Raw genomic sequence first — 208040 nt, forward strand, 5'->3', positions numbered from 1 at the left:
TTGTGGTGATCGAGACGCTGTTCCGCTACCAGGGCATCGGCTCGCTGATCTTCACCGCCGCCCGCGGCAAGGATTTTCCGATGCTCGAGGCCGGCATCCTTACCATCGGCATCGTCTATGCGGTGGCCACATTGATCGCCGATTTCCTCTATTCGGTGCTCAATCCGCGCATCCGGCTGGGAGCGGAGCAATGAGCGCGACAGACACACCCGCGAACCTGCCAACGCCGGACGCCGCGACACAGCGCAGCCCCTGGGGCGAGGTGCTGCATTCGTTGTTGCGATCGGGGACCTTCCTGACCGGGCTCGGCATCGTCCTGTTCTGGATCGTCTGCGCGCTGTTCGGCGAGCATTTCGTCCCTTACGATCCGCTTGCCGACGACATCATCAACGCGCTGGCTCCACCGTCGGCCGAGCACTGGTTCGGCACCGACCAGATCGGCCGCGATGTCTTCTCGCGGGTCATCGTCGGCTCGCGCGATATCCTGACGGTGGCACCTTTGGCCACGATTCTGGCGACCATTGCCGGCACCGCGCTCGGGCTCGTCATCGGCTATTTCCGCGGCATCGTCGACGATATCGTCAGCCGTATCCTCGAAGCCTTCATGGCAATCCCGGTGGTGATCATCGCACTGCTCGCCATCGTTGCGCTCGGCACCTCCAAGATCACCGTGATCGTCGTCATCGGCTTGAGCTTCGCACCGATCATCGCCCGCACGGTGCGCTCGGCGGTGCTGGCCGAACGCGAGCTCGATTATGTCGCGGCGGCAAAGCTTCGCCACGAAGGCGCGCTGCACACGATGTTCGTCGAGATCCTGCCCAACGTGATCCCGCCGATCCTGGTCGAGACGACGGTGCGTCTCGGCTATGCGATCTTCGCCGTCGCCACGCTCTCCTTCATGGGCTTCGGCATCCAGCCGCCCTCGCCCGACTGGGGACTCTCGATCTCCAGCAATTACGGCATGATCGGCGGCGGCTTCTGGTGGACGGTGCTGTTCGACGCGCTGGCGATCGCCTCGCTGGTGATCGGGGTCAACCTGGTGGCCGACGGCGTCCATGGAGCGTTCAATGACTGACAGGAACGCGCTCGAGCTCAACGATCTCTCGGTCGCCTATCGCGTCGGGCGCCGCAACCGGGCGGTGCTGCGCAATGTCAGCTTCAAAATCGGCCGCGGCGAGGCCTATGGGCTGGTCGGCGAATCCGGCTGCGGAAAGTCCACCGCGGCGCTGTCCGTGGTGCGATACCTGCCGCGCAACGGCTCGATCACCGGCGGCTCGATCGCACTCGACGGCCAGGATGTGATGAAGCTCGATGCCGAGGCGCTCAGACGCGCCCGTGCGGAAAGCGTCTCCATGGTCTATCAGGATCCCGGCAAGGCGCTGAATCCATCATTGCGCATCGGCCGCCAGCTCACCGAGATCTTCGAGCTTGCCGGCACGTCGGGACAGGCGGCGAGCGACAGGGCGATCGCGATGCTCAATCTTGTGCGCATCTCGGATCCGGCCAGCGTCATGCAGCGCTACCCGCACCAGCTTTCCGGCGGCATGCAGCAGCGCGTGGCGATCGCGATGGCCTTGGCCAACGACCCCTCGATGCTGATCCTCGACGAGCCGACGACGGGTCTCGACGCCACGGTCGAAGCCGAAGTGCTCGACCTCATCGCGCAACTGCGCCGCGAGCTTTCGGCCTCAATCTTGTTCATCAGCCACAACCTCGCCGTGGTCTCCAACATGTGCGACCGGGTCGGCGTGCTCTATGCCGGGATGCTGGTCGAGGAAGGCTCGACCAAGGACGTCTTCAACGATCCGCGCCATCCCTACACGGTCGCCTTGCTGCGCTGCCTGCCGCGCGGCGGCCAGCGCAAGGACCAGGGCCGGCTCGACACGATCCCCGGCTTCCTGCCCGGCATCGGCGCCACGATCGTCGGCTGTGCCTTCGCCGACCGCTGCGCGCTGGCGACGGAGCGCTGCCGCAGCGAGCCGCCGCCGCTCTATGAGCTTGGAGGCGGCCGGCTGTCGCGCTGCCACTATCACGACAAGGCGCAGTCGCTGCCGCGCGCGACACCCGCCGAAATTGCCGCCGTCGCGCCGAAGCAGGCGCCGCCCGTGCTGCAGGTCGAGGGACTGAACAAGACCTATGCCAGCCATGGCCGTGCATTGAGGGCGGTGAAGGACGTTTCAGTCAGCCTCCGGCCCGGCGAAACGCTCGGGTTGGTCGGGGAGTCCGGCAGCGGCAAGACCACCTTCGCCAGGCTGCTGCTCGGCCTCGTGCCGCCGGACGAGGGCGGCAGCATCGAACTGGAGGGCAAGCAGTTGGCGCCGCGGCTTGCCAGCCGCTCGGAGGAGCAGGTCAAGGCGGTGCAGATCGTCTTCCAGAATCCGGATTCGGCGCTCAACCGTTCGCATTCGATCCGGCATATCCTCAGCCGCGCTTTGAAGCGGCTGGGCGGGCTCACCGGCAAGTCGCTGGAAACGCGCCTCGAAGAGCTCGTCCGCTCGGTGCGGCTCACCGACCGGCATCTGGCCGTCAAGCCGCGGCAGCTTTCGGGCGGTCTGAAGCAGCGCGTGGCGATCGCCCGCGCCTTCGCCGGCGATCCGCGCATCGTCGTCTGCGATGAGCCTACCTCGGCGCTCGACGTGTCGGTGCAGGCGGCGATCCTCAACCTCTTGGCCGACCTGCAATCGAAGCAGGACGTCAGCTACATTTTCATCTCGCACGACCTCGGCGTGGTGCGCTATCTGTCCGACAAGATCGCGGTGCTCTATCTCGGCCGCATCATGGAGTTCGGACCGTCGGAAGCGGTGTTTTCCGGCCCGCATCACCCTTACACGGAAGCTCTGTTGTCGGCCGTTCCGAAACTCGACCGGACGGAAAGCTCGCGCATCCGCCTCGACGGCGAAATCCCGAGCGCGGCCAACCCGCCCACGGGTTGCGTCTTCCACACGAGATGTCCGCGCAAGATCGGCGCGATCTGCGAGACGCAGGAGCCGGAACTAAGCGAGGCCGAGCCCGGGCACACAATCCGCTGCCATATTCCTTTCGCGGAGTTGGCAAGGCTGCAGAAGCCGAGGGCCGTGGAGCCGGCATAGTCGCCGCCAGAAAGCGGCCGCGCCTGCTGGATTCGCTGCGCCGATGGCTGGCGCAGGGCGGCAAGCGCGCTGACACCATCGCGCTGCCCCGTTAGGGACGTCCACAACGTCCGGCCGGGCGGAACCTCGTTTCGAACGCCGCATAGGGCTCCCTCGCGCCTTCCCTCTATCCTGCCGGACATTCCCTCTCCCCGCATCGTCAGTCTCGTTTGAGCTCAATCCTAAGACACCGCCGAAATGTCGGTTGAAATATTTTTCAAACGGTCATAGGAATGTTCAAAGAGTGATTGCGGCGCGGGCGGCGCGCCAAGGACCGGAGGAAGCGACATGTCCCATCCGCAATTCGCAGCGGAACTCCTGCAGCGCGCTGAGAAACAAGGACCGATCACCATCGGTCTCGCCGGCGCCGGACAGATGGGAACGGATATCGTCGTTCAGGTCGCACTTATGCCGGGCATGCGCATCGGCGCCATTTCGGAGGTCAGGCCGCAGGCGGCGATCGATGCGGCGCTGCTTGCGGGCCATGACCGCTCCGATATCGTGCAGACGCCCAATGCCCCGGCCATCGATCGCGCCATCGAGGCCGGAAAGATCGCGGTCACCGAGGACCTGCATGCGCTCGCCGCCGCCGGTCGTATCGACGTGATCATCGACGCAACCGGAAATCCCAATATCGGCACGCTGTTCGCGCTCGAGGTGATGAAGAACGGCAAGCATATCGTCATGCTCAATGTCGAGGCCGACATCACCATCGGCCGCTTCCTGAAGGAAGAGGCGCGCAAGGCCGGCGTCGTCTACACAGGTGCGGCCGGCGACGAGCCTGCCTGCACGCTGGAGATCATCGGCTTCGCCAAAAGTCTCGGCTTCAATATCGTTGCCGCCGGCAAGGGCAAGAACAATCCGCTGAAGTTCGACGCCGTGCCGGCCGACTACGAGAAGGAGGCGGCCGAGCGCAACATGAATGCGCGCATGCTGGTCGAGTTCGTCGACGGCTCGAAGACGGCAATCGAGATGGTGGCGATCGCCAACGCGACGGGACTAGTGCCCGACGTGCCGGGCATGCACGGCCCGACCGCGACGCTCGAAGAACTAGCCAGCGTGCTCTGCCCGCGCGAGGATGGCGGCGTGCTTCATCGCAAGGGCGTTGTCGACTATTCGATCGGCAAGGGCGTCGCGCCCGGCGTGTTCTGCATCATCGAAACCAAGCATCCGCGCGTGCTGGAGCGAATGATCGACCTCAAGGTCGGCAGGGGCCCCTATTTCACGATCTTCCGGCCCTATCACCTCACCAGCCTGGAAGTGCCGCTCTCGGCGGCGCGCGCCGTGGTCTACAAGCGCGCCGACATGGAACCGCTCGACCATCCCGTGGCCGAGGCGGTGGCGGTGGCCAAGACCAGTCTCGGCACCGGCCAGTCGCTCGGCATGATCGGCGAGAACGACTATCGCGGCTTCGCCATGACCTGGGAAGATGCGCGCGCCAAGGGCGCGCTGCCGCTCGGGCTTGCCGAACGCGCCAAGGTGGTGAAGCCGGTCAAGGCCGGCGACTTCCTGACCTATGAAAACTGTGTACCCGACGATTCGATGGTGATAACCCAGATCCGCCGTCGTCTCGACCAGTCGGACGGGCGGTTCGTAACCAACGCGGCCTAAAGCGCGTCGCGCGGGAAACGGATCCAGGCGACGCGCTTTAGGTCCTTGTTTTTATGCATGTCGTTTTCGCAAAACCGCTGCACACTTTTGCGCGACATGCTCTAACCCTCCGGATCCCAGCCTGATGGACGATGTGGTAATCGGGATCGACGCCTCGACGACCGCCGTGAAGGCGATTGCTTTCGCGCGCGACGGCTCGGAGCTTTTCCAGGCACGCGAGACCTATCCGCTTTCCAATCCGGCGCCCGGCCATTTCGAGCAGGACGCCGAGCATTGGTGGGCGGCGCTGCTGTCGGCGCTGCAACAAGTCGCCAAGGCGATCGATGCCTCACGCGTGAAAGCCATCTCAATCGCGCACCAGCGCGAGAGCTTCACGCTGATCGACAACGCCGGCAAGCCGCTCATCCCCGCCATATTGTGGCTCGACGAACGCGCCCGCCGCCAGGTGGCGCGGCTTTCGGAAGAACTCGGCCGCGAGGCGATCCGCGACTGGAGCGGCAAGCCGCCGGACCCGACGCCGGCGCTCTACGCTTTGGCCTGGCTGATGGAGCACCGGCCGCAGGCGCTGGCGGAAGCGGCCGCGCTGGTCGACGTGCACGCCTTCTCCGTCCACCGGCTCACGGGGCGACTGGTCACCAGCACGGCGAGCGCCGATCCGCTCGGCCTGCTGGACATCGCGCATGGCGTCTGGCACCCCCGACTCGTCGAGGCGGCGGGCCTGCGGCCGGAGCAACTGCCGATGTTGGTAGCCCCTGGGGAGGTCTGCGGCACGTTGTCGGAAAGCGTCGCGGCGGCGATCGGCCTGAAGGCCGGCACGCCGGTTATTGCGGGCGCCGGAGACGGCCAGGCGATGGGCCTCGGCATGGGAGTCTACGGGCCCGGCAAAAGCTATCTGTCGTTGGGCTCAGGCGTCGTCAGCGGAAATTATTCGGGTACGGTGATAACGTCGGATGCATTCCGCACGCTGGTCTCGCCGACCGGCTCCGGCTTCATGCTGGAGACGGTGCTGCGTTCCGGCATGCAGTTGGTCGACTGGATCGTGCGCACCACCGGCGCGCCTTCGGCCGTGGTGCTGGAGAGAGCTGCGAAGGAAGTCGCGCCAGGCAGCGACGGATTGCTCGTCATGCCCTATTGGGCCGGCGTCATGAGCCCTTACTGGGACGGCTCGGCGCGCGGCGCTATCGTCGGCCTGTCGCTCGATCACGAGCCAAAGCATCTCTTCCGCGCGGTGCTGGAGGGCATAGCGCTGGAGCAGGCGATCGCCACCGAGGCGATGGAGGAACAGACCGGCAAGGCCGACGCGATGATCGCGGCCGGCGGCGGCACCAATTGCGCACTGCTGATGGAAATCATGGCGAGCGTGCTCGAGCGCCCGCTCTTCGTCTCGCCGGTCAACGAAGCAGCGGCGCTGGGAGCCGCCATGCTCGCGGCCTCGGCAATCGGCTGGTTCGCGTCACCGGAAGAAGCGGCAAAGGCGATGGCGGCACGGCCGGCACGCCAGGTCGATCCTGTCGAGGCGCTTGTTCCGACCTACCGCGCACGCAAAGAAGTCTATCGTGATCTCTATCACGCGACACGCGATATCCACACGCGGCTCGGCGCGATTACCTGAACTACCGGCTAAGCAGCCCCTTGGCCGCGTCTTCGTCGGTGATCAGCACCGAGACCTTCGTATTCGCAAGTGCGGCGCGCATGACGGCGATCTTCTCCCGCCCGCCCGACACCAGGATGGTGATCGGAATGTCGGAGAGATCCTGCAGCGGGTAGGCGCAGACGCGGCGGTTGACCTCATGGTCAACGATGCGGCCCTCGGCATCGATGAAGTGGCAGAGGATATCGCCGACCGCGCCCGCCGCCTGCAATTCCTCCAATTCGCTGGGCTTGATGAAACCGTAATTGGCGATCGGGCTGTCGTTGGAAAAGGAGCCGACGCTGAGCACGGCGATGTTGGCGCGCCGCGCCCTAAAGACCACATCCTGGACGCTGCGCTGGCTCATGAAGGCATCGCGCTGCTCCGGCCTGTCGGCATAGACGGGCACGGGCAGCAGATAGCATTCGGCGCCGATCTTCTCAGCGAATTCCCAGGCGCTCTCGGTCGGATTGAGCGGCTGCGCATGGGTGAGGCCGCCAAGCATCGAGACCACCGTGGTCCTGGCGATCGGCCGCCTGGGCAATTCGTTGATGGCGAATTTCAGCGTCCTGCCCCAACCCAGTGCGATAACGTCGCCCGGATTGACGTTGTCGGCGAGATAGGCGGCGGCGGCATGGCCGATCATCAGCGGCGCGTTGCTCCTGTCGGCAGCCGACGGCACGACCACCGCCTGGCTGAGGCCGAAGCGCTGCTTCAGGCGTTCCTCCAGCTGCACGCATTCGACGACGCTGTCGCGAATGCGGAACTGGACGACGCCCTCCTCGCGCGCGGCCGACAGAATCCGGTGCACCTTGATACGGCCGACGCCGAGGATCTCCGAGATCCGCTCCTGTGTCAGCCCTTCGACATAATAGTGCCAGGCGGCTCGGGCCTTGAGCTCGGCATCCGGAAAACGCGAGACCTTGTCGTTCTCGATCACCGCCATGCTTTATGCCTCCGTATGCGCTCGACTTCCCTATGGCAAACTGTCGGTTCACGCAAACTGCCGCCGAATGGCTGCGCGGCACTTGACAATTTTCTGATGAACGTTTTAGCTGAACAAAATTGCATATCAAAGATAAATTGTTCACAAGGGAGGATGCCTGGTGAACAAGAGCGGAAGGCAAGGCACGCCTAACCGCTGACGGAGGAGACGAAGTGGCCGTGAGCAACGAGACGAGCGAGTTGAAGGCTGGCACCGGCGCCGCGCAGGCCGCTTCCGGTGCGAAGCTTTCGGCGCTGTTTGCCGGAACGATGGGACCACTGATCGGGCTGGTGCTGCTGTGCCTGGCGCTGGCGCTGACCACCGACACCTTCCTGACGGTACGCAATATCCTCAACGTGCTCGACCAGGTGACCGTCCTCGGCATCATGGCGATCGGCATGACGCTGGTCATCCTGATCGGCGGCATCGACCTTTCCGTCGGCTCGGTGCTGGCGCTGGCCTCGATGGTGATGGGCTATGTCGCCTATCCCGACTATCTCAATCTCGGCGTCCCGGCGGGCATCGCCGCGGCGCTCGTCGTCGCCGCCCTCTGCGGCCTGGTGTCGGGCCTGCTGGTGACGGTGACGAAACTGCCGCCCTTCATCGCGACGCTTGCCATGATGTCGGTGGCGCGCGGCCTCGCCAACATGATCACCGACGGCTCGCAGATCGTCGGCTTTCCCGACTGGTTCACCAACCTCTCGATCGTGCGCCACTTCGGCTTCCTGTCGGTCACCGTCGGGCTGATGATCGTGCTGGCGATCGTCTTCGCCATCTTCCTCAATTACCGCGCCACCGGCCGCAGCCTCTACGCGATCGGCGGCAGCGCCGAGGTTGCCCGCCTCTCCGGCATTCCGGTGAAGTCGCTGACCAACTGGGTCTACGCAATCTGCGCACTGCTGGCGGGACTGGCCGGCATCGTGCTCGCGGCCCGGCTCGATTCCGTGCAGCCGAGTTCGGGCGTCGGCTACGAGCTCGACACGATCGCCGCGGTGGTGATTGGCGGCGCCAGCCTTTCCGGCGGCATCGGCTCGATCGGCGGCACGGCGATCGGCGTCCTCATCATCGGCGTGCTGCGCAACGGCCTCAACTTGCTCGGCGTGTCGCCCTTCATCCAGCAGGTGGTGATCGGCGTGGTGATCGCGCTGGCGGTTGCCACCGATACCTGGCGGCGGCGCCGCCAATAGGAATTCGCCCGGATGTCCGGGCGGAACGGATCGGTCGATCCGAGACTGGGACTGTCCGGCCGAGGGCGCCGCGATGCGCAGGCGGGCAGATTGGACACCAACGGAGGAAAAACATGCTGACCAAACGTTCACTGCTGCTTGCGGCCGCGGCCATCGTCCCGCTGCTCGGCCTGTCCGATGCCGCCTCGGCCAAGGACGCCAAGAAGCTCGGCCTTGCCGTCGCCAATCTGCAGGCGGACTTCTTCAACCAGATCAAGCAGTCGGTCGAAGCCTATGCCAAGGAGAAGGGCATCGAGGTCATCACCGTCGACGCCAAGGGCGATTCGGCCACGCAGGTCAGCCAGGTGCAGGATCTCGTGACGCAGAACATCGACGCGCTGATCTATATCCCGGCCGGCGCCACCGCCGCGACCGTGCCGACCAAGACCGCGAAGGCCGCCGGCATCCCGGTGGTCAATGTCGACCGCAACGCCGACGGCGCGCCCGGCGACACCTTCATCGCCACCGACAGCGTCAACTCGGCCAAGGGCGTGTGCGACTACATCGCCAAGCAGGCCGGCGGCAAGGGCGAGATGGTGATCATCCATGGCCAGAAGGGCACGACGCCGGAAGTCGACCGCTCCAAGGGCTGCGGCGAGGCGCTCAAGGCCTATCCGGACATCAAGGTGGTCGGCGAGCTCTGGAGCGATCAGTGGCACCAGGACGAAGGCTTCAAGCTGGCGCAGGACCTGCTGCAGGCCCATCCGAATGTCTCGATCATCTTCGGCCAGGCCGACGCGCTGGCTCTGGGCGCCGCGCAGGCGGTCAAGGTCGCCAACCCCGACCACAAGGTCTGGATCGCCGGCTTCGACGGCGACGTTGCGGCGCTCAAGGCGCTGAAGGACGGCGTGTTCGACGTGACCGCGACCCAGCAGACGCAGGGCATGGGCCGGCTAGCCGTCGATTCGGCCATCAAGATCGTGGCGGGCGAGAAGCTGCCGGCCGAGCAACTGCAGGACGCGACCCTGACCACCAAGGACAATGTCGCGCAATTCATCGAGAAGCATCCGTAAGGCGGCAACCGTTGAGCGCCACGATATCCACTGAACCTCGCCATAGCGAAGGCCCGCATAACGGGCTCTTCGTCAACGGCCTCTGCAAGAGCTACGGACCGGTGCAGGTCCTGGCCGATGCGAGCTTCGAGGTGCGGCCGGGGGAGGTCGTGGCGCTGCTCGGCGAGAACGGTGCCGGGAAGTCGACGGTGTCCAACATCATCGCCGGTTCGACCAAGCCCGATGCCGGCACCATCATCTGGCGGGGGAAGCCCTATTCCCCGGCCAATCCCGCCGCGGCCATCGAGGCCGGCGTCGGCATGATCCATCAGGAACTGAAGCTGCTGCCGGACCTATCGGTGGCGGAGAATGTCTATGTCGGGCGGCTGCCGATGCGCGGCGGCCGCATCGACCGGGCAACCATGAACGCGAAGGCCTCGGCGCAATTGAAGCGCCTCGGCCTCGACGTCTCGCCGGAGCGCAAGGTGCGCACGCTGCGCGTCGCGGCACAGCAGCAGGTGGAGATCGCCAAGGCGCTGACGCTAAATGCCGAGCTTCTGATCCTCGACGAACCGACCGCCGCGCTCGGCGGCGAGGAGACGGAGCTGCTGTTCAAGCAAATCCGCAAGCTCAAGGCCGAAGGCATGTCCTTCATCTATATCAGCCACCGGCTGGACGAGATCGCTCAGATCGCCGACCGTGTGGTGGTAATGCGCGACGGCCGCATCGTCGCCCGGCACGAGCGCGCCGACATCCCGGTGCGCACGGTCGTCGAGCAGATGGTCGGACGCAGCGTCGAACGCATGTTCCCGAAGCTGTCGGCGCCGGGTACCGAGACAGTGCTCGAAGTCGAGAACCTGTCCTCGCCGGAGCGCAGCTTCAACAATGTTTCGTTCGCGGTGAAATCGGGCGAAATCCTGGGCATCGCCGGGCTGATCGGCGCCGGCCGCACCGAACTGGTCAGGGCGATCGCCGGCGCCGATCCAATCTCGTCCGGCGCGGTGCGGGTCGCGGGCCAGCCTGTTCATCTCAGCGGCCCCGCGGCTGCGATCAGGGCCGGCGTCGTGCTGGTGCCGGAGGACCGCAAGGAACAGGGCGTCGTATTGGAGCAGACGATCGGCGAGAACCTCGCCATCGGCAATTTCGATCATGTCGCACCGAAGGGCTGGGTGTTTCCCAAAGCGGTTCAGAGGTTCGCCGAGGCCGGCATATCGAGGCTCGGCGTCAAGGGTCGGCCGAACCAGGCGGTCTCAAAACTTTCCGGCGGCAACCAGCAGAAGGTGATCATCGCCAAATGGGTGTCGCGGCCGCCCAAGGTGTTCATCCTCGATGAGCCGACGCGCGGCATCGACGTTGGCGCCCGCGCGGCGATCTACGACGTCATCGCCGACCTCGCCCGCTCGGGCATGGCCGTGGTGGTGGTGAGCTCGGATCTCGAGGAGGTGCTGGGGCTTTCGCACCGGGTTCTGGTGCTGAGCCGGGGCCGCCAGCGCGGCATCCTCGATCGCGACGAAGCAAGCAATGTCGCCGTGATGGAACTCGCCACGAGCTGAGGGTACGGCAGATGGGAATAAAGCGCAGCAGGTGATAGCCTCCCAAGCACCGGACCGCGCGGGGCGCCAGCAGGGCTGGCGCCCCTTCTTTCAGGGAGAGGGAGAAAGATGAAACTGTTCGATATTGATGGCGACGTGGCGCTGGTGACGGGCGCCGGCAGCGGCATCGGTCAAGCGATCGCCATCGGTCTGGCGGAAGCCGGCGCCGATGTCGCCTGCTTCGGCCACAGCTCGAAGGGCGGGCTGGAAGACACGGCCGACAAGATCAGGGCGCTCGGCCGCAAGGCGCTGGTGCTGACCGGAACTGTCACATCGCAGAGCGATCTCGCGGCAGCGGTCGAACGCATCGAAAAGGAACTCGGCGCGCTGACGATCGCGGTCAACAATGCCGGCGTCGCCGGTGCCGAACCCGCCGAGACGCTGCCGATGGAGAAGTGGCAGAAGCTCTACGACGTCAATGTCAGCGGCGTGTTCCTGTCCTGCCAGGCCGAGGCGCGCGTCATGCTGCCCCGGCGCAAAGGCTCGATCATCAACATCGCTTCGATGTCCGGCTCGATCGTCAACCGCGGCCTGACGCAGGCGCACTATAATTCGTCCAAGGCGGCGGTGATCCACATGTCGAAGAGCCTCGCCATGGAGTGGGCCGATCGCGGCCTGCGCGTCAATGTGGTGAGCCCCGGCTACACGCTGACGCCGATGAACAAGCGGCCGGAGGTCGCCGAGCAGGTCAAAATATTCGAGCGCGACACGCCGATGGGCCGCATGGCGAGGCCTGAGGAAATGGTCGGGCCGACCGTGTTCCTGGCGAGCCGGGCCGCGAGCTTCGTCACCGGCATCGACCTCATCGTCGATGGCGGCTTCGTCTGCTGGTAGGAGAAAGAAAAAGTGCAGAAGCGTTTCGAAGGAAAGACGGCAATCGTCACAGGCGCCAGCGGCGGCATCGGTGCGGCCATGGCGAAGCGTTTCGCGGCGGAAGGTGCGGCGGTCGTGATCAGCGCCATTGATCCGCGCGTCGACGAGGTCGCCGCCGGCCTGAAGGCTGCGGGCGCCAAGGTCGCCTCGATGCGCATGGACGTGACGAAGAAGGACGAGGTCGAAGCGCTTTACGATCTCGCGGAGAATGAATTCGGTCGGGTCGACATTTCGGTGCAGAACGCCGGCGTCATCACCATCGCCAAAATCGAGGCGATGACGGAATCCGAGTGGGACAAGGTGATGGCGGTGAACACGAAAGGCGTGTTCCTGTGCTGCCAGGAAGCGATCGCGCGCATGCGCAAGCACGGCCAAGGCGGCCGGCTGATCAACACCGCGTCCGGCCAGGCGCGGCAGGGTTTCATCTACACGCCGCATTACGCCGCGTCGAAGTTCGGGGTTGTCGGCATCACGCAGAGCCTGGCCAAGGAAGTGGCCAAGGAAAAGATCACCGTCAACGCCATCTGCCCCGGCATCATCGACACCGACATGTGGGCCTATAACGACACCGCATGGGGCAAGCTGCTCGGCGACTACAAGCCGGGCGAGCTGATGGCGGAATGGGTGAAGAACATCCCGATGGGCCGCGCCGGCAGCGGCGAAGACGTCTCGGGCCTCGTCAGCTTTCTTGCCAGCGATGACGCGGCCTACATCACCGGACAGACCATCAATGTCGACGGCGGCCTGATCATGTCGTGAGAAGGCCTGCGATGCGGTGAGTGACCGCGGCGCCAGCCTCACTGCGACCCAGGCAGCCGGGTCGCGACAGCCGATTTCAGCGCAGGTTCTGCGACATAAGACGGCTTGCCGCCGTGATTGCGCTCCTGTATCGCCACCGAATATGTTCACCTCGAGTGAAATAAATCGGCGGAAAGTTGAGGGGCGCCATGGCGAAGAAGACGACCGACACCAAGCCTTCCGGCGCGAGCGCCCAAGCCAAGCCGTTGCCGAAGAGCGTCTCGGCGGACGGGCGAACCGTGCAAACCATCCGCGCGCCGCTGACGCAGAATCCGCACGCCGTCCGCGACACGCGCGAGAAAGTGCTGGAGGTGGCGATCGGCCATGAGGTGCGCGCCTTCCGCAAGAAGCTCGGCATCACCGTCGCCGATCTCGCGGCCGCCACCGACATTTCGCTGGGCATGCTGTCGAAGATCGAGAACGGCATCACCTCGCCGTCGCTGACCACGCTGCAGGCGCTGTCGCGGGCGCTCGGCGTGCCGGTCACCGCCTTCTTCCGCCGCTTCGAGGAAGAGCGCGCCGCCGTCTTCGTCAGGGCCGGCGAAGGCGTCGATGTCGAGCGGCGCGGCACACGCGCCGGCCACCAGTACAATCTGCTCGGCCATATCGGCGCCAACACCAGCGGCGTGGTGGTGGAGCCCTATCTGATCACGCTGACCGAGGACTCCGACGTGTTCCCGACTTTCCAGCATGCAGGGATGGAGTTCCTCTATATGCTCGAGGGCGAGGTCGTATACCGGCACGGCAGCAATCTCTATCCGATGAAGCCAGGCGACAGCCTGTTCTTCGACGCCGATGCGCCGCATGGGCCGGAAGAACTGACACAGCTGCCGATGCGCTATCTCTCCATCATCTGCTATCCGCAGAACAGCACGACCTGACCAACCCGAACCCGGACATCGTTCGGTGACGCATTCGTCGAAGGTCCGACCTCGCGAAGCATTTCCGTGGCATTTCCACCAGCTCGTGCCGGCGCTGTGCCGTCCGCGGTAATTTTCCTGCAGGCAAATAGTTTTATCCACAGGCAATCCTGCGGCGGACCCCCAAACCGTTTACCGAACGGAAAACCGGCTTGACAACTTCGCGGTTCGGGCAGAACTTATGAAAAAAATTTCACTCTGTTGAAAGAGTGGACGCCCGGTCGATTGCGGGGCCGGACGTCGAGAAAAGGGGAAAAACCGATGTCCGACCTTAAGCAGCGCATCGAAGCGCTGCACCGTTCCGACGTGCGCGGATCGGTGCTCCTGATCGTCTGCCTTTGGGCGACGATCCTCTTCGTCCTCCTGATGACCTGGGCCTACATCCCCGACAGCGGGATCAAGCTCGTGGTGGTGATCGCCGCGGCCGCGGTGCTGATCTTCAACACCGCCGCCATCCTGGCGATGCTCAACCACTACAAGGAAGACAAGGATTTCATCTACGGCCTCGACATCAAGAACGCCGATGCGTTCCGCAACCGCCAGTCCTGAAGGGAGAAAGCATGTCCCGCTACATTCCGCCGGAGCAGAGCAAGGCCGGTCAGGTCTTCGACATCGCCGTCGTCGTCGTCGCCATCTTCGTGGCGCTTTGGCTGCCGCTGAAACTCGGCCTCGCGGGTGCTGCGAAATCGATCGACGTGCTCGACGCCAAGACCTGGGAAGCGCTCGGCCAGAACGCGACCATGGCCTCAATCTGGGAAAAGCTCGGCTACACGCCGGAGACCGCCCACGACATCATCCAGAACCGCTTCCACTACATCATCGACTGGCCGACGCTGATCATCATGGCGGTGGTGCTGATCGCCTATTTCGTCTTCATGTTCCGCGCCTCCGATCGCGAATATCGCGAGGTGATCAACGAGAAGTTCGACGGCAAGTAACCCGGGAACACGATCATGTGGATGACAGTCTCTTACGCATGTTGGGGCATCTCGATCCTGCTCGCGCTGTGGATGCTCTACGACTGGTTCAAGGTCGACACGACCTATTCCGAGGAGACGCTGACCTCCTCGCGCGAAGGCGAGCTTGAAGCCGTCTCCGAAAAGCACCGGATCTGAGTGGAGCCTCACCAATGACAGTCGCGGTTGAAACGAGAGAAACGGTGGTCCACGGCGACCGGGTCTCGCTGCTACGCGTGCTCGGCCCCGCCCATGTCTGGGCGCTTGGCGTCGGCATCGTGCTGGTCGGCGAGTTCACCGGCTGGAATTTTGCCGCCGACAAGGGCGGCGCGCTCGCCGCGCTGATCGTCTGCTGGATCGTCGGCCTGCTCTACACGTCGGTCGCCATGATCGATTCCGAGGTGACGTCCACCGTCGCCGCCGCCGGCGGCCAGTACGCGCAGGCCAAGCACATCGTCGGGCCACTGATGGCTTTCAACGTCGCGCTGTTCCTGGTCTTTGCCTACACGATGCTCGAAGTCTCGGATGCGATCCTGCTCGGCGACACCATCGTTGCCAAAGCAGGTGTCGAGGGATTGACCCACAATTCCTTCATCGCCGCCACCATCGTCGTGCTGGCATGGCTCAACTATCGCGGCGTGCTGATGACGCTCAACGTCAACTTCGTCATCACGGCGATCGCCTATATCTCGATCGTCATCCTGTTCTTTTCGGTCAGTCCATGGACGCAAGGGGCGGTGCTGAAGCTCAACGAACTGGTCACTCCCGGCAACGCGCTGCCCTATGGCTGGATCGGCGTGATCGCCGCCTTCCAGTTCGGCATCTGGTACTATCTCGGCATCGAGGGCACCACGCAAGCGGCCGAGGAAGTGCGCTCGCCGGCGCGTTCCCTGCCCTATGGCACGATGGCCGGCATGATCACGCTTCTGATCGCCGCCGCCATGACCTGGTATGTCTGCGCCTCGCTGATGCCGTGGGAATATCTCGGCATCACCTATTATCCGCTCTGGGACGCCGGCAAGCTGACCGGCAGCCCGCTGCTCGAGAACCTACTCTTCATCGCGACGCTGCTTGCAGCCCTTGCCTCGGCCAATGGCTGCATCAATGACGCCGCCCGCGCCTGGTTCTCGCTCGGCCGCGACCGCTACCTGCCGAGTTGGTTCTCGGCGGTGCATCCGAAGTATCGCACGCCCTATCGGTCGATCCTGTTCCTGCTGCCGATCGCGCTGGCCTTCGCCTTCATCGCCGATCTCAACCAGGCGATCACCTTCTCGATCCTGTCGGGCGTGCTGCAATACACCTTCATGAGCATCAACATCATGATGTTCCGCAAGAAGTGGCCGCTCGGCTCGATCCGCCGCGGCTACACGCATCCCTTCCATCCGCTGCCGGCGATCGTGCTGTTCTGCCTGTGCGTGGTGACCTTCTTCGCCATCTTCCTCGGCTTCGGCTCGCAGCTGATCGCGATGATCGCCTTCTACTTCCTGATCTCGCTGTGGTTCCACTTCTACCGCTACAAGTTCGTGCGCCGCGGCGACCAGTTCACCATGCCCTGGCCGAAGCCGCAGGGCTATTGAACGGAAAAAGACCCGCCGCCTGGCGGCGGGTCTTGGCGGGTCGAGATGTCTGAGTTGACGTCAGTCTTGTTTGCCGGGGCGATCGTATTTGCGGTCGTCCTTCACCTTGCCTGGCTTGCGCGCTCCAGCCGCAACAGGGCCAGGGCGGCGCTCGCCGACGACGAGGCCGCCATCCGCGCCGTCATTGGCGACGCGATCGACGTCTCCGACGGCACGGCCGGCGTCGCTACCTGGGCGGGTTCGCATAACGGCGAGCGAGCGCAGGTGCGCACCATCGTTGACACGCTCGCGACCAGAAAGCTTCCCGCGCGCTGGCTCAGCGTGTCGATCACCGAGCCGGTGGCGGTGCCGGGCGTTTTCGACATGATGATGCGGCCGGGATCGCCGACGACCTTCTCCAATTTCGACCATCTCGAACACACCCTTCCGAAAACGGCGGCGTTCCCCGACGAGGCGGTGCTGCGGACAAACCGCAAAGGCGTCGTCTTCCCGCAGGAGGTGATCGCCGCGCATGCCGGGATCCTTGCCGAAGGCCACGCCAAGGAATTGCTGATCACGCCGAAGGGCGTGCGCATCGTGTGGCTGCTGGCCCAGGCCGATCGGGCGCGCTACGGTGTGTTCCGGCAAGCCGCTTTCGGCGACGCGAGGCTCGATCCGGCATTGATCGAAAAACTGCTCGGAGCCGCATCCTCGGTTCGCGACGCGATCAACCAGTGCGAGAGGCAGGCCGCATGAGCAACGCCACCGAACCCGCCGCCCGGCCTTCGAACCCTTATGTTGTGCTGGCCTCCGCGATCGCCCTGCCGGGTAGCGGACATGTCATGCTCGGCTTGCCGGCGCGCGGCCTGCAGTTCCTGTTCTTCATGGTGATCCTCGGGTGGGTCACGACCAAGGTGGCGCCAGCGGACGCCAGCTTCATCGGTCGCCATGCGGGCGGGTTCCTGATCTATGCGCTGTCGATCCTCGATGCCTACAGGATAGCGCGGGTCCGCCACGCGATATGGGCCCACGACCATCCGGACGGCGACAACGCTACAAGCGGCGCGAAGGCGGATATATAATCAGAGGAAAATTTCTTTCATACCATTGAATTGGCGGATTTGATTCGGTACACCATCTGGAAGCCACAAACGTCGGAGGCTGACATGTGCGGAATCGTCGGACTTTTCCTCAAGGACAAGACGCTGGAGCCGAAGCTCGGCGCGATGCTGTCGGAGATGCTTATCTCGCTCAGCGACCGCGGTCCGGACAGCGCCGGCATCGCCATCTATGGCGCGGCGACCGGCAATGAGGCCAAGATCACCGTGCAGTCGCCGAAGCCCGAGCGCGATTTCCGCGGCCTCGACGTCGAGCTCGCCAAGGCGTTCGGCGCGCCGGTGAGCGTCGCGGTGAAGTCGACGCATGCGGTTATCCGCACCACGCCCGACAAGGTCGACGCCGCGCGTGTGGCGCTGCAGTCGCTTCGGCCCGATATCCGCATCATGGGCGCCGGCGAAGCGGTCGAGATTTACAAGGAAGTTGGCCTGCCGGAGGCCGTCGTCGATCGCTTCGACGTGCGCTCGATGACCGGCACGCATGGTATCGGCCATACCCGCATGGCGACGGAGTCGGCGGTCACTACGATGGGCGCGCATCCCTTCTCGACCGGCACCGACCAGTGCTTGGTGCACAACGGTTCGCTCTCCAACCACAACAATGTCCGCCGCGAGCTGGTGCGCGAAGGCATGACCTTCGAGACGGAGAATGATACGGAAGTGGCGGCCGCCTATCTCTCCAACAGGATGGCGCATGGCAAGAATCTCGGCGAAGCGCTCGAAGGCACGCTCTCCGACCTCGACGGCTTTTTCACCTTCGTCGTCGGGACCAAGAACGGCTTCGGCGTTGTGCGCGATCCGATCGCCTGCAAGCCGGCCGTGATGGCCGAGACCGACCAGTATGTCGCATTTGGCTCGGAATATCGCGCGCTCACAAAATTGCCCGGCATAGACAATGCGAGGGTCTGGGAGCCGGAGCCCGCAACGGTCTATTTCTGGGAGCATTGAGTTCATGCCTGCAACACCCATGCCGAAGGCGCAGCGCGAGCAAGGTCATGCGAGGGTGTTCGACCTCGCAGAACAGTCGCTGCGCGAGCTGAACCAGGCGCTTCATCAGATGACCCCCGGCTCGAACGAAACTGCCTGGGAAGTGCTCAACCCGAAAGGCAGCCATTCGGTCGCCGTCGGGGTCGACCAGCCGATCAGCATCGATGTGCGGGGCAGCGTCGGCTATTACTGCGCCGGCATGAATGACGGCGCCACGATCACCGTGCATGGCTCGGCCGGCCCCGGTGTCGGCGAAAACATGATGTCCGGCTCGATCGTGGTCAAAGGCGATGCCAGCCAGTATGCCGGCGCCACCGGCCGCGGCGGCCTCTTGGTCATCGAGGGCAATGCTTCCTCGCGCTGCGGCATCTCGATGAAGGGCATCGATATCGTCGTGCACGGCAATATCGGCCACATGTCGGCCTTCATGGCGCAGTCCGGCAATCTGGTAGTGCTGGGCGATGCCGGCGATGCGCTGGGCGATTCCATCTATGAGGCGCGGCTCTTCGTGCGCGGCAAGGTCGAGAGCCTGGGTGCGGACTGCATCGCCAAGGAGATGCGGCCCGAGCACATCGAACTGCTGCAGGGCCTGCTCGACAAGGCGGGCGTCACCGACGTCAAGGCTTCGGAGTTCAAGCGCTACGGCTCGGCCCGGAAGCTCTACAATTTCAATATCGACAACGCCGACGCGTATTGAGGCAAGATGACCTACCGCAACCCGCCAACGACGCCACGCAAGTCCGCGACCTTCGACGACTACACGCTTTCCGAGATTCGCCGCGCAGCAGCGACCGGCATCTACGATATCCGCGGCGCCGGCGCTAAGCGCAAGCTGCCGCATTTCGACGACCTCCTGTTCCTCGGTGCCTCGATCTCGCGCTATCCGCTAGAAGGCTATCGGGAGCGCTGCGATACCAGCGTGGTGCTCGGTTCTCGTCATGCCAAAAAGCCGATCGAGCTGAAGATCCCAATCACCATTGCCGGCATGAGCTTCGGCTCGCTCTCCGGTCCGGCCAAGGAAGCGCTCGGCCGAGGCGCGACGCTTTCCGGCACCTCGACCACTACCGGCGATGGCGGCATGACCGAGGAAGAGCGCGGCCATTCGAAGACGCTGGTCTACCAATACCTGCCTTCGCGCTACGGCATGAACCCGCGCGACCTACGCCGTGCCGATGCGATCGAAGTTGTCGTCGGACAGGGCGCCAAGCCCGGCGGCGGCGGCATGCTGCTGGGACAGAAGATCTCCGACCGCGTCGCCGAGATGCGCACACTGCCCAAGGGCATCGACCAGCGCTCGGCCTCGCGCCATCCCGACTGGACCGGCCCCGACGATCTCGAGATCAAGATCCTGGAGCTGCGCGAGATCACCGACTGGGAGAAGCCGATCTACGTCAAGGTCGGGGGCGCCCGTCCTTATTACGACACCGCGCTTGCGGTGAAGGCCGGCGCCGACGTAGTCGTAGTCGACGGCATGCAGGGCGGCACCGCCGCGACCCAGGAAGTATTCATCGAGAACGTCGGTCAGCCGACGCTCGCCTGCATCAGGCCGGCGGTGCAGGCGCTGCAGGACCTCGGCATGCACCGCAAGGTGCAGCTGATCGTCTCCGGCGGCATCCGCAACGGCGCCGATGTCGCCAAGGCGCTGGCGCTCGGCGTCGACGCGGTGTCGATCGGCACCGCCGCACTCGTGGCGCTTGGCGACAACGACCCGCGCTGGGAGACGGATTACAACGCGCTCGGCACCACGGCCGGCGCCTATGACGACTGGCACGAAGGCAAGGACCCGGCCGGCATCACCACGCAGGATCCCGAGTTGATGAAGCGCGTCGATCCGATCGCCGCCGGTCGGCGGCTCGCCAACTACTTGAAGGTGATGACGCTCGAGGCTCAAACCATTGCCCGCGCCTGCGGCAAGAACAGCCTGCACAATCTCGAGCCCGAGGACCTGGTCGCGCTCAGCATCGAAGCAGCCGCCATGGCCGGCGTGCCGCTTGCCGGTACCAACTGGATACCGGGGAAGAACGGCTTCTAGGACACACCATCCAGGATCACATAAGCGAGGAACTATAATGGGGAACGATCTCGCCGCATTCGCCAAGGAGAACGGCGTCAAATACTTCATGATCTCCTACACCGACCTGTTCGGCGGGCAGCGTGCCAAGCTGGTGCCGGCGCAGGCGATCGCCGACATGCAGAAGGACGGCGCGGGATTTGCCGGCTTCGCCACGTGGCTCGATCTCACGCCGGCGCACCCCGACATGCTGGCGGTGCCGGATCCGGATTCGGTGATCCAGCTGCCGTGGAAGCCGGAGGTAGCCTGGGTGGCCGCCACCTGCGTGATGGACGACAAGCTCGTCGACCAGGCGCCGCGCAACACGCTGAAGCGCCTGATCGAAGAGGCCGCCCGCGACGGCATGCATGTCAAGACCGGCATCGAGGCCGAGTTCTTCCTGATCTCGCCGGACGGCAGCGCTATCTCCGACCAGTACGACACGGCGTCGAAACCCTGCTACGACCAGCAAGCGGTGATGCGCCGCTACGACGTGATCGCCGAGATCTGCGACCATATGCTGGCGCTGGGCTGGGGTCCGTACCAGAACGACCATGAGGACGCCAACGGCCAGTTCGAAATGAACTGGACCTTCGATCACGCGCTGGCGACCGCCGACAAGCACTCTTTCTTCAAGTTCATGGTCAAGTCAGTTGCGGAAAAGCATGGGCTGCGCGCGACTTTCATGCCCAAGCCCTTCCAGGGCCTGACCGGCAATGGCTGCCATGCGCACATCTCGGTGTGGGGCGAGACCGGCAAGACCAATGTCTTCGCCGACAATTCGGAGGAGCTCGGCCTGTCCGCCAAGGGCAGGAACTTCCTCGGCGGCATCATGAAGCATGCTTCGGCACTTGCCGCGATCACCAACCCGACGGTCAATTCCTACAAGCGCATCAATGCGCCGCGCACCATTTCGGGCGCGACCTGGGCGCCGAACACCGTGACCTGGACCGGTAACAACCGTACGCACATGGTGCGCGTGCCGGGACCGGGCCGCTTCGAGCTGCGTCTGCCGGACGGCGCCGCCAATCCCTATTTGCTGCAGGCAGTGATCATCGCTGCCGGCCTCGACGGCATCCGCTCGAAGGCCGATCCCGGCAAGCGCTACGACATCGACATGTACCAGTTCGGTCATACCGTGACGGATGCGCCGAAACTGCCGCTCAACCTGCTCGATGCGCTGCGTGAGTTCGACAAGGACAAATCGCTGAAGGCGGCGCTGGGTGAGGAATTTTCGTCGGCATATCTAAAGCTGAAGCAACAGGAATGGAATTCCTATGCTTCGCACTTCACGCAGTGGGAGCGCGACCACACGCTGGACATCTAAAGCCCGTCGGCCGTGCAATCCGATGCGATAGAGAAGAGTCGGCGTGGGCGAGCGGCCTCGGAATGATTTCATGAAATACTCGATCTTCTCGCTCGCCCGTGCCGCCCTCTCCGGCCACAAGACCTGGAAGCCGACCTGGCGGGACGCGGCGCCGAAGGATCGCTACGACGTGGTGATCATCGGCGGCGGCGGGCACGGGCTGGCGACGGCCTGGTTCCTCGCCAGCGAGTTCGGCATCCGCAACGTTGCCGTGCTTGAGAAGGGCTGGATCGGCTCCGGCAATGCCGGCCGCAACACTACCATCATCCGCTCCAATTACGGCCTGCCCGGCAACACCGGCTTCTACGAACTGTCGATGAAGCTGTGGGAGCGGATGGAGCAGGATTTGAACTACAACGCGATGGTCAGCCAGCGCGGCGTCATCAACCTCTACCATTCCGACGCGCAGCGCGACGCCTTTGCCCGACGCGGCAACACCATGCGCATCAACGGCATAGATGCCGAGCTGCTCGACCAGGCGGCGCTCAGGAAGATGATGCCGTTCCTGAACTTCGACAATGCGCGCTTCCCGGTGCAGGGCGGGCTCTTACAGCGGCGCGGCGGCACGGCGCGTCACGATGCCGTGGTGTGGGGCTATGCGCACGCGGCGAGCGAGCTCGGCGTCGACATCATCCAGAACTGCGAAGTCACCGGCTTCCTGCGCGACACCAACGGCAAGGTCTCCGGCGTCGAGACCTCGCGCGGCCGGATCGGCGCCGGCAAGGTCGGCATGGCGGTCGCGGGCAGTTCCTCACGCGTCGCGGCGATGGCCGGACTGCGCCTGCCGATCGAGAGCCATGTACTGCAGGCCTTCGTCTCCGAAGCGATCAAGCCGCTCCTGCCCAACGTCATGACCTTCGGCGCCGGGCATTTCTATGTCAGCCAGTCGGACAAGGGCGGGCTGGTCTTCGGCGGCGACATCGACGGCTACAACTCCTATGCCCAGCGCGGCAATCTGCCTGTCGTGGAGGATGTCTGCGAAGGCGGCATGGCGCTGATCCCGATGATCGGCCGCGTGCGGCTCCTGCGCCAATGGGGCGGCATCATGGACATGTCGATGGACGGCTCGCCCATCATCGACAAGAGCCCGGTCGACGGCCTCTATCTCAATGCCGGCTGGTGCTATGGCGGCTTCAAGGCGACGCCTGGCTCCGGCTTCGTCTTTGCTCATCTCATCGCCCGCGATCAATCGCACAAGGAAGCCGCCCGCTTCCGCCTCGACCGGTTCCAGCGCGGCGCCATGATTGACGAGAAGGGCCAGGGCGCCCAACCGAACCTCCATTGAAGACCCGACCATGCGCATAGTCTGTCCCTTCTGCGGCGAACGCGAACTCGGCGAGTTCACCTATCTCGGCGACGCCAAGCCGCAGCGCCCGCCTGCCGATTCCGGTGAAGACGCCGTCTACGACTACGTCTACCTGCGCGACAACATCGCCGGTGTGATGAGCGAGCATTGGTATCACGGCGGCGGCTGCCGGGCCTGGCTGAAGGTCACGCGCAGCACGCTGACGCATGAGATTTCGGCTGTCGAGCCGGCGGCGGGCGCCGGCTCCGCCAAGGTTGGTGCTTGATGCGCGGCAACCAGGCAAACCGTCTGGCCGCCGGCGGCCTTATCGACCGCTCGACGCCGCTGAGCTTCCGCTTCGACGGCAAGACACTCTCCGGCTTCCAGGGCGATACGCTTGCCTCGGCGCTCGTCGCCAACGGCGTCAAGCTGGTCGGCCGCTCGTTCAAATATCACCGCCCGCGCGGCATCCTGACGGCGGGTTCGGAAGAGCCAAACGCGCTGGTCGAGCTGCGCAGTGGCGCAAGGCGCGAGCCGAACACCAAGGCAACGACCGCCGAGCTCTATGAAGGGCTCGAGGCCGCCAGCCAGAACCGCTGGCCGTCGCTCAATTTCGACGTCATGGCGGTCAACCAGCTCTTCGCGCCGATTTTCGTCGCCGGCTTCTACTACAAGACCTTCATGTGGCCGGCGAAGTTCTGGGAAACGATCTACGAACCGGCGATTCGCCGCGCCGCCGGCCTCGGCCGCGCGGCGGGCATTCCCGATCCCGATCGCTATGACAAAGCGTGGGCGCATTGCGACGTGGCGATCGCCGGCTCCGGTCCGGCCGGCCTCGCCGCCGCCCTTGCCGCCGCGCGCTGCGGCGCGCGCGTCATCCTGTGCGAGGAGGATTTTGTGCTCGGCGGGCGCTTGCTTGCCGATGGCGGTACGATCGACGGGCTGCCGGCGGCCGAGTGGATTGCCCGTACCCTGGACGAACTCGCGGCGATGCCGGATGTTCGCATCATGACGCGCACGACGCTGTTCGGCGTCTATGACGGCGGTACCTATGGCGCGATCGAGCGCGTCAACGACCATCTATCGGCACCGCCGGAGCATCAGGTGCGGCAGCGGCTTTGGCGTATCGTCGCCAAGCGCTGCGTCGTCGCGGCGGGCGCGATCGAACGTCCCATCGTCTTCGCCGGCAACGATACGCCTGGCGTGATGATGGCCTCCGCCATGCGCAGCTACATCAACCGCTACGCCGCTGCACCGGCGCGACGCATTGCGCTGTTCACCAACAATGAGGATGGCTGGCGCACGGCGGAGGCTGCGATCGCAGCCGGACTGCAGGTCGCTGCGGTGATCGATGGGCGGCCAGACGTTTCGCCGGCCCGTCGCTCGCTGGCCGGCAAGGGCGGCTTCCCGGTGCTTAACGGCTCAGTCAGCGGCGTCGACGGCGGCAAGAGCGGTGTGCGCAAGATTTCCGTGTCGCTGACCGGCGGCGCGCGCGCCGAAGTCGAGGCCGACGGGCTTGCCGTCTCTGGCGGCTGGAACCCTGTGGTCGGCCTCACCTCCTATCATCGCGGCCGGCCGAAATGGCGCGACGATATCGCCGCCTTCGTGCCGGACGGCGCGCCGCCCGGCATGGCGGCGGCAGGCGCGGCGAACGGCGCCTTCGGCCTTGGCGCCTGCCTGCGGGAAGGTTTCGAGGCAGGTGCGGCAGCGGCGCGCGATACGGGACGGAGCGGCAACGCCGGATCGGCGCCCCTCGCCGACGACGAGGCCTTTTCGCTGACGCCGCTCTGGCATGTCGCCGGCAAAGGCAAGGCCTTCGTCGACCAGCAGCATGACGTGACGGCGTCCGATGTCGCGCTGGCGCAGCGCGAGGGTTTCGAGTCGGTCGAGCATCTGAAGCGCTACACGACGCTCGGCATGGCGACCGACCAGGGCAAGACTTCGAATGTGGCCGGCCTCGCGATCATGGCGGCGGTGAGCGGCAAATCCATTCCCGAAACAGGCACGACCATCTACCGGCCGCCTTATGTGCCGGTCGCCATCGGCGCCTTCGCCGGCCACCACCGCGACGAGAATTTCCATGCGACGCGGCTGACGCCGTCGCATCACTGGGCGGCCGAACAGGGTGCCGTGTTCGTCGACACCGGCCTGTGGAAGCGCGCGCAATGGTATCCGTTGCCCGGCGAAAAAGACTGGCTGGAATCGGTCACCCGCGAGGTCAAGGCGGTGCGAAGCGGCGTCGGCTTCTGCGATGTCTCGACGCTGGGCAAGATCGACGTGCACGGTCGGGATGCCGGAGCCTTCCTGGACCGCGTCTATATCAACGCGTTCTCCAGCCTCGCAGTCGGCAAGGCGCGTTATGGACTGATGCTGCGCGAGGACGGTGTCGTCTATGACGACGGCACCACCTCGCGCCTGGCCGAGGACCATTATTTCCTCACAACCACGACCGCCAAGGCTGGGCTGGTGATGCAGCATCTCGAATTCTGCCGCCAGGTCCTGTTCCCCGAACTCGACGTGCAGCTGACCTCGGTCTCCGACCAGTGGGCGCAATTCTCCCTCGCCGGTCCGAAGACCCGCGATCTGCTGAAGGAGATCGTCGATCCGGCCGAAGACCTGTCGAACGAAGGCTTTCCGTTCATGGGGGCGCGCGAAGTCAAGCTGCGCGGCGGCATCAAGGCGAGGCTGCTCCGGATCTCCTTCTCCGGCGAGATGGCGTTCGAGATTTCGGTGCCGGCGCGCTACGGCGAGGCTCTGGCGCGCAACCTGATGATCGCGGGAAAGCCGTTCGGCGTGACGCCTTACGGCACCGAGGCGCTCGGCGTGATGCGCATCGAAAAGGGCCATGTCGCCGGACCGGAGCTCAACGGCACCACAACGGCTGCCGATCTCGGTCTCGGCAAGATGATGTCGACCAAGAAGGATTTCATCGGCCGCGTCATGGCCGGCCGCGAAGCACTCGTCGCGCCGAACCGGCAGGTGGTCGTCGGCATCAAGCCGACCGACAAGGCGCGCCGCCTACGCTCCGGCGCGCACATCGTTCCCAAGGGCGAGACCCCCGGACCAGACAACGACCAGGGCTATGTAACCTCGGTCTGCTTCTCACCGGTGCTCGACCAGTGGATCGGGCTCGGCCTCGTCGAGCGTGGCCGCGAGCGCATCGGCGAGATCGTGCGCGCGCATGATCCGCTGCGTGGCGAGGAGTACGATGTCGAGCTCTGCAATTCCGTCTTCTACGATCCGGATGGAGGGCGCCAGCGTGGCTGATTTTTCCTGGAACATCCGCAGCCCGCTCGAGCGCGCCCTGGTCGCCGGCCGTTATGGCGCGCCGGGCGAAGCCGGCGTGTCGCTGACCGAGATCCGCAATTTCGACCTCGTTCAGGTGATGGCGCGTCGCGGCAAGGCGGCCGAGACGGTCAATGCCGCGAAGGCTCGCTTCGGCGTCGCCGCGCCGGAAACACCCAAGGCGGCCGACCCGGCCGACGCGACGCTGATCTGGTCAGGACCGGACCAGTTTCTGGTGCTGTCGAGAGGCGGCGGGCAAAGGAGGGAGACCCTTGCCCGCGTGTTTGCCGGTTTGGCCTCGCTTTCCGATCAATCACATGCGCGCGCATTGATCAGCGTTTCCGGCGACACGGCGCGCACGATGCTGGCCAAGCTGTCGTCGATCGACCTGCACCCCGAAATATTCCCGGTCGGCACGGCAGCCGCCACCTCGATCGACCATACCAGCGTGACGCTCTGGCGCGGGAAGAACCGACAAGACGGCCAGGCCGTGTTCAACCTCTTGGTATTCGCAACCTTCGCCGAAAACCTGTGGCATACGATGCTCGACTCGGCCGCGGAGTATGGCGTGACGGTCGCGCATTCCGAGGAATTGGCGTAGGCGCCTCGCCGAGCGCGCCGCGGCGGCGCGAGGCGTTCTTTCGATGCGCATCATCCGCCACCGGCTTTCGCCGATGGCGGATGATGCGAGGTTGCCACCTTCTTATTCCGCAGCCAGCGCCAGTTGCGGTCTTTCGATGCCTTCGACCTGTTCCGGCTCCTGCGCCTGCTCGTCGGTCTTGGCCTTCTTGGGCTCGCGGCCGAAGAACAGGGCATAGCCCGCCGGCAGCACCAGGATGGTGAGCACGGTGGCGACGAGGATGCCGCCCATCATGGCGTAGGCCAGAGGCCCCCAGAAGACGGCGCGCGAGATCGGGATCAGCGCAAGCACCGCGGTCAGCGCCGTCAGCATGATCGGGCGGAAGCGGCGCACCGCAGCGCCGACGATCGCTTCCGATCGATCCATGCCGGCGACGATATCCTGGTCGATCTGGTCGACCAGGATGATCGAGTTTCGCATGATGATGCCGAGCAGCGCGATGACGCCGAGGATGGCGACAAAGCCGAACGGCGCGCCGCTGATCAGCAGGGCTGCCGCGGCGCCGATGATGCCCAGCGGGCCGGTGGCCAGCACCAGCATCGACTTGCCGAAATGCTGCAGCTGGACCATCAGCAAGATGACGATGACAGCCAGCATGATCGGTGCCTTGGCGGCGATCGAGGCCTGGCTTTCGGCCGAGTCCTCCGCGCCGCCCTGGATCTCGATCTTGTAGCCGGGGGCAAGGCCGGCGCGGAGGTCCTTCATGTCGTTGTACATCTTGGTGACGACGTCGTTCGACTGCACGCCATCCGGCAACGTGGCGCGCACGCTGATGGTCGGCAGACGGTCGCGCCGCCACTCTATGCCCTGCTCCATCACGGGCACCACTTTCGCCACCTGGGACAGGGGCACGGAACCGCCGAAGTCGGTCGGGATGTAGACGGAGTCGACCGAGGACAGCAGATGACGGGTCGCCTCCGGCTCGCGGGCGACGATCGAGACCGTCTCTTCGCCGTCGCGGAAATCGTCGAGCGGCGCACCGGACATCGTTGCCTGCAGCATCTGGCGAATGCGCTGCGATGTGACGCCTAGTGCCCGGGCTCGGTCCTGGTCGATCACCAGCTTCATCGCGGGCACCGGCTCCAGCCAGTCGTCATGGACGGCGCCGAGCTGCGGGTTTGCTTCGAACTTTGCCTTCACCTCGTCGGCGATGCGACGCACCTCCTGGCGATCCGGACCCATGACGCGCATTTGCACCGGCCAGCCGGTCGGCGGACCGAGGAACAAACGATCGACCTTGGCGCGGATCGACGGGAAGTCCTTGGCGAGAATGCCTCGCATCTTGACGATCAGCCGCTCGCGCGCCGGCTCATCCTTGGCCATCACCAGAAGCTGGGCGAAGTTCGGATTGCGAAGCTGCTGGTCGAGCGGCAGGAAGAAGCGCGGAGCGCCCTCGCCAATATAGGTAGCGATGAAGCGCTTGTCCTGGTCGTCCATCATCTTCGCTTCGAGCGCCTTGGCTTGGTTCTCGACTTCCTTGATCGAGGTACCTTCCGGCAGCCAGAGATCGACCAGAATTTCCGGACGTGACGACTGCGGGAAGAAGTTCTGCGGGATGAACTGGAAGGCCCAGAGGCTGGTGCCGAAAGTGACCAGCGTCATCGCCAGCACGATGATGCGGTGGCGCACGGCCCAGGTGACCGTCGCACGCAGCCGCCGGTAGAAGCCGGTGTCGAAAACGTCGTGGTGGGTGCCGGCGTGCTTGCGCTGCTTCAGGATCATGTAGCCCAGCCACGGCGTGAAATAGACCGCGACGAACCACGACACGACCAGTGCGATGCCGACGACATAGAACAGCGTGCGCACATATTCGCCCGCGGTGGAGGCCGCGAAGCCGACCGGGATGAAGCCCGCGGTGGTGATCAGCGTGCCGGTCAGCATCGGGAAGGCGGTCGAGGAATAGGCGAAGCTCGCCGCCTCGATCTTGACCAGCCCCTCCTCCAGCTTGCGCTCCATCATCTCGACGACGATCATGGCGTCGTCGACCAGCAGACCGAGCGCGATGATCAGCGCGCCGAGCGAGATGCGCTGCAGGTCGATGCCGATCTCGTACATGATGGCGAAGGTGGCGGCTAAAACCAGCGGGATGGCGATCGCGATCACCAGGCCGGAGCGCCAGCCGATCGACAGGAACGAGACGACGAGAACGATCAGCAACGCTTCGCCGAGCGCCTCCATGAATTCGTTGACGGCATCCTTGACCACCTCCGGCTGGTCGGAGATCTGGTCGACCGCAACGCCATAGGGCAGACCTTCCTCGAAGCGCTTGTAGGTCGCCTCGACATCCTTACCGACGTCCCTGACATTGAAGCCCTTGGCCATGACGACGCCGACCTGGACGCTTTCGTGGCCGTTGAAGCGGTACTTGCGCTCATAAGGGTCCTCGAGGCCGGAGGAGACCGTGGCGATGTCGCCAAGACGCGTCACCTGATTGCCGGCGCGCAGCCTCAGCTCGCGAATATCGGCGGCCTTGGTGACGTCGCCTTCGACCGAGATGCGAACCGAGCGCAGGCCGGTATCGACAGAGCCCGCCGGATCGACGGCGTTCTGCCCTTTCACGGCATTCTGCAGGTCAAGCACCGTCAGGCCGCGCTCGGCGAGCGCCTTGGAGGACACATCGATATAGATCTTCTCGGGCTGGTCGCCGATGATGACGGCCTTTTCGACGCCCGGCGTCGCCAGCAGCATGTCGCGCGCCTGAAAGGCGAATTTCTTCAGCTCGGGATAGGTGAAGCCGTCGCCGCTGATCGAATGCAGCGTGATGAAGGTGTCGCCGAACTCGTCGTTGAAATAGGGGCCGAGCAGGCCCTGCGGCAGTTCGTTGGCGATATCGCCGACCTTCTTGCGCACCTGGTAGAAGGCATCCTTCACCTCCTCGGCGTTGGTGTCGCCCTTTACCTGGAGCGTGATGATGGCGCTGCCGGCGCGGGTGTAGGAGCGGACAAAGTCGAGATGCGGCGTCTCCTGCAGCTTGCGCTCGATCTTGTTGACGACCTGGTCTTCCATGTCCTGGATCGAGGCGCCCGGCCAGACTGCCTGCACGACCATGACGCGGAAGGTGAAGTCCGGGTCTTCCTTCTGGCCCATGCGCATCAGGCCGAGCGCGCCGGCCAGGATGATGAGGCCGAACAGGAAGCGCGCGATGCTCGGATGCCCGATCGCCCAGCGCGAGAGGTTGAAGGGACGCTTTTCAGTGCTGCTGTCCGTGGTCATGGCGCAGGTCCAGTCCAATTGGCGGCAAGGCAGCATGCCTTGCGGCTCATGAGTTCTCGGTGGGCTTCCGGGCGGCGAGCACCTCAAGCGGAGAGAGACTCGCAATCGCGCTCGACGCGGCCGTGGTGCGGGGGATACCAATGCCGCGTCTCGTCGATCGGGCGATTTCGCCGCCCGGAACCCATGCCCTGCCCGGCTCGCGGCTCGCGCAGCGAGGTCGGGAAAGGCGTTCTTTCGCCTGGTTAGCGCAGGCTGCTGGTGGCGGCGACGTCATCCTCCGCCGAGGCGGACTGCTGGGCGGCATCGCCGGAAGGCTTCACTTTCAGATTGTCGGTCATGAACTGTGTGCCGGCGGCCACCACCACGTCGCCCTGCTTCAGGCCTTCGGCAACGGCAACGCCGTCGGCGGTGAAGTTCGCCACCTTGATCGGGCGCGGATGCACCGTGTCGGACGCGCGGTCGACCGTCCAGACGATGTGCTTGCCGTCCTTCTCAGCCATCGCGGTCAGCGGGATAGACACCAGCTGCGCCTTGCTGCCGACGGTCGCCGCGACATTGGCGGTCATGCCGAGCAGCACGCGCGGATCGTTGGGCAGCGACACCCGGACCGCGAAGGTGCGCGACTGCGGGTCGGCGCTGCCGGCCACCTCGCGGACCTTGCCGTCAAGGGTCAGCGCGTCGTCCGACCAGAAGCTCGCCTTGACCTCCTTGCCCGGGCGGAAGCCGGCGATGTCCATTTCCGGCACCGCGATAAGCACTTCCTTCTCACCGTCGACGGCAACCGTCATGACCGGCGTGCCGGCGCCGACCACCTGACCGATATCGGCCGAGATGGCGGTGACGATGCCGGCCTTGCTGGCCTTGAGATCGGTGTAATGGACCTGGTTCTGCGCCTGGGCCAGGGTCGAACGGGCGGCATCGCGCGTCGCCACGGCCTGATCATAGCTCAGAACGGCCTGATCGAGCTGCGACTTAGGCGCGAAGTTCTTGGCATAGAGCTGCTCAGCGCGCTTCCTGGCGAGATCGACGGTCTCGACCTGCCGCTCGGCGGCGTCGAGGCTCGCCTCGGCGCTCTTCACCGACAGCTCGTAGTCGGAGGGGTCGACGCGGGCAAGCACGTCGCCCTCGTTCACATGCTGGCCGATGTCGACGAGACGCTCGGTGACCTTGCCGGCGATGCGGAAGCCGAGATTCATCTCGGTGCGGGCGCGCACCGAACCGGAATAGTCGAGCTGGCGCGTGGTCTCGGCCTCGCCGATCTCGACGACCTTCACCGGCCGGATAACTTCCTGGGATTCCGCTTTCTTCTCTTGGCTGCAGCCGGCAAGCCCGAGCGCCGCGACAACGACGCCGACGACTGGGAGGCCGGCGGCCGGCAGCCTGCGGAGGATGGAACTGGACAAAGACACCTTAGCACTCCCGAACTGGAGATAAACGTCGATCGGCACCCGGCGGGGCAGCGGCTATTTCAAGGCTCTGATTGCGTAGTCGATGAGGTCGTCCGGCATTGCCCGGTTGGTCTTGGCAAGGCACTGAGCGACCATCTGCGGATGGCATAGGATGACGGTGGAGGCGCCGAAACAGCGCGAGGCGATCACCGGGTCCTGCTTCCTGAACTCGCCGGCCTCTATGCCGTGGCGGATAACGTCGGCGAGCAGGTCGTGAATGCGGTCGACATGCTTGTCGATGACGCCCCAATCGCGCTCGAGCGCGACGATCACCATCTCATGCACCTTCTGGTCGTCGAGCATGACTTCCAGCGTCATCTTGTACTGGGCGTGAACGTAACGGCGCAGCCGCTCCTCCGCGCTGATCGGCAGGCGCGAAATCTCGTAGGCCATCGCGTAGCTGGCGCCGAGCATGCGGCCGCAGACGGCCTGGTGGATTTCGACCTTGGAGGCGAAGAAGCGGTAGATGTTCGCGGGCGACATTCCGAGCTCGCGGGCAATGTCGGCAACGTTGGTCTTGCCGTAGCCGTAGTGCCGGAACAGGCGCTCGGCACAGTCGAGAATGCGCGTCACATTCTCCTGTCTGGCGGGGTCGGCCACAATGTTGGCGGCTTCTGACATGATGCTTTCGATTTACGAGTGACGAATTTCAATTTTCGTCACTCGTAAATCGAAAGCAGCGAGGAGTCAACGCGGAATCGATATACGCGTACAAAATGGTGACAGATGGTGACAGTTGCGAGGGGTGGGCGTGGGTCACGCTGACGACTAGCCATTGACGCCTGTGACGTCGTCATCCACGGGCGGAGCAAGGAGCGAAGCGCCGCGCGCAGACCCGAGGATCCATTCCGTGACCTATGTCAAAGAATACAACGGTATCAATATGTTACGCCAATATGCATCTGACGTCCACCTGCCAGCTATTCTCAACCGCTGGGACATGGCCGCATGGTCACGGAATGGATCCTAGGGTTTCCGCGACGTCGCTTCGCGACTGCTCCACCCTAGGATGACGAACTCAGAGGCCCTTCGCCATTTCCCTCAACCTGAACTTCTGGATCTTCCCCGTGGATGTCTTCGGAATCTCGGCGAACACCACCGCCTTCGGCACTTTGAAGCGGGCGAGCAACCCACGGCAATGCTCGATGATCTCGGCCTCGCTCGCAACCATGCCGGGCTTCAGCTCGACATAGGCGACAGGCACCTCGCCCCATTTCTCGTCTGCGCGGGCAACCACTCCGCAAGAGGCGACGGACGGATGCTTGTAGAGCGCGTCCTCGACCTCGATGGACGAGATGTTCTCGCCGCCCGAGATGATGATGTCCTTCGAGCGGTCCTTGAGCTGGATGTAGCCGTCCGGGTGCATGACACCGAGATCGCCGGAGTGGAACCAGCCGCCGGCAAAAGCCTCGTCGGTGGCCTTGCGGTTCTTCAGGTAGCCCTTCATGACGATGTTGCCGCGGAACATGACCTCGCCGATGGTCTGGCCGTCGGCCGGCGTCTCGACCATCGTCTCGGGGTTCATCACGGTCAACCCTTCCAGCGCGGCATAGCGCACGCCCTGGCGCGCCTTCTTCGCCGTCCTCGGGCCCTTCTCCAGCTCGTCCCACTCATTGTGCCATTCGTTGACGACGGCCGGCCCATAGGTCTCGGTCAGGCCGTAGAGATGGGTGACGGCGAAGCCGGCATCGGCCATGCCGGAAAGCACTGCCTCGGGCGGCGGCGCGGCGGCCGTGTTGAAGGTGACGGTCTGGGCAAACTGGCGCTTGTCCTCGTCTTTCGCGTTGATCAGCACCGACATAACGATCGGCGCCCCGCAAAGATGGGTAACGCGATGGTCGGCGATGGCATCATAGATCGGCTTTGCCCGTACCCAGCGCAGGCAGACATGGGTGCCGGCCTGCACGGCGAGTGTCCAGGGAAAGCACCAGCCGTTGCAGTGGAACATCGGCAGCGTCCAGAGATAGACGGCGTGCTTGGCCATGCCCGCATGGATGGTGTTGGTGTAGGCCATCAGCGCGGCGCCGCGATGATGGTAGACGACGCCCTTTGGATTGCCGGTCGTGCCGGAGGTGTAGTTCAGCGAGATGGCGTCCCATTCGTCGTCGGGCATCGACCATGCAAAAGCCTCGTCGCCGCCGGCGACGAAATCCTCATAGTCGAGCGTGCCGATCCGCTCGCCCTTCGGATAGGGCGCATCGGCGGCGTAGTCGGGGTCGTCATAGTCGATGACCAATGGCTTGGCCTTGGCCGATGCCAGCGCCTCCTTGACCACGCCCGAGAACTCGCGGTCGACGATCAGCACCTTGGTGTCGGCATGGTCGAGCTGAAAGGTGATGACGGCGGCATCGAGGCGGGTGTTCAGCGAATGCAGCACCGCCTTCACCATCGGCACGCCGAAATGCGCCTCCAGCATCGGCGGCGTGTTCGACAGCATCACCGTGACCGTATCCCCCTTGCCGATGCCGTGCTTCGACAGCGCCGAGGCGAGCTTCAGCGACCGCCGCCAGAAATCGCGATAAGAGATGCGCTGGCTGCCGTGGATGATGGCGACATGGTCGGGATAGGTCTTGGCCGCCCGCTCAAGGTAGGTGAGCGGCGTCAGCGGCTGGTGGTTGGCGGCGTTCCGGTCGAGATCCTGTTCGTAGGGATTGGCCATCCCATCCTCCCCAAAAGTCTTTTCGAGCTTTCTAACCGCAGGCCCGCGATCATGCCATCCCCCTGAACGACCGGGAAATGCTATGACATGAGCGCTCGGTAGAATGGCTGCCCCGATCATGCCGGCGCCGGAGGACGAATAACCCAGCCGGCTGAATTTGACTTTTGTCGAGAGCCGTGACTAATGTCAGCCGAGGAGGCGGCATGGCGATCCGACCGGCAGAACAGCTCATCCACAAGGCCGCCTGGCTTTACTATGCGCATGGCCTTCGCCAGGACGAGGTGGCGAACCAGCTCAAGATTTCGCGCGCATCGGTCGCCATGTATCTTCGCAAGGCGCGGGAGACCGGCATCGTCAACATCTCGACCTCGACGCAGCTTTTCACCGACGATGTCATGGCACGCAGGCTGGAGGACGCCTTCAAGCTCGACGCCGTCTGGATCGCGCCGGAAAACGCCTATGTCGCCGACCCGTCGACCGACATCGCCGTCCTGGCGGCGAGCGTCTTCCTGGAACTGGTGAGTAAGGGCGACCGCATCGGCGTCGCCTGGGGCCGCACGGTCTACACCATCGCCGACATCATGTCCTATGCCGATCTGCAGGACGTCACCGTGGTGCAGCTCTGCGGCAATCTCGGCGCGCCCTATTCCTACCGACCCGATCAGTGCACGATGGAGATCGCGCGGCGGCTGAACGCCAAGGGTCTGAATTTTTACGCGCCGCTGGTGCTGTCCACGGAAGAATTGGCAGAGGGCCTGCGCGCCGAGCCGGTGATCCGCGACCAGCTTGCCGGCATCAGCGACTGCGATCTCGCGCTCTATTCCGTCGGCGCCGTGGACGCCGACAGCCATCTGGTCAAATGCGGCGCGCTGACGCCGGCCGAAATGGCCGCGCTCCGCAAGGAAGGCGCGGCCGGCGTCATCGCCGGACAGATCATCGATGCAAGCGGCGAGGCGCTCGACTGCAGCTACAACCGGCGGGTCATTTCCGCCGAGCTCGCCTCGCTGCGCGCCATCGGGAAGCGGCTGATGGTGGTGCAGGAGGACAGCAAGTTCGAGCCGCTGCTGGCCGCAATCGGCGGCGGACTCTGCACGCATCTGGTGGTCGGCGCGCATATGGCGGGGCGCCTTCTCGATCACGCTGGCGCCGTCAACAAAAAGGCCTCGTAGGAACCACCCTCGCCGCTTCTGTCATCAAGACGTCGCGGCTTCCTGTTCATGAGCAGACAAAATACGGAATCGGACGGAACGACATGAAGAACCTTTGGAACGACGCCGACGCGGAAAAGATGGTTGCCGACTACGCGAGGAAGGGCTTCCGCCGCGACCTTGCGCTGCGCGTCTATACGACCCGCCTGCTCGGCGGCGAGCCGCGGCTGGTGCTGCATGGCGGCGGCAATACCTCCTGCAAGACCAAGGCCACCGATCTGGTCGGTGACGAATGGGACGTCCTCTGCGTCAAGGGCAGCGGCTGGGACATGGCCGTCATCGAGCCGCAAGGCTTGCCGGCTGTGAAGATGGGCGCGCTGCTCAAGGCGCGCGCCCTGGACACGCTCTCCGACGAGGACATGGTGGCGCTGCAGCGTTCCAATCTCATCGACCCCGCCTCGCCGAATCCATCGGTCGAGACACTCCTGCACGCCTTTCTGCCGCTTAAATTCGTCGACCATACGCATTCGACCGCGATCCTTGCCATCGTCGACCAGGAGAACAGCAAGGCGCTGGTGAAGACGGTGTTCGGCGACAAAATGGGCTACGTGCCCTACATCAAGCCGGGCTTCGAGCTCGCCAAGGTCGCGGCGGACGTTTTTGACGCCGACCCCAGCGTCGAAGGCCTGATCCTCGACAAGCACGGCATCTTCACCTTCGGCGACGATGCCAAGCAGGCCTATGACCGCATGATCCACTATGTGACCATCGCCGAGGACTATATCGCCAAGAACGGCAAGCCGCAGGCGACCAAGGCGGCGCTGCCGGTAAAGCTCGCCAAGGCGAGCGACATCGCGCCGACTCTGCGCGGCGCTGTCGCAGTGGCGCGCGGCGAAGGCCGCTTCGACCGCATGATCAGCGATTTCCGCACCTCGGATGCGATCGTCGATTTCATCAATTCGGCCAGGATCGTCGAGCTGGCCGGACGCGGCGTGTCGACGCCCGATCTGTCGATCCGCATCAAGACCGGACCGATGGCGGTCCCGACTCCCGACGCCGACAAGCTCGGCGACTACAAGGCCGCCGTCCGCAGCCATGTCGAGGCTTTCGCCAAGGACTACCGCGCCTATTTCGAGACCAACGACGCGCTGGATGACGTCAAGCGTACCATGCTCGACCCGATGCCGCGGCTGACATTGGTGCCGGGCCTCGGCATGTTCGGCCACGGCCGCACGCTGAAGGACGCGAAAATCGCCTCCGATATCGGCGAGATGTGGATCGAGGCGGTGCGCGGCGCGGAAGCCATCGGCAATTTCCAGCCGCTCTCCAAGGCCGACCTCTTCCCGCTCGAATACTGGTCATTGGAGCAGGCCAAGCTCGCCTCGAACAAGCCGAAGCCGCTGACCGGCCAGGTGGCGTTGATCACCGGCGGCGCCGGGGCGATCGGCGCCGCGACGGCGAAGCTGTTCGCCGCAAACGGTGCGCATGCGGTCATCGTCGATCTCGATCCGGCCAAGGCCGCGGAAGCGGCAAAGGCGGCGGGTAACAATTCGATCGGGGTCGGCGCCGACATCACCAGCCCGGCCGAGGTGCGCGCCGCCTTCGACAAGGCGGTCGCGGTCTATGGCGGCGTCGACATCCTGGTCTCGAATGCAGGCGCGGCCTGGGAAGGCCGGATCGGCGAAATCGACGACGCGCTGCTGCGCAAGAGCTTCGAGCTCAACTTCTTCGCCCACCAGTCGGCGGCGCAGAACGCGGTGCGCATCATGCTCGAACAGGGCACGGGCGGCGTGCTTCTGTTCAACACCTCCAAGCAGGCGGTCAATCCCGGGCCGAAATTCGGCGCCTACGGCCTGCCCAAGGCGGCGACGCTGTTCCTGTCGCGCCAGTATGCCCTGGACTACGGCGCCTACGGCATCCGCTCGAACGCGGTCAACGCCGACCGCATCCGGTCCGGGCTTTTGACCGACGCCATGATTGCCAGCCGCTCGGGCGCGCGCGGTGTCTCGGAAAAGGAATACATGTCCGGCAATCTGCTCGGCCAGGAAGTGACCGCCGACGACGTGGCGCAGGCCTTCCTGCATCAGGCGCTGGCCGAACGCACCACCGCCGACGTAACGACGGTGGACGGCGGCAATATCGCCGCGGCGCTGCGCTGAAGAAACAGGAGATCTCTCTGAGCGGCCCGTCGCTTTCCCAGAACGACGGGCCGCTCTCTCCGTGTCGCGACCCAGGTCAGGACTGAAGCCCATTTCACGTCTGCTGGAAAACTGCTCCAACCGGTCAAAATCCGCGCAAATCTTTTGCTTATTGCTCGAACAGCTTTAAGGGGGTGCCTTGCGCCTCGATTGCGGGACACAAGGCTGGAGCCGGTATGCAATCCAGGGAAGTGCCTTATTTCAGCCAGTGGGAATCGCCCGGCATGACTTTGCCGCTGTTGGCGGAGGGACCATCGGCTCTGCACCGCGACCCGCTGTGGCGCAATTCCGGCGCCGAAACGATTGAGGATTATGCACGCTGGGCCGTGAATGTCTGCGGCATGGCCTGCCTGAAGATGATCCTTGCCGCGCGCGGCGAAATTCATCCGACGCTTGAGCTCGCCCGCGCCTGCACGACCTATGGCGGCTATGTCGTCAATGAAGGCGACGGTACGATCAGGGGGCTGATCTACGAGCCCTTCGTCCGGTTCGTGCGCGAACGTTTCGGCCTGTTCGCCGAGACGGTGACGAATGTCGATGCGGCCACGGTGCCCGGTCTGCTTTGCAAGTGGCGCTACTTCATCGCCTCGGTTCATCCAGGCATCCGCTGGCCCGAGCGCGAGCCGCCGTCGAAAGGCGGGCATCTGGTGCTGGTGACGGCCGCCTCGCCAGGCGAAATCCGCTTCCACAACCCTTCGGGACACGACAGGCAGAGCCAGGCGGACGTCACGCTACCGCTCGCCAGTTTCGACAGATTTTTCGCCCGGCGCGGCATCGCCGTCGGTTTCTGATCCTTGATCATTGTGGAGATGTCGATGGCCGAGAAAAGACTTCGTTTTGGTGTGCTCTTTGGCGGGCGGTCCGCCGAGCACGACGTGTCGGTGCTTTCGGCGACCAATGTCATGGGCGCGCTGGGGCCGGCGAAATACGATGCCGTTCCGATCTTCGTCACCCGCGAAGGGCAATGGCTGCTCAGCCGCTTCGAGGACGGCGCGCTGGCGACGCCGTCGAACGGAACGCAGGTCTGTCTGGTGCCCGGCGGGCATGGACGAATGCTGGCCGTTCCGGCCGAAGGGCCGCCTTACGAGTTGCCCGCGATCGACATTCTGTTTCCCGTCCTGCACGGTCTGCATGGCGAGGACGGCGCCGCGCAAGGACTGGCGGAGGTGGCGCGCGTGCCGCTTGCCGGCTGCGGCATTCTCGGTTCGGCCACGGCGCTCGACAAGGATACCGCCAAGCGGTTGCTGAAGGCGGCCGGCCTGCCCACGGCACGGTCCATCACCATCCTGCCCGCGGCCGCGCCTGGCTTCGCGGAGATCGAGCAGGCGCTCGGACTCCCGGTCTTCATCAAGCCGGCCCGCCAGGGCTCTTCCGTCGGCGTCAGCAAGGTCTCCGACGAAACGGACTATCAGGCGGCGCTCGCCGAAGGCTTCAGGCACGACGGCAAGCTGCTGGCGGAGGAATTCATCCGCGGCCGCGAGATCGAATGCAGCGTGCTTGAGGACACGGAAGGTGGCCTCTTCGTCTCCCGTCCCGGCGAGATCGTGCCGGCCGAAAGCCACGGCTTCTACAGCTATGACGCCAAATATATCGATAAGGATGGAGCAGCACTTAAGGTGCCCGCCGAATTGCCCGAGACGATCGAAGGCGATATCCGCGAGACGGCGGCGAAGGCGTTTCGCGCGCTGGGTTGCGACGCGATGGCGCGCGTCGACTTCTTCGTGAGACCGGACATGACGTTCCTGATCAACGAGCTCAACACCATTCCGGGCTTCACCGACATCAGCATGTACGCCAAGGCAATGGCGGCAAGCGGCATCAGCTACCCGGAAGTCATCGACCGGCTGGTGGCGCATGGGCTGGCGCGTGCCGCTCGATCTGCCTGAGCGACTCCGGGGATAAAAAGAGCGGCCCGGAAGCCGCTCTTTTGCCTTCAGGCGCGTGGCCTACTTCGCGTTGGGGTTCGGCATCCAGGCCGGCATGGCGACATCGGCATGGGCGAACTGCGGCAGCTTGGCCGACAGGTCTTCCATGTTCTTGATGTCCTTGTCGATAAGTTCCTTCTGGGTGATCAGCGTCGGCGGCACGATGACGTTGTGGCCGGGATCCTCGCCGGCGAGCAGCTGCGCCAGCGCGCGCACCGAGACCTGGCCGACGACTGCCGGGTTGGTGGCGGCGGTGGCGGCCCAGGCGCTGTCCGGCTCGCGCATCGCGGCGATGTCGGACGTCGAGATGTCGGCCGAGTAGATCTTGATGCCCTTGTTGAGGCCGGCCTCGTCGACGGCGATCTTCACGCCCTTGGCGAACTCGTCGTAAGGCGCGAACATCACCTTGATATCGGGATGCGCCTGCAGCACCGAGCGCGCCTGGTTGGCGACGGAATTGGCGATCGGATTGTCGAGCGTGCCGAACATGGCGACCTCGCTGATGCCGGAATGTTTCTTCTTCACGTCGACCCAGGTTTCGTTGCGGCGGTCGAGCGGGGCGATGCCGGCGACATAGACATAGCCGGCCTTCCAGGCGTCGCCATTGTCCTTGACCGCCTGTTCGAGCGCGAGGCGCGCGAGATCGCGGTCGGACTGCTCGATCTGCGGGATCTTCGGGTTCTCGACATTGACGTCGAAGGCGACGACCTTGATGCCGGCGTCGACGGCGCGCTGGGCGGCGTCCTTCATCGATTCCGTCAGGCCGTGCTGGATGATGATGCCCTGCACGCCGAGCGCGATCGCCTGGTCGACCATGTCGGCCTGGAGCGCTGCGTCCTGGCGGCTGTCCAGCACGCGTAGATCGACGCCGAGCGCCTTGGCCTGCGCCTCTACGCCGGAGAGATAGGCCTGGAAGAAGTCGCCGGTGGAGAGATAGCGCACCAGCGCGATCTTGACGCCCGGCTTGTCGAATGGCGCCGGACGGTCCGCCGCCAATGCTGTGCCCTGCATGAGCAGCGCCGCGCCCGCGAGGCCGAGTGCGGCCTTCCCCAAAAGTCTTCTTGTGATGCTCACTTCGTCTTCCTCCGTTTTGTTCTCAATGCCCCGGTCGAAACTATCTCTTGCCCCTGCCGGAAAGGGCGAAGGTGAAGACAAGGGCGACGACGAGAACCGCGCCCTTGACGAAATCCTGCGTGTAGTAAGGGGCGTTCATCATCGTCAGGCCCTGCAGCAGGACGCCGACGAACACCGCGCCGACGGCCGTGCCGAAAGCGTTGGGCTTGGCGGCGCCGAGCACCGCGTAGCCGATAAGCGCCGCCGCTACTGCGTCGAGCAGCAGATTATTACCCGAGGCGATATCGCCGCGTCCAAGCCGGGCAGCGAGCAAAATCCCGCCGATCGAGGCAAAAACTCCCGAAATGACATAGGCCCAGATCTTGTATGCCTTGACAGGCGCGCCGGCCAGTTCGGCGGCGCGTTCGTTGCTGCCGACGGCATACATCATGCGGCCGAAGCGGGTGTATTCGAGGAAGAACCAGATGAGCGCGGCGAGCACGACCAGCACCACCACCGAGACCGGGATCAGGTTCGGAATGAAGAAGTCGATGCGGTGGCGGCCGACCGCCAGGAAGGCTTCCGAGAACTTGCCGTTGGCGACCGAGCCGTCGGGCATCGTCATGCCGGTGGCGATCGAGCGGCCTTCGGTCGGAATGCGTTGCAGGCCGAGCAGCAGGAACATCATGCCGAGCGTCGCGAGCAGATCCGGCACGCGCATGTAGACGATGAGCCAGCCATTGATGAGGCCGACGACCGCGCCGATCACGAGGCAGGCGATGACGGCGACGACGGCGTTCTGCTCCAGCACAACCATGGCATAGGAAGCCGCCATCATGGCGCTGGTGGCGACCGAGCCGATCGACAGATCGAAGCCGCCGACGACAAGTGTCGCGGTGACGCCGAGTGCCAGCACGCCGGTGATGGCGACCGACTGGAAGATGAAGACGGCGCTTTGCGGCGAGGCGAAGCCGTCGGCGGCGATCGCGAAATAGGCGATCAGCCCGACCAGCAGGATGATGAAACCATAGCGGATCGCATAGTCGCGCAATGTTATCGAACGCCCCCGCGCTGCTGCCCTCTCCGCCAAACTGGAACTCATGCCTGCACTCCAAGTCTCGTCATCCATACGATCTCACGCCGCGCTGGTGAGCGGCCCGCCGGCCACCTCAGCCAGCAGCCGATCGAGATCGATGTCATCGTTCCTGTGCTCGCCGACGATCGCGTGCTCCGACATCACCAGGATGCGGTCGGCGGTCTCCAGGGCCTCGTCGATCTCGGTGACGAAGAGCAGTGTGGCGCGGCCATCGGCGCTCGCCCTGAGCTTGGTTGCGATGTCGCGCCGAGCCGAGATATCGACGCCCTGGAACGGCTCGTCGAGGATGAACAGGCGCGAGGCCTGCGACATCCAGCGCGCCACCATCACCTTCTGCTGGTTGCCGCCCGAAAGCGCGGAAAGCTCGTCCTTCTCGGAGCGGCAGACGATGCCGAGCTCGTCGATCTGGCGGCGTGCGGCAGCCCGCTCTGCCCGCTTCTTCATGACACCGAAGCCGGACATGCGCTTGAGAAACGGCAGGCTGATGTTGCGTTCGATGTTGAAGCCGTCGACGATGCCGCTCATCGCGCGGTCCTTGGCCACGAGGAAGACGCCGGCAGCGATTGCCTCGCACGCGGATCCCGGTGCGTAGGGCTTACCGTCCATATGCATGGTGCCGGCGAGCGGCCTGCGCACGCCGAACAAAGTTTCGGCGAGCGCCGTCTTGCCGACGCCGACCAGGCCGGTGATCGCCACCACCTCCCCAGCGCCAAGCGTCATCGAGATTGGTCTGGCGCCGGGCGCCAGTTGCAGGCCTTGGGCGGTGAAGACCGCGCGCGCCGAGCTTCTGGCAATGACCCGGTCGAGCAGGATCTTGCGGCCGAGCATGGCATTGACCGCGCCCTCATAGTCGAGCGGCTTCCGGTCGAACACGCCGGAGACGACGCCGTCACGCATCGAGACGATGCGGTCTGCCAAGCGCCTGATGTCGGACATGCGATGCGAGATATAGAGGATCGCGACACCCTGCCCGCGCAGCCTGTCGATCAGCGCAAACAGCCGGTCGGCCTCGGCGCTCGACAGCGAGGAGGTCGGCTCGTCGAGGATCAGCACTTTCGGCTGGTGCGCCATGGCGCGGGCAATCGCGACCATCTGACGATCGGCGAGTGAGAGGTCCGCGACGCGTGCCTTAAGATCGAGCGTAAGCCCCATGCGGTCGGCGACGGCCCTGGCTTCGACGCGGACATTGGCGGGCTTGAACAGCAGCGATGCGCCCTTGCCGCTCAGCCGGTCGAGCGTCAGGTTGGTGGCGACGTCGAGATCTGCGACAACGCCGTCATTGATGTTCTGATGAACGGTGACGACACCGGCGCGGATCGCTTCTGCCGGCGAGCCGGGATCGAAGGCCTGGCCGGCGAGCCGCATCGTGCCGCCGCCGCGCGCGTACACGCCGCTGACGATCTTGACCAGGGTGGATTTGCCGGCGCCGTTGGCGCCCATCAGCACGGTGACCTCGCCCGCATAGAGATCCAGCGCGATGCCGCCAAGCACCTCGTTCTGGCCGAAGGATTTCCTCAGGCCGTCCACACGGAACACGGCATCTGCGCCCATTCGTTCCTCCCTGATCCATGACGCTATGGGCTCACTCGGCAATTGTCAACACGATTGACAATTGCCAGAGCGCTCCCTAGCTTGGCCCGGCCGCCGTGGCTCCGTTATCGTGGGACACCACGCGCAGGAGGGAGAGGATGACCGGGAAGTTCGAAGCATTGTCGGTGGAGACGCTGCCGAAGCGCCTCGGCGAGACCACAGCGCTTACCGAGCGCATTGGCAAGGACGCCGGCCACTGGAAAGTACGCGAGGTCGGCGACGGCAATCTGAACCTCGTTTTCATCGTCGAGGGCGACCAGGGCGCGGCGGTGGTCAAGCAGGCGCTGCCCTATGTGCGCCTGGTCGGCGACAGCTGGCCGCTGCCTTTGAAGCGCTCTTTCTTCGAGTATCACGCGCTGACGAGGCAACAGCGCCGAGCGCAAGGCTCGGTGCCCGCGATCTATTATTTCGACGAGGACCAGGCGCTAATTGTCATGGAGTATCTGGCGCCGCCCTACATCATCCTGCGTCGCGCGCTGATCGACGGCCGCGAGCTGCCGAACATTGCGCGCGACATCGGCCTGTTCATGGCCCGCACGCTGTTCCGCGGCTCGGACCTCTCAATGCCGACAAAAGAGCGCAAGGCCGATCTCGCGCTGTTCGCCGACAATGTCGAGCTCTGCGACATCACCGAGAACCTGGTGTTCTCCGATCCCTATTTCGACGCCGAGATGAACCGGCACACCAGCCCGCAGCTCGACCGCCTGGTGGCCGAATTGCGCGCCGACCGCGACCTCAAGGTCGAGGCGCAGCGGCTGAAGCACCTCTTCGCCGCCAATGCCGAAACACTGCTGCATGGCGACCTGCATTCCGGTTCGATCATGGTGACCGATACCGAGACCCGGATGATCGATCCGGAATTCGCCTTCTACGGCCCGATCGCCTTCGACGTCGGCATGCTGCTCGCCAATTTCTGGATGGCCTTCTTCTCGCAGCGGGGCCATGAGCAGAAAGGTAGCCGGGATTCGATGCGCGCCTACCTGCTTAAGGTCACGGCCGAGAGCTGGGCGGTGTTCCGCGCCGAGTTTTCGCATTTGTGGCGAACCGAGCGCACCGGCATCCTCTACCAGAAGAGCCTGTTCGAGGATCAGGGCGACCTGCTCGGTTCCGAACAGGCGCTCGACCACATGCTCTCCGGCATCTGGACCGACCTGCTCGGCTTCGCCGGCATCGAGGTGCACCGGCGTATCCTCGGTCTCGCCCACAATGCCGATTTCGAGACCATTGCCGACGCAGACCTTCGCGCCAAATGTGAAGCAAAGGCGCTGCGCTTCGGCCGCCACATCGCCGTGAACCGGCGTGAGATCCACAGCATCGACGAGGTCAACGCATTGGCCGCGCTGGTCGAACAGGAGAAGAGCCTTTGAAAGTCGGCGAACGCCACTATCGTACAATTTGGCTCAGCAACGACAAACGCTCGGTCGAGATCATCGACCAGCGCTGGCTGCCGCATGAGTTTCGCGTCGAGACGATCGGAACCGTTCCCAGCATCGCTACCGCGATCCGCGACATGTGGGTGCGCGGCGCGCCGCTGATCGGCGTCACCGCTGCCTACGGCGTCGCCATCCAGATGACCGACGATCCCTCGGACGAAGCGCTCGACGCGGCGTGGGAGACGCTGCACAAAACGCGACCGACGGCGATCAACCTGCGCTGGGCGCTGGACGAGATGCGGCGTTTTCTCAAGCCGCTGGCGCCGGGAGAGCGCGCCGAGGCCGCCTACCGGCGCGCCGCCGAGATCGCAGACGAGGATGTCGGGCTCAATCGCGCCATCGGCGAGAACGGGCTTGCCATCATCAAGGAGATCGCGGCGAAAAAGAAGCCTGGCGAGGCGGTCAACATTCTCACCCATTGCAATGCCGGTTGGCTGGCGACGGTCGACTACGGCACCGCCACGGCGCCAATCTATCTGGCGACGGAAGCCGGCATTCCGGTCCACGTCTATGTCGACGAGACCAGGCCGCGCAACCAGGGCGCCCAGCTGACCGCCTGGGAAATGGCCGGCCACGGCGTGCCGCACACGCTGATCGTCGATAACGCCGGCGGGCATCTGATGCAGCATGGCGACATCGACATGGTGATCGTCGGCACCGACCGCACGACGGCCAATGGCGACGTCTGCAACAAAATCGGCACCTATCTCAAGGCTTTAGCCGCCGCCGACAACGACGTCCCTTTCTATGTCGCGCTCCCCTCGCCCACCATCGACTGGACGGTCGCCGACGGGCTTGCGGAAATCCCGATCGAGGAGCGCGCGAGTGACGAGGTTTCGCTGGTGTGGGGTAGGACGGCCGACGGCAAGGTCGCGCAGGTGCGCGTCTCGCCCGACGCAACGCCGGCGGCAAATCCCGCCTTCGACGTGACGCCGGCTCGGCTGGTGACAGGGCTGATCACCGAGCGCGGCGTGGCGAAGGCTTCACGCGAGGGGCTGAAGGCGATGTTTCCCGAGCGCAGTTAATCTTCCCCGGTGCTCTCTGCCGTGCTCACGCCGCACAACTACCATGAGAGCGCCGAGCACCGCCGCTTCTTCCACGAGCATTTTTTTTTTTGGTGAAGGGCAAGGAAGCGGCGAAGGCCTGCGTTGAAATCCTTGCCGCGCGCGAGCGGATCGCCGCTTAGGCTCGACTCGGGCCGGATTTCAGCCCTGCAACAAGAATTGCGGCCGAAAAGGCTTCAAAAGGTTGCGGTAGGTTAGAAATCCGGCCAGAAGCAACGGGGCCGCCCGCCCGGGCGGCCCTTTCAAACACGGGCTCGAACCAGATACGGGAGACTATTCGTTGGCTCGCATCACACTGAGACAATTGCTCGACCATGCCGCCGAACAAGGCTACGGCGTGCCTGCCTTCAACATGAACAACATGGAACAGGGCCTCGCCATCATGGAGGCGGCCGAGGAGACCAAGTCGCCGGTCATCCTCCAGGCGAGCCGCGGGGCGCGCGCCTACGCCAACGATGTGGTGCTGGCCAAGCTGATCGACGCGCTGGTCGAGATTCACCCCGACATTCCGGTCTGCATGCATCTCGACCACGGCAACAACGAAGCGACCTGCGTCACCGCGATCCAGTACGGCTTCACCTCGGTCATGATGGACGGTTCGCTGAAGGAAGACGGCAAGTCCCCGGCCGACTACGCCTATAATTCAGGCATCACGCGCCGCGTCGTCGATATGGCGCATTGGGGCGGTGTCTCGGTGGAAGGCGAGATCGGCGTGCTCGGCTCGCTGGAGAGCGGCGGCGGCGAGCAGGAGGACGGCCACGGCGTCGAAGGCGCCATCAGCCACGATCAGTTGCTTACAGACCCGGTGCAAGCCGAGCAGTTCGTGCGCGACACCCATGTCGATGCGCTGGCGGTGGCCATGGGCACCAGCCACGGCGCCTACAAATTCTCGCGCAAGCCGGATGGCGCGGTGCTGGCGATGAACGTGATCGAGGAGATCCATCGCCGCCTGCCCAACATGCATCTGGTCATGCACGGCTCGTCATCGGTGCCGGAGGAGCTGCAGGAGATCATCAACAAATATGGCGGCCAGATGAAGCCGACCTGGGGCGTGCCGGTGGAAGAGATCCAGCGCGGCATCAAGCACGGCGTGCGCAAGATCAACATCGACACCGACAACCGCATGGCGCTGACCGGCGCGATCCGCAAGGTGCTGACCGAGAACCCGTCCGAGTTCGATCCGCGCAAATATCTGACGCCGGCCATGGCGGCGATGAAGAAGCTCTGCAAGGAACGTTTCGAGCAGTTCGGCACAGCCGGCAACGCGCCGAAGATCAAGCCGATCCCGTTGTCGGAAATGGCCAAGCGTTACAAGTCCGGCAGCCTCGACCCGAAGTTCGGCTGAGCCACCTCCTCCCGCGACTGGGTTCCAGCTGGTCGCGGGAGCACGCCCGCCCTCCCACGGCACCAGTCCCGCCGAACCTCACGTCATCGGCATTGGCCAAGGAACCATCCATAGCCGAGCATAGTTGAACTGTCCTGACGCAATGGAGGGTGCGCCGACCGGCGTCGCCGACGGGAAATGCTCGAGCCGCTCTGCTGCGACATGCCGCTTCATCCAACCTGGCCGGATCTCGTTGCGAGGCTGTTGCTGACACTGGTCGCGGGCTTCCTCATCGGCTTGAACCGCGAGGCACGCGGCCATTCCGCCGGCCTGCGGACGACCATCCTGGTCGGCCTCGCGGCGTGCGTCGCCATGGTCCAGGCCAACATGCTGCTCGACGTTGCCGGCAAGGGACCGGACTCATTCGTGCGCATGGATGTGCTGCGCTTTGCGCTCGGCGTGCTCACCGGCGTCGGCTTCATCGGCGGCGGCGCCATCCTCAGGCGCGGCGATCTCGTCACCGGAGTGACCACCGCCGCCACCATGTGGATCATGACGATGATCGGGCTGGCCTTCGGCGGCGGCCAGTTCGGCCTCGGCGCGATTGCTACAGCATTGACCCTGGTGACGCTGCAGGCCCTGAAGTGGGTCGACCTCAAGATCCCGCGCGACCACAAGGCGATCCTTGCGGTCTCATGGCCGAAGACAGCCCCGCCCGACCTCCAGGAGATCGTACGGCCGCTCGGATACGATGCCCGCTTCGTTGGCATGGAGCACGATGCCGACCGCGACCGTTTCGTGTTTTCCTTCCAAGTCAAATGGCGGCAGCCAGATGCAGTCGAGCCGTCAACTGAGGTGCTGGCGCTGGTCGGCCAACACTGCGAGATCGAGCGGTTTGAATTGATCAGCGAGAAAGCGCCCTGATCAGCGTCGGAAGGGTGGCGAACCTATTCGGCCGCGCTTGGCGTTTCCGAGTCCGGGCGAATAAGCTTGATGTCCGCTCCCGCCGCCCAGGCGCCGATGTCCTCCCGGCGCAGCGCCGCCGCCATCATGTCGGGAAAGTGCTCCGGCGTGCATGCGAAGACCGGGACGCCCAACGCCGCGACCGAGCCGGCCATGGAGGAGTCGTAGCCTGGACGGCCCTGGTCGGTGAGCGCCAGCAGCACAACGACATTGACGCCCGACCGCACCAACGCAACCAGCCGACGAAGCAGTTCCTGACCGTTGCCGCCTTCGTAGAGGTCGGTGATGAGAACAAAATGCGCCTTGGTCGGCCGCTCGATGCGCTCGGCGCAATAAGCGACCGCCTGGTTGATGTCGGTTCCGCCGCCAAGCTGGACGCCGAACAGCACCTCGACCGGATCGCTGAACTCGTCGGTCAGATCGACGATCGCGGTGTCAAAACAGACCAGCTTGGTGCGCACGACCGGCAAGGAGGCCATCACGGCAGCGAAGATCGAGGCGTAGATGACCGAACTTGCCATCGAGCCGGACTGATCGACGCAGAGCGTCACTTCGTCGAGGTCGACCAGCCGACGCTGGCGGCGCATGAAGCCGATGAGCTTTTCCGGCACCACGGTCTTGTGCTCTGGCTGGTAATGGCGAAGGTTCGCCGCGATCGTGCGCGGCCAGTCGATGTCGCGCTGCCGCGGCCGGTTGGTGCGCCTTGAACGGTCGAGCGCGCCGCGGATCGCCTCGGCGGTCTTCTGCTCGAGACGCTGCATCAGCTTGGCGACGATGTCGGAAATGATCGAGCGGGCAATATCCTTGGTCTTTTCCGGCATCGCCGAGCGCAACGAGACCAGGTCGGCAACGAGATTGACGTCGGCCTCGATCGCCTTGAGGAATTCCGGCTCCATCAGCATCTGCTTCAGGTTCAGGCGCTCGAAGGCGTCCTTCTGCACGACCTGGACCACCTGCTCGGGGAAGAAAGAGCGGATATCGCCCATCCATTGCGCGACGCGCGGCGCCGAACGGCCAAGCCCGCCGCGCCGCTTGCGCGGATCGCCGGCGTCGCCGCTGCCGTCGCCGTAGAGCGCATCGAGGGCTGCCGAAAGCCGCCGGTCCTCCTGCGACAGCGCCGAGGAGGACTCATCATCGGCGCCGATCGCTAGGCGCCAACGGCGCTCCCGCGTCCCTTCGATCGGATGAAGATCGGGTCCGACCGTTTCATCATCCATGGTTGGGCTCCTCCGTAAGCAGCTTGCCGAGGAGACCAAAATGCCGGCGCCAGGCGTCGCCGCCATCGGGTGCCGGCGTCAGTCCGGCGGGCAGGCTCGCCCTGCGGCCGAGCACGGCCTCGATCAGGCGGCGGCGCTCCATGCTGTCGAGATTGGAAAATACGCGGCGCAGCAAAGGCAGGTGCGCAACGAAGGCGTCCTCGTCGAGCGATGCCAGCCAGGAATCGACAGCGCCGCGCAGCCCTTCGTCATAGATCAGCCTCTGGCCGGCGCCGCTGAAGAAGCCTTCGAAAAAGGCGGCGGCGTCGATGACCGGCGTTCCGGGCGACAGCCGCTTTGCCAAAAGGCCGGCCGTTGCCTCGGCGGAGAGGTGCCCGGCCTCGTAGAGCAGATGTGCGGCGCAGCCAGCAACGAGCGCCGTCGAGCGCGATGAATCGAGAACGGTCGCAAGGCCGTTCCGCCAGGCATCCAGGACATGCTCGTCCGGCTCGACCAGCCTGATCGCCTCGTCGGCCTTCCGCAGCGCCGCCATCAGCGCTGCGGCGGCCTGCGCGTCGAGATCGCGCGCGGCGTAAGGCAGCGCGATCGCGCCTTCGATGACCAACCGCTCCAAGAGGCCGGCAAGGCGCTGCGTCTCGGTTTTGCGCGCTTCGCCATAGCGGATGATGTCGGCAAGCGGGGGCACCGACGCAAGGAGCTCCAGGCATTCGCTGCTATGCGCCGCCTTCTCCTCGAGCGCGGCGAGGCCGGCCGCGGACGCCTCGCTCAAGGCGGCGGTGATCGCGCTTTGCACCAGCGTGGCCAGAGCATCGAGCGTCGAAGCGGCGCCGATCATCTGGACAAGCCGGCCGTTGGCGGCCTTCTCGATGGTCGGTCCGTAAATCAGGTTTTCGACCAGGCGCACGGCGTATTCCGGCTGCCAGGCCAGCAGCCAGCGCTCGCGGAACGTGCCGCGGCTGCGGCCGACATCCGTCAGCCTGCCCCAGTTCACGCCGAGCACGTTCAGCCGGTGCAGAAGCGTGGACCGAAAGAGACCGCTCTCGCTGCGCAGGTCGATGGAGAGCTCGCGCTCCAGTGCTTCAGGCTTGAGCCGCGCGGCCTTCTGGTTGCGCTGCAAATCATCGATCAGCGGCGCGAGCGGCGTGTCGGCTGGAATCTCGCCGACATCGGCGCCGAGCAGAAGCTCGGCCTCGACCATCTTCCACAGCAAGGCCTCGCCGTTGAAGAGCGCCGCGATCGAGGCCTCGCGCAGTTCCTCGAAACCCGGTTTCGGGCGCTCGCGTATGGCGGCAAGCGCCCGCGCCAGACGCTCCGCCTCGATCAGCGAGGCGGTCGAAATCATATGGCCCTTCGCCCTGAGAACCGAAGCGATCCGCGCGAGCCACAGCACCGAAGCGTCATCCTGCCCGCGCGTCTGCCACAGGTGCTTGCTCCAGCCCGGCGCGACGACACCGGCGCCGTAGCCATAGCCCAGCGCCAGCCGCGGTCCGGTCCATGGCGCGAAGGTCATCGTGGTCTTGCGCCGGCCGATGCCCTTGAGCAGTGCCTGGTCGCTCTTTTGCGTATGCGCAGCTTGCAGGGCGGGCACATGCCACGCGCCGCAGACGACGGCCAGCGGTCCGTCGATTTCTTTTCGCGCGGCAGCGATCTCCAGTCGCATATGCGCCTCGCGCATGGCCTCGAATTTGCCAATGGACGTCTCGCCGTCGCGCAGCGTCGTCATCGCGTCGGCGATGGCCGCGAAGATCGGCCCGGGTGCGGGATTCTGCTCGATGATATCGGACCACCAGCTTTCGCCGTCCTCATAGCCGGCGGCGCGCGCCAAGGTGCCGATCGGATCAAGGATCCGCGAGCTTGCTTCGCTCTGCTCTTCGGTGGCCTCCGGTTCGTCCGCATCGGCGTCGGTCGAACCCTCGGGCCCTTGCTCGGCAAGCCGCGCGGCGGAGGGCAGGTCGATGAAACGCAGCGCCGCCTTGTTGGCGACGGCCCAAAGCGCCGCCTGATATTCGGGAGAGAATTCGGCGAAGGGCCAGAAGCGCGTCGCGGCGGGATCGTCCTCGGGGTAGCAAAGCAGCGCCACCGGCGGCTTCATGTCCGGGCTGGCAACCAGGGGCAGCAAGGGCGAGGCATCCACCGGCCCCTCGATCAGCACGGCGGCCGGCTGCAATTCCTGCAACGCTCTAACCAGGCTCGCGGCGGAGCCCGGCCCATGATGGCGAATGCCGAAATAGCTGATGCCGCCTTGCGTCATGGCTCAGATGGCCGCGTTGAGCGCCGCGTAATAACCGGCGTAGTCCGGCCGCTTCTTCAGCACCGTCTCCAGATATTCCTCCAGCACGACCTTGTCCTGGACCGGATCCTTGACGATGGCGCCGACCAGGCTTGGCGCCAGGCCTTCGGCGTGGAGCTTGCCGCCGTCGAACCAGGCCGCCTGGCTGAGGCCGCTGATCATCGTGGCGATCGCCTCGGCGGTGGAGAGCGAGCCCGACGGCGTCTTCAGCGTCACCTTGCCGTCCGAGGTCGCGCCGGAGCGCAGCTCGCGGAAGATGGTCAGCACGCGCGCGATCTCCTCGCCGACATTTTTCGGCACCGGCAGGTCCAGTCCGCCGGCCATCTCGCCGACGCGCCGAGACACGATCGAGACCTCTTCCGCCATGTCCTCCGGCTGCGGCAGCACCACGACATTGAAACGGCGCTTCAGCGCCGAGGAGAGTTCGTTGACGCCCTTGTCGCGATTGTTCGCGGTGGCGATGATGTTGAAGCCGCGCTGCGCGTAAATCGAGGTGTTCAGCTCCGGCACCGGCATCATCTTTTCGGACAGCACGGTGATCAGCGTGTCCTGCACGTCGGAGCCCATGCGCGTCAGCTCTTCCAAGCGGCAGAGCTTGCCTTCCTGCATGGCGCGGTAGAGCGGCGTCGGCACCAGCGCCTCCTGGCTCGGCCCCTTCGCCAAGAGCTGCGCATAGTTCCAGCCGTAGCGGATCTGATTCTCGTCGGTGCCGGCCGTGCATTGCACGATCAGCGTCGAGTTTCCCATGATGGCGCCGGCGAGATGTTCCGAGACCCAGGATTTTGCCGTTCCCGGCACGCCGAGCAGGAGCAGCGCCCGGTCGGTCGCGAGCGTCGCCACCGCGGTTTCCATCAATTGCCGACGTCCGACATATTTCGGGGTGATAAGCGTGCCGTCGCCCGCCTTGCCGCCCATCAGGTAAGTGAGGACAGCCTTGGGCGACAGGCTCCAGCCGGCAGGCTTCTGGCGGTCGTCGTCGCGCGCGAGCGCCTGCAGTTCGGAGGCATAGACCTGCTCGGCCGGAAGACGGATGGCTGCGTTCATGCGATCTTCTCCGGGTTGATCATCTGTCGGATTGCGAAGGGTTTCCGGCCAGCGCCGCATTGAGCCGCAGCAGGCCGAGGGATGGGGAAGCGGGCGACAGGCCGGCGGCGATCACCTCGTCGATCAATTTTTCCGCCGCCTCCGGATTGGCCAGAAAGCCTAGGGTCTGGAGATACTGCTCGGCGCTTCGTTTCATGACGTCGTTGTCACCCGAGACGGCGGAACGCAGCGCTGGAATCGTCTTGCTCCTTGCGAGGTCGCTCCATTCCAGCCAGCCTGCTTCCGCGCCTTCGACCAGGTTGAGCGCGGCCAGATTTTGCCCATCATCCAGGATCTGCCTGATCAGGACACGCTTCCTGCCGTTGTCCAAGCGCGACATGAGCTGGAGGACGAGAAGCGCCGGCCTGCCGCCGGCGGCGACAAGCAAATCCGCCAAACAGGCGACCGCCGCATCGCTGCCGGACACCGCGATCATTCGAACGAGAAAGAGATCGGCACCCTCATCGACGCCGAACTGCCATGCGCCAATGAAATCGGGCTCAGTCTTGCCGAATTGGGCGATGAGATCGCCGAAGTAACAGGACGCGAACAGGTCGGCGCGACGCGACTGTTGCGCAGGCGACTTGGGTTTTATCGGCGTGTAGGTGGTTCGGCGGCGGATGAAGCCGGATTTGCCTTCCTCGATGAAAGCGGCGAGCTCGGCTATCGGATCTTTCGACGCGCCATCCGCTGGATCGCTACGTTCACCCAACCTTGCCAGGAGCCGGCCGGCCGTTTCGCGCACCTTGCCTGAGCGATCGGCGGACAGGCTCTTTAGAAATGGAATGTCATCGGCACTCAAGCCGAAGCGCATCAGTTCCACGAGCGCAAGCCTGACCTCCGCCTGCTCGCTCGCTCCCTTGGTCTCAATCAACGTCCGCGCCAAGACAGGCATGGTGCGCCGTAATTCGACCAAAGCTGTACGGCGCGCGGCAGGATAAAAATCATCCCAGGTTTCAGCGGTGAGTTGTCCTCGTCGAGACTGCCTGTCGCCATCCGCGCCTGCTTGCCAGTCGACCCAGGGAGCATAGATATCTGGGCTTTCCTGATCCGAGGCAGCGGGCATCCAATCCATCGGATGCAGCACGAAGCCTCGGCTGGCGACGAGTGTGGCCACGCGGGTCTTGAGCCTCGCATCAGCGGCGTATTTCAATACGGCACGCAGCAACGGTCGCAGCCAATCAGGAAGCATCGGCAGGGCCAGCATCGGCAGCGGCGGACGGCGTTTCAAGGTTTTGGGCGCCGCCGGCCGAAGCGCGACATCCAGCGCCTGCGCGGCGATCGCCAAGAGCCGACGTTCCTGCTCGTCCGAGCTGGAGGCAGCCGCGAACTCCTTCCATTCGGCGGGCGCCAATTCGAAAGCGGCGCCGCCCGAAATCCAGTTGTCGCGAAGCCTCGCCAGCCCTGCCTGCTCGAGCTCGTTCATGAGAGATTGAGCCTCCCGATGCTGCTTTGTGAGGCCAGAAGCTCGAGCCTGGCGCCGTTCCACAGCGCTGCCGTGACTGTCAGATCGAGGCCAAGCAAGGTCTGGTTGACGGAGCCGGCGACAGGCAGGGCGATGCCATGCGAATCGTTCGCCGCCGCCTGCCACCAGGCGCCATCCTTCTCGTCCAGCGCGATCGCGCCCGCCGGCAGGAGGATCGGACAGTCGGACAGCCACGGCGCGCCGTCCTGGAAAGCTGCATAGGCGGCCAGCGGATCGCCGGCAGCGTTCGGAGCAAAATCGGGCCAATTGCCGGGCGACGCATCGCCCAGGCGTTCTGCGACCAGTGCGCGAAGCGGAATTCGGGATGGATAGAACACCAACCTCGCCTTGAAGCGATCCCCCGGCGCGAAGGCGCCGGAGCGGCGCCCGGCCGAGGCCGGGAAGAAGTCCAGGAGGACGGCAAATCGTGGAATTGGGCTTTTCAGATCGAGCAGCCAGGTCGCGTGGCTGACCAGGCCGTCGCGACGGGTCTCGATCTTCTCACCCAGCACCTCCCAGTCGCTCTCGACCTGGAGGGCATCCGGATTGGCAAGCATCTGGTCACGTGCTTCGGATGTCGAGACCAGGCGCTTCAGCTCGGCATCGTCGGGCGCGGCACGCCAGGCCTTGGCGAGCAGCACCAGCTTACCCAGCTCGCGGATAGCGGCGTCCGGCCGCTCTTCGCTGCGCAGCGCCATCAGTTTCGCGGGCAGCTCGTCGATGCGCCCGGCCAAAGCGGTCGCCTTGAGGTCTACAAGCCGCGCCGCGATGCGGCGGCAGCGTTCGCTGCTGGCGTCGACAAATCCGGCAAGGCCGAGCCGAAGCTGGTCGGCGATCCATTGATCGAGCTCATCCAGCGCGGCCGAAACGGCGCTTCGCGTATCCTCGGCCCGCTTGCGCTGCGCCGTCTCGCGGCGTTCGGCGGCCGCGGCGTCTTCTACAGGAGCGCTTTGCTCGGGCCGCAACGCCTCGTCGATGCTTTTGCTTTCCGCGCTTGCCGGCGCCGGCGTCGGCGACTGGCCCGGCTTGCGGCGCCGGCCGAGCCAGTCATTGATCCATTCCGGCGTCTGGTCGACCCGATCGAAGCTGGCGGGCGCGGTGGCGCCGATCCACATCAGCCCCAGTATGTGCTTGCACGGAAATTTTCGCGATGGACAGGTGCATTTGTAGCCGTGGTCGCGGGCATCGAATGCGACGCGGTAGGGATTCGCTCCCGAGCCCTGGCATTCGCCCCAGATGAGGCCCAGCTGTTCGTTTGTCTCGAGGCGGGGCCAGTTCGACCGCTTGGTCAGCTTGGCGGCGGCGCCGAGCGAGGCCTGGTCGGGCGCGAGCGCCTCGATTGTTGTCAAATCCAGCTGCAAGCCGCTCCCTCATGGCCCCCGAAGCATGATGTCGCGACGATAGATACCTGTTTGCGGCGCGCTGGTGTAGCTCCAGCCGCTGAAAAGTTGGTGCCTTGTCTAACGTTGCGTTGCCCTGTTCATCGTCAGGCGCGCGAACCCACCAGGACGGCGTGCACAGCATAGGCGCGGCGATCCTCGGCGCCGACGGGCAGCCGATCGGCACGCTGTCGATCGCCTCCCCTGTCTCGCGCGTCGACGATGCGGTCGCGGCCGCCCAGGGCGAGGCGGCGATCAGGGCGGCGAGGCTCATCTCGGCGCGGCTGACCGGCGAGGCATGACTCATCTTCCCCGTTGCGGCGAAGATGGTTAGGTGCTGCCGACGCCGTCCCGATGGCAGCTGGCGTCGTGCCCCAGCTTCTCCAAGCCTGACTTCATCATCTGCCTCCTCCACCAGTCGCTTCGCGTTCCGCAACCGGCGGATTTCGCGGCTGAATTCCTCGCCGTCAAACAGCGTCCTGGTAAAATTCGATCGGCAGTCCATCGGGATCGGCGATGAAGGTAAACAATCGTCCCGTGTATGGATCTGTTCGGATGGGCTCCACCTCGACGTCTCGCGACCGAAGCAGCTCGGCTGTTGCCTCGACCGAGGCGACCGAGAATGCAATATGCCTTAATCCACAGGCCTCGGGCCTGCTGGGCCGGCTTGGCGGATCAGGGAAACTGAACAGTTCGATCTGGATGGGACCGTGACGCAAATCGCACTTCCAAGACTGCCTTTCGGGGCGCCAGTTTTCGGCCAGAACGACGAAACCGAGCTTGTTCGTGTAGAACTGCTTGGAGGTCTCATAGTCACTGCAGATGATTGCGACATGATGGACAGCCAGGAGCATCAGATTGGCCTCGCGTAAGCGTCGATAACGGCGACCCAGCACAGTCGCATCGGGTATACCTTGGCGCAACCAGGCGCCGACACCGGCCGTGCCGGCTTGGGCGAGCATCTCCACAAAGTCCGGCCACCCTCCCCTCGAGGGGAGCTTATCCGAGCGCTATCCACGCCGTCCTGAGGTCGGTGTACTTCTCGATCGCGTGCTGCGACTTGTCTCTGCCGAAGCCGGACTGCTTGAAGCCGCCGAGCGGTACCGTGATGTCGGCGCCGCCATAGGTGTTGACGTGGACGACGCCGGCATTGATGGCGCGCACCATGCGATGCGCGGTCGAATGCTTCGAGGTCCACACGGCAGAAGCAAGACCATAGACGGTGGCGTTGGCAAGGCGCACCGCCTCTTCCTGGCTTTCGAAGCGCATGACGCCGAGCGCCGGCACGCACAATGTGATGTTCGGCCGCGTCGTCGACGTCCGCCATGGCAGCGACGAGGCGGCGCTGCTCTATGTCGGGCGCAACTACATGCAGCCCAGCGCGCTGGGGAGTTTCGGTGGCTAGTCGGGTCAGTCCGGCGCTGACTCCGACTCGATCAGGCTTTCCAGCATGTCCAGCAGGCGTTCGTGCTGCTCGGCGCCGTAACGCTTCTCGATGGCCTCGTAGATGGCGGTGCGCTCGGGCGCCAGCTCCTCGATCAGCGCCACGCCGGCCGGGCTGATGGCGAGCAGTGCGCGGCGGCCGTCATCCTTGACCTTGTTGCGGGTGATGAATTCGCGCTCGTCCAGTGCTTTGATGATGCGGGTGAGGCTGGGCGGCAGGATCGAGGCGCGGTTGGCGAGCTCGGTCGCTTCCAGCGGACCGGTCTCGGCAAGCACGCGCAGCACGCGCCATTGCTGCTCGGTGATGTCGTGGCGAGCAAGCATCGGACGAAAATGCGCCATGATCACTTCGCGAGCGCGAAGCAGAGCCATGGGCAGGGAACGGCGGGTGCTGGGCGGCAGCAGAGTCAACTCTCCGAAAAGTTCCAGTCCAGTACGACTCGCAACAGAAATTAACGCTCGGATCGCAGCTATATCCGCGATTTCTCCGAGAGCGGCAATCCCGTCCCCGACGACCCCGTCGACATGGAGACCAAGCACTTGACATTCGGTCGCCAAGCCCTTGCCCCACATGGGGATCGAATATTCGGCGAATCTCGACGCGAAGGTCGAGATGAGCGAGCTTTGCGCGCTCGTTTCATGCATCATCCTCGAGACGCGGCCTGTTCGAGCCCGGCGCCGCGCGGGTGCGCGCCTTCCGTGCAGATGCCTATGCGATCGCGGACCGGCTCCCCGAGAACGGCTTCATCGACATGAACTTCCGCATCGGCAGGGGCCGCAGCGCGGAGGAGAAGAAGCGGACCGGCGAGGCGATCTTCAACGGGGGTCATCGCGCGCGTTCTATGTCGACACGCTCGGCCTGCAGGTGAGCGACGAGACCAGCGACGCGATCTATCCGCGCGCGCTGGAGGAGCGCGGCCACGCCAGCCCGCGCGAGGCAGACCTGCGCTGGATCGGCGCCATCGTGTCGCAACGGCGAGGTGGAGGAGACGGGGCTCGGTGCCGGCGTGCTCGATCATCCGGCCAAGGGCATTGTGTGGCTCGCCGACCGGCTGCATCAGTACGGCATGCAAATCGAGGCCGGACAGGTGGTGCTGTCGGGCTCCTTCATCCGGCCGGTCGAATGCCGGCATGGCGATCGGATCGTCTCGGATTTCGGGCCCCTTGGTGCGATCCGCATCGCTTTCGCCTGACCGGCCGCGCGAATTTGCAAGCTGCGCGCTGCCCCAAAGAAAAAGGCCGGGCGCGAAAGCGGCCCGGCCAAGAAATGAAGGTCATAACCTTCAGAGGGGAACATCGCCCGGCGCAATGGGAGGAAAACACCGAGCGATGGCCTCTATTTGGGGCGGTTGCGGTATATTTTCCACGAACTGAATTCCAAAAACTGGCCGAAAGGCGAAAAAATATCGCGCGGGCAGCGGCAAAGCTCAGCCGGCCGCCGCTGCCTTTTCCAGAAGATCGGCATAGTGCTGCCGGGCCACGTCGGGATGCGACCTCAGACGGCTCTTCAGCACATTGGTTCCGACGTTGCGGAAGAGCGGGTTGTCGGGATCGCTGGCCGGCCCGCGCGCCTCAGCCGCCAGTTCCTGCGGAAGGTCGAGCAGCGGAATGGTCGCGTCGAGCCGGGCGCTGAAGAAGAACGGCACCGAAATCCGCTCGACGCCTGGCGGCGGTGTGACGACGCGGTGCACGGTTGCTCTCAGATACCCGTTCGAGGCGAGTTCGAGCAGCTCGCCGATGTTGACCACGAGCGTTTGCGGAATCGGATCCACATTCACCCAGTTGCCATCATATTCGACCTGCAGCCCCTTGTTCTCGTCCTGCAGCAGAAGGGTGAGGAAACCGCCATCCTTATGCGCGCCGACGCCCTGGTCGTCACCGGTGGCGTCGCGGCCTGGATAGCGCACGATCTTCATGCGGTGGTTGGGCTCGCCGCGATAGATCGGGTCGAAGGCGTCCTCCGGCTGATCGAGTGACAGCGCGAAGGCCTTGAGCAGCCGTATGGCTACCTCCGTCGCCTTGGTCTGCCAGGCAAGCAGCGCCGGCTTCAGTTCGGGCAACGCAGCCGGCCACTGGTTCGGCCCTTGCAGCCGCGTCCAGGCCGGCACGCTCGGCCCTTGCGAAATGGTCGCGCGCTCGACGCCGATGTCGAGCTGCTCGCGCCAGTCGGCCTTGCCCCTGGTCAGCTCGCCGCCGGCGCGCGTGTAGCCGCGAAACTGCGGCGACTTCACCATCTCGATGGCGAGCTTGTCGGCCTCCGATAAGGCAAAGAAGCGCCGTGCGGCATCGAGCACCGCGTTGATGTCCGGCTGCGTTATGCCGTGGCCGCTGAGATAGAAGAAGCCGACATCGCGAGCAGCGGTGCGCAGATCAAACAAGAAGGTCCGCAGTTCCGACTCGCCCTGCTCCAGTCGGTCGAGATCGAGCACCGGGATTATTCTGGCCATGGACAGCTTCCTCTTGGCGGCAACCGATTGTTTTTCGCAAGTCCGGACGGAAAACCGCTGCGCCCTTTTCCTGGAATTGCTCTGGCGACCCCGCCGCACGATGACATGCGCGTCATTGCAGGTGAAGAAACGCGCCAACCAATCTCGTTGCAAACGGAGCAAGCCGCCGCTCAATTTCCGGGTTTTCGCGGCAAATTGCGTTCATTCGACTTCCGCTTCTCGCGTTTCGCCTATCCGCGATGATCCAGCCACGCGACCAGCCGGTCACACCACTGGATGCCGCAGACCAGCACGATCAGCACCATCACCGCCGCAATGACGCCGGTCTCGCGTCGGGGCGCGTTATTGCACGGTTCGTGGAATGGATCGTCAGAACGTCTCGACCCAGGGCCTCATCTCGACCTCGAAGCTCCAGGCGCTGCGATGCTGGCGGTGGACTGCGAGATAGGTCTCGGCGATCGCGTCCGGCGAGAGGCGGCGATCCGGCCGGTCTGGCTCGGCCGCCTGCCCGGGCGGCTCGATCTGGCCGTCGATGATGAAATGCGCGACATGGATGTTCTTCGGACCTAGCTCGCGCGCCATCGACTGCGCCAGCCCGCGCAGCCCGAATTTCGGCATGGCGAAGCCGGCCGAGCCGGAGAAGCCCTTGAGACTCGCGGTGGCGCCGGTGAACAGGATCGAGCCGGAGCCGCGCGCAACAAGCCGGCGCGCCGCCTGCTGGCCGACGAGGAAGCCGCCATAGGCGCCGACGAGCAGGGCCTGCTTGACCGCCTCCGGATCGAGCTCGGCGATCGGGCCGCGCGTGCGGCCGCTGGCGTTGAAGACGGCAATTTCGAGGGAGCCGGCCTTGTCGGCCGCCTCGAACAGCCGCGCGACGGAGGCGGCATCCGACACGTCCGTCTCCACCGCCCGCGCACCCGTCTCCTGAACCAGCGCGGAGAGCTTGTCGACATTGCGGGCGGCCAGCACGACGTGAAAACCTTGCTTGCCGAGGAGCCGCGCCAGCGAAGCGCTGAGGCCAGCTCCAGCGCCTGCGATCACTGCGACATTGGCGGCCATGTCGTTCCTCCTGCGAGTACGCGTTGTTCAAGTTGAGGTCAATAATCGCACAAGCTCGCTCCTTCGGCGGCAAGAGGCAAGGACCAGGTTGCTCCGTTTTGGCAGTTCGACGCAAAGGCGGTGCGCGGTGAGAAGTCCCGGCGCAGCCGAAAGACTTGCCTGTCGCGGCGATCCGTCCGACACGTGGTTCAGCGGCGATTCGAGGAACGACCATGGAACCAATCTGGGCCGTCGGCCTGATGACCGGTACGGTGCTTGACGGCAATATCGACGTGGCGCTGATTAAAACCGACGGCGAGCGCATCGCCGACGCCGGTACATACACATTGGCCCCCTACCCGCAATCGATCCGCGCCCTGCTCGAAGAAACGCTGCGCCAAGCACGCGTCTGGAATTTCGAGGGGCCGGAGCCGGCGATTTTTCGCGAGGCGGAGGAGGCGCTGACGCGCGCGCAGTCGGCGGCGGTCAGGGATTTGGTCGAAAGCCAGGGCATGACGATGGCCGATATCGGCGTCGTCGGCTTCCACGGCCAGACGGTGCTGCATCGCGCCCCGCAGCCGCGACGGATCGGCCGCACGCGCCAGCTCGGCGACGGCGAGCTGATGGCCGCCCTGCTTGGCACCAAAGTCGCCTATGACTTCCGCACGGCCGATGTGGCGGCCGGCGGACAAGGCGCGCCGCTCGCTGCCGCGTATCATGCGGCGCTGCTCAAAGAGGCCGACGCCAGCGGCGACACCGCGGTGCTCAATCTGGGCGGCGTCGGCAACATCACCTGGTGGGACGGCAAAGACAACATCGTCGCCTTCGACACCGGGCCGGCCAATGCGCCGGTCAATGATTTCATCAAGGCGAAGGGCCTCGGCGAGATGGATCGCGACGGCAGACTGGCTGCCGCGGGTACGGTCGACGAGGCAAGGCTAGAGCGGCTGCTGCAGCATCCGTATCTGACGAAGCCTTACCCAAAATCGCTTGATCGCTTCGACTTCACCGCGGCCATGGCCGACGGGCTCGGCGCGGAGGACGGCGCGGCGACGCTGACGGCTTTCACCGTCTCGGCGGTCGGCAAGGCGCTCGATCTGTTGCCGCGCCGGCCAAGACGACTGGCGGTCAGCGGCGGCGGCCGCCGCAACCCGACCATGATGGCGATGCTCGGCCAGCGCGCCGGCGTCGAAGTGGTGCAAGCCGAGACGCTCGGCTGGAAGGGCGACGCGGTCGAAGCGGAATGCTTCGCGTTCCTCGCGGTGCGCGTGCTGCGCGGCCTGCCGATCAGCTTTCCGAGCACCACCGGGGTGCCGCAGCCGATGCGCGGCGGAAAGCTCGCGGGTTAAGACAACTTCTTCTGCAGGAAGATGCGGCTGCGACCGACCGGAAAATCGGCGAGCGTGCCGAACGGCTGGTAGCCCTGGCGCTGATAGACCTTGGCTGCGGTCGGATTGAAAGTGTCGATCCACGCGGCCTGGCAGCCGCGCGCCAGCGCTTCCCGTTCGGCTGCGTCCAGCATGCTCGCGGCGATGTGCCGGCCACGCCAGGTTTCGTCGACCCAGAGCCATTGCACATAGAGCCAGCCCCAGGCGGTGTAACCGGAGATGCCGGCGACGATCGCGCCGGCGTCGTCGCGAACGAAGACGGCGAGCGTCTTCCGGCCCGAGGCACCGACATCGCTGTCGTTGAAGGCGGTCAAGCCCTCGCCGACACGGGCGAGATCCTGCGGCAAGGGCTCGGCGGTGATCTCGAGCGTCATCTTCACGGTGGCTCCGGTGCGGTTCGGAAGCCAGCCTTAGCCAAGGAGCGAAGCGACACGCAAGCCTATTGCCGGGCAGAGCGCCACGCTGCGGCCGATGCCGCCACCAGCATCAGCAAGGCGGCGACCAGGGCGCAGTTGGCGAAGCCGAGGGCGGTGTAGAGCGGGCCGAAACCGGCGGTGCCGACGGTTACGGCGAAATAGGTGACTGCGCTGTTCAGGCCCATGATCGTGCCGCGCCGCGCGGCGTCGAGCGCGGTGAGCCGCATCACCAGAACGTTCAGCCCGAAATGGTTGGCAAGGCCCCAGACGGCGATCGTCGCCATCAGCAGGCCGAAGGTGCCGCTGGCCGAGGCGATCGCCACATAGACGGCGGCGACCAGCAGATAGGCGAAGGGCATGACACGGCGGGCGCCGAGACGGTCGATGACGCCGTCAAGCAGCGCCGCCGCGCCGAAGCCGAGCCCGTAAGCGATCGCCGCCAGCCCGTTGGCGCTGACCGGCTCGCCGAGACCTTCATGGAGATGATCGCCGAGATAGCCGTAGACGCCATAGAAGGCGGTCATGAAGGCGCCGCAGGCGATCAGCAGCGGCAGGATTCCGGGCACAGCCAGCGCGCCGAGCGGCGACGGTGCCGGACCGCTTTTCCTGGTGTCGCGCAGCGAGCTGACCGACAGGCCGGCGACGGCGGCTCCGGCGAGAAGCGCGACAGCGGCGAAGACGGCCCGCCAATGGATCAGATCGGCAAGCACCGCCGACAGCGACACTCCGGCGACCATGGACAGCGTCCAGCCGGTCAGCACGACGCCGATCGTTCCGCTCTCGCGGCCGGGCGGCGCGATCGCTGCGGAGCTGGCGTAGATCGCCGGCATGGCGACGCCAGCAGCGATGCCGGCAACGAGCTGGGCCGCGACCAGCGCCGCCACCGTCGGCGCGAGCGCGCTGCCCACCAGCGCCAGCGCAAGCAACAGCAATGCGCCCTGCAGCATGCGGCGGGCGCCGATCCGGTCGATATAGCGGGCAAGAAAAAGCGCGCTGGCCGAGGTGCCGAGGCCGAAGGCAGCGGCGGCCGTCATCACCGCCGGCACGCTTGCCGCGAAGGATGCCGCGACGGCGGGCGCTATCGGCCCGAGAACCAGTGAGTTGGAGCCGATGACGGCGATGCAGCCGGTGAGCAGGTAGGCTGCGGCCGGGATCGGTGCACGGGACGCCGCAGTCAGAATCGCTGATTGATCACTGTTCGACATATCTCCATAATCGCCGAATTCAATTCAGCATCAATGGAGAAATTCCAAATGGACTCAGAAACAGATGACGTTCAGCGGAACAAGCAGCCAACCCGTGAGGTCGACCCGATCGACCGAAAAATATTAGGCGTTCTGGTCGACAATGCGACCATCAGTTATGCCGAGCTCGGCGATCGTGTCGGCCTGTCGCCGCCGGCGGCGCATGAGCGGGTGAAGCGGCTCAGGCGCAGCGGCGCCATCCGCGCCACCTCGGCGATCATCGATCCGAAGGCCGTGAAGAAGCCGCTGCTCGCCTTCGTGCACATCGATACCAGGGGCTGGGGCAAGACGCCGGAATTGATGGCGATCTCGGAATGCCCGGAAGTGGAAGAGATTCATTCGGTCGCCGGCGACACCTGCATGCTGCTCAAGGTGCGCACCGAGGACACAAGGGCGCTGGAAGGCCTGCTGTCCCGTATCTACGAGACGCCGGGCGTGGTCTCGACGCGCAGCTATGTGGTGCTTTCGACCTATCTCGAACGGCCGGTGCAGCCAGAGATCACGGCCGAATGGCCGGCACCCAAACATATAGCGACGCCTGTGTACTAATTAGCCGGCTTACGGGGTCGTCGCGCTGCGATAGATATCGAGGACGCGCGTGACGCTGGCAATCAGAAGCTCATGCGCGGTCGGCGTGATCCGACCGGCGCCGACCTCGGCATCGAGATGGCCGAGATACTGGCTGATCAGGGGGCGTGGAATCTCGCGATCGCCGAGCGCCGCCAGCAGCGCTTCGGTCGCATGCTGCGCATCGGGTGATGGCCAGTAGTAGCGGATGCGGTCGCTGAAGGAGAAATGCCGCTGCAGGCGCTGCTCGCCAGGCGTTCCCAGATAATATTTCTGCCAATTGCCGGGCGAGGCCAGCATGATGCGTTCCATCGCGGCCGGCAAACTTTCGCGCGAGGGATCGGGCGCGAGCGCGTCGGCGATGTGGCTCAGGCCATAGAGCGCCTCGCGCAATGCGAAGGTGAGCCAGGGGCCGACCTTGAGGATGGCGAAGCCGTCGCGCACGAGCGCGGCCAAAGCTTCCGCGGGCTGATAGTCGGTCGAATGCGCCTCGAAGACGAATTGCGGCTGGCTTTCCAGGGCCGCGACCAGCTTCGTCGCCCTCTCGGGCGCATAGGCGATGATGTTGGCATTGCCGAATTCGACGCCGGGCTGAACGACGACGCCGACAGCCCGGGCAAAAGCGGCATCGAGGCCGAGACGGCAGAAGGCCTGGCGATGGAGCTCGACCGTGCGGAGCGCATCGGCCGGCTCGGTCACATGCATATGGTCGAGCGCTTCCATCGCGCCGCCCGGAACCGGCACTTCGGTGCCGATGATGTAGACGGGTTTTTCACCGCCCGAGCGGGCGACCGCCGCCTCGGCAACCGCCGCAAGCTCGGCCGCGCGCGCGGCAATCGTCTCATCGGTGAGTGCCACGGAATCGTCGGCACAAGCCATGCTGGTGTCGAGATGCAGCTTGGTGAAGCCGGCCGAGGCATAGGCGTCGATCATCGCCGCCGCCTTGTTCATCGCTTCCGCCGCGGGCAGATGCTTCCACGGATTCGGGCCGAGGTGATCGCCGCCGAGGATCAGCCGGTCGAACGGAAAGCCGGTCCTGCCTGCTTGCGTCTCGACGAAGGCTCGAAAGGCGGCCGGGGTCATGCCGGTATAGCCGCCCTCGTGATTGACCTGGTTGCAGGTCGCCTCGATCAGCACATCGGCGCCATTCCTCGCGCCGTGGCGGAGCGTCGCTTCGATCACCAGCGGGTGCGCCGAACAGATCGAGGCGATGCCGCCCTTCGCGCCTGCCGCGCGGCGAGCGGCGATGCCAGCAAATCTTGCCGTGGCGCCGGTCATGCGCGTGCGGTCGCTTTTGCGATGAAGGCCTCGACGTCGGCGAGCCGGTGAATGCCTTCCATCGGCCCCTTGCGGGTAACGGCGAGCGCGCCGCAGGCATTGGCGATGCGCAGTGCATCGGCGGGCGAGGCACCGCGCAGCCAGAAGGAAACGAAGGCGGCGCCGAAGCAATCGCCGGCGCCGGTCGGATCGACTTCCTCGACCACAAAGCCGGGCATGGCGAGCGTGCCCTTGCGGTCGTGATAAGTGGCGCCATCGGCGCCTTTCTTCAGCACGATGCATGAGATGCCTCGCCCCAGCAATTCGCGGACCGCGGCCTGTTCGTCGCTGGCGGACGAGAAAAGGAACATTTCGTTGCCGCTCGGCAGGAAGACATCTGTCTGCGCGAGCACATGATCGAGCGCCTGACGCGTGCCGGACGCCTGCATGATCTCGCGACGGATGTTCGGATCGAAGGACACCGTGCCGCTCTTGGCCTTCACGGCCGCGATCGCGGCGAGTGCGACGTCGGTGGCGCGATCGGAAAAAAGCGAAGAGCCCATGACATGGACATGATCGGCTCCGGCCAAGAGCCGCTTGGCGGCATCGTCCATTTCCAAAAGGCCGGCGGCGCTGTTCCGGATATTGAAAACAAAATGCCTGGATGCATCGGTCCGGTAGGCGACGAAGGCGGTGCCGGTTGCATGGCCTTCACGGACGGCGATTGCCGAAACGTCGGCGCCGAGCGCGCTGAGCCGGTCGATGTTCAACTGGCCGAAATCGTCCCCCCCGACGGCGCCGATGAGACCCGCAGGCTGGCCGAGCGCCGCCGCTTGGCCGATGAAGATCGCCGGAGCGCCGGACGGAAAGGGGCCGACCAGCGGGCCGGGCTGGAGAAAGCTCTGGCCGACTGATTCCGCCATGATCTCGACGAGGATCTCGCCGGCTGAGACCAGCTTCTTCATCACGTCCTCCCGGCATTCGCCGCGCATGGCGCGGGGCTTGGAAATTGAATACGGCTCCCTCTTTTTCACGTCAATTAATAAATTTACGCATGGAATAATTTATCCGGACGCGTTGAAACTTGCGGCACATCCTGTAAAGTTTCAACTTGCAGGCCCACGCCGATGCGCCGTATGAGCGCCGGAGCAGCGCATGGGAGCGACCTTCCATGCCGCGAGGGTTTGGATGCCGATGACTCACAAGACGATGGAGGAGTTCGCCCGTTCCTGCGGCGTCTCCAGGCCGACCTTGTCGAAATTCTTCGACGATCCGACCAGCGTCAAGCCGGCGACGCGAAAACGCATCGAGGATGCGCTGCGCTCGTCCGACTATCAGCCCAATCTGTTCGCGCGAAACCTCAACCGCAAGCGCACCCGCAGCATCGGCATCGTCGTGCCGACGGTGACCGACCCGTTCTATTCCGAGATGGTCAGCCGCATCGAACTCAGGCTGCGCGACGAAGGCTACTGGCCGATCGTCATTTCCTCGCATGGATCGAGCGAACTGGAAGCCGAGGCGACGCGGACGATCCTGTCGTTGAAGGTCTCCGGCGCGCTGATCGCACCACTCGGCCGGCGCTCGGACCAGCGGGCGATCGAGAAGCTGACGCAGGCGATCCCGATTGTCTATTTCGACACCTATCTCGAAGGCGGCACGCCTTTCGTCGGCAACAACAATGTGCAGAGCATGTCGACCATCGTCGACTATCTCTGCCGCTCGGGCGACGCCCCGGTCTATTTCGATATTCCGCACGTCAATCATAATTCGCGCGAGAGGGTGGAGAGTTACATCGATGCCATGAAGCGCCTCGGGCAGGAGCCGCTCGTCTTCGGCAATACCGACGACTACACATGGGAGTTCGAACGCATCGGCTACGAACAGACGGAAAAGCTGCTCGGCAATGGCGGCCTGCCGGGCAAGACCATATTGTGCGCCAACGATCGTCTCGCCTTCGGCGTGATGGCGGCCGCCTTCTCGAAAGGGCTGAAGGTGGGCCGCAAGGCGGATTGCGACCTGCGGGTGGCTGCGCATGACGACCATCCGCTCAGCCGCTACACTTGCCCGGCGCTCACCACCATGGCGCAGGATTTCGCGGCGATGGCCGGAAGCAGCGTCGAGACGCTGCTTACCCTGCTCGACGAGGACGGCGCGCCCGTCGCGCCGAAGGTCAATCTCGACGCGACGCTGGTGATGCGCCAGTCGGCCTAGGGACACCGAACTCCCGCTGGGCGATCACGGCGCCTCAGGCAAGCAGGCTCGCCGCCTCGTCTTCGCCGAGCAGCGGCGGCTGGTCGACCGAGCCGACGACGGCGACGGAGTTCCGGCTCTCGCCGGAGGCGAGGATCGCTTCCATGATCTCGAGCACGTGCAGCGCCAGTTCGCCGGACGCGCGGGGTCTGCGCCCTTCCGACAGCGACCGCGCCAGGTCGGCGACGCCGAGCATGCGATAGTTGGCGCGGTCCGGTGCAGCATAGGGCCAGTTGCGCGCGCCGTAGAGCTCGCCTTCGCTCTCGAAATCCTTCCAATCGGCGCCGTGCGCCGATAGCGAGACCGTGCCGCCAAACGTGTCGGGATCGGGTAGCCTGAGCGAGCCTTCCGTCCCGTGCAGCTCGATCGGATGGTTGGAATGCTTGAAGACGTCCCAAGAGGCGCCGAAGGTGACGGTGGCGCCGCAGTGGAATTCGAGCAGCGACAGGATGTTGGTCGGCGTGCCTACCCTGAAGCTGGTGTTTTTGTAAGGGCCTTCGGCGGTGATCAGGCGCTCGTCCTGACCGCGCGTCGTCATCGCCATGACGCGGGCGACCGGGCCGAGCAGGTTGACCAGCATTGTCAGGTAGTATGGCCCCATGTCGAACACCGGACCGCCGCCCGGCTGATAGTAGAATTGCGGATTGGGATGCCAATGCTCCATGCCGCGCCCCATCATGAAGGCGGTGCCGGTCACGGCGCGGCCGATCGCGCCCTCGTCCATTAGGCGGCGGGCACGCCGTCCGGCTGCGCCGAGGAAGGTGTCTGGAGCCGAGCCCAGCAGCAGATCGCGCTTCGCCGCCTCCGCGACCAGCCGGCGGCCCTCGCCGGCCGAGGTCGCCAGAGGCTTTTCCGTGAAGACGTGCTTGCCCGCGGAAAGCGCCGAATGGGTGATGTCGAAATGCGCCGACGGAACGGTGAGGTTGAGGACGAGATCGACCTCGGGATCGGCCAGCAGCGAATCGACCGGCAGCGCGCGGATACCGTATTCCCTGGCCCGTAGCGCGGCCATGTCGGCGGAAACATCGGCGCAGGCGCGCAGTTCCACGCCGGCGAAAAGTGCTGCGTTGCGCAGATAGGTCATCGATATGTTGCCGCAACCGATAACGCCGATACCGAGCTTCGCTCCTGATTTTGCTTGCATTTTCCTTCCGACCTCCCATGCGGCACCGCCGCAGACAACCCGCTGCAACGGCGGCGGACCATGTTCGTGACTCGCTATAGCGCATTTTAAATCTTGACGCGCGTAAAATTTTTATAGAGCATGTGAAAATGCTGGCTCGACATCGGAGGCCGCCAGCTCAAAACGATTGAGGAATTTTGCACTCATGAGCCTAGGAACCAAGGTGCGCCTTGCGCGCCTCTTCTCGCATCCGTCCGGGAAGCTTTTTGGCGGCGCGGTCGACCACTTTGTCGGCTATGGCGACGTGCGCAAAGGCGGGCTTGCCGATCTGCCCGGTGCGCTCGCGCGCGTCATGATGGGCAAACCCGACTACGTCAGCATCCAGCCCGGCACCGCGCGCCATCTGTGGCCGCAATATGCGGGCAAAGCGTCTCTGGTGATCCAGGCGGGCTGCTTCACCCCAGACGATCGCATCAGCGAGCTGATTGCAACGCCGGAGGATGCGGTGCGCGCCGGGGCCGATGCGTTGGCCGTTGCCATTCCGGTGCGCGGCGCGACCGAGGGTAAGTACATACGCTGGCTGACCGACTCGGTGAATGCGGCGGCACGCTACGGCATGCCGGTGGTGGCGCATATCTACCCGCGCGATTTCACCGACGGAGCAAAAATCGTCTTCACCCCCGACGAGATCGCCTATGCGGCGCGCATCGGCTACGAGTCCGGCGTCGACGTGATCAAGATAGGCTACACGGGCGATTTCGAGTCGTTCCGAGAGACCGTCCGGACCTGCCCGGTGCCGGTTGTGATCGCGGGTGGTCCGAAGACCGAGACGCTGCTCGGCGCCCTTCAGCAGACGGCGGACGCCATACGTGCCGGCGCGCGCGGTGCCGTGGTCGGTCGCAATCTCTGGGGGCACGGCGATCCGGAGAAGGCGGCACTTGCCTTTCGGAGCGTCATCCATGACGGCCTTTCGGCAGAAGACGCCCTGGCGAAGGCGGGTGCCTGAACGATGCCCACCGTCCCTTCAATCCTCGGCTTCGGCGCTATTGCGATCGACGACATCGTCTATGTCGATCAGCCGTTGTCGGCGGGCAAGGGGAAGGTTCTGCAAACTGCCCGAACTTTCGGCGGCAATGTCGCGACGGCCCTTGCCGCCGTCGCGCGACTCGGCGGAACCGCCGGGTTCGTCGGATGGCTGGCCAGCGCCGCTGACGACGCCGTGCTGTGCGATCTCGTTGCGAGCGGAGTTGAAACCGCATTCGCGCCGCGCCACCCGCACGCACGCCCGGTGCGCTCGCGGATCACCGTCGGATCGGATGGCGAGCGGTTCATCGCGTATGACGACGAAGCGATGCTGGGCACCGCACCAGAATTTCCGGACGAGGTCCTCAGCCGCGCGACCGTCCTGATCGTCGATAGTTACGCGATCCGGTCGATGGATGTCGTGGCTCGGGCTCGCGATCTCGGCCTTGCAATCCTCGGCGATATCGAATGGAGCAGCGGCCCAGCCACCGAGAGGCTGACCGGGCTCTGCGACCATCTCATTCTTCCTCTCGGCTTCGCGCGGGCTGCCACGGGCGGCCGATCGCCCGCCGAGATGCTCGACGCATTGTGGTTGCCGTCGCGGTCCAGCGTGGTTCTGACTGATGGCGGCAGGGGCGTCTATTATCGCGGACGCGACGAGGCAGGGCTTTGGCACCTGCCTCCGCACCGGGTTGCCGTTGTTGACTCGACCGGCGCCGGTGACTGCTTTCACGGTGCCTATGCCCATGCATTGACGCGCGGAGCCGACACCGCAGGCCGGGTCGCATTCGCAGCCGCGGCCGCGGCCCTGTCGATAACGGGGCGTGGCGGACGCGAGGCGCTGCCGACCGAGGGCCAGGTCACGGAACTCCTCGCATCGGCGAACGCCCCGTCGGCAGTCCAACTGAAATCGCAGCCCGATACCGGAACATAGTTGAAACTATCCGAGGAACATTCGCAGGCGAACATAGGCCGATAATAATCATAATAACGAGCGGCTTAGCCTTGTGGAGGGAGGAAGATGGCAGAAGTCATTCTTGAGAATATCTGCAAGACCTATGGGAACAACTTTCACGCAATCGACCAATTGAACCTGTCGGTCGAGGATGGCGAATTCTTGATTCTCGTCGGGCCGTCCGGCTGCGGCAAATCCACCGCGCTGCGAATGATCGCGGGGCTGGAGGACGTGACAAGCGGCAGCCTTCGGATCGGCGGAGTCGACGTCGTCGACATGCCGCCCAAGGACCGCGACATCGCGATGGTCTTCCAGAGCTACGCGCTCTACCCGCATATGACGGTGTTCGAAAACATCGCCTTTTCGATGCGGCTGGCAGGCAAGACGAAGGCCGAGCGCAAGAAGCGGGTGGACGAGATTGCCAAAACCCTTCAGCTGACATCTCTGCTCGACAGCAAACCCGCGAACCTTTCAGGCGGACAGCGTCAACGGGTTGCCATGGGCCGTGCCATGGTGCGCGAGCCGGCCGCCTTCCTCATGGACGAACCCCTTTCCAATCTGGACGCGAAGCTGCGTGTTCAAATGCGCGCCGAAATCACCAGCCTGCAAAAGCAACTCGGCGTCACGACCATATACGTGACCCACGACCAAACCGAGGCGATGACGATGGGGGACAGGGTCGCGGTGTTGAAAGGCGGCGTGCTGCAGCAGGTCGATACTCCCAAGAGACTCTATGAATCGCCGGTAAACGCCTTCGTTGCCGGCTTCATCGGTTCTCCTTCGATGAACCTGTTCGAGGCGACGCTGACGGGCGACGAACTGATGTCCGGCACCTTCGCCATCCGGCTGCAGGATGCAGCCTTCGTGCGCAGGCCGTCCTTGAGGACGTATGCGGGGCGCAAGGTCGTGTTCGGGATCCGACCGGAGGATCTCTATGACAGCAGTCTCGAATCCGGCCGCAGATATCAGACGATCCCGGCAAAGGTGACCTCGATCGAAGAACTCGGGTCCGAACACATCGTTCATCTCAGCATCGATGCGGTGCGGGTGGACTCCGGCGATCCGGACGCGGTGCAGGATTTCGGCATGACCTCGAACGCGGTGGCGAAATTCGAACCGGTCAGCACAGTCCGCCCCGGCTCGGAGATCCGCTTAGCCGTGGACGACGCCAAGCTCCATTTCTTCGATCCCGAGACGCATCTGGCGATCTGAAGATTTGCTGCAGAGCCCGCAGGCGCGCCTGCGAAAGTACTCGTAAGAAGACTTCTGAATGAAGCAGACGATCGTCCGCATTGTGCGGTCGATCTTAAGAAGGAGGAGAAAATGACGTTTCGGATAAAACCCGCGATGCTGAAAATGGCCGCGGCGGCATGGTTGCTCGGCGCAACCAGCGCCATGGCGGACACGACGCTGGAATTCACGCAGTGGTGGGAGCCAGAGCTGCCCGCAGGCTCCTTGCGCAAAATCATGGACGAGTTCGAGGCTGCAAACCCCGGGATCAAGGTCACGCTGGTCAGCGGCCCCTATGCGACCACGCGAGACCAGATCTCGGTCGGTGCTGCGACCGGAACGCTTAGCGACGTTGTCGGTCTCGATGGCGCTTGGGTGAACAATCTGAACGCACAAAATGCGCTGGCCGACATGAACCCGATGATGGATGCGAGCGGCTTCGACAAGAGCCAGGTCGCGGACATCATCAAGGTGGACGGCAAAGCGGTGATGTTTCCCGTGGCTTCGTTCGTCTATCCGGTCTTCGTCAATATGGACCTCGCCGCCAAGGCAGGTGTGAGCAAGCTGCCGTCGACCCGCGCGGAGTTTCTCGAAGCCGCCAAGAAGATGACCCATGCCGACAAGAACCAGTATGGCTGGGTGCTGCCCCTGTCGCTGCAAACACCGTCCGGCGTTCAGAACGACATGATGTCGTGGGTTTGGGCTTCGGGCCAGTCGATGATGGCGAATGGCAAGCCCGACCTCGAGGGCAAACCGGTGGTGGATATGCTCAGCTTCGTGAAATCGCTCAACGACGCCGGCACCATCTCGCCCGGCATCGCCACCAAGACGGAACAGGAGAAGGTCGAGGAATTCGTCAACGACCGGGTCGGGATGATGATCGACTCGCTCGCGCATGTGAACCTCATCCGCAAACGCAATCCCAAGCTGAACTTCGACCTCATCCCGGTCCCGGTCGTGGAGAACTACAACGGCAAGCGCGGCCTTCCCTATGCCTCCTGGGGCATCGGTATCTCTGCCGGCTCGAAGCACCAGGAGGAGGCTTGGAAGCTCGTCCAATATCTGATGAGTGAAAAGGTGAACGCCAAGCTCGTGTCGCTTGCAAACGCCTTCCCGGGCAACGTCAACGCCAAGCCCGATTTCGTGACGTCCGACAAGGCATTCGCAAAGGCTTTCGAAATCTTCAAGACCGGTTATCTCGCCAACGAGTTCACGGGTCTGCCGGTGGCGGAAGACCTGATGACCCAGTTCGACGTGGAAGCCCAGAAGATGCTTGCCGGCGAGCAGTCTCCGGAACAAGCCGCAGCCAACGCTCAAAAGGGCTGGATGGCGAAATTCTGATCGGCCTGTTCCCCGTTCACTTTCTCGACCGGGTGGCCTGACTTCGGGCAGGCCACCCGGCCACAACGGATCGGTGGACCCGTGTTCCGAAGCTCACCTTCTCTTGAAGGCGTATTTCAAGGTTGGCACATGACCCCGCAGAAGCGCTCCCATCACAGACTGAAACGAGCGGTCGCACCCTATCTCTATCTGTCGCCCTCGCTCCTCATAATCGGTCTTCTGATGCTGCTGCCGATGGTGACGGTGATTGCCTATTCGTTCCAGAACAGCGCGGTGCTGCGCCGTGACCCATCCTTTGCCGGACTGAAACACTACCAGGCGATCTTCGCAGATCCGGTGTTCTGGGCTTCGCTGTGGCACACGCTCTACTTCACTTGCATGAGCGTGGTTTTCCACATGACCATCGGCATGGTCTTCGCACTTATGCTGAACAGCGACCGCATCAATCCGATGCTGCGCAATATTCTGCGCGTGCTCTACATACTGCCTTGGCTGTTCACCGCGGTGATTATCGCCGTGATCTGGCGCCTGCTGCTCGAGCCGAACGGGGTCGTGAACAGCATTCTCATGCAGATGGGCATCATCGGTTCCAAGGTCGAGTGGTTTTCCTCGCCCGAGACCGCGCTGCACGCCGTCACCTTCGCCAATATCTGGGCGGGGTACCCGCTTTTCATGGTCAGCCTGCTCGCAGGGCTGCAGGGCATTCCCAAGGATTTCTACGAGGCCGCCGATATCGACGGAGCCAAGGCCTACCAGAAGCTGATCTTCATCACCATCCCGCAGTTGATGCCGATCATCATCAGCATCTCGCTGCTCGACTTCATCTGGACCATGCAGGTCTTCCCATTGATCTGGATAACGACGGGCGGTGGTCCGATCTACTCGACCGAGGTCCTCAGCACCTACACCTATAAGCTGGCGTTTTCGAGCTACAACCTGTCTCAGGCGTCGGCGAGCGCTGTGGTCATCCTGCTGATCTCGCTTGGCCTGACGCTGTTCTACATCCGTTATCAAAAGGCTCGGTAGTCACCATGAGGAAAAGGCACACGCCGAAAGACAGGCTGATCACCGTCGCGCTCCATGTAGCGCTTGTCGCGGGGCTCTTTTTCGCGGCCTTCCCGATCTACTGGATGCTCAGCAGCTCGTTCAAGTCGAATACCGAAATCTTTGCCCTGCCACCAACCATCCTGCCGAAGGCCTTCACGCTGGAAGCGTACGCAGCCATCGTTGGCGACCCGGTAAAGCTGCGCTTCTTCTTCAACAGCTACTTCGTGGCGGCAGCGGTGACCGTGCTGACGGTGCTGATCGCCTTGCTGGCGGCCTACGGGTTCAGCCGCTTCAACTTTCGCGGCAAGGGCAGCCTGAACACACTCATCATCAGCACGCAGACGATTCCGCCGATCACGCTTCTCATCCCCTTCTTCGGGCTTGTCGTCTCGTATCGCATCTTCGACACCTATATCGCGCTGATCCTGACTTACCTGGTGTTTACGCTGCCCTACGCGATCCTGCTGATGACGGGATATCTCAACACCTTGCCCCGCGATCTCGATGAAGCGGTGGCTGTCGACGGCGGCACCAGTTGGACAGCGCTTTGGCGGGTGATCGTCCCGATCTCGCTGCCTGGTATCGTGGCGACGTCTGTCTACACCTTCCTGTTATGCTGGAACGAATTTCTCTTTGCGCTGACGCTGACCAAGTCGACGTCCATGCGCACCGTGCCGATCGGCATCCAGCTGTTGATGGGGCAGCACGCCTTCGAATGGAACCAGATGATGGCGATGAGCGTGCTCGGCTCGTTACCGCTTTTGCTCATCTACCTCGTTGCCCAGAGATTCTTCCTCGCAGGCATGACCGCGGGCTCGGTCAAGTAGGACGTCCCTCCCATGAAGACGCAGAGCGACACCAAGGAATGGGCGGTATCAAGGAATGAAAGAATGAACGTGAAAGACCTCAAAGTCGGCTGCCAGACTTTTACCTGGGAGATGCTCGGCGACCGTTTTGGCGGCGGCCCGGACGATCTCATCAAGGCGATTTCCGACGGCGGCTATGCCGGCATCGAGATCACCGACACGATGATCGGTCGCTATGCCGGCAAGCCTGCGGAGTTCGCCGCCGCGTTGAAGGCATCCGGCCTCATGCTGGTCTCGTTCGCCTTCGGCTCGAAGAGCGGCTTCACGCTCAAGGAGAAAATCGGCGAGGACCTCGAAACCGCCGGTCGCTGGATCGACTTCGCCGCCGCCTTTCCGGGAGCGCTGGTGTCGATGGGCTCGGCAACCGTCGTCTCCGACGGCCCGCGCGACCACAAATTCGCCATCGCCGCCGAGGTCTACAACAAGGCCGGCGAACTTGGGCGCAAGGCCGGCGTGCAGGTGGCTGTGCATCCGAGCTCGCATCAAAACACGCTGCTCTTCGACCGCGCCGATTATGACCGCATCTTCTCCCTGATTGACCCATCGCTGGTCGGCTGGGTGCCGGACACCGGACACATCTTGCGCGGCCGTCAGGACATGGCCGATACGCTCACCACCTATCGCGACCGCATTCGCTATGTGCATCTGAAAGACGTCGATGCCAACGGCAGTTGGGCGATGCTCGGCGAGGGTGTCTGCGACACGGCTAAGGTGATCGAGATCGCCAGCGCCGCGCCCAACTTCAACGGCTGGCTGGTGCTGGAGGAGGAATCCGAAGCAGCCGCCGCCGATCCGGCGGGCGCGGTGAAGACCAATCGCCAGACCATGCGCGGCTACGGGGCTTGAGGCGATGATCCGCAAACAAGACCGTCGTCTTCGTGTCGGTGTGCTCGGCTGCGGGCCGATCGCGCAGTTCGCGCATCTGGAATCCTGCGTGAAGGCAGCCAATGCCGATCTCTACGCGATCTGCGACGCGGCGCCCGACCTGCTTGCGCGCATGAGCGCCACCTACGAGCCGCAAAAAATGTATGGCGACTATGACGAGATGCTCGCCGACCCCAAGTTGGAGGCGGTGATCGTCGCGACGTCCGACGCCTACCACGTGCCGATGTCGATCAAGGCGCTCGAAGCAGGCAAGCACGTGCTTTGCGAAAAGCCGATCGGCATTTCCGTCGAAGAAGGCGAGAGGCTGGCGGAAGGGGCCAAGCGCTCCGGCAAGGTGCTTCAGGTCGGGCATATGAAGCGCTTCGACCCGGCGCTGGAGGCGGCGCGCGATTTCGTGCGCGACGAGATGGGCGAGATCTTGGCGCTGAAGGCCTGGTATTGCGATTCCACCCATCGCTACACCAATACCGACGCCGTGCAGCCGCTGCCCGTCACCAGCAAGCTGGCGAGGAAGCCGGCCGGCAATCCGAAGGCGGACCTGAGACAGTATTTCATGCTGGCGCATGGCTCGCATCTGGTCGACACGGCGCGCTTCCTGTGCGGCGAAATCACCGCCGTGCGCGCGCGGCTCAACGAACGCTTCGGCGCTTATTGCTGGTTCGTCGAGACGGAGTTCGCCAATGGCGCGCTCGGCCATCTCGACCTGACCGTTGCGGTGCGCATGGACTGGCACGAGGGCTTTCAACTCTATGGCGAGAACGGCTCGGTGATCGCGAAGACCTTCAATCCCTGGTATTTGCGCGCCAGCGAGGTCGACATTTTTCATGAGAAGGACGCGACGTCGCGCAAGCCGCTCGGCGCCGACGGCCACTTCTTCCGCCGCCAACTGGAAGGCCTCGCCGACACGGTGCTCAACGGCGCGCCGCAGCGCGGCGCTACCGTGGAGGACGGGCTCGCTTCGATCCGCGCCATGGTGGCGATCGCCCGCTCGGTCGAAAGCGGCCAGCGCGTTGAGCTCGCCGGCGTCACCGGAGCGATCTGATGCAGGTCGGGGTGTTCGCCAAGACTTTTCCAGGCGGCGAGCCGGCCGGCGTGCTCGCCGCCGTTCGCGAAGCGGGCTTCGCAGTCACCCAGTTCAACCTTGCCTGCGCCGGCCTGCCGTCGATGCCGGACGATGTTCCCGACGAAGCGATCCGTACGATCGATGCCGCCGCTAAGGCTAGCGGCGTCGGTCTCGTCGCGCTGTCGGGAACCTACAACATGGCGCATCCGGACAGCCGGGTGCGTGATGACGGGCTGCGGCGGCTCGGGGTGGTCATTGAGGCAGCCGCCAGGCTTTCGATCCCGCTGGTGACACTGTGCACCGGAACGCGCAACGCCGAGGACCAATGGGCGCACCACCCCGACAATGCCGATCCCTCGGCTTGGGCCGACATGGCGCGGGAAATGGAGAAGGCGCTTCAGCTCGCCGAGCGCCACGGCGTCGATCTCGGCATCGAGCCGGAGCAAGCCAACATCGTGACCTCCGCCGATGACGCCGTGCAGCTGATTTCCGAGATGGGTTCGAACCGGCTGCGCATCGTGCTCGACCCTGCCAATCTGTTCGAGCGAGCGAATGCCGACGAGGCACGCGGCATCGTTGCCGAAGCGGTCGAGCGCACGGCGGGTCATGTCTCTTTGGCGCACGCCAAGGACCGCTTCGCCGACGGGCGCTTCGCCACGGCCGGACAAGGCGTGGTCGACTTCGACGACTTCGTCGCTCGCCTGAGGGCCACAGGCTTCGACGGGCCGCTGGTGACGCATGGGCTTTCGGCCGAGGAAGCGCCGCGCGTCGCCCGCTTCCTCAAGGGGCTCATGTGATGGGCAGGCTCCTGCGCGACGGCGCCACGCTGCATATGACCGACACCGGCGAAGGCCTGGCGGTCGTCTTTCAGCATGGGCTCGGCGGCGGCGAGGCGCAGGTCGCGCAGACTTTCCCCGCAGGCTTCCGGCGCGTCACGCTGGAATGCCGCGGGCATGGCGGCTCTGGGCTCGGCAAGCGGCGGCCGTTCTCGTTCGAAATCTTCGCTGACGATGTGCTTGCCGCCGCCGATCGTGCCGGCCTCGACCGCTTCGTTGCCGGCGGCGTCTCGATGGGCGCCGCGATCGCGCTTCGCCTCGCCTGCCGTCATCCGCGGCGCGTCGCCGCCCTGGTCCTGGTGCGGCCGGCATGGACGTTTTCGCCGGCACCGCAGAACATGCAGCCGATCACCGAGGCCGCCGAGCTCATCCTGGAACACGGGGCCGACAAAGGGCGGACGATCTTCGCGCGATCGGACACGGCAACGCGGCTCTACCGCGAGGCGCCCGACAATCTATCCTCGCTGCTCGGCTATTTCGACCGGCCCGACGCCAAGGGGTTCGCGCAAGTGCTCGCCGATATTGCCAGCGACGGCCCAGGCGTTTGCGACCGCGACGTCGCGGCGCTCGACATTCCTGCGCTGGTCGTCGGCAACGCGATGGACGCGGTGCATCCGCTGTCGAGCGCCTACACGCTTGCCGCCGCGATGCCGCACGCAGTCTTCGCCGAAATCACGCCGAAGGCGCGCAACAGCGCCAGACATTTCATCGAACTGCACGAGCAGATCAGTTCCTTCCTCCAATCCAACTCGAATGCCCGGAGCCTCATTCCGTCATGACCGCCAAACCCGTCTCCGGACCCGCGGCAATAGCCGCACTGCCGCGCAACCGGCTTATCGGCGAATTCTCGCTGTGGTCGGCGGATCTCGCCAATTTGGAGCGCGACCTGAAGCGCATCGAAGCCCATGTCGATCTGCACCATATCGACGTGGCGGATGCCCGCTTCACGCCCGGCTTCCTGTTCTTCCCCGATCTGGTGGCGCGCATTGCCAGGCTGACGGCGAAGCCGATCCACGTCCATCTGATGGTCGAGGCCGAGATCGTCGAGGCTCAGACGCGCCAGTTCATCGAGGCTGGTGCCGATCTCGTAACCATCCATGCCGAGAATGGCGCGGCAGGTTTGCGCGCCGTGAAGCTGGCGCGTGAGCTCGACGCAGAGGCCGGAGTGGTGCTGCGGCTGGAGACGCCGGTTGAAGCGATCGAGCCGTTCCTGCCACGCGTGGCCTTCGTGACGCTGCTCGGCACCTCGATCGGGGTCAAGGGACAGAGCCTGTCCGAGGAAGCCTGCCCAAGGCTGGTCGAGGCGCGCGCGCTGATGAGGAAGGCCGGCCGCGAGGCCGACATCCGGCTCGCCGCCGATGGCGGCATCCGCCATGAGACCGTGCCGCTGCTGCGCGCCGCCGGCGCCGACACGGTGGTGCTGGGCTCGCTCGCTTTCGGCGATCCCAATCTCGCCCAGCGCATGGCCTGGCTGCATGGACTGAAGGCCGCCGCCTGATGAGCACGATCGCCCTTGCCTTCGATCTCGGCGGCACGGAACTGCGCGGCGCGCTGGTCGAGCGCAGCGGCGAGGTCGTCAAGCGCGTCTCGGCGCCGACGCTCGCCGGCGCCGGATCGGAAGCGGTCATCGGCCAGATCATCGCGCTGGCGGACAGGCTGCTTAAAGAACACCCGCAGGCAAAGGTCAGCGGCATCGGCATGTGCGCGCCGGGGCCGCTCGACCCCAAGGCAGGCATCGTCATCGGGCCGCCGACGCTCGCCGGCTGGCACAACGTGCCGCTGATCGACATCCTCAGCCGCCAGTTCGGCTTGCCGGTACGGCTGGAGAACGACGCCAATGCCGCGGCGCTCGGCGAGTGGCGTTTCGGCGCCGGCCGCGGCGCGGGCTCGCTGGTCTTCGTCACCGTCTCGACCGGCATCGGCGGCGGCGTGGTCGCTGATGGCCACATCTACCATGGAAGGCGCGGGCTCGCGGCCGAGATCGGCCACATGACCATCACCGGCGAAGGCGACCGCTGTTTCTGCGGCAACGTCGGCTGCTTCGAGGCCGTTGCTTCCGGCACCGCGCTCGGGCGCCGGGCGACGCGGCTTACCAAGCCAGGCGACGGCTCGGTGCTCAGACGTCTTTCCGACGACGGCGGCGTCTCGGCCCGGCATGTCGTGGATGCCGCGCGCGCCGGCGACGCGGCCGCCTGCGAACTGGTCGAGACCGAGGCGAAATGGCTGGGCATCGGCTTCACCAATCTCCTGCATCTCTATTCGCCGGACCTGATCGTCATGGGGGGCGGCCTCGCAAACGGGTTCGATCTGCTGGCGCCGGGCATCAGGGCGACGGTCGAGGAACGCGCCATGCAAGCCTATCGCGACGTGCCGATCGTGCCGGCCGAGCTCGGCGATCGCGCCGGGCTGGTCGGCGCGGCAAGCCTGATCCTGTGGGAGGGCGAGCCGGGAACGGCGCTGGCGATGGTGCAGAATGAGCAAACGAAGCTCGGCGAAACGACCGGCGCTTCGGCCCGATCGATCATCGAACGGATGAAGGAGAGCGAAGAGAACTGAGACCGACCGCCTTCCTATTGTCCGCGCCCGGCTCGGTCTTGGGCTGAGGTCGCGCCAGAAGATAAAGGGCGGCCACGTGCGTAATCATCAGCAGGGGCACATAGATGATCGGGATCGCGTATGCGGCGCCCAGCTGCCCGGCCTGCTCGGGCAGATGAAGCACGGTGCCGTGATAGTAGTCGCCCACGAGGTCGACTATTCCCACCAGATTGAAGGCCGCGACGGACGGCCAGAAGATCGAGGGCCGCTTCACGCCAAGCAGCGCCAGCATGGCCAGCAGCCCGGTCGCGAAATCGCCATAGGCGCCAAAGACCGCGAAGTCCGCCGGGAGGTTCGGGCCAACCACGCCCGGAATCAGGAAGACCAGCCCGAAGAAGCGGAAGCTGTGCAGCGTCGCGATGGCGCGCTGCGCCACGACGCGGTCCATGAGCCTGAGCCTCGGCCAGATATAGGCGCCGAAGCAAAGCAGCCACGGGACGTAGCCCAGGACGAGATGGGTGTTGAAGATCGTGGCCGGCGTCATTCTTGTCTCCCGTCAGAGATTGGCTGGAACGGCTTCGAATACCGCCGTCAGGATACGGAGACGGCCTTCCAACAGATTGTGTCCAAGATTGGCGGCATAATTCCGCGAACCCGACCCCATGACGACGCCGAGATTTAGCGAAGGCGGCGGCCCCGACGCCCGCAACCGCACGCGATCCAAATCGTCCGTCATTGCCACTTCCCTCCAGCCTTCCAATCGACAACACAGATACGACCGCTTTGTGCCGGGAACTATCCGCGATAATCTCAATGGGTCATGAAGCAAAACTTCACAGTCCGGCACGGCGCCCTCGACGGCGTCGAGGCGTTCCTGAGCGTCGCCAGGCATCGCAATTTCCGCAAGGCGGCGGCGGAGCTCGGCGTCACGCCGTCGGCGATCAGCCAGGCGGTGCGGACATTGGAAGCGCGCATCGGCGCCGCGCTGTTCGTCCGCACGACACGCAGCGTCGGCCTGACCGAAGCCGGCGAGCGCTTTTTCTCGCGCGCCCGGCCAGCCTTCGAGGAATTGATAGCAGCAAGCGAGGTCGCGCGCGAAATCGGCCAGCGGCCGGCTGGGCTTTTGCGCCTGTCGGTACCGCCTGCGGTGGTGCCGACGCTGCTGGAGCCGATGATCGCGTCCTTCTGCCAGGCCTATCCCGAGATCGAGCTGGAGATCGTCGCTAGCGGCGAATTGGCCGACCTCGCAGCCGAGGGATTTGACGCCGGTATCCGGCTCGGCGACCTCATCGCGGCCGACATGGTCGCGGTTCGACTGACGCCGTCCTTCCCGATGGTGGTCGTCGGCAGTCCCGACTATCTACGCCAGCGAACAACGCCGGAGCGCATCGAGGATCTGCGCCACCATGCCTGCCTGCGCCTGCGCCGATCGAACGGTTCGGTCGCGCCGTGGCGCTTCGCCAAAGGCAACAAGGCGGTCGAGGCAATCGTTTCCGGGCCGTTCATTGCACACGACTATCCCACGCTGCTTGGCGCTGCGATCCAGGGCGCCGGGCTTGCCCAGGTGCCAAGCCCGATTGCCGCCGCGGCGCTCGCGGACGGGCGCCTCGAGGCGCTGCTTTCGGCCTTCGCCGCGACATCCCCGGGTGTCTTCCTCTACTATCCGGAAAAACATCAGGTCCTGCCCAAACTGCGCGCGTTCATCGATCACATCAGGTATCGAGGCGGCGCCGAGACCTCCCGAAAACGGCCGCGGGAACGGGAGGCTCAGGCCTAACGCATCAGGCCGATCGGGCAGCGATCCGCGACTGAATGGGGTGGCGATAGCGCAGGCCGGCGTCAAAGTATCGGTGGTGCGGCTTCCGCAGGTGCATGACACGGTGAAGCAAGGCCTGATCACGCCGCTGGTGGCGCTGACCCGCGCCAAGGGCGTGTCAGCCTATCTCGGCCTAACGGGGCGCATGCTTCCTTCAGGCGCGGAGCAGATCAGCGAGGCTGTCAGACTTTTCGACCTTGTCGGTGAGATCGAGCCCGGAGAGCAGATCGACCAGATGGCTGTTCATCAGCGCCGCGGCGTCGGCGCTGTCGCCGGCTTCAATGGCGTCGACCAGCGCGTGATGGGCATGTTTCTCGCAGGTCGCGTCGCGGCGTTTCCAGTAGAGCGCGATGATCAGCGAGGAATGCGAGACGAGGTCGCGCACGAAGTTGGTGAATACCGAATGCGCCGCGATCTCGGCGATGCCGACATGGAAGCGCGCCGACAGCATGATGGCGTCGCTGTCGCGACCGGCATGCAGCGCCTCATGCTCCTTCTCCAGGTGCATTCGCAATTGCGCGATGTCGGAGGGCACCGCAGCCTTTGCGGCGAGCGCCGCCACCTTGGGTTCGATCAGTGCCCTCGCCTCAAACACTTCGCGCGCCTCGATCTTCGAGGGCTGTGCGACGAAGGCACCGCGGTTGGGCTCCAGCCGCGCCAGCCGGTCATGCGCAAGGGCCTGCAAGGCGGCGCGGACGACGGTGCGACTCACCGAATAGATCGACGCCAGCTCGTCCTCCGGCAGCTTGGTGCCCGGGGCGAGACGATGGCTGACGATGGCGTCTCTCAGCCCATAGTAGATCGGCGACCAGCGCGCTGCCGGCTTGTCGTCGCGATCGTCTTCTCTGAGTACCGTCAACATGCTTTCAATGCGCAGGCCCGACGCGGCCCGCTCTGCCCCCAAATCGCCAGCGGCCGGTCCAATCTAATGGCGCTCGCGCCCCGGTCAATCCCGCGGGACCGATCTCCCGGGGCCACGTTTACCCAGGCGAACCGGCGCCCGGGGGAGACGCCGAAGCGAAGATACCCGCGAAACGCTTGCCTCGCGGGGCGGCATAGCCGCCGATCTTCGATGTCTTCAAGCCGACCTTGAACAGGCTCTCGGCCAGGGTGACGGCGCAGACGACGCCGTCAAGCACCGGAACGCCATGCTCTTGCGACAGGCTGTGCGCAAGGTCGGCCATGCCGGCGCAGCCCAGCACGATCGCCTCGGCGTGATCCTCGCGAATGGCGCGCGCGATCTCGTCCGAGATCCGATGCCTGGCGTTCGAGCCTGGCCGTTCAAGTTCGAGCACGGCGACTTCCGACGAGCGCACTTTGGCGCAGCGCGAGGCAAGACCGTATTTCGCAAGGTTGTGCTCGATGGCGGGGACTGAGCGGGCGAGCGTGGTCACCACGCTGAACTTGCCGGCGACAAGGCTGGCGAGATGGAAGGCCGCCTCGCCGATGCCGATGACCGGCGCTTCGGTCGCGCAGCGCGCGGCGTCGAGCCCGGTATCGTCGAAGCAGGCGATCACATAGGCATCCGCCGCCGGCGCCTTGCTCATCTCGGCGATGATGCCCGGTACGGCGAACACCTCGTCGAAATAGCCCTCGATGCTCGGCGGACCATCGGCCGGATTGACAGCGACGATTTCGGTTCCTGATGAGGCGACGCTTGTCGCCGCCTTGCCGATCTTGCCGGTCATCGACGCGGTCGTGTTGGGGTTGATGACGAGTATGCGCATTAAAATCAGCCTCAGATCTCGCCGCCGAGATAAAGACGCTTGACCCGGTCGTCGCTCAGCAATTCGGCGGAGTTGCCGCTCAGGGCGACGCTGCCGGTGGTCAGCGCATAGGCGCGCTGCGAAATGCGAAGCGCCATGCGGGAATTCTGCTCGACCAACAGAACGCTGACCTTCTCGTCGCGGTTGATGGCGACAATCGAGCGGGCGATGTCCTGGACAAGTTTTGGCGCGACTCCGAGCGACGGCTCGTCGAGCAGCAAAAGCTTCGGCTTGGCCATCAGCGCGCGGCCGATGACCAGCATTTGCTGTTCGCCGCCGCTCATCGTGCCGGCAGCTTGGGAGAAGCGCTCCTTCAGCCGGGGAAAGCGCCCCAGCACCATCTCCAACGTCGCCGCGATCTCGGCCTTGCTCGAGCGCGTGAAGGCACCCATCAAAAGGTTGTCCCTGACCGTCATATAGGGAAAGACGCGGCGCCCTTCCGGCACCATGGCGATGCCCATCTTGACGATCTCGTCTGGAGCGGCACCGTCGATGCGCTTGCCGCTGTAGTGGATCTCGCCGGACCTTATCCGGTTGAGCCCGGTGATGGCGCGCAGGATCGACGACTTGCCGGCGCCGTTGGCGCCGATCAGCGCGACGGTCTCACCCTCATTGACCTCGAGCGAGACGCCCTTCAGCGCATAGACGTGATCGTAATAGAGTTCGACGCCGGCGAAGTTCAGGATCTGGTTCATAGCCCGATCGCCTCGTCTTCGCTGCCGAGATAGGCTTCGATGACCTTCTCGTTGGCCTGGATTTCCGACGGTGTTCCCTCGGCGATCTTCTGCCCGAAATTGAGCACCACGATGCGGTCCGAGATCTTCATCACGGCCGGCATGTCGTGCTCGACGAGCAGGATGGTAAGGCCGAGATCGCGCAGGCGCCGCACCATCGCCACCATGCGCATCGTCTCCTCGTGATTCATGCCGGCAAAGGGCTCGTCGAGCAGCAGGATCGAGGGATCGGTGGCAAGGCCGATGGCGATGCCCAGCGCCCGCAAATGGCCATGTGGCAGGTTGCGGGCGATCTCGCTGGCAAGCGAAGCCAGGCCGAGCAGCGCCAGGATCTCGTCGGCGGACTGGCCGAAAGCCGCTTCGTCTGCCTTGGCCGTGCCGGTGCCGAGAAAGAAACCGACGAGGCTCGCCTTCGAGCGCAGATGATGCGCGATGATGACGTTGTCGCGCACGCTCATGTTCTTGAAGATCGTCGTTTCCTGGAAGGTGCGCACGACGCCCTTGCGCGCGGCAATATGCGGCGCCATGCCGGAGATGCGTTCACCCTTCAGGCGGACCTCGCCGGACGTTGGCCTGAGGAACGACGAGATCAGCTTGAACAGCGTCGATTTGCCGGCGCCGTTCGGACCGATGACCGAGAGAATCTCCTTCTCGCGCACCGAGAAGGAGACGTTGTTGACCGCGACGAGACCGCCGAAGCGCTTGGTGATGCCGGAAACTTCGAGCATTTCGGCCATGGCTCAAGCCTTCTTCCGGGTCGGAACCGTGAGGCTGAGCAGGCCGTTTGGCAGCACCAGCATCAATACGATCATCAGGCCGGAATATATCAGGAGCTGGAACTGGCCGGTCTGGAACAAGAGGTCCCAGCCGAAATAGAGCACCAGCGTGCCGAGCATCGGACCGAACACGTAGCCGAGGCCGCCGAGGAAGCAGTTCAGCATGAAGTTGACGGAATCGGTGACCGTGAAGCTCGACGGATAGATCGACTGCGAGATGGCGGCGAAGATGGCGCCGGCAAGCCCACCGAAGAAGGAGGACACCGCATAGGCGATGACGCGCAGATAGGCGATGTTGACGCCGATCGAGGAGGCGAGTTCCTCGTTCTGCTGCAGCGACTGGCAGAGCTTGCCGATGCGCGAGTTGACCAGCCGATACATCACCGCGAAGCAGCCCACCATCAGCGTGACCGCCAGCAGGTAGAACGCGAGCCGCGAATTCTGCAGCGTGGCGAAGTCCGGGATGATGGTCAGCCCGAAGACCGAGAGCGCGCCGGGCAGCGGGATGCTGACGATGCCCTTGGCGCCGTTGGTGATCGGCAGCGCCAGCGCCAAGAGCCGCACGACCTCGGTCAGAACCAGCGTCACCATGGCGAAATAGACGCCGCGCAACCGCAGGATCGGCAGACCGATCAGCACGCTCGCGGCGGCGCAGAAGAGACCGGCGACAGGCAGCGTCAGCCAGAACGACCAGCCGTGGTTCATCACCAGTATGGCCGAGACATAGCCGCCCATCAGCGCATAGGCGCCCTGGCCGATATTGATGCGGCCGATGTAGAAGGTGAGCCACACGCCGGCGCTGGCGATGCTGAGCAGCGCCACCGAGGTCAGCGTGTAGTAGAGGTCGATGCGGCCGCTTGCCGAGATCGCGGCCGGCACGGCGATGAAGACGATCGCCAGGAAGGTTGCGACCGAAGCGATCTTCATGTTGCGATTGCGGGTCATGGCGCGCTCAACCCCACGGCTTGCCCATCAGCCCGTTGGGGCGGATCGACAGAAACACCATCAGGGCGGCGAAGATGACGAGGTAGGTGACGTCGCCATATTCGCGCAGCGCGGTGAGGCCGACCGATTCCATCATGCCGAGGATGAAGCCGCCGGCGATCGCCCCGCCGACGACCCCGGCGCCGCCGATCATCACCATCAGGAAGGCCTTGATCGAGATCGGGCCGCCAATGCCGGAATTGACGCCGGTGATGGTGACCAGCAGGCCGCCGACAACGCCCGCCAGCATGGCGCCGAGCGCGAAGCCGATCATCGAATAGCGGTCGACCCTGACACCCATCAGCTGGGCCGCGACACGGTCCTGGGCGAGCGCGCGCATGGCGCGGCCGACCCGGCTGTACTGCATGTAAAGGACAAAGGCGGCGATGAAGACGATGGCCAGAGCGCCGACAACCAGGCGGTCATAAGGCATGATGATGCCGGCCTCGTTGAAGACGCCTTTGACGATCTTGGGAACGCCGCGCTGCTTCTCACCGAACATGAGCAGGATGACGGCGTCGAAGAAGAAGGCCGTCGCGGCGGCGAGCAGCATGGTGCTCTCCTCGCGGTGACTGCGGCGGATAACCGTTCGAAAGAGGAATCTCTCCATCAGCGCGCCGATGACGGCGAGCGTCACGCCGGAGGCCAGCAGCGCCACCACGAAAGGCAGGCCGAGTTGGCCGTAGACGGTATAGGTGATGAACCCGCCCAGAACGTACATCTGCCCGTGGGCGAAATTCAGCACGTTCATCAGGGCGAAGATCAGGGTTAGCCCGAGCGCGATCAGCGCGTACTGGGCGCCGAGATACAATCCGTTGGCGATGACCTGTTCCATGGATCCTTCGATCTTCCGCAGGGTCCGAGCATCGCCCGGACCCCCGGCATTCGGGAGGAAGTAACCTTAGGAACCCAAACCTAGTCGACGGAGCCGACGAACAGGGTCTGGAAAGCGCCGTCCTTGTATTCGTTGACCACCATCGGCACGGCTAGCTGACGCTTCTGGCCGAAGGAGGTCGCGCCGACATAGCTCAGCTTGGCGTCGCCCTTCAGGAAGGGGTTGGGCGCCGAGAAGGTGTCCATGGTCTTCTTGAATTCGTCGACATTGTTGATGGCGGCCGGATTGGCCTTCATCGTCTCGATGATGTACTCCAACGCGTAGACCTTGGTATTGGACTCGTCGTTATACTCGCCGAACATCTTGGTGTAGCGGGCGACGAAGTCCTTCATCTCGTCCGAAGCGATCTCCGGTGTCGAGGCACCGCCGACGGAAATGAAGCCGTTGGCGTATTCGCCGGCGCCCTCCTCCAGAACCTTGGCGTCCTGCGCCGTCTCGGTCGAGATCAAGCCCTCGAAGCCGAGCTCGCGGGCGGCGCGGATGAGCAGCGGCGCGTTGGCCGGCGCCACGCCGGACAGCACCAGCAGATCGGGCTTCAGCGCCACGATCGGGGTGAGCACCGGCGTGAAGTCGCGGGTGTCGTTCTGGTACGTGTCGTTCTGCGCGACGACGTCGAGCCCGAGCGCCTTGGCCGCCTCGACGCCGCTGTCACGCTGGCTGAGCGGGTCGGATTCGTTCGCGGCGACAAAGGCGATCGTCTTCACGCCCTTGTTTTCCTTGAGGTATTTATAGATCGCCGGGCCCGACTGGTAGTTGGCGATCATGCCGAGCACGGCGTTCGAGGCCGGCTTCTGGTAGAGCGCCTTCGGGAAGGCGTAGGGGAAATAGATGATGCCGTTGGCCTCGGCGACAGGGCGCACCGCAGCAGCGCCGTCATCGACATTGGGTCCGACGACATAGTGGATGCCCTCCTGCGCCATCTTCTCCATGCCGGCGATGGCGCGCTTGGGATCTTTCTGGTCGTCGAAGGTGACGATGTTGATGTTGTAGGTGTCGTCGCCGATCTTGACGCCGCCTTTTTCGTTGAGCCAGGCGGCGCGCGTCTGCATCGAGCGCACATTGGACGTGCCCCAGGCGGCGGCGGGACCGCTGGTGACGCCAACGAAGCCGATCTTCAGTTCCTTGTTTTCAGCCTGCGCGGACGGGATGCCTATGGCGGCCATGGCCAGGGTCGAGGCGGCGCCAAGCACCAGCGATTTCAAAGTCGAGCGTCGGTTGATCATATCGGTTCCCTTCTGGTTATCGCGCTTTTGTTTTTGCTCATGGCTGCGCGGATAGCCTATGGAAGCCGCCTGCGAGAGATTGTCAACAGATTTCTTTGTTATTGTATACAATGTTTGGACTGAATGTGTGCGACGGCAGAGCGGCCCAACCGCGAGCGCAGGCTGAGGACTGGCTGCCCGAACGGCCAGCCACCTCGGCGAACGATCAGTGCGCGGCATGATAAAATGGAGGCGGTCGCGGCTTGCCGACGGCTGGGCGCGGGGCAGACCTTATTTTCCGCAATGATGGTCGTTGATTTTGTTCAGCGCATTCGCGTCCGGCGCCGTCCGGTGGTATGAACACGCGCCCGCCGCCGTGGTGACCAGCATGGCGTCATAGTAGCGCGGCCCGCCGAACAGGATGTCGATGAGGTCGCCTTCGGCCGGAACGTAGCGCTCCTGCTCGACCGGGCGCTTCAGATGCCGGTCGCCGGCGAACGCTGCGCCGGACACGCCAATGGCCGTGGCCAGAACGAGAGCGGAGATCGCAAGGTTTTTCGTCATCGGCGGCACCTTTCCGGCCATTTCGGATCAGCAGCACATCCAAAATCGCCAGCGGAGCAAAAGTTCCCAGTCTCTATCTTCAAAATAGCTTGGCCCGCTACACTCCTTCCCCGGAGTTGCTGCGGCTACTCGAAGGAGTAGGTAAAACCTTCCTTTGACGCGCCGACGGTGACCTTCGTCATCTTCGCGCCCTCCAGCGAGCGGTTGAGCACGCCGCGGCTGAGCTCCGGCAGCAGCGTGTTGGTGAGGATGGCGTCGATCATGCGGCCGCCGGACTCGATCTCGGTGCAGCGCGCCTTGACCAGATCCATGACGCCGTCGCCGATGACCAGTTCGGCATCGTTGGTCGCTTTAAGCCGCCGCGCGATCTTGCCGAACTGATGGCGGGCGATCGCCTCTATCATCGAATCCGACAGTGGATAATAGGGTATGGTGACCACCCGACCGAGGAAGGCGGCCGGGAAAACTGTCAGCAGCGGCGTGCGCAGGGCCGCGTCGAGATCGTCAATGCCGGTCCGCACGGTGCCGTTCTTGGTGCGGTCCATGATGACGTCGGAGCCGACATTCGAGGTGAGCAGGATCAGCGTGTTCTTGAAATCGATGCGCCGGCCCTCGCTGTCGTCCATCATGCCCTTGTCGAAGACCTGGAAGAAGATTTCGTGGACGTCCGGATGCGCCTTCTCGACCTCGTCGAGCAGGATCACCGAATAGGGTTTGCGCCGCACCGCCTCGGTCAGGATGCCGCCCTTGCCGTAACCGACATAGCCGGGCGGCGCGCCCTTGAGCGTCGAGACGGTATGCGCTTCCTGGAACTCGGACATGTTGATCGAGATCAGGTTCTGCTCGCCGCCATAAAGCGTCTCGGCAAGCGCCAGCGCGGTCTCGGTCTTGCCGACGCCGGAGGGGCCGCAGAGCAGGAATACGCCGACCGGCTTTTCCGGCGCGCCAAGGCCGGCGCGGCTGGTCTGGACACGTTTGGCGATCATCTCCATCGCGTGATCCTGGCCGACCACGCGTTCCGAAAGGGTCGCGGCCAGCCTGAGCGCTTTCTCGGTCTGGCTGGACAGCATCCGTCCGGTCGGGATGCCGGTCCAGTCCTGCACCACGGCGGCGACCGCATTGCGATCGACCGAAGGCAGGATCAGCGGCGTCTCGCCCTGCGCCGCGGCAAGCTCCGCCATCAGCTCGCGCAGCCGCGCGAGATCGGCAGACGAACCGGCCGATCCCTCGGCGATCGTCTCTCCGACGACCGCCCCGGGTTCGACCGCCTCGCCCTTCGCCGCCTTGGCTTTCGAGCCCTTGGATTTCCCGGGCTTGGTTTCAGCCGCCTTGCTCTCGGGCGCCTTTGCTTCGGGAGTTTCGGACGCAGCCGGCTCAGCCGCTACGGTTTCCTCCCCGGCCTCTCCCCCCGCCGCATCGAGCGGCACGCCTTCACCGCGCAGTTTGGCGCGCAGGTCAAGAATCTCGGCGACCAGTGCTTTCTCGCGATCCCAGCGCGCCTGGGCGGCGGCTAAGGTGGTCTCGGTTTCCGCCAGCCCGGCATCGACGCGAGCCTGACGGTCGGCGACCTCGATGCCGATCGCCGCCTCGCGGCCGATGATGCCACTCTCGACCTCCAGCGCCTGGCGGCGGCGCAGAATGTCCTCGACCTCGGCCGGCGTCGCATGCTGCGAGACCGCAACGCGCGCGCAAGCCGTGTCGAGCAGGCTGACGGCCTTGTCCGGCAGTTGCCTGGCCGGAATGTAGCGGTGCGAGAGCGCGACCGCCGCCTCGATCGCCTCGTCCAGTATCTGGACCTTGTGGTGCTGCTCCAGGACGCCGGCGACGCCGCGCAGCATCAGCACGGCCACAGCTTCCGACGGCTCCTCGATCTTGACCACCTGGAAGCGGCGCGTCAGTGCCGGATCTTTCTCGATATGCTGCTTGTATTCGGCCCAGGTCGTGGCGGCGATGGTGCGCAGCTCGCCGCGCGCCAGCGCCGGCTTCAAAAGATTGGCGGCATCGCCGGTGCCTGCGGCACCGCCAGCGCCGATCAGTGTATGCGCCTCGTCGATGAACAGGATAATCGGCACCTCGGAGGCCTGAACCTCGTCGATGACCGCCTTCAGCCGCTTCTCGAACTCGCCCTTGACGCTGGCGCCCGCCTGCATCAGCCCGACATCGAGCATGCGCACGCTGACATTCTCAAGCGTCGGCGGCACGTCGCCCTGGGCGATGCGGAGCGCAAATCCTTCGACCACCGCCGTCTTGCCGACGCCGGCCTCGCCGGTCAGGATCGGGTTGTTTTGGCGGCGACGCATGAGGATGTCGACGATCTGCCGGATTTCCGGGTCGCGGCCGACGACCGGATCGATCTTGCCGTCGCGGGCGCGCAGCGTGAGGTCGGTCGCGTATTTGGCCAGCGCCGAATCTCCGCCCGGACCGCGCTTCATCGGCTGTTCGGCGGCGGCAGAGGCGGGAGGTGTGCCGGCTTCGAGCGAGCCTTCGGTCACGTCGGCGAAACGGGAAACGACGCCGTCGGCATCGATCTTGTCGAATTCGGCGCTGATTTTCGAGACCAGGCCTTCCAGCACCGGCGTCCTCAGGCAGGCCAGCAGGATATGGGCGCTGCGCACCTCCTCCACGCCGAACTCCAGCGTCGCCAGGTTCCAGCCTTCCTGGATTGCGTGGAAGATGTGATCGGAGAATTCCTCGACGGAGGTCGCGCCGTAAGGCAGCTTGTCGATGGCTCGGGTCATGTCAGCCGTCAGCCGGCTGACGTCCAACCCGGCATCGGCGATGATCATCTGCACGTCCGAGCGCTCGGACAGCACCAGTTGCTGGATGAAGTGGACGAGCTCCACATAAGGATTGCCGCGCAGCTTGGCCGTATCGGCCGCGGCCTTGAAGGCGCGCACCCCCGTGGCGTTGAGCTTGGCGACCAGTTCCTTACGCTTGAAGCTCTGCGATGACCGGCGCTGTTCCATTCGAACTTGCTCCCGCAATCTGCCAACCGTACCCTGCCATATAAGCGGCGGCTTGACAAAGCCGCGTGACGGATAAGGCGTTTGGATCTATCCGGGCGGCACTGCCCGGTTACACAAGCTCTGCAATGTCGTGCAAGAAACACCGAATTGCGGTCCGGGCTATGCGAGCCATTTCACATACCCGGCCCGGTAATCGCGCAATGGGTTTTGCTGAAAGAAACGGTCGCGTTTAGCATCCGTTAGTTTTTGAGCAGCTGCTCAATTGTCGTGACGCGAGGCCGGTGGTAACGTTGCGTCACATAGGGTCTCAGGGCCGCTGGCTGGGGGTTAGTGTGATTGATCTCGCACTCTGGCTGAATCCTCTGAACGGTGAAAATCCGTCGGGAGAGGACTTGCGTAACGACCCGGCCTTTCATGAGCTGGAGCGCCTGACCGAACAGCAGAAAAAGGTCGAATACGAAGGAAACAACAAATCGGAAGTCGATGTTCCGGTCGACTGGTCCGTCGTACTCACCAAGGCGGAGGAGTTGCGGTCGCACGGGCGGGACCTGCGCCTTCTCGTCCTGGTTGTGCGTGCCCTTGCCAACGAAGAACAGTTGGGCGGGCTCGCCGAAGGCCTGACGCTGATCGCCCAAACCTTCGACAGGCATTGGGAAACGATGCATCCGGCACTGCGCTCTGGCGCCACGGCGCGCGAGGCTGCCTTGCGGCGCATCAATGCGCTGATCGACCTGCAAAACAGCCAGGACGGGCTGCTCAAGGATCTGCGCGGCATGGTCTTCTTTGCGCCGCGCACGGTCGGCCCGATCAAGGGAGAGGACCTGGAGAAGGGCAGCCTCGACGAACACGTCATGCTGCAGGAGGCTGCTTCGGGACTGGGCGCGGCGGAAAAGGCGGCGCTGGTGAGCGGCCACAACCAGCTGGTGAACCGGGTGCGCACCGGGTGCAAGGCGCACGTCGATCAGGCCGGCGAGGCGATGACCTCGCTGCTCGCCGACGCCCGCGCGGTGATCGCCGCTCTCGACGAGGTCGACGCCGCCCTCAACAAGCGCATCGACGGCAATGGCCCCGCCATTCCGGAATTGAGACGCTTCCTGCAGCGTTTGCTGACGACGCTGGAGCGGAATTCCGCTGCCGGCGCCGGGGCGAACGGGGCCGCAAAGCCAATCCCGCAGCCGGCGGAACCGGCAGCGCCCGGCCCAAACGGCCATGGTGGCGAAAGGATGGGCGCCGAAGCGAGGGGAGCCGAATCGATGGCAAGTGTCGCAAGCTATGCGGAACCGGGCGCCGGGCTGCCCGACCGGATCACCTCGCGCGACGACGTCGTCAAATGCCTGGATCTCGTCGTCGCCTTTTATGACCGCACCGAGCCGTCGAGCCCGATCCCGCATCTCGCCCGCCGCGTGCGCCGCATGGTGCACATGGATTTCGTGGAACTGATGGAAGATCTTGCCCCGTCGGGGCTGAAGGAGTTCCGGCTTCTTGCCGGTGTCCCCGATCCGAAGAAGCCGGCCCAGAAGGATGAAAGGTAACAAGCATGCCAGCAGAGAGCAAAGCGAAGGTCATCGAAAGAAACCGCGCCCCGCGCGTGCAGATCGCCTATGACGTCGAGACCTACGGCAGCCCGACAACGATCGAACTGCCGTTCGTCATGGCCGTGATGGCCGATCTTTCCGGCGCTTCACAGACCAAGGAAGCGGTGAAGTCGGTGCTCGACCGCAACTTCGTCGAAACCGACGCCAACCGCTTCCCGAAGTTCATGGAGGCCATGGGGCCGCGGGTGAAGGCGCGGGTAAAGAACACACTCCCGCAAGCCGAGGGCGCCGAGCGGGACGAAGAGCTCGCGATCGATCTCACCTTCTCCAAGATGGGCGATTTCGCGCCGGACAAGATCGCCGAGCAGGTCCCGCAGTTGGCCGAGATTCTCAAGATGCGCCGGCAGCTCGAAGAGTTGCTCGGCTTCATGGATGGCCGCGTCGACGCCGAAAAGCGCATCGCGCAGCTTCTGAACAACGAACCGCTGCTGAGCAAGATCGCCGGCCAGGCGATTTCTGAGGGCAAGGGCGAGGAGTAAGTCATGGCTGAACAGCAAAAAACCGCAGCCGCCACCGCCGAGGCGGAAGCGATTGACCTCGGCGAATTCAGCGGCCTCCTGGAAAAGGATTTCAAGGTCAAGAAGGACGACAGCGAGAAACTGCAGCAGCTGGTGCGCAACCTGGCGCTGGCGGCGCAGTCGCGCTCCGAAACCACCACCATCTCGTCCAATGCGATCAAGTCGATCAAGTCGCTGATCGCCGGCATCGACAAGATGCTGACGACGCAGGTCAACGAGATCCTGCACGCGCCGGAAGTGCGCGAGATGGAAGGCACCTGGCGCGGCCTCTGGTATCTCGTCAACAACACCGAGACGGATACGAAGCTCAAGATCCGGGTGATGAACATCTCCAAGGAACAGCTGGCCGACACGCTGGAAGACTATGAAGGCCAGATGTGGGACCAGAGCCCGATCTTCAAGAAGGTCTATACGGACGAGTATTCGATGCTGGGCGGCGAGCCGATCGGCTGCATTCTCGGCGCCTACGAATTCTCGAACCATCCGCGCGACGTCGGCCTGCTGCGCAACATCTCCGGCGTCTGCGCCTCGGCGCACACGCCCTTCATCGCCGCCGCCTCGCCGCGCCTGTTCCGCATGGACAGCTGGCAGGAACTGCCCAACCCGCAGGACCTGCAGATGATCGTCAACAACCCGGCCTATGCCTCGTGGCAGTCGCTGCGCGAGAGCGAGGACGCCCGCTATATCGGCCTCACCATGCCGCGGGTGCTGGCGCGCCTGCCTTACGGCTCCGAGACCGTTCCGGTGAAGGGTTTCACCTTCGAGGAAGAAGTGGGAGGCGACCACAACAAATATGTCTGGATGAACGCCGCCTTCCCGATGGGCGTCAACATCAACCGCAGCCACAAGCTTTTTGGCTGGGGCACACAGATCCGCGGCGTCGAAAACGGCGGCACGGTGCTCAACCTGCCGGTGCACGCGTTTCCGACCGACGACGGATCGATCGCGATGAAATGCCCGACGGAAGTCGCTATCGACGACCGGCGCGAAGCGGAGCTCGCCAAGCTCGGTCTGATGCCGATCCTGCACCGGAAGAACACCGACCTTGCGGCCTTCATCGGCGCCCATTCGCTGCAGGACGACGAGACCCGAGCCGGGCGTCTGGTCGATCCCGACGCGCAGGCCAACGAGCGGCTCAGCGCCAACCTGCCCTACCTGTTCCCGGTCTCGCGCTTCGCCCACTACCTCAAGGCGATCGCGCGCGACAAGATCGGCTCGTTCAAGGAACGCACCGACATGCAGATCTGGTTGACCGAATGGATCAACCGGTACGTGCTGGCCAATCCAGCCTTTGCCGACGACAAGGCGCGCGCCAAGCGCCCGCTCGCCGCGGCCGAGGTCCAGGTCGACAGTGTCGAAGGCCGGCCCGGTTACTACAACGCCCGTTTCTATCTGCGTCCGCACTACCAGCTGGAAGGCATCAATGCCTCGCTCCGGCTGGTGTCCGAACTGCCGTCAGTGAAGGGGTGAAATCGCAAGCATAGTCATCTTGTTTGGTTTGAGAGCGGTGGAGAAAGACAATGCCTTCAATGAAGATCGATGGTTTCCTGAAAGTTCCGGACATCAAGGGGCCCAGCGTGCGCGACGGCCACGAAGATGAGATCGAAGTCCATGGCGTCGACTACAAGATGATCGCGCCTTACGATCCCAATTCGCTCTCGCGCCGCGGGCGCGTATCCTTGGGGATGATCAAGTTCACCAAGCATTACGACAAGGCGTCTCCTTACCTGAAGAAGGCGCTGTTCGACAACAAGGCGCTCGACGAAGTGGTGTTTTCGGCGCGCCGCACCATCGACGGCGAGACCAGCGATTATCTGGTGGTGACGCTCACCGACGCTTCGATCATGGAATACGACATGAAGCAGGCCGATGACGAGGCCGACCTGATCGAGGAAGAAGTGAGCTTCGCCTACAAGAAGATCAAATTCGTCTACGACAAGGACGACGAGATCGAAATGGATGTCTATGTCGGCAAGTGAGGCCAAAAGGCCCGGCGCAAGGGCGCAGCTCGCCGGCAGTTCGCGAGCAAAGCGCGAGGCGGTCCAGCCCTCCCTCTGGGACCGCCTCATCAACGACCTGCCCGGGCTGACGTCGGAGATCGAGGGGCTGCGTCGCCTGCTGGAAGAAGAACTCGGCGCCGAGCGCGTCGAGGCTCTTCTTGCCGGCAGCGCACGCACCATCGATGCCGATGCGGAACTCACCCCCGACCAAAAGCGGCGCCTGCACCGTCTGGTGTTCCAGGCCGAACATCGCGCCGAGATCGAAAGCCGCGGCGTGGTGGTGTCGGCGCGGGTGCTCAGGGAAGCCGTCCGGCGCGACATCGAAGCCTTGTTCAACACCGAGCGCTTCGAGTCCGTTCCGATGCTTTCCGATGCCGAGCACGAACAGCCCCTGGACGAGCTGCCGTCGCTTGCCGACTTTCCGGAGGTGCGCCGCAGCGTCGTGAACTACGGCGTGCCGTCCTTCTCCGGCCGCTCCTCGCGGGACTTCGACCGCGATACCCTGGCGCGCGAGATCCGCGCGGTGCTCGCCACCTTCGAGCCGCGGCTCAAGGAAAGCGCCACGACGGTCAATGTCACCCTCGGCGACAAGAGCGTCGGCCTGAAGATCGAGATCGACGCCGTGCTGATCATGACGCCGACGCCGGAGCGCATGCGGCTGCGCACCACGATCAATCTCGACAACGGCCTGGCGCGAACCGAATTCCGGGAGACCTGAGATGGATCGGGTCTTCGTCGAATATTACGAAGAAGAACTGACCCATATCCGGGCGCTCGCGGCCGAGTTCGCCGATATGCATCCGGCAGTCGCCCGCAATCTTTCCCTCGACACCGTCCCCTGCCCGGACCCCTATGTCGAACGGCTGCTCGACGGCGTGGCCTTCCTTGCCGCGCGCACGCGGCTGAAGGTCGACGCCGAGCGCTCGCGCTTCTCTCGCGCCGTGCTCGACGTGCTTTACCCGGACCTGGTCACGCCGGCGCCGGCAACGGCGATGGCGGTGCTGAAACCCGGCCAGCAGGTGCAGTCGATGATCGCCGGCCATACAGTCGCGCGCGGCACACGACTGGTCTCCAGCCTGCATCCGGGACTGTCGACGCGGTCAACCTTCAGCACCGCGCAAGAGATCACGCTATGGCCGATCGCGATCACCTCCGTCAGCTATTTCCAGGATCGCAGCGCGCTGGCTGCCGCCGGCATCGGCCCAGTCGGCGGCGCGCGCGGCGAGGCAGCGCTGCGCGTCGCGCTTGCGCGCACCGGAAAGGGCAAGCTCAGCGAGCTGTCGCTCGACCGTCTCGATCTCTATTTCGCCGGGCGCACCAAGGCGCCGCTCCTGTTCGACGCGATCTTCGGGGCCTGCTCGGCCGTCGGCGCGCGGGCGGAAGGAAAGACCAATCCGCTATCGGCCGCGCTGCCCGAGCCCGAAATGGTCGGCATCCGCGACGATGAGGCGCTGATGCCGCGCACCCGCCCGACCTTCGAGGGCTACCGGCTGCTGCGCGAGTATTTCATGATCCCCGAACGCTTCCACTATGTGCGGGTCGCCGGCCTGCAGCCGGTGGTGCGCCAATGCGAGGCGGGGATGGAGATCATCTTCCTGTTCCGCCGCCCGGTGCCCGAGCTCGCCGACGTTGCGCCGGCCGATTTCGAGCTCTTCGTGACGCCGCTGATCAATCTCTTCGAGCGCGAATGCAACGTCATCGAGATCGATCCGCGCAGGACACGACAAGTGCTGCATGCCGATCGAACCAGAGCGCGCGATTTCGAGATCTTCCGCGTCACCCGAGTGGAGGATGCCGACGCGGAGGGCAGCGAGGCGGAGATTCCCGAGCTTTTCAGCCTGGGGCAGAACCGCGGCAGCGGCTGGGTCTATTCGACCGAGCGGCGCCCTCGCAGGGCCACCGAAGATGAGCGTCGCGACGGCCTGACCCGCACCTCCTACACGGGAGACGACGTTTTCCTCTCGGTGTCGCGCCCGGCCGGCAGCCCGGCCAACCGGCCGCTCAAGCGCCTCGACATCATGGCGCTTTGCACCAATCGCGACCTGCCGATCCTCGACGACACACCGACACTGACGCTGGAGACGGCGGACCCGGTGGAGGCTGTCAGGCTGCTCGGCGCGCTGCGGCCGCCCCAGCCGTCGATCCCGGCGTCGCTGCCGGCGGGCGCCGAAGGCGAATCCCGCGCCGACAATCTTGCCTGGCGGCTGGTGGCGCAGCTCTCGCTCAACTTCTTGAGTCTCGCCAAGGAAGGCCGCGGCGTCGATCCGCTGCACGCGCTGCTCGATCTTTATGCCGACCGCGGCGACCCGAGCCTCGCCCGCAACGTGCATTCGATCACCCGCATCGACTCGCGCCCGGTGATCGAGCGGCTCAAGATCGACGGGCCGATGTGCTTCGGGCGGGGCACGGAAGTGACGCTGCATGTCGACCAGTCGGTGCTGGCGGGGCAAAGCACGCTTTTGCTTTCGGCCCTGCTGGCGCGGCTGTTTGCCCGCCATGCCGGGATAAACGGTTTCGTGCGGACACGCACGCGGCTGCTGCAGAAGCAGGAGGATGTGCCATGGCCGATGACGCCCGGCAATCGCTACCTGATCTAGCGCGGCCCGCCGTGAGCGAAGCCGTCTCAGACGGAATCGGGGCGTTGTCGGAAAGCTTTGACTTCTTCGAGCTTCTGCGCCGGCTGGAGCAGAGGGGCGGGCTGTTCGGCTATTCCGGCCAGGCCAATCGCGAGCCGGCGCGGCTCGGCCAGCATGTCCGCCTGAGCTTCTCGGCCAGGGACGTGATGAAATTCCAGGAGGCGGGCGAAAAGGCTCCGGCGCGGGTGACCGTCGCCAATCTCGGACTGCTCGGGCCCGAAGGGCCGATGCCGCTGCATCTGACGCGCTGGGTGCTCGACCGGCTGTCGCAGCGCTGGTTCACCGGCACGCAAGCGGAGCAGACCAGCGACACAACCTTCGTCGACTTCGTCAACATCCTGCAGCATCGGATGATCGCGCTTTACTATCGCGCCTGGGCCGACGCTCATCCGGCGGTGCAGGTCGAGCGCTCGGTCGGCGGGCGCGTCCGCGCCATGCTGGAAGCAATGTCGGGGATCGGCCTTCCCGGCACCCAGGATGCCGAACTCGACGCGGTGCGGCTGCGCCAGGCCGGCTCGCTGGCCCGCCAGGTCGACGGTCCGGAACGGCTGACCTTGTTTCTTGCCACGGCCTTCAAGGTGCCGGTCGAGATCAAGGAGTTCGTCGCTTCCTGGATCACCATACCGGCGGCACTGCAGAGCCGCGTCGGCAAGGCCTATGCGGCGCTCGGGCGCGGGGCGACGATCGGCCCGCGCGTCTTCAGCCGCCAGAGCCGGATCGAGTTGCGCGTCGGCCCGCTCGATCTCGACGCCTTCAAGTCGTTCCTGCCCGGAGAGCGGCGCCTCGCCCTCTTCAAGAAAGCGGTGCGCGACATGATCGGCGAAGCGCTGGACATCGATTTGCGCATCGTGCTTGCGCGCGACGCCGTGCCGCCGCCGAAGATCGGAACCGTCCAGCTCGGCCGAACCTCCTGGCTTGCGCGCCCCGCCGAGAAGGGAGACGCCGACGATCTCAAGCTGCGCACGATCGTCGGCTGGCGGCCGGAAATGGCGGAGGCGGCCGCATGAGCCTGCTGCTGACGCTGGAACAAGGCCCGCGCTCCCAGGTGGTCAGGCAGACGAGGCTGGACGAAGGCGAGCTGGTGATCGGGCGCAGCGCCGATGCCGGCTGGCAGATCGATGATCCGGACATGTTCGTGTCGCGCGCCCATTGCAAGATCAGCGGCGGCCGCGACGGCTACTTCGTCACCGATACGTCGAGCAGCGGGCTGTTCATCGACGATTCCGACAGCCCGCTCGGCACCGGCAGGTCGGCACGGCTGCAAAGCGGCATGCGTTTGAGACTGGGCGACTACGTGCTCTATGTCGAGGTCCAGCCAAGCGCGAGCCAAACTTCGGTCGGTGAGGCCGCCAACCATTCCGCCGCCGCCTGGTCGGCGCCTCAGCCGCGATCTTCGCCCAGCATTGGCGGCGACGATTTCTTTTCGGCCAAGGTCGAGGAGGAGCCGCGGCGGCCGCGGCCGGCCGATCTGCCGGACCCGTTCGAGCAGCCTGTGCCCGGCGCGTATGACCGCGTCTCGAACCAGCGCAGTTCGCCTGCCTTCGACGACCCATTCAGCCTCGACCCGGTGGCGACACCGGCCTCGGACGACGACTCGGCAACTGGCCGGTCCGATCCGTTCGGCTTCGGCGACATGCCCGCGCGCGGCGATACGGCGCAGCCGGCGCCGAAACCGGCCGGCTTCGACGACTTCGGCTTCGGCCCAGCCGCGACGCCTGCCTCCGCCAACGGCGCGAATACGGCCCGTCGCAGCGAGCAGCCGGCCGAAAAGCCGCAGGTCGCTCCTCCGCGGGACTTGCCGGCGCGCACGCCCGAGCCGCCTCCTCCGCCGCGCCCGGCTCCCGCGCCAAGGCCGTCCCGTGCAGCTCAGCCTGTGCCCGGCGATATGGCGCTGCGCGCCGCCTTCCTGCGCGGCATGGGGGTCGAGGAGGCCGATTTTCTCGGGCGCGACGCGATCGCCGAGATGGAAAAATTCGGGCGCGAGTACCGGCTGATGCTGGACGGCCTGATGCAGCTTCTGCGCAAGCGCGCCGAGGAAAAGGGCAGCGCGCGCGTTGCCCAGACGGTGGTCGGCGCCTCCGAGGTCAACCCGCTCAAATTCCTGCCGACGGTCGAGGATGTCATCGTCACCATAATCTCGGAGCGCAGCCCCGGCTTCCTCTCCGGCGAGGCGGCGATCGGCGATGCGGTGAAGGATCTCGCGCAGCACCACGTGCGCGCTTGGCGCGGCGTTCAGGCAGCGCTGCGGCGCATGATCGACCGGTTCGATCCGGCGACGATCGAGGAAGAGCTGAAATCCAATTCCGCGATCGGCAACCTGCTTGCGGGCGGCCGCAACGCCAAGCTGTGGGAGCTTTACCAGAAACGCCATCGCGACATCGCCCAAAGCGCGGAATCGAGTTTCCTGGGCGAGATCGGCGCAGACTTCAGGGATGCATACGAAGAGGAGTAGGACATGATCGATCGACGCGAATTCATCGTTGCCCTCGGCGCGACGGGGCTGCTTGCGGCTTGCCAGAGCGGCCCGCCGAAACCATCGGTTATCTCGGTCAACGTGACCGGTGGCGCCGGCATGAATCCGGGACCCGGCGGCGGCGATCGACCGGTGACCGTGCTGGTGATGCGGCTTGCCAGCACCGGCAAGTTCAATTCGGCCGATTATTTCGCGCTGCAGGGCGATGCGGGGTCCGCACTTGGGGCCGACCTTATCGGATCCGATTCGATCTCCGTCGCACCGGGCAAGACGGCGGCCAAGACCATCACGGTCGAACCGAACGCGACGGCGCTCGGCTTCGTCGCGCTGATCCGCGAACCCGGCGGACGTAACTGGCGCACGACCAAGTCGGTGTCGGCGGGATCAAAATTCACCATCAACGTCACGCTAGGCGGCGGCGGTATTTCCGCCTGACGGCGAGACAGAAGTTGGCAGTGCAGAGAGCAGCGGCATGAGCGACGCAAACAGGGTGCTATGGTCCGAGGGGCTCTTCCTGAGAACCCAGCATTTCCAGCAGCAGGACCGGTTCTTCGAGGCGATGGTGCGGGGCGCGCTGCAGGCCGGCCAGCTCCATACGTTCGGCTTCCAGCAGCTGACGCTCGATCAATCGCTGCTCGATGCAGGCCAGGTTTCTATCGTATCCGCCCGGGGTATTTTCCCCGACGGCACGCCCTTTTCCATCCCGGAAATGATGGATGCGCCGAAACCGCTGCCGGTCACGGCCGACACCGGCGCCGGGCCGGTGCTGGTCGCGCTGCCGCTCGAGCCGCCCGGCGGCGTCGGTTTCGACCCGGCGCATGCCGCGTCGACCGGCGCGCGCTATCACGGCAGGATCGTGTCGGTGCGTGATTCCGTGCAGGGCGGCGCCGACCCGGAAGAGATCGAGATCGCCCGCCCGCAGGCGATGCTGCTTGCGCCCGGCAAATCGGTCGGCGGCTACACCGCGCTGCCGGTCGCCGACATCAAGGGCGTGCGGGCCGACGGCGGCGTCTCGCTCGACGAGAGCTTCCTGCCGCCGACGCTGATCACAGGCGCGGTCGCCTGGTACCGGCAATTGCTGCAGGAGGTCGTCACCGGTCTCGACCAGATCGCCGAAGCGCATGGCAAGATGGTGATGGGCGGGCCCGGCCGCAGCGTCGAGGACCTGCTGATGCTCCACCTTGCCAATGCGGCCAAGCCGCGGCTCGCCCACATGCTGGCGCAAGATGTCTTCCATCCGGCCGAGCTCTACCTCGAGCTCGCCGGCCTCGCCGGCGAAATGGCGACTTATGGCTCCAGCTCGCGCCGGCTCGGCGAGCTGCCGGCCTATGACCACATGGCGCCCGGCCCTGCCTATATGGCCCTGGCGGACGCCTTGCGCTCGCTGATCCTCAGCCTGCGGTATATCGAGCCGAAATCGCGCGCGCTGCCGGTCATGCGGCATGCCACCAATGTCTGGAAGGTGCGCATCGACAACCCGAAGCTTCTGGTGGCCAGCCGCATCGTCATCCGCGTCGGCTCCGAACTGTCGGAAGACGCGCTGCGCAAGATCTTCGTCAACCAGGCGACCGTCGGGTCCGCCGACCAGTTCGAGGGGCTGTGGAAGTCGCGCCTGCCCGGCATTCCGCTGAAGCCGCTGCATTCGCAGCCGCGCGAGATCCCTTATGACGGCGACCGGCTGTGCCTGGAGTTGGACCAGAAGAGCGAGCATTGGGCCTCGCTGCTCGACGCCCCCGGTTTCGTCATCGGCGTTTCCGGTGTGCTGCCAAGCGAGCCGCAGGTCGACTGCTATTCGGTGAACAGGTGAGGCCATGAGCCGGGATGATCCTTTCGGACTGTCGGAGGATCGCGAACGCACGCGCATCAGGCTGACGGGCGCTTCGCCCCGGCCGATGGCGCCGCTGGCGCCGGGCGCGCCGGTGAAGCGCGCGCGCGCCCATCCCAATGTGCTGATCAATAGCTTCGCGCCGCTGCTCGAATTCGCGCCGGAGCTGGAAAGCGCGCTGGCGCCGGAGAACCCGGAAGTGCTGCGCACGCGCCTGCTCGAGGAGCTCGTGCGCGCACGCGATGCCGCGATGGCCGCGGGCTCGTCGCTGGAGCGGGCCGATCAGGCCGCCTGGGCGGTGGCGGCCCTGCTCGACGACCTCGCGCTCAACACGCCCTGGGGCGGCGCCAGCGCCTGGCCACGCCAGCCGCTGGTAGTGATGCTGCGCGGCGACGTCGATGCCGGCACGCAGTTCTTCTCGCGGCTCGACGAACTGGAGCGGCATCCGAACCGCGACCGCGAAATGCTGGAGCTGCAATATTATTGCCTGGCTCTCGGCTTCCGCGGCAAATATCGCGTGCCTGGCCGCGCCGGCGACCGCTCGCTCAACGCCGTTCGCGTGGCGGCGGCGCGCTTCCTGCGCAATGCCGATGCCGAAGATGCGCCGCTGTCGCCGAACTGGAAGGGCGTGATCGCCTCGGACGAGCCGCAGCGCTTCATTGTGCCGATCTGGGTCATGGCGCTGGCGGCCGTGGTCATCGCCGCCGCCGCTTATGTCGGCCTGTCGATGGGGCTGAGCAGCCAGGCGGTCGAGCTCTCCGCCCTGGTCCGCGCTTTGCCGCCGCCCTCGCGGGGCGACGTCACCCGCGCCGCGCCCAAGGTCGACGCGCCCGAACCCGAGGCGCCGCAGCCGGAACCGGTCGATTTTGCGCTGTTGCCTGAATTCAAGGCCGAGGCGCCGGATGGTCTCAAGCCGGCGCTGAGCGGGACCGAGAGCGTGTCGCTGGCCAAGCTCGTCATCCAGTCTTCCAATCCCGAACTGTTCCAGTCGGCGCGGCCGACACTCACGCAGGGCTATGAGCCGCTGATCGAATCGATCGCCAAGGTGATCCTCGCCAATCAGGAACTCATCGGGAACGTCACGGTGGTCGGCCACACCGACAATGTGCGCCTGCAGAAATCCAACCCGCTTTCGTCGAACCAGCGGCTGTCGGAAGCGCGCGCCGAGACCATAGCCAACCTTCTGGTGCAGGCCGGCGTGCCGCAGGAGCGCATTCATTCGGAAGGGCGCGCCGAGACCGATCCGGTGGCCGACAACTCGACGCGCGAGGGCCGCGCGCTCAACCGCCGCGTCGAGGTCCTGGTCGAGAAGAGGCTCTGATGTTCATCCTGCGCTTCCTCTGGGCGGTTCTCACTTCGCGCTTCCTTTGGACGCTGATCGGCATCGCGCTGCTTTCGCTGCTGATCTGGGTGTTCGGCCCGATCGTCCAGGTCGGCCCGTATGCGCCGTTCGATTCCGACAATGTGCGCATCGCCATCATCGCCGGGCTTATCATCCTGTGGCTGATTTGGCTGATCATCGCGCAGCGCCGCGCGATCCGCGCCAACCGCATGTTCGTCGCCGAGATCGCCGCGCCCGTGGCGGAAAAGCAGCTCACTCCTGGCGAGGAAAGCGTTGCCGCGGTCGGCGCCAAATTCGGCGAGGTGATGGCGGAGCTCAAGCGACGCAAGCTCGGCGGTCGCAAATTCCTGCGTGAGATGCCTTGGTATGTCATCGTCGGACCGCCGGCCACGGGCAAGACCACGGCGCTGCGACAGTCAGGCCTCAACTTCCCGATCGATCTCACCGACGATCTGCAGGGCGTCGGCGGCACGCGCAATTGCGACTGGTTCTTCTCGGAGAATGCGGTGCTGATCGACACCGCCGGCCGTTATGTCCAACAGGAGAGCCAGCCGGATGTCGACGCGACGGAATGGCTGGGCTTCCTCGATCTTCTCAAGAAGCATCGTGGCCGCCGCGCGCTCAACGGCGTCATCGTCGCGCTGTCGATCGATGCGCTTTCGGAAGGCGACGAAGCCATCAAGGCGCATGGCCGCAAGATCCGCCGCCGGCTGGCGGAGCTGAACGACCGCCTCGAAATCCGCCTTCCCGTCTACCTGATGCTGACCAAGGCCGACCTGATCAAGGGCTTCGAGGCCTTCTTCGGCGGTCTCTCGACCGCCGCCCGCGAGCAGGTATGGGGGACGACCTTTCCGCTCGATGCCCGCATCGACGCCAAGACCATCGAAAGAGAGCTCGCCGCGCTTGCCACGGAGCTGGAGCGGCGGCTGGTGCCGCGTCTGGAGGACGAGGACAAGCTCGGATCGCGCGCGGAAATCTTCCGTTTCCCGGCCCAGCTCGCCAGCCTCTCCGAGCCGATCCAGGTGCTGATCGAGGCGATGTTCGGCGAAAGCCGCTACGAGGAAGCCGCCTGGCTGCGCGGCCTCTATCTGACCTCGGCGACACAGGAAGGCGCGCCGATCGACCGGCTGACGGCGGCGCTGTCCTCCTCCTTCGGGCTGCCGCCGCGTCGCGCGATGCTGGCGCCGCGCGTCGAGAAGCGCAGCTTCTTCCTGCGCAATCTCCTGACCGAGGTCATCTTCAAGGAAGCGGGTCTCGGCACGTTCGATGCGCTGGCGCAGCGCCGCCGCGCCTGGATCTGGCGCGGCGCGGCCGCGGCTTGCGTGCTTGCCGCCCTGCTGGCGGGCGGGCTGTTCACCTGGTCCTATCTCGACAACCGCAATGCGATCACCGAGCAGGCCGGCCAGTTCGAGGCGCTGCAGGCGCCGCTCACCGACGTCTCCGCCACGCCGGCTTCGGTGGAGCAGCCGACGATGGATGGGGCGCTGGCCGCGATGGACGCGGTGGCGACGGCGCGCACCGCACCGCCGGATGCTGTCCACAATTTGCTCGGCCCGACCGCTTCGGCCGAGCTCGTGCGCGCCCAGACCGACACTTACGACCACGCGCTGCGCAACGTGCTCGAGCCGCATATGGTGGCGCTGCTCGAAGCCACGATGTGGCGGCAGATCCGCGATCCGGATTTCATGCTCGGCGCGCTGAAGACCTATCGCATGATGACCGGCCTGTCGCAAATGGACACCGACTTCGTGCAGAACTGGTGGGTGAACAGTCTGCCGGAATTCGCGCCCGCCCCGCCCTTCCCGACCGCCGACGCCGAACAGCACCAGCTTGCCGCGATCCGCCGCATGGCGGTCGACGACAGCTACATCGCCCCGGACAAGGAGCTGGCGGCCGAGGCGCTGAAGACGGTGTGCACCATCTCGCTGCCGGAGCGCGCCTACAAGCAGTTGCTCGCGGATCCGGAAGTGGCAGCCGTCAAGGAATGGGTGCCGGCCAATTTCGCCGGCCCGAACGGCGCCAAAGTGTTCGCGCGCCGCTCCGCCAAGACGCTGCGCGTCGGCGTTCCCGGCGCCTACACCTATGCCGGCTTCCACGACGCCGTTCTCGATCGCGTCGAGGATGTGGCGGCGCAGGCGGCGCTCGATCGCGCGGTATTTGCCGGCGGCTGCTCGGAGAATGCCGAGACCTCGGTGTCGGCGCTGTCCGAAGACATTCTGAAGCTCTACTACGACGACTACATTTCGCAGTGGGACAGCTTCCTGCGCGACATGCGGCTGGCGCCGCTGACCGACCTCAACGTCGCAAGCGAAAATCTCAAGGACCTTTCGAGCGCCGATTCCGCGTTGAAACGCCTCCTCACCGCGGTCGTGCAGGAACTCGATCTCACCCGTTCCGACGAGGCGCCGGCTGATGACAAGAACGGCGCCGCCGCCAAGAGCGGCTCGAAGCTGCTCTCCAAGCTCGGCAAACTCGGCAAGGTCGTGAAGACGGGAGCGAAATTACTGCCGCGCGCGGGCTCGGCCGAGCAGGTCGATATGACCGGCAGCCTGGTGGCCGAACATTTCAAGCCGCTCAAGGGCACGATCGCCGAGGTGGACGGCCAGCCGCCGGCGCTCGAGGCAGCCGTGGTGGCGCTGACGGCGCTGTCCAATGTGCTGCAGACCGTGTCGGCCAACCCCGACCCGCAGGACGCCATCAAGAAGCAGGGCGGCCTGGCCGAGCTGACGGGGGCGGTCGCTAGACAGGCGCAGATCCTGCCTTCGCCGATCAACGACTGGCTGGGCGGGATTGCCGGCGACACCAGCGGCCTGTCGCAGAAGGCGGTCACCAACGAGCTCAACGCCATCTGGCGCGCCGACATCCTGCCCTTCTGCCAGGCGGCGCTCAACAACCGCTATCCGTTCAGCCCGGAGAGCGCGGTCGACGTCAATGTGCGCGACTTCCAGCGCCTCTTCGGCCCCGCCGGCCTGATCGACGCCTTCATCAACGACCATCTGATCAACTATGTCGACACCGCCAGCCAGCCGTGGAAATGGCGCGCCGATTTCGGCCTCGACGCGGCCGCGCTGGCGGCGTTCGAGCAGGCACGGCACATCCGCGACGACCTGTTTCCCGGCGGCACCGGCCCGGTGATGAACTTCACGCTGGAGCCAAAGGACCTGTCGCCCAACGTGGCGCGGGTGACGCTCAACCTCGATGGCCAGAACCTCGTCTACTACAACAACGCGACCCGGCCGCAGCCGATGACGTGGCCCGGCAAGGACGGCACCGGCGTGATCTCGCTTGCGTTCCAACCGGTCGACGGCTCGCCCGAGGTGATGCTCAACGAGACCGGCAGCTGGGCGTGGCTGAGGATGCTGCGCGGCGGCAAGTTCGCCGGAACCAACCTATCCGACGTCTATAGCCTGCGCCTCGGCACGAAAGGCATGTATGCCGATTTCGAGCTCAAGGCGGCCAGCGTCGAGAACCCCTACACACTCGAGATGTTCAAGAAGTTCACATGTCCGCCGCAGATATGAGCACCGGCTTCTACGGCAAGATGCCCGCCACCGGCGATTTCGTGACGCGGCGGCTGCCGGGCGATTTCGTGCGCGTCTGGGACCGCTGGCTGGCGCAGCAGATCGTCCCGCTGTTTGGCCATGATGCGTGGCAGACGGACACTGCCTTGCGCTTTCTCGCCGGCCCCGCCTCGTTCGGCGCCTCGGCCGGCGTCATCGTGCAGAGCGCCGACAAGGTCGGCCGACAGTTCCCGCTCAGCGTCGTCGCACGGCTTGCCGAGGCGCCGCTCAGGCTGGCCTATTCGGATGCCTGGTTCGACCGCATCGAGGAAGCGGCCTTCGCCGCGCAACGGGGCGAGCTGACGCCCGACGAACTGGATGCCGCGCTGGGCGCCCTGCCGGCGCCGGCAGTCGATGAGGATGGCAATGTCATCGACGACCTCGTCATGTGGACCGCGCGCACGGACATCTTCGACGTCGACCCGCAGGCGCCGCAAAAGACGGTGGAGCGGATCTTCGCCGCTAGCTGGGAGACGAGCTGATGCAGGGACAAGTCTGATGTTCGTCAGTCAAAACACGACGCCGTTTCTCGCGGAGACTTTTCCCTATCAGGACAAGCATTGCGCGAAGTTCTGCGTTCTCGTCGTGCGAGCGACATACGACGTCGACGAGCAAGGCAACTGCACACCGAGCAAGCAGCAGTCGCCCTTCGTCTACGCTGATACCCATTACGGCGATCCGGAATTCACCTCCATCCGCGTCGAAACCGATTTCGCTCCCGTCAAGCCCAAATGCGAGGTCCTACTCGACGCGGTGGCGATGGCCCCACAGGGGCGGCAGGCCGAATCGGTCGAAGTACGCCTGGTCGGCCCCGGATTAGACAAGCGCGCGGTGGTTACCGGCCAACGGCGCTGGTTCAGAGGCGGGCTGGGTATTCAGGCTTCGCGGCCGACCCCTTTCACCTCAATGCCGTTGGCATGGCACCTTGCCTTCGGCGGCACCGATCGCACGGATTCCGACCCAGCGAAGCATCGCAGCGACGCCGTCAACCCGATCGGCAGCGGCTACCTTGCCGGTCAGGGCAATATCGACGGCACCCCGCTGCCATGTGTCGAGCACCCGCAATCGCGGATGCGCATCTGGAACGATCGGCCGCATCCCGTCGGGTTCGGCCCTGTACCGCGCTTTGCGAAGGAACGCGCTCGCTATACCGGCACCTACGACAAAAACTGGATGGAGAACGTGCTGCCATTCCTGCCGCAGGATTTCGATGACCGCTATTTTCAGGCGGCGCCGGAAGACCAATGGCTCGAGAAGCTCAGCGAGGGAACGATTTTCGGGTGCGTAAACATGAACGCGTCGGGCCGGTTCAAGGTCAAGCTGCCGTCGCTTAAGGTGCCGCTGAGATTCATGTTCGACGATCACACGGAGCACAAGTTCGTGAAACCCGATACGCTCAATCTGATCCCGCATGAAGGCAAGATCGTGCTGGTCGGGCGGGCGGCAGTGAAGCTGCCGCGCAAATTCGTGCGGCTGCAGCAGGTCCAGGTGGGGCCGCCGCCCAACGAGCCTGCGGTCAAGCCGCACTATGCCGGCCTTGGCGAGGCGATCGCCGCGCTCTCCAAGGTGCGAGGCCGACGCCGATGACGGTCGTCAGCTGCGTCAGCCTCGTTTCGCCGGTTGGCTACACCGCCGCCGCGACCTGCGCGGCACTGCGGGCCGGCATCGCAGCGTTCGAGGAACTCGACTATCGCGACCGCATGGCGGTGCCGATCCGCGGTGCGCGCGTCGACGCCATTGCGTCGTCCAGACGCGGGCGTGAGCGCCTGCGCACGCTTGCGCGTCTGGTATTGGAACACATCGAACCCGACATCGGAGCGGCGCTACCTTGGGTGCAGATGCCGCTCATCCTTTGCAGCCGCGAGAAGGAAACGCCAGGCGCGCCGCTGAACGGCATGTTCGCGGACCTGCGTTTTCCCGATGGCTCGGCGGTGAACGAACGGCGCACGGCGCATATCGCAGCCGGCCAGCCTGCCGCCTTCGCGGCGCTGATGCAGGCGCGCAAGATGCTCGACGAGGGCGCTCCGGCATGCATTGTCCTTGCGATCGATAGCCTCATCGACTCACGCACGCTGGCATGGCTCGACCGCCATATGCGGCTGAAGACGAGCGTGACGACGGACGGACTGATCCCCGGCGAGGCCGCATGCATGGCGGTCGTCAGCCGTCGTCCGATGACGCCGCACCATGTTGCGGTTCGCGGCCTGGGGCTTGGCGCGGAGACTGCGACCGCGATCAGCGAGGAGCCTTTCCGCGCCAACGGACTGGCAGGCGCTTTAAAGACGGCGCTCGCCGAGGCGCGCACCGAAATGTACGAGGTGGCCTTCCGCTTCAGCGACGTGGCGGGCGAATCCTACGCCTTTGAGGAACTTGTCATCGCGCAGATGCGCAACATGCGCCAGTCGCGGCCGGAACAACCGGTGTGGCATGCTGCCGACTGCATCGGCGACACCGGGGCGGCCGCGGGGCTGATCCAGCTTGCATGGGCGGAGCAGGCTTTCAGCCGTAACTACGCCCCTGGCGCGTTAGCAGCGCTGCATGGCAGCTCAATGGCCTTCGGCGGCCGCGCCGCAGCAATCGTCTCGGCATGAGGAGGGGTAGTTGACCAAGAACGTCTTCGCCGGAATGTGGGAAATTGCCGCCGAGAACGGCATGAACAAGTCCATCGCACGGTTTCCGGATGTGTGCATGTCGCCGCCGTCGCCGCCCGCCGGCCCGATTCCAATCCCGTACCCGGATACGTCGTTTTCCAACAATTTGAAGTCTGGCTCTAGCACCGTGAAGATCGGCGGCGAGGGCGCCGCCCTGGCGCAGAAATCCTACTACAAGGAATCCGTGCTCGGCGACGAGGCCGCGACGCGCACCTTCGGCGCCAACGTCGTCACGCATCAGATCACCGGCAAAACGTTCTTCCAGGCCTGGTGCATGGACGTCAAGTTCGAAGACAAGAATGTCTGCCGGCATTTCGACATAACAACCAGCAATCATGCTTCGGCGGCGACCACGACCGCACCACTAGTGTCGTTGGAAATGCAGAACCTCGCCGATTCGCAATATGCCATCGACGTCGGTGTTTGCCCTTGCTGCGGCGATGCGTTGCATGAGTGGCAGCGCGATCCGGACAGCACTGAAACCCCAAAGAAGCCTTACAAGGCGGTCACATCAACGGAATTCTGGCAATCACGCGTCGATCGGCTGCCGCCAGGCGCAAACAAGACCGCAATGGAGAATAAATTCAAGGAGTTCGTGTTGGCGAAAAGCGCGGCACGAGCGAACAGTCGCTCCGGAGGGGCCGGCTGCAACAACGTCCATCCCAGTGAGACGAGTGGTTGCGCCATCCATTTCGAGATACCGCCAGGTAAACGACATCCAGACCCGGACAATCCTGGCGATGTTCTGACGACATCAGGTCTGTGCGCCAAAGATTTTGGACATGCAAAGAAGATGCGCATCGATGCAGTTTGGTCAGCGAAAACCGGAACTCCAGCGGTGGCCGGCACGTCTCGAAATCATATTACACCGAAACAGGCTGGCGGATGCAATGACCCGAACAATGTGGTCCCGGAAAATATGATGGGTGGTCCCGAGTGCCAGACAATCGAGGATCTGCAGAGCGATCTTGAGGTCGGAACCAACAGTCTGGTCTGAGAGCGAGGATTGGCGTTTGACACAAGAGAGTTTCGCTTCCGATCAGCCGTTCCGGCCGCTGGCTCTCGGATTCTTCATTGAAGAATCCAACGAACTGACTGACGTCAAGCCGATCGTGCAGGGTTCCGACTGGCAGCGGATCTATGCCATAAATCTGCTCTGCAGACAGGGTGATTTCTCCAAGACGTACCACGTCGCTCCAATTCTCATGCGCAATACTGAAAGCTTGATCTGGTCGGCGGGAGTCAACATTATCGCGTCTGCTGGCAGATGGGAACATGTGCAGAAAGCGCTGAGTGTCTTTCAGGAACGCATCGACACACCGTGGGTTCGGTACAATATGTCGATTTTGCTTGGGCTGTCCTGCGACCTGCGCGCGGTCGACCCGCTGCTGAAGATATACGGGCGCTGCACGGACCCGGAGGAGGATGGGGATCAGACGCTGCGTGAGCTTTCTTATTTGCTGGAGGCCGCAAACAAGGAGATCTTCGGCGGCGGAGCCGCCGAAATTGAGCATCAGCGTATCGTGAATCTTGCTGCACCCCTGCGAGACGCGCTCTCCCGTTCAGTTCAAGGGACCAAAGTATTCGAAAGCGAGACGTTCGATGTCGTAACACTCGCAACGCGGATGCTGGCCCAGGCGGAGAACGGAAATTTGCAGAGCGAGCGGTTTTATCGCGGCAGGCTGATATTTGAAGCGAATACGGGCGTGAATTGTTCTTCGTTCTTTAATGAATTGGGGCGTCCAGACCGTCTAGCCATCATGGCCATTCTGGAGGAATTCTTCGACGGCAATCCACGAGGAAAGTATCAGCCCGGGCAGCGCTACTTCTTTAGCCATCCGATTCTACCTTAGGGTCACACCACGCGGTTTTGAGCCCACCAGGATTCCACTCGATCCGGGACAGCGACGCCGACCACCTCATCATCGAAAAACTCTGCAAACGCCGGTCCCAAATCCGTCGGATCGGCCGTAAACAGCTTCGTCTCCTCTCGCGCTTCGGGAAAAAGCTCCAGAAAAGCTGCGCATGCAGCGACGGCTACGTAGGGCTCCTTCATCCGCTCGATCAGCCAGGGCAGAATCGAGCGGTCGCCCAGCATGCCAATACCGCGCACCGCGAGCGGCGCGGTGGCGGCGGACTGCATCAGCCCGCCCATCCAGGCGCGCACGTCTTTCTCGGGGCCGGGCGCGATCGCGGCCCGCAAGGCAATCAGCGCGTCGGGTCCGCCGGCGACAGCGGCCTTGCGCAACTCGACCCGCGCCAGATCGCCGGAGCCAAGTTGTGTCAGAGCCCATCCGGCCCATAGCCGCACGATCTCGTCTTCCGACTCCAGCGCCGCCGCCATCTCGCGCGCCAGATCCGCGCGTCTCAGTCGGCCGGCCAGACGCAAGGCGAATGCACGCGTCGTCGCATCGGGGTCATTGACTAAGCGATGAAGCAATTGCCTGGGGTCGACGCCGTGCTCAAGGCAGGCGCCCACCGCCAAATAGCGCTTGAACGCGTCCGGCGCGAGCAGCCAGTCGTGTACGAGGTGACCGATCCTCGGCGGCTGGTGCCAGGCCAGCGCACCGACAAGCCCGCGTCGCTCGTCGAGCTTTTTTGCCGCCGCCACGGTCTGGTCGATGCGCTTAGCGTCGCCCTGCTCGATCGCCATCCAGCCGATGACGAAAAACTCGCCCTTTTCGGGAAAATCGTCGAGCTGTCGTTCGGCTGCCGGCCATGCGGCCGCGCTGGCGATCCGCAGACCATCCAGATTGATCTCAATGCGATCACCGATCTCGCTGATCACTGTCTCGTCCGGCGGATCCTCCTGGCCCCAGCTGTCCCGCTGTGCCCATAGAAACGCGGCCTGCTCGACGTGCTGGCGCACAGCCTCCACCGCGACGCGCCGCGCCGGGACGAAGAGCTGTTCGCCTGCCGAAGCCATCAGTTGAGATTGATCGAGCCGCCGCGAATGCGCTGCGCGCCGCTGGCATGGCTGGTGATGTGAGCGCCACGAATTGTGATGCGGCCGTCCGCTTCCATGAGAATCGTCGCCTTGCCACACCTCAGTTCCAAATGATCTTCAGCGATGATCCGAACTCGCTGTCCGTCGCGGACAACATGTGGGTCAGTTTTGGAGCGGCTTGGCTCGACAATGCGTCCGACAATAAGCGGCTTGCGTGGATTGCCTTCCTGAAACAGCAATGCCACGTCACGGCCGATCATGTCCGACGACAATTCGCACAGAGTGCGAGCAGGCAACGCTGTCTTCTCAGGATTGCCGGGAAAAACGACCAGTGGTGCATCTTCCCCAAATCCCAGAAAAGCACCGATCACAACGCCGTCGATCTTCGCCTTGAGCTTGCTCATCGTCGTCCTCAGTTCTCGTTGATCTTCGAGCCTTTGATGATCACGTCGCTCGAGGCCTTGATGTTGATTTTACCGGAGCCCTTGACGGTAATATCCTTGCCCTCGATGATGATCGTCCCATCCTTCTTCATCACGATTTGCGCGCTTCCCGTTTTCAGGGTGATGCTCTCCTTGGCATCGAGCGTAAAATTCTTGCCGACGTCGATAACGCCGCTCTCGCCGACATCGATCTTGCTGCCCTTGGCGATCTTAAGCATATGACCGCCACCGATGTCGGTGGCATCGTTGGAGGCGATGTTGGCACTGCGCGAGGCGCCTACACTTGTCGCTTGTGATGCGCCGATCGCAACAGTCTGTCCGGCACCGATATTGATATCTTGCCCCGCACCAATGTCCCAGGAATCACCGGCGCCAATGGAATGGCTTTGACTGATGCCCACCGTCACCGAGCGTGTCGCGCCGATCGTGTTCGTCTGCGCGGCGCCGACGGTTCGCGCCTCAGCCGCTCCCACGGTATCGACGCGCGCCGCACCCACCGTCACCGTCTGCACTAGGCCAACCGTCTGCGAGTGGTTCGCGTCGATATTCTCCGTCGAGTTCGCAACAATGTGGATGGTCTCGTTCGCGTGGACCGTCAGCGAACGGTTCGCCCCCACCGTTTCGGTGTCGTTGCTGCCGATGTTGGTGGTCTGGTCGACGCCGATCTTGACCGTCTTGTTGTTGCCGACGTCCTCGTCGAGGTTGTGGCCGACGGAGTGCTTGGCGTCGTGGTCGATGCGGTCGGACTGGTCGTGCTGCACCAGCTTGTTGCGGTCGTGCTTGATCAGCAGGTGGTGGTCTTTCTGCGCCTGGAAATTGACCAGTTCGGAGCCCGCCTTGTCCTCGAACATCAGCTCGTTGTAACCGCCGCCGCCCTTTGAGGAATTGGACTTCCAGCCCGATTGCGTCGCATTGCCCGGCAGCCCGTAGGGCGGCATCTGCGACGCGTTGTAGACCCGGCCGGTGATGATCGGCAGGTCCGGGTCGCCTTCGATGAAGTCGACGATCACCTCCTGGCCGATGCGCGGGATCTGAATAAAACCCCAGCCGCTGCCGGCCCAGGTTTGCGACACCCGCACGAAGCAGGAAGAGTTCTGGTCCTTCTTGCCCAGGCGGTCCCAGTGGAACTGCACCTTCACGCGCGCATATTTGTCGGTGAAGATTTCCTCGCCCGAGGGGCCCACCACCGTCGCTGTCTGTGGGCCGCGCATGATCGGCCGCGGGGTGATGCGCGGCGGCCGGTAGGGCAACTTGGTGGGCGCAACGCCGAGCACCACCTTGAAATTCTCGCTATGGGCCTCGTTCTGGGTCCGGTAGCCCGGATCGAACAGCCGGTACTCGGCGCTGATCACCAGATAGTCCTGGTTCTGGTCGTCGCGCGGAAAGCTTTCCAGCTTGAACTTGCAGCCAGAGAAGAGGCCGCGCACGGTGCCCACCGCCGTGCTGCGCTGGTGCACGGCCTGAAGCTCCTCGCGGCGAATTCCCGCAATCGTGTCGCCTCGCCCGACATCGAGATGCGCGCCGGGCTGGCGATAGTTCTCGCCCGCGGCCTCCTTGTGGCTGAACGGCTGGGCGGACTTCGCCATCAAATCCGCGCCGGGCTTCTCGAAATCAAAGTCGGTGTGGGCATAGGCTCCCGGCCGCACCGCGCTGCCTGGAATCCATTCGGTGATGTACTCGACGTCGCGCCGCGAGCCCTGGCCCTCGAAATTGTAGAGCACCTTCTCGTAGCCCGGTGCCGGCTTCAGCTTGCTCATCGCGTCGCAGAGCACCAGGGTATGCTTGCCCTCGTCATGCTCGAAGAAATAGAAGATGCCCTCGTGCTCAAGCAGCCGCTGCACGAAATCCAGATCGCTCTCGTCATACTGGACGCAATATTCGCGCTGCGGATAAGACCCTTGCAGCCGCTTCTCGAATTTCGCGATGCCGTATTTCGAGAAGATTTTCTCGACGATCTCGACCGCCGTCATATTTTGAAAGATGCGGCAATCGGTGGTGTTGCCGAGGAACCAGAGCCATGGCCTGACCATCGCCTCGTAAAAGCCGAGCCTGTCCTCGATGCGGATGAGCTTGAATTCCGACACAAGCCCGCTGAACCAGCGTTTCGGATCGGATTCGCCCTCGACCGAAACGACGCCGCCCAGCATCTTCAGCGGATCGACGTCCTGGCTCTTGGAGACGAAACCGACCGTATAGGCGAAACAACGGCTGATCTCGTCGCGCCCGACGAGATGGGTGAAGGTCAGCACATCGCCGCCGACGGGTGTCTGCACAACCGTGGCGCGTTCGTTCGGCATGGGTCGTGCCCCTCCTGGACGCGGCCGCCAGTATGATGGATTGAAGCCCCCGCTATGTTAACCGCATCACGTTCGGGAACTTTTCGCACCCACCGCACTGGACCTTTTTCAGCCTAGCACATGTTTGGTGGCGGCCAAACAACAGCTGTGGCTAAACCCGCCAAGCGCCGGTGTGAAACGCTCCTCTCCCGCCGCGCTCGCAAGCTGCTAGAATGCCAGGGCAATTCCCGGAACACCGCATAGCGATTTTCCGTTCGGAGTTGCGTGAAGAATAAGCATTTGTTGACCAAGTTCGGCGACGCTTCCGGATGTTCATCTCGCTCCAGATCAGCAATGTCGACAGGCTGCCATCCGGCGCCGCCGCGAGCTACGCCGCCCGCGACCGCAGTTTCGAGATCGGGCGCGAGAATTGCGACTGGACGCTTTCCGATCCGGACAAGATCATCTCGGGCCGGCATTGCGAAGTCCGCTTCCAGGCGGGCGGCTTCTGGCTCTACGACATCTCGCGCAACGGCACTTTCGTCAACGGCTCCAGTCAGCGCATGGCCGGTCCGCACCGGCTGGCGCATGGCGATCGGATGCTGATCGGCCGCTATGTCGTTGCGGTATCAATTGACGAGGAAGGCGCCGCCGCCGGCCACCCGCGAACCCGGCCAGCGTCGACGCAACGCGAACTGCCGCCATCGACGGGCAGACCGCTGGAGCTCGGCAAAGAGCCCTTCTTCAGTCGGACGGAACAGCGGCCCGGGACGGGAGCGGCATCGACATCTTCGGCGCTGCGGCCGCCCCCAGCGCCGGCGAAGCCGGGTAGCCAGCCGGCGGGAACCGATATGCTGCTGCAGGATATCGCGAGGGCGGCCGGCATTTCGCCCGACCTGCTTCAATCGCGCGATCCGCATGAGGTGGCCGCCGAGATCGGTACCGTGCTCAGAACCACGGTCGAGCAACTGTCGCTGCTGCTTAAGGCGCGCGCGGCGGCCAAGGTGCTGGCCAAGAGCGCCAACCGCACGATGATCAGCGCCGAAAACAACAACCCGCTGAAATTCGTTCCCGGCACCGACGACATACTGGAGATCATGTTCGCCAAACGCCGGACCGGCTATCTCGACGCCGCGCACAGCGTCGAGGACGCCTTCCGGGACCTCAAGACGCATGAATTGGCAACTTACGCCGCCATGCAGGCAGCGCTTTCCAGGCTGCTCGACGACCTGTCGCCGGAAGCCATCGCCAGGAAGCTCCCGCCGGCCTCCTTCTCATCCAAGAAGAGCCAGGCGTGGGATGCCCTCGTCGCCACCTGGCGGACGATGGAGGAGAAGCATGAAAACGGCATGCTCGACGTCTTCCTGGCCTATTTCAGCGAAGCCTATGCCAAGGCCAGCAAGCAGAAGTAGGTGAACCCGGGCTATGTGACGGGTCTCACAGAAGAAAGCGCTGCTTCGAGCATCCTGCTTTCCGATTTCAATCAGCTGCCTGTACGGTTAGGATAGCGTACGGAAGCTTGCCTGGCGGGCAAAGCGGCGTGGCTTGGGGCGTGTGCAGCAATGTCATGTTTCGGCGAGATGAGCCTTTCCATCCGGCCCGCCCCCAAAGCTCGGCTTGAAAAGCCGCAAGCCGACCTCATTTCCCGTCAAGGAAATGTTCGCCGCGCCGCGACGGTGGATCGCCGATGAGTTCGAAGGACGATCCCTCCCGGCCGGCGGACAAGACCGTCATCCGAGCGCCACGGCCAAGACAACGCTCGCCCGCGGCTCCCGCGAGTTCTTCTTCGGCTGGCGCTGAGCCCGCTGCGCCACCCGCCAGGGAATCGACGGTTTTCGACCCCGGCCTCGGCCGGCGGATGCCGACAGGCTGGTCCTCCGGAACCGTGGTCGTTCAAAACCCGGTTCCCGGGGCTGCCGCTGCAGCGGCGGCGCCCGCGTTGCAACAGGAAATCCTGCTTAGTGCCGCGGATGGCGTGAATTACGCCGCGGCAAATCCAATCCTCGCGGCCGCGGCGCCCTTTCTGATGCTGTTCGGCCAGCTGCGGCTGATCCCGGTCGAGCGGCAGGCGGCCCCTTTGGCGGAGCACATCACCGAAGCGATCGAGACATTCGAGCGGGAGATGACGAAAGCCGGCATCGCCGAGGAAGACGCGCGGATTGCTAAATTTGCGCTATGCGAGACCGCCGACGATCTGGTCGGCAACCTGCCGTGGCCGAAGGACGACGGCTGGATCGGGCACAGCCTGGTGGCGCGGTTCTTCCACACCAAGCCAACCGGCGCCGGTTTCTACGAGGCGCTGAACAAGATCCTGGGCCGGCCGGAGGGTCATCACGACCTGCTCGAACTGATGCACGCGTGCCTATCGCTCGGGTTCGAGGGCCAGTATCGTGGGAGGGTCGGCGAACGGGACGCGCTCGAACGCGTCCGGCGCGACGTCTACGACACGATCCGCTATTTTCAACCGCGCGCCGAGGACGACATCTCGCCCCATTGGCAAGGCATGGCGGCGGCGCTGTCAAAGCCCCGGGCGCGGTTGCCGCTATGGGCGGTCGCGGCCGCCGCCGCGACCCTGGTCACGGCGGCCTTCCTCGGGCTACGGATCCTGATCACCGACGAGGGCGACGCAACAGCCGGCGAATTGCTGGCGCTCAATCCCTCGACGCCGGTCACCATCGAGCGCGCGAGCGTCGCTCCGGTTGCCGAGCCGGCTGTAGCCGCTCCGCCGGAAGCCACCCCGCCGCCTCCTGCCGTTCCCACCGTAACCCAGATCGACCGCATACGCGCCGCGCTCGCCAGCGAAATCGCCGGCGGCGGGCTGACGGTCGGCACGAAGGGCAACTTCATCGTGGTCGAAATCAGCAACCAGCTCTTGTTCACGCCCGGGCAAGCCGAGCTGAAGCCGGAGTTCCAGCCCATCGCCGCGGACATCGCCACGGCTCTCAATGCCGAGCCCGGACCAATATGGATCGTCGGCCACACCGACAATGTGAAGCCGAAGAAGTCGAGCCAGTTCAAATCGAACTTCGATCTTTCCGTCGCGCGCGCCAAAGCCGTCCAGTCAATGGTGGCAAACGAGCTCAAAGACCCATCGCGGGTCGCGGTCGACGGCAAGGGCGAGGACGAACCGATCGCCGACAATGCGACGGCGGACGGCCGCGCCAAAAACCGCCGCGTCGACGTGATGATCCCGAAGGAGGAGACGTTGTGAGCGCGCGCGGCGGGGAGCGGCACTGATGCGCTGGGTGCTGCGGCTGTTCAGCCTGCTCGCGCTTGCCGGCTTCTCGGCTGCGGTCTGGTATGCCGGGCCGCTGATCCGGTATGCCGATACACGTCCGCTCGGACCGGTCTGGCTCCGGACAACGATCATCGGCGTGGCCGTCGCGCTGCTCGCAATCTTCTACGGCATCCGCTTCTGGCAAGCGCGCAAGGCGCAGAAGGCGATTGAGACGGGCATCGTTCGCAGCGGCGACCGCAACGACGATTCAGGGGTGCTCGAAGCGCGTATGAGCGAGGCCATCGCGACCCTGAAGCAGTCGAGCGGCAGGCGCAACTTCCTCTATGAGATCCCCTGGTACATCATCATCGGCCCGCCGGGCGCCGGCAAAACGACGGCGCTGGTCAATTCGGGGCTGAAATTTCCGCTTGCCGGCTCCGGCAATGCCCAGCCGCTGGCCGGGGTCGGCGGCACGCGGTCCTGTGACTGGTGGTTCACCGACGATGCCGTGCTGATCGATACGGCCGGCCGCTACACGATGCAGGATTCGGATGCCGAGCGCGACAAGGCGAGCTGGCTCGGCTTCCTTGGACTGCTCAAGAAGTACCGCACCCGGCAGCCGATCAACGGCGTGATCCTCGCCATCAGCGTCGCCGATCTGATCGGCTTCGACGACCAGCAGCTCGATGCGCATGTCATCGAGATACGAAGCCGGCTGCGGGAGCTGCACGAGACGCTGAAGATCCAGTTCCCGGTCTACCTGCTCTTCACCAAGGCGGACCTCGTTGCCGGCTTCATGGACTATTTCGGCGATTTCGATGAAGTCCGCCGGCGCAAGGTCTGGGGTGCGACGTTCCAGACCACCGACCGCAACAGGAACATGGTCAGCGAAACCTCGGCCGAGTTCGACGCGCTGGCCAGGCAGCTTGCGGACGAGATCGCCGACCGCCTGCAGGACGAGGCCGATCCGGTGGCGCGCATCGCGATCTTCGGCTTCCCGGCCCAGTTCGCCGCGCTGCGAACCCGCGTCGTGCGGTTCGTCACCAGCCTTTTCGATGCCTCGCGGGCCCAGGTGAATGTCAGCCTGCGCGGCCTCTATTTCTCGTCGGGCACGCAGGAAGGAACACCGATCGACCAAGTGCTGGGCGCGATCGGCCGCAATTTCGGCAGCGCTTCGCAGGCGCATTTTTCCGGTACCGGCAAGAGCTTTTTCCTGCATGATCTTCTGGCGAAGGTGATCTTCCCCGAGGCCGGCTGGGTCTCGTTCGACAAGACAGCGGAGCGGCGCGCCAGGCTCGCCAGGTTTGGCAGCCTCGCCGCAATCGCATTGGCAGCTTTTGCAGCGCTCGGCGTGCTGGGCCTCAGCTACTTTGCCAACAAGTCGCTGATCGGCTCCACGAGACAGGCGATGGCGCAGTATCGCGACAGCGCGGATTCGCTGCTCAGGAGCACGACCGTCACCGATGTCGATCTCGAGAACGTCATCGGCCCGCTCGATCAACTGCGCAACCTGCCGGCGGGATATGAGACCGCCGGCCAAACGAAGCCGATCGAGGAGAGTTTCGGGCTCAGCCAGCGGGAGAGGCTTCTGTCGGCGTCCAAATCCGCCTATCGGCAGGCGCTGGAGCGTAGCTTCCGCTCGCGTCTGCTGGTTCAGGCGGAGCGCACGATCCAGGCCAAGATGGCCGACCCGATCGCGCTCTACGAACCGTTGAAGATCTATCTGATGCTGGGCGGCAAGGCGCCCAAGGTCGACGACGAGTTGATCGTCTCCTGGATGAAGCAGGATTGGGAGGAAAACCGCTACCCCGGCGAGAACAACCGCGAAGGCCGCGCGCAGCTCGAAAAGCATCTGCGCGCCATGCTGGCGCTCGACGATGCCTACGACCCGGTGTTCGAGCTCAACCAGCCGCTGGTCGAGGCCGCGCAACGCTCGCTCGGACGCATGAGCCTTGCCGACCGCGCGTCGGCGCTGATCAGATCGGCGGTCTATGCGGCAAGGCTCCAGGATTTTTCCGTTGCCGCCAAAGCCGGTCCGGAGGCGCAGCTGCTGTTCGAACGCATGGACGGCGCAGAGCTCGCCGACCTTGGCGTTCCCGGCCTCTACACCAAGGCGGGGTTCAACGGTTTCTACCTGCCGCAGCTCTCGCGCATCGCGCAAATGCTGGTCGATGACCAGTGGGTTCTCGGCGGCGGCGGCGAGCAGGGCGGCATCGATCAGGACCTGCCCAGGCTCGGCCCCGAACTCATCGATCGCTACGGCAAGGAGTTCGCCTCCGCCTGGAACGGCGCGCTCGACCAATTGAAATTCAAGGCGATGCTGAAGGACAAGCCGCAATATATCACGCTCTCGGCCGCCGCCTCGCCGGGCTCGCCGCTGGACCGGCTGTTCACGGCCATTGCCGGTGAAACCGCCCTGACAAAAGACGGCGCCGCCTTCGCAGGCGACACCGGAACGGCGCAGCAGGACCCGGTCGTTATGGCCAAGGGTCTCGCCCGCATCGGTCTGCAGATCGCCGGCGGCAAGTCGCAGAGCCGCGCCGGGGCAAGCTCGTCCGCCACGCAGAATGCCGGCGCCACCGTCGAGGCGCAGTTCAGGCCGTTCCAAGCGCTGGTGAGCGGCTCCAGCGGTCGCCGCCCGCTCGATGCGCTGACGCAAAACTTCCACGACATCTACCAGAGCGTGAAGCTGGCAGCGGATGTCCCCGCGCAGACGGAGCGCGTCAACGCGAACCTGAAGCTGCAGATTTCGACGATGCGCGCCAATGCGTCGCGCCTGCCCAAGCAGCTCGCGCGCATGGTCGACGCGGCGGCGGACGAGTTCGAAGGCAATGTCGCCGAGACTTCGGTAGCCAACCTCAACCAGATGCTCGACGAGACGGTCACGCGCCCCTGCGAGGAAGCCGTCAACGGCCACTATCCCTTTGCCGGCGACGGCAGCGAGGAAATCTCTCTTGCCGATTTCGCCAAGCTGTTCGCACCGGGCGGCCTGATGGACCGGTTCTTTGCGCAGAACCTGACGCCGCTGATCGACATGACAGGCCAGGACTGGACCTGGAAGCAGGAGGCCCGCTCCAGCCGCGACCTCGCCAAATCGACCTTGAAGGCGTTCCAGGCGGCGGCGGAAATCCGCAGCGCCTTCTTCGCCTCCGGCGGTTCGGCGCCGTCGGTCTCGATCACCTTCACGCCCTCCTCTCTGAACAGCGAGGTCGACAGCGCGGTGCTCAACGTAGATGGGCAGACGGTGCAAAGCACGCAGGCCGGCAATGCGCCGAGCACGGTGACATGGCCGGGCGGCGGCGCTTCCGGATCCGCGAGCCTCAGCCTGACGCCGGAGATGCCCGGCCGCGAGTCCGCCCTCAAATTCGAAGGGCCATGGGCTCTGAAGCGCCTGCTGGACAAGGCGAGCGTCACCAGCAACGGCGCCGGCGCCGAGGCGCGCTTCGTGATCGGCGGACGCGATGTCGCCTACAAGATGGAGAGCGGCTCTGGCGCCAATCCCTTCCTGCTCCCGGCGCTGTCCGCGTTCAGCTGTCCGAAGGCATTCTGAGATGGCGCCGTCATGGTCGATCGGATCGTTCCCGAGCACCACCGTCTCTCGCCTTCATTTTGATACTCTAAAGTATGCGCTTGTGGCAAACTGGCCTGGGCACGCGGCCCATCGTTCGTCACAGAGGACGCTCGCGAAGCGCTTGGTGGCAAATTGAGCACTGTCGCCCTTTCCATTGAGAGTTTCGGCGTCAGCCACAAGGGCTGTGTGCGCGACCACAACGAAGACAACTATCTGGTCGAGCAACAAGCCGGCCTTTGGGTGGTGGCCGACGGAATGGGCGGCCATGAGGCCGGCGAGGTCGCTTCGGCCAGCATCGTCGACCACCTGGCGACGATCGGCATTGCGAGCTCGGCGCCGGACCTTCGCGCCCGTTTCGAGGACCGGCTGAGCCGCGCCAATGCCGAGATCCGCAACATATCGCGTTCGCGCGGCATCACCATCGGCTCCACCTTCGCCGCCCTGCTCGCCATGGAGGGGCGGTTCGCGGGCCTGTGGGCCGGCGACAGCCGCATCTATCTGGTACGCGGCGGCGCTATCTCGCAGATTTCCAGAGATCATACCGAAGTCCAGGAGCTGCTAGACCGGGGCATGATCAGCGCGGAGGAAGCGCTCACCTGGCCGCGCCGCAATGTGATCACCCACGCCGTCGGGGTCAGCGACGAACTCGAGATCGATTTTCAGCAAGGCGAGCTGATGCCGGGGGATATCTTCGTATTGAGCACCGACGGGCTCACCGCGCATGTCAGCGACGCCGAGATCGAAGCGGCGGTGAAGTCCGCGCCGCCGCAAGCCGCGTGCGAGAAGCTGCTGGGGACGGTGCTGGCGCGCGGCGGAACGGACAATGTCACCATCGTGCTGGTCAGGATCGGCGACGGACGCAACGGACCGCTCGATGCGGATCGGTCCAGGGGCTGAGACAGATGAGCGACGACGACAGGACGCGGATTTCGCCGAACCTCGCAAATACCGGCGTCGGCACGCAGCTCAGCGGCATTTACGAGCTTGACGAGCGCATCGCATCCGGCGGCATGGGCGAAGTCTATCGCGGCCACAATATCCAGACCGGCGACCATGTCGCGATCAAGATCGTGCTGCCCGAGTTCGCGCGCGACCAAACCATCCTGTCGCTGTTCCGCAAGGAAGCCTCGATCCTCAACCATTTGTCGCATGACGCGGTGGTGCGATACCACGTCTTCACCATCGATCCGGGCATCGGCCGCCCCTACCTGGCGATGGAGTTCGTCGACGGCCAGTCGCTGTTCGATGTCATGCGGCGCGGCCCGATGGCGCCACCGGACGTGCGTCGGCTTTGCCATCGTCTCGCCTCGGGCCTGAGCGCCGTCCATCAGGCCGGCGCGGTCCACCGCGACCTTTCGCCCGACAACATCATCCTGCCGGGCGGCCGGGTCGAGCGGGCCAAGATCATCGACTTCGGCATCGCGCGCTCGGCGAATGTCGGCGGCGAGACGCTGATCGGCGGGAAATTCGCCGGCAAATACAATTACGTCTCTCCCGAACAGCTCGGCCTCTATGGCGGCGAGGTCAGCGAGCAATCCGATATCTACAGCCTCGGCCTGGTGCTGGCCGCCGCGCTGCGCGGGAAGCCGCTCGACATGAGCGGCTCGCAATATGAGGTCATCGAGAAGCGCCGCACCGTGCCGGACTTGTCGGACATCGATCCCGATTTCCGCGAGCTCATCGAAGCGATGTTGCAGCCGGATCCTCAAGGCCGGCCCGCCAGCATGGCCGAGATCGCCAGGGCAACGCGCGACGACGACCTCGACGCGACCTTGCCGCCGCCCGGATCGTTTCCTCCGCGCGAACGATCCGGCTTGCCACGCGCCGGCTGGACGGCGTTGCCAAACTCCAGTCCCCCGGCTTCTGCTGCCTCCGACGAACCGCGTTTCGTTCCGCATGTGCGGCCTGCGCACCTGTCGCAACCGAGGCCGGCGCCGGCGGCGGCTCCGGCCAGTGCCTCAAGCCGACCTGCGGAGCGAAAGCCCTCGCGGATCCCGGCTATAGCGGGCGGCGTCGCGGTTCTGGCAGTCCTGGCGGCGGCCGGCGTCTATTTAAGCGGCGCGTTGGTCACTCCGCCTGCCGTTGAAAAGCCTGGGCCTCTTACGCCGAAGCCGGCAGCAAAACCCGTCGCGGAAGCGCCCAAGCCGGTAGTGGAGGCATCGACGCCTCAGCCAGAGGCACCGCAACCTCGGCCGCAAGCGCCGGCCGAACCGCAGCCGGAAGCACCGAAGGCGGACAGCTCAGCCGCCGTTGAGCCGGCAAAGCCTGCCGCTCCGGCTCTGCCGCAACCGCAAGACACGACACAACCCGTCCAGAAGCAGGCCGAGACTGAGCAGAAGCCGACACAGCCTGCCCTATCGGCTGCGCCGCAACCGCAGGACAAGACCGCCCAGAAACAGGCGCAAGTAGAGACCGGACAGAAATCCGAGCCGACACCGCCTGCCCTTTCAGAGAGCCTGGCCAAAAACAACCAGGCGAAAGCCTCGCAGCCGGCGGAGGCCGAACCGGCTCAGCCGTCGGTCGAGAACTTGCCGGCACCCCTGCCGAAAGCAGCGGAAAACCAAAAGCCGTCGAGCCCGACAGCGGAAGCTGCTGCGGCGCCGGAAGCAAAACCGCCGGCGACGAAACCGAGCGCATCCGACCTCGTCGACGCTCTGTCCAAATTGTCGAAGTCGAAGACGCCGGCGCCGCAAGTTACGGAAAACCAAAATCAGGCGCCGGCTTCGACTGCGCGCCAGCCGGCAGCGCCCGAAGCGGCTACTCAGCCGGCAAGGCCGAAAGTCTCGACCACACAACCGGCACCACTGCCGCAGCCACCGCCGGCCAACAAGCCATCTCAAAATACCGACGTCGCAATCAATCTGCCAAAGCCCCAGGTTCCGCCGCCGGCAAACAAAACCGACGCGTTGGCTCAGCGCGCCTCCTGGGTGCGCGACTTCAGCGGCGGCAATTGCTTCTACGCGACCCTGACATCGGCAACGGGCACATCCGCGGCCATCGAGGGATTCGGAACCGCCGTGCAGCCTTTCGAGCAACTGCTTGGTGCGTTCCAGTCCAGGTTCAACGTGGAGCCGGACATCAGCGTGCGCCTGATTACCCCATCACAATGCGGCGTACCCACCTTCCTGCACCTTCTCGACCGAAGCGAGGCTGAACGACCGCAGCTCATGCTCGACCGGACATCGGTGCCTGACGGATCACCGATCAGCGGCACGCTGGTGACGCGCGGGGGGCTCATCTCCAGCGTGTTGCTGATCAACCACAATGGCACCGCCTTCAACCTCGACAGCCGCATGGTCGCGCAGCCGGACAGGGCGACCTTCAAGATCGCCATCGATCTCGCCGCTGACGACAAGGCGGCCGGCAAGGCTTTGCCTCAGGTCATCCTGGTGATCACCGGGCCACGGGACGTCCAGGCCGCGATGTTTGCGGGCCCGACCCCCGCCTCGGAAGTGCTGCCCCGGATCCTTAAGGAGATCCAGGCGGACGATTCCGGATTTTCGGCCACCGCCAAGTATTTCCGGCTTGGCGGATAGCGCGGACGCCGATGGTTCTCTGCCGCCTGTTCTCTTCCACCCTGTCCCAGTCACGCAAGGAGCGCGGACCGATCCGGCCTGTTGCTGATCGCATCGGCCGTATGAAGCTTGCTGCGCTTGCCGGCACGGCGTTGCTCTCCGTGCTATCCGTCAACAAGGCACATGCCGAATTCACCGTCTGCAACCAGACGCTCGACGTCGTCAACCTCGCCGTCGGACAGAAGGTCGACGATGCCGACCAGACCGACGGTTGGTGGACGATCGGCGCCAACCAGTGCGTCAACGTCATCCGCGAGGAGCTGACCAACCGCTACATCTACATCTACGCCACGGACGTCTTCGGCCATGCGATCCTCACCGGATCGATCGAGATGTGCATCGACCGGCGCCGCTTCTCGATCCGCGGCATCGACGAATGCTGGCAGCGCGGCCATATCGCGGCGCGCTTTGTCGAGGTCGACACGCAGGAGCAGGTGCGCTGGACCTATTTCCTGAGCGGGAACGGCCCGTGACGCACAGCATCGACACGAGCTTCAAACTGAAGAAGCAGGCGCGCCTTGCCGAGCGGCGACGCAAGCTGTGGCGCTGGATTCTTTCCGGCGTTGCGGCACTCGTCCTCGTCTCGACAGCCACGGGTTTCTACCTCACACGCGATTACTGGTCCTTCGGCGACGAGGACGAGGAACTGCATCCGGTCGAGGGGATGGATGACGTGCCGCCCGACGCTTCGGTCTATGTGCCGGCCATCATCGACCTCGCCGGCGATCCGATGTGGATCACGCTCGCGCCCGATGCCGACACGGCCAAGGGCAAGACCGTCGCGCGCCCGGCCGAGCTCGACAGTTCCGGCGCCTCGCCGCAGATCGAAATCCTGTCCGATGTAATGTTGAGCGCCAGCGAAAAATTCATGACGACGATCCCCTCGACGCAGGAGGATTTCGCGTTCTTCCAGGCGCAGCGGCAGACCGCGCCGAAATTTCCTGCAACGGCGCCGCAGGATCGGCAAGCCGCCCCCCTCGCTCCGGGCGCAGCCGACGACCAGCAAGGCGATCTTGAGAACGACCTTCAGGCCGCCCCCGACGAGAGCGAAGCTCCTGCCAGTTCAGCGCCCAAGGCGGATGCCGATGATCCGGAAGCGGGCTGGGGCGAGACCGTCGACCAGGGCGAGGCCGCCCTTCCCGCTTTCAAGAAGACCCAGATCGAGAACAACACGACCGTTGCGACCGTCAGCAGCGAATACCAGCGCTTCGAGGCGACCGAGGACACATTCGTAAAAATCCTCAACGACCGCAGCCTGGACAGCGTCGTCGCCGACGCGCATTTCTCCGCCGACGACGCGAAGCTGGCGGGCGAAGCGCTGAAGACGCTGTTCAACCGTGACGGGCTGGGGGCGGGCTTTGTCGTGGCGATGCGAGGATTCAGGCCGAACCGCGAGACCACCACCATGTCGCTTATGCAGGTCTCGATCTACGCCAGGAATGTCTATGTCGGCACGCTGACGCGCAATGGAGCGGGCGCGTTCGTGTCGGGCGTCGACCCGTGGGTGCGGGAGGACCTTTTCAACTATTCAGGCGCATCCGACGAAGGCGGGCCCAAGCGCCAATATCGCCTGCTCGATGCGATATATTCGACGGCCGCGCGCAACAAGGTTCCGACCAGCGTGATCGGAGAGGCCATCATGTATCTGTCGCGAGGACAGGATCTCGACGCCTTCGCCAGCGAGGACCAGCGGCTGGTGCTGATCTACTCGCAGACGCCGCGCGGCCAGGGCGAAATCTCCGGACGAGTCCTCTATGTCGGCGTTCAGGGCACGGAGAAGACGCTCGACTGTTTCGTCTTCCAGCAGAGCGATGGCCAGTATGCGTGTGTGACGGGCAATGACGAGGTTCGCTCGCTCAACGTCACCAACGGCATGGTCACGCCGGTGAGCGGGGTGATGACCTCGACGTTCGGCCCGCGCAAACACCCGATCCTGGGCACCGTTCGCATTCATAAAGGCGTCGACTGGGCCGCTCCGGTCGGCACGCCGATCATGGCCGCCTTCGACGGCGAAATCACCTTCCAGGGCGATGGCGGCAGCTATGGCAATCTGGTGAAGATTACGCATGCCAACGGGCGCGAGACGCGCTACGCGCATATGCAGAAATTCGCCATCGCGAGCGGCGTCGGCACCAAGGTGAAGGCCGGCGACATCATCGGCTATATCGGCACCACCGGACTTTCGACCGGCCCGCACCTGCATTTCGAGCTCTACCAGAGCGGCCAGGCGATTGATCCGCTGGGTACGGTCACCACGGTCGCCACCTATGCTTCCGGCGGCGCCAGCGGCGGCTACGGCGATGCTGCCGTCGAGACGCTGACCGACCGCATCGTCCATGTCGAAAGCGGCGGCAAAGCGCGAGCCAAGAACCCACTCTCCTCGGCGACCGGTGCCGGTCAGTTCATCACCAAGACCTGGATCCGGATGATGAATACCTATCGGCCCGATCTCGCCCGCTCGCTGTCGACCGCCGACCTGCTCGCGCTCCGCTACGATGCCACACTGTCGCGCGAGATGGTGCGTAATCTGGCGCGCGAGGGCGAAGCCTATCTTCGCGCCCGCGGCCACCAGATCACCGCCGGGCGGCTCTATCTCTGCCATTTCCTGGGCATGGAGGGTGCTGCCCAGGTGCTGGCGGCGCCCGGCTCGGCGCAATTGAGCGCAGTGCTCGGCTCCTCCGTGATCCAGGCCAACCCTTTCCTTACCGGCAAGACCACCAGCTACGTCGTCGACTGGGCCGAGCGGAAAATGGGTCAGAAGGTGACCCGCTTGGCATCGTCCGATCAGAACCAGCAGACGACCACGACCCAGGTCCGACAGACATCGCCGGAGTTCGAGAAATACAAGCAGGCCGTCACGGCCCTGATAAGCTCGATCCAGACGACCCTTTGAGGCTCTGCCGCACTACCGCAGATCGCTGTTCGCAGCGTGAGTGATTTGCGCGGCTTATTCCGTCCTGATCCGCATCTCGACCCGGCGGTTCACCGGATCGTAGGGATTGGCGACGCGCGGGTGCGACTTGCCGAGACCAATAGCTTCGAGCCGGGTGGCCTGTACGCCGTTCGCGGTCAGGAATGCGGCAACCGATTTCGCCCTGCGCTGCGACAGCTCCTGATTGTAGCGATCCGAACCGGAAGCATCGGTGTGGCCTTCGACAACGAAGCTGAACGAACTCAACCGGTTGTCTTTCAGCGCCTTGGCGAACTCGTCGAGCTCGGTGCGCGCGGTCTGGTCGAGCTGGGCCGAATCCAGCGCGAAATTGATCATCATGTCGAGCCCGGTTTTGGTCGGGGCCGCTGTCTGGTCGTTCTTGCTCTTGCACTCTTCTTCAGTGCCGACGCAAATCCCGCGCGTCGCGCCGAGATTGCCCGCGCCGGTGAAGAACTTCACGATGTCTTCGGATTTCTGAAGCGGATCAGCGGAAACGTGCGTCGAAAAAAGCACGGCCGCCAATGCAAAGGCTGAACTGGCCCACCGCATGACCGTTACTCCCTGTTTGAGCGGATCTCGCTGCGGCGGACGATAGCAAATCTCGCGCCGGTTGTCTGTGAACAAACACACGCTGCGAGCGCTCGTCATTTGCTAAGCTAATGCTTGACCAGCGCCTCCGCCGGGGCTTCAGTATCTCTATTCCTAATAAGGGCGTGGCAGCCATGGCGAGGGGGCTCCGGTTCAGGACGGCGCGGGATCTCTTCAACGCTTGCCCGGCCATTGCCCGGGACATGAAAGCGGTCCCGACAGACCAGCCCTCGATCGAGTTTTGCCGGGCGCTGCTCGCCGGGCGCGTGCCGGAGGAAGCAATCACCTTCTGCGCCTATCTGCTGCCCGAGCGGGCCGCGATCTGGTGGGCGCATGAGTGCCTAAGCAACCTTGCCGAGCTCCTCGGCGACACGGACCTCGAATTGCTTGCGCTCGTCGGCGACTGGGTCGGCGAACCCGGCAATCCCGACCATCGCGAGGCGGTGGCCCAGGCCGTTGAGGTGCCGCCCGCGACGCCGGTTTCCTGGATCGCTTTGGCAGCAGGCTGGCGCGACGGCGACTCGGGCATCGATCAGGCGACAGCCGAATTTCCGACCGCCCATGCCGTCGGCGCGGGGATACTGGCAGGCCTTGCGCGGGTATCGCTCGCGGACCGGTTTGCCGTGCTTTCAGCCTTTGTCGAAATGGGCATCCAGATGGCGGAGATGGAGGCGCAGCAGCAACCAGCCGATGCTTACTAGCCAAGCCTGCTCAAACTAGCCAAGCCTGCTCGAATGTCGGCGATCACGTATAGCCGCCTTGCGCCCCTTGGGGTCAACCTCCCCAGCCGCCGCCACCACCACTATTGCCGCCGCTACCGCCTCCGCCCATCGCTGGAATAACTGGAGGCGGAGCTTCAGTTGTTACCTCCGCCGGTTCGATCGGCTTCTTCGCGGTGACCTTCTTCTGCTTGATCACCTTTGGCGTGGTCGTTGTCCGAACGACTTTTTGCTTCGTCGTCGGCTCCGGTTCGACCTGGGGCGTCACGGCGGTGCACCCCGCGACAGCCAGAACTCCAGTTAGGAATGCTGCGATGATTGCCAGTTTCGATGCCCTGCCCACCATTGCCTCCTTGTTGATCAGAACAAGTCCCGACGCGGATTGGCTTGCTCCCAGACCGCTCTGGCCGTCTTGACCAGTTGAACGTCCAACGAGCCTTCCGCCGAAATCTTTGATTTGAGTTCCCCACGCAGCTGTTTCAGGGCCGCCGTTTTCGCTTTAGCTCCGAACTTCGCCAGCGTGGCCTTGGCATCTGGAATTTCGTTGCGAACATCGAGCGCCGCCGCGAAAGCAAGGTAACGTACGGCGAGAGGCTGGTCCGCCTTGTCGCCCCGCTGCAGTTCCAGAGCCGCGCGATCATATGCGGCCGACTGATCACCGCGGTCGGTCGCTACCTCGAAAAGGCGTTGCGCCTCAGCAAGGTCCTGCTGCACACCGACACCGTCCCTGTACATACGCGCCAAGCTGCCGGGAGCGTAGGGTTGGCCGAGATCCATGGATTTCTGGAAGAGATCGAGCGCGCTCTTGGGATCCTTCTCAACCCCAGTGCCGGCGAGATAATTTCGGCCGAGCAGGTTCATCGAATACATGTCCTGCCGTTCGACGCCCGCTTTGAGGAAGGCCACGGCGCGAGCCGGATCGGCAGGTACGCCGTTACGACCTTCCGTAAAAATCGCGGCGAGGTCGTTCATGGCATAGGTGTGCCCCATCGCCGCCGCTTTGAGCAGCAGGTCCAGGCCCTTGGTGGCATCACGATCGACGCCATAGCCGTTGAACAAAGCGCGACCCCACGAGGTCATTCCATAGGGATCGCCCTTGTCGGACGCTGCGGCATAGAAGGTATTGGCCTGCTTGCGATTGACGGGCATTCCCGTTCCCGTGGCGTTGAGGTAGCCAAGCTCGAACACCGCCCGGACATGCCCCCTGTCGGCAGCTTCCTGGATGGCCTTCTTGGCCTCCTCGACCTTGCCGGCAACAAGCAGCGCACGCCCGAGCTGGTAACGGAAGCGGCCGACGTCGGGATAGGCTTTCACCGCTGCCCGGCAGACATCCACGGCGTTGCTGCTGATTTCGTTCGGCAGCAGGCCGGGGACGACGCCCTGCAGGTCGAGAGGCTCGCCGGCCTCCCTGTCACAGGCGTCGACGCTTGGCGACAGTTTCATCGTCGCCGGCTTCGACGGCGTGTTGTCGGCCCTTATTTCGAAGCCGACGCTCAGCGGCTTGACGGCGCCGATCTGGGGTTCGTAGCGCAAGTGGTCGACTTCATCGGCCATCAGGCTTGAATCCGGAGACAAGGTCCGGTCCGGCAGCGACAGCGTTCCCGTTGCCGGATAGCTTGCAAGCTTCACGCTGACGGTGGGATCCTTGGTCGGGAAAACGAGCTTCAGCGGCACAGGGCCGACACCGACCGGGACGCTTACGTCACGGTTCTCGATCGCCTCGGCGGCGCCGGTGATGTGAATGCCGCGCTCCAGCACCTGCTGCTCCTGCTCGGCCTCGAGCGAAGCCATGAGCTGCTGCCCTTCGGCGGCGTTCCCGTTCTTGACCCGAAACACCAGGATACCTTGGGATTGACCGCCCCAATTGTCATGCGTGGCATAGGCCAGCATGTCGACCTCTTCCTGCGCGCCGGATCCTTTCGGCACGTCCATCTTAAGGCGCGGCAGATCCTTGCCCGCAATCGGCTGGCCGATAGCGACAGGCTTGCCGTCCAGCGTCAGGCGTCCAAGCGCCGGCGGCCTTTCGATGCTGACGGTGACCGCGCCGCCGTCGACATCGACCGGCTCCGGCAGGTCAAGCGCCACCGGGCCGACGCCCGACGGCACGACCTTTTCCAGCACCGGCGGCAGTGCCGGTCGACTGGCGCGGCGCATCAGCACCACCTCGTCGATCAGCGACGAATTCTCCCAAGGAACCTGCTTGCCATCGGTGGCTTTGACCACGTCGCGGCGGACCGCCGCCATCACCGTGCGGATTTCCTGGTTGGGCGCCAGCGCCCGGCGCGAGAAGGCGGACGAGAACGGGCTGAGATCATCCGCTCCGTCATAGGCGACGGCTCCCGGCTCGGTGGCGAAGGCAATCAGCGTGTTCAGCGAGCTCTTCACCTGCGCAAGTCCGGTGCCGCCCGCGGCAATCAGCTGGTCGCGCAACCAATAGTCCTTGCGCGGGAACGGATTGTTGCGGCAGGCATCGAGGATGATCACCTGGATTTTCGATTTCGCCCGCAGCTGCTCCAGCACGTCGTCGAGCTTGATCGCCTGGACCTCGATGTCGGCCGCGGCCTTGAGCGAGGCATCGACCGGGATGAGGAAATTCTCGCCGCCGATCTGAAAACCGTGGCCCGAATAGTAGACGACGGCGAGATCGGCACCGTCCGCCGCGGCGAGATAGTTGCGGAACTGCTCCTCGAACCGAAGCTTGGTGAGATCCTTGGCGACGAACACGTCGAAGCCGGCCAGGCGGAATGTGTTCGACACATCCTCGGCATCCTTGTCCGGGTTCTTGAGAGCCGGGATGTCGCGGTATTCGGAATTGCCGATCACAAAGGCGACCCTGCGCTCCGCATGAGCTTCGAAGGCCGTGAAGCTCACGAGAACCAGGGCTGCAAGGAACGCGCAGCATCGCAGCATGGCAAATCCTTAACTGCTATGACCTGTCGGCCACAGGAACGCAGCTTGCGGCGCCGAGGTCTGTTAAAGAGTTCACAATCTGCCGGGACCAGAGCAGACCGCATGCATAACGACAGCGGGCATGCGTCTCATCCAACCAAGTACTAAATTACTCCAGAGACCTATTCACCGCAATGAGAAGACGCGTTGGATCGTCGGATTGCGTCGCGGCTATCCAACTTCAGGTTCAGGGCTGCCGGGCGTTTGCGCTGCCTATGCCATCCGCGCGGCGTGCCACTTCAAATGATCGTCCATGAAGGTCGAGATGAAATTGTAGGAATGATCGTAGCCCTCCTGCATGCGCAACTTCAGCGCGATGCCGGCCTTTTTGCACGCCTCTTCGAGCAGCCAGGGACGAAGACCATCCTGGAGGAAGCCGTCGGCGCTGCCCTGGTCGACGAGCAGTTCGCCGTAACGATGGCCGTCCTCGATGAGCAGCGTGGCGTCATGGGCGCGCCAGCTCTTTTCGTCTGATCCCAGATATTTTTCCAGCGCCGGCCGCGACCAGCCCGCCGTTGTCGGCTGCACGATCGGCGCGAAGGCCGAGCAGCTCCGGAAGCGCTCAGGGTTCTTTAGCGCGATGGTCAGCGCGCCGTGCCCGCCCATCGAATGGCCGAAGATCGACTGGCGCGAAATGTCGACCGGGAATTTGGCGGCGACGAGCGCCGGCAACTCCTCGGTGACGTAGGAGTACATGCGATAGTTCTTCGCGTAGGGCGCTTGCGTGGCATCGACATAGAAGCCGGCGCCGCAGCCGAACTGCCAATTGTCCTTCTCATCGGGAACGTCCGGACCGCGCGGGCTGGTGTCGGGGCAGACGACGACGAGTCCAAGCTCGGCCGCCAGGCGCCGGTATTCGCCCTTGTCCATGACATTGGCATGGGTGCAGGTGAGCCCCGAGAGATACCACAAAACCGGCAAAGGCCCGTCCTTCGCCTGGGGTGGCACGAAGACGGCAAAGGTCATGTCGCAAGCGCAGACTTCCGACGCGTGCGAATAGACGCCCTGGATGCCGCCGTGCGATTTGGACGTGGAAAGGACGTTCATCGGTTCTGCCTTCTCGCCGGGAATGTCCGGCCCGACATAGCTGCCGGACCCGGCGCCCGCAACCTTGCACCTCGCCAAAACGGCGCAGATGCGCGATCGAACGGCGGAAGGGCGGACATTTCGAGCCGCTCTTGTTATGCGTCGCCTCCCAGGCGAGCCTTCGCGTGTTCTAGGTCGGCAAGAGAACATCCGGGCCGGATCGCAAAAAGAAGTCTTTTTCTGTCCTTTGCTTCGCCGAAACCGAAGCGGGGCGCTCGCTGGCAAGCGGGCAGGGAAAATTCGACGGGTTGTGAACGGAAGCTATCCGCCGGTGCAATGCGGGTGGGGGTGCTCGATTGCACCGGCGGCTCGGCAATCAGCGGATTGATGAGCAGATCGCGGCGCGCTGCCGCTCGCCGCATCGTCAAGCGATAAGCTGGTCGATCCTGATCGGCAGATCGCGGATGCGCTTGCCCGTCGCGTGGTAGACCGCGCTGGCAACGGCGGCGGCGGTACCGACATTGCCGAGTTCGCCCAAGCCTTTGACGCCGGCCGGATTGACGGCGTGGTCTACCTCCGGGACCAGGATCACCTGCAGGTCCCTGATGTCGGCGTTGACCGGCACGAGGTAATCCTGCAGGTCGCGGTTGACGTAGCGGGCATAGCGCCTGTCGACCTCGGTCGCTTCATGCAGCGCCTGGCCGATGCCCCAGATCATGCCGCCCATCAGCTGGCTGCGCGCGGTGCGCGTGTTCATGATGCGGCCGGCCGCGAAAGCGCCGACGATGCGCGGCACACGGATTTCCCGAGTATAGCTGTTGATGCGAACTTCGACGAACTCCGCGCCGAAGGCGTATTTCACCGAGTCCTCGTCCTGATCGCCGCCATGGAATTCCGACTGACCGGCATAGAGTTTCTTCACTGCCTCAGGCGTCGAGCCTTTCGGGGCAAACTCGGCATATTCCTCGATCGCGCCAATTTGCATCGCCTTGAAGACGTCCTCGATCTTCGCGGACGCTCCGCCCCTGGCCGCAATCTCGCCGCCGTCAAGGTCCAGTTCCTCGTTATGTGAGCCGGCAAGCGGGCCGCCTTCGGCCGCGGCTCCGGCGGAGAGCTTCGCCCGGATGGCATCGCAAGCCTTCAGAACCGCCGAGCAGACGCTTGCGGTGGAAATCGAACCACCTGAGACCGGGGCCGGAGGCAGGCTGCTGTCGCCCATTTCGACGATCACCTTGTCGATCGGAACGCCAAGACGTTCCGAGGCCATCTGGGCGGCCACTGTCCGGACGCCGGTGCCGATCTCATGCGAGCCGCATTGCACCCGCACATCGCCATCCGACGTCAGGCGCACGCGCGCCGCGCATGGTGCCACCGCGGTGGGGTAGATGGCGGTGGCGCAGCCCATGCCGATCAGCCAGTCGCCGTCGCGCATCGCGCCGACCTTGGGGTCCCGCTTCGCCCAGCCGAAGGCATTGGCCGCCTGTTCATAGCATTGAATCAGCGAGCGGCTGGAGAAGGGCTTCTTGCCGATCGGTTCCGCCTTCGGCTCATTGATGCGGCGGAACTCGACCGGGTCCATGCCAAGCGCCACCGCCATCTCGTCCATCGCGTTTTCCAGCGCGTAGACGTAAGGTGTCTCGGGCGGCGAACGCATGTAGCCCGGCGTGTTGCGATCTGCCTGGACCAGCGACACATGCGTCAACACCGAGCCGTAGTCGTACATGCGGCCGGTCGCCGAGGTGCCGCCGACAACATAGGGATCAGGGCGCGATGTCACCTCCCATCCTTCGTGCGCGAAAGCGGTGATGCGGCCGTCCTTGCCGGCGCCGATCCGGATGCGGTGGCGGGTTTCGGCCCGGTAAGTCTGTGTGCCGAAAGCCTGCATGCGGCTCGTCACGCAGCGCACGGGACGCCCGAGACGTTTTGCGGCTACTGCGACGATGGCGGTGCGCGGCGTCATCGGTCCTTTTGAGCCGAAGGCGCCGCCGATGAAGGGACTGACGATGCGCACATTGGCCGGATCGATTTTCAATTCTCTCGCAAGTTCGGCCTTCCAGCCGGTGACGTTCTGGGACGGCTCGTGGACGATGAGCTGATCGCCCTGCCAAAATGCCGTCGTGGAGAACAGCTCGATCGGGTTGTGGTGCTGGGTGGGCGTTGAATACCGAGCGTCGATCCTGACCGCCGCGGCTGCATAGGCGGCGTCGAAATCGCCTGCTTTCACATCCTCCTTGAACAGCGGACTCTTGCCGGCGGCGGGAATGGTTTTGGTGCCGGGACTATCGAAACTCGCGGACGGCTTCTCTTGCTCGTAATCGGCGCGGATCAACTGGGCCGCCTCCTCCGCCGCCTCGAATGTCTCGGCAACGGCCAAGGCGATGATCTGGCCGTCGTGGAAAATCGTCCTGTCATGCAGCGGTCCGATCGAGGTCGCGCCGGCGTTGCCGAATTTCGGCTTCTCGACCTTGTCCATGTCGCCATAAGTGACGATGTCGAGAAGGCCGGGCACGGCACGGGCATCGTCCAGGTGAAGCTTCGTCACCCTGCCCTTGGCGATGCTGCTGGTGGCGAGCGCGCCATAGGCTAGGTTTGCCGTCGGCAGGTCTGCCGGATAGTGGGCTTGCCCGGTGACTTTCAGCCGCGCATCGACGCGAGGCAGCGGTTCGCCCATGTTCTCCTTGGGCTTCGGAGCGGCTGGGTCCATGGTCACACCTTCATGTCTCGCGTTTCGAGCAGCGCGCGCACCAGCGTCCGCTTGCCGAGCTCGACCTTGAACGCATTGTGCTGGCGCGGTTCGGCATCGGCAAAGGCAGCGTCCGCCGCCGCACCTGCCGATGCCTCGTCGAGCTTCTTGCCCTGCAGGGCCGCTTCGGCCTCGCCGGCGCGCCACGGCACCGTCGCCAGCCCGCCGAGCGCAATCCTTGCCTCGCGGACGCTGTCGCCGTCGAGGTCGAGCGCAACGGCCGCCGAGGCCAGCGCAAAAGCATAAGACTCGCGGTCGCGGATCTTCAGGTAATGCGAGCGCCGGGCCCACGGTAAGGCAGGCACCTCGATGGCGGTGATGATCTCGTCCGCCGCCAGATCCGTCTCGATATGCGGCGTGTCGCGGGGCAGCCGATGCAGCCTGGCAAAGGGAATTTCGCGCGCTCCGCGAGACCCCTCGGCTCGAATAACGGCATCGAGCGCAATCAAAGCCTGGGCAAAGTCGCCGTGATAGGTGGCAATGCAGGCATCGCTGGCGCCCAGCACCGCGTGCTGGCGGTTGAAGCCTTCCATCGCCGCGCAACCCGAACCCGGCACCCGCTTGTTGCAGGCCCAGGAGGGCTCGCGGAAATATTCGCAGCGCGTTCGCTGCAGCATGTTGCCGGCCAGGCTCGCCATGTTGCGGATCTGGCCGCTTGCCGCCAGCCGCAAACTATCGGCAATGACGGGATAGCGGCGTTTGACTTCGCCATGGTCGGCAGCCTCGCCCATCCGCACCAGGGCGCCGAAGCGCACGCCGTCGTCGGTAACTCGGATTTGCCTGAGCGCCGGCTCTTCAAGACGGTTGAGGTCCAGCAACCGGTTGGGCGCCGCCACCCCAAGTTTCATATAGTCGGCAAGATTGGTGCCGCCTGCGATGAACTGCGCGTTCGCCCGCGTCGGCTGGTCGTCCTCGGCCGTAAAGCGGGACGCGATGGCGACCGCGGCGGATACGTCCGTCGGCCGTTCATAGATGAAGGGGCGCATCGTCAGGTTCCTCTCGCCTGATCGCGCGCCTGGACGAGCGCGGCGACGATGTTCGGATAGGCCGCACAGCGGCAGATATTGCCGCTCATATATTCGCGGATGTCGTCCTCGGAGTTGGCGTGGCCTTCGTTGACGCAGCCGATGGCCGACATGATCTGACCCGGCGTGCAGTAGCCGCACTGGAACGCGTCGTGGTCGATGAAGGCCTGCTGCATCGGATGCAGCTTGCCGTCGCTCGAGGCAAGCCCTTCGACGGTCGTCACCTCCTTGCCGTCGTTCATCACGGCGAAGCTCAAGCAGGAGAGCACGCGCTTTCCGTCCACCAGAACGGTGCAGGCGCCGCACTGCCCATGATCGCAACCTTTTTTCGTGCCGGTAAGGCCGACATGGTCCCGCAGGGTGTCAAGCAGGCTGGTCCTGGCATCCAGTGAAAGCTCGTAAGGCTGCTTGTTGATGCGCAAGGACACCGCGACCGTTTCCCTCAAGCCGGAACGGGTCGCGGCCGGTTTTTCCGCTCTCGTTGGGGAGCTGAGCAAGGGCGCCGCCGCGGCGGCTGAGACAGTAGCTGTCATGAAGCTTCGCCGGCTGAGGCCGGTCGTGCTTGGCGCGGAAATTCGGGACATGGCTCGCTCCCAGGCCGGCTGTCATCGGGGCTGGCTATGGGGCGCTAACCTCTCAACGGGGGCATTGTTCCGAATTTTGCAGGCGAAGGCCCGGAAGCTCACGAGACTGTGACAGCATCGACGGAAGTCGGAGGCAGAGCACGCCGGGACAGCAGAGGAACGTTCCGCGCAAGTGAGGTTGACTGCCACTCGGCGGTGCGCACCGGCGCTGCGCAAGCTCGCACCAACCGATCGAAAGTCACACCGGTAGATACCAATTCTCCAGTTCGAACCGTAGCTCAGCAATAAGGCTAACAGGCCCTGCCCAACGACAGGAGGGGTGGTTTCGAGCAGGGCATGGGAGCGGGCTTTGGTTCAATGCCGCGGTCCGTGCGCGACCAGATGGAAGCTGTATCGGTCGCGCAGGAACTCGTTGAAGAACCGGCCCTTGGACCGAGCAGCCTTGAATGCCGCGTAGGTCTCGGCCTCAACCTGCTCATAGTCATAGCGGTCGCCGCTCGGGACGAACCATACCGAAAGGATCTTCGTCGCCGGGTCGTAATAGATGTTCCGGATGGCGGTGGAAGGCATAGCAAGCGCCCCGTTGGCCAATGCGTAATTCCCGTAGCTGTCAATGGGTTCCGTCGCACCGGCTGCCGACGGATCAGGGCCTTGCGAGACCCGCCGAATTGCCTATCTGAGGTTTATGCCGTCAACGAAATCGAGCGCCACGGCGCAAGTCCGCCAAGGAGATCTTTTCGGTATCCCGAACAGCCTGCCGGAAGGATTCCGCTACCGGCCGGAGCTGATCACGCGTAACGAAGAAAGCGCGTTGGTCCGCTGCATCGAAGGCCTGCCGTTCAAGCCCTTCGACTTCCATGGCCATCTTGCCAACAGGCAGGTTATCGGCTTCGGGCTGCGTTACGACTACGACCGCCGCGAGGTCGTGGAAGCACCGGCCATACCCGACTTCCTGCTGCCGCTTCGCGACAAGGTCGCCGTCTTCGCCGGTCGGCCCGCGTCGGAATTCTCGCAGGTGCTGATCAACGAATACCGGCCTGGCGCGGGCATCGGCTGGCATCGCGACAAGCCCCATTTCGAGCTCGTCGCAGGCGTCTCCCTGCTGGCATCCTGCAGTTTCCGGCTGCGCCGCAGGAACGGCGCGACATGGGACCGGCAGGTGATCGAGGTCGAGCCGAGATCCGCCTATCTCATGGCCGGTCCGGCGCGCAACGAATGGGAGCACAGCATTCCGCCGCTCGCAGAACACCGCTACTCGGTCACATTTCGGACCTTGCGACCCAAGCTGTAAGTCCGACGTTCTGCCAGGCCCGATACTCCAAGTCGCCTAATCAGGGGTCGAGCCATGGCGTGGTGTCCTCCACAGCCGTGCCGGCCTTTGCCGGATCGGACGGACGGCGCGCGACGAAGCCGCCGAAACCAGCTTGCGCCTGCAGCTTTTCGCCCGCGATCAGCGGCTCACCACGCAGCAGCACGGTGATCGGCTTGCCCGTCACCGCCTTGCCTTCGTAAGGCGAAAAGTCGACGCGCGAGTGCAGCATTTCGTGGCCGATGGTCCACTTGCGTGCCGGGTCCCAGAGCGCGAGATCAGCGTCCAGGCCGGGGGCGATGCGACCCTTGCGGTGGTCGAGACCGTAGATCGCGGCGGCATTGCGCGAGGTCAGATCCAGATATCGCTGCAGCGAAAGGCGCCCCGTCAGCAGCCCTTCGGAAAACAGCAGCGGCAGCCTGGTTTCCAGGCCCGGAATACCGCTCAATGTCGTGGTGAAACCTGGCTCCGGCGCCTTGCCGATCTTGTCGGCGAAATAATAGGGCGAATGATCGGACGACCAGAGGTCGATGCCGCCGTCCGCCAGCAGCCGCCAGAGATGCTCGCGGCTATGCGGCGTGCGCGGCGGCGGCGAAAAGACGAAGCGGGCAGCGTCCCTGCCTGGGCGGTCGAGGTCCGCGGCACCGAGGAAGAGGTATTGCGGGCAGGTTTCGGCCGCGACGTCGACGCCGCGCTGACGCGCCCGCGCGACCTCCTCGGCGGACTGTTGCGACGACACGTGGACGATGGTCATGCGGGCGCCGGTCATCTCCGCCAGCGCCAGAGCCCTATGGGTCGCCTCGCGCTCCATGATCTCGCTGTGCGCCACGGCGTGATAGCGCATCTCGGTGCGGCCAAGCTCGATCAGCCGCTGCCGCGTGCGCCGAATGGCGGCATCGTTCTCGGCATGAACCATGACAATCCAGCCGAGCTTCCTCGCCGTATCGAGCACGGTGAAGAACAGGTCGTCGTCGACCGCGAAGCCCTGGTAGGTCATGAAAAGCTTGACCGAAGCGATGCCATGCCCGGCCAATTGGCTAAGTTGTAACTCGACGTTGGCGCCGGTCCCCGTCGTCACCACCGCATGGAGGCCGTAGTCGACGATGGAACGGCCGGCCGCGCAACCCATCGCCCGTTCGAGCGCATCCACAGTGGTCATATTCGGACCCGGCATACCGAAGGGCACAATGCAGGTCGTACCGCCGAATGCGGCCGAGATGGAGCCCGATTCAAAATCGTCGGCGTTACCGGCCCCGCCCCAAACAGGCTGGTCGAGATGGCAGTGGGCATCGATGCCGCCCGGCATCACCCACAGGCCCGCGGCGTCAATGGTTTGCCCACCTTGCAGGCCTGAATCTATCGCGGCAATGCGGCCGTCATCGATGCCGACGTCGCAATCTCGCCAACCGTCATCGAAAGCGACCCTACCGCCTTTTACGACCAGCTGATGCGAGCGCCGCGCCATTCGTGCCGCTCACGCCGCTGTGCTGTTGCGGGTCACCGGGCGGGCAAGCACCGGTCAGGCCCTCAGCCGCTTGCCATCGGGATCGAAGGGCGGCCTGTCGAGCAACACGGCATTATGCGGCCGGCCGAGGATCGCGACGGTGACGGCATCGCCCGATTTCACCGAGCCGGCCTTCACATAGCCGAGCGCCAGCGACATCCCGACATGATAGCCGTAGGCGCCAGACGTGACCTGGCCGACCGGCGTGCCATCGGGAAGGAAGATCGGCTCGCCGCCCGTGGCGTCGGCATCCTTCGCCTCGATCGAGATCATGATCAGCTCGTCGCGGGACGGCTTCGATGCCAGCGCGGCGTAGGCGTCGCGGTTGAGGAAGTCGCCCTTATCCATCTTGATCAGGCGGTCGAACTTGACCTCCTGCGGCCAGTATTCGGGCGAGTATTCGCGGCCCCAGCTGCCATAGCCCTTCTCCACCCTTAGCGACATCAGCGCGCGCGAGCCGACCGGCCCGCCGCCTTCCTGACGCGCCGCGTCGAGCAGGGCGTTGTAAAGAGCGGTCTGGTCCTTCTCCTCGCAATAGAGCTCCCAGCCGAGATCGCCGGTGAAGGAGACGCGCAGCGCAATGACATCGAGGCCGGCAACGGTGATGCGGCGCGAGGCCATGAAGGGGAACGACGCCGTCGTCAAATCGTCATTGGTCAGGCGCTGCAGCACCGCGCGCGACTTCGGCCCGGCGACGTTGAAGCCGCATATGTCCTCGGTGAGCGAGCGGAACGTCGTGCCCTCCGGCAAGGGCAGCATCTTGAAGAAACGCTGATGATAGCGCTCGGCCATGCCGGAGCCGAAGACGCGATACTCGTCCTCCGCCAGCTTGGTGACGGTGAAGTCGCCGGCGATGCCGCCGCGCTTGCCGATCAGCGGCGTCAGGCAGGATCGTCCGACCCGCGACGGAATCTTGTTGGCGAAAAGCGCGTTCAGCCAGGCCTCGGCGCCCGGCCCCTTCACCTCGTATTTGGCGAAGTTGGAGATGTCGATGATGCCGACATGGTCGCGCAACATCCGCGCCTCGCGGCCGACAGGGTGCCACCAGTTCTGCCTGGTGAAGCCGATCGTCTCCTCGCGCGGCTCGCCGTCGATCGAGAACCACAGCGGATGCTCCCAACCGAAGTTCAGGCCGAACACCGCGCCGTTTTCCTTCTGCATGGAATAGGCCGGCCGTATGCGCACAGGCCGGCCCGCAGCGCGCTCCTCGTTCGGGAAATGGATCTTGAAGCGATGGCTGTACTGGTCCTGCACGCGCGCCTTGACGAATGCCTTGCCCGCCCAGTGGCCGAAGCGGGCGAGATCCCAGCCGAACATGTCGAGCGTCGGCTCGCCCTCGATCATCCACTCGGCCGCCAGGCGCCCGAGGCCGCCGGATTGCGAAAAGCCCGGAATGATGCCGGCGCAGCAGAAATAGTTGCGCAGCTCCGGAACCGGGCCGAACAGCGCGGCGCTGTCCGGCGACCAGATCATCGGTCCGTTGATCACCCTCTTGACGCCGGCGGCGCCGACCGCCGGCACGCGGGCGATCGCGCGCATCATGTTCTCCTCGATGCGTTCCAGATCGTCCGGGAACAGCTCGTGGCCGAAATCCTGCGGCGTCCCGTCCTCGGCCCAGAATTTCATCGCCCGCTCATAGGCGCCGATCAGCAGGCCGAGGCCCTCCTGACGCAGGTAATATTCGCCATCGCGGTCGGCGACCGAAGGCAGGCGCCGGCCCATCGAGGCGATCTCCGGGATGGTCTCGGTGACGAAATACTGGTGCTCGGTCGGGATGAGCGGCAGCGCCAACCCGGCCATGGCGCCGACCTCACGCGCCCACAGACCGGCGGCGTTCACCACCCATTGCGTGCGGACGTCGCCCTTGGTGGTGCGCACGATCCAGCTGCCGTCCGGCTGCTGCTCCGTTCCGGTCACCGCGGTGAAGCGGTGGATTTCGGCGCCACGCTGGCGCGCGCCGGCCGCGTAGGCGGCCGTCACGCCCGAAGGATCGACATTGCCGCCTTCGGGTTCGTACATGATGCAGCGTATGCCGTCGAAGTCGACGAGCGGGTGCAGCCGCTCGGCCTCCGCCCGGTCGACCTCGTAGAAGTTCATCTTGTAGCGGCGCGCTTTGGCTTCCTGCAGCCGGAGCTGATGTTCACGCGCCTCGGTCTGGGCGAGATAAAGCGATCCCGGCTGGAAGATGCCGCAGCCCTGACCAGTCTCCTTCTCGAGCTCCTTGTAGAGCGCCATGGTGTAATGCTGCAGGCGGCTGATATTGGTCGAGTCGTGCAAGCCGTGAATGTTGGCCGCAGCATGCCAGGTCGAGCCCGAGGTGAGCTCGTCGCGCTCGAACAGCACGACATCGCTCCAGCCGTGCTTGGTCAGATGATAGAGGATCGAGCATCCGATCAGGCCGCCGCCGATCACAACAGCCTGGGCATGGGTCCGCATTTACGTGTTCCTTGTGGCTGTGTGCCGGAGCCGGACGGCCGGGCGACGGGCCGGATAACAACAGGGGTTCGTGCTGGCTCTTGTGCCGACAACATGACCCCACTTTTTCGAACGCCGGCAATGTAGAAAGCTCGGGAAACGACTGTAAAGCCTGCTATTGGGGCTGGCTGCTGCTTTTTGGGGCAGTTAAGAGCAAAAAAAACGAGGTCATAGCCACATCAATCTTCGTTTGTAGGCATAGAGGCCGGGTGTAGCTTTTGGCGGGGAATTGAGCAGCCGCGACCAGCGGCGCCACCAATGGGAGCCACCCGCCATGGACCTGCATTCCGAGCGCGGAGACAGACCGGTCAGACCGGCATGCCTCTCGTCGTCCATGCGTCTTGACGGTCCGGCGGCGCGGTCGCGCCGCGGCCTTCAAAACCGGTTCCGCACCAGTCGAAAAGACAGCGCCGAAGCGCCCTGTCCGGCACGCGCATCGCGACAACTCGGAGGTTGAGACCTTGGACAAGACATCGCATCCCTATATTCCGACACTGCTCGATCAGCTTAACGAGGGCGAGATCAGCCGCAGGGACTTCTTGCGCAAGTCGACGCTGCTCGGGCTTTCGGCCGGCGCGGCCTATTCCATGGCCGGCATCATCGACCCGGCGACGCAAGCGCGTGCCGGCGACCTGCCGAAAGGCGGCAATTTGCGCATCGGCATGCGCTGCATGGAGATCAAGGATCCGCATCTGGCCGACTTCGCCGAAAAATCCAACGTCATCCGCCAGGTCTGCGAATATTTGACCTTTACCGACCGCAACAACATCACTCACCCCTATCTCTTGGAGAAGTGGGACGTCAGCGATGACCTGAAGACCTGGACGCTGCACATCCGCAAGGATGTGAAATGGCGTGACGGCAGGGCGCTTAATGCCGACGACGTGGTCTGGAACCTGAAGCGTGTCAGCGATCCCAAAGTCGGCTCCTCGGTGCTCGGCCTGTTCACCGGCTATCTCGTCGAGGAGTACGATACCGGCGAGAAGGACGACAAGGGCAATCCGAAGAAGTCGAGCCGGCTCTGGTCCGACAAGGCGATCGAGAAGGTCGACGACAGCACGGTGCGGCTGAACCTGTTCTCGCCGCAGATCGCGGTCGCCGAACATCTCTTCCACTATCCGATGTTCATCCTCGATCCGAAGGACAACGGCGCCTTCGGCCCGAGCGCCAACGGCACCGGTCCGTTCGAGATGGTCGAATACACGGTCGGCAAGGGCGCGAAGTACAAGGCGCGGGCCGATTATTGGGGCGGTGCTGCGCATCTCGACACGTTCGAATTCGTCGACCTCGGCGACAATCCCGGCGCCGGCATCGCGGCGATGGCGTCCAAGCAGGTCGATGGCCTGTCGGAAGCCGACGCGGTGCAGATCAATTCGATGAAGGCCTTCCCGCATGTCTCGGTCCACAAGGTCGAGACGACGCAAACCATCGTCATGCGCATGCATCCCGATGTCGAGCAGTTCAAGGACAAGCGCGTGCGCCAGGCCATGCGCCATGCGCTCGACCGCGACAAGATCATCCAGACCGTCCTGCTCGGCGCCGGCACGCCGGCCGAGGACCACCATGTGGCGCCGTCGCACCCCGAATATGCCGCGCTGCCCAAATGGCCGCGCGACGTCGAGAAGGCGAAGAAGCTGATGGCCGACGCCGGCCATGCCGACGGTTTCGAAGTGGATTTGGTGACGCGGCCCGACCCGATCTGGGAGCTCAACACGACACAGGCGATGGCCGAACAGCTGAAGGACATCGGCATCAAGGCCAACATCAAGTCGCTGCCGAGCGCGCAGTACTGGGAAGTGTGGACCAGCGCGCCCTTCAGCCTGACCGCCTGGGGCCACCGCCCGCTCGCCATCATGACGCTCGGCCTCGCCTACCGCTCCAATGCCGCCTGGAATGAATCGCATTTCTCGAACGCCGAATTCGACAAGCTGCTCACCCAGGCCGAGGGCATTCTCGACCCGAAGGAGCGCAGCAAGGTGATGGAGAAGATCGAGCTGATCATGCAGGACGAGGGCCCGATCGTGCAGCCGTTCTGGCGCATCTTCTCGACCGTCATGGACAAGAAGGTGCAGGGCTTCGAACTGCATCCATCACAGTACATCTTCGCCAAGGATTATGCGGTCGCCTCCGCCTAGACCACGCTGCGCCCGGCCGGCGACAGAACGGCCGGGCGTTCCTTTCCACTCGCACCCAGAACGGAAACGTCCGGCTGATGGCAATATTCGTGGCGAAACGGCTGGCGATGATGCTGCTCACCATGGTCGCGGCGTCGTTTCTGGTATTCGCCGTCTGCGAGTTCACCCCGGGCAGCGTCGCGCGCAAATCGCTCGGGCCGTTCGCGACGCAAGAGCAGGTCGATTTCCTGACCAAGAAGCTGAGGGCCGACGATCCGCTGCTGGTGCGCTACGGGCGCTGGGCGGGCGTGCTGCTCGGCATCATTCCGGATCCGCTCCAGGACCCGAGCACCGGGCTCAATTTCAAGGATCCGCGCGGCGCGCAGTATTTCGGCAATTTCGGCTATTCGACGCTGAACAAGCTGCCCGTCAACGACGTCATCTGGAACCGGCTCGGCAATACGGCGATCCTGGCCGGGCTGGCCTTTCTGCTGATCGTGCCGCTGTCGATCGTCTTCGGCATCCTATCCGGCCTGAAGGAAGGCGGCGTGCTCGACCGGCTCCTGTCGGTGATCTGCATAACCTTCACCTCGATCCCGGAATTCGCGTCGGGCGTGTTTCTGGTCACCCTATTCGTCATTCTCTGGCCGGTGCTGCCGGGCACCAGCCCGCTCGATACAGAGGGCGGCTGGTCCGTTCCCTCGCAGCTCGTGCTGCCGGTGGCGGTGCTCGTCATCTATGATTTCGGCTATGTCGCGCGCATGATCCGCGTGTCCATGATCGGGGTGATGGAAAAGCCCTTCATCCGCACCGCGGTACTGAAGGGAATGAGCACACGCCAGGTCGTCATCGGCCATGCCCTGCGAAACGCGATGATCGCCCCGTTCACGGTGCTGCTCCTGCAGATCAACTTCCTGATCAGCGGCGTGGTGGTGACCGAACTCGTTTTCGCCTATCCCGGCTTCGGTCGGCTGCTGCTCGATGCCAGCCTATTCGGCGACATCGCGACCATCGAGGCGGCCACGCTGATCACCGTCGCCATCGCGGTCACGACGCAATTCGTCGGCGATCTCGGTTACATGCTGCTCGATCCACGCATAAGATTGCGATGAGCGCACTGGTCGAGCAGAGAGCGATGGAGGCGACAGCCGTCAAGGCAACGGGCAGGGCACGCCTCAAATGGGCGCGCATCCTGCGCTCGCCTACCGCACTGGTCGGGCTGTTCCTGGTCGGCTTCTGGGTGCTTGCGGCGATCCTCGCACCGGTGCTGCCGCTCTATTCTCCGACCGAGCAGGATGTCATGGCGCTAGCCGACCCGACGCCATCGGCGGCGCATTGGCTCGGCGTCGACATTCTCGGCCGCGATGAGCTGTCTCGCCTGATCTTCGGCGCCCGCACCGTGCTGGTCGTCGCGCCGCTTTCGGTCGCGGTCGCCATGATCGTCGGCATCACGCTCGGCATGATCGCCGGCTATTACGGCGGCTGGATCGATGCCGTGATCAGCCGCCTTTCCGACATCATCCTCGCCTTCCCGGTGCTGGTCCTCTACGTCATCCTGATCGCCAATATCGGGCCATCGATAATCAACATCGTCATCGCCACGACGATCGCCTCGGCGCCAGGAATCGGGCGAATAACGCGCGGGCTGGTACTCGGCCTGAAGGAGCAGGAATACATCGCCGCCGCAAGGCTGCGCGCCGAAAGTACTTTATACATCATGCTTGTCGAGCTGTTGCCCAACTGCCGCGGCATGCTGATCGTCGATGCCTGTCTGCGCATCGGCTACACCATCATCACCATCGGCATTCTCGGCTTCCTTGGCCTTGGCCTGCCGCCGCCCAACCCGGACTGGGGCGGCATGGTCAAGGAAAGCACGACGGTGCTCAACGTCTGGCCGTTGATGTCGGTGCTGCCCTCAATCGCCATCGTCAGCCTGGTTCTGGGTTTCAACCTGTTGGCCGACGGCCTGCGGGAGGCCTGGAAGCCATGACGATGGTCGCCGAGCCGATTTCGACGCAAGGCGAGCGTGCGTCCGAGACGCCGCTCCTCGCTGTCCGAGATCTGCGCATCGAGTTTCGCGGGAAGGCCGAGACGATCGTTGCGGTGCCGAAGCTGTCTTTCGAGGTGAAGCCCGGCGAAAGCTTCGGGCTGGTCGGCGAATCCGGCTGCGGCAAGAGCACCACGGCGATGGCGATCATGGGCTATCTCGGTGCGACAGGCGTCGTCGCCGGCGGCAGCATCCGCTTCGAAGGCGAGGAACTGGTCAACGCACCGGCGCATAAGCTTCGCGCCATACGCGGGCGGCGCATCGCCATGGTCTACCAGGACCCGATGAGCGCGCTCAATCCGGTCAAAACGATCGGCGCGCAGCTTGCCGAGGTGCCGATGCTTCATCTCGGCGCAAGTCGCGTCGAGGCGCTCGACATGGCAGCCGCCATGCTGAAGGACGTGCGCCTGCCCGATGCCGGCGACATGCTGAAGCGCTATCCGCACCAGCTTTCGGGCGGCCAGCAGCAGCGCGTCGTCATCGCCATGGCGCTGCTCGGGCGGCCGTCGCTGCTCCTGCTCGACGAGCCGACCACCGGTCTCGACGTGACGGTGGAGTCGGCGGTGATCGATCTGATCGGCGAGCTGCGCCGTCGCTATGGAACCAGCCTGCTGTTCATCTCGCACAATCTCGGTCTGATCGCCGAAAGCTGCGACCGGGTCGGCATCATGTATTCCGGCGAGCTGGTAGAGGAGGCGCCGACGCGCGAGCTGTTCGGCCGGCCACGCCATCCCTACACGCAAGGGCTGATCGACTGCATTCCCGATATCGGGCAGGGCAAGCACAGCCGCACGCTTGCCGCCATTCCGGGCAATATCCCGCTGCCGTCGGAGCGGCCGCGCGGCTGCCTGTTTGGTCCGCGCTGCGCCGGTTTCCGCGCCGGCCTGTGCGACCGGGCTGGCATGACGTTGGAACCGGTCGGCGAGCGGCATGTTGTGCGCTGCGTGCGCTGGCCCGAACTCGAGGTGGCTCATCGGGAGCTTCCGCCGCTATCCGGCGAGAGTGCGGCACCGGCAGCCGAGATCACTTTCTCCGACATCACCAAGTTCTATCACCTCGGTTACCACAAGACGCTGAAGGCCAATGAGGCCGTATCCTTCGAGGCCGGCAAGGCCGAGATCGTCGCGCTGGTCGGCGAATCCGGCTGCGGCAAGTCGACCCTGGCGCGTATCGTCACCGGCCTCGACCGCGCCACTTCGGGCGAAATCCGCATGGCTGGCGAAAACATCGCCGCGATCGAAGCGAGCGCGCGGCCGAAGCCCCTGCTGCAATCGATCCAGATGGTGTTCCAGAATCCGGATTCGACGCTCAATCCGTCGCACAGCGCCGGCTTCTCGATCCGTCGCTCGCTGAAGAAGTTCGGCATCCGCAAGGGCAAGGCGGCCATCGACCAGCGCATGCGCGAGCTGCTGGAGATGGTCCGGCTTTCGCCGGACTTCGCCGCCCGCCGGCCGAGCCAGTTGTCCGGCGGGCAGAAGCAGCGCATCGCCATCGCCCGCGCCTTCGCCTCCGATCCGTCGCTGATCGTCGCCGACGAGCCTGTGTCGGCGCTGGATGTCTCCGTGCAGGCGGCCGTGGTGACGCTGCTGCTCGACATCCAGAAGACCCGGCATGCGACGATGCTGTTCATCAGCCATGACCTGGCGCTGGTGCGCCACGTCGCCGACAAGGTCGTGGTGATGTATCTCGGCAAGGTGATGGAAAAAGGCACCGTCGAGGAGATCTTCGGCGGTGCGACTCATCCGTACACCGAGGCGCTGATCTCGGCGATCCGCAGCACCAAACCGGAAGGGGCAGAGCGCAACCGCATCACGCTGACCGGCGACACGCCGAGCCCCGTCGATGTGCCGCGCGGCTGCCGCTTTGCCAGCCGCTGCCATCGCAAGCTGGGTTCGATCTGCGACAGGGAACCGCCACCGATCCGCAGGATGTCCGCCACGCACGAGATCGCTTGCCACATTCCGGTGGATGCGCTGGACAGTCCCAGGCATCCGGACGAGGCGAGCGACCGTTCATGACGAGGCCAGCTTCACTAGGCCGCCTCTGGCGTCAGGCCGAACGGTCGCGCGCCATCCTGCCGATCATGGCGCGCATCTGCCTGGCCGGCACCGGCAGCGCCATGCTGACCACCACGGTCTCGCTGGCATTGAGCGCGCCGGGAATCGACCCTTCCGAAGTGCAACTGGTGCTGACCGCTTATCCGGTCGGGTTTCTCATCGGCTGCCTCATCGCGCGTCCGCTGGTGTCGCGCGTCGGCCATGAGCGCGCCTTCTTCGCCATAACCGTGCTTGCAAGCCTCGCCGCCGCGGGGTTCGCGCTCACCGATTTCATGCCGGCATGGCTTTGCTTCCGGCTGCTCGGCGGGCTTGCCATGGCGGCAATGTTCGTTGTCTGCGAAAGCTGGATCAACCTCTATGCAGACCAGCACAATCGCGGCAGGCTGTTTTCCATCTACATGCTGACGACGGCGGTCGCGGTGCTGTTCGGACAGCTTTTGCTGGAGGTCGTCGGCGCGCATTCGCCGCATTTGTTCGCCGTCAGCGCGGCGACGGTGCTCTTGTCGGCGCTTGCACGGTTTGTCTCCAGGCCTTGGCCTGCCCTGCCCGCCGAGCAAACCGAGCCGTCCCTGGCCGATATCCCGGCGCAGGACGAACGCTATGGCGTCGTCCAGTTGCTGCGTCTCGCTCCGGTAACGGTGGTCAGCATCTTCCAGGCAGGCATCACCAACATGAACATTTTCGTGTTGACGCCGATCTACGGCGCCAAGATCGGACTGTCCGCCGCCGCCACTGTCGGCCTGGTGACGACCGTCAGCGTTGCCGGCATGCTGGCGCAGACGCCTATAGGATGGCTGTCCGACCGGTTCGACAGGCGCATCATGCTGCTTGTCCAGGGACTGCTTTCCGTGTCGCTATGCGCGTCGATCGCCTGGCTGGGCAGCGGGCCGCTGCCGCTGCTCTTCCTGCTGTTCTTCCTCTATGGAGCAACCGCGCTCACGGTCTATCCTGTGGCCATAGCCTTCGCCAATTCGCGCATGCACAGCCGGCACATGGTGGCCGCTTCGGGGACGCTGCTTCTGCTCTATACGGTCGGCAACATCCTGACGCCGGGTCTCGCCGCCGGACTGATGGAGCGTACCGCGCCGCAGGCCATGCTGTTCGTGCTCGGCACAGGCGGCATTCTGGTGGCGGTTGCGGCTTGCATCAATCTGCGGCGGCGCCCGGCCAGTGTAGCGGTTGCGCAGCCGTGCGGAGGCGAGCCGTGAACAGCGCCCTTCCCCACCGTCTGGATGGCAAGTTCGTTCTGATCACGGGCGCCGCGAGCGGCATCGGCGCGGCGATCGCGCGCCGCTGCGCCGACGAGGGAGCCCGTGTCGCCTGCTCGGATCGGGACACGGCATCGACGAAGGCGCTTGCCGCCAGCCTTGGGCCGAATGCTCTGGCTGTCGACTGTGATGTCACCGATCCGGACTCGGTCCAAGATGCTGTCGACGCGACAGCTCAAGCATTCGGCCGGCTGGACGGTCTGGTCCACAACGCCGCGGCTCCCTCGACCGACGGCACCGTCGCCGACCTTGGAGTGGACAAGTGGCGGCTGGAACTCGACGTCAGCCTGACCGGCGCGTTCCTGATCTCCAAATTCGCCGTGCCGCTGATGGCATCGAGCGGCGGCGGGTCGATCGTCTTCATCGGCTCGCAATTCGCGCGCGTCGCCGTCGGCAAGGCGGTGGCCTATTGCGCGGCGAAGGCGGGGCTTGTGCATCTGGCGAAGGCCATGGCCGTCGACCATGCGGATCAGAACATCCGGGTGAACAGCCTGTCACCGGGAGCGGTCGCGACCGCGCGCCTGCTGCAGCGCTGGCCCAGTCTGGAGGCGGCCGACAAGGGTCTAGGGCCTGCGCATCTGCTCGGACGAATTGCCGAGCCCGAAGAGATCGCAGCCGCCTGCGCCTTTCTGCTTTCGTCCGACGCTTCCTTCGTCACCGGCACCGACCTCCTGGTGGATGGCGGCTATGCGGTGCGTTGAATCCATTCCAGCATAGGAGGCTTCAAGACATGACCCTTCTCGTCACAGGCGGCACCGGCTTCGTCATGAGTGTGGTGGCGCGTGCCTGGCTGGACCGCGACCCTGCCGCGCGCGCCGTCATCCTGGATCGCGCCGGCCTCGACGCCGCGGCCGAAAGGCATTTCGCTCCGGTGCGCGACCGGCTCAAAGTGATCAGCGCGGATATCCTCGACCCGGCGGGGTGGTCCGCCGCACTCGACAACGAGCACATCACCGCGATCGTACATGGCGCGACGATCACACCGATTTCGCGCGGCAGCGCCTCGGAGGCCAAGCGCCAGCCGGAGGCCGAGGACCCGGCTCGCATCGTCGATGTCAATCTCATGGGCACAGTGCGCATGCTCGAATGGGCACGCGCGCAGGCCAACGTGAAGCGCTTCATCTATGTCAGCTCGGGAGCCATCTATCGACACAATGGCCCCGACTGGAGCGGCGAGCCGCTGCCGGAGGACGGCTACGTCGCGCCGTTGACGCTTTACGGCATCTCAAAATTCGCCTCCGAGATGGTGACCAACCGCTATGCCGACCTGTTCGGCCTGTCGGCGGTTTCGGTCCGGCTTGCTTCCGTCTACGGCCCGATGGATCGCGCGACCGAGAGCCGCAACTTCCGCCATGTCCCCAACCGTGTTGCGCACATGGCCCTGGCCGGCGAAACGATCCGGCCGAACAGTCTGGAGCCGGTGGGCGACTATCTTGCCTCGACCGATGTCGCTGCCGCGATCCTCGCGCTGCTCGATGCGCCGCGCCTCAATTACCGCCACTACAATATCGGCTCCGGCTCCAGCCAGACCATCGGCGAGATCATCGCCTGGGCAAAGGAGCGCGTTCCGGCGCTGAAGGTTGAGGTGACGCCCGGAGAAGACGCCAATATCGTACAGGACGTGTCGCTGAAAGGCGGCATGTGGGGCGCCTACGACATCGCGAGGATCATGCGTGATACGGCATGGCGGCCGCGCCCGGGCAAGCAGGCGTTTCACGCCTATATGGACTGGATTTCGGCCAACGAGACGAAGTGAGAGGGATTGCCATGACAAGCGCTGCCTCACAACCGGTCCAGCCGCGCGACTTCGTCGGCTATGGACCGAACCCGCCCTATGTCACCTGGCCGGACGGCGCGAAAGTCGCGATCAATCTCGTGCTGAACTACGAGGAAGGGTCGGAGTACAACTGGCTGGATGACGGCCGCAACGACAATTGGGGCGAGTACAACAACCCCGGCCTTTCACCGCATCGCGACCTCGGCACCGAAACGCATTTCGAATATGGCAGCCGCGCCGGCGTCTGGCGGCTGGCTCGGCTGTTCGACCGCTACGATGTGCCGATCACGGTCTCCGCTTGCGCGGTGGCGCTGGAAAAGAATCCCGCCGTCGCCGAATGGATGAATGCGCGCGGCCACGACCTGCTCGGTCACGGGCTGCGCTGGACCGATTATCCCGGCATGCCGCGCGAGGAAGAGGAGCGGCAGTTGCACGAAGCGATCGCGCTTTACGAGAAGGTGCTTGGCCGGCGCCCGCTCGGCTGGAACTGCCGCTCGTTTCCAAGCGTCAACACCCGCGATCTGCTGGTGCGCGAGGGCGGCTTTCTCTACCATTCCGATCCCTGCAACGACGAGCTGCCCTATTTCGTCGACCATGGTGAGGAGAAAATCCTGGTCGTGCCCTATTCCAAGACGCTCAACGACAGCCGCTTCCTCATCGCGCCGGGTTACAGCAATCCGCGCGACTTCGCCGAGGATTGCCGCTCGGCCATCGACTACATGCTTTGGGAGGCGGAAGAGACGGGCGGACGGATGCTCAACATCTGCGTGCACGCGCGCTGGATGGGTCAGCCGAACCGGGCGTCCGGCCTGCGCGAGGTGATCGAGCACGTGCAAAAGACGCCGGGGGCGATCTTCATGCGGCGCGCCGACATCGCGCGGTACTGGCTGGACAATCACCGGACGTTTGCCGGCAAGCGTGCCGGCTGAACAGCGGAATGTTCGAAGCCCTCATCACCGGCGCGACGATCGTCAACGCGGAGGGCGAAGCCCGCCGCGACATTGCCATCAACGCCGGCAGGATCGCGGCCCTGATCCAGCCAGGAGACGCGGCCGAAGCACGGAAGGTGATCGACGCAAGCGGCTGTATGCTGCTGCCCGGTCTCGTCGATGCGCACGCGCATCTGCGCGAACCGGGACTGACCCACAAGGAAGACTTATCGTCGGGCACGCATGCGGCCGCGCTCGGCGGCGTGACGACGGTGCTCGACATGCCGACCGACGAGCCCTGGACGGCGACGGCAGACCAGCTTGCCGAGAAGATGTCGATGGCCGAAGGCAAGCTCAACGTCGATGTCGGCTTCCAGGCTGTTGTCAGCGAGAGGCTGGACAGTCTCGAAAGGCTCGCGGCGCTTGCCCCGGTGTCGTTCGAGCTTTTCACGGCGGATGTCCCAGAGCCGTTTCTTTTTCCGACGGTGGACACCGTTCTTCACGCGCTCAAGCGGATGAGCTCGCTCAAGACGATCGTCGGCATCTCGCCCGGCGATCAATCGCTGCTCGTGGGCAGCGCCGCGCGCGTTCATTCTGGCGACATCGCAGCGTTCCGCGAAAGCCGGCCACCACTGGCCGAGGCCAATGGCATCGCGCGGGCGCTGCTGGCGGCGGCCGAGACCGGCGCGCGCGTTCATGTCCGCCAGATCAACTCGGCGCTCGGCGTCGAGACCTGGCGGCGCCTGCGCGATCTTGCCGATGCCAGCGTCGAGACGACACCCCAGAACCTGTTCTTCTGCGCGGACGACTACGAAAAGCGAGGCGCGCGACTGAAGGGATCACCGCCGTTCCGGCCGAGGCAAGATGTGCAGCGGCTTCGCGAGGCTGTAGCGGCCGGGCTGATCGACGTCATCGCCACCGATCACGCGCCACACAGCCCTGCCGAGAAGGCCGCCGACTATCCGGCTTTCGCGCACATCCCGGGCGGTATGCCCGGACTGCAGACGCTGCTCTCCGTCATGCTCAAGCTCGTCGACGAAGGCCTGATTGGGCTGCGCGACATCGCGCGCCTGTGCGCGGCCAATCCGGCCGACCGGTTCGGGCTTGGCCGGCGCAAGGGCAGGCTGGCCGTCGGCCACGATGCCGACATCCTCGTCATCGACCCGACGCGAACCTTTGCCATCCGCGATGCCGACCAGAAATCAAAGGCCGGCTACACGCCGTTTGACGGTTGGAGCATTTCAGCAAGCTTGCGGCAGGTGTTCCTGCGCGGCGAGGAAATCATGCGTGACGGCGCGCTGGTCAAGTCGGGACAAGGCCAAGTGGTGCGGCGGGAAAGCTGAGGCGGGCAAGATGGGTCTTCTGGACGGCAAGGTTGCCATTGTCACCGGCGCGAGCTCCGGCATCGGCCGCGCCATCGCGCAACGCTACGCGCAAGACGGCGCGAAGGTGGTGATCGCCGATACGCGCGAGGGGCCTATCGAAGGCGGCGAGACATCGGTCCGGCTGATCGAAGCGGCTGGCGGTGAGGCGATCTTCATCACCACGGACATTGCCGATCAGCAGGCCGTCATAACCATGATGCGGCAGGCGGTGGACCGGTTCGGGCGGCTGGATATCCTGGTCAACAACGCCGCGATCTACACCTCGACCAATCTGCTCGAGACCACGCCGGAGCAATGGGCGAAGGTGATCGACGTCAACGTCACCGGCTTCTTCTACTGCTCGCAACAGGCGGTTCTGCAAATGCTCAAGCAGGAGCCGGTCAACGGCGTACGCGGGCGCATCATCAATATCGCCTCGCAGCACGGTATGGTCGCCTGCCCGGGCGATTTCCCCTATTCGGTCAGCAAGGGCGCGATCGTGCAGATGACGCGCCAGATCGCGGTCGATCACGCCGACGACCTGATCGTCTGCAATGCGATAGCTCCCGGCAAGATCATCACCGGCAAGCCGGGCATCGCCAACGACCCCGATGCGCTCGACTATTCGCGCCGCCGCACGCCATGGCCGCGGCTTGGCGAGCCGAACGATGTCGCCGGCGCGGCGCTTTTCCTGGCCAGCGACCTTGCGACATACGTCACCGGGATCAACCTGATGGTGGACGGCGGCTGGATGGCCGGCTGAGCGGTCATCGCGCGAAAGCAAAGGCCGGCTGCAAAGCGGCCGGCCTCCTTTCCTATGCGACGATCACGACGATCGCAGCTACTTATTCGGCACTTCGTAGACCTTGCCGTGCCAAGGTGCTGCATCGATCTGGTCGAGGGCCATCACGTAAAGCTCCTTTTCATCGGGCCCGAAGGCGAAGTTCGGCATGGACGGCGACGGCACCGAAAGCGTGCGCAAGAGCTTGGCGTCCTTGTCCACCACTATGATCTTGCCCGGAGCGTCGAGCGAGCGCGGGCTCTGGCCGATATACATCTCGCCAGCCTTGTCCATCTTGATGCCGTCCGGCCAGATATGCGGCTGGTTCGGGAACAGATCGTCGAGCCGAAGGAAGACGCGACGGTTGCTCAAGCTGTGATCGGCCCCGACGTCGAACTCGATGATGCGGTTGTCCTCGGTTTCGACCAGGTAGAGCATCTTGCCGTCGTTCGACATGACCAGCCCATTGGCATTGTGCAGGTCGCCAGCCACCTTCTTCACGCTGCCGTCCTTGCCGATGTAGTAGGCCGACGCGTCGATCAGCGGACCGCCCTTGCCGGAGCCGGTGAAGTAGATGCCGCCCTCCTTGTCCGGCGCGAAATCATTGGGGCCGCTGAACGGCTTGCCGTCGGTGTCCTTGTCGTAGGCCGGCAGCGTCTTGCCGTCGGCCGAGATGCGGCCGATCGTGTTGTTGTCGTAGCAGGTGACGACGAATTCGCCCGTCGCGGTCGGCAGCACGGCCGAAGGGCCGCAGCCATCCATCTTCCAGAAAATCGCGTTCTTCTTGCCGTCCCAAACGTCCACAGTGCCGCGGCCGTATTCGACGTAGAAGAGCTTGTCCTGGTACCAGATCGGGCCCTCGGCGAACCAAGCGTCGTCATTGATCACCTTGACGTTCGCGGCGTGTGCCGATGCGGTAAGAGCGAGGGCTAACACTGTGCCCAGCAAATGCTGTCTTGTCATGCGCTTCCCCTTTCTTTCGTTGAACTCCAGGCGCTTAGGGCTCGCCGGCGCCGATCTCCTCCTTGCGGCGCGCCACATAGGCGTCCAGCGCCTCGCGGATGGCTGGATCCATAACCGGTTCCTCGTAGTCGCTGAGTGCCTGCTGCCAAAGCTGCGTCGCCCGCTCCAGCGCATCGTGGCCGCCCGCTTCCTGCCAGCTGCCGTAATTTTGCCAATTGGACAGCATCGGCCGGTAGAAGGCGGTCTCGTAGCGCGCCATGGTGTGCTCCGACCCGAAGAAATGTCCGCCGGTCGGCACGGCCTTGATCGCCTCGAAGCCGAGGTCGTCCTCCTCGAACGGCATCGGCCGCAGGAACTCCATCATGTTCTGCAGGATCTCGACGTCGAGGACGAGCTTCTCGTAGGAGGCTGTCAGCCCGCCCTCCAGCCATCCGGCGGCGTGATAGATCAGGTTCGCGCCGCCGAGCACCGCGCCCCAGGTCGCCATCTCGGTCTCATAGGCCGCCTGCAGGTCGACCACATTGGAGGCATTGGCGTTGGAGGTGCGGTAAGGAAGGTTGTAGCGCCGCGCCAGCTGTCCGGCGACGATGTTGGCCTTGGCGTTCTCCGGCGTGCCGAAGGCAGGCGCGCCGGAGCGCATGTCGACATTGGACGTGAAGGCGCCATACATCACCGGCGTGCCGGGATTGACCAGCTGCGTCAGCGTCACGCCGAACAGGGCCTCGGCATTCTGCTGCGCAAGAGCCGCGGCCAGCGTCACGGGGGTCATGGCGCCCATCAGGGTGAAGGGCGTGATCGTCACCGGCTGGCCGTGCTCGGCCATGGCGATCAGGCCTTCGGCCATCGCCTCGTCGAACAGGCGCGGCGAGTTGACGGAAATAATCGTCGTGACCCCCGGCGAATTGCGCAGTGCCTCGATGGTCGTGCCGCGTGCGATCGCCGTCATGGCGATGCTATCCATGGCGCGGCCGCGGCCGATCGCCGAGCAATGGAAGCTCAGATCCGACAGCGTGAGATTGGCGCGATAGGTGTCGAGATGGCGCGAATTCGCAGGCAGCTCCATAGGCGCCACCACCTGGTTGCCGATGATATGGATGGCGTTGAAATGATGCGCGAGGCGGATGAAGTTCTCATAGTCAGCCAGATTGCCCTGCCGGCGGCCGTTGATGCGGTCATGCACATTGGGCGGCCCGGCGACCAGCCCGAACACCAGCGAATTGCCGCCGATGCGGATCTGCTTGTCCGGATTGCGCGAGGTTAGCGAGAAGGACGATGGCGCGTTCCTTAGCGCTTCCCTGACGATGCTCTCGTCGATCCGCACCGTGTTCTCGGCCCGATCAACGATGGCGCCCGCGGCCTCGAAGATGCCCAGCACCTTCTCGCCCATGACGCGGATGCCGAGTTCGGACAGGATGCGCATCGAGGTGCGGTGGAGCTTGTCCATCTGCTCCTCGTCGAGGATCTGCATCGGCGCGTAAGGGTTTGTGACGCGCTGCCAGGGCAGTTGCGCAATGCCGCCGCCACTGCGCCCGGCCGCTCTGGTGCGCCGTCCGCCGCTCCGCCTGTCATGCGCTGTCATCGGCCTTTCCTCCTTAATAGCCGCGTCCCGGATCCACGACATTCGCCAAAGGCTCGCCGCGCCGGTAGCGGGCGAGATTCTCGGCAAACATGCGTGCCGACTTCACGTCCCAGCCGTCGTAGACGGACGAGCAATGCGGCGTGACGATCACGTTCTCGTAGCCCCACAGCGGATGCGCCGGCGGCAGCGGCTCGACGGCGAAGACGTCGAGCGCCGCGCCCTTGATCCGGCCGCCGTCGAGCGCCGCAAGGAGCGCCGCCTCGTCGACGACGCCGCCGCGGGAAACGTCGATCAGCACCGCCGAGGGCTTCATCGCCGCAAAGGCCTCGCTGCCCACAATGCCACGTGTGCTTTCGAGCAGCGGCACGGCGCACAAGATGAAATCGGCACGGCCCCACAGGCTGGGCAGGTCGGCCATGCCGTGCACCTCATCGATGTGGTCGGTCGGTTTCGGGCTGGCGCGCACACCCAGGGTCGTCATGCCGAAGGCCCGGGCCCGGGCGGCGACCGCCTGCCCTGTCTTGCCGAGCCCAAGGATCAGCAGCGTCTTGCCCTGGATCGGCTCGACCTTGCCGGCCGTCCAACTCCTGGCAGCCTGCCCGCGCGCGAAGCCGCGCAGGCCGAGCGAGAAGGAAAGCATCGCGCCGAAGACATATTCGGCCATCATGTCGGCGGCGACGCCGGCTGCGTTGGTTATCGTCACCTTGGTCGGATCCCAGGGGCGCAGGTGATCGGTGCCGGAGCCGCCGACCGAAACCCAGCGCACGGTCGGGCTCTCGACCAGCGCCGCACGCGGATAGCGCGATCCCCGGTCGAATTTGATGGTGAACACCACCTCGGCGCCGGTGTCCGCAATCAGGTCGGGAAGCGCCTCGTAGCTGTCGCAGCCAAGCACCCTGATATCTGGATGGGTTTCCGCCAGCACCGCAATCGGCCCGTCCGGAGCGTCGCTGCTGACGATGATTGTCGGCCGCGCGGACATTTCAGCCCCGCCTCGGACCTGGAATGTGATCGGCAAGAGGACCCAGCGCCTCGAGCAAAGCCTTGCCTGCCTGCGGGCTGGTGTTCTCATGCGGCGCGCGCAGATTGAGCCAGCGCTGGTCGCCGGAGCGCACGGCAAGTGCCGCTTTCATGCCGCCGATCAGCCCGGCGGTCTGAACCGCCTTTCGAAATTCCTTTATGGCGGCATCGGCGGCCGAGACGTCGCGGCCGGCGCGGGCGCCGTCATACACGGCGCGTATAGCCCTGGCGTTGAGGTTCACGGAAGCGGAAATGCAGCCCGCCGCGCCGGCGGCCAGGCCTTGGGTAAGCTGGCCTTCGGAACTCGGGAAGACGGATACGTTGGGCGCCGCCGCGATCACGGCGGCGGTGTTGTCCCAGTTCCCGGCACTGTCCTTGTAGGCGACAACGGTTTCGGGAAATGCCGCGTTGAGCCGCGCCGTCAGCGCCGGCGATACCGACACCCCGGAATTCTGCGGGATGTGATAGAGGATCAGCTTGAGCTTCGGGCTGGCGACTTTCTCGACCAGTTCCGAATAGTAGCGCGCCTGCCCGTCATCGCCCGCCGCCGTGTAGAAGAACGAGGGCAGCACCATGACGCCGGCGCAGCCGATTTCCAGGGCATGCCGGCTCAGTTCGAGCGTCTCGGGCAGCGCGGTAACGCCTGTGCCCGGCATCATCTTATCGGCCGGGATGCCGGCCTCGGCCAGCCACTCCAGGGCTTGCATGCGTTCACGCGGCGACAGCGAGAGCGCCTCGCCGGTCGTGCCAAAGGGCGAAAGGTAATGCGCGCCCTGGGCAAGCACCCATTTCGCATGGTTGACCCACAGATCGCGGGCGACGCTGCCGTCTTTGTCGAAGGGCGTCAGGATGGGCGCAATGACGCCTTGTACGCTGTTCATCGATGGTTCTCCCGGGTCGTCGTGTCGCCGTCGGCGAGCTGCGCCGCCGCGTCGACTGTTCTGATAAAGAATGCTGTCGAGGCGATGTCGAAGAAGATGTCGAAGCCCCCCACGCTGCGCACAAGCACGGCTTCGAGATGGGCGACGCGCGTCTGCGCGATCTCGTCATCGGCAAAACGGGCAGGCCTGAGGTCCAGTGCGCAAATCCTCGCCATCACCGCTTCTGCCGACTGGCCGGAAAGTCGCATCCAGCTCCAGCCCTCCTCGCGCCAGGACCAATAGCCGCGCGGGTCCTTCTCGGCCTGCCAGTCGGCAATTAGCTTTGCGGCGGCGCCACCGGCCCCTATATCGTCAATCGCCAGGAAATCTTCGCTGCCAAGTCTTAGCAGCCTGACGCCGCCCTGTATGGCGATGCGATTGACGGGCGGTAGGGAGAGACCCTGCGCTTCGAGCCAGGCTGAACTGCCCGGACCCTTGATGCCGAAGCGCGATCGGGCCGTCAGATCGGTCACTATCAGCTGCCCATTTGGCAGAACTGCTTCAGCGGCCGAGCCGTTCGGCGACAAGGGAAATGTCCGCATGGCAAGACCGGCCATCGTTACATCTCCTGCCGGACGTTCTGCGGATCGACGAAGGCGTGACCGATCACCGGCACCTGCACCAATTCGCCGCTGCGACACTTCACCGTGACCTTGCTGCCGGGAGCAGCGTCGTCGATATGGACATAGCCCAGCGCGATTGTGTGGCCAAGCGTTGGCGAGAAGCCAATCGAAGTGATCTGCCCAACCGGGTTGCCGCCGCGCAGCACCAGGCAGGACTCGCCGGGGATATTGCTTGCACCCTCGAAAGAGAGGCCGACGAGCCGGCGCCTGTCGCCAAGCCTCGTCCGCATCTCGATCGACCGCTTGCCGACGAAGAAGGGCTTCTTCTTCGAAACCGCCCAGCCGAAACCGAGTTCGTTGGGCGTGGTCAGCGCGTCGGTATCCTGGCCGATCAGGATATGCCCCTTTTCAAGCCGCAGCATGCGCGAGGCCTCGAGTCCATAGGGACGCAAGCCATGCGGCTTGCCGGCCTCGGACAAAGCGTCCCACAGCGCGACCGCATAGCTCGAAGGACAGTGCAGCTCGTAGCTCACCTCGCCCGTGAAGCCGATCCGCATCACACGCACCGGGAGGCCGGCCAGCATGCCTTCGCGCCCGTGGAGATAGGGGAAAGCGTCGCGCGAGAAATCGATGTCGCCATCTAGCGCCTGCAAGACCTCACGCGCCTTCGGGCCGGTGACGTTCATGCCGGAAAATGCTGCCGTGACGTTGAGCACGTCGACCTTCAGCCGCCACTGCGCATTCCAGAACAGCATGTCGGCCTGCACGCGGGCGACGGCGCCGGTCGTCGCGGTGACGTAGAACAGGTCATCGGCGAGACGATAGGCGACGCCGTCATCGATAACCGTGCCCATCTCGTTGAGCATCAGGCAGTAGCGGACGCGGCCGACGCGCTGGTTGGCATGCGCCATCGTGTACATCCGATCGAGGAAGGCGCCGGCGTCAGGACCGCGGATCTCCAGCTTGCCCAAAGTCGACACGTCGAGCATGCCGACGCCGTTGCGGACCGCGGCGATCTCTTCGCGGACCAGGCGGTCTATCCGGTCTTCCGGCCCGTAAAAATACGGCCGCCACCAGGCACCGATCGGCTTCATGCGAGCGTTGAGTGCTAGATGGCGCGCATGCAGCGCGGTGCGCCGCTCCAACGGCTCGTGATGGCCGGCGAGCACGCCGAGCTTCTCCGGTCCGGTCGGCGGCCGCGCCGTGGTGACGCCCACCTCGCCAACCCCACGCTCCGTCGCTTCGGCGACGATCCGCGCCGTGGCGAGCGCCGAATGGCGGCCCTGGCTAGGCCCCATGCCGACGGTGGAAAAGCGCTTCACCAGTTCGAGTTCGCGATAGCCTTCCTTGACCGCATTCCGCAGGTCCTTGACCTGCAGATCCTCATCGAAATCGACGAAGTCGCGACCTTTTGCGTTGCCGGCGAGCGGTTGTGCCCAGGCAGCTGGCTCGGGCTCGTATTCGTTCTGCACGTCAGGAGGATCGCCGTGGCCGAGCCGCTCCAGAGCCTCGCGCGCGGCGCGGCGGCCGTCGGCCATCGCAGACTGCAACCGCGATTTGCCGGCAACGGCACCTGCCAGCCGGACGGCCGCGCCCTCCGGCAGACTGAGCGTCGTTCGCGCCGTCGCATCGTCATAGTCGACCCTTGCCCCCGCATGGCAGGGCAACTGCCAGGCAGGCACCGAGGCGACGGAGACCGCCACGAGATCGCAGTCGATCCAGCGGCTGCCAATGCGGACTCGCGCGACGTGCTTGTTGCCGCGCGTCCCGGAAGCTTCCTCGATCGGGGCGCCTGCGAGGATCCCTATCCCCCTGGCCCGAAGCTCACCGGCGCGGTCGCCGGCATTTGGCCGAGGATCGACGATCGCGGCCAGTTCGACGCCAGCCTCGACCAGATCCAGCGCGGAGTCGTAGCCATCGTCATTGGTGGCCAGCACGACTGCCCGCCGGCCAGGTTGCACCGCGTAATGGCGGAGCAATCGTTGCACGGCGCCGCCGGTCATGATGCCAGGCAGATCGTTGTTGCGGAACACCGCCGGCTGCTCGATGGCGCCTGTCGCCAGGACAACCTCGCGGGCGCGGGTTCGGTAGAGCCGGTTGCCCTGGATCAGCGGCAGCCAATTGTCCTCATACCAGCCGTTGCAGATGGTGCCGGTCATGATGCGCAGATTGGGGAGCTTGGCTGCCTTGGCTGCCAGACTGAACAATATGCCCGGATCGCAGCGGCGATAGGTCAGCGAACCGCCAATTTCGGGATTGTCGTCGCACAACAGCACGTCGGCGCCGGCTTGTGCGGCCGAGATCGCAGCCGATAGACCCGCCGGCCCCGCGCCGACGACCAGCAGGTCGCAGTGAAGATGCGCCTTGTCGAAACTCAGATGCGGCGCCTTGACGTCGACGATCCCGAGCCCCGCCTTGCGACGGATCATCGGCTCCCAGAAGCGGAGCCAGCTGTCCTGTCTCGGACCCATGAAGGTGCGGTAGTAGAAGCCGACCGGCAGGAAACGTCCAAAGCGGTCGATCACCGCATCGCGGTCGTTTTCCAGCGAGCCGTTGACGTTCTGCGCCATCACCATCATGCCGTCCTGGAGCGGCGTCAGGTCGGCGGGAACATTCGGCTCCGACGGCAATTGCACCAGCGTGTTCGCTTCCGCGCCGGCCATGGTCATGATGCCGCGCGGCCGGTGGTATTTGAACGAGCGCGACAGGACCCACTGGTCCGAGGCCGCCAGCGCGCTGGCGATGCAGTCGCCGGCAAAGCCATGATAAGCCTTGCCTTCGAAGGTGAAGCGGATAGGCCGCGTCCGGTCGAGGCGCGAGCCGTATGGCGTGCCAAGCCGCGTCATGGCCGGCTCCCAGGGGCGTAGGTGCGGATGATCTCGTTGGTGACGACGTCGCGCTCGGCGAGGAAGAAGAAGTTGCTCGGCACGTGCCGCCACCACTCGACCACCACACCTTTTCGATTGTCCGCGCGGAAGAGATGCCTTGCCCACTCTGCGTCGGCGGCAGCGTCCGCATCGGGCCCCTGCCGCAGCGGACCGAAGGACTGGAATTCGTCGATGTTGCGCGGGCCGTTCATGGGGCAGTCAAGCAGCTTCATGGTCAGTGGCTCGCCGCCGTGGCGCCCATTTCGTTGAGCAGTCGGAACTTCTCGAAGCGCTCCAGCGCAAACGGCTTCAGCAGGTCGGGAACCCGGCCCCTGGCGATGGTTTCCGCCATGCGCTTGCCGGCGACCGCGGTCGCCTTGAAGCCCCAGGTGCCCCAGCCGCAATCGAGCCACAGATTGGCGAGCGGGCTGGCGCCCATGATCGGGCTGTAGTCCGGCGTCATGTCGGTGATGCCGGCCCATTGCCGCAGCAGCCGAACGCCTTGCAGGAAGGGAAAGAGATGCACGGCGCCTTCCGCCAGATGCTCCTTCATGTCCAGCGTCGAGCGGGTCGAATAGAGCTGGTACTGATCCGAGCCGCCACCGATGACGATCTCGCCGCGCGAGGACTGCACCAGATAAGTGTGCAGCGACACGGACGAGACCAGTGTGTGGAGCCAGGGCTTCAGCGGCTGCGTCACCATTGCCTGCAAGGGGTAGCAGCGGATCGGCAGTTCCACGCCGGCCATCATGGCAACATCGTAGTTCATGCCGCCGGCGGCGATGAGCACGGAGCCGCAGGCGATCCGTCCGCGGTTCGTCACCACAGCACGCACCTGACCGGTCTCGACCTCAAAGCCTTGAACTTCGGTGCGCTGGTGGATTTCGGCGCCGCGGCGCGAGGCCTGCGCGGCGAAGCCCCAGGCAACCGCATCGTGGCGGGCCGTGCCGCCATCGGCATGCCAGAGGCCGCCGAGGATCTCGAGCGCGCCGCCGCGATCCATGTTGAGTTCGGGCACCAGCTTCTCGACCTCTTTTGCGTCGATCACCTCGGTGCGCGTGCCCATATGCTTGCCCATCTCGGCGCGCAGATGGAAGGCGCGCAGCGTCGCTTCCGTGTGTGCGAGCGTCAGCTGGCCGCGCTGCGAGAACATGACGTTGAAGTCGAGTTCCTGCGACAGCGCTTCGAAGAGCGAAACGCCTTCCTTGTAGAAGGCGACGCCTTCCTGGGTGATGTAATTGGAGCGGATCGTCGTGGTGTTGCGTGCGGTATTGCCGCCGGCCAGATAGCCTTTTTCGAGCACCGCGATGCTGGCGATACCATGGTATTTCGACAGATAATGCGCGCAGGCCAAGCCATGCCCGCCGCCACCGACGATGACCACGTCATAGGACGGCTTCAGCTCAGGCGTCGCAGGAATGTCGCCCGTCACCGGGTAGTCGCGGCTAAGCCCGTATTTGAGAAGCCTAAGCGGCATGGCTGCCCTGGCCGCCAGGAGGATCGTAGACCAGAGCGGTCAGCTCGGAAAGCCGGCGGTCGGCGTCGGTCAGGCCGAGAATACCGTCCCGGATCGCGGCGGCCCTGGTCGAGCCGAGAACGGGCGACGCAAACTCCATATACTTGGCGACGATATCGGCTTCGCTGAACGGGGCTTCGGGGCCGCCGCGTGCGTGGACATCTCCGGACTCCAGCCGCCGGCCGTCAACCGTCTCGATCTGCACGTCGGCCCAGCGCCCGGCGGGGAAACGGTCGCTGTGCTTCGCCGCCTCGTTCACCTCGACGCGCTTCAGCATGTCCGCGACGGCGGCATCGCGCAGACCCGAGCCCGAAATGTGCTCCACGCCGATCCGACCATGGAGGATCATCGTGGCCACGGCGAAGGGCAGGCTGTACTGCGCCTTTGATGTCGTGTCCGGCATGCCGGCAAACAGCGTCGCCGCATAGTGGAAGCTGTTGACATGGACTTTGCGTATGTCTTCCGGCCGAAGCCCATGCTGCAGGCAAAGCGCGCGCGTCGCGTCGATCGCCGCATGGGCCCAGCGGCAGACCGGATAGGGTTTTATGTATTGCCGGGTCATCTGCCAGAACCGGCCGAGGTCATCCCAATGTGCCGCGACCTCCGGCGCCTCGACAGTGATCGCCGGCGCGCCGGCGAAACCGGCTTCGGCAAGCACGGCGGCCGACAGCCCGACCAGCGCCCCCATGCCTGAGCCGTCATGCAGCATGGTCGGCGTTGCGATCTCGCGCATCATCTGGCTGCGCGGTCCGTGATACTCGGCGATGCCGAAAGCATGGCGCAGTTGATCGTCGTCAAGCGAAAGCAGGCGGGCCGCGACCGCCGCCACGCCAAGAGAATTCCACGCGCCGGAGGTGTGATAGTCGGAGACGGTTGCGTGCAGCGCAATGCCGGCCCGCCCCGCGATCTCATAGCCGACGACGATCGCGGCAAGCGCCTCGGGGCCGGTCAACTCCGGCTTTTCTTCTGCGAGCGCAAGCAGCGCCGGGATAACCGCCACGCCGATGTGCCCCTTGGTCGGCGGGTAACCATCATGGCCGTCGAGATTGTCGGTCTGGGTCGCTGCCGCGAAGGCGGCGCCGGCCATGCTGGCGCGCCTGCCGTCGAAGATCATCCTCGCCGCGTGACGGTCGGCGCCGGAACCGTAGAGCATAACCGCGGCATCGCGCGCGATTTGTCCGGCCTGCATCGGGCCGGCGGCGATGGCAATGCCCATCGTGTCGAGGAACTGCAGGGCTGCCGATTTCAGAACGTCGCGCGGGAACGCGCCGGCCGACCTGCGCAGCACGAAGTCGGCAACACGGGCAAATACGGTGGAAGCAGACTCACCTTCCGCCGACCGCTGGTCCATGGCGCCACCTTTCGCGTCCCGATCGCTCCAAGATAACTACGAATAATTTGGTCTCATGGGCCAGGCATGTAATTAGTTTGGCGCCATCGCACAAAAAAATCGGGGTCAAGGCGATTGCGGAGGCCAACGAAGCCGGTCTAGTTTTCGCTTTGCCAAGGAGCGATCGCATGAAGCCGCCACCCCCACTGAACTATATCCGCTCGTTCGAGTGTTCGGCGCGGCATCTCAGCTTCACCCTTGCTGCCAACGAGCTCGGCTATACCCAGGCGGCCGTCAGCAATCATGTGCGGGGGCTGGAACATTATCTTGGCCGGCAGCTTTTCGTGCGCTATCCGCGCAGCCTGAAGCTGACCGAAATGGGCGAGGCTTTCCTGCCGACGCTGCGGCAGGCGCTCGACCAGATCGATCACGCCACGGAGGCGATCGTCGCCTCCTCGCGCAACAGGACGGTCGTCATCTCCTGTCCGATGAGCCTGGCCGAAAACTGGCTGGCCGGCTGCATGGCGGCGTTCCGGCAAATCCATCCCGAGATCGAGGTCGTTCTGCACGGCACGATCTGGGAAGACCTCAGCGAGCAGATCGCCGACATCACCATCTCGACCCGCCGCTTCGACGACCGCCCGCCGAGTGGCGTTCCGCTGTGGAACGACCAGCTCGCCATCCTCTGCGCACCCGGCCTGCTGTCCGGCCCGAAAGGGCTGCGCTCGCCGCGCGATATCCTCAACGTCGACTGGATCTTCGTGCATGGCCGCCAAGAATATTGGCAATGCATGGGCGACGCGCTGCAGATCGACATTTCGGATTATGAGAAAGGCATCACCACGAACGCCTCGAACATTGCGCTGGAACTGGCGGCAATGGGCGCGGGCTGCGTCGCCACGCAATATTCGCTGGCGAGAACCTATATCAGCCGCGGGCTTCTGGTGGAGCCTTTCCCCGTGCGAGCCGCCAGTCCATGGACCTATTATCTTTCGGAGAGCCAGCTCTCGAAAGGCAGCGTGGTGAGGACCGTCAGAGGGTGGATCATGGAACGAGCCAACGCCCATGTAGAAGCCGTTTAGGCTGACGGCTCGGCAACCATCCGTCCGGGGGAAGGAAGCAATCCGAAGACAACTACCCGAGGGTCTGACTTGCTAAGGCATAGGTCTTCGGCCTAGCCGAGCCGCCGTCGGAAAAATCGGCGAGGCATTTGCCCTTCGACATGGTCAGCACCGTGTCGAAGACCGGCATTCCGCTGTGCGACAGGAAGGCGGCGAACTCGCCATTGTCCATGTGCGTGTCGATCCTGAGGAAATATCCCGAATGGTCGGCCACGTGCGGCCTGACGACCGCCAGGGCGTCGGGGTCGCTTCCCGCCACCACCGGCCCTATGACATGGCCCCGTCCGAACGGTCGGCAGAGGGCAAAAGCGGTCAGCTTGTTCCCGTCGAAAAGCCCATAGCCGGCCGATTGCCCGAAGAGCTTTTCAACGAGCGCTGTGCGCCTCACGCCAAATCCCGCCGCGTCCAGCGCGATCGCTGCCGCAATATCGCCCGCGTCCAACGTCCGGACGCTACCGTGCGCCTCCGTCGGCCGGCCCGCTGTCGGCACGCGGGCGATGCCCTGGCATTGATAGACGGTCTTCTCCGGCTGGAAATCGAGGGAGAGATAAAGCCGCCGCGCAGCACGGGTTGCATTGAGGCGCAGATCGCGCCCGGGGATCCTGTCGAAGATCCGCTTCATCAGCCATTGCGCCGCCCCCTGCGTCTGAAGCCGCGGCGAGGTGATGACCATCCCCAAGGTGGCGAAATTGGCGCCGTGCGGGAACCACATGGCCGAACCGAGAGCCCGGCCGATCTCATCGAGCGCCACGAAGCCTTGGCCCGATTCACGCAGGAATTGCCAATCCTCGGCGCGATGCGGCCATCCCACCGACAGGGAGAGCGCGTGCAACCTCTCCAGGTCGACATCTTGGACGTCGCCGATACGCATGGAAAAGGCATCGATTTTCAAGCTTTCGGACGGCTTCACTTCCATGGCCCTGAAAGAACCCTCAAAAATAAAGAACCCTCAAAAATCAACGGGCGAGCAGACCGCTGCCCCGTGCCCGCCAACGCTAGACAAGCAAACCCCACAGGATTTGCTCGAAAGCCGTGCACCAACGCAAGATTCAACTGAAACACTTCCGCTTTCGGCATGCAATCGCGTGGGAACGCACCCATCCTCTGCGGAAATTCGCCAGCATGCGACATCGATGCCGGCGAACCCTAACGCCTTGAGGGCTGGAATGGACGTCTTCGACATCCTCGACCGTCTCGTCGCCTTTCCGTCGGTCGCCGGCAAGCCGAACGGCGACATTGCCGGCTGGATCGAGGCTCATCTCACCGAACAAAGCGCGAAGGTCAGCCTGCTCCCAGGGCCAGAGGGAGACCGTTTCAATCTTTTCGCCACCATCGGCCCGGCCGAGGTTCCGGGCTACATCCTATCCGGCCATATGGACGTCGTCCCCGCCGGCGAGCCGCAATGGAGTTCGGCCCCTTTTTCGCTGCGCCGGGAGAGCGAACGGCTCTACGGACGCGGCACCACCGACATGAAGGGGTTTCTCGCCGCCGCGCTCGCCGCTGCGCCTGCGCTTGTGCGGCTGCGCCTCGCCAGACCGATCCACCTCGCCTTCTCCTACGACGAGGAGATCGGGTGCCGGGGCGTGCCGCATTTAATCGCCGGGCTGCCCGAGCTTTGCGCCAAGCCGCTCGGCGTCATCGTCGGCGAGCCGAGCGGCATGCGCGCCGTGCGCGGCCACAAGGGCAAGGCGGCCGCCCGCGTAATCATCAGCGGCCGCTCCGGCCACTCCTCGCGACCGGATCTTGGGCTTAACGCCATCCATGCGATGTCCGATGTGCTGAGCGCCGCCGTGAGTGAAGCGGAGCGGCTGATGCATGGCCCGTCCGACCCAACCTTCGAGCCGGCCTATTCCTCGCTGCAGGCCGGTGTGATCGCAGGCGGCCAGTCGGTCAACATCATCCCCGACAGCTGCACGCTCGACCTGGAGGCGCGCGCAATACCGGGCATCGAACCGGCTGGCTTGCTCACCCCGGTCAAGGCGCGGGCTGAAGCTCTTGCCGCTCAAGGCTATGTTGTTGAATGGAAGCCGATCAGCGCCTATCCGGCGCTGTCGCTGCCGCAAGACTCGGCTCTGGCGGGACTGCTGCGCGAATTGACCGGCGAAGCGCCTTTAGCCGCCGTCAGCTACGGGACGGAGGCCGGACTTTACCAAGGCTCCGGGCTCGATGCGATCATCTGCGGCCCCGGCGATATCGGTCGCGCCCACAAGCCGGACGAATATATTCTCGCCAGCGAGCTCGCCGCCTGCCAGCAGATGATCGAGGCGCTTGGCGCGCGATGCGCGGCCTGAAGGAGCAGCCGGAATGACATTCCTCTTCAATTCCGACGCGCGGCGTGGCGCGATCTTCGCCGAGGCCTTCGCGAAGGAGTTGCCGGACCTCCCCTTCACGATCGATGCCGCTACTGTCGATCCCGACGCAGTGCGCTACCTGATCACCTGGACGGTGCCGGAGAACCTCCACCGCTACACCAACCTCGAAATCCTGTTCTCCATCGGCGCCGGCGTCGATCAGTTCCGCTTCGACGCGGTGCCCGCGCCGGTGAAGATCGTGCGCATGGTCGAGGAGGGCATCGTGCGCATGATGCAGGAGTATGTGACGCTCGCCGTGCTCGCGCTCCACCGCAACCTGCCGGCCTATCTGGCGCAGCAGCGCGCCGGAGAATGGCGCGACATCCCTCAGCCTCAGGCCGCGTCGCGCCGGATCGGCGTGCTCGGCCTCGGACAGCTTGGCCAAGCCGTCCTCGACCGGCTGAAACCTTTCGGCTTCCAGCTCTCCGGATGGAGCCGCTCCCCGCGGCGGCTCGAAGGGGTGACCTGTTATCATGGCGAGCTTGGGCTGGAGCAGATGCTGGCGGCCAGTGACATACTGATCTGCCTGCTGCCGCTGACCGAGGAGACGCGCGGATTTCTGAACGCCGGCCTGTTCGCGAAACTGCCTGACGGGGCGGCTCTCGTTCATACGGGTCGAGGCCCGCAGCTCGATCACGAAGCGCTTGTCGCCGCGCTCGATAGCGGCCATTTGTCGTCGGCGATGATCGACGTGACCGATCCCGAACCGCTGCCCGCGGGACATCCGTTCTGGTCGCATCCGAAGATCATCCTCACTCCGCACATAGCCAGCGTCACCCAACCCGCGACCGCCGCCCAGGCCGTCATCGACAACATCAAGCGCCACCGCGCCGGGCTCGATCCCATCGGGCTCGTCGACCGGTCGCGCGGTTATTGAAACTCAACTGGAAAGGCCATCCTTTGTCTCTGCTCAAGTCCATCGATATCAACCCAAGCTTTTCGCCCCGCGAATCGACCGCGCTGCCGGAGCGGCTCATTGCCGGCAATCCCGCCTTCAAAACCTGGGCGCAGGACGTGGCCAAGGACGACCTTGTCCATACCGGCGTCTGGGAGGCCACGCCCGGCGAAACGCGCTCGATCAAGGGGAAAACCTTCGAGTTCTGCCATATCCTCGCCGGCGTGGTCGAAATCACGCCCGACGCCGGCGAAACGGTGACCTACCGGGCCGGCGACAGCTTCGTCATGAAGCCGGGCTTCACGGGTGTTTGGAAGACCATCGAGACCGTGCGCAAGATCTACGTCACAGTGGGCTAGCGAGCGCCCGCGCAGGCCCTGACCGCCGCGGAAGATTTTGCCGTCTCTTGTCCCCAGCACGCAACATTCGTCGGCGGCGGATCGCCGAACAGCGCATGCTGCGTGTCGGCACGGGCTAGGCTCAGGCCGATGCTGCCGAGTGGTCTGCCCATGAGCCTGAGCTTCGATCCCGATACAATCTCGCTTCCCGTCGGCCACTTCATCGATGGGGAGCTGATTTCGGCCGGGGGTGCGATCGAGATGCGCCGTCCGTCCGATGGCAAGTCCTATGCCGCCTGCCCTGTGGCCGGTGCGGACTTGGTGGACCGGGCGATGGAAAGTGCCAAAGCGGCGCTGAAAGCCAGCAACTGGGGCGGCGTCCGGCCGCGCGAGCGCACCAGGGCGCTCCACGCCTGGGCCGATCTGATGGAAGCGGAAGCCGAAACGCTCGCCAGGATCGAGGCACTGTCCTCGACCCGGCCCGTGGGCCAGCTCGCCGCCGGCGACATCGCCGTGACCGCCGAGCAGATCCGCTTCTTCGCCGAGTTCGCCGATAAGGAAGGCAGCGAACTCGCGCCGACCGACGACGCCAGTTTCGGCATGATCATGAGCGAACCCTATGGCGTCGTAGCCGCGATCACGCCCTGGAATTTTCCGATCTCGATGGCCGGCTGGAAGCTCGGTCCGGCGTTGGCCGCGGGCAATGCAGTCGTGCTGAAGCCGTCCGAAATGACGCCGTTCTCGACCGTCTATTTGGCGCAGCTCGCCGTCAGAGCCGGCCTGCCGGCAGGACTTATCAACGTGGTGCTCGGCGACGGCCCCACGACCGGCACGGCGTTGACCGGCCATCCCGAGATCGCCAAGGTCAGCTTCACCGGTTCAACCCGCGCCGGCTCGGCGATCATGGAGAACGTCGCCCGCACCGCCATCAAGCCGATGACGCTGGAGCTCGGCGGCAAGAGCCCGCAGCTCGTCTTTGCCGATGCCGATCTCGACAAGGCGGCGGCAGCAATCGCCGGCAGCGTCACCTTCAATGCCGGCCAGGCCTGCGTGGCCGGCACGCGCCTGATCGTCGAGAAGAGTGTGGCCGGCAGGCTGACGGCCTCGATCCTGGAAAAGATGAAGGCGGTGAGGCCCGGCCCGACCTGGGACGAGACCACGCAGTATTCGCCGATCATCTCGGAACGGCAGCGGGGACGTGTCGACGCCATCGTGCGGGCCGCGCTCGAGGCCGGCGGCGAATGCCTGACGGGTGGCTCTTTTATGGACAGCCCCGGCTATTTCTACGAACCGACGCTGATCGCCAATGTCGACCAGGTCAATCCGGCGATCGTCGAGGAAATCTTCGGCCCGGTCCTGACGGTCCAGACCTTCGAGACCGAAGACGAGGCGCTGGCGCTGTCCAGCCATCCGACCTACGGACTGGCTTCCGGCCTGTTCACCGCCGATCTGTCTCGCACAATCCGTCTCGCGCGCAAGCTGGAAGCGGGCACCGTGTGGGTCAACCGCTACAGCCGCTCGCGCGACCACATCCTGCCGACCGGTGGCTACAAGCGCTCCGGCATCGGCAAGGACCTTGGCCGCGAGGCCTATCTCGCCAACCGCAGGACCAAGAGCGTCCTGATCAGCCTGTGAAGAGATGCCAATGAAAACCCACTCGATCGCCCTGATCCCCGGTGATGGCATCGGTCGCGATGTGACCGCCGCCGCCTGGACGGTGCTGGAAACCGTGGCCAAGCACTCCGGCTTTGCCCTGACTGGGACCGAGTTTCCATGGTCCTGTCGTTTCTTCAAGGAAACCGGCCGCATGATGCCCGAGGACGGCATCGAGACATTGCGCCGCTTCGACGCCATCCTGCTCGGGGCCGTCGGCTGGCCGACGCAGGTGCCTGATTCCGTTTCTCTCCACGGGCTGCTGCTGCCGATCCGCAAGGCATTCGTGCAATACGCCAATATCCGGCCGCACCGGCTGCTGCCGGGTGTGAGGGGGCCGCTGCGGGCCGAGAGCTTCGATATTCTGTGCATCCGCGAAAACACCGAAGGCGAATATTCCGGCGCCGGCGGGCGTGTGCATCAAGGCACGCTGGACGAGGTCGCGGTGGAAACCTCGATCTTCACCCGGGCCGGGGTCGAGCGCATCCTGCGCTTCGGCTTCGAGCAGGCACGGGCGCGGCGTGGCAGGCTGGCTTCCGTCACCAAGTCCAACGCGCAGAAATATTCAATGGTGTTCTGGGACGAGATCACGCGCAAGCTGGCCGCCGACTATCCGGACGTCGACGTGACCAGCTATCACGTCGACGCGCTCGCTGCGCGCATGATCATGGATCCGCAGAGCCTCGACGTGGTCGTCGCTTCCAATCTCTTCGGCGACATACTGACGGATATCGGCGCGGCGATCCAGGGCGGGCTCGGCTACGCGGCTTCCGCCAACATCAACCCCGACCGCTCGGCGCCGTCCATGTTCGAGCCGGTGCACGGCTCCGCGCCCGACATCGCCCACCTCGGCATCGCCAACCCGATCGCCGCCATATGGTCGGGCGCAATGATGCTCGATCATCTGGGCGAAAAGGACGCAGCCGGCCGCGTCATGAACGCGATCGAAGCGACAACGGCGCGAGGGGTGGGAACCACGGCCGGCAAAGATCGCACGGACGCCATCACATCCGCCGTTGTCGCGGCGCTCACCTGATTTGCGAGGTCGTTTTCGATGAAAAGCCTGAAAGACAAAACTCTCTTCCGCGAGGCCGGCCTGATCGGCGGCAGATGGGTCGCGGCAGGTTCCGGCAGAACGGTCGATGTGATCGATCCGGCAACACAGATATCGATCGGCACGGTGCCCGACATGGCCGGCCCGGAGGCCCGCGCGGCCATAGAGGCCGCGGCTTCCGCCTATCGGGATTGGAAAAAGAAGACCCATGCCGAACGCGCCGCCCTGCTGGAGGCCTGGCATGGTCTGATGCTTAAGCATCTGGACGATCTCGCACTGATCCTGACCACGGAACAGGGCAAGCCGCTGGACGAGGCCAAAGGCGAGATCCGCTACGGCGCATCCTTCGTCAAATGGTTCGCCGAGGAGGCGCGCCGGATCAATGGCCACACCATCCCCTCGCCTACATCAGACCGCCGCATCATCGTCCTGAAGGAACCCGTCGGCGTGTGCGGCATCATCACGCCTTGGAACTTTCCCAATGCGATGATCACCCGCAAGGTCGCGCCGGCGCTGGCCGCCGGCTGCACGGTGGTGATCAAGCCCTCCGAGTTCACGCCCTATTCGGCGTTGGCGCTCGGCGTGCTCGCCGAACGCGCGGGTATTCCCGCCGGCGTCATCAACATCGTCACCGGCATGCCGGCCGAGATCGGCAACGAGATCATGGCGAATGAGACCGTGCGCAAGATCTCCTTCACCGGTTCGACCAGGGTCGGCTCGCTGCTGATGCGCGGAGCGGCCGACAGCGTGAAAAGGCTCAGCCTCGAGCTCGGCGGCAACGCGCCCTTCATCGTCTTCGACGACGCCGACCTCGATCTCGCGGTCGAGGGGGCGCTGGCGTCGAAGTTCCGCAATGGCGGCCAGACCTGCGTGTGCGCCAACCGCATTCTCGTCCAGGCCGGAGTTTATGACGCCTTCTCCGCCAAGCTCAGCGCCCGCGTCAATGCGTTGACGGTGGGACCGGGCACGCAGCCCGGCGTCGCCATCGGGCCGATGATCAACATGGCGGCGGTCGAGAAAATCAATCGGCACGTCGAGGATGCGCTTGCCAAAGGCGCGACGATCGTCACCGAGAAGCCGGTGCTGCCGGAGGGTCCTCAATATGTCGCGCCGCTGGTGCTGGCCGGTGCGACAAACGAAATGGAACTCGCCAGCGAGGAGACTTTCGGTCCGGTCGCACCGCTTTTCCGTTTCGAGACGGAAGAGGAAGCGGTCGCGCTTGCCAACGGCACACCTTACGGGCTTGCCTCCTACTTTTACACCGAGAACCTGAAGCGCGCCTGGCGCGTCGGCGAGGCGCTGGAGTTCGGCATGGTGGGTCTGAACACCGGCTCGGTTTCGATGGAGATAGCCCCCTTTGGCGGCGTCAAGCAGTCCGGCCTCGGGCGCGAGGGCGCGCAGGCCGGCATCGAGGAATATCTGGAACTGAAGAGCTTCCACATGGGCGGGCTGGGTTAAACCCCAGCCCCGATCACTGGATCCGGTCGAGCGCCTTGTAGTAGAGACCGACCATCGGCAGGAACCAGGGCTTGCCGGAATAGCCGGGAATGGCAGGCCACTCGAGCCCCTTCATCGGATTGCGGTCCGCACGACCAAGCATGGCATCGGCCATGATCATGCCGAGATGGGTGGAAAGCTGCGCGCCGTGGCCGGAATAGCCCATCGCGTACCAGACCCCGTCATGGTAGCCGGCCCGCGGGAAGCGGTCCTTGGTCATGTCGACCAGCCCGCCCCAACAATAATCGATCTCGACCCTGGCGAGCTGCGGGAAGATCGCCGCGAGGCTCGCCCGCAATATCTGTCCGCTCTTGGCATCGGAGCGCTGGTCCGATGTCGCCGAAAAGCGTGCGCGGCCGCCGAAGATCAGGCGCTTGTCCGGCGCAAGCCGGAAGTAGTTGCCGATGTTCATCGAGGTCACGCATGTCCGGTTGCCGGGCATGGTCGCGGCGATCTCGGCGTCGCTCAGCGGTCGCGTGGCGATGATGAAGCTGCCGACGGAAATGATCCTGCGGCGAAAATAGCCGAAATTCGGCGTGGTGTAGGCGCCGGTCGCCACCAGCACATTGTCGGCGCTGATGCGGCCGCGGGAGGTGGTCAGCTGATGGCGCGTGCCCGACTGCCTATGATCCGTCACCGCCGCATTCTCGTGGATGACGGCGCCATGGCGAACCGCGGCCGTCGCCAGCCCGGCCACGTAGCGGCCCATATGCATCATGGCGCTCTTCTTCGACAGCATCGCGCCATGGAAGGGCGAGCCGATCTCGGATTTGAGATCGTTCGGCGACAGCAGCGCCGTATCCGGATCCACCTCGGCATGGACGGCCTCGAAGTTACGGGCGATCGCTTCGAAATGCTGCGGCTTGGAGGCGAGCTTCAGCTTGCCGGCGCGGCGGAAATTGCAGTCGATGCCCTCCTCGGCGACCAGCGCCTCGATGGTGTCGACGGAATCGTCCAGCGCCCGGTAGAGCGCGATCGCGCGCTCCTTGCCGAGTTCCGCCTTGGCCGAAAGGTAGCTGTGGGCGAGGCCGTTGTTCAGGTGCCCGCCATTGCGTCCGGACGCGCCCCAGCCGACCCGCTCCGCCTCCAGCACCGCCACCTTGGCGCCGGCCTTCGCCAGTTGGCGGGCGGCGGCGAGGCCGGTGAAGCCGCCGCCGATGATGGCGGCGTCGTAGTGTCCCTCGACCGGGCCGTGCGCCCCGCCGGAAAAAACTGGAGCGGTGTCGTGCCAGTAGGAGACCAGCTTCATTTGCAATCCGTCAGTTTCAAAGCCCGACCACGCCCGGAAGACCGGAAATGTCGGCGATCTCGACATAGCCGTAATAGGGGTTGGCCGGCTCGTGGCCGCGATTGACCCAGACCTTGTTCTTGATCCCGAGATCATGCGCCGACATCAGGTCGTAGCGGAACGAGGACGAGCAGTGAAGAACATCCTCTGGACCACAGCCCAGCCTATCGAACATGTATTCGAAAGCCTTGAAGCGTGGCTTGTAGGCCTGCGCCTGTTCGGCCGTGTAGACGGCATGGAATGGCGCGCCGAGCTTCTCGACATTGGACATGATCTGCGCGTTCATGGCGTTGGAGAGGATGACCAGCGGAATTTCCTTGGCAACCTTCGCCAGGCCGGCTGGAACGTCCGCGTGGGGCCCCCAGGTCGGGACACGCTCATAGACCATCGTGGCGTCGTCCGGGCTGAAGGCGACGCCGTTGCGCTTGCAGGCGCGCTCGAGCGCGTTGTGGACGACGTCGGCATAGGGCTTCCAGTCGCCCAGGATCTCGTCGAGCCGGTAAGCCGCGAAGTTCTTGATGAACGCCTGCATGCGCGGCTCGTCGAGTCGGCTGCCATAGAGGTCACGCGCCGCCTCCGCCATCTGGAAATTGGTCAACGTGCCGTAGCAGTCGAAGGTGATGTATTTGGGCCTGAAAGAAGCCATATCCGTCGATCTCCGTGGAAGCACATCCGTGTTGGGACGTCTTTCATCATAGGCCGGCAGGAAGCGACCCACTTGACCGAAAAGCGGCTGCCGAAAGCAGAAAGTTCCGTATCCGCGGTTCCGTTTGGCACGCTGTAGCATCTTGAGCGTCGAAGGATGCCGCCGGTCGAGGCGCTAAACGCATCCAGTTCCATAGGGCCAGCACAAGATGCGGCGCACGCCCTCAGCAACGGCGAATGATACCGCGGAAGTCGAGACCTTCAGACGATCTGCGGCGCACTGATGATCGAGACTTGGGGTCAGACTGAAAGGTGCGTCATGCAGCAAGGCGAGATCGAACTCCAGGACTTCGGGCCGGATCATATCGAGGGTGCAGTCGCGCTATCTCGGCAGGAGAATTGGCCGCATCGCCCGCAGGATTGGCAGATGGCGCTGCAGCTTTCGAGCGGCGCGGTTGCGCTCGACGACCAGGGCCGGGTCGCCGGGACAATCCTGGTAACGGCTTACGGCGCCGATTGCGCCATGATCAACATGGTGATCGTCGACAGGAACGCGCGAGGCAAAGGGCTCGGGCGCCGGCTCATGGAACAGGCCTTCGCCCTTGCCGGCGACCGTCCGCTGCGGCTCGTCGCCACGACCGACGGCATGCCCCTTTATGAGAAGCTTGGCTTCGTGCCCTCGGGCACGATTCTTCAGCATCAGGGCCAGGTGGCAGCGCTTGAGGCTCCCGGCGCTGTGGAAGCCGCGGGCACCCACGACCTGCGGAAAATCAAGGCCCTGGACCGTGACGCCTACGGCGCCGACCGAGAAGCGTTGATCGATGCGCTGGCCGAGCGGGGTGAATTCGCAGTCATCCGCCGCAGTGGCGTCATCGCGGCCTATGCCGCAATCCGCCCGTTCGGACGCGGCGAGGTGATCGGCCCCGTCATCGCGGGAAATGCAGACGACGCCAAGGCCCTGATCAGCTTCTTCGCCGCGTCTCGCCCTGGCGCCTTCCTGCGCGTGGATACCGAAAGCAGGACCGGCATCGCCGGCTGGCTCGGAGAAATCGGCCTAGCCCATGTCGGCGGCGGCGTCGCTATGGACCGTCCGGCCAAGAATGGGGCCGAACAGGCCAGGCCAAAAGTTTACGCCCTCGCAAACCAGGCGCTCGGATAGTCCGGAGGACAACAATGCTCGCCAATTCCCTGATCGAACTCGACCGCGCCCATCTCATCCATCCGGTCGCTTCATATCGCGGCCATGAGGCGCTCGGCGTGCGGGTGCTGAAATCGGCGAAGGGCGCTACCGTGACCGATGCGTCCGGCCGGCAACTTCTCGACGGCTTCGCCGGACTGTGGTGCGTCAATGCCGGCTATGGTCACGACAGCATCGTCGAGGCGGCGGCCCGGCAGATGCGCGAGTTGCCCTACGCCACCGCCTATTTCGATCTCGGCTCGGAGCCCGCCATACGGCTCGCCTCGGAGCTGGCCGACCGGGCGCCGGGGGATCTCAATCACGTCTATTTCACGCTGGGGGGATCGGACGCGGTCGACAGCACGATCCGGTTCGTCCGCTACTACTGGAATGCCAGAGGCGAGCCTGAACGCGACCAGTTCATTTCCGTTGAGCAGGGTTATCACGGATCGTCGGTGGTCGGCGCGGGCCTGACCGCCCTGCCCGCCTTTCATGCCGGTTTCGGCATTCCGTTCGAGTGGCAGCACAAGATCCCCTCGCCCTATCCCTATCGCAATCCGGTTGGCGATGACCCGAACGCAATCATCGCGGCGTCGCTCGCCGCGCTGAAGGCGAAGATCGAGGAGATCGGGCCGGAGCGGATCGCCGCCTTCTACGCCGAGCCGATCCAGGGCTCGGGTGGCGTTATCGTCCCGCCGAAGGGCTGGATCAAGGCGATGCGCGAGCTCTGCCGTGAATACGGCATCCTCTTCATCGCCGACGAGGTGATCACCGGTTTCGGCCGCACCGGCCCCCTGTTTGCCTGCACGGAGGAGGATATCGTTCCCGACTTCATGACTACCGCGAAGGGCCTGACCTCCGGCTATGTGCCAATGGGCGCTGTCTTCATGGCCGATCATGTCTATAACGTCATCGCCGATGGCGCAGGCGCCTCGGCCGTCGGCCACGGCTACACCTATTCCGCCCATCCGGTCAGCGCCGCCGTCGCGCTCGCGGTGCTGAAGCTCTATGAGGAAGGCCTTCTGGAGAACGGCGCCAGGGCCGGCGCGCGCTTGATGGCGGGCTTGTCTGCCTTGAGCGATCACCCACTGGTCGGCGATGTGCGGGGTCGCGGCATGCTCGCCGCCATCGAGTTGGTGGTCGACAAAAAGAAGAAAACGCCGCTTCCAGCCTCGGCCATGCCGGCGCGGCGCGTCTTCGACAGGGCGTGGGACAATGGCCTGATCATCCGCGCCTTCGCGCATGGGGTTCTCGGCTATGCTCCGCCGCTCTGCTGCACCGACGGCGACATCGATGCGATCATCGAGCGCACGCGCCGGACGCTGGACCAGACGCTGGACGACGCCGATGTCCGCCGGGCGCTTGCATGAAGGGCAACGCATTTTTCGCATCTCGAAATATCGCCGCGGCAGACGATTTCGCAATTTTGTGCCGCTACCTCGCGCCTTTTCGGCGAATCCAGCGCGGGGGAAGTGCCAGACTGCTTTTTAAGACAAGGCCAGAAAGCCCGGATTTCCGGGCTTTTGAAAAAGGCCGACGCCCCGGACAGCACGGAATTTTGTTCTGTTCAGCATGAGTAATTCGGCCGCGCGCAGAGGAGAGCCAGTCTTGGCCAGGGGCTTTAGCGAATTCAAATACATGACCTTCGATGTGGTCGGCACGCTGATCGACTTCGAAGGCGGCATAACGACCTGCCTGGCCGGGATCGCTGCGGAGGCCGGTGTCTCAATCGACGGCGAAGAAGCGCTGGCCCTTTACCGGCAGGCCCGCTACATGCCCGATGCGAATCTGTTCCCCGACGATCTCGCACGTGTCTACATGGTCATCGCACCGCGGCTCGGCCTGCCGGCCGAGGAGAAATACGGCGCCCGCCTGCGGGACTCGGCCAGCGTCTGGCAGGGCTTCTCCGATAGCAGGGCGGTGCTGGCCGACCTTGCGACGTCTCATAAGCTGATTGCCATGACCAATGCCCGGCGCTGGGCTCTCGACCATTTCGAGAAGCAGCTCGGATCGCCCTTTTTTGCCACCTTCACTGCCGACGATACCGGCACGGAAAAACCGGATCCCGCCTTTTTCCAGAAGGTCTTCGATTTCGTGGCGTCGCGCGGCGACAGCAAGGACGACATCCTGCACGTCGCGCAAAGCCAGCATCACGACATCGGCATATCCCGAGCGCTCGGCATGACCAACTGCTGGATCGAGCGCCGTCATGCCCAGAAGGGCTATGGCGGCACGATCGAGCCCGAGCGCTTCACCGTGCCGGACTACCACTTCACCTCGATGGCCGCGTTTGCGGCGGCCGTGCGGGAGAGCATGAAAGAACGAACCTGAACCCAAGCCCGGAAAAGCCGCAGCAAGACGCGCGTCCTGACCAACCAACGAAAGGGGAATGACATGACCGACAAGATCACCAACTGGACCGGAGCAGACGATGCGATGGTCGAAAACGCCATCCGGCGAGGCGCGAGCCGCCGCGAACTCCTCAAGATGCTGCTGGCGGGCGGCGCCGCGGTTGCCGCGGGCGGCGTTGTGCTTGGCCGTGCCACGCAGGCCGTCGCCGCCACGCCGGTCTCCGGCGGAAATTTCAAGGCGGCCGGCTGGTCGTCATCGACGGCCGACACGCTCGATCCGGCAAAGGCATCGCTCTCCACGGACTATGTCCGCTGCTGCTCGCTCTATAACCGTCTGACCTTCCTCGACAAGGATGGCAAGACGCAGATGGAACTGGCCGAAAGCATCGACAGCAAGGACGCAAAGACCTGGACGGTGAAGCTGCGCAAGGGCGTCACCTTCCACGACGGCAAGGACCTGACGGCTGACGACGTCGTCTTTTCGCTCAAGCGCCATCTCGACAAGTCGGTCGGCTCCAAGGTCGCCAAGATCGCCGCACAGATGACCGGCTTCAAGGCGGTCGACAAATCGACGGTCGAAATCACCCTCGCCGATCCGAATGCCGACCTTCCGACCATCCTGGCGCTGCACCACTTCATGATCGTGGCCGACGGCACCACCGACTTCTCCAAGGGCAACGGCACAGGCGCCTTCGTGCTGCAGACGTTCGAACCTGGCGTCCGTTCGGTCGTCACCAAGAACAAGAACTACTGGAAGTCGGGCAAGCCCTATCTCGACTCCTTCGAATTCATCGCCATCAGCGACGACAGCGCCCGGGTCAACGCCTTGCTTTCCGGCGATATCAATTTTGCTGCCGCGATCAATCCGCGCGCAATGAAGCTGCTGCAGAGCCAGCAGGGCTTCGAACTGTCGAAGACGACCTCGGGCAACTATACGGACCTCAACATCCGGCTCGACATGGATCCGGGCAGCAAGGCCGATTTCGTGACCGGCATGAAATACCTCGTCAACCGCGAGCAGATCGTGAAATCGGCATTGCGCGGCCTCGGCGAAATCGGCAATGACCAGCCCGTCTCGCCGGCTAACATCTTCCACAATGCGGACCTCAAGCCGAAGGCTTTCGACCCGGACAAGGCGAAGTTCCACTTCAAGAAGGCGGGCCTGCTCGGCCAGTCCATTCCGGTGGTCGCCTCGGACGCCGCGACCTCGTCGATCGACATGGCGGTCATCATCCAGGCCGCCGGCGCGGAAATCGGCATGAAGCTCGACGTTCAGCGGGTCCCGTCCGACGGCTACTGGGACAATTACTGGCTCAAGGCGCCTGTCCATTTCGGCAACATCAATCCGCGCCCGACGCCGGACATCCTGTTCTCGCTGCTTTACGCCTCCAACGCGCCCTGGAACGAAAGCCAGTACAAGTCCGAGAAGTTCGACAAGCTGCTCGTCGAGGCGCGCGGCCTCCTCGACCAGGCCAAGCGCAAGGAGATCTACGGGCAGATGCAGACCATGATCTCCGAGGAAGCAGGCACCATCATCCCGGCCTACATCTCCAACGTCGATGCCCTCTCCAGCAAGGTGAAGGGTTTGGAGGCGAACCCGCTTGGTGGCATGATGGGGTACGCAATGGCGGAATACCTCTGGCTCGAAGCCTAAGAGGCGGCTGTAGGGGACCGGTCAGCCGGTCCCTACACTGCATTGCGCAAGATTGTTTGGCCGAACGCAACCGCAGGGAGCTTCCATGAAGTCTGGGGTTCTAAACCTCGTGCTGAAGCGGCTGGCGATCGCGATCGTCACCCTTCTGATCGTCCTGTTCGCCGTGTTCTTCGCCACCAGCATGCTGCCGGGCGACACGGCGTCGATCCTGCTTGGCCAGGCGGCGACGCCCGAGGCGGTCGCCGGCCTGCGCGAGGCCATGCATCTCAACGATCCGGCGATCCTGCGCTTCCTGCGTTGGCTTGTCGGTCTGCTCCACGGCGATCTCGGTACCTCCTACGCCAACGAAATGCCGGTCGCGGCCCTGATCGGCGGGCGCTTCGTCAACACCATGAAGCTCGCCGGCATCACCACGCTGATCTCGGTGCCGCTGGCGCTGACGCTCGGCATCACCGCCGCGATGCTACGAGGCTCCGTCTATGACCGCACCGTCACCGTGCTTTCGATCGGCGTGATCTCGGTGCCGGAATTCATGGTCGCGACCCTCGCCGTCTTGCTCTTTGCCGTTTATCTGAAATGGCTGCCGGCGTTGTCTTCGGTCAACGAGGCGCACTCGCTTGCCGACCTCGTGCGCATCTATTCGATGCCGGTGATCACCCTCACCTTCGTCATCTCGGCCCAAATGATCCGCATGACGCGCGCCGCGGTGATCGAAACGCTCTCAACGCCTTATGTCGAGATGGCGCTTCTCAAAGGCGCCTCTCGCAGCCGCATGGTGCTCAAGCACGCCCTTCCGAACGCGCTTGGGCCGATCGTCAACGCGGTCGCGCTCTCGTTGTCCTATCTGGTCGGCGGCGTCATCATCGTCGAGACGATCTTCAACTATCCCGGCATCGCCAAGCTGATGGTCGATGCGGTCGCGACCCGCGACCTGCCGCTGATCCAGAGCTGCGCGATGATCTTCTGCCTTGGCTATCTCCTGCTCATCACGGCCGCCGACATCGTCGCCATCATGTCCAACCCGAGGCTCAGATGACAGTGGCGCGCGCGGCATCCTCCCGACGGTCCTTCCTGGGCCACAGCTACAACCTCGTGGGCGTCGTGGCCTCGCTGGTCATTCTGGCATGGACGCTGGTCGCGATTTTCGCGCCCTACATCATTCCCCATCCGATCGGCGACATCGTCGACGACGATTATTTCGGCCCGATGCGCCAGGGGCTGTGGCTCGGCTCGGACTATCTGGGGCGTGACATGCTCTCCAGGGTTCTCATGGGCGCACGCTACACCGTCGGCATATCGCTTGCCGCCGTCTCGATCGCCTGCTTTTCGGGGGTCGTTCTGGGGATGATCGCGGCCGTCACCGGCGGCTGGTTCGATACCTGCCTCAGCCGCTTCCTCGACGCCATGAACTCCATCCCCAGCAAGCTGTTCGGCCTTGTTGTCGTCGCCGCGGTCGGCTCATCGATCCCGGTGCTGATCCTGACGCTCGCCGTCATCTACATCCCGGGCGCCTACCGCTTCGCGCGGGCGCTTGCCGTCAACATCAACACCATGGATTTCATGACCGTCGCCCGCGTCCGCGGCGAGAGCACTATCTATCTCATCGGCTCCGAGATCCTGCCGAACATCATCCGGCCGGTGCTTGCCGATTTCGGCCTGCGCTTCGTCTTCATCGTGCTGTTGCTCTCCGGCCTGTCCTTCCTCGGGCTCGGTCTGCAGCCGCCTTTAGCCGACTGGGGCGCGCTGGTGCGCGAGAACATCGGCGGCCTGCCCTTCGCGGCCCCGGCCGTCATCGTGCCGTCGCTGGCGATCGCCAGCCTGACCATTAGCGTCAACCTCTTAATCGACAACCTGCCGCAGAAGATCAGGGACCGGGACGCATGACCAATCTCGTCGAGGTCAGAAACCTTCAGATCGAGGCAAAGACCGACGCCGGACGTCTGGTCGAAATCATCAAGGGCGTCAGCCTCGACATCGCCGATGGCGAGATCGTCGCCCTGATCGGCGAGAGCGGCTCCGGCAAGACGACGGTGGCGCTCTCGCTCATGGGCTATGCGCGGCCCGGCTGCCGGATTACCGGCGGCGAGATCAATGTCAACGGCAAGAACATGGCTGCGCTTACCGAGCGGGGACGCGCCAGGTTGCGCGGCACCGACATCGCCTATGTTCCGCAAAGTGCCGCCGCCGCCTTCAACCCCTCGTCGACCATTATGGAGCAGGTGATCGAAGTCACGCGCATCCACGGCCTGATGCCACCCGAGCAGGCGCGAAAGCGCGCGGTCGAGCTGTTCCGGGCCTTGTCGCTGCCTGATCCGGACGGGATCGGCGCCCGTTATCCGCACCAGGTTTCAGGCGGGCAATTGCAGCGACTGGCGGCCGCCATGGCGCTGATCGGCGATCCCAAACTGGTCATTTTCGACGAACCGACGACCGCACTCGACGTGACGACCCAGATCGACGTGCTCAAAGCATTCAAGTCGGTGATGAAGGCGGGCGGCATAGCGGGTGTCTACGTTTCCCACGACCTCGCGGTCGTCGCCCAGATCGCAGATCGCATCGTGGTGCTGAAGGGCGGCGAGGTGCAGGAGACCGGTACGACGGCCGGAATCCTTTCGGCTGCCCAGCATCCCTATACACGGGAATTGCTGGCCGCTTTCGAGCCGAAGTCGAGGCAGATACGGGCCGATGAAGATTCCGGACCAAAACCGCTGCTTCGCATCGACAATCTGATAGCCGGATACGGCCCGGTGAAACGTGACGGGCAGCCGGTTATCCGCGCGGTCGATTCCGTCAGCCTGATCGTGGAGAAGGGCCGCAATCTCGGTGTCATCGGCGAGTCCGGTTGCGGAAAATCGACGCTGGCGCGCGCCATCGCGGGCATTCATCCGGCGGCGACCGGCGATATCGTCTTCGACGGCAAGGCACTGGAGCGCGCCGCCCGGAAACGCACTCGCGACCAACTGCGCGAGATGCAGATCGTGTTCCAGTATGCCGATACCGCGCTCAATCCCGCCAAGCCCATTGAGGACATCATCTCGCGACCGCTGGCCTTCTATCACGGGCTCGACAGGCAGGCGCGCTCGAAGCGTGTCGACGAGTTGCTCGACATGGTGCGCCTGCCGAGGTCGCTGCGCTACCGTCATCCCTCGGAGCTCTCGGGCGGCCAGAAGCAGCGCGTGAACTTCGCGCGCGCGCTGGCGGCCGGTCCGAAGCTCATCATCTGCGACGAAATCACCTCAGCGCTCGACACGGTTGTAGCGTCCGCCGTGATCGAGCTGCTCAAGGAGCTGCAGCGCGAGCTGGGGCTCTCCTATATCTTCATCAGCCACGACCTCTCCGTCGTCGAGGCCATCTGCGACGAGATCATGGTCATGTACAATGGTGAGCGGGTGGAGCAGATCACGCCCGACAAGGTCAAGTCGCCCACGCACCCCTATTCCAAACTTCTGTTTTCCTCCGTGCCGAAGCTCGATCCGACCTGGCTCGACGGCCTCGTCCGCGACCCCGAGCTCGTCACTCAGTACGGCCACCGCTGACCAAACTGACCGGAGGGGATTCGCCGGACTACAGTTGCGAGCAGAGCCGGTAGGCCTCATAGATTGACGAGTAGATGTCCCTGCTGGCGACCGCGTCTCCAATGCGGTGCAGGACGAAGGATCCTGGAGCTTGGAGCCCTTGCACCCCCTTTGTCGCCACTCCCGTCATGAGCGCGATGTCGGTCACGCCCTTATTGGCGGAGCGGGCACGCAATTCCTGGTAGGTATCTTCCACAGGTGCCGTGCCGCGCTCGACAATGAGTTGGGCCGCGGTCATTTCCGTTTCTGCACCGGTGAGCTCATGCCGGAACCGGGCGGCGATGCCGTTGCCGTGGCGCGCTGCCTTGATGAGCCGCAGATCGCCGACGACCCGGATGCCGAGTTCGGACGCGAGTTTGCGGAAACTGACCCGGTCCGGATAGGGTGTCTCGATCGCCAGGGTGTCGTCCGCCATGGCCACGCTGACCGCATGTCCCAGGCGGGCAAGATGCAGGGCACAGGATATGGCGGCCTGACGCCCGGTCTCATCGTAGATGAGCACATCGGCCTTCGCGGGCACGACTCCGGTCAAGATATCCCAGACGCTGTCGCAATGTTCGGCGCCCTCCAGCCACTCCATGTCGGGGATGCCGCCTGTGGCGACGATAACGGCATCCGGTTTCTCGGCAAGCACTCCATCTGCGTCCGCATAGGTGTTGAAACGGACATCCACGCCAAGGCGCGCGAGTTCGTCGATGCGCCAGTCGACTATACTGATCAGATCCTTGCGGTCGGACGCCGAGGCCGCAACGAGCACCTGCCCGCCGAGCCGGGCCCCGGCTTCCAGCAAGGTCACGCTGTGCCCGCGCTCGGAAGCGACCCGGGCCGCCTCCATCCCCCCCGGACCACCGCCGACGACGACCACTCGTTTCGGCGTTTCGGTCCGGTCAATGATGTGGCTGACGGTCGTTTCATGGCCGCTGGCGGGGTTGTGAATGCAATGGACCTTCTTGTACAGGCAGTAGGACGCGCCGACGCACGGGCGGATGCGGTCTTCTTCGCCCCGCATCACCTTGTTGACGATATGCGGGTCGGCAATATGCGCTCGCGTCATGCCGACCAGATCGACAAGATTTGCGCGGATCGCGTGCCGCGCCGTGGCTACGTCCCTGATGGCGGCGGCATGGATGACCGGCAGCCTGGTTTCCCGTTTGAACTGCCCAACCAACGGCAGAAACGGCGCGCTCCTGATAAACATGCCGGGCATATTCTGCTCGGCCAGCGACAAGTCGGTGTCCATGCGGCCGAAGATGCAGTTGAAGAAATCGACATGGCCTTCGCGCTCGAACAGCCGGGCGAAGGCAAGGCATTCCTCGAAATCCGATCCGTCGTCGACCGCCTCGTCGATCACGAAGCGGATGCCGACGGCGAAGTCGTCGCCCACCGCGCGGCGGATCGCTTCGTGAACCATCAGCCCGAAGCGCGCGCGGTTTTCCAGCGAGCCGCCGAAAGCGTCCGTGCGCCTGTTGGTTCTGCGCGACAGGAATTGGCCAATCAGATGGCCGCCGGTGACGGTCTCGACGCCGTCCAGACCGCCGTCAACGCAGCGCCTGGCGGCACTGGCGTAGTCCTTGACGATCCTGTCGATATCCGCGGCGTCCATTTCCTTGGGGAAATTCCGGTTTCGCGTCTCGCGGACGCGTGACGGCGCAACTGGCGGCAGCCAGTGACCGGCATAGGCAGTAGCGCGCCGGCCGAGATGCGAGGCCTGACACATGACCGTCGCGCCGTGGCGATGAATTCGCTGCGACAGCGATTGGAGATGAGGGATGATGCGATCGCTGGAAAGATCCAGCTGACCGCCGCCCCAGCTCGAATCGGGCGACGTCATCGCCGAGCCGCCGACCATGGTCATCGCCAGGCCGCCGCGCGCTTTCTCTTCATGATAGCGCTGATAGCGCTCGAGCGGCAGGCCGCCCTCGTCCAGCATCGAGGCATGGCTGGTGCTGACGACGCGATTGCGCAGCGTCAGACCCTTGAGCCGAAACGGCTGAAGCAGTGGATCGCCGGATGTGCTCCCCGCTTGGAATGCCGCTGCCGGCACATGCTGCTCCGAACCATTCATGAGGGTTATAGTTCGTGATTTGCAGGACTGCAGAAAGCTTGAAAATTGTTGGGGCGGCTATACGCTTGGCGTATGGCCGGTTTCGCTAAACTCGTCCCGTCCGCACGCGGACTCCTCGTTTTCGAGGCCGCTCTCCGTTCAGGAAGTTTCACCGCCGCGGCGCGCGAGTTCAACGTCACGCAACCGTCGATCAGCCGCGGCATCGCTCAGTTGGAGGCCGATCTCGGCGTGGCTCTGTTCACGCGCGGTCCAACAGGATTGTCCCCGACCTCGGAGGGGCGCGCCCTCTATTCGGCTGTACGGCAAGGATTTGACGGCATCGAGGAGGCGATCGGCACGATCAAGCGGAACAGTGCCGCAAAGCCGGTGGTTACCCTTTCGCTCTCGAGCTCTCTCGCTACGCACTGGTTCGTTCCGAGGTTAACGGCGTTCAACACGCGATTTCCCGACGTGGACCTGAGGTTCGAACTCATCGCCGGCGTTCTGCGAGGACCCGCCGAGAATGTCGACCTTGCCACCAGAATCCTGGCCGACGACGACACCCACTATCACCGCTGGGCCTTCTCGCCGGAAATCATCGTTCCGGTGTGCAGCCCATCCTATCTGTCGCACCACGGCCGCTTGAACCATGACTCGGACGGCGAAGGTCATATCCTGCTTCATCTCATCGACGCCAAGGAGCAGTGGCTGGATGCCTGGGGCAGCGTAGCCCGCCGCAAGACCAGCAGGGCAAAGTGGCTCGAATTCTCGGACTACGCAGTCGTGCTTCAGGCCGCGATGAACGGAGAAGGCGTGGCGCTCGGCTGGCTCAGCAATGTCTCAAGGGCACTGCTTCAGGCAACGCTCGTTCCGGCCTCGGACAGGCAGATCAACACCGGACGGATCCATGAATTGATTGCACCTCGCTCACGGCCGGTGCGGCCGATCGTCTGCGATATCCGCGCCTGGATGATCGCCGAGATGCAAGCCGAGTTGAAAGCGTTGCACCCACTATTGCAGCCCGGCGTCCTGTAGCCCGGACCGCAGCAGACAGACTGCAGCGCCCGGCACAGCCTACCCGCTGACTACATCGGAAACAGGCTGGGCAGCGGCATGTGCGATTTGACGATCGGCGACTTCAGCACCACGAAGCTGAAATACTTGTCGATGCCGATATCCATATCGGTCAGCCGCTCCATGATCGTCTGGTACTCGCCAATCCCGGCGGTCACGAATTTCATCAGATAGTCGTAACCGCCCGACACGAGGTGGCATTCGATGACCTGATCGATCTTCTCGACGACGGCGAGAAAGCGGGCGAAGTCCACCTGGCGGTGGTTCTTCAGGGTGATTTCGGTGAACACGGTCAGTGTCTGGCCGAGCTTGCCGATGTTCACCTGCGCGGAATAGCCTTCGATATAGCCTTCCGACTGGAGCTTCTTGACTCGCATCAGGCACGGGCTCGGCGACAGGTGCACCAGTTCGGCCAGCTCCACATTGGTGATGCGGCCGTTCTTCTGCAATTCATGCAGAATCTTGATGTCGATCCGATCCAGTTTCACGTCCATCTCCGAAGAACGCAAGCCACAGCACAAAATGCCGCCACTTCTCTAGCCGTGACACTACCATAGCCCGCAGGCCTGTCCATCCGATGGACCCTGCTCTGACACGCAGGGACTCTCGATTTCATTGCGCCCTACGGAATAAAATTCTGCCTGAAGCATAACTGCGGCAGCGGCTGCCTGCGCAACGCGCTAGATTCGAGCCTCAAAGGCAGAGAGAGGACCATGCGCGCGCCGCTGCAACAGATCGAGACATCCGACGAACTGCCGCAATCCGCGGATGCGGTGGTGATCGGCGGCGGCATTGTCGGCGTCTTCGCGGCCTACTACCTGGCTAGGCGCGGCTTGAAGGTCGCGCTTGTCGAAAAAGGACGCATCGGCGCCGAGCAGTCCAGCAGGAACTGGGGATGGTGCCGCCAACAGAACCGCGACGCCCGCGAGCTGCCGATGGCGACGCGCAGCCTCGATCTCTGGGAGCGCTTTGCGGCCGAAAGCGGCCAGGACACCGGCTTTCGCCGCTGCGGCCTGCTCTATCTCAGCAATGACGAGGCGGAGCTGGCTGGCTGGGCGCGCTGGCGTGACTTCGCCAGAACGGCGGGCGTCACCACGCACATGCTCGACAGCGCCGAGGCCAGCGAGCGGGGCCGCGCCACCGGCCGGACCTGGAAAGGCGGCGTGTTCTCGCCGACCGACGGCACCGCCGATCCGTCGCAAGCCGCGCCAGCGGTCGCCCACGCCATCCTCCAGCTTGGCGGCACGGTGCATCAGAATTGCGCCGCGCGCGGTATCGAGACCGAGGGCGGTCGCCTGTGCGGCGTGGTCACGGAAAGCGGTACGATCCGCACGAAGGCGGCGGTTTTGGCCGGTGGCGCCTGGGCGTCCTCCTTTTGCCGTCAGTTCGGCTTCCGCTTCCCGCAGGCCTCGATCCGCTCCTCCATCCTGTCGGTCTCGCCCGGGTCGGAGGGCCTGCCGGATGCGCTGCACACGGCAAAGATCTCGGCGACGCGGCGCGGTGACGGCGGCTACACGCTCGCCATAAGCGGCCGCGGACGCGTCGACGTGACGCCGCAGCAGCTGCGCTTCGCTTCGCAGTTCGTCCCCATGTTCCTGAAGCGCTGGCGCAGCCTCGCGCCCGGCGGGTTGCAGGGGGTGCGCTCAGGCCACGAAACGCTTCAACGCTGGCGGCTCGACCGGCCGACGCCTATGGAGCGGATGCGCATCCTCGATCCGGTGCCGGATCAGGCGACCATCCGCCTGACCCACGCCCGCGCGCTCGAGCTGCTGCCGGCCCTCAGGCAGACCAGGATCAGCGCGGCCTGGGCGGGCTACATCGACAGCACGCCGGACGGCGTGCCCGCCATCGGCGAGATCCACGCCGTTCCAGGCTTCTTCCTGGCTGCCGGATTTTCGGGTCATGGCTTCGGCATCGGACCCGGTGCCGGGCACCTCGTCGCCGATCTTGTCACCGGGTTGGAGCCGATCGTCGATCCGAAATCCTACGATCCGCGGCGTTTCGATACTTCGGCGTGGGGCAAGGTCGCCGACTTCTAGTTTCAAACTCGACATTCCGACATTGCTTGGCAGGTGAACCCTCCGGAACTGCATCAGCCTTCTCGAAGAAAGGCGCCGCTCGGGGCCGGCCGGACGGGGGCCTGCCCGCGAAACCGGCCGACATCCTCTGGCCTACAGCCGGCTTGCGCTGCGACGAGTTCGACGGCTGCCAACTGGCAATAGCGCCCCTGGCAGCGCCCCATGCCGACGCGCGAGAGCGATTTCACCCTGTTGGCCTCGCCGCCGCCGAGAGTCGTGCCCTCGCGCACGGCCCCGGCAGTGACGTTCTCGCAGCGGCAGACGATCGTATCGTCGGGAAGCGCCCTCACCATCGCGCCCGGCCAAGGAAAGGCCTGGGCCAGACCACGGGCAAAGCGCTCGAGCCGTGCGAGCCTGCGCAGGTCGGCGCCGACGGAGGGCACCGGGCGTCCAAGGTCGGCAAGGCACGCCGCCGCAGCAACGCGTCCTGCGATCTCCGCGCCGTCCGCCCCTAGGAGACGGGCCCCATCACCGGCCAGGTAGATGCCATTGCGGGCTCGCCCCATCTCGTCGGCCTTCGGCAGCCATTGCCGCCACAGCTCGTCATAGGTGAAGGCGCAGCCCGCAAGGTCAGTCAGATGCGTCTCCGCCCGCAGGTGCCAGCCGATCCCGATCATGTCGCATGGGGTGACGCGCTCCCGGCCGCCGGCGTCGCGCCAGCGCATCCCGGTGACACCCTGTCCGTCGGCATCGATTCGCTCAGGCGTCACGCCAGCGTGGTAGCGGCGACCAAGCCGCGCCCGCAGGGTTAGCCCAGGCAACGCCACGATTGGTCGGGCGGCAAGTCCCCAGAACCCGCGCATCTGCTGGCGCCAGGAGGAGGTGTCGAGCACCGCCGCCACATCCGCTCCGGCCTTGAGGAGTTGCGTGCCGACCAGCGTCAGCAAAGGGCCCGACCCGATCAGCACGATGCGCCGTCCGAGCGCGACGCCCTGCGCCTTGAGCGCGATCTGCGCCGCGCCAAGGCTGAAGACGCCGGCGTTCTGCCAGCCAGGGATCGGGGCGACGCGGTCTGAAGCGCCGGTGGCGAGGATCAGGCGGTCGTAGAAGACGACCTCCGCGCCGCCCTCCCCCAGCACATGCAGCCGCCCCTCATGCACGGCGATGACGGAGCTGCGCGCGCAATAAGTGAGCCGCCCTTCATCGGCCATCCGGTCGAAGAGCAAATGCAGTGCGAGCGCCTTGTCCGCCTCAGAGCCGTACAGCTGCTGCGGAGTTCGGACGAACCCGGCGGGCGGGCGGCGATAGATCTGCCCACCCGCGCGGTGCCCTTCATCGATCACCACCGGATGGAGCCCGGCCTCGACCAGTGTCGCCGCGGCCCTTATGCCGGCGGGGCCCGCACCTACGATCACGATGCGCGGCGATGACGGCTCGCTCACGGCCAGTTCTCAGGGGGCGTCGTTCGCAGCCGCATGCCTTCGACGACAAGAGTTGTGCACGCACGCAGGCGGGGTCCCTCGTCTTGCCACACCCAGCAGTCCTGGCAGGCTCCCATCAGACAGAACCCCGCGCGCGGCTCGGGACTGAACTCGGAACTCCGCAGCGCATGTCCTGAAGCCAGCATTGCCGTCGCCACGGTGTCGCCGTCCAGCGCGTTGCGCATCTCACCGTCGAGAAGGAATTGCACCTCCTCGCGATCGCGCTCGGCCAGCCGGACAATGCGGCCGGCGGTCATCATTCCGCCGCCTCTCGTACCGGCCCCTGACGAGGCAGTTCGGGAAAGCGTTCGCAGACCGCCTCGAAGGCCGCTTGGACGCCCTCCGGCCCGGAGCGACCTTTCATGCGGCGAAAAATCTCCGTCTTGGCGAAGAACCGCCAGTGGATCGGCAAGGCGTCCAGCAGAGCGTGGAGCCGGTCATAGGCGGCCGGCGTCCACTGCGCTTCGTAGCTGTCGCGCTCCGGCCCGAAATGGAAATGGCCCCCGGACGGCTTGTGCCTCGCGCGCAGCCGCTCCGTCGCGTGCTCGTCGACTTCGCCGCCGCGGATAACGACCCCGTAGTCGCTTTCGGCTGCGGCCGGCGAGAGATAGCCGCGCCGCACATCCTCAGCGACCCGCCAGGGCTCGCGCTGAAACGGGTCGCCGCGTCCGCCGCCGCCGGCGGAGCGGATCTCGAGCACGTCGCCCGGCTGCAGCACCGCCGTGTCGACGTTGCCCAGCCGCCGCTCGCGGTCGGTGCCCGGATTGACGACCATGTCCGACAAGCCGGCCGCCTTGCCGCCCAGCACGCCCCAGGGACGGAAGAAGCTGCGGTCGCGATTGCGCGCCGTAATCCGGGAGTCGGGGGCAAAGACACGAAAAGCCATCTCGGTCGCCAGCCCGCCGCGCCAGCGGCCCGCACCGCCGCTGTCCTGGGCGAGCCCATATTTCACGAATTCGACCGGCGTCTCGGTCTCGGTGATCTCGATCGGCGTGTTCTTGAGATACGCGGCATCGGCGCCCGATCCATTGGTGCCATCGCGACGCGGCATCGCGCCGCCGCCGCCCACCACGGGGTTGACCGCCGCGATGACGCTCCGGCTGGTGCGCTCATCGATGGTCATGACGTTGACGATGCAGTTGTTGCCGGCCGGCGCCGCCGGCAAGCGCTCCGGCAGCACTTGCGAAAAGGCCCCGAAGATGACCGAGCGCAGCCGGGCGCAGGTGAGCGATCGCATGCCGACGGCGGCGGGATGGACGGGGTTCAGCACCGAACCTTGCGGAGTGATGCAGGTGAACGGCCGTGTGAGGCCGGTGTTGAGCAAGATTTTCGGGTTGAGCGTGTAGAGCACGTAATAGACGCCGACCAGCAGCATCGTGTGGCGCGGGTCGCCGCCCGAAGGCACGTTGAGCGAGGAGCCGAGCTGCGGATCGGAGCCGGTGAAGTCGAGCACGGCCTCATCGCCTTTGATCGTCAGCGTCAGCTTCAGCCGGCAGGGATTGGCCTCGACCGAATCCTCATCGGCATAGTCGGCGAATTGCCAGGTGCCGTCGGGCATGGCGCGCAGCACGTCCCGCGCCTGCGCCTCGGCATGGTCGAGAAGAGCGGCAACGCCTTCGAGGAAGCCGGCCTTGCCGAACTTCTTCACCATCGCCTGGATCTTGCGCTCGCCGGTGTTGAGTGCACCGACCAGCGCCTTGATGTCGCCGATGTTGAGGTCCGGCTTGCGCACATTGGTGCTCATGATCCTGAGGATCGTCTCGTCGAAGACGCCTTCCCTCACCAGCTTCATCGGCGGAAAGCGGACGCCTTCCTGATGGATTTCGGTGAGCGCGCGGCTGAGCGAAGCCGGCACAGCCCCGCCCATGTCGGTGTTGTGGATGTGCCCTCCCGTCCAGGCGACGATCTCGCCGTCGACGAAGACCGGCTTCCACAAATGCGTGTCGGGTGCGTGCGTGGCGACGTGGCCGGAATAGGGATCGTTGGTGAAGGCGACGTCTCCCGGCCGATAGTCGTCCACCATGGCGATCGCACGGTGATAGGAAAGCCCCGGATACCAGGTGGCGCCGAGCTCCATCGGGACGGCGAAAGTCGCCCCCGAGCGGTCCATCAGCATCACCGTAAAATCCTGCGTCTCTTTCACGAAGGCGGAGTGCGCGGTGCGGTGCAGCGTGTGGGCCATGTTCTCGGCCGCCGCGCGGGCATGGTTAGCCAGAACCTGAAGATTTGTGCGGTCGAACAAGGCGTCACTCCGCGAAAGTCAGAACGAGATTGAGGTGGCGATCGACCCGCGCCTGCGTTCCGGCGGGGAGAGCGAAGGTGGTATCTTCCTGGACCACCACAGCGGGTCCGCGGAACGCGCTGCCCGGCACCAGGGTCTGCCGGTCATGGAGGTCGATGGTCTCGACGGTCAGACCGGTGTAGACCGGCACCCGGCGCGCCGGAGCGGTCGGGACGTCGATCTCCTCGGTCTCGGGGAAGGAGAGCGCCGGACCTGCGCCTATCGCGGACAGCCGAACATTCACGAGCTCGATCGCGCCGTCCGGATCGTGGAAGTCGTAGAGCTGCTCATGGGTACGGTGGAATGCCTGCTCGATCGCGGCCGCATCGCCGTCCGCCAGCCATTGGGGCGAAAGGACGACCTCGATCTCATAGCTCTGGCCGAAGTAGCGCATGTCGCAGGAGAGTGTGAGTTGCGCGGCCGCATCGTGCCCCTGCGCCGCAAGCCAGTCGCGGCCCTCCTGCGCCAGCGCCTCGAAGGCCTCGCGGATTCCGGGAAGCGACGCGCCGGATAGCGGGCTGAAGATGGTGCGGATGAAGTCCCCGCGCAGATCAGCCACCAGCCCACCCAGCGCCGATACCACGCCGGGGCGGCGGGGCGCCATGACGCGCTTGATGCCGAGCTCGCGGGCCAGGAAGGCGCCGAGCATCGGGCCGCCGCCGCCGAATGGCATCAGGGTGAAATCGCGCAGATCGACGCCGGCGCGCGAGGCGAGCTTCTCGACCTCGACGAACATTTCCGACACCGCGATGTCGAGGATCGCCTGCGCGGTCTGCTCGACCGGGCGGCCGAGCCGCATCGCAAGTTCGCCGACCGCGCGATGCGCCAGTTGGGTCTCGATGCTGAGCTGGCCATAGGCCATCTCGCTATGGCCGAGCCATCCGCACACCACCATGGCGTCGGTCACCGTCGCCCGCTCGCCGCCACGGCCGTAGCATGCAGGTCCCGGCGTCGAACCGGCCGATTCCGGCCCGACCCGCAGCACTCCTTGCGCGTCGACGCTGGCGATCGAGCCGCCGCCGACACCGATCGAGCTCACCGACACGGAAGGGATATGGAGTGGAAATTCGCCGATCAGCTCGCCGGTGCCGAACTGCGGCTCGCCGTTTATGATGAGCGCGAAATCGGCCGAGGTTCCGCCGATGTCGAGGGTGAGAACCTTATCCTCGCCGGCCTGACGCGCCAGCCACGAGGCGCCGATGACGCCCGAGGCCGTTCCCGACAGCAGCATGTTCACGCAGGCGCGCTTGCCTTCGGCGGCGTTCATCAGCCCGCCGTTCGACTTCGTCAGCATCGGCCGGGCCGGCACGCCGCGATGCTTCAGCCGCTCTTCCAGCGCGGTCAGATAGCCGGAGACGCGCGGATGGACATAGCCATTGAGAATGGCGGTCGAGCTGCGCTCGTATTCGCGGATGACCGGCCACACCTCGGCGGAGGTGAAGACGAAGAGGTCGGGCGCCAGGCGCGCGATCGCCGCCTTTACCGAGGTTTCCTGCGCGGCGTTGCGCCAGGAATGAAGGAAAGACACGATGATCCCCTGCGCCCCGTTCGATTTCGCGGCCGCGACCGCGCTCTCCACCGCCGCCGTGTCGGGCGCCTGGGATTCATTGCCATCGGCGCGCATGCGGGCCGGAATGCCGAAGACCATGTCGCGCGAGATCAGCGGATCCGGCCGCGCGCAGAACAGCGAATACATGTCCGGCATGCGAAGCCGCGCGAGCTCGATCACGTCCTCGAAGCCGGCATTGGTGAACAGCGCCAGCGGCGCGCCCTTGCGCTGGATGATCGTGTTGATACCGACGGTCGTGCCATGCACGAAGCGCGTCATATGGGTCGGGTCGAAGCCCTCGCGTTCGGCCAGCAAGGTGAGCCCCGTCATCAGCTCGGCGCCCGGATCTTCCGGCGTCGTCAGCACCTTCAGCGAAGCGACGCGTCCGGATTTTGCTTCGAGCGCGCAAAAATCGATGAATGTCCCGCCGATATCGACGCCGACCTTCCAGTCGGCCTCCTTGCGTGCCTCATCCGCCGCAATGGCTCCATCCATGATGCGTCCCTTTCTCTCTGCTCGGAAACTCGCACGAGCGGACAATCACGGTCCAAGATGGATGATGGGCAAGAATATAAGTCCTACTTATACCTTGACGCTATGCTCGCCGAGAACGGCGGAGCAGGCCGCACGGATGTCATCGCGCATCGTTTCGTCGGCCCTCGAAAGGGCTCGTGCGCGCGACGCGAGCAGCGCAATCGGGAATTCCGGGCCGCCCGCCAGCGGCCTGACAGCGAGGCCGGAAAACTGGCGCCACGGCAGCAGCGCGTCGACGAGAGCGACGCCCAGGCCGGCCTGGACGAAGCCGACCGCAGAGATCGAAATGTCGATCTCCAGCGACGGCGAAAGCGCCACGCCTTGCGCGCGGGCCGCGTGGGCCAGCTCGTCGGCGGGACGCGTGTTGCCGCGATAGGATATCAGTTCCTGCCCCACGAGATCAGCGAGCGTCAGCTCGGGCTTCTTCTGCAGCGCGTGTCCGCGCGGCAGCAGGCAGGCGAAGCCGACGCTGCCGATCACCTCGGCCTCGATATCGGGAGGCAGGCGGTCATCCATGGCCACGCCGAGGCTGGCATCGCCGGCGCGCAGCATGTCTACAATCGCGGCGATCGGCGCGCTATGGGAACGCAGCAGCATGTCGGGATGCTGGGCCCGAAATGCGGTGAAGGCGCGCGGCAATATCGCCATGGCCGGCGGCGGCGAGGCGGCGACCCGCACCAGTCCGGTCCGACCGAGACGCAGATCGGTGGTCTTGCGGCGCAGGCCGTCGAGCCCCGCCGACAGCCTCTCGGCATCGGGAAAGATCTCGAGCGCCTCAGGGGTCGGCCGCAGCCTGCCCTTGACCCGCTCGAACAGCGTGAAGCCGAGCTCGTCCTCAGTGTGGAGCAATATCTGGCTGAGCGCGGGCTGGGAGATGTTCAGCATTCGCGCCGCGGCGGTCACGGTGCCGGCGCGCATGACGGCGATGAACACTTCGAGCTGCCGGGCCCGCATTCCTACTCCATAGGTAGAACTTATGGCTTTTATCCAAAGCCATCTTTGACGCATTGCCGCGGCGCCGACAAGATGGATCAGGATCAGCCCTCTGCGCTAAGGAACGACAATGGATGTGATCGTGCTGGGCGGCGGCCTGATGGGGACGGCTTGCGCCTATTTCCTGGCCAGGCGCGGCGCCCGCGTGAGGCTGATCGAGCGCAACCGGATCGGCGGTGGAGCAACCGTCGCCTCCTTCGGCAACATCCGGCGCACGGGGCGTCATCTGTCGCAGCTTCCGCTGGCCCACCGCTCGCTCCGGCTGTGGGGCGAGGCCGAAAAAATGCTGGGGCGCGATGTGGAATTCCGCGCCACCGGTCACGTGCGGCTGATCTTCGATGAAGGCGGTCTCGCCGACATGCGCAGCTATGCCGAGGCGGCGCGTCCCTGGGGACTCGAGCTGGAGCAGCTCAGCCCGCGCGAGATCCGCGCGCGTTTTCCCGGCCTCGGCCCCGACGCGATCGCGGCGTCGTTCTCTCCGCATGACGGCAGCGGCAATCCGCGGCTGATCGCGCCGGCCTTCGCCGAGGCCGCCCGCAAGCTGGGCGCGAAAATCATCGACGAAGCTCGGGTCGAAAAGATCGAGCGGACCGACTCCGGTTTCCTTGTCGCCAGTTCAAAAGGCGCTTTCGCCGCAGAATGCCTGCTCAACACCGCCGGCGCCTGGGGCGCGCGCGTCGCTGCGCTGTTCGGCGAAGAGGTCCCGCTCGATGCCCGCGGCCCGCAAATGGGCGTGACCGAGCCACTGCCGCACCGGATCCTGCCGGTGGTCGGCATCTGGACGCGCGACAAGGACTATGGCGCCTATCTGCGTCAGGTCGAGCGCGGCAACATCGTCTTCGGCGGCGCCGCCGAAAGGGTGCCGGTCGACCTCGATCCGGGCCATGCGACCGCCGACCCCATGCGCCTGCCGACGCAATTGCGGGCCGTCGCGCGGCTGTTGCCGGCGATCGCCCAGGTCGCGGTCATCCGCACCTGGTCCGGCTGCGAAGGCTATGTCCGCGACATGCTGCCGGTCATGGGACGCTCGGCGACAACGCCGGGCCTGTTCCACGCCTTCGGCTTCAGCGGGCACGGCTTCCAGCTCGGTCCGGGTGTCGGCGACGCCATGGCCGAGCTTATCACGACTGGTGACTGCGAAACGCCCCTCGACGATTTTAAGATAGATCGCTTCAATCACGGAGCCTGACGAGGCGAGTCGATCACCTGGACGCCAGGCGTCCTTTGACGCGCAAGAAGGGAGCTTCCATCTGTTCGAATGACGGCGTGTTGGGTGAGCAGAAGGTCGCTTTCGGATGGCTCAGACTGAAGTTCGTCCCCAGCCAACGGCGGCCGCGGATTGGAGCGCGTGGGCGCTGCGCGACAAGCGATTTATAAGTGTCGTTGTACGAGCATTCCCCGATCGGCGATACTTATTTCATGCTTTGCTCAGCCCTATCGGCTTAATGTCGAACGCAGGATGCCGCGCAGAACATGGCGCGCTTCTACGGACTTTCCATCGAAACGACATTGTTTGCGGCGCTTCGGCCAAAGGATGACGACTGAACCTAGACAGTAAGGAGCTTGCGTACATCGGGCCTGTCCAGATCCTCGGCAGGGCCGGTATGCACGATCCGGCCGCGGTCCATGATGTTGACCTCGTCGGCAAGCTCGCGGCAGAAATCGAGATATTGCTCGACCAAAAGCACCGCAATGCCGGCCTGGTCGCGCAGGTAGCGGATGGCACGGCCGATGTCCTTGATGATCGAGGGCTGGATGCCCTCGGTCGGCTCGTCGAGCACGAGCAGCTTGGGCCGCATGACCAGCGCCCTGCCGATGGCGAGTTGCTGCTGCTGGCCGCCGGAGAGATCGCCGCCGCGGCGCCCCAGCATCTGCTTCAGCACCGGAAACAGCTCGAATACATGGGCCGGGATGTTGCGGTCGGCGCGCCTCAGCGGCGCGAAGCCCGATTCCAGATTCTCACGCACCGTCAGCAGCGGAAAGATCTCCCTGCCCTGCGGCACGAATGCGATGCCCGACCGGGCGCGGTCATACGCCGCGCTCCGGTCGAGCGCCTTCCCCTCGAAGGCAACGCTTCCGCTCGTCAGCCGGTGATGGCCGACGATCGATCTCATCAAGCTGGTCTTGCCGACGCCATTGCGGCCGAGCACGCAGGTGATCTTGCCGGCGCCGGCTTTCAGAGAGACGCCGCGCAGCGCCTGGGCGGCGCCGTAATGCAGCGTGGCATTGGAGACTTCGAGCATGGTCAGGCCCTTCTCCAGCGCTTCAGGAACGCAACATCGAACCGGTGGAACGGAACCCGCCAGACCATGCTCACCGCCCCAGATAGACTTCAACGACGCGCTCGTCGGCCGAAACGAAATCGAGCGTGCCTTCGGACAGCACCGAGCCCTCATGCAGGCAGGTGACCTTGACGCCGAGCTCGCGCACAAAGTGCATGTCGTGCTCGACGACGACCACCGAATGGTCGCGAGCGATGTCCTTGAGCAGGCGCGCGGTCTCCTCGGTCTCGGCGTCGGTCATGCCCGCGACCGGTTCGTCGACGAGAAGCAGCTTCGGGTCTTGTGCCAGCAGCATGCCGATCTCCAGCCACTGCTTCTGGCCGTGGCTCAAATTGGCGGCGATCTCGTCGCGCTTGTCGCCGAGGCGGATGATGCCGAGTATGTCGTCGATGCGCCACGTCTCGGCCGCCGAGCGGCGATGGAACAACGCCGGGAAGATCGAGCGCGGCCCCTTCAGCGCCAGCATCAGATTGTCCTCGACGCTGTGGCTCTCGAAGACGGTCGGCTTCTGGAACTTGCGGCCGATGCCCATCATGGCGATCTCGGCTTCGTCATGCCGGGTGAGATCGACCTGACCGTCGAAGAATACCTCGCCCTCGTCCGGCCGCGTCTTGCCGGTGACAATATCCATCATCGTCGTCTTGCCGGCGCCGTTGGGTCCGATGATGGCGCGCATCTCGCCCTTGTCGAGCACCAGCGACAGGTTGTTGATGGCGCGAAAGCCGTCGAAGGAGACCGAGACGCCGTCCAGATAGAGGATGGTGTTCGACTTGCTCATGGTCGCTTACTCCGCCGGCTGCGGTTCGGGGCCGTTGGCCGACCACGCGCCCGGCGTTCTCGCCGCCGAGCGCTCGATCTTCGGCTGCGCTTCCGGCGGGTCGATGCCGGCTTTCGCGGCGAGCGAGGCCGCGCGCAGCGCCCTGGCCTTGCCGCGCCAGCTATCCCACATGCCGACCACGCCCTTGGGCAGGAACAGCGTTACGGCGACGAACAACCCGCCAAGCGCGAATAGCCAGAATTCAGGCAGCACGCCGGTGAACCAGGATTTGCCGGCATTGACCAGGAGCGCGCCGATAATCGGGCCGACGATGGTGCCGCGCCCGCCGACGGCGGTCCAGATCACCACTTCGATCGAATTGGCGGGCTCGAACTCGCCGGGATTAATGATGCCGACCTGCGGCACGTAGAGCGCGCCGGCGATGCCGGCCATGACGGCCGAGACGCTGAAGGCGAAGAGTTTTACATTCTCGGCCCGCCAGCCGAGGAAGCGGGTGCGGCTTTCGGCGTCGCGCACCGCCATCAGCAGCTTGCCGTATTTGGAGCGCACGATCGCCGCGGTGACAAAGACGGCGAACGCCAGCGTCACGGCGCTTGCTGAAAACAGCGCCGCGCGCGTCGCGTCGGCCTGGATGTTGAAGCCGAGGATGTCCTTGAAATCGGTCAGGCCGTTATTGCCTCCGAAACCCATGTCGTTGCGGAAGAAGGCAAGCAGCAGCGCATAGGTCATCGCCTGGGTGATGATCGAGAGATAGACGCCGGTGACGCGGCTGCGGAAGGCGAACCAGCCGAATACGAAGGCAAGCAGGCCCGGCACGGCCAGCACCATCAGCACGGCGAACCAGAAATGGTCGAAGCCGTGCCAGAACCAGGGCAGTTCCTTGTAGTTCAGGAACACCATGAAGTCCGGCAGGATGGGATTGCCATAGACGCCGCGCGAGCCGATCTGACGCATCAGATACATGCCCATCGCATAGCCGCCGAGCCCGAAGAAGGCGCCGTGGCCGAGCGAAAGGATGCCGCAATAGCCCCAGACCAGATCGAGCGCGAGCGCCAGCAGCGCGTAGCAGAGATATTTCCCGACCAAAGAGACGATGTAAGGCGGAATGTAGAAAGCGCTTTGAGGCGACACCGCGAGGTTTAGCAGCGGCACGATGGCGGCCGCCGCCAGCAGGACGAGGATGGCGATCGCGATGCGCCGGTCGGCGCCGAAGAAGCGCTGCGTGATCATGCTTCCACCGCCCTGCCCTTCAGCGCGAACAGGCCGCGCGGCCGCTTCTGGATGAACAGGATGATCAGTACCAGCACGACGATCTTGCCAAGCACCGCGCCGGCGTACGGCTCGAGGAACTTGTTGACGATGCCGAGCGAGAAGGCGCCGACCAGCGTGCCCCAGAGATTGCCGACGCCACCGAAGACCACGACCATGAAACTGTCGATAATGTAGCCGCGGCCGAGATTGGGCGAGACGTTGTCGATCTGGCTGAGCGCCACGCCGGCGATCCCGGCGATACCGGAGCCGAGCGCGAAAGTCAGCGCGTCGACCCAAGGCGTCCTGATGCCCATGGATGCGGCCATGCGCCGATTGGCGGTGACGGCACGCATCTGCAGGCCCCAGGGCGTTCGCTTCATGACGTAGAGCAGCACACCGAACACCAGCAGCGCGAACACCAGTATCCACAGCCGGTTCCAGGTGATGGCCAATTGACCGATGTCGAACGATCCCGACATCCAGGACGGATTGCCGACCTCCTGGTTCGTCGGGCCGAAGACGGTGCGCACCGCCTGCTGCAGGATCAGCGAGACGCCCCATGTGGCAAGAAGCGTCTCCAGCGGCCGGCCGTAGAGGAAGCGGATGACGCCGCGCTCGATGACGAGGCCGACCAGCGCCGAGACCAGGAAGGCGAGCGGCAGCGCGATGACCAGCGACCAGTCGAAGAGGCTCGGAAACGACGTGCGGATCACCTGCTGGACGACGAAGGTGGTGTAGGCGCCGAGCATCACCATCTCGCCATGCGCCATGTTGATGACGCCCATGACGCCAAAGGTGATGGCGAGACCGATAGCGCCGAGCAGCAGCACCGATCCGAGTGATATGCCGTACCAGATGTTCTGGCCGGCATCCCACAATGCCAGCGTCGAATTGATATGGCCGATCGCGGCGGTTGCCAAGTTCTTGACCGCTCCCTGCGCGCCAGCCTCAACGGAGGTCAGCAGGGAAAGCGCATCGCGATCGCCGCGCGCCGCGATGGCCGAGATGGCGGCGAGCTTGTCGGCTTCCGGCTTGTCGGAAACCAGAACCGACGCCGCGCGCGCCTGCACGAACATCGTCTTGACGGCTGGGTCGGTCTCAGCAGCGATCGCGGCATCGAGCGGTTCGATATTCGCCGCGTCGGGCGTCTTGAACATGGTCGCGGCGGCGGCAAGGCGCACGCTCGCGTCCTTGGCGCGCAGCGTCAGCGTCCCCAGCGCGTCGCGTATGGCGCGGCGAAGACCGTTGTTGACCTTGATCTTGGTGAGATCGGCCTTGGCGGCATCGGCGGACTTGTCGCCGCTGAAAGGATCGAGCAGTTCGACACCGCTCGCCGCGTCCTTGCCGATGAAGACCTGCGAATCGGCTTTGCGAATATAGAGGTTGCCGTCGGCGAGCGCCGACAGCGGCCTTTCGACGGCCGGATCGCCGCTGGTCGCGAGCTCGCGCACGATGGCTTCCGTGGCCGAGAAATTAGTCGCTGTAGCGAACTTGGCTATTGCCGCGCGAAGATCGGCCTCGCCTGCCTTCGACGGCAGCAGGCTTGCCATCGTCAGCAGCAGCGTCAAGCCAATCGCGCGCAACAGGATCATCAGCTTCAGCGGATCTCGAACGTTTGAGGTTTCTGCCCGGGCGGGACGCGAAGACCCGCCCGGGCCGCGGTCTCGGATCGCGGGGCCACGCGGCGACCCGACAGACCTGGGAGGATCAGTTGGTGCCCTTGCCGCCGCACTTGCCGGTGGCGACGTTGAAGTTGCCGCAACTGAGCGGCGCGCGCCAATCGGAGATCAGGTTCTTGGAATCGGGCAGGTAGTCGGACCATTCGTCGCCCATCACAAGGCCGGGCGTTTGCGAGACGGTCTCGAACTGGCCGTCGGCCTGGATCTCGCCGATGAGCACCGGCTTCGTGATATGATGGTTCGGCATCATCGTCGAATAGCCGCCGGTCAGGTTCGGCACCGAGACGCCGACCATGGCGTCGATGACCTTGTCCGGATCGGTAGTGCCGGCCTTCTCGACTGCCTTCACCCACATGTTGAAGCCGATATAGTGGGCTTCCATCGGGTCGTTGGTCGTGCGCTTGTCGTTCTTTATGAACTTGTGCCAGTCGTCGATGAACTTCTTATTCTCGGGCGTGTCGACGCTCTCGAAATAGTTCCAGGCGGCGAGGTGGCCGACCAGCGGTCCGGTGTCGAGACCGGCCAGTTCTTCCTCGCCGACTGAGAAGGCCATGACTGGAATGTCCTCGGCCTTGATGCCCTGGTTGCCCAGTTCCTTGTAGAACGGCACGTTGGCGTCGCCGTTGACCGTCGACACGACGGCGGTCTTCTTGCCGGCCGAGCCGAACTTCTTGATCGCCGAGACCTCGGTCTGCCAGTCGGAGAAGCCGAACGGCGTGTAGTTGACCATGATATCCTCGGCCGGCACGCCCTTCGACTTGAGGTAGGCTTCGAGGATCTTGTTGGTCGTGCGCGGATAGACATAGTCGGTGCCTTCGAGCACCCAGCGCTTCACCGAGCCGCCATCGGCGCTCATCAGGTAGTCGACGGCCGGAATGGCCTGCTGGTTCGGGGCAGCACCGGTGTAGAAGACGTTGCGCTCGCTCTCCTCGCCCTCATACTGGACCGGATAGAACAGGATGTTGTCGAGCTCCGAGAACACCGGCAGCACCGATTTGCGCGAGACCGAAGTCCAGCAGCCGAACACCGCCGCGACCTTGTCCTTGGAGATCAGCTCGCGCGCCTTTTCGGCAAACAGCGGCCAGTTGGACGCCGGATCGACCACCACGGCCTCGAGCTTCTTGCCGAGCAGGCCGCCCTTGGCGTTCTGCTCTTCGATCAGCATCAGCATGACGTCCTTCAGCGTCGTCTCCGAGATCGCCATCGTCCCCGACAGCGAATGCAGGATGCCGACCTTGATCGTGTCGTCGGCCGCCCTGGCGGGCGCCGTCAGCAGGCTGGCCGCGAGAACGCCAGCCGAGAACATTTTTGTTATTGTCGAGAAACTTCCCCTCATATTGCACACTCCCAAGCTGGTTGTTTTGCATTGCAACATTGCGGTGCAAGCGACGTGCCAAACCTGACAGTCCAAAGTGCCGGGCAAAAAATCGATCAGTTACAGTTGGTTATAATTTCAACTCAAGTTTTCAACGGCCGCTTCCGCTTCAACGCGTTGTCAAATTTTGGGCTTCTGCCTCTATTTTCATCGCAACTTTCTATTGCGTGTTTTTACATCGCCGTTTGCCTTCTGCCGGCCCCCGTAGTCGCACGGCGAGAGATGTTGGGAATTGAAATCTTTGCGCCGCGGGCGGCTAAGAAGTGAGGGGCCCGGTCCCTCTCGGCGGCGGGCTTTTCCTATCTGGAGCAAATTTGTAGACCGCTCGATTGGTGTCGTCGGTGACGCGAACCCATTGGGTCTCGACTCGCCGGTCCTGTACGTGGCGGCCGGTCACCCATTCAGCGGCTTCTTTAGCTGAGGCGGTCCTCGCGTAGGCAATACCGCATCCGTCCCCGACATCGTTTCAACGGTAAGGGACGGGCTCTTTTGTCGGGTCTCCTCTGATCAGTCAGCCCTTTCCAATGGGGCCGATATGCCATCCCGACGCAACAGCGCCGCCCAGCGACCGAACTTCGACAAGGGGCGAAGGTCCCAGGAGTTGTTCACCGGCGGCTTTTGTCGAGTGCCGCCGCTCGACAGGCGCGCGACAGGTGAACGAAATAGGCCCCCCTGACGCGTTTTCTGCACCCCAGTACCTGCGAAGGCTCACGCGCGGCCTAGCCCGGCTTCTGTGGCAAATGGCAATGGTTCCAACATCGCCCTGCCCGATTTCACATGCCCTTCGCTTCGGCAGCGCAGACCAGCCGTCAGCGTGTTGGCGATAGCGCGTGAATTTCTCCTCGAGCGCCACGACTGCTTCGCCCTTGCTGCGTTCAGTGGCCCGCCCACCGACATGCGCGCGCCGGCCGCCGAACATTGGTCATGACGGTCCAGAACAACGTCCCGGCACTGGGCCCATCCGCCGCCAAGGATCCGACGCTATCGGAGCCGAGGAACATCGGGGAGAATCGCAGGGACTCGGACTGCAAAGACGAGTGTCGCTGACTCGCCCCGGGCAACTCCGGCGGCTGTGCAATCGACTTTCCTTCACGGCCGCCTAGCAGTTCGCGTCAGTCTGCGGATCGCACGCCTTGTTTTTCTGGCCCCGTGGCTTGGGCTTGGCCGCCTGCTCGGGCTCGGCCTGCTGCTGCTCGGCGGCGGGCTGCTTCTTGGCCTTCCGTTTCTCAGGCTTGGCAGCCTGTTCCGGCTCGGCCTGCTGCTCGGCGGCGGGCTGCTTCTTGGCCTTCGGTTTCTCAGGCTTGGCCGCCTGTTCCGGCTCGGC

176 protein-coding genes and 6 pseudogenes (1 of these 182 only partly in view) are annotated in these 208040 nt (G+C 64.7%); 109 read left to right on the forward strand and 73 right to left on the reverse strand.

Annotated features, from left to right (window positions below):
- The 5 genes from CK215_RS06955 to CK215_RS06975 form a co-directional block, all read left to right on the forward strand.
- On the forward strand, positions 1 to 194 hold the final stretch of the coding sequence (locus CK215_RS06955) for an ABC transporter permease (protein WP_082980280.1). Its footprint begins 760 nt before the window's first position; only the last 194 of its 954 coding nucleotides appear in the window; its start codon lies beyond the left edge, outside the window; the stop codon is at positions 192 to 194.
- A complete protein-coding gene (locus CK215_RS06960) occupies positions 191 to 1075 on the forward strand; it encodes an ABC transporter permease (RefSeq protein ID WP_095830606.1) in 885 nt (294 codons plus the stop codon). The genes CK215_RS06955 and CK215_RS06960 overlap by 4 nt, the downstream gene beginning before the upstream one ends.
- On the forward strand, positions 1068 to 3089 hold the full coding sequence (locus tag CK215_RS06965; protein WP_245418625.1) for an ABC transporter ATP-binding protein: 2022 nt from the start codon (positions 1068 to 1070) through the stop codon (positions 3087 to 3089). The genes CK215_RS06960 and CK215_RS06965 overlap by 8 nt, the downstream gene beginning before the upstream one ends.
- A 327-nt stretch (positions 3090 to 3416) precedes the next feature.
- The gene (locus CK215_RS06970; RefSeq protein WP_095830479.1) at positions 3417 to 4739 is read left to right on the forward strand and encodes a homoserine dehydrogenase; all 1323 of its coding nucleotides are present in this window, start codon (positions 3417 to 3419) and stop codon (positions 4737 to 4739) included.
- A gap of 124 nt (positions 4740 to 4863) precedes the next feature.
- Positions 4864 to 6351: an FGGY family carbohydrate kinase gene (locus CK215_RS06975; protein ID WP_095781776.1), complete on the forward strand. Its 1488-nt coding sequence runs from the start codon at positions 4864 to 4866 to the stop codon at positions 6349 to 6351.
- Position 6352: 1 nt separating this feature from the next.
- Here the strand turns inward: CK215_RS06975 and CK215_RS06980 are convergent, their stop codons facing one another.
- Complete coding sequence (locus CK215_RS06980; RefSeq protein WP_095830480.1) at positions 6353 to 7315, reverse strand: sugar-binding transcriptional regulator; 963 nt, start codon at positions 7313 to 7315, stop codon at positions 6353 to 6355.
- Positions 7316 to 7554: 239 nt separating this feature from the next.
- Between CK215_RS06980 and CK215_RS06985 the strand changes: the two genes are divergently transcribed.
- The 20 genes from CK215_RS06985 (at position 7555) to CK215_RS07080 (ending at position 26956) form a co-directional block, all read left to right on the forward strand.
- Complete coding sequence (locus CK215_RS06985; RefSeq protein WP_066989390.1) at positions 7555 to 8541, forward strand: ABC transporter permease; 987 nt, start codon at positions 7555 to 7557, stop codon at positions 8539 to 8541.
- Between the two features lie 113 nt (positions 8542 to 8654).
- A complete protein-coding gene (locus CK215_RS06990) occupies positions 8655 to 9593 on the forward strand; it encodes a sugar ABC transporter substrate-binding protein (RefSeq protein ID WP_095827047.1) in 939 nt (312 codons plus the stop codon).
- Positions 9594 to 9616: 23 nt separating this feature from the next.
- Positions 9617 to 11125 carry a sugar ABC transporter ATP-binding protein gene (locus tag CK215_RS06995; protein WP_095776247.1) on the forward strand — a complete coding sequence of 503 codons (1509 nt, stop codon included), beginning with the start codon at positions 9617 to 9619 and terminating at the stop codon, positions 11123 to 11125.
- 108 nt (positions 11126 to 11233) lie between these two features.
- Positions 11234 to 11998: an SDR family oxidoreductase gene (locus CK215_RS07000; protein WP_095776248.1), complete on the forward strand. Its 765-nt coding sequence runs from the start codon at positions 11234 to 11236 to the stop codon at positions 11996 to 11998.
- 12 nt (positions 11999 to 12010) lie between these two features.
- Complete coding sequence (locus CK215_RS07005) at positions 12011 to 12796, forward strand: glucose 1-dehydrogenase (RefSeq protein ID WP_095830481.1); 786 nt, start codon at positions 12011 to 12013, stop codon at positions 12794 to 12796.
- 188 nt (positions 12797 to 12984) lie between these two features.
- Complete coding sequence (locus CK215_RS07010; protein WP_095830482.1) at positions 12985 to 13716, forward strand: XRE family transcriptional regulator; 732 nt, start codon at positions 12985 to 12987, stop codon at positions 13714 to 13716.
- 300 nt (positions 13717 to 14016) lie between these two features.
- Positions 14017 to 14304 (forward strand): hypothetical protein, encoded by a 288-nt coding sequence (locus CK215_RS07015; RefSeq protein WP_095830483.1) that lies wholly within the window; start codon positions 14017 to 14019, stop codon positions 14302 to 14304.
- 11 nt (positions 14305 to 14315) lie between these two features.
- On the forward strand, positions 14316 to 14693 hold the full coding sequence (locus CK215_RS07020; protein ID WP_095800950.1) for a hypothetical protein: 378 nt from the start codon (positions 14316 to 14318) through the stop codon (positions 14691 to 14693).
- Positions 14694 to 14708: 15 nt separating this feature from the next.
- Entirely contained in the window at positions 14709 to 14870 is a 162-nt protein-coding gene (locus CK215_RS07025) for a hypothetical protein (RefSeq protein ID WP_082953998.1), read from the forward strand.
- Between the two features lie 14 nt (positions 14871 to 14884).
- Entirely contained in the window at positions 14885 to 16288 is a 1404-nt protein-coding gene (locus tag CK215_RS07030) for an amino acid permease (RefSeq protein ID WP_067327764.1), read from the forward strand.
- A 45-nt stretch (positions 16289 to 16333) separates the two neighbouring features.
- Complete coding sequence (locus tag CK215_RS07035) at positions 16334 to 17023, forward strand: hypothetical protein (protein ID WP_095830484.1); 690 nt, start codon at positions 16334 to 16336, stop codon at positions 17021 to 17023.
- A complete protein-coding gene (locus tag CK215_RS07040; RefSeq protein WP_095830485.1) occupies positions 17020 to 17349 on the forward strand; it encodes a hypothetical protein in 330 nt (109 codons plus the stop codon). Before CK215_RS07035 ends, CK215_RS07040 begins: the two co-directional genes overlap by 4 nt.
- 84 nt (positions 17350 to 17433) lie before the next feature.
- Positions 17434 to 18330 carry a glutamine amidotransferase family protein gene (locus tag CK215_RS07045; RefSeq protein WP_095830486.1) on the forward strand — a complete coding sequence of 299 codons (897 nt, stop codon included), beginning with the start codon at positions 17434 to 17436 and terminating at the stop codon, positions 18328 to 18330.
- 4 nt (positions 18331 to 18334) lie between these two features.
- Positions 18335 to 19066 carry a GXGXG domain-containing protein gene (locus CK215_RS07050; RefSeq protein WP_066988945.1) on the forward strand — a complete coding sequence of 244 codons (732 nt, stop codon included), beginning with the start codon at positions 18335 to 18337 and terminating at the stop codon, positions 19064 to 19066.
- A 6-nt stretch (positions 19067 to 19072) separates the two neighbouring features.
- Positions 19073 to 20401 carry an FMN-binding glutamate synthase family protein gene (locus CK215_RS07055; protein WP_066988947.1) on the forward strand — a complete coding sequence of 443 codons (1329 nt, stop codon included), beginning with the start codon at positions 19073 to 19075 and terminating at the stop codon, positions 20399 to 20401.
- 37 nt (positions 20402 to 20438) lie between these two features.
- Positions 20439 to 21746 (forward strand): type III glutamate--ammonia ligase, encoded by a 1308-nt coding sequence (gene glnT, locus CK215_RS07060; protein WP_095830488.1) that lies wholly within the window; start codon positions 20439 to 20441, stop codon positions 21744 to 21746.
- A 70-nt stretch (positions 21747 to 21816) separates the two neighbouring features.
- Complete coding sequence (locus CK215_RS07065) at positions 21817 to 23070, forward strand: sarcosine oxidase subunit beta family protein (RefSeq protein ID WP_095830607.1); 1254 nt, start codon at positions 21817 to 21819, stop codon at positions 23068 to 23070.
- Positions 23071 to 23080: 10 nt separating this feature from the next.
- Entirely contained in the window at positions 23081 to 23356 is a 276-nt protein-coding gene (locus CK215_RS07070) for a sarcosine oxidase subunit delta (protein ID WP_095830489.1), read from the forward strand.
- Entirely contained in the window at positions 23356 to 26337 is a 2982-nt protein-coding gene (locus tag CK215_RS07075) for a sarcosine oxidase subunit alpha (protein ID WP_095830490.1), read from the forward strand. Before CK215_RS07070 ends, CK215_RS07075 begins: the two co-directional genes overlap by 1 nt.
- Positions 26330 to 26956: a sarcosine oxidase subunit gamma family protein gene (locus tag CK215_RS07080; RefSeq protein WP_095830608.1), complete on the forward strand. Its 627-nt coding sequence runs from the start codon at positions 26330 to 26332 to the stop codon at positions 26954 to 26956. Before CK215_RS07075 ends, CK215_RS07080 begins: the two co-directional genes overlap by 8 nt.
- A gap of 102 nt (positions 26957 to 27058) precedes the next feature.
- On the opposite strand, the gene CK215_RS07085 is transcribed toward CK215_RS07080, so the two are convergent.
- The 4 genes from CK215_RS07085 to CK215_RS07100 all read right to left on the reverse strand — a co-directional run bounded on the left by CK215_RS07085 (position 27059) and on the right by CK215_RS07100 (position 34315).
- Positions 27059 to 30208, reverse strand: coding sequence for an efflux RND transporter permease subunit (locus tag CK215_RS07085; RefSeq protein ID WP_095830491.1), 3150 nt, complete (start codon positions 30206 to 30208; stop codon positions 27059 to 27061).
- A 242-nt stretch (positions 30209 to 30450) separates the two neighbouring features.
- A complete protein-coding gene (locus CK215_RS07090; RefSeq protein WP_095830609.1) occupies positions 30451 to 31617 on the reverse strand; it encodes an efflux RND transporter periplasmic adaptor subunit in 1167 nt (388 codons plus the stop codon).
- Between the two features lie 54 nt (positions 31618 to 31671).
- Positions 31672 to 32277: a TetR family transcriptional regulator gene (locus CK215_RS07095; RefSeq protein ID WP_095830492.1), complete on the reverse strand. Its 606-nt coding sequence runs from the start codon at positions 32275 to 32277 to the stop codon at positions 31672 to 31674.
- A gap of 397 nt (positions 32278 to 32674) precedes the next feature.
- Positions 32675 to 34315 (reverse strand): acyl-CoA synthetase, encoded by a 1641-nt coding sequence (locus CK215_RS07100; RefSeq protein ID WP_095830493.1) that lies wholly within the window; start codon positions 34313 to 34315, stop codon positions 32675 to 32677.
- A 203-nt stretch (positions 34316 to 34518) separates the two neighbouring features.
- Here CK215_RS07100 and CK215_RS07105 point away from each other — a divergent pair, with 203 nt between their 5' ends.
- The 4 genes from CK215_RS07105 (at position 34519) to CK215_RS07120 (ending at position 39547) form a co-directional block, all read left to right on the forward strand.
- Positions 34519 to 35484 (forward strand): sugar-binding transcriptional regulator, encoded by a 966-nt coding sequence (locus CK215_RS07105; RefSeq protein ID WP_095830494.1) that lies wholly within the window; start codon positions 34519 to 34521, stop codon positions 35482 to 35484.
- Between the two features lie 83 nt (positions 35485 to 35567).
- Positions 35568 to 37622, forward strand: a complete 2055-nt coding sequence (locus CK215_RS07110; protein WP_095830495.1) for a bifunctional aldolase/short-chain dehydrogenase — start codon at positions 35568 to 35570, stop codon at positions 37620 to 37622.
- 215 nt (positions 37623 to 37837) lie between these two features.
- On the forward strand, positions 37838 to 38452 hold the full coding sequence (locus CK215_RS07115; protein WP_095830496.1) for a C39 family peptidase: 615 nt from the start codon (positions 37838 to 37840) through the stop codon (positions 38450 to 38452).
- A gap of 18 nt (positions 38453 to 38470) precedes the next feature.
- The gene (locus tag CK215_RS07120) at positions 38471 to 39547 is read left to right on the forward strand and encodes a D-alanine--D-alanine ligase family protein (protein WP_095830610.1); all 1077 of its coding nucleotides are present in this window, start codon (positions 38471 to 38473) and stop codon (positions 39545 to 39547) included.
- Positions 39548 to 39607: 60 nt separating this feature from the next.
- Here the strand turns inward: CK215_RS07120 and CK215_RS07125 are convergent, their stop codons facing one another.
- The 3 genes from CK215_RS07125 to CK215_RS07135 all read right to left on the reverse strand — a co-directional run bounded on the left by CK215_RS07125 (position 39608) and on the right by CK215_RS07135 (position 43286).
- Positions 39608 to 40660, reverse strand: coding sequence for a substrate-binding domain-containing protein (locus tag CK215_RS07125; protein WP_066988974.1), 1053 nt, complete (start codon positions 40658 to 40660; stop codon positions 39608 to 39610).
- A 40-nt stretch (positions 40661 to 40700) separates the two neighbouring features.
- Positions 40701 to 41696: an ABC transporter permease gene (locus tag CK215_RS07130; protein WP_095830611.1), complete on the reverse strand. Its 996-nt coding sequence runs from the start codon at positions 41694 to 41696 to the stop codon at positions 40701 to 40703.
- Positions 41697 to 41774: 78 nt separating this feature from the next.
- Positions 41775 to 43286, reverse strand: a complete 1512-nt coding sequence (locus CK215_RS07135) for a sugar ABC transporter ATP-binding protein (RefSeq protein ID WP_066988976.1) — start codon at positions 43284 to 43286, stop codon at positions 41775 to 41777.
- Between the two features lie 137 nt (positions 43287 to 43423).
- On the opposite strand from CK215_RS07135, the gene mtnK reads away from it, so the two are divergent.
- From mtnK to CK215_RS07160, 5 genes and pseudogenes are all read left to right on the forward strand, one after another.
- Positions 43424 to 44692 carry an S-methyl-5-thioribose kinase gene (gene mtnK / locus CK215_RS07140; protein WP_095776268.1) on the forward strand — a complete coding sequence of 423 codons (1269 nt, stop codon included), beginning with the start codon at positions 43424 to 43426 and terminating at the stop codon, positions 44690 to 44692.
- Positions 44689 to 45783, forward strand: a complete 1095-nt coding sequence (gene mtnA / locus CK215_RS07145) for an S-methyl-5-thioribose-1-phosphate isomerase (protein WP_095830497.1) — start codon at positions 44689 to 44691, stop codon at positions 45781 to 45783. The genes mtnK and mtnA overlap by 4 nt, the downstream gene beginning before the upstream one ends.
- 6 nt (positions 45784 to 45789) lie before the next feature.
- A pseudogene (locus CK215_RS31725) lies at positions 45790 to 45944 on the forward strand (6,7-dimethyl-8-ribityllumazine synthase); the annotation flags it as partial.
- Positions 45945 to 46102: 158 nt separating this feature from the next.
- Positions 46103 to 47167 (forward strand): class II fructose-bisphosphate aldolase, encoded by a 1065-nt coding sequence (gene fba / locus CK215_RS07155; protein WP_066988983.1) that lies wholly within the window; start codon positions 46103 to 46105, stop codon positions 47165 to 47167.
- 177 nt (positions 47168 to 47344) lie between these two features.
- Positions 47345 to 48070 carry an MgtC/SapB family protein gene (locus tag CK215_RS07160; protein ID WP_095776270.1) on the forward strand — a complete coding sequence of 242 codons (726 nt, stop codon included), beginning with the start codon at positions 47345 to 47347 and terminating at the stop codon, positions 48068 to 48070.
- 23 nt (positions 48071 to 48093) lie between these two features.
- Here CK215_RS07160 and CK215_RS07165 read toward each other — a convergent pair whose 3' ends face one another.
- Genes CK215_RS07165 through CK215_RS07185 form a run of 5 tightly spaced genes read right to left on the reverse strand, consistent with a single transcriptional unit; the run spans position 48094 to position 55525 of the window.
- Positions 48094 to 49326 carry a VWA domain-containing protein gene (locus CK215_RS07165; RefSeq protein WP_095830498.1) on the reverse strand — a complete coding sequence of 411 codons (1233 nt, stop codon included), beginning with the start codon at positions 49324 to 49326 and terminating at the stop codon, positions 48094 to 48096.
- A complete protein-coding gene (locus CK215_RS07170; protein ID WP_095830499.1) occupies positions 49319 to 51577 on the reverse strand; it encodes a DUF5682 family protein in 2259 nt (752 codons plus the stop codon). The genes CK215_RS07165 and CK215_RS07170 overlap by 8 nt, the downstream gene beginning before the upstream one ends.
- 3 nt (positions 51578 to 51580) lie before the next feature.
- A complete protein-coding gene (locus CK215_RS07175; RefSeq protein ID WP_095830500.1) occupies positions 51581 to 52660 on the reverse strand; it encodes an AAA family ATPase in 1080 nt (359 codons plus the stop codon).
- Between the two features lie 19 nt (positions 52661 to 52679).
- Entirely contained in the window at positions 52680 to 54125 is a 1446-nt protein-coding gene (locus CK215_RS07180; protein WP_095830501.1) for a DUF5691 domain-containing protein, read from the reverse strand.
- The gene (locus CK215_RS07185; protein WP_095830502.1) at positions 54122 to 55525 is read right to left on the reverse strand and encodes an SWIM zinc finger family protein; all 1404 of its coding nucleotides are present in this window, start codon (positions 55523 to 55525) and stop codon (positions 54122 to 54124) included. Before CK215_RS07185 ends, CK215_RS07180 begins: the two co-directional genes overlap by 4 nt.
- A gap of 152 nt (positions 55526 to 55677) precedes the next feature.
- Between CK215_RS07185 and CK215_RS07190 the strand changes: the two genes are divergently transcribed.
- The gene (locus CK215_RS07190; RefSeq protein WP_170950242.1) at positions 55678 to 55845 is read left to right on the forward strand and encodes an IclR family transcriptional regulator C-terminal domain-containing protein; all 168 of its coding nucleotides are present in this window, start codon (positions 55678 to 55680) and stop codon (positions 55843 to 55845) included.
- Between the two features lie 165 nt (positions 55846 to 56010).
- On the opposite strand, the gene CK215_RS07195 is transcribed toward CK215_RS07190, so the two are convergent.
- Entirely contained in the window at positions 56011 to 56505 is a 495-nt protein-coding gene (locus tag CK215_RS07195; protein ID WP_245418626.1) for a VOC family protein, read from the reverse strand.
- 37 nt (positions 56506 to 56542) lie between these two features.
- A pseudogene (locus tag CK215_RS07200) lies at positions 56543 to 56827 on the reverse strand (aldehyde dehydrogenase family protein); the annotation flags it as partial.
- Here CK215_RS07200 and CK215_RS07205 point away from each other — a divergent pair.
- Positions 56811 to 56948, forward strand: coding sequence for a flavin reductase family protein (locus CK215_RS07205; RefSeq protein WP_348628586.1), 138 nt, complete (start codon positions 56811 to 56813; stop codon positions 56946 to 56948). The pseudogene CK215_RS07200 and the gene CK215_RS07205 sit on opposite strands and share 17 nt — an antisense overlap.
- Before the next feature lie 5 nt (positions 56949 to 56953).
- On the opposite strand, the gene hpaR is transcribed toward CK215_RS07205, so the two are convergent.
- Entirely contained in the window at positions 56954 to 57358 is a 405-nt protein-coding gene (gene hpaR, locus CK215_RS07210) for a homoprotocatechuate degradation operon regulator HpaR (RefSeq protein WP_245418627.1), read from the reverse strand.
- A gap of 190 nt (positions 57359 to 57548) precedes the next feature.
- Between hpaR and CK215_RS07215 the strand changes: the two are divergent.
- Together CK215_RS07215 and CK215_RS07220 are read left to right on the forward strand one after the other, a co-directional pair.
- Positions 57549 to 57801 (forward strand): annotated as a pseudogene (locus CK215_RS07215) (5-carboxymethyl-2-hydroxymuconate isomerase); the annotation flags it as partial.
- A 113-nt stretch (positions 57802 to 57914) separates the two neighbouring features.
- Positions 57915 to 58179 (forward strand): annotated as a pseudogene (locus CK215_RS07220) (2-oxo-hepta-3-ene-1,7-dioic acid hydratase); the annotation flags it as partial.
- 234 nt (positions 58180 to 58413) lie between these two features.
- Here the strand turns inward: CK215_RS07220 and CK215_RS07225 are convergent.
- A complete protein-coding gene (locus CK215_RS07225; protein WP_095830614.1) occupies positions 58414 to 59433 on the reverse strand; it encodes an isopenicillin N synthase family oxygenase in 1020 nt (339 codons plus the stop codon).
- 27 nt (positions 59434 to 59460) lie between these two features.
- Between CK215_RS07225 and CK215_RS30655 the strand changes: the two genes are divergently transcribed.
- Entirely contained in the window at positions 59461 to 59676 is a 216-nt protein-coding gene (locus CK215_RS30655; protein WP_141245459.1) for a hypothetical protein, read from the forward strand.
- On the opposite strand, the pseudogene CK215_RS31730 reads toward CK215_RS30655, so the two are convergent.
- Together CK215_RS31730 and CK215_RS07230 are read right to left on the reverse strand one after the other, a co-directional pair.
- Positions 59664 to 59768 (reverse strand): annotated as a pseudogene (locus CK215_RS31730) (ABC transporter permease); the annotation flags it as partial. The gene CK215_RS30655 and the pseudogene CK215_RS31730 overlap by 13 nt on opposite strands.
- 34 nt (positions 59769 to 59802) lie before the next feature.
- Positions 59803 to 60492, reverse strand: coding sequence for an SDR family NAD(P)-dependent oxidoreductase (locus CK215_RS07230; RefSeq protein ID WP_095830503.1), 690 nt, complete (start codon positions 60490 to 60492; stop codon positions 59803 to 59805).
- A gap of 212 nt (positions 60493 to 60704) precedes the next feature.
- Here CK215_RS07230 and CK215_RS07235 point away from each other — a divergent pair, with 212 nt between their 5' ends.
- Positions 60705 to 61820 carry an anhydro-N-acetylmuramic acid kinase gene (locus CK215_RS07235; protein ID WP_095830504.1) on the forward strand — a complete coding sequence of 372 codons (1116 nt, stop codon included), beginning with the start codon at positions 60705 to 60707 and terminating at the stop codon, positions 61818 to 61820.
- Here the strand turns inward: CK215_RS07235 and CK215_RS07240 are convergent.
- Positions 61817 to 62239 (reverse strand): GNAT family N-acetyltransferase, encoded by a 423-nt coding sequence (locus tag CK215_RS07240; protein ID WP_066989003.1) that lies wholly within the window; start codon positions 62237 to 62239, stop codon positions 61817 to 61819. The two genes, CK215_RS07235 and CK215_RS07240, sit on opposite strands and share 4 nt — an antisense overlap.
- Before the next feature lie 59 nt (positions 62240 to 62298).
- The gene (locus tag CK215_RS07245) at positions 62299 to 63480 is read right to left on the reverse strand and encodes an MFS transporter (protein ID WP_067327699.1); all 1182 of its coding nucleotides are present in this window, start codon (positions 63478 to 63480) and stop codon (positions 62299 to 62301) included.
- Between the two features lie 48 nt (positions 63481 to 63528).
- Between CK215_RS07245 and CK215_RS07250 the strand changes: the two genes are divergently transcribed.
- Positions 63529 to 64068, forward strand: coding sequence for an Lrp/AsnC family transcriptional regulator (locus CK215_RS07250; RefSeq protein ID WP_095830615.1), 540 nt, complete (start codon positions 63529 to 63531; stop codon positions 64066 to 64068).
- Between the two features lie 9 nt (positions 64069 to 64077).
- Here the strand turns inward: CK215_RS07250 and CK215_RS07255 are convergent, their stop codons facing one another.
- Both CK215_RS07255 and CK215_RS07260 read right to left on the reverse strand, forming a co-directional pair.
- Positions 64078 to 65364, reverse strand: a complete 1287-nt coding sequence (locus CK215_RS07255) for a D-tagatose-bisphosphate aldolase, class II, non-catalytic subunit (protein ID WP_095830505.1) — start codon at positions 65362 to 65364, stop codon at positions 64078 to 64080.
- On the reverse strand, positions 65361 to 66308 hold the full coding sequence (locus CK215_RS07260) for a sugar kinase (protein ID WP_095830616.1): 948 nt from the start codon (positions 66306 to 66308) through the stop codon (positions 65361 to 65363). The genes CK215_RS07255 and CK215_RS07260 overlap by 4 nt, the downstream gene beginning before the upstream one ends.
- Before the next feature lie 223 nt (positions 66309 to 66531).
- Between CK215_RS07260 and CK215_RS07265 the strand changes: the two genes are divergently transcribed.
- A complete protein-coding gene (locus CK215_RS07265; protein WP_095830506.1) occupies positions 66532 to 67554 on the forward strand; it encodes a LacI family DNA-binding transcriptional regulator in 1023 nt (340 codons plus the stop codon).
- A 34-nt stretch (positions 67555 to 67588) separates the two neighbouring features.
- On the opposite strand, the gene CK215_RS07270 is transcribed toward CK215_RS07265, so the two are convergent.
- On the reverse strand, positions 67589 to 68737 hold the full coding sequence (locus CK215_RS07270; RefSeq protein WP_095830507.1) for a Gfo/Idh/MocA family oxidoreductase: 1149 nt from the start codon (positions 68735 to 68737) through the stop codon (positions 67589 to 67591).
- 184 nt (positions 68738 to 68921) lie between these two features.
- On the opposite strand from CK215_RS07270, the gene CK215_RS07275 reads away from it, so the two are divergent.
- The 12 genes from CK215_RS07275 (at position 68922) to CK215_RS07330 (ending at position 80518) form a co-directional block, all read left to right on the forward strand.
- Positions 68922 to 69722 carry a class I fructose-bisphosphate aldolase gene (locus CK215_RS07275; protein ID WP_095800983.1) on the forward strand — a complete coding sequence of 267 codons (801 nt, stop codon included), beginning with the start codon at positions 68922 to 68924 and terminating at the stop codon, positions 69720 to 69722.
- A 3-nt stretch (positions 69723 to 69725) separates the two neighbouring features.
- Positions 69726 to 70673 (forward strand): PfkB family carbohydrate kinase, encoded by a 948-nt coding sequence (locus tag CK215_RS07280; RefSeq protein ID WP_095830508.1) that lies wholly within the window; start codon positions 69726 to 69728, stop codon positions 70671 to 70673.
- An 87-nt stretch (positions 70674 to 70760) separates the two neighbouring features.
- Entirely contained in the window at positions 70761 to 71906 is a 1146-nt protein-coding gene (locus tag CK215_RS07285; RefSeq protein WP_095830509.1) for an ABC transporter ATP-binding protein, read from the forward strand.
- Positions 71907 to 72017: 111 nt separating this feature from the next.
- On the forward strand, positions 72018 to 73265 hold the full coding sequence (locus CK215_RS07290; protein ID WP_095830510.1) for a sugar ABC transporter substrate-binding protein: 1248 nt from the start codon (positions 72018 to 72020) through the stop codon (positions 73263 to 73265).
- A gap of 129 nt (positions 73266 to 73394) precedes the next feature.
- Positions 73395 to 74291 carry a sugar ABC transporter permease gene (locus CK215_RS07295; RefSeq protein ID WP_067327670.1) on the forward strand — a complete coding sequence of 299 codons (897 nt, stop codon included), beginning with the start codon at positions 73395 to 73397 and terminating at the stop codon, positions 74289 to 74291.
- Positions 74292 to 74296: 5 nt separating this feature from the next.
- A complete protein-coding gene (locus CK215_RS07300; RefSeq protein WP_095827012.1) occupies positions 74297 to 75139 on the forward strand; it encodes a carbohydrate ABC transporter permease in 843 nt (280 codons plus the stop codon).
- Positions 75140 to 75202: 63 nt separating this feature from the next.
- Positions 75203 to 76024: a sugar phosphate isomerase/epimerase gene (locus CK215_RS07305; protein ID WP_095830617.1), complete on the forward strand. Its 822-nt coding sequence runs from the start codon at positions 75203 to 75205 to the stop codon at positions 76022 to 76024.
- Positions 76025 to 76028: 4 nt separating this feature from the next.
- Positions 76029 to 77105: a Gfo/Idh/MocA family oxidoreductase gene (locus CK215_RS07310; protein WP_095830511.1), complete on the forward strand. Its 1077-nt coding sequence runs from the start codon at positions 76029 to 76031 to the stop codon at positions 77103 to 77105.
- Positions 77105 to 77923: a sugar phosphate isomerase/epimerase gene (locus tag CK215_RS07315; RefSeq protein ID WP_095827010.1), complete on the forward strand. Its 819-nt coding sequence runs from the start codon at positions 77105 to 77107 to the stop codon at positions 77921 to 77923. The genes CK215_RS07310 and CK215_RS07315 overlap by 1 nt, the downstream gene beginning before the upstream one ends.
- Positions 77923 to 78741 (forward strand): alpha/beta hydrolase, encoded by an 819-nt coding sequence (locus tag CK215_RS07320; RefSeq protein WP_095830512.1) that lies wholly within the window; start codon positions 77923 to 77925, stop codon positions 78739 to 78741. Before CK215_RS07315 ends, CK215_RS07320 begins: the two co-directional genes overlap by 1 nt.
- On the forward strand, positions 78738 to 79460 hold the full coding sequence (locus CK215_RS07325; RefSeq protein ID WP_095830513.1) for a ribulose-phosphate 3-epimerase: 723 nt from the start codon (positions 78738 to 78740) through the stop codon (positions 79458 to 79460). The genes CK215_RS07320 and CK215_RS07325 overlap by 4 nt, the downstream gene beginning before the upstream one ends.
- Positions 79460 to 80518 carry an ROK family protein gene (locus CK215_RS07330; protein WP_245418628.1) on the forward strand — a complete coding sequence of 353 codons (1059 nt, stop codon included), beginning with the start codon at positions 79460 to 79462 and terminating at the stop codon, positions 80516 to 80518. The genes CK215_RS07325 and CK215_RS07330 overlap by 1 nt, the downstream gene beginning before the upstream one ends.
- Here CK215_RS07330 and CK215_RS07335 read toward each other — a convergent pair.
- Positions 80484 to 81041, reverse strand: a complete 558-nt coding sequence (locus tag CK215_RS07335; RefSeq protein WP_245418629.1) for a hypothetical protein — start codon at positions 81039 to 81041, stop codon at positions 80484 to 80486. The two genes, CK215_RS07330 and CK215_RS07335, sit on opposite strands and share 35 nt — an antisense overlap.
- A gap of 12 nt (positions 81042 to 81053) precedes the next feature.
- Complete coding sequence (locus tag CK215_RS07340) at positions 81054 to 81233, reverse strand: hypothetical protein (protein WP_245418630.1); 180 nt, start codon at positions 81231 to 81233, stop codon at positions 81054 to 81056.
- An 84-nt stretch (positions 81234 to 81317) separates the two neighbouring features.
- Here CK215_RS07340 and CK215_RS07345 point away from each other — a divergent pair, with 84 nt between their 5' ends.
- A complete protein-coding gene (locus CK215_RS07345; protein ID WP_095830514.1) occupies positions 81318 to 82274 on the forward strand; it encodes a LysR family transcriptional regulator in 957 nt (318 codons plus the stop codon).
- Positions 82275 to 82467: 193 nt separating this feature from the next.
- Here the strand turns inward: CK215_RS07345 and CK215_RS07355 are convergent, their stop codons facing one another.
- The 9 genes from CK215_RS07355 to tssH form a co-directional block, all read right to left on the reverse strand.
- Positions 82468 to 83175, reverse strand: coding sequence for a GntR family transcriptional regulator (locus CK215_RS07355; protein ID WP_066989406.1), 708 nt, complete (start codon positions 83173 to 83175; stop codon positions 82468 to 82470).
- A 118-nt stretch (positions 83176 to 83293) separates the two neighbouring features.
- Entirely contained in the window at positions 83294 to 84040 is a 747-nt protein-coding gene (locus CK215_RS07360; RefSeq protein ID WP_095781822.1) for an aspartate/glutamate racemase family protein, read from the reverse strand.
- A gap of 11 nt (positions 84041 to 84051) precedes the next feature.
- A complete protein-coding gene (locus CK215_RS07365; RefSeq protein WP_066989044.1) occupies positions 84052 to 84774 on the reverse strand; it encodes an ABC transporter ATP-binding protein in 723 nt (240 codons plus the stop codon).
- Positions 84771 to 85550: an ABC transporter ATP-binding protein gene (locus tag CK215_RS07370; protein WP_095776295.1), complete on the reverse strand. Its 780-nt coding sequence runs from the start codon at positions 85548 to 85550 to the stop codon at positions 84771 to 84773. The genes CK215_RS07365 and CK215_RS07370 overlap by 4 nt, the downstream gene beginning before the upstream one ends.
- Before the next feature lie 3 nt (positions 85551 to 85553).
- The gene (locus CK215_RS07375) at positions 85554 to 86534 is read right to left on the reverse strand and encodes a branched-chain amino acid ABC transporter permease (protein WP_095781824.1); all 981 of its coding nucleotides are present in this window, start codon (positions 86532 to 86534) and stop codon (positions 85554 to 85556) included.
- Between the two features lie 7 nt (positions 86535 to 86541).
- The gene (locus CK215_RS07380; RefSeq protein WP_066989049.1) at positions 86542 to 87408 is read right to left on the reverse strand and encodes a branched-chain amino acid ABC transporter permease; all 867 of its coding nucleotides are present in this window, start codon (positions 87406 to 87408) and stop codon (positions 86542 to 86544) included.
- 80 nt (positions 87409 to 87488) lie between these two features.
- The gene (locus CK215_RS07385) at positions 87489 to 88691 is read right to left on the reverse strand and encodes an ABC transporter substrate-binding protein (protein ID WP_095830618.1); all 1203 of its coding nucleotides are present in this window, start codon (positions 88689 to 88691) and stop codon (positions 87489 to 87491) included.
- A gap of 270 nt (positions 88692 to 88961) precedes the next feature.
- A complete protein-coding gene (locus CK215_RS07390) occupies positions 88962 to 89234 on the reverse strand; it encodes a hypothetical protein (RefSeq protein WP_095830619.1) in 273 nt (90 codons plus the stop codon).
- Between the two features lie 125 nt (positions 89235 to 89359).
- The gene (gene tssH / locus CK215_RS07395; RefSeq protein WP_095830515.1) at positions 89360 to 92200 is read right to left on the reverse strand and encodes a type VI secretion system ATPase TssH; all 2841 of its coding nucleotides are present in this window, start codon (positions 92198 to 92200) and stop codon (positions 89360 to 89362) included.
- A gap of 332 nt (positions 92201 to 92532) precedes the next feature.
- On the opposite strand from tssH, the gene tssA reads away from it, so the two are divergent.
- From tssA to CK215_RS07480, 17 genes are read left to right on the forward strand one after another with little or no spacing between them, the layout of a single operon-like run.
- A complete protein-coding gene (gene tssA / locus CK215_RS07400; RefSeq protein ID WP_095776298.1) occupies positions 92533 to 93732 on the forward strand; it encodes a type VI secretion system protein TssA in 1200 nt (399 codons plus the stop codon).
- A gap of 5 nt (positions 93733 to 93737) precedes the next feature.
- Positions 93738 to 94274, forward strand: coding sequence for a type VI secretion system contractile sheath small subunit (gene tssB / locus CK215_RS07405; protein ID WP_066989057.1), 537 nt, complete (start codon positions 93738 to 93740; stop codon positions 94272 to 94274).
- Between the two features lie 3 nt (positions 94275 to 94277).
- On the forward strand, positions 94278 to 95783 hold the full coding sequence (gene tssC / locus CK215_RS07410) for a type VI secretion system contractile sheath large subunit (protein ID WP_066989059.1): 1506 nt from the start codon (positions 94278 to 94280) through the stop codon (positions 95781 to 95783).
- A gap of 59 nt (positions 95784 to 95842) precedes the next feature.
- Positions 95843 to 96292, forward strand: a complete 450-nt coding sequence (locus tag CK215_RS07415; RefSeq protein WP_170950255.1) for an Hcp family type VI secretion system effector — start codon at positions 95843 to 95845, stop codon at positions 96290 to 96292.
- The gene (gene tssE / locus CK215_RS07420) at positions 96279 to 97031 is read left to right on the forward strand and encodes a type VI secretion system baseplate subunit TssE (protein ID WP_067327620.1); all 753 of its coding nucleotides are present in this window, start codon (positions 96279 to 96281) and stop codon (positions 97029 to 97031) included. The genes CK215_RS07415 and tssE overlap by 14 nt, the downstream gene beginning before the upstream one ends.
- A gap of 1 nt (position 97032) precedes the next feature.
- A complete protein-coding gene (tssF, locus tag CK215_RS07425; protein WP_095830516.1) occupies positions 97033 to 98910 on the forward strand; it encodes a type VI secretion system baseplate subunit TssF in 1878 nt (625 codons plus the stop codon).
- Positions 98874 to 99956, forward strand: coding sequence for a type VI secretion system baseplate subunit TssG (tssG, locus tag CK215_RS07430; protein WP_095830517.1), 1083 nt, complete (start codon positions 98874 to 98876; stop codon positions 99954 to 99956). The genes tssF and tssG overlap by 37 nt, the downstream gene beginning before the upstream one ends.
- A complete protein-coding gene (gene tagH, locus CK215_RS07435) occupies positions 99953 to 101401 on the forward strand; it encodes a type VI secretion system-associated FHA domain protein TagH (RefSeq protein WP_095830518.1) in 1449 nt (482 codons plus the stop codon). The genes tssG and tagH (CK215_RS07435) overlap by 4 nt, the downstream gene beginning before the upstream one ends.
- A gap of 3 nt (positions 101402 to 101404) precedes the next feature.
- On the forward strand, positions 101405 to 101857 hold the full coding sequence (gene tssJ, locus CK215_RS07440; protein ID WP_066989071.1) for a type VI secretion system lipoprotein TssJ: 453 nt from the start codon (positions 101405 to 101407) through the stop codon (positions 101855 to 101857).
- Between the two features lie 37 nt (positions 101858 to 101894).
- On the forward strand, positions 101895 to 103229 hold the full coding sequence (tssK, locus tag CK215_RS07445) for a type VI secretion system baseplate subunit TssK (RefSeq protein ID WP_066989073.1): 1335 nt from the start codon (positions 101895 to 101897) through the stop codon (positions 103227 to 103229).
- A gap of 4 nt (positions 103230 to 103233) precedes the next feature.
- Positions 103234 to 104568, forward strand: a complete 1335-nt coding sequence (gene tssL / locus CK215_RS07450) for a type VI secretion system protein TssL, long form (protein WP_095801005.1) — start codon at positions 103234 to 103236, stop codon at positions 104566 to 104568.
- Positions 104568 to 108110, forward strand: coding sequence for a type VI secretion system membrane subunit TssM (gene tssM, locus CK215_RS07455; RefSeq protein ID WP_095830519.1), 3543 nt, complete (start codon positions 104568 to 104570; stop codon positions 108108 to 108110). The genes tssL (CK215_RS07450) and tssM (CK215_RS07455) overlap by 1 nt, the downstream gene beginning before the upstream one ends.
- Entirely contained in the window at positions 108092 to 108631 is a 540-nt protein-coding gene (tagF, locus tag CK215_RS07460; RefSeq protein ID WP_095830520.1) for a type VI secretion system-associated protein TagF, read from the forward strand. Before tssM (CK215_RS07455) ends, tagF begins: the two co-directional genes overlap by 19 nt.
- A gap of 16 nt (positions 108632 to 108647) precedes the next feature.
- Complete coding sequence (locus tag CK215_RS07465) at positions 108648 to 109736, forward strand: DUF2169 domain-containing protein (RefSeq protein ID WP_170950243.1); 1089 nt, start codon at positions 108648 to 108650, stop codon at positions 109734 to 109736.
- The gene (locus CK215_RS07470) at positions 109733 to 110740 is read left to right on the forward strand and encodes a hypothetical protein (RefSeq protein WP_095830522.1); all 1008 of its coding nucleotides are present in this window, start codon (positions 109733 to 109735) and stop codon (positions 110738 to 110740) included. The genes CK215_RS07465 and CK215_RS07470 overlap by 4 nt, the downstream gene beginning before the upstream one ends.
- A 10-nt stretch (positions 110741 to 110750) precedes the next feature.
- A complete protein-coding gene (locus tag CK215_RS07475) occupies positions 110751 to 111797 on the forward strand; it encodes a PAAR-like domain-containing protein (RefSeq protein WP_095830523.1) in 1047 nt (348 codons plus the stop codon).
- A 16-nt stretch (positions 111798 to 111813) separates the two neighbouring features.
- Complete coding sequence (locus tag CK215_RS07480; RefSeq protein WP_095830524.1) at positions 111814 to 112653, forward strand: hypothetical protein; 840 nt, start codon at positions 111814 to 111816, stop codon at positions 112651 to 112653.
- Positions 112654 to 112655: 2 nt separating this feature from the next.
- Here the strand turns inward: CK215_RS07480 and CK215_RS07485 are convergent, their stop codons facing one another.
- The 3 genes from CK215_RS07485 to tssI are packed head-to-tail and all read right to left on the reverse strand — an operon-like array spanning position 112656 to position 116487.
- Positions 112656 to 113726 (reverse strand): HEAT repeat domain-containing protein, encoded by a 1071-nt coding sequence (locus CK215_RS07485; RefSeq protein WP_095830525.1) that lies wholly within the window; start codon positions 113724 to 113726, stop codon positions 112656 to 112658.
- A complete protein-coding gene (locus CK215_RS07490; protein ID WP_095830526.1) occupies positions 113726 to 114151 on the reverse strand; it encodes a DUF6484 domain-containing protein in 426 nt (141 codons plus the stop codon). Before CK215_RS07490 ends, CK215_RS07485 begins: the two co-directional genes overlap by 1 nt.
- An 8-nt stretch (positions 114152 to 114159) precedes the next feature.
- Positions 114160 to 116487, reverse strand: coding sequence for a type VI secretion system tip protein TssI/VgrG (gene tssI, locus CK215_RS07495; RefSeq protein WP_095830527.1), 2328 nt, complete (start codon positions 116485 to 116487; stop codon positions 114160 to 114162).
- 308 nt (positions 116488 to 116795) lie between these two features.
- On the opposite strand from tssI, the gene tagH (CK215_RS07500) reads away from it, so the two are divergent.
- The 8 genes from tagH (CK215_RS07500) (at position 116796) to CK215_RS07530 (ending at position 129722) form a co-directional block, all read left to right on the forward strand.
- Positions 116796 to 117878, forward strand: coding sequence for a type VI secretion system-associated FHA domain protein TagH (tagH, locus tag CK215_RS07500; RefSeq protein ID WP_095830528.1), 1083 nt, complete (start codon positions 116796 to 116798; stop codon positions 117876 to 117878).
- 205 nt (positions 117879 to 118083) lie between these two features.
- On the forward strand, positions 118084 to 118266 hold the full coding sequence (locus CK215_RS31740; RefSeq protein ID WP_245418631.1) for a hypothetical protein: 183 nt from the start codon (positions 118084 to 118086) through the stop codon (positions 118264 to 118266).
- A gap of 139 nt (positions 118267 to 118405) precedes the next feature.
- On the forward strand, positions 118406 to 119677 hold the full coding sequence (gene tssL / locus CK215_RS07505; RefSeq protein ID WP_245418632.1) for a type VI secretion system protein TssL, long form: 1272 nt from the start codon (positions 118406 to 118408) through the stop codon (positions 119675 to 119677).
- A 25-nt stretch (positions 119678 to 119702) separates the two neighbouring features.
- Entirely contained in the window at positions 119703 to 123233 is a 3531-nt protein-coding gene (tssM, locus tag CK215_RS07510; RefSeq protein ID WP_170950244.1) for a type VI secretion system membrane subunit TssM, read from the forward strand.
- Between the two features lie 153 nt (positions 123234 to 123386).
- The gene (locus CK215_RS07515) at positions 123387 to 124151 is read left to right on the forward strand and encodes a protein phosphatase 2C domain-containing protein (protein WP_095781841.1); all 765 of its coding nucleotides are present in this window, start codon (positions 123387 to 123389) and stop codon (positions 124149 to 124151) included.
- Between the two features lie 5 nt (positions 124152 to 124156).
- Entirely contained in the window at positions 124157 to 126790 is a 2634-nt protein-coding gene (locus CK215_RS07520) for a serine/threonine-protein kinase (RefSeq protein ID WP_095830531.1), read from the forward strand.
- 101 nt (positions 126791 to 126891) lie between these two features.
- A complete protein-coding gene (locus CK215_RS07525; RefSeq protein ID WP_066989410.1) occupies positions 126892 to 127302 on the forward strand; it encodes a DUF1036 domain-containing protein in 411 nt (136 codons plus the stop codon).
- The gene (locus CK215_RS07530; RefSeq protein ID WP_095830532.1) at positions 127299 to 129722 is read left to right on the forward strand and encodes a M23 family metallopeptidase; all 2424 of its coding nucleotides are present in this window, start codon (positions 127299 to 127301) and stop codon (positions 129720 to 129722) included. The genes CK215_RS07525 and CK215_RS07530 overlap by 4 nt, the downstream gene beginning before the upstream one ends.
- A 54-nt stretch (positions 129723 to 129776) precedes the next feature.
- Here CK215_RS07530 and CK215_RS07535 read toward each other — a convergent pair whose 3' ends face one another.
- Positions 129777 to 130310 (reverse strand): OmpA family protein, encoded by a 534-nt coding sequence (locus CK215_RS07535; protein WP_170950256.1) that lies wholly within the window; start codon positions 130308 to 130310, stop codon positions 129777 to 129779.
- A gap of 173 nt (positions 130311 to 130483) precedes the next feature.
- Between CK215_RS07535 and CK215_RS07540 the strand changes: the two genes are divergently transcribed.
- Positions 130484 to 131050: a hypothetical protein gene (locus tag CK215_RS07540; protein WP_170950245.1), complete on the forward strand. Its 567-nt coding sequence runs from the start codon at positions 130484 to 130486 to the stop codon at positions 131048 to 131050.
- 73 nt (positions 131051 to 131123) lie between these two features.
- On the opposite strand, the gene CK215_RS07545 is transcribed toward CK215_RS07540, so the two are convergent.
- The 7 genes from CK215_RS07545 to CK215_RS07575 form a co-directional block, all read right to left on the reverse strand.
- Entirely contained in the window at positions 131124 to 131414 is a 291-nt protein-coding gene (locus CK215_RS07545; protein ID WP_095830534.1) for a hypothetical protein, read from the reverse strand.
- Between the two features lie 14 nt (positions 131415 to 131428).
- Positions 131429 to 133978 carry a caspase family protein gene (locus CK215_RS07550; RefSeq protein WP_095830535.1) on the reverse strand — a complete coding sequence of 850 codons (2550 nt, stop codon included), beginning with the start codon at positions 133976 to 133978 and terminating at the stop codon, positions 131429 to 131431.
- A 252-nt stretch (positions 133979 to 134230) separates the two neighbouring features.
- Positions 134231 to 135064 (reverse strand): S-formylglutathione hydrolase, encoded by an 834-nt coding sequence (fghA, locus tag CK215_RS07555; protein ID WP_095830620.1) that lies wholly within the window; start codon positions 135062 to 135064, stop codon positions 134231 to 134233.
- Positions 135065 to 135467: 403 nt separating this feature from the next.
- On the reverse strand, positions 135468 to 137747 hold the full coding sequence (locus tag CK215_RS07560; protein WP_095830536.1) for a xanthine dehydrogenase family protein molybdopterin-binding subunit: 2280 nt from the start codon (positions 137745 to 137747) through the stop codon (positions 135468 to 135470).
- Between the two features lie 2 nt (positions 137748 to 137749).
- On the reverse strand, positions 137750 to 138772 hold the full coding sequence (locus CK215_RS07565) for a xanthine dehydrogenase family protein subunit M (RefSeq protein WP_095830537.1): 1023 nt from the start codon (positions 138770 to 138772) through the stop codon (positions 137750 to 137752).
- Between the two features lie 2 nt (positions 138773 to 138774).
- A complete protein-coding gene (locus CK215_RS07570) occupies positions 138775 to 139344 on the reverse strand; it encodes a (2Fe-2S)-binding protein (RefSeq protein WP_245418633.1) in 570 nt (189 codons plus the stop codon).
- Between the two features lie 405 nt (positions 139345 to 139749).
- Complete coding sequence (locus tag CK215_RS07575; protein WP_066989414.1) at positions 139750 to 139965, reverse strand: KTSC domain-containing protein; 216 nt, start codon at positions 139963 to 139965, stop codon at positions 139750 to 139752.
- A gap of 115 nt (positions 139966 to 140080) precedes the next feature.
- On the opposite strand from CK215_RS07575, the gene CK215_RS07580 reads away from it, so the two are divergent.
- Positions 140081 to 140686 carry an alpha-ketoglutarate-dependent dioxygenase AlkB gene (locus tag CK215_RS07580; RefSeq protein ID WP_095776324.1) on the forward strand — a complete coding sequence of 202 codons (606 nt, stop codon included), beginning with the start codon at positions 140081 to 140083 and terminating at the stop codon, positions 140684 to 140686.
- Between the two features lie 40 nt (positions 140687 to 140726).
- On the opposite strand, the gene hydA is transcribed toward CK215_RS07580, so the two are convergent.
- Together hydA and CK215_RS07590 are read right to left on the reverse strand one after the other, a co-directional pair.
- On the reverse strand, positions 140727 to 142169 hold the full coding sequence (gene hydA, locus CK215_RS07585; protein WP_095830539.1) for a dihydropyrimidinase: 1443 nt from the start codon (positions 142167 to 142169) through the stop codon (positions 140727 to 140729).
- A 54-nt stretch (positions 142170 to 142223) separates the two neighbouring features.
- Positions 142224 to 144644 carry an FAD-dependent oxidoreductase gene (locus tag CK215_RS07590; RefSeq protein ID WP_095830540.1) on the reverse strand — a complete coding sequence of 807 codons (2421 nt, stop codon included), beginning with the start codon at positions 144642 to 144644 and terminating at the stop codon, positions 142224 to 142226.
- Between the two features lie 500 nt (positions 144645 to 145144).
- On the opposite strand from CK215_RS07590, the gene CK215_RS07595 reads away from it, so the two are divergent.
- The 10 genes from CK215_RS07595 to CK215_RS07640 all read left to right on the forward strand — a co-directional run bounded on the left by CK215_RS07595 (position 145145) and on the right by CK215_RS07640 (position 157002).
- Positions 145145 to 146818 carry an ABC transporter substrate-binding protein gene (locus CK215_RS07595; RefSeq protein WP_095830621.1) on the forward strand — a complete coding sequence of 558 codons (1674 nt, stop codon included), beginning with the start codon at positions 145145 to 145147 and terminating at the stop codon, positions 146816 to 146818.
- 77 nt (positions 146819 to 146895) lie between these two features.
- The gene (locus CK215_RS07600) at positions 146896 to 147909 is read left to right on the forward strand and encodes an ABC transporter permease (RefSeq protein WP_066989127.1); all 1014 of its coding nucleotides are present in this window, start codon (positions 146896 to 146898) and stop codon (positions 147907 to 147909) included.
- Positions 147906 to 148787 carry an ABC transporter permease gene (locus tag CK215_RS07605; RefSeq protein ID WP_245299494.1) on the forward strand — a complete coding sequence of 294 codons (882 nt, stop codon included), beginning with the start codon at positions 147906 to 147908 and terminating at the stop codon, positions 148785 to 148787. The genes CK215_RS07600 and CK215_RS07605 overlap by 4 nt, the downstream gene beginning before the upstream one ends.
- Positions 148784 to 150862, forward strand: coding sequence for an ABC transporter ATP-binding protein (locus tag CK215_RS07610; RefSeq protein ID WP_095830541.1), 2079 nt, complete (start codon positions 148784 to 148786; stop codon positions 150860 to 150862). The genes CK215_RS07605 and CK215_RS07610 overlap by 4 nt, the downstream gene beginning before the upstream one ends.
- On the forward strand, positions 150859 to 152109 hold the full coding sequence (locus CK215_RS07615) for an MFS transporter (RefSeq protein WP_095830542.1): 1251 nt from the start codon (positions 150859 to 150861) through the stop codon (positions 152107 to 152109). The genes CK215_RS07610 and CK215_RS07615 overlap by 4 nt, the downstream gene beginning before the upstream one ends.
- Positions 152106 to 152870: an SDR family oxidoreductase gene (locus CK215_RS07620; protein ID WP_095781854.1), complete on the forward strand. Its 765-nt coding sequence runs from the start codon at positions 152106 to 152108 to the stop codon at positions 152868 to 152870. Before CK215_RS07615 ends, CK215_RS07620 begins: the two co-directional genes overlap by 4 nt.
- 29 nt (positions 152871 to 152899) lie before the next feature.
- On the forward strand, positions 152900 to 153925 hold the full coding sequence (locus tag CK215_RS07625) for an NAD(P)-dependent oxidoreductase (RefSeq protein WP_095830543.1): 1026 nt from the start codon (positions 152900 to 152902) through the stop codon (positions 153923 to 153925).
- 11 nt (positions 153926 to 153936) lie between these two features.
- Positions 153937 to 154875 carry a polysaccharide deacetylase family protein gene (locus CK215_RS07630; protein WP_095830544.1) on the forward strand — a complete coding sequence of 313 codons (939 nt, stop codon included), beginning with the start codon at positions 153937 to 153939 and terminating at the stop codon, positions 154873 to 154875.
- An 8-nt stretch (positions 154876 to 154883) separates the two neighbouring features.
- On the forward strand, positions 154884 to 156218 hold the full coding sequence (locus tag CK215_RS07635; protein WP_095830545.1) for a dihydroorotase family protein: 1335 nt from the start codon (positions 154884 to 154886) through the stop codon (positions 156216 to 156218).
- Positions 156219 to 156228: 10 nt separating this feature from the next.
- Complete coding sequence (locus CK215_RS07640) at positions 156229 to 157002, forward strand: glucose 1-dehydrogenase (protein ID WP_095830546.1); 774 nt, start codon at positions 156229 to 156231, stop codon at positions 157000 to 157002.
- 78 nt (positions 157003 to 157080) lie between these two features.
- Here the strand turns inward: CK215_RS07640 and CK215_RS07645 are convergent, their stop codons facing one another.
- The 9 genes from CK215_RS07645 to CK215_RS07685 all read right to left on the reverse strand — a co-directional run bounded on the left by CK215_RS07645 (position 157081) and on the right by CK215_RS07685 (position 167799).
- Positions 157081 to 157983 (reverse strand): SMP-30/gluconolactonase/LRE family protein, encoded by a 903-nt coding sequence (locus tag CK215_RS07645; RefSeq protein WP_164763720.1) that lies wholly within the window; start codon positions 157981 to 157983, stop codon positions 157081 to 157083.
- Positions 157984 to 158017: 34 nt separating this feature from the next.
- A complete protein-coding gene (locus tag CK215_RS07650) occupies positions 158018 to 159562 on the reverse strand; it encodes a trimethylamine methyltransferase family protein (RefSeq protein ID WP_095830547.1) in 1545 nt (514 codons plus the stop codon).
- Between the two features lie 13 nt (positions 159563 to 159575).
- Positions 159576 to 160544 (reverse strand): D-2-hydroxyacid dehydrogenase, encoded by a 969-nt coding sequence (locus CK215_RS07655; protein WP_095830548.1) that lies wholly within the window; start codon positions 160542 to 160544, stop codon positions 159576 to 159578.
- A gap of 1 nt (position 160545) precedes the next feature.
- Complete coding sequence (locus CK215_RS07660; protein WP_095830549.1) at positions 160546 to 161463, reverse strand: dihydrodipicolinate synthase family protein; 918 nt, start codon at positions 161461 to 161463, stop codon at positions 160546 to 160548.
- Complete coding sequence (locus CK215_RS07665) at positions 161460 to 161975, reverse strand: hypothetical protein (protein ID WP_170950246.1); 516 nt, start codon at positions 161973 to 161975, stop codon at positions 161460 to 161462. The genes CK215_RS07660 and CK215_RS07665 overlap by 4 nt, the downstream gene beginning before the upstream one ends.
- A gap of 86 nt (positions 161976 to 162061) precedes the next feature.
- Complete coding sequence (locus CK215_RS07670) at positions 162062 to 164911, reverse strand: 2Fe-2S iron-sulfur cluster-binding protein (protein ID WP_095830551.1); 2850 nt, start codon at positions 164909 to 164911, stop codon at positions 162062 to 162064.
- Positions 164908 to 165165: a sarcosine oxidase subunit delta gene (locus CK215_RS07675; protein WP_095776339.1), complete on the reverse strand. Its 258-nt coding sequence runs from the start codon at positions 165163 to 165165 to the stop codon at positions 164908 to 164910. The genes CK215_RS07670 and CK215_RS07675 overlap by 4 nt, the downstream gene beginning before the upstream one ends.
- Before the next feature lie 2 nt (positions 165166 to 165167).
- Positions 165168 to 166409 carry an FAD-dependent oxidoreductase gene (locus CK215_RS07680; protein ID WP_095830552.1) on the reverse strand — a complete coding sequence of 414 codons (1242 nt, stop codon included), beginning with the start codon at positions 166407 to 166409 and terminating at the stop codon, positions 165168 to 165170.
- A complete protein-coding gene (locus CK215_RS07685; protein ID WP_095830553.1) occupies positions 166399 to 167799 on the reverse strand; it encodes an MmgE/PrpD family protein in 1401 nt (466 codons plus the stop codon). The genes CK215_RS07680 and CK215_RS07685 overlap by 11 nt, the downstream gene beginning before the upstream one ends.
- Positions 167800 to 167966: 167 nt before the next feature.
- Here CK215_RS07685 and CK215_RS07690 point away from each other — a divergent pair, with 167 nt between their 5' ends.
- Complete coding sequence (locus CK215_RS07690; protein WP_095830622.1) at positions 167967 to 168860, forward strand: LysR substrate-binding domain-containing protein; 894 nt, start codon at positions 167967 to 167969, stop codon at positions 168858 to 168860.
- Positions 168861 to 168912: 52 nt separating this feature from the next.
- Here CK215_RS07690 and CK215_RS07695 read toward each other — a convergent pair whose 3' ends face one another.
- Positions 168913 to 169815 (reverse strand): GNAT family N-acetyltransferase, encoded by a 903-nt coding sequence (locus tag CK215_RS07695; RefSeq protein ID WP_095776341.1) that lies wholly within the window; start codon positions 169813 to 169815, stop codon positions 168913 to 168915.
- Positions 169816 to 170065: 250 nt separating this feature from the next.
- Here CK215_RS07695 and argE point away from each other — a divergent pair, with 250 nt between their 5' ends.
- From argE to CK215_RS07725, 6 genes are all read left to right on the forward strand, one after another.
- On the forward strand, positions 170066 to 171190 hold the full coding sequence (gene argE, locus CK215_RS07700) for an acetylornithine deacetylase (RefSeq protein ID WP_095830554.1): 1125 nt from the start codon (positions 170066 to 170068) through the stop codon (positions 171188 to 171190).
- A 13-nt stretch (positions 171191 to 171203) separates the two neighbouring features.
- On the forward strand, positions 171204 to 172127 hold the full coding sequence (locus tag CK215_RS07705) for a glyoxylate/hydroxypyruvate reductase A (protein ID WP_095830555.1): 924 nt from the start codon (positions 171204 to 171206) through the stop codon (positions 172125 to 172127).
- A 23-nt stretch (positions 172128 to 172150) separates the two neighbouring features.
- Positions 172151 to 172504, forward strand: coding sequence for a cupin domain-containing protein (locus CK215_RS07710; protein ID WP_095830623.1), 354 nt, complete (start codon positions 172151 to 172153; stop codon positions 172502 to 172504).
- A gap of 150 nt (positions 172505 to 172654) precedes the next feature.
- Positions 172655 to 174118, forward strand: coding sequence for an aldehyde dehydrogenase family protein (locus CK215_RS07715; protein ID WP_095830556.1), 1464 nt, complete (start codon positions 172655 to 172657; stop codon positions 174116 to 174118).
- A gap of 10 nt (positions 174119 to 174128) precedes the next feature.
- Entirely contained in the window at positions 174129 to 175172 is a 1044-nt protein-coding gene (locus CK215_RS07720; RefSeq protein WP_095830557.1) for a tartrate dehydrogenase, read from the forward strand.
- Between the two features lie 18 nt (positions 175173 to 175190).
- Positions 175191 to 176648, forward strand: a complete 1458-nt coding sequence (locus CK215_RS07725; protein ID WP_066989163.1) for an NAD-dependent succinate-semialdehyde dehydrogenase — start codon at positions 175191 to 175193, stop codon at positions 176646 to 176648.
- 13 nt (positions 176649 to 176661) lie between these two features.
- Here the strand turns inward: CK215_RS07725 and CK215_RS07730 are convergent, their stop codons facing one another.
- Together CK215_RS07730 and CK215_RS07735 are read right to left on the reverse strand one after the other, a co-directional pair.
- Positions 176662 to 177936: an FAD-binding oxidoreductase gene (locus CK215_RS07730; protein ID WP_095830558.1), complete on the reverse strand. Its 1275-nt coding sequence runs from the start codon at positions 177934 to 177936 to the stop codon at positions 176662 to 176664.
- Positions 177937 to 177952: 16 nt separating this feature from the next.
- Positions 177953 to 178621 carry a haloacid dehalogenase type II gene (locus tag CK215_RS07735; protein ID WP_067327464.1) on the reverse strand — a complete coding sequence of 223 codons (669 nt, stop codon included), beginning with the start codon at positions 178619 to 178621 and terminating at the stop codon, positions 177953 to 177955.
- A 318-nt stretch (positions 178622 to 178939) separates the two neighbouring features.
- Between CK215_RS07735 and CK215_RS07740 the strand changes: the two genes are divergently transcribed.
- From CK215_RS07740 to CK215_RS07770, 7 genes are all read left to right on the forward strand, one after another.
- On the forward strand, positions 178940 to 179779 hold the full coding sequence (locus CK215_RS07740; protein ID WP_095830559.1) for a GNAT family N-acetyltransferase: 840 nt from the start codon (positions 178940 to 178942) through the stop codon (positions 179777 to 179779).
- Between the two features lie 14 nt (positions 179780 to 179793).
- On the forward strand, positions 179794 to 181167 hold the full coding sequence (locus tag CK215_RS07745) for an aspartate aminotransferase family protein (protein ID WP_095830560.1): 1374 nt from the start codon (positions 179794 to 179796) through the stop codon (positions 181165 to 181167).
- A 238-nt stretch (positions 181168 to 181405) separates the two neighbouring features.
- Complete coding sequence (locus CK215_RS07750; RefSeq protein ID WP_095830561.1) at positions 181406 to 182128, forward strand: HAD-IA family hydrolase; 723 nt, start codon at positions 181406 to 181408, stop codon at positions 182126 to 182128.
- Positions 182129 to 182191: 63 nt separating this feature from the next.
- The gene (locus CK215_RS07755) at positions 182192 to 183802 is read left to right on the forward strand and encodes an ABC transporter substrate-binding protein (RefSeq protein WP_095776349.1); all 1611 of its coding nucleotides are present in this window, start codon (positions 182192 to 182194) and stop codon (positions 183800 to 183802) included.
- A gap of 85 nt (positions 183803 to 183887) precedes the next feature.
- Positions 183888 to 184838, forward strand: coding sequence for an ABC transporter permease (locus CK215_RS07760; RefSeq protein WP_066989177.1), 951 nt, complete (start codon positions 183888 to 183890; stop codon positions 184836 to 184838).
- The gene (locus CK215_RS07765) at positions 184835 to 185686 is read left to right on the forward strand and encodes an ABC transporter permease (RefSeq protein ID WP_066989179.1); all 852 of its coding nucleotides are present in this window, start codon (positions 184835 to 184837) and stop codon (positions 185684 to 185686) included. Before CK215_RS07760 ends, CK215_RS07765 begins: the two co-directional genes overlap by 4 nt.
- Positions 185683 to 187338: an ABC transporter ATP-binding protein gene (locus tag CK215_RS07770; RefSeq protein WP_095830562.1), complete on the forward strand. Its 1656-nt coding sequence runs from the start codon at positions 185683 to 185685 to the stop codon at positions 187336 to 187338. The genes CK215_RS07765 and CK215_RS07770 overlap by 4 nt, the downstream gene beginning before the upstream one ends.
- Positions 187339 to 187366: 28 nt before the next feature.
- On the opposite strand, the gene CK215_RS07775 is transcribed toward CK215_RS07770, so the two are convergent.
- Complete coding sequence (locus tag CK215_RS07775; protein WP_095830563.1) at positions 187367 to 189442, reverse strand: NADH:flavin oxidoreductase; 2076 nt, start codon at positions 189440 to 189442, stop codon at positions 187367 to 187369.
- A 72-nt stretch (positions 189443 to 189514) separates the two neighbouring features.
- Between CK215_RS07775 and CK215_RS07780 the strand changes: the two genes are divergently transcribed.
- Complete coding sequence (locus tag CK215_RS07780; protein ID WP_095830564.1) at positions 189515 to 190456, forward strand: LysR family transcriptional regulator; 942 nt, start codon at positions 189515 to 189517, stop codon at positions 190454 to 190456.
- A 50-nt stretch (positions 190457 to 190506) separates the two neighbouring features.
- Here the strand turns inward: CK215_RS07780 and CK215_RS07785 are convergent, their stop codons facing one another.
- Positions 190507 to 190983 (reverse strand): Lrp/AsnC family transcriptional regulator, encoded by a 477-nt coding sequence (locus CK215_RS07785; protein WP_066989429.1) that lies wholly within the window; start codon positions 190981 to 190983, stop codon positions 190507 to 190509.
- Between the two features lie 225 nt (positions 190984 to 191208).
- Between CK215_RS07785 and CK215_RS07790 the strand changes: the two genes are divergently transcribed.
- Positions 191209 to 192534, forward strand: a complete 1326-nt coding sequence (locus CK215_RS07790) for an FAD-binding oxidoreductase (protein WP_095830565.1) — start codon at positions 191209 to 191211, stop codon at positions 192532 to 192534.
- A gap of 53 nt (positions 192535 to 192587) precedes the next feature.
- Here CK215_RS07790 and CK215_RS07795 read toward each other — a convergent pair whose 3' ends face one another.
- The 5 genes from CK215_RS07795 to CK215_RS07815 all read right to left on the reverse strand — a co-directional run bounded on the left by CK215_RS07795 (position 192588) and on the right by CK215_RS07815 (position 199312).
- The gene (locus CK215_RS07795; protein ID WP_095781877.1) at positions 192588 to 193955 is read right to left on the reverse strand and encodes an FAD/NAD(P)-binding oxidoreductase; all 1368 of its coding nucleotides are present in this window, start codon (positions 193953 to 193955) and stop codon (positions 192588 to 192590) included.
- A complete protein-coding gene (locus CK215_RS07800) occupies positions 193952 to 194254 on the reverse strand; it encodes a (2Fe-2S)-binding protein (RefSeq protein ID WP_095830566.1) in 303 nt (100 codons plus the stop codon). The genes CK215_RS07795 and CK215_RS07800 overlap by 4 nt, the downstream gene beginning before the upstream one ends.
- Positions 194251 to 196236 (reverse strand): hydantoinase B/oxoprolinase family protein, encoded by a 1986-nt coding sequence (locus CK215_RS07805; protein ID WP_095830567.1) that lies wholly within the window; start codon positions 196234 to 196236, stop codon positions 194251 to 194253. Before CK215_RS07805 ends, CK215_RS07800 begins: the two co-directional genes overlap by 4 nt.
- Positions 196237 to 196240: 4 nt before the next feature.
- Positions 196241 to 198319, reverse strand: a complete 2079-nt coding sequence (locus tag CK215_RS07810) for a hydantoinase/oxoprolinase family protein (RefSeq protein WP_095830568.1) — start codon at positions 198317 to 198319, stop codon at positions 196241 to 196243.
- Positions 198320 to 198406: 87 nt separating this feature from the next.
- The gene (locus tag CK215_RS07815) at positions 198407 to 199312 is read right to left on the reverse strand and encodes a LysR family transcriptional regulator (RefSeq protein ID WP_066989197.1); all 906 of its coding nucleotides are present in this window, start codon (positions 199310 to 199312) and stop codon (positions 198407 to 198409) included.
- Positions 199313 to 199421: 109 nt separating this feature from the next.
- Between CK215_RS07815 and CK215_RS07820 the strand changes: the two genes are divergently transcribed.
- Entirely contained in the window at positions 199422 to 200540 is a 1119-nt protein-coding gene (locus CK215_RS07820) for an FAD-binding oxidoreductase (RefSeq protein WP_095830569.1), read from the forward strand.
- A 358-nt stretch (positions 200541 to 200898) separates the two neighbouring features.
- Here CK215_RS07820 and urtE read toward each other — a convergent pair whose 3' ends face one another.
- The 6 genes and pseudogenes from urtE to CK215_RS31255 form a co-directional block, all read right to left on the reverse strand.
- Positions 200899 to 201594 carry an urea ABC transporter ATP-binding subunit UrtE gene (urtE, locus tag CK215_RS07825; protein ID WP_095826952.1) on the reverse strand — a complete coding sequence of 232 codons (696 nt, stop codon included), beginning with the start codon at positions 201592 to 201594 and terminating at the stop codon, positions 200899 to 200901.
- 70 nt (positions 201595 to 201664) lie between these two features.
- A complete protein-coding gene (gene urtD, locus CK215_RS07830) occupies positions 201665 to 202411 on the reverse strand; it encodes an urea ABC transporter ATP-binding protein UrtD (protein WP_066989203.1) in 747 nt (248 codons plus the stop codon).
- A gap of 6 nt (positions 202412 to 202417) precedes the next feature.
- Positions 202418 to 203641 carry an urea ABC transporter permease subunit UrtC gene (gene urtC / locus CK215_RS07835; protein WP_095830570.1) on the reverse strand — a complete coding sequence of 408 codons (1224 nt, stop codon included), beginning with the start codon at positions 203639 to 203641 and terminating at the stop codon, positions 202418 to 202420.
- Entirely contained in the window at positions 203638 to 205254 is a 1617-nt protein-coding gene (gene urtB / locus CK215_RS07840; protein WP_095830571.1) for an urea ABC transporter permease subunit UrtB, read from the reverse strand. Before urtB ends, urtC begins: the two co-directional genes overlap by 4 nt.
- 115 nt (positions 205255 to 205369) lie before the next feature.
- Complete coding sequence (urtA, locus tag CK215_RS07845) at positions 205370 to 206647, reverse strand: urea ABC transporter substrate-binding protein (protein WP_245418634.1); 1278 nt, start codon at positions 206645 to 206647, stop codon at positions 205370 to 205372.
- Positions 206648 to 207815: 1168 nt separating this feature from the next.
- A pseudogene (locus tag CK215_RS31255) lies at positions 207816 to 208040 on the reverse strand (hypothetical protein); the annotation flags it as partial.

The organism is Mesorhizobium sp. WSM3864, assembly GCF_002294955.1.
Classification (GTDB): domain Bacteria; phylum Pseudomonadota; class Alphaproteobacteria; order Rhizobiales; family Rhizobiaceae; genus Mesorhizobium.

Excerpts from the sequence above, each read along its gene's own strand:
- CK215_RS06960 (WP_095830606.1), top strand. The coding sequence starts at position 191 with ATGAGCGCGACAGACACACCCGCGAACCTGCCAACGCCGGACGCCGCG.
- CK215_RS06965 (WP_245418625.1), top strand. The coding sequence starts at position 1,068 with ATGACTGACAGGAACGCGCTCGAGCTCAACGATCTCTCGGTCGCCTAT.
- CK215_RS06970 (WP_095830479.1), top strand. The coding sequence starts at position 3,417 with ATGTCCCATCCGCAATTCGCAGCGGAACTCCTGCAGCGCGCTGAGAAA.
- CK215_RS06975 (WP_095781776.1), top strand. The coding sequence starts at position 4,864 with ATGGACGATGTGGTAATCGGGATCGACGCCTCGACGACCGCCGTGAAG.
- CK215_RS06980 (WP_095830480.1), bottom strand. The coding sequence starts at position 7,315 with ATGGCGGTGATCGAGAACGACAAGGTCTCGCGTTTTCCGGATGCCGAG.
- CK215_RS06990 (WP_095827047.1), top strand. The coding sequence starts at position 8,655 with ATGCTGACCAAACGTTCACTGCTGCTTGCGGCCGCGGCCATCGTCCCG.
- CK215_RS07000 (WP_095776248.1), top strand. The coding sequence starts at position 11,234 with ATGAAACTGTTCGATATTGATGGCGACGTGGCGCTGGTGACGGGCGCC.
- CK215_RS07010 (WP_095830482.1), top strand. The coding sequence starts at position 12,985 with ATGGCGAAGAAGACGACCGACACCAAGCCTTCCGGCGCGAGCGCCCAA.
- CK215_RS07015 (WP_095830483.1), top strand. The coding sequence starts at position 14,017 with ATGTCCGACCTTAAGCAGCGCATCGAAGCGCTGCACCGTTCCGACGTG.
- CK215_RS07020 (WP_095800950.1), top strand. The coding sequence starts at position 14,316 with ATGTCCCGCTACATTCCGCCGGAGCAGAGCAAGGCCGGTCAGGTCTTC.
- CK215_RS07025 (WP_082953998.1), top strand. The coding sequence starts at position 14,709 with ATGTGGATGACAGTCTCTTACGCATGTTGGGGCATCTCGATCCTGCTC.
- CK215_RS07030 (WP_067327764.1), top strand. The coding sequence starts at position 14,885 with ATGACAGTCGCGGTTGAAACGAGAGAAACGGTGGTCCACGGCGACCGG.
- CK215_RS07035 (WP_095830484.1), top strand. The coding sequence starts at position 16,334 with ATGTCTGAGTTGACGTCAGTCTTGTTTGCCGGGGCGATCGTATTTGCG.
- CK215_RS07040 (WP_095830485.1), top strand. The coding sequence starts at position 17,020 with ATGAGCAACGCCACCGAACCCGCCGCCCGGCCTTCGAACCCTTATGTT.
- CK215_RS07045 (WP_095830486.1), top strand. The coding sequence starts at position 17,434 with ATGTGCGGAATCGTCGGACTTTTCCTCAAGGACAAGACGCTGGAGCCG.
- CK215_RS07050 (WP_066988945.1), top strand. The coding sequence starts at position 18,335 with ATGCCTGCAACACCCATGCCGAAGGCGCAGCGCGAGCAAGGTCATGCG.
- CK215_RS07055 (WP_066988947.1), top strand. The coding sequence starts at position 19,073 with ATGACCTACCGCAACCCGCCAACGACGCCACGCAAGTCCGCGACCTTC.
- glnT (WP_095830488.1), top strand. The coding sequence starts at position 20,439 with ATGGGGAACGATCTCGCCGCATTCGCCAAGGAGAACGGCGTCAAATAC.
- CK215_RS07065 (WP_095830607.1), top strand. The coding sequence starts at position 21,817 with ATGAAATACTCGATCTTCTCGCTCGCCCGTGCCGCCCTCTCCGGCCAC.
- CK215_RS07070 (WP_095830489.1), top strand. The coding sequence starts at position 23,081 with ATGCGCATAGTCTGTCCCTTCTGCGGCGAACGCGAACTCGGCGAGTTC.
- CK215_RS07075 (WP_095830490.1), top strand. The coding sequence starts at position 23,356 with ATGCGCGGCAACCAGGCAAACCGTCTGGCCGCCGGCGGCCTTATCGAC.
- CK215_RS07085 (WP_095830491.1), bottom strand. The coding sequence starts at position 30,208 with ATGACCACGGACAGCAGCACTGAAAAGCGTCCCTTCAACCTCTCGCGC.
- CK215_RS07095 (WP_095830492.1), bottom strand. The coding sequence starts at position 32,277 with ATGTCAGAAGCCGCCAACATTGTGGCCGACCCCGCCAGACAGGAGAAT.
- CK215_RS07100 (WP_095830493.1), bottom strand. The coding sequence starts at position 34,315 with ATGGCCAATCCCTACGAACAGGATCTCGACCGGAACGCCGCCAACCAC.
- CK215_RS07105 (WP_095830494.1), top strand. The coding sequence starts at position 34,519 with ATGGCGATCCGACCGGCAGAACAGCTCATCCACAAGGCCGCCTGGCTT.
- CK215_RS07110 (WP_095830495.1), top strand. The coding sequence starts at position 35,568 with ATGAAGAACCTTTGGAACGACGCCGACGCGGAAAAGATGGTTGCCGAC.
- CK215_RS07115 (WP_095830496.1), top strand. The coding sequence starts at position 37,838 with ATGCAATCCAGGGAAGTGCCTTATTTCAGCCAGTGGGAATCGCCCGGC.
- CK215_RS07120 (WP_095830610.1), top strand. The coding sequence starts at position 38,471 with ATGTCGATGGCCGAGAAAAGACTTCGTTTTGGTGTGCTCTTTGGCGGG.
- CK215_RS07135 (WP_066988976.1), bottom strand. The coding sequence starts at position 43,286 with ATGGGCGCAGATGCCGTGTTCCGTGTGGACGGCCTGAGGAAATCCTTC.
- mtnK (WP_095776268.1), top strand. The coding sequence starts at position 43,424 with ATGACCGGGAAGTTCGAAGCATTGTCGGTGGAGACGCTGCCGAAGCGC.
- CK215_RS07160 (WP_095776270.1), top strand. The coding sequence starts at position 47,345 with ATGCTCGAGCCGCTCTGCTGCGACATGCCGCTTCATCCAACCTGGCCG.
- CK215_RS07165 (WP_095830498.1), bottom strand. The coding sequence starts at position 49,326 with ATGGATGATGAAACGGTCGGACCCGATCTTCATCCGATCGAAGGGACG.
- CK215_RS07170 (WP_095830499.1), bottom strand. The coding sequence starts at position 51,577 with ATGACGCAAGGCGGCATCAGCTATTTCGGCATTCGCCATCATGGGCCG.
- CK215_RS07175 (WP_095830500.1), bottom strand. The coding sequence starts at position 52,660 with ATGAACGCAGCCATCCGTCTTCCGGCCGAGCAGGTCTATGCCTCCGAA.
- CK215_RS07180 (WP_095830501.1), bottom strand. The coding sequence starts at position 54,125 with ATGAACGAGCTCGAGCAGGCAGGGCTGGCGAGGCTTCGCGACAACTGG.
- CK215_RS07195 (WP_245418626.1), bottom strand. The coding sequence starts at position 56,505 with ATGCTCGCCCAAGCCGGCACGGCCGGTGTCGGCGCCTGGTTGCGCCAA.
- CK215_RS07205 (WP_348628586.1), top strand. The coding sequence starts at position 56,811 with ATGACGCCGAGCGCCGGCACGCACAATGTGATGTTCGGCCGCGTCGTC.
- hpaR (WP_245418627.1), bottom strand. The coding sequence starts at position 57,358 with ATGGCTCTGCTTCGCGCTCGCGAAGTGATCATGGCGCATTTTCGTCCG.
- CK215_RS07225 (WP_095830614.1), bottom strand. The coding sequence starts at position 59,433 with ATGGCCAGAATAATCCCGGTGCTCGATCTCGACCGACTGGAGCAGGGC.
- CK215_RS07230 (WP_095830503.1), bottom strand. The coding sequence starts at position 60,492 with ATGGCCGCCAATGTCGCAGTGATCGCAGGCGCTGGAGCTGGCCTCAGC.
- CK215_RS07235 (WP_095830504.1), top strand. The coding sequence starts at position 60,705 with ATGGAACCAATCTGGGCCGTCGGCCTGATGACCGGTACGGTGCTTGAC.
- CK215_RS07245 (WP_067327699.1), bottom strand. The coding sequence starts at position 63,480 with ATGTCGAACAGTGATCAATCAGCGATTCTGACTGCGGCGTCCCGTGCA.
- CK215_RS07250 (WP_095830615.1), top strand. The coding sequence starts at position 63,529 with ATGGACTCAGAAACAGATGACGTTCAGCGGAACAAGCAGCCAACCCGT.
- CK215_RS07255 (WP_095830505.1), bottom strand. The coding sequence starts at position 65,364 with ATGACCGGCGCCACGGCAAGATTTGCTGGCATCGCCGCTCGCCGCGCG.
- CK215_RS07260 (WP_095830616.1), bottom strand. The coding sequence starts at position 66,308 with ATGAAGAAGCTGGTCTCAGCCGGCGAGATCCTCGTCGAGATCATGGCG.
- CK215_RS07265 (WP_095830506.1), top strand. The coding sequence starts at position 66,532 with ATGCCGATGACTCACAAGACGATGGAGGAGTTCGCCCGTTCCTGCGGC.
- CK215_RS07270 (WP_095830507.1), bottom strand. The coding sequence starts at position 68,737 with ATGCAAGCAAAATCAGGAGCGAAGCTCGGTATCGGCGTTATCGGTTGC.
- CK215_RS07275 (WP_095800983.1), top strand. The coding sequence starts at position 68,922 with ATGAGCCTAGGAACCAAGGTGCGCCTTGCGCGCCTCTTCTCGCATCCG.
- CK215_RS07280 (WP_095830508.1), top strand. The coding sequence starts at position 69,726 with ATGCCCACCGTCCCTTCAATCCTCGGCTTCGGCGCTATTGCGATCGAC.
- CK215_RS07285 (WP_095830509.1), top strand. The coding sequence starts at position 70,761 with ATGGCAGAAGTCATTCTTGAGAATATCTGCAAGACCTATGGGAACAAC.
- CK215_RS07290 (WP_095830510.1), top strand. The coding sequence starts at position 72,018 with ATGACGTTTCGGATAAAACCCGCGATGCTGAAAATGGCCGCGGCGGCA.
- CK215_RS07295 (WP_067327670.1), top strand. The coding sequence starts at position 73,395 with ATGACCCCGCAGAAGCGCTCCCATCACAGACTGAAACGAGCGGTCGCA.
- CK215_RS07300 (WP_095827012.1), top strand. The coding sequence starts at position 74,297 with ATGAGGAAAAGGCACACGCCGAAAGACAGGCTGATCACCGTCGCGCTC.
- CK215_RS07305 (WP_095830617.1), top strand. The coding sequence starts at position 75,203 with ATGAACGTGAAAGACCTCAAAGTCGGCTGCCAGACTTTTACCTGGGAG.
- CK215_RS07310 (WP_095830511.1), top strand. The coding sequence starts at position 76,029 with ATGATCCGCAAACAAGACCGTCGTCTTCGTGTCGGTGTGCTCGGCTGC.
- CK215_RS07315 (WP_095827010.1), top strand. The coding sequence starts at position 77,105 with ATGCAGGTCGGGGTGTTCGCCAAGACTTTTCCAGGCGGCGAGCCGGCC.
- CK215_RS07320 (WP_095830512.1), top strand. The coding sequence starts at position 77,923 with ATGGGCAGGCTCCTGCGCGACGGCGCCACGCTGCATATGACCGACACC.
- CK215_RS07325 (WP_095830513.1), top strand. The coding sequence starts at position 78,738 with ATGACCGCCAAACCCGTCTCCGGACCCGCGGCAATAGCCGCACTGCCG.
- CK215_RS07330 (WP_245418628.1), top strand. The coding sequence starts at position 79,460 with ATGAGCACGATCGCCCTTGCCTTCGATCTCGGCGGCACGGAACTGCGC.
- CK215_RS07335 (WP_245418629.1), bottom strand. The coding sequence starts at position 81,041 with ATGACGCCGGCCACGATCTTCAACACCCATCTCGTCCTGGGCTACGTC.
- CK215_RS07340 (WP_245418630.1), bottom strand. The coding sequence starts at position 81,233 with ATGACGGACGATTTGGATCGCGTGCGGTTGCGGGCGTCGGGGCCGCCG.
- CK215_RS07345 (WP_095830514.1), top strand. The coding sequence starts at position 81,318 with ATGAAGCAAAACTTCACAGTCCGGCACGGCGCCCTCGACGGCGTCGAG.
- CK215_RS07355 (WP_066989406.1), bottom strand. The coding sequence starts at position 83,175 with ATGTTGACGGTACTCAGAGAAGACGATCGCGACGACAAGCCGGCAGCG.
- CK215_RS07360 (WP_095781822.1), bottom strand. The coding sequence starts at position 84,040 with ATGCGCATACTCGTCATCAACCCCAACACGACCGCGTCGATGACCGGC.
- CK215_RS07365 (WP_066989044.1), bottom strand. The coding sequence starts at position 84,774 with ATGAACCAGATCCTGAACTTCGCCGGCGTCGAACTCTATTACGATCAC.
- CK215_RS07370 (WP_095776295.1), bottom strand. The coding sequence starts at position 85,550 with ATGGCCGAAATGCTCGAAGTTTCCGGCATCACCAAGCGCTTCGGCGGT.
- CK215_RS07375 (WP_095781824.1), bottom strand. The coding sequence starts at position 86,534 with ATGACCCGCAATCGCAACATGAAGATCGCTTCGGTCGCAACCTTCCTG.
- CK215_RS07380 (WP_066989049.1), bottom strand. The coding sequence starts at position 87,408 with ATGGAACAGGTCATCGCCAACGGATTGTATCTCGGCGCCCAGTACGCG.
- CK215_RS07385 (WP_095830618.1), bottom strand. The coding sequence starts at position 88,691 with ATGATCAACCGACGCTCGACTTTGAAATCGCTGGTGCTTGGCGCCGCC.
- CK215_RS07390 (WP_095830619.1), bottom strand. The coding sequence starts at position 89,234 with ATGACGAAAAACCTTGCGATCTCCGCTCTCGTTCTGGCCACGGCCATT.
- tssH (WP_095830515.1), bottom strand. The coding sequence starts at position 92,200 with ATGGAACAGCGCCGGTCATCGCAGAGCTTCAAGCGTAAGGAACTGGTC.
- tssB (WP_066989057.1), top strand. The coding sequence starts at position 93,738 with ATGCCAGCAGAGAGCAAAGCGAAGGTCATCGAAAGAAACCGCGCCCCG.
- tssC (WP_066989059.1), top strand. The coding sequence starts at position 94,278 with ATGGCTGAACAGCAAAAAACCGCAGCCGCCACCGCCGAGGCGGAAGCG.
- CK215_RS07415 (WP_170950255.1), top strand. The coding sequence starts at position 95,843 with ATGAAGATCGATGGTTTCCTGAAAGTTCCGGACATCAAGGGGCCCAGC.
- tssE (WP_067327620.1), top strand. The coding sequence starts at position 96,279 with ATGTCGGCAAGTGAGGCCAAAAGGCCCGGCGCAAGGGCGCAGCTCGCC.
- tssF (WP_095830516.1), top strand. The coding sequence starts at position 97,033 with ATGGATCGGGTCTTCGTCGAATATTACGAAGAAGAACTGACCCATATC.
- tssG (WP_095830517.1), top strand. The coding sequence starts at position 98,874 with ATGGCCGATGACGCCCGGCAATCGCTACCTGATCTAGCGCGGCCCGCC.
- tagH (WP_095830518.1), top strand. The coding sequence starts at position 99,953 with ATGAGCCTGCTGCTGACGCTGGAACAAGGCCCGCGCTCCCAGGTGGTC.
- tssJ (WP_066989071.1), top strand. The coding sequence starts at position 101,405 with ATGATCGATCGACGCGAATTCATCGTTGCCCTCGGCGCGACGGGGCTG.
- tssK (WP_066989073.1), top strand. The coding sequence starts at position 101,895 with ATGAGCGACGCAAACAGGGTGCTATGGTCCGAGGGGCTCTTCCTGAGA.
- tssL (WP_095801005.1), top strand. The coding sequence starts at position 103,234 with ATGAGCCGGGATGATCCTTTCGGACTGTCGGAGGATCGCGAACGCACG.
- tssM (WP_095830519.1), top strand. The coding sequence starts at position 104,568 with ATGTTCATCCTGCGCTTCCTCTGGGCGGTTCTCACTTCGCGCTTCCTT.
- tagF (WP_095830520.1), top strand. The coding sequence starts at position 108,092 with ATGTCCGCCGCAGATATGAGCACCGGCTTCTACGGCAAGATGCCCGCC.
- CK215_RS07465 (WP_170950243.1), top strand. The coding sequence starts at position 108,648 with ATGTTCGTCAGTCAAAACACGACGCCGTTTCTCGCGGAGACTTTTCCC.
- CK215_RS07470 (WP_095830522.1), top strand. The coding sequence starts at position 109,733 with ATGACGGTCGTCAGCTGCGTCAGCCTCGTTTCGCCGGTTGGCTACACC.
- CK215_RS07485 (WP_095830525.1), bottom strand. The coding sequence starts at position 113,726 with ATGGCTTCGGCAGGCGAACAGCTCTTCGTCCCGGCGCGGCGCGTCGCG.
- CK215_RS07490 (WP_095830526.1), bottom strand. The coding sequence starts at position 114,151 with ATGAGCAAGCTCAAGGCGAAGATCGACGGCGTTGTGATCGGTGCTTTT.
- tssI (WP_095830527.1), bottom strand. The coding sequence starts at position 116,487 with ATGCCGAACGAACGCGCCACGGTTGTGCAGACACCCGTCGGCGGCGAT.
- tagH (WP_095830528.1), top strand. The coding sequence starts at position 116,796 with ATGTTCATCTCGCTCCAGATCAGCAATGTCGACAGGCTGCCATCCGGC.
- tssM (WP_170950244.1), top strand. The coding sequence starts at position 119,703 with ATGCGCTGGGTGCTGCGGCTGTTCAGCCTGCTCGCGCTTGCCGGCTTC.
- CK215_RS07520 (WP_095830531.1), top strand. The coding sequence starts at position 124,157 with ATGAGCGACGACGACAGGACGCGGATTTCGCCGAACCTCGCAAATACC.
- CK215_RS07525 (WP_066989410.1), top strand. The coding sequence starts at position 126,892 with ATGAAGCTTGCTGCGCTTGCCGGCACGGCGTTGCTCTCCGTGCTATCC.
- CK215_RS07535 (WP_170950256.1), bottom strand. The coding sequence starts at position 130,310 with ATGCGGTGGGCCAGTTCAGCCTTTGCATTGGCGGCCGTGCTTTTTTCG.
- CK215_RS07540 (WP_170950245.1), top strand. The coding sequence starts at position 130,484 with ATGGCGAGGGGGCTCCGGTTCAGGACGGCGCGGGATCTCTTCAACGCT.
- CK215_RS07545 (WP_095830534.1), bottom strand. The coding sequence starts at position 131,414 with ATGGTGGGCAGGGCATCGAAACTGGCAATCATCGCAGCATTCCTAACT.
- CK215_RS07550 (WP_095830535.1), bottom strand. The coding sequence starts at position 133,978 with ATGCTGCGATGCTGCGCGTTCCTTGCAGCCCTGGTTCTCGTGAGCTTC.
- fghA (WP_095830620.1), bottom strand. The coding sequence starts at position 135,064 with ATGAACGTCCTTTCCACGTCCAAATCGCACGGCGGCATCCAGGGCGTC.
- CK215_RS07560 (WP_095830536.1), bottom strand. The coding sequence starts at position 137,747 with ATGGACCCAGCCGCTCCGAAGCCCAAGGAGAACATGGGCGAACCGCTG.
- CK215_RS07565 (WP_095830537.1), bottom strand. The coding sequence starts at position 138,772 with ATGCGCCCCTTCATCTATGAACGGCCGACGGACGTATCCGCCGCGGTC.
- CK215_RS07570 (WP_245418633.1), bottom strand. The coding sequence starts at position 139,344 with ATGACAGCTACTGTCTCAGCCGCCGCGGCGGCGCCCTTGCTCAGCTCC.
- CK215_RS07575 (WP_066989414.1), bottom strand. The coding sequence starts at position 139,965 with ATGCCTTCCACCGCCATCCGGAACATCTATTACGACCCGGCGACGAAG.
- CK215_RS07580 (WP_095776324.1), top strand. The coding sequence starts at position 140,081 with ATGCCGTCAACGAAATCGAGCGCCACGGCGCAAGTCCGCCAAGGAGAT.
- hydA (WP_095830539.1), bottom strand. The coding sequence starts at position 142,169 with ATGGCGCGGCGCTCGCATCAGCTGGTCGTAAAAGGCGGTAGGGTCGCT.
- CK215_RS07590 (WP_095830540.1), bottom strand. The coding sequence starts at position 144,644 with ATGCGGACCCATGCCCAGGCTGTTGTGATCGGCGGCGGCCTGATCGGA.
- CK215_RS07600 (WP_066989127.1), top strand. The coding sequence starts at position 146,896 with ATGGCAATATTCGTGGCGAAACGGCTGGCGATGATGCTGCTCACCATG.
- CK215_RS07605 (WP_245299494.1), top strand. The coding sequence starts at position 147,906 with ATGAGCGCACTGGTCGAGCAGAGAGCGATGGAGGCGACAGCCGTCAAG.
- CK215_RS07610 (WP_095830541.1), top strand. The coding sequence starts at position 148,784 with ATGACGATGGTCGCCGAGCCGATTTCGACGCAAGGCGAGCGTGCGTCC.
- CK215_RS07615 (WP_095830542.1), top strand. The coding sequence starts at position 150,859 with ATGACGAGGCCAGCTTCACTAGGCCGCCTCTGGCGTCAGGCCGAACGG.
- CK215_RS07625 (WP_095830543.1), top strand. The coding sequence starts at position 152,900 with ATGACCCTTCTCGTCACAGGCGGCACCGGCTTCGTCATGAGTGTGGTG.
- CK215_RS07630 (WP_095830544.1), top strand. The coding sequence starts at position 153,937 with ATGACAAGCGCTGCCTCACAACCGGTCCAGCCGCGCGACTTCGTCGGC.
- CK215_RS07635 (WP_095830545.1), top strand. The coding sequence starts at position 154,884 with ATGTTCGAAGCCCTCATCACCGGCGCGACGATCGTCAACGCGGAGGGC.
- CK215_RS07640 (WP_095830546.1), top strand. The coding sequence starts at position 156,229 with ATGGGTCTTCTGGACGGCAAGGTTGCCATTGTCACCGGCGCGAGCTCC.
- CK215_RS07645 (WP_164763720.1), bottom strand. The coding sequence starts at position 157,983 with ATGACAAGACAGCATTTGCTGGGCACAGTGTTAGCCCTCGCTCTTACC.
- CK215_RS07650 (WP_095830547.1), bottom strand. The coding sequence starts at position 159,562 with ATGACAGCGCATGACAGGCGGAGCGGCGGACGGCGCACCAGAGCGGCC.
- CK215_RS07655 (WP_095830548.1), bottom strand. The coding sequence starts at position 160,544 with ATGTCCGCGCGGCCGACAATCATCGTCAGCAGCGACGCTCCGGACGGG.
- CK215_RS07660 (WP_095830549.1), bottom strand. The coding sequence starts at position 161,463 with ATGAACAGCGTACAAGGCGTCATTGCGCCCATCCTGACGCCCTTCGAC.
- CK215_RS07670 (WP_095830551.1), bottom strand. The coding sequence starts at position 164,911 with ATGACGCGGCTTGGCACGCCATACGGCTCGCGCCTCGACCGGACGCGG.
- CK215_RS07675 (WP_095776339.1), bottom strand. The coding sequence starts at position 165,165 with ATGAAGCTGCTTGACTGCCCCATGAACGGCCCGCGCAACATCGACGAA.
- CK215_RS07680 (WP_095830552.1), bottom strand. The coding sequence starts at position 166,409 with ATGCCGCTTAGGCTTCTCAAATACGGGCTTAGCCGCGACTACCCGGTG.
- CK215_RS07685 (WP_095830553.1), bottom strand. The coding sequence starts at position 167,799 with ATGGACCAGCGGTCGGCGGAAGGTGAGTCTGCTTCCACCGTATTTGCC.
- CK215_RS07690 (WP_095830622.1), top strand. The coding sequence starts at position 167,967 with ATGAAGCCGCCACCCCCACTGAACTATATCCGCTCGTTCGAGTGTTCG.
- CK215_RS07695 (WP_095776341.1), bottom strand. The coding sequence starts at position 169,815 with ATGGAAGTGAAGCCGTCCGAAAGCTTGAAAATCGATGCCTTTTCCATG.
- argE (WP_095830554.1), top strand. The coding sequence starts at position 170,066 with ATGGACGTCTTCGACATCCTCGACCGTCTCGTCGCCTTTCCGTCGGTC.
- CK215_RS07705 (WP_095830555.1), top strand. The coding sequence starts at position 171,204 with ATGACATTCCTCTTCAATTCCGACGCGCGGCGTGGCGCGATCTTCGCC.
- CK215_RS07715 (WP_095830556.1), top strand. The coding sequence starts at position 172,655 with ATGAGCCTGAGCTTCGATCCCGATACAATCTCGCTTCCCGTCGGCCAC.
- CK215_RS07720 (WP_095830557.1), top strand. The coding sequence starts at position 174,129 with ATGAAAACCCACTCGATCGCCCTGATCCCCGGTGATGGCATCGGTCGC.
- CK215_RS07725 (WP_066989163.1), top strand. The coding sequence starts at position 175,191 with ATGAAAAGCCTGAAAGACAAAACTCTCTTCCGCGAGGCCGGCCTGATC.
- CK215_RS07730 (WP_095830558.1), bottom strand. The coding sequence starts at position 177,936 with ATGAAGCTGGTCTCCTACTGGCACGACACCGCTCCAGTTTTTTCCGGC.
- CK215_RS07735 (WP_067327464.1), bottom strand. The coding sequence starts at position 178,621 with ATGGCTTCTTTCAGGCCCAAATACATCACCTTCGACTGCTACGGCACG.
- CK215_RS07740 (WP_095830559.1), top strand. The coding sequence starts at position 178,940 with ATGCAGCAAGGCGAGATCGAACTCCAGGACTTCGGGCCGGATCATATC.
- CK215_RS07745 (WP_095830560.1), top strand. The coding sequence starts at position 179,794 with ATGCTCGCCAATTCCCTGATCGAACTCGACCGCGCCCATCTCATCCAT.
- CK215_RS07755 (WP_095776349.1), top strand. The coding sequence starts at position 182,192 with ATGACCGACAAGATCACCAACTGGACCGGAGCAGACGATGCGATGGTC.
- CK215_RS07760 (WP_066989177.1), top strand. The coding sequence starts at position 183,888 with ATGAAGTCTGGGGTTCTAAACCTCGTGCTGAAGCGGCTGGCGATCGCG.
- CK215_RS07765 (WP_066989179.1), top strand. The coding sequence starts at position 184,835 with ATGACAGTGGCGCGCGCGGCATCCTCCCGACGGTCCTTCCTGGGCCAC.
- CK215_RS07770 (WP_095830562.1), top strand. The coding sequence starts at position 185,683 with ATGACCAATCTCGTCGAGGTCAGAAACCTTCAGATCGAGGCAAAGACC.
- CK215_RS07775 (WP_095830563.1), bottom strand. The coding sequence starts at position 189,442 with ATGAATGGTTCGGAGCAGCATGTGCCGGCAGCGGCATTCCAAGCGGGG.
- CK215_RS07780 (WP_095830564.1), top strand. The coding sequence starts at position 189,515 with ATGGCCGGTTTCGCTAAACTCGTCCCGTCCGCACGCGGACTCCTCGTT.
- CK215_RS07790 (WP_095830565.1), top strand. The coding sequence starts at position 191,209 with ATGCGCGCGCCGCTGCAACAGATCGAGACATCCGACGAACTGCCGCAA.
- CK215_RS07800 (WP_095830566.1), bottom strand. The coding sequence starts at position 194,254 with ATGATGACCGCCGGCCGCATTGTCCGGCTGGCCGAGCGCGATCGCGAG.
- CK215_RS07810 (WP_095830568.1), bottom strand. The coding sequence starts at position 198,319 with ATGGATGGAGCCATTGCGGCGGATGAGGCACGCAAGGAGGCCGACTGG.
- CK215_RS07815 (WP_066989197.1), bottom strand. The coding sequence starts at position 199,312 with ATGCGGGCCCGGCAGCTCGAAGTGTTCATCGCCGTCATGCGCGCCGGC.
- CK215_RS07820 (WP_095830569.1), top strand. The coding sequence starts at position 199,422 with ATGGATGTGATCGTGCTGGGCGGCGGCCTGATGGGGACGGCTTGCGCC.
- urtE (WP_095826952.1), bottom strand. The coding sequence starts at position 201,594 with ATGCTCGAAGTCTCCAATGCCACGCTGCATTACGGCGCCGCCCAGGCG.
- urtD (WP_066989203.1), bottom strand. The coding sequence starts at position 202,411 with ATGAGCAAGTCGAACACCATCCTCTATCTGGACGGCGTCTCGGTCTCC.
- urtC (WP_095830570.1), bottom strand. The coding sequence starts at position 203,641 with ATGATCACGCAGCGCTTCTTCGGCGCCGACCGGCGCATCGCGATCGCC.
- urtB (WP_095830571.1), bottom strand. The coding sequence starts at position 205,254 with ATGATCCTGTTGCGCGCGATTGGCTTGACGCTGCTGCTGACGATGGCA.
- urtA (WP_245418634.1), bottom strand. The coding sequence starts at position 206,647 with ATGTTCTCGGCTGGCGTTCTCGCGGCCAGCCTGCTGACGGCGCCCGCC.